216 protein-coding genes, 1 tRNA gene and 2 pseudogenes (2 of these 219 running past the window's edge) are annotated in these 230686 nt (G+C 68.1%); 112 read left to right on the plus strand and 107 right to left on the minus strand.

Annotated elements, in window-relative coordinates:
• On the minus strand, positions 1-451 hold the 5' portion of the coding sequence (gene dcd / locus U9J23_RS20340; RefSeq protein ID WP_059383816.1) for a dCTP deaminase. The gene continues 140 nt to the left of window position 1, outside the view; only the first 451 of its 591 coding nucleotides appear in the window; the start codon lies at positions 449-451; the stop codon falls past the left edge of the window.
• A 34-nt stretch (positions 452-485) separates the two neighbouring features.
• Positions 486-1121: a TetR/AcrR family transcriptional regulator gene (locus U9J23_RS20345; protein ID WP_326600116.1), complete on the minus strand. Its 636-nt coding sequence runs from the start codon at positions 1119-1121 to the stop codon at positions 486-488.
• Positions 1122-1230: 109 nt separating this feature from the next.
• On the opposite strand from U9J23_RS20345, the gene U9J23_RS20350 reads away from it, so the two are divergent.
• The 3 genes from U9J23_RS20350 (at position 1231) to U9J23_RS20360 (ending at position 2521) form a co-directional block, all read left to right on the plus strand.
• Positions 1231-2055, plus strand: a complete 825-nt coding sequence (locus tag U9J23_RS20350; RefSeq protein WP_085469816.1) for an oxygenase MpaB family protein — start codon at positions 1231-1233, stop codon at positions 2053-2055.
• Positions 2056-2142: 87 nt separating this feature from the next.
• Positions 2143-2213: transfer RNA gene (locus U9J23_RS20355), tRNA-Gly, on the plus strand.
• A gap of 173 nt (positions 2214-2386) precedes the next feature.
• On the plus strand, positions 2387-2521 hold the full coding sequence (locus U9J23_RS20360; protein WP_016696222.1) for a hypothetical protein: 135 nt from the start codon (positions 2387-2389) through the stop codon (positions 2519-2521).
• 109 nt (positions 2522-2630) lie between these two features.
• Here U9J23_RS20360 and U9J23_RS20365 read toward each other — a convergent pair whose 3' ends face one another.
• From U9J23_RS20365 to ahpC, 4 genes and pseudogenes are all read right to left on the minus strand, one after another.
• Positions 2631-3119 (minus strand): gluconokinase, encoded by a 489-nt coding sequence (locus tag U9J23_RS20365; RefSeq protein ID WP_226950002.1) that lies wholly within the window; start codon positions 3117-3119, stop codon positions 2631-2633.
• Between the two features lie 70 nt (positions 3120-3189).
• Positions 3190-4076, minus strand: a pseudogene (locus tag U9J23_RS20370) (hypothetical protein).
• 206 nt (positions 4077-4282) lie between these two features.
• Positions 4283-5878 (minus strand): alkyl hydroperoxide reductase subunit F, encoded by a 1596-nt coding sequence (gene ahpF / locus U9J23_RS20375; RefSeq protein ID WP_059383812.1) that lies wholly within the window; start codon positions 5876-5878, stop codon positions 4283-4285.
• 146 nt (positions 5879-6024) lie between these two features.
• The gene (ahpC, locus tag U9J23_RS20380) at positions 6025-6588 is read right to left on the minus strand and encodes an alkyl hydroperoxide reductase subunit C (RefSeq protein ID WP_059383811.1); all 564 of its coding nucleotides are present in this window, start codon (positions 6586-6588) and stop codon (positions 6025-6027) included.
• A 214-nt stretch (positions 6589-6802) separates the two neighbouring features.
• Here ahpC and U9J23_RS20385 point away from each other — a divergent pair, with 214 nt between their 5' ends.
• On the plus strand, positions 6803-7603 hold the full coding sequence (locus U9J23_RS20385; RefSeq protein ID WP_272268086.1) for an alpha/beta fold hydrolase: 801 nt from the start codon (positions 6803-6805) through the stop codon (positions 7601-7603).
• Here the strand turns inward: U9J23_RS20385 and U9J23_RS20390 are convergent.
• Positions 7591-7833: a DUF2630 family protein gene (locus U9J23_RS20390; protein WP_059383810.1), complete on the minus strand. Its 243-nt coding sequence runs from the start codon at positions 7831-7833 to the stop codon at positions 7591-7593. The genes U9J23_RS20385 and U9J23_RS20390 overlap by 13 nt on opposite strands.
• Before the next feature lie 100 nt (positions 7834-7933).
• Between U9J23_RS20390 and U9J23_RS20395 the strand changes: the two genes are divergently transcribed.
• On the plus strand, positions 7934-8356 hold the full coding sequence (locus U9J23_RS20395; RefSeq protein WP_059383809.1) for a hypothetical protein: 423 nt from the start codon (positions 7934-7936) through the stop codon (positions 8354-8356).
• Between the two features lie 92 nt (positions 8357-8448).
• On the opposite strand, the gene U9J23_RS20400 is transcribed toward U9J23_RS20395, so the two are convergent.
• Complete coding sequence (locus U9J23_RS20400; RefSeq protein WP_272268085.1) at positions 8449-8955, minus strand: VOC family protein; 507 nt, start codon at positions 8953-8955, stop codon at positions 8449-8451.
• Positions 8956-9195: 240 nt separating this feature from the next.
• On the opposite strand from U9J23_RS20400, the gene U9J23_RS20405 reads away from it, so the two are divergent.
• Entirely contained in the window at positions 9196-9624 is a 429-nt protein-coding gene (locus U9J23_RS20405) for a hypothetical protein (protein WP_272268082.1), read from the plus strand.
• Positions 9625-9627: 3 nt separating this feature from the next.
• On the opposite strand, the gene U9J23_RS20410 is transcribed toward U9J23_RS20405, so the two are convergent.
• Positions 9628-10464, minus strand: coding sequence for a DUF1206 domain-containing protein (locus U9J23_RS20410; protein ID WP_059383806.1), 837 nt, complete (start codon positions 10462-10464; stop codon positions 9628-9630).
• A gap of 129 nt (positions 10465-10593) precedes the next feature.
• On the opposite strand from U9J23_RS20410, the gene U9J23_RS20415 reads away from it, so the two are divergent.
• Together U9J23_RS20415 and U9J23_RS20420 are read left to right on the plus strand one after the other, a co-directional pair.
• On the plus strand, positions 10594-13929 hold the full coding sequence (locus U9J23_RS20415; RefSeq protein ID WP_272268080.1) for a proline dehydrogenase family protein: 3336 nt from the start codon (positions 10594-10596) through the stop codon (positions 13927-13929).
• 66 nt (positions 13930-13995) lie between these two features.
• Positions 13996-14376: a hypothetical protein gene (locus tag U9J23_RS20420; protein ID WP_059383804.1), complete on the plus strand. Its 381-nt coding sequence runs from the start codon at positions 13996-13998 to the stop codon at positions 14374-14376.
• 4 nt (positions 14377-14380) lie between these two features.
• Here the strand turns inward: U9J23_RS20420 and U9J23_RS20425 are convergent, their stop codons facing one another.
• A complete protein-coding gene (locus tag U9J23_RS20425) occupies positions 14381-15955 on the minus strand; it encodes a hypothetical protein (RefSeq protein WP_085469751.1) in 1575 nt (524 codons plus the stop codon).
• 110 nt (positions 15956-16065) lie between these two features.
• On the opposite strand from U9J23_RS20425, the gene U9J23_RS20430 reads away from it, so the two are divergent.
• The 3 genes from U9J23_RS20430 to aroD all read left to right on the plus strand — a co-directional run bounded on the left by U9J23_RS20430 (position 16066) and on the right by aroD (position 18981).
• A complete protein-coding gene (locus tag U9J23_RS20430) occupies positions 16066-16389 on the plus strand; it encodes a hypothetical protein (protein ID WP_059383802.1) in 324 nt (107 codons plus the stop codon).
• Positions 16390-16506: 117 nt separating this feature from the next.
• Positions 16507-18168 carry an MDR family MFS transporter gene (locus U9J23_RS20435; RefSeq protein WP_085469750.1) on the plus strand — a complete coding sequence of 554 codons (1662 nt, stop codon included), beginning with the start codon at positions 16507-16509 and terminating at the stop codon, positions 18166-18168.
• A 42-nt stretch (positions 18169-18210) separates the two neighbouring features.
• A complete protein-coding gene (gene aroD, locus U9J23_RS20440) occupies positions 18211-18981 on the plus strand; it encodes a type I 3-dehydroquinate dehydratase (RefSeq protein ID WP_059383800.1) in 771 nt (256 codons plus the stop codon).
• On the opposite strand, the gene crcB is transcribed toward aroD, so the two are convergent.
• Genes crcB through U9J23_RS20455 form a run of 3 tightly spaced genes read right to left on the minus strand, consistent with a single transcriptional unit; the run spans position 18982 to position 20689 of the window.
• Positions 18982-19350 carry a fluoride efflux transporter CrcB gene (gene crcB / locus U9J23_RS20445; RefSeq protein WP_059383799.1) on the minus strand — a complete coding sequence of 123 codons (369 nt, stop codon included), beginning with the start codon at positions 19348-19350 and terminating at the stop codon, positions 18982-18984.
• Positions 19347-19805, minus strand: coding sequence for a fluoride efflux transporter FluC (locus U9J23_RS20450; protein WP_059383798.1), 459 nt, complete (start codon positions 19803-19805; stop codon positions 19347-19349). Before U9J23_RS20450 ends, crcB begins: the two co-directional genes overlap by 4 nt.
• A complete protein-coding gene (locus U9J23_RS20455) occupies positions 19790-20689 on the minus strand; it encodes an alpha/beta fold hydrolase (RefSeq protein ID WP_272268075.1) in 900 nt (299 codons plus the stop codon). Before U9J23_RS20455 ends, U9J23_RS20450 begins: the two co-directional genes overlap by 16 nt.
• A gap of 138 nt (positions 20690-20827) precedes the next feature.
• On the opposite strand from U9J23_RS20455, the gene U9J23_RS20460 reads away from it, so the two are divergent.
• Both U9J23_RS20460 and U9J23_RS20465 read left to right on the plus strand, forming a co-directional pair.
• The gene (locus tag U9J23_RS20460; RefSeq protein ID WP_059383796.1) at positions 20828-22174 is read left to right on the plus strand and encodes a cytochrome P450; all 1347 of its coding nucleotides are present in this window, start codon (positions 20828-20830) and stop codon (positions 22172-22174) included.
• Positions 22175-22194: 20 nt separating this feature from the next.
• Positions 22195-24315, plus strand: a complete 2121-nt coding sequence (locus U9J23_RS20465) for a thiamine pyrophosphate-dependent enzyme (protein WP_095092056.1) — start codon at positions 22195-22197, stop codon at positions 24313-24315.
• Here the strand turns inward: U9J23_RS20465 and U9J23_RS20470 are convergent, their stop codons facing one another.
• Both U9J23_RS20470 and U9J23_RS20475 read right to left on the minus strand, forming a co-directional pair.
• The gene (locus U9J23_RS20470; protein WP_059383795.1) at positions 24316-25023 is read right to left on the minus strand and encodes an HNH endonuclease family protein; all 708 of its coding nucleotides are present in this window, start codon (positions 25021-25023) and stop codon (positions 24316-24318) included.
• A 38-nt stretch (positions 25024-25061) separates the two neighbouring features.
• Positions 25062-26084 (minus strand): beta-ketoacyl-ACP synthase III, encoded by a 1023-nt coding sequence (locus U9J23_RS20475; RefSeq protein ID WP_106201242.1) that lies wholly within the window; start codon positions 26082-26084, stop codon positions 25062-25064.
• A gap of 162 nt (positions 26085-26246) precedes the next feature.
• Between U9J23_RS20475 and U9J23_RS20480 the strand changes: the two genes are divergently transcribed.
• From U9J23_RS20480 to U9J23_RS20490, 3 genes are all read left to right on the plus strand, one after another.
• Entirely contained in the window at positions 26247-26855 is a 609-nt protein-coding gene (locus tag U9J23_RS20480; RefSeq protein ID WP_326600131.1) for an SAM-dependent methyltransferase, read from the plus strand.
• 97 nt (positions 26856-26952) lie between these two features.
• Positions 26953-28788 (plus strand): acyl-CoA dehydrogenase, encoded by a 1836-nt coding sequence (locus tag U9J23_RS20485; RefSeq protein ID WP_016696249.1) that lies wholly within the window; start codon positions 26953-26955, stop codon positions 28786-28788.
• A gap of 138 nt (positions 28789-28926) precedes the next feature.
• On the plus strand, positions 28927-30138 hold the full coding sequence (locus tag U9J23_RS20490; protein WP_272268071.1) for an oxygenase MpaB family protein: 1212 nt from the start codon (positions 28927-28929) through the stop codon (positions 30136-30138).
• A 76-nt stretch (positions 30139-30214) separates the two neighbouring features.
• Here U9J23_RS20490 and U9J23_RS20495 read toward each other — a convergent pair whose 3' ends face one another.
• Together U9J23_RS20495 and U9J23_RS20500 are read right to left on the minus strand one after the other, a co-directional pair.
• On the minus strand, positions 30215-32758 hold the full coding sequence (locus U9J23_RS20495) for a VanW family protein (RefSeq protein ID WP_326600134.1): 2544 nt from the start codon (positions 32756-32758) through the stop codon (positions 30215-30217).
• A gap of 228 nt (positions 32759-32986) precedes the next feature.
• Positions 32987-34300 (minus strand): acetyl-CoA C-acetyltransferase, encoded by a 1314-nt coding sequence (locus tag U9J23_RS20500; RefSeq protein WP_326600136.1) that lies wholly within the window; start codon positions 34298-34300, stop codon positions 32987-32989.
• Positions 34301-34424: 124 nt separating this feature from the next.
• Between U9J23_RS20500 and U9J23_RS20505 the strand changes: the two genes are divergently transcribed.
• Positions 34425-35771: a 3-oxoacyl-ACP reductase gene (locus U9J23_RS20505; protein WP_326600138.1), complete on the plus strand. Its 1347-nt coding sequence runs from the start codon at positions 34425-34427 to the stop codon at positions 35769-35771.
• Positions 35772-36626 carry a MaoC/PaaZ C-terminal domain-containing protein gene (locus U9J23_RS20510; RefSeq protein ID WP_326600140.1) on the plus strand — a complete coding sequence of 285 codons (855 nt, stop codon included), beginning with the start codon at positions 35772-35774 and terminating at the stop codon, positions 36624-36626. It abuts the gene before it with no gap.
• Between the two features lie 113 nt (positions 36627-36739).
• Here the strand turns inward: U9J23_RS20510 and U9J23_RS20515 are convergent, their stop codons facing one another.
• Together U9J23_RS20515 and U9J23_RS20520 are read right to left on the minus strand one after the other, a co-directional pair.
• Positions 36740-37348 carry a TetR/AcrR family transcriptional regulator gene (locus tag U9J23_RS20515; protein WP_006552668.1) on the minus strand — a complete coding sequence of 203 codons (609 nt, stop codon included), beginning with the start codon at positions 37346-37348 and terminating at the stop codon, positions 36740-36742.
• Between the two features lie 75 nt (positions 37349-37423).
• On the minus strand, positions 37424-38602 hold the full coding sequence (locus U9J23_RS20520; protein WP_059383864.1) for a glycoside hydrolase family 3 N-terminal domain-containing protein: 1179 nt from the start codon (positions 38600-38602) through the stop codon (positions 37424-37426).
• A 113-nt stretch (positions 38603-38715) separates the two neighbouring features.
• On the opposite strand from U9J23_RS20520, the gene U9J23_RS20525 reads away from it, so the two are divergent.
• The 4 genes from U9J23_RS20525 (at position 38716) to U9J23_RS20540 (ending at position 44904) form a co-directional block, all read left to right on the plus strand.
• Entirely contained in the window at positions 38716-39183 is a 468-nt protein-coding gene (locus tag U9J23_RS20525) for a universal stress protein (RefSeq protein ID WP_016695522.1), read from the plus strand.
• Between the two features lie 57 nt (positions 39184-39240).
• Positions 39241-40323, plus strand: coding sequence for an isochorismate synthase (locus U9J23_RS20530; RefSeq protein WP_326600144.1), 1083 nt, complete (start codon positions 39241-39243; stop codon positions 40321-40323).
• A 140-nt stretch (positions 40324-40463) separates the two neighbouring features.
• Positions 40464-40637: a DUF2613 domain-containing protein gene (locus U9J23_RS20535; RefSeq protein WP_006552672.1), complete on the plus strand. Its 174-nt coding sequence runs from the start codon at positions 40464-40466 to the stop codon at positions 40635-40637.
• Entirely contained in the window at positions 40618-44904 is a 4287-nt protein-coding gene (locus U9J23_RS20540) for an alpha-(1->3)-arabinofuranosyltransferase (RefSeq protein WP_085469741.1), read from the plus strand. The genes U9J23_RS20535 and U9J23_RS20540 overlap by 20 nt, the downstream gene beginning before the upstream one ends.
• Here the strand turns inward: U9J23_RS20540 and U9J23_RS20545 are convergent.
• Positions 44793-45965: an acyltransferase family protein gene (locus U9J23_RS20545; RefSeq protein WP_145709647.1), complete on the minus strand. Its 1173-nt coding sequence runs from the start codon at positions 45963-45965 to the stop codon at positions 44793-44795. The genes U9J23_RS20540 and U9J23_RS20545 overlap by 112 nt on opposite strands.
• Positions 45966-46211: 246 nt before the next feature.
• On the opposite strand from U9J23_RS20545, the gene U9J23_RS20550 reads away from it, so the two are divergent.
• On the plus strand, positions 46212-47447 hold the full coding sequence (locus tag U9J23_RS20550; protein WP_272268065.1) for a DUF3068 domain-containing protein: 1236 nt from the start codon (positions 46212-46214) through the stop codon (positions 47445-47447).
• 28 nt (positions 47448-47475) lie between these two features.
• On the opposite strand, the gene U9J23_RS20555 is transcribed toward U9J23_RS20550, so the two are convergent.
• A complete protein-coding gene (locus U9J23_RS20555; RefSeq protein ID WP_059383785.1) occupies positions 47476-48747 on the minus strand; it encodes a lipopolysaccharide biosynthesis protein in 1272 nt (423 codons plus the stop codon).
• A 42-nt stretch (positions 48748-48789) separates the two neighbouring features.
• On the opposite strand from U9J23_RS20555, the gene U9J23_RS20560 reads away from it, so the two are divergent.
• The gene (locus U9J23_RS20560) at positions 48790-50541 is read left to right on the plus strand and encodes a hypothetical protein (protein WP_059383784.1); all 1752 of its coding nucleotides are present in this window, start codon (positions 48790-48792) and stop codon (positions 50539-50541) included.
• On the opposite strand, the gene U9J23_RS20565 is transcribed toward U9J23_RS20560, so the two are convergent.
• Positions 50452-51681, minus strand: coding sequence for a glycosyltransferase family 4 protein (locus U9J23_RS20565; protein WP_059383783.1), 1230 nt, complete (start codon positions 51679-51681; stop codon positions 50452-50454). The genes U9J23_RS20560 and U9J23_RS20565 overlap by 90 nt on opposite strands.
• A 166-nt stretch (positions 51682-51847) precedes the next feature.
• On the opposite strand from U9J23_RS20565, the gene U9J23_RS20570 reads away from it, so the two are divergent.
• From U9J23_RS20570 to U9J23_RS20580, 3 genes are all read left to right on the plus strand, one after another.
• Positions 51848-52603, plus strand: coding sequence for a class I SAM-dependent methyltransferase (locus U9J23_RS20570; protein ID WP_085469738.1), 756 nt, complete (start codon positions 51848-51850; stop codon positions 52601-52603).
• A 22-nt stretch (positions 52604-52625) separates the two neighbouring features.
• A complete protein-coding gene (locus tag U9J23_RS20575; RefSeq protein ID WP_059383781.1) occupies positions 52626-53528 on the plus strand; it encodes an ROK family protein in 903 nt (300 codons plus the stop codon).
• Positions 53529-53634: 106 nt separating this feature from the next.
• Positions 53635-54066: a CBS domain-containing protein gene (locus U9J23_RS20580; protein ID WP_059383780.1), complete on the plus strand. Its 432-nt coding sequence runs from the start codon at positions 53635-53637 to the stop codon at positions 54064-54066.
• Positions 54067-54148: 82 nt separating this feature from the next.
• On the opposite strand, the gene U9J23_RS20585 is transcribed toward U9J23_RS20580, so the two are convergent.
• Positions 54149-54562 (minus strand): hypothetical protein, encoded by a 414-nt coding sequence (locus U9J23_RS20585; RefSeq protein ID WP_085469737.1) that lies wholly within the window; start codon positions 54560-54562, stop codon positions 54149-54151.
• Between the two features lie 110 nt (positions 54563-54672).
• On the opposite strand from U9J23_RS20585, the gene U9J23_RS20590 reads away from it, so the two are divergent.
• A complete protein-coding gene (locus tag U9J23_RS20590; RefSeq protein ID WP_059383778.1) occupies positions 54673-55152 on the plus strand; it encodes a nucleoside deaminase in 480 nt (159 codons plus the stop codon).
• Positions 55153-55291: 139 nt separating this feature from the next.
• Positions 55292-56740, plus strand: coding sequence for an aldehyde dehydrogenase (locus tag U9J23_RS20595; RefSeq protein WP_059383777.1), 1449 nt, complete (start codon positions 55292-55294; stop codon positions 56738-56740).
• A 90-nt stretch (positions 56741-56830) separates the two neighbouring features.
• Here the strand turns inward: U9J23_RS20595 and epsC are convergent, their stop codons facing one another.
• Both epsC and cysK read right to left on the minus strand, forming a co-directional pair.
• On the minus strand, positions 56831-57409 hold the full coding sequence (gene epsC, locus U9J23_RS20600; protein WP_085469736.1) for a serine O-acetyltransferase EpsC: 579 nt from the start codon (positions 57407-57409) through the stop codon (positions 56831-56833).
• An 8-nt stretch (positions 57410-57417) separates the two neighbouring features.
• Positions 57418-58353 (minus strand): cysteine synthase A, encoded by a 936-nt coding sequence (gene cysK / locus U9J23_RS20605; RefSeq protein WP_059383775.1) that lies wholly within the window; start codon positions 58351-58353, stop codon positions 57418-57420.
• Between the two features lie 276 nt (positions 58354-58629).
• Between cysK and U9J23_RS20610 the strand changes: the two genes are divergently transcribed.
• A complete protein-coding gene (locus tag U9J23_RS20610; RefSeq protein ID WP_272268057.1) occupies positions 58630-59196 on the plus strand; it encodes an SRPBCC family protein in 567 nt (188 codons plus the stop codon).
• Positions 59196-60365, plus strand: coding sequence for a zinc-dependent alcohol dehydrogenase (locus U9J23_RS20615; protein WP_059383773.1), 1170 nt, complete (start codon positions 59196-59198; stop codon positions 60363-60365). The genes U9J23_RS20610 and U9J23_RS20615 overlap by 1 nt, the downstream gene beginning before the upstream one ends.
• A gap of 53 nt (positions 60366-60418) precedes the next feature.
• Here the strand turns inward: U9J23_RS20615 and U9J23_RS20620 are convergent, their stop codons facing one another.
• From U9J23_RS20620 to U9J23_RS20640, 5 genes are all read right to left on the minus strand, one after another.
• Positions 60419-62320: a hypothetical protein gene (locus U9J23_RS20620; RefSeq protein ID WP_272268055.1), complete on the minus strand. Its 1902-nt coding sequence runs from the start codon at positions 62318-62320 to the stop codon at positions 60419-60421.
• 210 nt (positions 62321-62530) lie between these two features.
• Positions 62531-64363, minus strand: a complete 1833-nt coding sequence (locus tag U9J23_RS20625; protein ID WP_059383771.1) for a phosphoenolpyruvate carboxykinase (GTP) — start codon at positions 64361-64363, stop codon at positions 62531-62533.
• A 280-nt stretch (positions 64364-64643) separates the two neighbouring features.
• A complete protein-coding gene (locus U9J23_RS20630) occupies positions 64644-65021 on the minus strand; it encodes a DUF6802 family protein (protein ID WP_272268052.1) in 378 nt (125 codons plus the stop codon).
• A 38-nt stretch (positions 65022-65059) separates the two neighbouring features.
• Positions 65060-66451: a hypothetical protein gene (locus U9J23_RS20635; protein ID WP_272268051.1), complete on the minus strand. Its 1392-nt coding sequence runs from the start codon at positions 66449-66451 to the stop codon at positions 65060-65062.
• Positions 66452-66465: 14 nt separating this feature from the next.
• Positions 66466-67110 (minus strand): hypothetical protein, encoded by a 645-nt coding sequence (locus tag U9J23_RS20640; protein WP_326600167.1) that lies wholly within the window; start codon positions 67108-67110, stop codon positions 66466-66468.
• Positions 67111-67245: 135 nt separating this feature from the next.
• Between U9J23_RS20640 and trmB the strand changes: the two genes are divergently transcribed.
• From trmB to U9J23_RS20655, 3 genes are read left to right on the plus strand one after another with little or no spacing between them, the layout of a single operon-like run.
• Entirely contained in the window at positions 67246-67992 is a 747-nt protein-coding gene (gene trmB, locus U9J23_RS20645; protein ID WP_085469730.1) for a tRNA (guanosine(46)-N7)-methyltransferase TrmB, read from the plus strand.
• Positions 67989-68681 carry an NYN domain-containing protein gene (locus U9J23_RS20650; RefSeq protein ID WP_059383767.1) on the plus strand — a complete coding sequence of 231 codons (693 nt, stop codon included), beginning with the start codon at positions 67989-67991 and terminating at the stop codon, positions 68679-68681. The genes trmB and U9J23_RS20650 overlap by 4 nt, the downstream gene beginning before the upstream one ends.
• 9 nt (positions 68682-68690) lie before the next feature.
• Positions 68691-72197, plus strand: coding sequence for an MMPL family transporter (locus tag U9J23_RS20655; RefSeq protein WP_326600170.1), 3507 nt, complete (start codon positions 68691-68693; stop codon positions 72195-72197).
• 57 nt (positions 72198-72254) lie between these two features.
• Here U9J23_RS20655 and U9J23_RS20660 read toward each other — a convergent pair whose 3' ends face one another.
• The 3 genes from U9J23_RS20660 to macS all read right to left on the minus strand — a co-directional run bounded on the left by U9J23_RS20660 (position 72255) and on the right by macS (position 74845).
• Positions 72255-72953, minus strand: a complete 699-nt coding sequence (locus U9J23_RS20660; RefSeq protein ID WP_085469728.1) for a DUF1707 SHOCT-like domain-containing protein — start codon at positions 72951-72953, stop codon at positions 72255-72257.
• Between the two features lie 62 nt (positions 72954-73015).
• Positions 73016-73642 (minus strand): response regulator, encoded by a 627-nt coding sequence (locus U9J23_RS20665; protein WP_059383862.1) that lies wholly within the window; start codon positions 73640-73642, stop codon positions 73016-73018.
• 63 nt (positions 73643-73705) lie between these two features.
• On the minus strand, positions 73706-74845 hold the full coding sequence (gene macS / locus U9J23_RS20670) for a MacS family sensor histidine kinase (RefSeq protein WP_326600173.1): 1140 nt from the start codon (positions 74843-74845) through the stop codon (positions 73706-73708).
• Between the two features lie 174 nt (positions 74846-75019).
• On the opposite strand from macS, the gene U9J23_RS20675 reads away from it, so the two are divergent.
• The 5 genes from U9J23_RS20675 (at position 75020) to U9J23_RS20695 (ending at position 80497) form a co-directional block, all read left to right on the plus strand.
• Positions 75020-76528, plus strand: coding sequence for an adenylate/guanylate cyclase domain-containing protein (locus tag U9J23_RS20675; RefSeq protein ID WP_059383763.1), 1509 nt, complete (start codon positions 75020-75022; stop codon positions 76526-76528).
• Between the two features lie 84 nt (positions 76529-76612).
• On the plus strand, positions 76613-77734 hold the full coding sequence (locus tag U9J23_RS20680) for a lysylphosphatidylglycerol synthase transmembrane domain-containing protein (protein ID WP_226950006.1): 1122 nt from the start codon (positions 76613-76615) through the stop codon (positions 77732-77734).
• Between the two features lie 91 nt (positions 77735-77825).
• Positions 77826-78380 carry a YceI family protein gene (locus U9J23_RS20685; protein WP_059383762.1) on the plus strand — a complete coding sequence of 185 codons (555 nt, stop codon included), beginning with the start codon at positions 77826-77828 and terminating at the stop codon, positions 78378-78380.
• Between the two features lie 134 nt (positions 78381-78514).
• Positions 78515-78895, plus strand: coding sequence for a DUF3054 domain-containing protein (locus tag U9J23_RS20690; protein ID WP_016694523.1), 381 nt, complete (start codon positions 78515-78517; stop codon positions 78893-78895).
• Positions 78896-79024: 129 nt separating this feature from the next.
• A complete protein-coding gene (locus U9J23_RS20695; protein WP_059383761.1) occupies positions 79025-80497 on the plus strand; it encodes a peptide MFS transporter in 1473 nt (490 codons plus the stop codon).
• A 73-nt stretch (positions 80498-80570) separates the two neighbouring features.
• Here the strand turns inward: U9J23_RS20695 and U9J23_RS20700 are convergent, their stop codons facing one another.
• The 3 genes from U9J23_RS20700 to U9J23_RS20710 all read right to left on the minus strand — a co-directional run bounded on the left by U9J23_RS20700 (position 80571) and on the right by U9J23_RS20710 (position 84995).
• On the minus strand, positions 80571-81308 hold the full coding sequence (locus U9J23_RS20700; protein WP_059383760.1) for a sulfite exporter TauE/SafE family protein: 738 nt from the start codon (positions 81306-81308) through the stop codon (positions 80571-80573).
• 158 nt (positions 81309-81466) lie between these two features.
• The gene (locus U9J23_RS20705) at positions 81467-83146 is read right to left on the minus strand and encodes an NTF2-like N-terminal transpeptidase domain-containing protein (protein WP_272268038.1); all 1680 of its coding nucleotides are present in this window, start codon (positions 83144-83146) and stop codon (positions 81467-81469) included.
• Positions 83147-83225: 79 nt separating this feature from the next.
• Complete coding sequence (locus U9J23_RS20710) at positions 83226-84995, minus strand: penicillin-binding transpeptidase domain-containing protein (RefSeq protein WP_229579636.1); 1770 nt, start codon at positions 84993-84995, stop codon at positions 83226-83228.
• A 192-nt stretch (positions 84996-85187) separates the two neighbouring features.
• Between U9J23_RS20710 and U9J23_RS20715 the strand changes: the two genes are divergently transcribed.
• A complete protein-coding gene (locus tag U9J23_RS20715) occupies positions 85188-86723 on the plus strand; it encodes an ABC-F family ATP-binding cassette domain-containing protein (RefSeq protein WP_106201220.1) in 1536 nt (511 codons plus the stop codon).
• A gap of 22 nt (positions 86724-86745) precedes the next feature.
• Positions 86746-87558, plus strand: coding sequence for an alpha/beta fold hydrolase (locus tag U9J23_RS20720; protein ID WP_059383756.1), 813 nt, complete (start codon positions 86746-86748; stop codon positions 87556-87558).
• Between the two features lie 16 nt (positions 87559-87574).
• On the opposite strand, the gene U9J23_RS20725 is transcribed toward U9J23_RS20720, so the two are convergent.
• Positions 87575-88165: a hypothetical protein gene (locus U9J23_RS20725; protein ID WP_059383755.1), complete on the minus strand. Its 591-nt coding sequence runs from the start codon at positions 88163-88165 to the stop codon at positions 87575-87577.
• Between the two features lie 326 nt (positions 88166-88491).
• Positions 88492-89718, minus strand: coding sequence for an acyl-CoA dehydrogenase family protein (locus U9J23_RS20730; RefSeq protein ID WP_059383754.1), 1227 nt, complete (start codon positions 89716-89718; stop codon positions 88492-88494).
• 133 nt (positions 89719-89851) lie between these two features.
• Between U9J23_RS20730 and U9J23_RS20735 the strand changes: the two genes are divergently transcribed.
• Both U9J23_RS20735 and U9J23_RS20740 read left to right on the plus strand, forming a co-directional pair.
• Positions 89852-90967: an energy-coupling factor ABC transporter permease gene (locus tag U9J23_RS20735; RefSeq protein ID WP_059383753.1), complete on the plus strand. Its 1116-nt coding sequence runs from the start codon at positions 89852-89854 to the stop codon at positions 90965-90967.
• Between the two features lie 67 nt (positions 90968-91034).
• Positions 91035-92318 carry a lipase family protein gene (locus U9J23_RS20740; protein ID WP_326600184.1) on the plus strand — a complete coding sequence of 428 codons (1284 nt, stop codon included), beginning with the start codon at positions 91035-91037 and terminating at the stop codon, positions 92316-92318.
• A gap of 1 nt (position 92319) precedes the next feature.
• On the opposite strand, the gene U9J23_RS20745 is transcribed toward U9J23_RS20740, so the two are convergent.
• Together U9J23_RS20745 and U9J23_RS20750 are read right to left on the minus strand one after the other, a co-directional pair.
• Positions 92320-94080 carry a CocE/NonD family hydrolase gene (locus U9J23_RS20745; protein WP_272268029.1) on the minus strand — a complete coding sequence of 587 codons (1761 nt, stop codon included), beginning with the start codon at positions 94078-94080 and terminating at the stop codon, positions 92320-92322.
• 169 nt (positions 94081-94249) lie between these two features.
• Complete coding sequence (locus tag U9J23_RS20750) at positions 94250-94879, minus strand: TetR/AcrR family transcriptional regulator (protein WP_442802257.1); 630 nt, start codon at positions 94877-94879, stop codon at positions 94250-94252.
• A 96-nt stretch (positions 94880-94975) separates the two neighbouring features.
• Between U9J23_RS20750 and U9J23_RS27775 the strand changes: the two genes are divergently transcribed.
• The 6 genes from U9J23_RS27775 (at position 94976) to U9J23_RS20775 (ending at position 99416) form a co-directional block, all read left to right on the plus strand.
• On the plus strand, positions 94976-95026 hold the full coding sequence (locus tag U9J23_RS27775; RefSeq protein ID WP_367880875.1) for a hypothetical protein: 51 nt from the start codon (positions 94976-94978) through the stop codon (positions 95024-95026).
• Between the two features lie 114 nt (positions 95027-95140).
• Positions 95141-95656: a DUF4242 domain-containing protein gene (locus tag U9J23_RS20755; protein ID WP_016694511.1), complete on the plus strand. Its 516-nt coding sequence runs from the start codon at positions 95141-95143 to the stop codon at positions 95654-95656.
• Between the two features lie 7 nt (positions 95657-95663).
• Positions 95664-96713, plus strand: a complete 1050-nt coding sequence (locus tag U9J23_RS20760) for an acyl-CoA dehydrogenase family protein (protein ID WP_272268025.1) — start codon at positions 95664-95666, stop codon at positions 96711-96713.
• Complete coding sequence (locus U9J23_RS20765; RefSeq protein WP_059383748.1) at positions 96689-97429, plus strand: ABC transporter ATP-binding protein; 741 nt, start codon at positions 96689-96691, stop codon at positions 97427-97429. Before U9J23_RS20760 ends, U9J23_RS20765 begins: the two co-directional genes overlap by 25 nt.
• Positions 97426-98598 carry an ABC transporter substrate-binding protein gene (locus U9J23_RS20770; protein ID WP_059383747.1) on the plus strand — a complete coding sequence of 391 codons (1173 nt, stop codon included), beginning with the start codon at positions 97426-97428 and terminating at the stop codon, positions 98596-98598. The genes U9J23_RS20765 and U9J23_RS20770 overlap by 4 nt, the downstream gene beginning before the upstream one ends.
• Before the next feature lie 47 nt (positions 98599-98645).
• Positions 98646-99416, plus strand: a complete 771-nt coding sequence (locus U9J23_RS20775) for an ABC transporter permease (protein WP_228525861.1) — start codon at positions 98646-98648, stop codon at positions 99414-99416.
• A 7-nt stretch (positions 99417-99423) separates the two neighbouring features.
• Here the strand turns inward: U9J23_RS20775 and U9J23_RS20780 are convergent, their stop codons facing one another.
• The 4 genes from U9J23_RS20780 to U9J23_RS20795 are packed head-to-tail and all read right to left on the minus strand — an operon-like array spanning position 99424 to position 103222.
• The gene (locus U9J23_RS20780) at positions 99424-99897 is read right to left on the minus strand and encodes a nitroreductase family deazaflavin-dependent oxidoreductase (RefSeq protein ID WP_059383745.1); all 474 of its coding nucleotides are present in this window, start codon (positions 99895-99897) and stop codon (positions 99424-99426) included.
• Positions 99898-99901: 4 nt separating this feature from the next.
• Complete coding sequence (locus U9J23_RS20785; RefSeq protein WP_059383744.1) at positions 99902-100774, minus strand: alpha/beta fold hydrolase; 873 nt, start codon at positions 100772-100774, stop codon at positions 99902-99904.
• Positions 100764-101405: a TetR/AcrR family transcriptional regulator gene (locus U9J23_RS20790; protein ID WP_059383743.1), complete on the minus strand. Its 642-nt coding sequence runs from the start codon at positions 101403-101405 to the stop codon at positions 100764-100766. The genes U9J23_RS20785 and U9J23_RS20790 overlap by 11 nt, the downstream gene beginning before the upstream one ends.
• Entirely contained in the window at positions 101402-103222 is a 1821-nt protein-coding gene (locus U9J23_RS20795; protein ID WP_326600197.1) for an N-acyl-D-amino-acid deacylase family protein, read from the minus strand. The genes U9J23_RS20790 and U9J23_RS20795 overlap by 4 nt, the downstream gene beginning before the upstream one ends.
• A gap of 72 nt (positions 103223-103294) precedes the next feature.
• Here U9J23_RS20795 and U9J23_RS20800 point away from each other — a divergent pair, with 72 nt between their 5' ends.
• From U9J23_RS20800 to U9J23_RS20815, 4 genes are all read left to right on the plus strand, one after another.
• Entirely contained in the window at positions 103295-104356 is a 1062-nt protein-coding gene (locus tag U9J23_RS20800) for an alanine racemase (protein ID WP_059383741.1), read from the plus strand.
• A gap of 92 nt (positions 104357-104448) precedes the next feature.
• Entirely contained in the window at positions 104449-104895 is a 447-nt protein-coding gene (locus U9J23_RS20805; RefSeq protein ID WP_272268020.1) for an FAS1-like dehydratase domain-containing protein, read from the plus strand.
• Positions 104892-105329, plus strand: a complete 438-nt coding sequence (locus U9J23_RS20810) for a MaoC/PaaZ C-terminal domain-containing protein (protein ID WP_059383739.1) — start codon at positions 104892-104894, stop codon at positions 105327-105329. The genes U9J23_RS20805 and U9J23_RS20810 overlap by 4 nt, the downstream gene beginning before the upstream one ends.
• A 56-nt stretch (positions 105330-105385) precedes the next feature.
• Complete coding sequence (locus U9J23_RS20815; RefSeq protein WP_059383738.1) at positions 105386-106522, plus strand: PQQ-dependent sugar dehydrogenase; 1137 nt, start codon at positions 105386-105388, stop codon at positions 106520-106522.
• A 3-nt stretch (positions 106523-106525) separates the two neighbouring features.
• Here U9J23_RS20815 and U9J23_RS20820 read toward each other — a convergent pair whose 3' ends face one another.
• Genes U9J23_RS20820 through U9J23_RS20830 form a run of 3 tightly spaced genes read right to left on the minus strand, consistent with a single transcriptional unit; the run spans position 106526 to position 108931 of the window.
• The gene (locus U9J23_RS20820; protein ID WP_016694499.1) at positions 106526-106978 is read right to left on the minus strand and encodes a MaoC family dehydratase; all 453 of its coding nucleotides are present in this window, start codon (positions 106976-106978) and stop codon (positions 106526-106528) included.
• Between the two features lie 28 nt (positions 106979-107006).
• Complete coding sequence (locus U9J23_RS20825; protein ID WP_016694498.1) at positions 107007-107753, minus strand: GntR family transcriptional regulator; 747 nt, start codon at positions 107751-107753, stop codon at positions 107007-107009.
• 26 nt (positions 107754-107779) lie between these two features.
• Complete coding sequence (locus U9J23_RS20830) at positions 107780-108931, minus strand: acyl-CoA dehydrogenase family protein (RefSeq protein ID WP_059383737.1); 1152 nt, start codon at positions 108929-108931, stop codon at positions 107780-107782.
• A 213-nt stretch (positions 108932-109144) separates the two neighbouring features.
• Here U9J23_RS20830 and U9J23_RS20835 point away from each other — a divergent pair, with 213 nt between their 5' ends.
• Together U9J23_RS20835 and U9J23_RS20840 are read left to right on the plus strand one after the other, a co-directional pair.
• A complete protein-coding gene (locus U9J23_RS20835) occupies positions 109145-110020 on the plus strand; it encodes an HpcH/HpaI aldolase/citrate lyase family protein (protein ID WP_059383736.1) in 876 nt (291 codons plus the stop codon).
• A 5-nt stretch (positions 110021-110025) separates the two neighbouring features.
• Positions 110026-111021, plus strand: a complete 996-nt coding sequence (locus U9J23_RS20840) for a MaoC family dehydratase (RefSeq protein ID WP_059383735.1) — start codon at positions 110026-110028, stop codon at positions 111019-111021.
• Positions 111022-111093: 72 nt separating this feature from the next.
• Here the strand turns inward: U9J23_RS20840 and U9J23_RS20845 are convergent, their stop codons facing one another.
• On the minus strand, positions 111094-111507 hold the full coding sequence (locus U9J23_RS20845) for a hypothetical protein (RefSeq protein WP_059383734.1): 414 nt from the start codon (positions 111505-111507) through the stop codon (positions 111094-111096).
• Between the two features lie 43 nt (positions 111508-111550).
• On the minus strand, positions 111551-112600 hold the full coding sequence (locus tag U9J23_RS20850) for an enoyl-CoA hydratase/isomerase family protein (protein WP_272269033.1): 1050 nt from the start codon (positions 112598-112600) through the stop codon (positions 111551-111553).
• A 58-nt stretch (positions 112601-112658) separates the two neighbouring features.
• On the opposite strand from U9J23_RS20850, the gene U9J23_RS20855 reads away from it, so the two are divergent.
• Positions 112659-113882: a CoA transferase gene (locus U9J23_RS20855; protein ID WP_326600207.1), complete on the plus strand. Its 1224-nt coding sequence runs from the start codon at positions 112659-112661 to the stop codon at positions 113880-113882.
• Positions 113879-115273 carry an amidohydrolase family protein gene (locus tag U9J23_RS20860; RefSeq protein WP_059383731.1) on the plus strand — a complete coding sequence of 465 codons (1395 nt, stop codon included), beginning with the start codon at positions 113879-113881 and terminating at the stop codon, positions 115271-115273. The genes U9J23_RS20855 and U9J23_RS20860 overlap by 4 nt, the downstream gene beginning before the upstream one ends.
• 72 nt (positions 115274-115345) lie before the next feature.
• On the opposite strand, the gene U9J23_RS20865 is transcribed toward U9J23_RS20860, so the two are convergent.
• The 3 genes from U9J23_RS20865 to U9J23_RS20875 all read right to left on the minus strand — a co-directional run bounded on the left by U9J23_RS20865 (position 115346) and on the right by U9J23_RS20875 (position 119181).
• Positions 115346-116416 (minus strand): 2-oxoacid:ferredoxin oxidoreductase subunit beta, encoded by a 1071-nt coding sequence (locus U9J23_RS20865; RefSeq protein WP_059384101.1) that lies wholly within the window; start codon positions 116414-116416, stop codon positions 115346-115348.
• Positions 116413-118347 (minus strand): 2-oxoacid:acceptor oxidoreductase subunit alpha, encoded by a 1935-nt coding sequence (locus U9J23_RS20870; RefSeq protein WP_272269050.1) that lies wholly within the window; start codon positions 118345-118347, stop codon positions 116413-116415. The genes U9J23_RS20865 and U9J23_RS20870 overlap by 4 nt, the downstream gene beginning before the upstream one ends.
• A 120-nt stretch (positions 118348-118467) precedes the next feature.
• A complete protein-coding gene (locus tag U9J23_RS20875) occupies positions 118468-119181 on the minus strand; it encodes a dienelactone hydrolase family protein (RefSeq protein ID WP_059384116.1) in 714 nt (237 codons plus the stop codon).
• Between the two features lie 216 nt (positions 119182-119397).
• Between U9J23_RS20875 and U9J23_RS20880 the strand changes: the two genes are divergently transcribed.
• The gene (locus U9J23_RS20880; protein WP_059384099.1) at positions 119398-120090 is read left to right on the plus strand and encodes an SDR family NAD(P)-dependent oxidoreductase; all 693 of its coding nucleotides are present in this window, start codon (positions 119398-119400) and stop codon (positions 120088-120090) included.
• Between the two features lie 5 nt (positions 120091-120095).
• On the opposite strand, the gene U9J23_RS20885 is transcribed toward U9J23_RS20880, so the two are convergent.
• Together U9J23_RS20885 and U9J23_RS20890 are read right to left on the minus strand one after the other, a co-directional pair.
• Positions 120096-120410 carry a WhiB family transcriptional regulator gene (locus U9J23_RS20885; RefSeq protein ID WP_442802258.1) on the minus strand — a complete coding sequence of 105 codons (315 nt, stop codon included), beginning with the start codon at positions 120408-120410 and terminating at the stop codon, positions 120096-120098.
• Positions 120411-120587: 177 nt separating this feature from the next.
• Complete coding sequence (locus U9J23_RS20890) at positions 120588-121808, minus strand: CaiB/BaiF CoA transferase family protein (protein ID WP_145707453.1); 1221 nt, start codon at positions 121806-121808, stop codon at positions 120588-120590.
• Between the two features lie 197 nt (positions 121809-122005).
• Here U9J23_RS20890 and U9J23_RS20895 point away from each other — a divergent pair, with 197 nt between their 5' ends.
• Positions 122006-123442 (plus strand): MFS transporter, encoded by a 1437-nt coding sequence (locus U9J23_RS20895; protein WP_229583027.1) that lies wholly within the window; start codon positions 122006-122008, stop codon positions 123440-123442.
• 52 nt (positions 123443-123494) lie between these two features.
• Here the strand turns inward: U9J23_RS20895 and U9J23_RS20900 are convergent, their stop codons facing one another.
• Entirely contained in the window at positions 123495-124391 is an 897-nt protein-coding gene (locus U9J23_RS20900; protein WP_059384095.1) for a LysR family transcriptional regulator, read from the minus strand.
• A 71-nt stretch (positions 124392-124462) separates the two neighbouring features.
• Here U9J23_RS20900 and U9J23_RS20905 point away from each other — a divergent pair, with 71 nt between their 5' ends.
• From U9J23_RS20905 to U9J23_RS20915, 3 genes are all read left to right on the plus strand, one after another.
• A complete protein-coding gene (locus U9J23_RS20905) occupies positions 124463-125380 on the plus strand; it encodes a CoA transferase subunit A (RefSeq protein ID WP_194699499.1) in 918 nt (305 codons plus the stop codon).
• The gene (locus tag U9J23_RS20910; RefSeq protein WP_326600215.1) at positions 125377-126153 is read left to right on the plus strand and encodes a CoA-transferase subunit beta; all 777 of its coding nucleotides are present in this window, start codon (positions 125377-125379) and stop codon (positions 126151-126153) included. The genes U9J23_RS20905 and U9J23_RS20910 overlap by 4 nt, the downstream gene beginning before the upstream one ends.
• A gap of 172 nt (positions 126154-126325) precedes the next feature.
• Entirely contained in the window at positions 126326-127378 is a 1053-nt protein-coding gene (locus U9J23_RS20915; protein ID WP_272269048.1) for a DICT sensory domain-containing protein, read from the plus strand.
• Between the two features lie 16 nt (positions 127379-127394).
• Here U9J23_RS20915 and U9J23_RS20920 read toward each other — a convergent pair whose 3' ends face one another.
• Positions 127395-128621: a DICT sensory domain-containing protein gene (locus U9J23_RS20920; RefSeq protein WP_283479365.1), complete on the minus strand. Its 1227-nt coding sequence runs from the start codon at positions 128619-128621 to the stop codon at positions 127395-127397.
• A 293-nt stretch (positions 128622-128914) separates the two neighbouring features.
• Here U9J23_RS20920 and U9J23_RS20925 point away from each other — a divergent pair, with 293 nt between their 5' ends.
• Entirely contained in the window at positions 128915-129337 is a 423-nt protein-coding gene (locus U9J23_RS20925; RefSeq protein WP_230825099.1) for an STAS domain-containing protein, read from the plus strand.
• A 19-nt stretch (positions 129338-129356) separates the two neighbouring features.
• Here U9J23_RS20925 and U9J23_RS20930 read toward each other — a convergent pair whose 3' ends face one another.
• The 7 genes from U9J23_RS20930 to U9J23_RS20960 all read right to left on the minus strand — a co-directional run bounded on the left by U9J23_RS20930 (position 129357) and on the right by U9J23_RS20960 (position 137265).
• Positions 129357-130397: an acyl-CoA dehydrogenase family protein gene (locus U9J23_RS20930; RefSeq protein WP_272269015.1), complete on the minus strand. Its 1041-nt coding sequence runs from the start codon at positions 130395-130397 to the stop codon at positions 129357-129359.
• Positions 130394-131539 (minus strand): acyl-CoA dehydrogenase family protein, encoded by a 1146-nt coding sequence (locus U9J23_RS20935; RefSeq protein WP_016692356.1) that lies wholly within the window; start codon positions 131537-131539, stop codon positions 130394-130396. The genes U9J23_RS20930 and U9J23_RS20935 overlap by 4 nt, the downstream gene beginning before the upstream one ends.
• Entirely contained in the window at positions 131536-132144 is a 609-nt protein-coding gene (locus U9J23_RS20940) for a TetR/AcrR family transcriptional regulator (protein WP_253250075.1), read from the minus strand. Before U9J23_RS20940 ends, U9J23_RS20935 begins: the two co-directional genes overlap by 4 nt.
• Positions 132141-133709, minus strand: coding sequence for an acyl-CoA synthetase (locus tag U9J23_RS20945; RefSeq protein WP_272269012.1), 1569 nt, complete (start codon positions 133707-133709; stop codon positions 132141-132143). Before U9J23_RS20945 ends, U9J23_RS20940 begins: the two co-directional genes overlap by 4 nt.
• 2 nt (positions 133710-133711) lie before the next feature.
• Positions 133712-134869, minus strand: a complete 1158-nt coding sequence (locus U9J23_RS20950; RefSeq protein WP_059384086.1) for an acyl-CoA dehydrogenase family protein — start codon at positions 134867-134869, stop codon at positions 133712-133714.
• Between the two features lie 38 nt (positions 134870-134907).
• On the minus strand, positions 134908-135717 hold the full coding sequence (locus U9J23_RS20955; protein ID WP_059384085.1) for a crotonase/enoyl-CoA hydratase family protein: 810 nt from the start codon (positions 135715-135717) through the stop codon (positions 134908-134910).
• A 111-nt stretch (positions 135718-135828) separates the two neighbouring features.
• Complete coding sequence (locus tag U9J23_RS20960; RefSeq protein ID WP_059384114.1) at positions 135829-137265, minus strand: ABC1 kinase family protein; 1437 nt, start codon at positions 137263-137265, stop codon at positions 135829-135831.
• A 186-nt stretch (positions 137266-137451) separates the two neighbouring features.
• On the opposite strand from U9J23_RS20960, the gene U9J23_RS20965 reads away from it, so the two are divergent.
• Complete coding sequence (locus tag U9J23_RS20965) at positions 137452-138471, plus strand: sigma-70 family RNA polymerase sigma factor (protein WP_106201167.1); 1020 nt, start codon at positions 137452-137454, stop codon at positions 138469-138471.
• A 9-nt stretch (positions 138472-138480) separates the two neighbouring features.
• Here U9J23_RS20965 and U9J23_RS20970 read toward each other — a convergent pair whose 3' ends face one another.
• Complete coding sequence (locus U9J23_RS20970) at positions 138481-138939, minus strand: VOC family protein (protein ID WP_145707432.1); 459 nt, start codon at positions 138937-138939, stop codon at positions 138481-138483.
• Positions 138940-139056: 117 nt separating this feature from the next.
• Positions 139057-139590 carry a hypothetical protein gene (locus U9J23_RS20975; RefSeq protein WP_106201165.1) on the minus strand — a complete coding sequence of 178 codons (534 nt, stop codon included), beginning with the start codon at positions 139588-139590 and terminating at the stop codon, positions 139057-139059.
• Positions 139591-139742: 152 nt separating this feature from the next.
• On the opposite strand from U9J23_RS20975, the gene U9J23_RS20980 reads away from it, so the two are divergent.
• The 5 genes from U9J23_RS20980 (at position 139743) to U9J23_RS21000 (ending at position 143652) form a co-directional block, all read left to right on the plus strand.
• Positions 139743-140912, plus strand: a complete 1170-nt coding sequence (locus U9J23_RS20980) for a sensor histidine kinase (protein WP_248931521.1) — start codon at positions 139743-139745, stop codon at positions 140910-140912.
• Positions 140909-141565 (plus strand): response regulator, encoded by a 657-nt coding sequence (locus tag U9J23_RS20985; RefSeq protein WP_059384080.1) that lies wholly within the window; start codon positions 140909-140911, stop codon positions 141563-141565. The genes U9J23_RS20980 and U9J23_RS20985 overlap by 4 nt, the downstream gene beginning before the upstream one ends.
• 53 nt (positions 141566-141618) lie before the next feature.
• Positions 141619-142230, plus strand: a complete 612-nt coding sequence (locus U9J23_RS20990) for a DUF1707 SHOCT-like domain-containing protein (RefSeq protein ID WP_059384079.1) — start codon at positions 141619-141621, stop codon at positions 142228-142230.
• A gap of 173 nt (positions 142231-142403) precedes the next feature.
• Entirely contained in the window at positions 142404-143327 is a 924-nt protein-coding gene (locus tag U9J23_RS20995; protein WP_085470177.1) for a PaaI family thioesterase, read from the plus strand.
• 34 nt (positions 143328-143361) lie between these two features.
• Entirely contained in the window at positions 143362-143652 is a 291-nt protein-coding gene (locus tag U9J23_RS21000; protein WP_370684073.1) for a hypothetical protein, read from the plus strand.
• Here the strand turns inward: U9J23_RS21000 and U9J23_RS21005 are convergent, their stop codons facing one another.
• Positions 143653-144858, minus strand: coding sequence for a serine hydrolase domain-containing protein (locus tag U9J23_RS21005; RefSeq protein ID WP_272269009.1), 1206 nt, complete (start codon positions 144856-144858; stop codon positions 143653-143655).
• Between the two features lie 112 nt (positions 144859-144970).
• On the opposite strand from U9J23_RS21005, the gene U9J23_RS21010 reads away from it, so the two are divergent.
• A complete protein-coding gene (locus tag U9J23_RS21010) occupies positions 144971-146941 on the plus strand; it encodes a M13 family metallopeptidase (protein ID WP_272269008.1) in 1971 nt (656 codons plus the stop codon).
• 85 nt (positions 146942-147026) lie between these two features.
• On the opposite strand, the gene U9J23_RS21015 is transcribed toward U9J23_RS21010, so the two are convergent.
• From U9J23_RS21015 to U9J23_RS21035, 5 genes are all read right to left on the minus strand, one after another.
• On the minus strand, positions 147027-147749 hold the full coding sequence (locus U9J23_RS21015; RefSeq protein WP_326602997.1) for a M23 family metallopeptidase: 723 nt from the start codon (positions 147747-147749) through the stop codon (positions 147027-147029).
• Positions 147750-148096: 347 nt separating this feature from the next.
• The gene (locus tag U9J23_RS21020; RefSeq protein WP_230825091.1) at positions 148097-149431 is read right to left on the minus strand and encodes a cytochrome P450; all 1335 of its coding nucleotides are present in this window, start codon (positions 149429-149431) and stop codon (positions 148097-148099) included.
• A 74-nt stretch (positions 149432-149505) separates the two neighbouring features.
• Positions 149506-151068 (minus strand): AMP-binding protein, encoded by a 1563-nt coding sequence (locus U9J23_RS21025; protein ID WP_272269007.1) that lies wholly within the window; start codon positions 151066-151068, stop codon positions 149506-149508.
• Between the two features lie 28 nt (positions 151069-151096).
• The gene (locus U9J23_RS21030; RefSeq protein WP_272269006.1) at positions 151097-152236 is read right to left on the minus strand and encodes a DUF5938 domain-containing protein; all 1140 of its coding nucleotides are present in this window, start codon (positions 152234-152236) and stop codon (positions 151097-151099) included.
• 10 nt (positions 152237-152246) lie between these two features.
• Entirely contained in the window at positions 152247-153050 is an 804-nt protein-coding gene (locus U9J23_RS21035) for an SDR family NAD(P)-dependent oxidoreductase (protein ID WP_272269005.1), read from the minus strand.
• A 211-nt stretch (positions 153051-153261) separates the two neighbouring features.
• Between U9J23_RS21035 and U9J23_RS21040 the strand changes: the two genes are divergently transcribed.
• Positions 153262-153933, plus strand: coding sequence for a TetR/AcrR family transcriptional regulator (locus tag U9J23_RS21040; protein ID WP_326600233.1), 672 nt, complete (start codon positions 153262-153264; stop codon positions 153931-153933).
• Between the two features lie 16 nt (positions 153934-153949).
• On the opposite strand, the gene U9J23_RS21045 is transcribed toward U9J23_RS21040, so the two are convergent.
• Positions 153950-154672, minus strand: coding sequence for an enoyl-CoA hydratase/isomerase family protein (locus U9J23_RS21045; protein ID WP_326600235.1), 723 nt, complete (start codon positions 154670-154672; stop codon positions 153950-153952).
• Between the two features lie 135 nt (positions 154673-154807).
• Here U9J23_RS21045 and U9J23_RS21050 point away from each other — a divergent pair, with 135 nt between their 5' ends.
• The 5 genes and pseudogenes from U9J23_RS21050 to U9J23_RS21070 all read left to right on the plus strand — a co-directional run bounded on the left by U9J23_RS21050 (position 154808) and on the right by U9J23_RS21070 (position 160780).
• Positions 154808-156349, plus strand: coding sequence for an AMP-binding protein (locus tag U9J23_RS21050; protein WP_145707415.1), 1542 nt, complete (start codon positions 154808-154810; stop codon positions 156347-156349).
• A 35-nt stretch (positions 156350-156384) separates the two neighbouring features.
• A complete protein-coding gene (locus tag U9J23_RS21055; RefSeq protein ID WP_059384071.1) occupies positions 156385-157566 on the plus strand; it encodes an amidohydrolase family protein in 1182 nt (393 codons plus the stop codon).
• Complete coding sequence (locus U9J23_RS21060) at positions 157563-158996, plus strand: FadD3 family acyl-CoA ligase (protein WP_326600239.1); 1434 nt, start codon at positions 157563-157565, stop codon at positions 158994-158996. The genes U9J23_RS21055 and U9J23_RS21060 overlap by 4 nt, the downstream gene beginning before the upstream one ends.
• A gap of 28 nt (positions 158997-159024) precedes the next feature.
• On the plus strand, positions 159025-159318 hold the full coding sequence (locus tag U9J23_RS21065) for a DUF3263 domain-containing protein (protein WP_059384069.1): 294 nt from the start codon (positions 159025-159027) through the stop codon (positions 159316-159318).
• Positions 159319-159494: 176 nt separating this feature from the next.
• Positions 159495-160780 (plus strand): annotated as a pseudogene (locus U9J23_RS21070) (MFS transporter).
• Here U9J23_RS21070 and U9J23_RS21075 read toward each other — a convergent pair.
• The 10 genes from U9J23_RS21075 to U9J23_RS21120 form a co-directional block, all read right to left on the minus strand.
• Entirely contained in the window at positions 160774-162213 is a 1440-nt protein-coding gene (locus tag U9J23_RS21075) for an MFS transporter (RefSeq protein ID WP_059384068.1), read from the minus strand. The pseudogene U9J23_RS21070 and the gene U9J23_RS21075 overlap by 7 nt on opposite strands.
• Positions 162194-163231 carry an ABC transporter ATP-binding protein gene (locus tag U9J23_RS21080; RefSeq protein WP_059384067.1) on the minus strand — a complete coding sequence of 346 codons (1038 nt, stop codon included), beginning with the start codon at positions 163229-163231 and terminating at the stop codon, positions 162194-162196. The genes U9J23_RS21075 and U9J23_RS21080 overlap by 20 nt, the downstream gene beginning before the upstream one ends.
• Positions 163221-164159, minus strand: coding sequence for an ABC transporter ATP-binding protein (locus U9J23_RS21085; RefSeq protein WP_016692326.1), 939 nt, complete (start codon positions 164157-164159; stop codon positions 163221-163223). Before U9J23_RS21085 ends, U9J23_RS21080 begins: the two co-directional genes overlap by 11 nt.
• A gap of 112 nt (positions 164160-164271) precedes the next feature.
• Entirely contained in the window at positions 164272-165849 is a 1578-nt protein-coding gene (locus tag U9J23_RS21090) for an ABC transporter substrate-binding protein (RefSeq protein WP_059384066.1), read from the minus strand.
• Positions 165850-165896: 47 nt separating this feature from the next.
• The gene (locus tag U9J23_RS21095) at positions 165897-166799 is read right to left on the minus strand and encodes an ABC transporter permease (RefSeq protein WP_085470184.1); all 903 of its coding nucleotides are present in this window, start codon (positions 166797-166799) and stop codon (positions 165897-165899) included.
• Positions 166796-167749 (minus strand): ABC transporter permease, encoded by a 954-nt coding sequence (locus tag U9J23_RS21100; protein WP_059384064.1) that lies wholly within the window; start codon positions 167747-167749, stop codon positions 166796-166798. Before U9J23_RS21100 ends, U9J23_RS21095 begins: the two co-directional genes overlap by 4 nt.
• A 301-nt stretch (positions 167750-168050) precedes the next feature.
• Positions 168051-169208, minus strand: a complete 1158-nt coding sequence (locus tag U9J23_RS21105; protein WP_085470185.1) for a thiolase family protein — start codon at positions 169206-169208, stop codon at positions 168051-168053.
• The gene (locus U9J23_RS21110) at positions 169205-170398 is read right to left on the minus strand and encodes an OB-fold domain-containing protein (protein ID WP_059384062.1); all 1194 of its coding nucleotides are present in this window, start codon (positions 170396-170398) and stop codon (positions 169205-169207) included. The genes U9J23_RS21105 and U9J23_RS21110 overlap by 4 nt, the downstream gene beginning before the upstream one ends.
• A gap of 30 nt (positions 170399-170428) precedes the next feature.
• Positions 170429-171634: a CaiB/BaiF CoA transferase family protein gene (locus tag U9J23_RS21115; protein WP_016692320.1), complete on the minus strand. Its 1206-nt coding sequence runs from the start codon at positions 171632-171634 to the stop codon at positions 170429-170431.
• Positions 171631-173127 (minus strand): aldehyde dehydrogenase family protein, encoded by a 1497-nt coding sequence (locus U9J23_RS21120; RefSeq protein WP_059384061.1) that lies wholly within the window; start codon positions 173125-173127, stop codon positions 171631-171633. The genes U9J23_RS21115 and U9J23_RS21120 overlap by 4 nt, the downstream gene beginning before the upstream one ends.
• Positions 173128-173337: 210 nt before the next feature.
• Between U9J23_RS21120 and U9J23_RS21125 the strand changes: the two genes are divergently transcribed.
• From U9J23_RS21125 to U9J23_RS21180, 12 genes are all read left to right on the plus strand, one after another.
• Positions 173338-174147, plus strand: a complete 810-nt coding sequence (locus U9J23_RS21125; RefSeq protein WP_059384060.1) for a TauD/TfdA dioxygenase family protein — start codon at positions 173338-173340, stop codon at positions 174145-174147.
• Positions 174144-174848, plus strand: coding sequence for an SDR family NAD(P)-dependent oxidoreductase (locus U9J23_RS21130; protein WP_016692316.1), 705 nt, complete (start codon positions 174144-174146; stop codon positions 174846-174848). The genes U9J23_RS21125 and U9J23_RS21130 overlap by 4 nt, the downstream gene beginning before the upstream one ends.
• A 40-nt stretch (positions 174849-174888) precedes the next feature.
• Positions 174889-175749 (plus strand): mycofactocin-coupled SDR family oxidoreductase, encoded by an 861-nt coding sequence (locus U9J23_RS21135; RefSeq protein ID WP_059384059.1) that lies wholly within the window; start codon positions 174889-174891, stop codon positions 175747-175749.
• An 85-nt stretch (positions 175750-175834) separates the two neighbouring features.
• Positions 175835-176026: a ferredoxin gene (locus U9J23_RS21140; protein ID WP_016692314.1), complete on the plus strand. Its 192-nt coding sequence runs from the start codon at positions 175835-175837 to the stop codon at positions 176024-176026.
• A gap of 47 nt (positions 176027-176073) precedes the next feature.
• Positions 176074-177420, plus strand: a complete 1347-nt coding sequence (locus U9J23_RS21145; RefSeq protein WP_326600254.1) for a cytochrome P450 — start codon at positions 176074-176076, stop codon at positions 177418-177420.
• A gap of 56 nt (positions 177421-177476) precedes the next feature.
• Complete coding sequence (locus U9J23_RS21150; RefSeq protein WP_059384057.1) at positions 177477-179162, plus strand: thiolase C-terminal domain-containing protein; 1686 nt, start codon at positions 177477-177479, stop codon at positions 179160-179162.
• Positions 179159-180088, plus strand: a complete 930-nt coding sequence (locus tag U9J23_RS21155) for an alpha/beta hydrolase (RefSeq protein WP_059384056.1) — start codon at positions 179159-179161, stop codon at positions 180086-180088. The genes U9J23_RS21150 and U9J23_RS21155 overlap by 4 nt, the downstream gene beginning before the upstream one ends.
• 28 nt (positions 180089-180116) lie before the next feature.
• The gene (locus U9J23_RS21160) at positions 180117-180935 is read left to right on the plus strand and encodes an NAD(P)-dependent oxidoreductase (RefSeq protein ID WP_059384055.1); all 819 of its coding nucleotides are present in this window, start codon (positions 180117-180119) and stop codon (positions 180933-180935) included.
• The gene (locus U9J23_RS21165; protein ID WP_326600258.1) at positions 180932-181729 is read left to right on the plus strand and encodes an NAD(P)-dependent oxidoreductase; all 798 of its coding nucleotides are present in this window, start codon (positions 180932-180934) and stop codon (positions 181727-181729) included. Before U9J23_RS21160 ends, U9J23_RS21165 begins: the two co-directional genes overlap by 4 nt.
• 125 nt (positions 181730-181854) lie before the next feature.
• On the plus strand, positions 181855-182616 hold the full coding sequence (locus U9J23_RS21170) for an SDR family NAD(P)-dependent oxidoreductase (protein ID WP_059384053.1): 762 nt from the start codon (positions 181855-181857) through the stop codon (positions 182614-182616).
• A 68-nt stretch (positions 182617-182684) separates the two neighbouring features.
• A complete protein-coding gene (locus tag U9J23_RS21175) occupies positions 182685-183116 on the plus strand; it encodes a MarR family winged helix-turn-helix transcriptional regulator (protein ID WP_016692307.1) in 432 nt (143 codons plus the stop codon).
• Positions 183100-184545 carry an MFS transporter gene (locus tag U9J23_RS21180; protein WP_059384052.1) on the plus strand — a complete coding sequence of 482 codons (1446 nt, stop codon included), beginning with the start codon at positions 183100-183102 and terminating at the stop codon, positions 184543-184545. Before U9J23_RS21175 ends, U9J23_RS21180 begins: the two co-directional genes overlap by 17 nt.
• A gap of 6 nt (positions 184546-184551) precedes the next feature.
• On the opposite strand, the gene U9J23_RS21185 is transcribed toward U9J23_RS21180, so the two are convergent.
• The 6 genes from U9J23_RS21185 to U9J23_RS21210 are packed head-to-tail and all read right to left on the minus strand — an operon-like array spanning position 184552 to position 191081.
• Positions 184552-185463 carry an NAD(P)-dependent oxidoreductase gene (locus U9J23_RS21185; protein WP_194699488.1) on the minus strand — a complete coding sequence of 304 codons (912 nt, stop codon included), beginning with the start codon at positions 185461-185463 and terminating at the stop codon, positions 184552-184554.
• Positions 185460-185915, minus strand: coding sequence for a carboxymuconolactone decarboxylase family protein (locus U9J23_RS21190; RefSeq protein ID WP_085470193.1), 456 nt, complete (start codon positions 185913-185915; stop codon positions 185460-185462). Before U9J23_RS21190 ends, U9J23_RS21185 begins: the two co-directional genes overlap by 4 nt.
• 10 nt (positions 185916-185925) lie before the next feature.
• Positions 185926-187362, minus strand: coding sequence for an aldehyde dehydrogenase family protein (locus tag U9J23_RS21195; protein ID WP_370670872.1), 1437 nt, complete (start codon positions 187360-187362; stop codon positions 185926-185928).
• A gap of 1 nt (position 187363) precedes the next feature.
• Positions 187364-188383, minus strand: coding sequence for an aldo/keto reductase (locus U9J23_RS21200; RefSeq protein WP_059384050.1), 1020 nt, complete (start codon positions 188381-188383; stop codon positions 187364-187366).
• Positions 188376-189779, minus strand: coding sequence for an acyl-CoA reductase (locus U9J23_RS21205; protein WP_085470194.1), 1404 nt, complete (start codon positions 189777-189779; stop codon positions 188376-188378). Before U9J23_RS21205 ends, U9J23_RS21200 begins: the two co-directional genes overlap by 8 nt.
• 3 nt (positions 189780-189782) lie before the next feature.
• Positions 189783-191081: a hypothetical protein gene (locus U9J23_RS21210; protein WP_326600265.1), complete on the minus strand. Its 1299-nt coding sequence runs from the start codon at positions 191079-191081 to the stop codon at positions 189783-189785.
• Between the two features lie 133 nt (positions 191082-191214).
• Between U9J23_RS21210 and U9J23_RS21215 the strand changes: the two genes are divergently transcribed.
• Positions 191215-191868, plus strand: coding sequence for a TetR/AcrR family transcriptional regulator (locus U9J23_RS21215; protein WP_059384047.1), 654 nt, complete (start codon positions 191215-191217; stop codon positions 191866-191868).
• Here the strand turns inward: U9J23_RS21215 and U9J23_RS21220 are convergent.
• Together U9J23_RS21220 and U9J23_RS21225 are read right to left on the minus strand one after the other, a co-directional pair.
• Positions 191854-192696: an SDR family oxidoreductase gene (locus tag U9J23_RS21220; protein ID WP_059384046.1), complete on the minus strand. Its 843-nt coding sequence runs from the start codon at positions 192694-192696 to the stop codon at positions 191854-191856. The genes U9J23_RS21215 and U9J23_RS21220 overlap by 15 nt on opposite strands.
• 22 nt (positions 192697-192718) lie before the next feature.
• Positions 192719-193162: a VOC family protein gene (locus U9J23_RS21225; protein WP_059384045.1), complete on the minus strand. Its 444-nt coding sequence runs from the start codon at positions 193160-193162 to the stop codon at positions 192719-192721.
• 103 nt (positions 193163-193265) lie between these two features.
• Between U9J23_RS21225 and U9J23_RS21230 the strand changes: the two genes are divergently transcribed.
• The 4 genes from U9J23_RS21230 to U9J23_RS21245 are packed head-to-tail and all read left to right on the plus strand — an operon-like array spanning position 193266 to position 197372.
• Complete coding sequence (locus U9J23_RS21230) at positions 193266-194567, plus strand: acyl-CoA dehydrogenase family protein (RefSeq protein ID WP_059384044.1); 1302 nt, start codon at positions 193266-193268, stop codon at positions 194565-194567.
• Positions 194564-195586 carry a phosphotransferase family protein gene (locus tag U9J23_RS21235; protein ID WP_229579655.1) on the plus strand — a complete coding sequence of 341 codons (1023 nt, stop codon included), beginning with the start codon at positions 194564-194566 and terminating at the stop codon, positions 195584-195586. Before U9J23_RS21230 ends, U9J23_RS21235 begins: the two co-directional genes overlap by 4 nt.
• 11 nt (positions 195587-195597) lie before the next feature.
• Positions 195598-196377, plus strand: coding sequence for an enoyl-CoA hydratase-related protein (locus U9J23_RS21240; protein WP_059384043.1), 780 nt, complete (start codon positions 195598-195600; stop codon positions 196375-196377).
• A complete protein-coding gene (locus tag U9J23_RS21245; RefSeq protein WP_080968386.1) occupies positions 196374-197372 on the plus strand; it encodes an NADPH:quinone oxidoreductase family protein in 999 nt (332 codons plus the stop codon). Before U9J23_RS21240 ends, U9J23_RS21245 begins: the two co-directional genes overlap by 4 nt.
• Before the next feature lie 156 nt (positions 197373-197528).
• Here the strand turns inward: U9J23_RS21245 and U9J23_RS21250 are convergent, their stop codons facing one another.
• The 8 genes from U9J23_RS21250 to U9J23_RS21285 form a co-directional block, all read right to left on the minus strand.
• The gene (locus U9J23_RS21250; RefSeq protein ID WP_306303681.1) at positions 197529-197939 is read right to left on the minus strand and encodes a hypothetical protein; all 411 of its coding nucleotides are present in this window, start codon (positions 197937-197939) and stop codon (positions 197529-197531) included.
• Positions 197940-198034: 95 nt separating this feature from the next.
• Positions 198035-198640 (minus strand): TetR/AcrR family transcriptional regulator, encoded by a 606-nt coding sequence (locus U9J23_RS21255; protein WP_059384042.1) that lies wholly within the window; start codon positions 198638-198640, stop codon positions 198035-198037.
• Between the two features lie 97 nt (positions 198641-198737).
• Positions 198738-199880 (minus strand): thiolase family protein, encoded by a 1143-nt coding sequence (locus tag U9J23_RS21260; protein ID WP_085470196.1) that lies wholly within the window; start codon positions 199878-199880, stop codon positions 198738-198740.
• Positions 199873-200724, minus strand: a complete 852-nt coding sequence (locus U9J23_RS21265; protein ID WP_059384041.1) for an enoyl-CoA hydratase/isomerase family protein — start codon at positions 200722-200724, stop codon at positions 199873-199875. Before U9J23_RS21265 ends, U9J23_RS21260 begins: the two co-directional genes overlap by 8 nt.
• Positions 200721-201974, minus strand: coding sequence for a CaiB/BaiF CoA transferase family protein (locus tag U9J23_RS21270; protein WP_370670870.1), 1254 nt, complete (start codon positions 201972-201974; stop codon positions 200721-200723). The genes U9J23_RS21265 and U9J23_RS21270 overlap by 4 nt, the downstream gene beginning before the upstream one ends.
• 11 nt (positions 201975-201985) lie before the next feature.
• The gene (locus tag U9J23_RS21275) at positions 201986-202753 is read right to left on the minus strand and encodes an SDR family NAD(P)-dependent oxidoreductase (protein ID WP_059384039.1); all 768 of its coding nucleotides are present in this window, start codon (positions 202751-202753) and stop codon (positions 201986-201988) included.
• A complete protein-coding gene (locus U9J23_RS21280) occupies positions 202753-203919 on the minus strand; it encodes an acyl-CoA dehydrogenase family protein (protein ID WP_085470198.1) in 1167 nt (388 codons plus the stop codon). Before U9J23_RS21280 ends, U9J23_RS21275 begins: the two co-directional genes overlap by 1 nt.
• 79 nt (positions 203920-203998) lie before the next feature.
• The gene (locus U9J23_RS21285; RefSeq protein WP_026061767.1) at positions 203999-204310 is read right to left on the minus strand and encodes a hypothetical protein; all 312 of its coding nucleotides are present in this window, start codon (positions 204308-204310) and stop codon (positions 203999-204001) included.
• Positions 204311-204606: 296 nt separating this feature from the next.
• Here U9J23_RS21285 and U9J23_RS21290 point away from each other — a divergent pair, with 296 nt between their 5' ends.
• The 9 genes from U9J23_RS21290 to U9J23_RS21330 all read left to right on the plus strand — a co-directional run bounded on the left by U9J23_RS21290 (position 204607) and on the right by U9J23_RS21330 (position 212233).
• On the plus strand, positions 204607-205143 hold the full coding sequence (locus U9J23_RS21290; protein ID WP_229582818.1) for a carboxymuconolactone decarboxylase family protein: 537 nt from the start codon (positions 204607-204609) through the stop codon (positions 205141-205143).
• Between the two features lie 4 nt (positions 205144-205147).
• Entirely contained in the window at positions 205148-206416 is a 1269-nt protein-coding gene (locus tag U9J23_RS21295) for an aromatic ring-hydroxylating oxygenase subunit alpha (protein WP_016695494.1), read from the plus strand.
• Positions 206413-206739 carry a hypothetical protein gene (locus U9J23_RS21300; RefSeq protein ID WP_059384037.1) on the plus strand — a complete coding sequence of 109 codons (327 nt, stop codon included), beginning with the start codon at positions 206413-206415 and terminating at the stop codon, positions 206737-206739. The genes U9J23_RS21295 and U9J23_RS21300 overlap by 4 nt, the downstream gene beginning before the upstream one ends.
• A 303-nt stretch (positions 206740-207042) precedes the next feature.
• A complete protein-coding gene (locus U9J23_RS21305; protein ID WP_229582819.1) occupies positions 207043-208335 on the plus strand; it encodes a cytochrome P450 in 1293 nt (430 codons plus the stop codon).
• Positions 208332-208520: a ferredoxin gene (locus U9J23_RS21310; RefSeq protein ID WP_145690839.1), complete on the plus strand. Its 189-nt coding sequence runs from the start codon at positions 208332-208334 to the stop codon at positions 208518-208520. The genes U9J23_RS21305 and U9J23_RS21310 overlap by 4 nt, the downstream gene beginning before the upstream one ends.
• Positions 208521-208697: 177 nt before the next feature.
• Positions 208698-209933, plus strand: coding sequence for a metal-dependent hydrolase family protein (locus U9J23_RS21315; RefSeq protein WP_229582820.1), 1236 nt, complete (start codon positions 208698-208700; stop codon positions 209931-209933).
• Positions 209920-210345 (plus strand): nuclear transport factor 2 family protein, encoded by a 426-nt coding sequence (locus U9J23_RS21320; protein WP_272269000.1) that lies wholly within the window; start codon positions 209920-209922, stop codon positions 210343-210345. The genes U9J23_RS21315 and U9J23_RS21320 overlap by 14 nt, the downstream gene beginning before the upstream one ends.
• Positions 210342-211430, plus strand: coding sequence for an acyl-CoA dehydrogenase family protein (locus tag U9J23_RS21325; protein ID WP_059384032.1), 1089 nt, complete (start codon positions 210342-210344; stop codon positions 211428-211430). The genes U9J23_RS21320 and U9J23_RS21325 overlap by 4 nt, the downstream gene beginning before the upstream one ends.
• A complete protein-coding gene (locus U9J23_RS21330; protein WP_442802259.1) occupies positions 211427-212233 on the plus strand; it encodes an acyl-CoA dehydrogenase family protein in 807 nt (268 codons plus the stop codon). The genes U9J23_RS21325 and U9J23_RS21330 overlap by 4 nt, the downstream gene beginning before the upstream one ends.
• 74 nt (positions 212234-212307) lie before the next feature.
• Here the strand turns inward: U9J23_RS21330 and U9J23_RS21335 are convergent, their stop codons facing one another.
• Positions 212308-212742, minus strand: a complete 435-nt coding sequence (locus U9J23_RS21335; protein WP_145707386.1) for a nuclear transport factor 2 family protein — start codon at positions 212740-212742, stop codon at positions 212308-212310.
• 86 nt (positions 212743-212828) lie between these two features.
• On the opposite strand from U9J23_RS21335, the gene U9J23_RS21340 reads away from it, so the two are divergent.
• Entirely contained in the window at positions 212829-213596 is a 768-nt protein-coding gene (locus tag U9J23_RS21340) for an SDR family NAD(P)-dependent oxidoreductase (RefSeq protein WP_145690831.1), read from the plus strand.
• A 275-nt stretch (positions 213597-213871) separates the two neighbouring features.
• Here the strand turns inward: U9J23_RS21340 and U9J23_RS21345 are convergent, their stop codons facing one another.
• The 4 genes from U9J23_RS21345 to U9J23_RS21360 all read right to left on the minus strand — a co-directional run bounded on the left by U9J23_RS21345 (position 213872) and on the right by U9J23_RS21360 (position 218334).
• Positions 213872-215272 (minus strand): IS1380 family transposase, encoded by a 1401-nt coding sequence (locus U9J23_RS21345; protein WP_326600290.1) that lies wholly within the window; start codon positions 215270-215272, stop codon positions 213872-213874.
• 120 nt (positions 215273-215392) lie between these two features.
• Positions 215393-216184 (minus strand): enoyl-CoA hydratase, encoded by a 792-nt coding sequence (locus U9J23_RS21350; RefSeq protein WP_326600292.1) that lies wholly within the window; start codon positions 216182-216184, stop codon positions 215393-215395.
• Entirely contained in the window at positions 216177-217352 is a 1176-nt protein-coding gene (locus U9J23_RS21355) for an acyl-CoA dehydrogenase family protein (RefSeq protein ID WP_326600294.1), read from the minus strand. The genes U9J23_RS21350 and U9J23_RS21355 overlap by 8 nt, the downstream gene beginning before the upstream one ends.
• A complete protein-coding gene (locus tag U9J23_RS21360) occupies positions 217336-218334 on the minus strand; it encodes an acyl-CoA dehydrogenase family protein (protein WP_145707384.1) in 999 nt (332 codons plus the stop codon). The genes U9J23_RS21355 and U9J23_RS21360 overlap by 17 nt, the downstream gene beginning before the upstream one ends.
• Before the next feature lie 179 nt (positions 218335-218513).
• On the opposite strand from U9J23_RS21360, the gene U9J23_RS21365 reads away from it, so the two are divergent.
• Genes U9J23_RS21365 through U9J23_RS21375 form a run of 3 tightly spaced genes read left to right on the plus strand, consistent with a single transcriptional unit; the run spans position 218514 to position 221144 of the window.
• Positions 218514-219164 carry a TetR/AcrR family transcriptional regulator gene (locus U9J23_RS21365; protein ID WP_059384027.1) on the plus strand — a complete coding sequence of 217 codons (651 nt, stop codon included), beginning with the start codon at positions 218514-218516 and terminating at the stop codon, positions 219162-219164.
• A 46-nt stretch (positions 219165-219210) separates the two neighbouring features.
• Positions 219211-220026 carry an acyl-CoA thioesterase gene (locus tag U9J23_RS21370; protein ID WP_059384026.1) on the plus strand — a complete coding sequence of 272 codons (816 nt, stop codon included), beginning with the start codon at positions 219211-219213 and terminating at the stop codon, positions 220024-220026.
• 38 nt (positions 220027-220064) lie between these two features.
• Positions 220065-221144, plus strand: a complete 1080-nt coding sequence (locus tag U9J23_RS21375; RefSeq protein WP_326600299.1) for an NAD(P)H-dependent amine dehydrogenase family protein — start codon at positions 220065-220067, stop codon at positions 221142-221144.
• 77 nt (positions 221145-221221) lie between these two features.
• Here the strand turns inward: U9J23_RS21375 and meaB are convergent, their stop codons facing one another.
• From meaB to U9J23_RS21390, 3 genes are read right to left on the minus strand one after another with little or no spacing between them, the layout of a single operon-like run.
• Positions 221222-222103, minus strand: a complete 882-nt coding sequence (meaB, locus tag U9J23_RS21380; protein ID WP_059384024.1) for a methylmalonyl Co-A mutase-associated GTPase MeaB — start codon at positions 222101-222103, stop codon at positions 221222-221224.
• Positions 222104-222116: 13 nt separating this feature from the next.
• A complete protein-coding gene (locus tag U9J23_RS21385; protein ID WP_026061766.1) occupies positions 222117-223256 on the minus strand; it encodes a thiolase family protein in 1140 nt (379 codons plus the stop codon).
• A complete protein-coding gene (locus U9J23_RS21390; protein ID WP_272268999.1) occupies positions 223249-224688 on the minus strand; it encodes a class I adenylate-forming enzyme family protein in 1440 nt (479 codons plus the stop codon). The genes U9J23_RS21385 and U9J23_RS21390 overlap by 8 nt, the downstream gene beginning before the upstream one ends.
• 64 nt (positions 224689-224752) lie before the next feature.
• On the opposite strand from U9J23_RS21390, the gene U9J23_RS21395 reads away from it, so the two are divergent.
• Complete coding sequence (locus tag U9J23_RS21395) at positions 224753-225520, plus strand: SDR family oxidoreductase (protein ID WP_145690823.1); 768 nt, start codon at positions 224753-224755, stop codon at positions 225518-225520.
• The gene (locus tag U9J23_RS21400; RefSeq protein WP_326600304.1) at positions 225517-226269 is read left to right on the plus strand and encodes an SDR family NAD(P)-dependent oxidoreductase; all 753 of its coding nucleotides are present in this window, start codon (positions 225517-225519) and stop codon (positions 226267-226269) included. Before U9J23_RS21395 ends, U9J23_RS21400 begins: the two co-directional genes overlap by 4 nt.
• Before the next feature lie 78 nt (positions 226270-226347).
• Here U9J23_RS21400 and U9J23_RS21405 read toward each other — a convergent pair whose 3' ends face one another.
• A complete protein-coding gene (locus tag U9J23_RS21405) occupies positions 226348-227283 on the minus strand; it encodes a zinc-binding dehydrogenase (RefSeq protein ID WP_272268997.1) in 936 nt (311 codons plus the stop codon).
• 198 nt (positions 227284-227481) lie between these two features.
• Here U9J23_RS21405 and U9J23_RS21410 point away from each other — a divergent pair, with 198 nt between their 5' ends.
• The 4 genes in view from U9J23_RS21410 to U9J23_RS21425 are tightly spaced (at most 49 nt apart) and all read left to right on the plus strand, a layout consistent with a single transcriptional unit that may run on beyond the window.
• Entirely contained in the window at positions 227482-227673 is a 192-nt protein-coding gene (locus tag U9J23_RS21410) for a ferredoxin (RefSeq protein ID WP_026061764.1), read from the plus strand.
• A 46-nt stretch (positions 227674-227719) separates the two neighbouring features.
• Positions 227720-229066 (plus strand): cytochrome P450, encoded by a 1347-nt coding sequence (locus U9J23_RS21415; protein WP_326600307.1) that lies wholly within the window; start codon positions 227720-227722, stop codon positions 229064-229066.
• A 28-nt stretch (positions 229067-229094) separates the two neighbouring features.
• Entirely contained in the window at positions 229095-230366 is a 1272-nt protein-coding gene (locus tag U9J23_RS21420; RefSeq protein ID WP_272268995.1) for an amidohydrolase family protein, read from the plus strand.
• Between the two features lie 49 nt (positions 230367-230415).
• Positions 230416-230686, plus strand: the start of a protein-coding gene (locus U9J23_RS21425) for an SDR family oxidoreductase (protein ID WP_326600310.1). It continues 491 nt past the right edge of the window; the window shows 271 of its 762 coding nt (coding positions 1-271); the start codon lies at positions 230416-230418; its stop codon lies beyond the right edge, outside the window.

Raw genomic sequence — 230686 nt, forward strand, 5'->3', positions numbered from 1 at the left:
GGCACAGCTGACCGATCTTCATGCCCGGCCACAGCGTGATCGGCAGGTTCGCGACGTTGGACAGCTCGAGGGTGATGTGCCCGTCGAAGCCCGGGTCGATGAACCCGGCCGTCGAGTGCGTGAGCAGACCGAGCCGGCCCAGCGACGACTTGCCTTCGAGGCGGCCGGCGAGGTCGGCCGGCAGGGTGCACCGCTCCATCGTCGACCCGAGCACGAACTCGCCGGGGTGCAGCACGAACGACTCACCCTCGGGCACCTGCACCAGCGACGTCAGTTCGTCCTGCTGCTTCGCCGGGTCGATGTGCGTGTAGCGCGTGTTGTTGAAGACGCGGAACAGGCTGTCGAGTTTGACGTCGACACTCGAGGGCTGCACGAGCTCCGGATCGAACGGGTCGATGCCCAGATGCCCGGAGGCGATCTGGGCGCGGATGTCGCGATCGGAGAGCAGCACGAGTAGAGGTTAACAATCGCCCGGCCGCGGGGTTCTACGTGGCCGAGTCGCGTCGCAATTGGGCCGACATCGTGATCAGCAGTTCGGTGCACTCCTCGACGACGTCGTCGTGGCTCAGCGGCACGGTGCCGTCGAGCCAGGCCGTCAGCGCCTGGGCGAGTCCGCCGACGACGTAGTGCGCCGCCAGGTCGAGCCGGGGGCTCGGGGTGATGGCGTAGATGTTCTCGGCCTGGGCGGTGACCAGCCCGGCGAACATGCGGGTCGAGTCGAGGCGCCGCTTCGCGAGCTGCGTGTTGGCCTGGCTGACGGAGAACAGCATGCGGCCGAGCCGCGGGTCCTCGTCGATCTCGCGGACGATGTTCTCGACGCAGGCCCGCACGATCGCGCGGTCGTCGTCGGCCGGCGCCGAGGCCACGGCGGCGAGCGTGCTCTCGGCGATGCGCTGGACGACGTGGTCGTAGACGGCACCGGTGAGCTCGTCGCGGTCGGCGAAGCTCTCGTAGAAGTAACGCGAGGCCAGACCTGCGCGCTTGCAGACACCGCGCACCGACAGGGTGGCTTCGCCGTCGGCAGCTCCGAGGAGATCGAGACCGGCCTCGATCAGCTGCGCTCGCCGATCGGCCTGTCGTTCCTCGCCTGCGCGTCCACCGTAGAGCCGTCCAGTTGCCATACCTCTATCTTCGCAGCGTCCGCTTTCCGTGCCGCGCAACCTCCGGTCTTTACCGTCGGCGCGCATCTGAGTACAGTCGTGGTCACTTCGAACGATGGAGGGACATTCGATGACGACGACCGTCGACAAGCCCGTCGGACTGGACGACACGATGGACGGGCTCGGCCTCGCCGCCGGAGCAGCGAACATCATCATGCAGCTGTCGTGGCCCGGCGTCGGCTACGGCGTCTACGAATCCCGCGTGGAATCGGGTCGGCTGTTCGACCACCCGATCAAGCGCACCCGCACCACCCTCACCTACCTCGCCGTCGCCATGCGCGGCACCGACGACGAGAAGCGCCTCTTCCGTCGCGGCGTCAACAAGGCACACGCGCAGGTGCGCTCCACCGAGTCGAGCCCCGTCGAATACAACGCGATGGACCCGGAACTGCAGCTGTGGGTGGCGGCATGCATCTACCGCGGATTCGAGGACGTACACCGCGCGCTGTACGGGCCGATCCCCGACGACGCGATCGAGTACTTCTATCGGAACGGCGCGACCTTCGGCACGACACTGCAGGTGCCGCAGCACATGTGGCCGGAGAACCGCGCGGCGTTCGAGCAGTACTGGGAGGACAATCTCCACAAGGTGAAGATCGACGACACGATCCGCGAGCATCTGCTGTCGATCGCCCGGATCGAGTTCCTGCCCCAGCCCGTCCCTGCCCTGGCCGGCAAGCTCAATCTCTTCTTCACGGCCGGCTTCCTGCCGCAGCTGTTCCGCGAGCAGATGCTGCTGCCGTGGACACCGCGCGACCAGCGACGCTTCGACCGCGTCATGCGAGCTCTCGGTGCAGTGAACAAGAGGCTGCCGGTCGCGGTGCGGGAGCTGCCCTACCGCGTGCTGCTGGCCGACATGCGGTGGCGGATCCGGACGGGCCGGTCCCTGGTCTAGGGGTCCCGCTATCGACCCGGGGAGTCTGCTACAGTTTGCTCCGAAAGCTCGGGCCGGCGTCGGTGAGAATCGGCAAAAGCCCAGCGTGCCGATGTAGTTCAATGGTAGAACATCAGCTTCCCAAGCTGAATACGCGGGTTCGATTCCCGTCATCGGCTCTCACACGAAGGCCCCGACCACACGGTCGGGGCCTTCGCCGTTGTGGGGTGGTCCGGACCCGCCGTTCCTGCCGCAGGACTCTCCCGGGACCGGCTCATGCGCGGATCACGGCCGACTCTCCCGTACTGTGGGGACATCGGGACCGTTCAGGTCTCCTATTGAGGGTGGCAGCATGGCCGACAAATCGCCTCGCAGTTCGATGTCCAAGAAGTCCGGCAAGTCGCTGAAGGAAAAGCGCGCCGAGAAGAAGACCCGGACCAACATCAAGGCCGACGCCGAGATCGTCGCGAACGTCAGGAAGCGCTGACGCGGTCACTGAACTTTCTGCACACGAAGGCCCCGACCACAGGTCGGGGCCTTCGTCGTATCGAGTCCGTCGTTGTTATCGATTTTTTCGCGTTCTTCGACAACAACACCTACCTCGACGGGCCTTCGAGGTACGCGCGGGCCGTGTCGAGGAGTTCGGGAAGTGAGCGGGTCGCGTCCAGGGTGACGCCGTGCTCGTCGGGTTCCAGGGGCTCGAGCGTCTCGAACTGAGAGGCCACCAGCGTCTCGGAGAAGAAGTGGCCGCCGCGTCCGCGAACCCTGGACCGCACGACGTCGACGGGTACATCCAGATGCAGGAAGACGGTCGGGGTGTCGGCACGCAGGATGTCGCGGTACGACCTCTTCAGCGCCGAACACGCGACCACCGGGGTCTCGACGCTTTCGGCAGCGGCTGCGACGGCACGCAACCACGGTTCACGATCGTCGTCGTCGAGCGCGCGCCCCGAGCGCATCTTCTCGATCGACGCGTCGCTGTGATAGTCGTCCGCCTCGATGAAGGCCCCGCCGATCGCGTCCGCGAGCTGCTTCGCGAAAGTCGTTTTGCCACATCCGCTGACGCCCATCACCACAACAGCCATGTCACATCGTAACGACGGGGAGGTTGTGGTCGCTTCCGGCAAGATTCTCGACCACAACCTCCCCGAAGTTTCACTCGAGGTACGACGCGTAGTCGGCGTAGGGCACCTGGCCCGTGGGGCTCGCCTTGATCGCCTCGGCCACTTCCGGCGGGATGGGCGCCCAGTAGGCCGGCATCGCGGCCGCGAGGGAAGGGCTCACGGCGTAGATGAGAGCGAAGTTCACGATCCACAGCGGCGGCGCCATCGACATGCCGACGGTCGAGACGACGTCGCCCTTCGTGTTGGTGACCAACTGGGCGGCGCCGGATATCTGTTGCGCCGCAAAACCGAAGGTCGCTTCGATCGGGTACGCCGACCGGTACAGCGCCACCAGCGTGTCCGTCGCGTCGTTGTTCCGCAGCCAGGTGTCGACATACCCGCCGGGCGCGATGAGCGTGTTCACCTGCCTCGTCGGCGCCGACGCGTTGGCCGGGCTCTGCAGCATCCCGTCGGGCGTCACGTAGAGGCCGTAACTACCCAGCACCGTCGGGATGGAGACACCGTTCACGTCGGAGTACATGGGGTGACCGGTCGTATTGATGAGGATGTCGATGGAACCCTGGATGATCTCGGCCGCTTCCTTGCTGCCGCCCACTCCCCCACCGGTGGTGAAATCACGGGCCTGCTGCTCGGACAACGCATCCTCCGGCCTCAACCCGATCTGCCGGGCGATGTCCTCGGCCCACTCCCGACCGAGCGGGGCGTGCAACTGGGACGGGTCGGTGACCTGCGTCGGCGCCAGATGCTCGTAGGCCGGTGCGCCGGAAAGGGAAGCGAGAATCCCGTGGACTCGTCCGCCGACGCCGCGGGATTCACCCACAGGGCGACCAGCCCCATGAGCGCCACCACCGAGGCGGCTCTGCGATACAGGCGTCCTTCGCGTCTGTGCCACCGTTCGGACTTCCGTGTGCTGCGCATAGGTCGACCTCCTGGGACACCGTCGCGATGGGGACACACGTGCGCATTTCAGTGAAGCGCCGGGGTAAAGAGCGCGTCAATGCCTGTGCGGGGTGAATTGGGGGAGGATATGGGCGATTTCCGCAGGATTTTCGACAACAACCTCCCCGAGAAAGCAACGTGGCCGCCACCCGGAAGGGGTGACGGCCACGGGGCTGCAGTGACGCCTAGACGGTCGCGGCGACCGCTTCCTCGGCCTGGGCCGGGGCGCTCGTGCGGATGAGGTGGTCGAACGCGCCGAGCGCGGCCGTCGCACCCGCACCTGCGGAGACGATGATCTGCTTGTACGGGACGGTCGTGCAGTCGCCGGCAGCGAACACGCCGGGCACCGAGGTGCGGCCGTGGTCGTCGACGACGATCTCGCCGCGCGGGCTGAGTTCGACCGTGCCGGAGAGCCACTCGGTGTTCGGCAGCAGACCGATCTGGACGAACACGCCGTCCAGCTCGAGGGTGCGCGACTCGTCGGTGGTGCGGTCGGTGTAGGTCAGGCCGGTGACCTTCGAACCGTCGCCGAGGACCTCGGTGGTCAGGGCGCTGACGACGATGTCGACGTTGGGCAGGCTGCGGAGCTTGCGCTGCAGCACCTCGTCGGCGCGCAGGACCGAGTCGAACTCGATGAGGGTCACGTGGGCGACGACGCCGGCGAGGTCGATCGCGGCCTCGACACCGGAGTTGCCGCCACCGATGACGGCGACACGCTTGCCCTTGAACAGCGGGCCGTCGCAGTGCGGGCAGTAGGTGACACCCTTGTTGCGGTACTCCTGCTCGCCCGGCACGTTCATCGCGCGCCAACGGGCACCGGTCGCAAGAACGACGCTGCGCGAGAGCAACCGGGCACCGTTCTCGAGCTCGACCTCGACGAGGCCACCCTCGGTGGGGGCCGGGGTGAGCTTCGAGGCCTTCTGGACGTTCATGATGTCGACGTCGTACTGGCGCACGTGGTTCTCGAGCTCGGCGGCGAACTTCGGGCCCTCCGTGTAGGGGACGGAGGAGAAGTTCTCGATGGCCATGGTGTCGAGCACCTGGCCACCGAAGCGCTCGGCGAGAACGCCGGTGCGGATTCCCTTGCGGGAGGCGTAGATCGCAGCGGTCGCGCCGGCAGGGCCACCACCGACGACGAGGACGTCGAAGGGGTCCTTCTCGCTGATCGCGGCGGCGGTGCGCTCGGCGGAGCCGCTGTCGAGCTTGCCGACGATCTGCTCGAGGTTCATGCGTCCGGAGCCGAACAGCTCACCGTTGAGGAAGACGGTCGGCACGGCCATGACCTGGCGTGCGTCGACCTCGTCCTGGAAGAGCGAGCCTTCGATCGCGGTGTGCTTGATGCGCGAGTTGGTCACGCACATCACGTTCAGGGCCTGCACCACGTCGGGGCAGTTCTGGCACGACAGCGAGAAGTAGGTCTCGAAGTGGAAGTCGCCCTCGAGGTCGCGCACCTGCTCGAGCAGTTCCACGGCCTCCTTCGAGGGGTGGCCGCCGACCTGCAGCAGGGCGAGCACGAGGGAGGTGAACTCGTGGCCGAGCGGGATACCCGCGAACTCGACCTCGACGTCGGTGCCGACCCGGCGGATCAGGAAGGAGGGGCGACGGGTGGCTTCACCGTCGCGCACATGGGTGACCAGATCGGACATGCCGGCGATCTGATCGAGGAGGTCGGCGAGTTCCTTCGACTTCGGCCGGTCGTCGAGGGACGACACGAGCTCGATCGGCTGGGTGACCTTTTCGAGAAGGGACTTCAACTGGGCAGCAAGGGAGGCATCGAGCATGAGGATTCACTCCAGAGGTGGAAGAACTGTGACCGGAAGAGATGGGAGTCGGCGAACTTCTCAGCTCGAGCCGAGCGGACCCGGACGGTGCCCGGTGGCACGGGACTTTCGATCCCGTGCCACCGGAACGAATTTCCGTCGACGAATCAGATCTTGCCGACGAGCTCCAGCGACGGAGCGAGGGTCTCGTCGCCCTCTTCCCACTTGGCCGGGCAGACCTCACCCGGGTGGTTGCGGACGTACTGAGCGGCCTTGACCTTGCGGACGAGCTCGGCGGCGTTGCGGCCGATGCCCTCAGCGGTGACCTCGGTGAACTGGACGACGCCGTCCGGGTCGACCAGGAAGGTGCCGCGGTCGGCGAGACCCTGGTCCTCACGGAGGACCTCGAAGTCGGTGCTGATCTGCAGGGTCGGGTCACCGATCATGGCGTACTTGATCTTGCCGATGGTCTCCGACGAGCCGTGCCACGCCTTGTGCGTGAAGTGCGTGTCGGTCGAGACGGAGAAGACCTCGACGCCGAGCTTCTGCAGCTCCTCGTAGTGGTCCGCGAGGTCGCCGAGCTCCGTCGGGCAGACGAACGTGAAGTCTGCGGGGTAGAAGAAGAAGATCGCCCACTTGCCCTTGATGTCCTCGTCGGACACGGTCACGAAGGCGCCGTCCTTGAAAGCCTCGGCCTTGAAGGGCTTGATCTTCTTGTTGATCAGCGACATGTAGAAACCTCACTCGTCTCGATGGGGTTGACGGCTTCGACGTTATCCGCGAACTATTAATTGTGCCAATCGATAGTTTCTAGAAATTCGATAAGCAAGGGCTATAACACGGCATTCGGCCAGGTCGTTGCTTTTCCTTCCTCACGAATGTGACAGAACACACAACCTTTGCGACAGAGCACTCCGGCCCGTCCGGAAGGGAAGAATGGAACCGATGCACCCACGACTGAGCTACCGCCGCACCGGATCCGGTGAACCCCTACTCCTCCTGCACGGCATCGGCGCCACGATGGACGACTTCTCCACCCTCGTCCCGCGTCTCGCCGAGCACTTCGACGTGCTGAACGTGGACCTACCCGGCCACGGTTCGTCGCCGAAGCAGAGCGGCCGACCCACCGTCGGCGCCCTCACCGACACCCTCGAGGCGGAACTCGACGCCCACGGACTCGACCGGGTGCACATTCTGGGCAACTCGCTGGGTGGGCGACTCGCGATCGAACTCGCCGTGCGCGGGCGCGCCCTCTCGGTGGTGGCCCTGTCACCCTCGGGACTCGGGTTGCCCCCGGAGCGGATCTTCCAGGGTGCGCTCATGACGACCGCGCGCCTGCTCAACAAGACCCGCAGCCCGTTCATCGAACCGATGTCACGCAGCGTCCTCGGTCGCACCGCGCTCACCGCGGGGCTACGTGCGATGCCGTGGAAGACGACCCGCGCCGAAGCACTGTCGGTGAAGGGTGGATTCGCGGAGTCGGACGGTTTCTGGTCGATGCTGTGGGACGCGATCCTGATCGATGTGCCGACGGGACTCGACCGGATCGACTGTCCCGTCACGCTGGGACAGGGCGTCCTCGATACGGTCGCGTCGGCGCAGACCGTGCGGTACGTCCCGCTGATCCCCGGGGCACGGTTCGTGCCGCTCCCCTGGGCCGGCCACGCGCCGCAGTCCGACTGCCCCGAGGCCATCGTCGACCTCGTGCGCCGGACCGCCGCGCGGGCGACCGTCTACTGCCGGTAGGACTCGACCTCATCGACCGGCCGCGCCTGGGCGGCGTCCGGGTCGTCACCGAACTCGGCCTTCGCGCGGCGCTGTCGTAGCAGGTCCCAGCACTGGTCGAGTCTCTTCTCGACGGCACGCAGGCGCTGCAGATCCTCGTCGCTCAGGCCGTCCGCGCCCGTCCGCGAACGCAGCGTCTTCTCCTCGTCCACCAGCTTCTCGATGTGCTGGAAGAGATCGTTCTCGTCCATGTGTGACTCCCTCGATGTGGTGTTCCGACGGCATAGCCTGATCGGCCCGGAGTGAAACCGCCGACGGTTTCGCACCGGGCCGGCCGGGTATCTCCTCGACATGAGCATCGAAGACGGTCCCGGCGACACCCTCAGCCCCAGCGAAGGCCTCGACGCCGACGAGGTGCGGAACGACGACGGCGACGAGGTCGTCGACCCGCCCGAGGACTGGAGTGCAGCCGACAAGTTCGGAACGACCCAGCGTGAGGAGCAGGAAGGCGAGTCGCTGGACGAGCGTCTCGCCGAGGAGGAACCCGACGTCGAACCCGCCGAGCCGCTGGACAAGCCTGTCGCAGCGACGCCGGAGGACGAACTGACCGAAGACGTGGACGAGGTGGTCGACGACGCCACCACCGGCTCACCGGAGGATCCGAAACTCGCGGACGTCGTCGACGGGACGATCGTGCAGGATTCGCGCGTCGACCGCGGTCAGGTCGACGGCGCTCCCGAGGACGGGGAGTCGATCTTCCCGATCGTGGAGTAGGAGTTCGACGAACAGACGAAGGGGAGGTTGTGTGCGTGTCCGTTCACCGGACACGCACACAACCTCCCCTTACTTCGTGCTGGAACTACGCGCTAGAGCACCTTCGAGCCGTACATCTCACCGAGCGGGTCGGCGATGAGTTCGAGGCGGGCTCCGTCGGGGTCGCGGAAGTACAACGAGACGTCGCTGTGTTCGACGAGCTCGACGCCCGCGGCGATGAGCTTGTCGCGCAAGCGCTCCCAGGTGGGCAGGGCGACGCTGATCGCGATGTGGTGCAGACCGCCGAAGACCTCCCGATAGGGGCCGACGTCGAGACCGGGGAAGTCGAAGAAGGCCAGCAGGTTGCCGTTGCCGATGTCGAAGAAGAAGTGCGACGACCCGGGGTAGTCGCGATTCTCGATCAGCTCCGTCAGCGGGAATTCGAGGAGATCCTGGTAGAAGCGCACGGTCCGTTCGACGTCGCTGCTGATCAGCGCGGTGTGGTGCAGTCCCCGCGCCGAGGACTGCGGGCGCGTGTCGGCAGGCTTCAGGTGTGCGTCGCGGATGAGTGCGCGCCGACGCTCGAATTCCTCGGAGCGCTGCTGCTCGTCGGCGATCATCGATCCACCTTCTTCCCGGTGTAGTTGCGTTCTCAACCACCAGGATGATCCCTACTAGTTGCGTTGTCAACTAGTTTAGCCGAGGTGGTAGCGCTTCGTGACCCGGGGAGTCACGGATCGGGTACGACGATCTCGTCGCCGTCACGTCTTCTTCACGAACATCCGATTCGCCCGTTCCCCCGGATATCGAGTGCGGACGATGAATACGTCGGGGACTCACCGCGGTTCCGAGGAGATCCCATGAACCATCGCAGGACCCTGCGTGCGACGGTCTCGTTGCTCGCACCGCTCGCACTGCTCGCCGGTTTCGCACCCGGTGCGGGAGCAGCGGACACCGACACCCGAGGAATGTGGACGGTCAGCACCCGCGGAGACACCGTGCTGCTCAAGTTCATCTACACGTCCCCGCCGGACGAGGACTACCCGCACTACTGCATCGCAGCCCTCGATACGGGTGTAGCCGGAACCGCCCAGATCTACTATGCAAACTACGAGATCATCGAGCTGGTCGGCGGACGCGAGGGGCGCAACGTCGCGACCGCCAGTTGCGAGGACAACGACGGGGAGCTGCGCCCGGTGGGCGCGATCGAGTTCGACCTGCCCGGCCCACCGACCCTCCACTACGTCGCTACGAAGCATTTCTGGTTCGACGACGCGGACGACGACTGAGCGTCACATCTTCGCGTCGCGCGCCATGACGAAGCTGTAGAGACCGTAGATCGCGATACCGAGACCCATGAGGACGAGCAGCACCGTACCGAAAGGCTGCGAGCCCAACGTCTTCAGAGCTCCGTCGAGCCCCGCTGCCTTCTGCGGATCGGCCTGGAGAACCGCGACGATCACCAGCACGCCGACGAGACAGAGCGCGAGACCCTTCGCCACGTACCCGACGAGGCCGAGTCGTTTCACGAACGTGCTCGGGTGGTTCTTCAGGTCGTCGACGAAGTTCTTCGACGCACCCTTGTAGACGTGGTAGGCGCCCACACCGAGGATGACGAGCCCCGCGACGACGAGGACGAACTTGCCGACGCCGGACTCCAGCAGCTTCGCCGTCAGTCCCGCGTTCTGTTCACCGCTCGACTTGCCGCTGCCGCGGGCGAACCCGAACGCGGTGTACGCGAAGCCGAGGTAGACGACACCGACGCAGGCGGCCTTGAACCGGTCGAACGCCTTGTCCTTCATGTCGGCGTCGGGCTGCTCCGGCTCGGATGCCTTGCCGAAGGTGGCCTCGGCGAACCGCCACAGGCCCATCATCACGAAGACGACGACGGCGATCCACAACGCGATCTTCCCGCCGGGCTGTTCGCCCAGCTCCGCCATCGCACCGGACTGCGAGGCCTCCTGCTCGCTGCGACCGAACGCGACCCTGATCGCGAGGTAGCCGATGAGCAGGTGCACGATGCCACTGCCGACGTAGCCGGCACGTGCGAACTTCTCGAACACACCGTTCTGCGCCACGCGCTCGGCGGATGACGCCGCGCCACGTGACGCGGGGGCCTGACGGTTCACTCTCGTCTCCTCATCGGTCGGGACTGTCCCCTTCGCGCTGTATTCCCGACACCGCGGACCGCAAACGCGAACGGGCTCCGGTGGGTAGATTGGCGTCAGGTTCGAAACGCCGTCGATCGGAGGCGCATCGTGCGGATCGTCGAGGATGCTGTCGCCCTGGCCCGCCGGTGGGTGGACGAATCGTCGGAGGTCGCACCCGACCGTGCGGCCCGCCACCTCGCCGACGTCCTGAAGGATCCCCACGGACTCGAGTTCACCGTGTGCTTCGTCGACGAGGTCATCCGCCCCGAGGATCCGGCGACCGCAGCGCATGCCCTTGCCGAATTGTCCCGGAACATACCGGATTTCCTTCCCGTCCACCTCCGCGCGGCCGTGCGGGCGGGCGGTGCGATCGGCCCCCGCTTCCCGCACCTCGTCGTCCCCGCCGCGCGTCGCGCGCTCCGGGCGATGGTCGGGCACCTCGTCGTCGACACCGACGATGCCGCGCTGGGCCGGGCCATCGCACGACTGCAACGACCCGGCATCCGGCTCAACCTCAACCTGCTGGGCGAGGCCGTCCTCGGCGACGACGAGGCCCGCCGCCGTTTCGAGGGCACCCTCGCCCTGCTGGCCCGCGACGACGTCGACTACGTCTCGCTCAAGGTTTCGGCGGCCGTCGCGCCGCACTCGCCGTGGGCCTTCGACGAGACCGTCGCGGACATCGTCGAGCGACTCACCCCGCTGTACCGCCTCGCCGCGACCTCACCGACGCCGAAGTTCGTCAACCTCGACATGGAGGAGTACCACGACCTGGACGTGACGGTCGCGGCGTTCACGACGCTGCTCGACCGTCCCGAGTTCCTTCGTCTCGAGGCCGGGATCGTGCTGCAGGCGTATCTGCCCGACGCTCTGGCCACGATGATCGAACTGCAGCGGTGGGCGGCGGCGCGACGCGCTCGTGGCGGCGCCGCGATCAAGATCCGGGTGGTCAAGGGTGCCAACCTGCCGATGGAGCGGGTCGACGCGTCGTTGCACGGATGGCCGCTCGCGACGTGGAGCACCAAGCAGGAGACCGACACGAACTACAAGCGGCTGCTGCACTACGCGTTCACCCCCGAGCGGATCGAGAACGTACGGGTCGGGGTGGCCGGGCACAACCTCTTCGACATCGCGTACGCGTGGGAGCTCGCCGGTCGCCGGCAGGTGCGCAACGGGATCGACTTCGAGATGCTCCTCGGCATGGCGCAGAGCCAGGCCGAGGTGATCCGTCGACACGTCGGCAGCCTGTTGCTCTACACACCCGTCGTCCGCCCCGACGAGTTCGACGTCGCGATCTCGTATCTGGTGCGTCGGCTCGACGAGGGTTCGGGGCAGGAGAATTTCATGTCGGCGGTGTTCGATCTCGCCGACGATCCCGCCCTGTTCGAACGCGAGGAGCAGCGGTTCCGCGCGTCGGTGGCGGCGCTCGACGACAGCGTCCCCTCCCCCAACCGCACGCAGAACCGGCAGGGGCCGCCGCCGGCGGTGCCGGCATCGACAACACCGCCAGAGCCCCCGGTGTTCACGAACACGCCGGACACCGATCCGTCCCTGCCGCAGAACCGGGAGTGGGGTCGCCGCATCCTCGAGCGGGTGCCGTCGTCGAAACTCGGTATCGACACCGTGCGCGCCCACACCCTCTCCGCCGAGGACGACCTCGAGCGCGTGCTGGTCGACGCGACCGCGGCCGGTCGTGCCTGGGGTGCCCGCAGCGGTGCCGAGCGCGCACGGATCCTCGAACAGGTGGCCGACGTGCTCGAGGCGCGGCGCGCCGATCTGCTCGAGGTGATGGCGGCCGAGGGCGGTAAGACGCTCGACCAGTCCGATCCGGAGGTCTCGGAAGCGATCGACTTCGCGCGGTACTACGCCGAGCGGGCCCGCGCGCTCGACGAGATCGACGGTGCGCGGTTCGTGCCGTCGACCCTCACCGTCGTGACGCCGCCGTGGAACTTCCCTGTCGCGATCCCGGCGGGGTCGACGCTCGGAGCGTTGGCGTCCGGTTCGGCGGTGGTCCTCAAGCCCGCGACGCTCACGGCTCGGTGCGGGTCGGTGCTCGCCGAGGCGATGTGGGATGCCGGTGTTCCCCGCGACGTCCTGCACCTCGTCCACGCCGACGAACGGTCGCTGGGCACGAAGCTCGTCTCCGATCCCCGCGTCGACCGGGTGGTACTCACCGGTGCCTACGAGACCGCCGAACTGTTCCGCTCGCTGCGCCCCGGGATGCGGCTGCTGGCGGAGACGAGCGGCAAGAACGCGATCGTCGTGACGCCGAGCGCCGATCCGGATCTGGCGGTGCGCGACGTCGTGCAGTCGGCGTTCGGGCATGCCGGGCAGAAGTGCTCGGCGGCGTCGCTCGTGATCCTCGTCGGCTCCGTGGCGACCTCCCGCCGGTTCCGCGACCAGCTCGTCGACGCGGTGCGGTCGTTGCCGGTCGGTCCCGCGCACGATCCGCGAACACGTATGGGGCCGTTGATCGAACCGGCGCAGGGCAAACTGCTCACCGCGCTCACCGAACTCGACGACGGCGAGTCGTGGCTCGTCGAACCGCGCCGGCTCGACGAGGAGGGCCGGCTGTGGACGCCCGGTGTGCGCACCGGGGTGCGACGCGGGTCGCGCACGCATCTCGTCGAGTTCTTCGGTCCGGTGCTGGGGGTGATGACCGCGGCCGACCTGGACGAGGCGATCGCGATCCAGAACGAGGTGGACTACGGGCTCACGGCGGGTCTGCATTCGCTGGACTCCGACGAGATCGCCCGCTGGCTCGATCGCGTGGAGGCCGGGAATGTGTACGTGAATCGCGGTATCACCGGTGCCATCGTGCGACGGCAGCCCTTCGGTGGTTGGAAGAAGTCGTCGGTGGGAGCGGGCTTCAAGGCGGGTGGGCCGAACTATCTCTTAGGCTTCGGATCCTGGGAACCGTACACCTGGGACGAGGACGCGCTGCGCCGGGCATTCGAGGACGACGAGCAAGCCTGGGCGTCGGAATTCTCTGTGGCGCAAGACGTCACGGGATTGACGGCGGAGCGGAACCTGTTCCGGTACCGGCCCGTTCGCACACACGTACGCCTCGGCGAGGCGGGTCGGCCCGACGAACTCGTGCGCGTGCTCGGTGTCGCGGCCCGGGCGGGCGCGCCGGTGGAAATCTCTTCGGCTTTCGCCGTCGATCTCGTAAGATGCTCGAATACAGCACGTTTCGACGGTCGCGTGCGCGTGGAGAGTGATGCGGAATGGGAGGAACGGATCGTCGACACGGCCCCGGCGCGTGTCCGCCTGATCGGCGCAGCGCCACCCGCCGAATGGGGCACCCGATGCGACATCGCGGTGTTCGACCATCCGGTGACCGGATCCGGACGAATCGAAATGTTGCCGTTCCTGGCCGAACAGTCCGTCACGATCACCGCTCATCGATTCGGCACACCGAACCGGCTCACCGACGAGATCATCTGAAAACAAACCCCGAAGCGGTTCTGCCGAAGCCCTGTGAACCCCGACACTGTGAGGTGGAATAGGAAAATGGATATCGCCACGACACCCCCTACCGAACGTCGCAAGCTCGCACTCGCCGCGGTGAAGGAACTCGGTCCCCAACGCACCGAGAAGGCCATCCTCAAGGTTCGTTGCCCCAAGGGCCACACCGTGGCGGCGGTGTACAACACCACCGAGGGTCAGGTCGTGGTCTCCCGCAGCGGTCCCGGCGGCCGCGGCAACCGCGACCGCGAAGCGACACCGCACAACGGCACATCACTCAATTCGGAGTATGTGGACACCCTCGAGGTGACGCAGTTCGAGGACGACGCCATTCCGTCGGGATGCGCGTGCGGTCCGCGCTCGCTGTCGCGGAAGAAGATGCAGGACGCCGTGGCGACACACGCTCACGTCATCAACCTGACCTGATCCCTCACAGACCGAAACGCAACTGCACCCGGAACACGTCGAGCACCTCGTCGACCCATCCCAGGATCGACAGCGTCGAATCGATGTTCTGCGGTGGCGTACGCACAAGGGTGTCGTGCCGGAGCAGACGCTCGAAATCCACGGCGACAGGACCGTTTCGCACCGTTCCGTTCGGCGACCGGAATTCGACGCCGGCACGTACCATCACGTCGATGATCTCCTGGGCGAGGATCCCGTAGGCGACCGTCGTCGGGTGCACACCGTCGAGGGAGAACAATCCCCCGCTGTCGCGACCGCCGTGACCGTCGGCCGACAGGAAACGCGTGTCCGGTACCGGGTCGAGCGCGGCGAGCGCCGGCGGTAGCGGGTACGGCTGCCACCATGCGGGTCGAGCATCGAGGTCGTCGACGTAGCGGCGCGCGGCCAGGCGGTCGAGGATGCCCGCGGTGTCGAGCAGATACCAGTCCAATCCGGCACGTCGCGCGTCGGCGACCGCTTCGGTGATCGTCTCGTCGAACAGGTCGATCGCGGCGTCGACCATGCGGGCCTGCGCACCGGTGATGTGTTCGTCGCGGCTCGCGTCGAAGCGACGCGCGTCCACCCACGGCCGGGTGTAGTAGGGGAAGTACGGCGAGCCGTTCTTCGTCCCGATCCCCCGGGCGATCGGGGCGATGGTGACGTGCGGGACGGTGCACAGCACCACGTGCCGCGCATCGATGTCGCGGAGCTTCGCGACGACCTCCGCGAATTCGCTGTCGAAATGTTCGGGCCGCCAGATCGTGTAGGCCTGTTTCGCGTCGAGGTCGCGGAAGTCGTCGCCGCTCCACACGACCTGCAGTTCGGTGACGGTCTGCAACGCGTTGTTCGAACCGAGGAAGACGACGAGTGTCTCGATGCCCGCCTCGGTGTCGCCGTCGTGCTCGGCACCGAGTTCGGCCGCGACGTCGAACAGTGTCATCTCGCGGCGCCCGTCGTCGGTGCCGGGGTAGACGTACAGCGCCGCCCGCTCCCCGTTGTTCTCGACGAGTTGCCGCACGAGATCGTCGCGGGGTGTTGCGATGCGTTCGGCGCAGACTCGGGCGGTCCTCTGCAGCGCGTCGCGCAGATCCCAGCCGAAGCACGACAGGTTGTGGAGATACCCGACGAGCGGTGGTGTCGCGCCGGGTCCGCGTTCCCAGTAGTCCTCGACCTCGTCCATGAAGCCGCGCGCCGTGAACAGCGCCGTCGGCAGCTCCCACGGTTCGAGCGTCGATCCGTGCCGCTCCTCGATCCGGCGCAACAGCACTTCGACGTTCAGCGGCAGTCCGCCCGGTCCACCGAAGCGCGGGTATCGGAGATCCGCGCCGAGCTCGTGGGCGACGATCGCCGGGACGGAGACGTCGGTGTTGTAGATCGCGCCGCTCTGGAAGCCCTGCAGCAGGGAGTCGCCGAGCGACACCAATCGGTGTGGCGGTGTGCCGCGGAAGGACCGGGGAACGTCGATGCCGAGGGTCGGGTCGAACACCGGCACCCGCGGCGGCCGGGCAGCACGGGCCACGACCGTGTCGGGTGTGCCCTCCGGGATCTCATCGGCCGTCATCACGCCTCCTCGGCCCCCTCATCGAGGGTAGACAGACGGCAGCACCGTCGTGGCCGGATCCGGGATCGTCGACGGTGAACCCTGTCCGGGCCGACGCGTACCTTCGGAGCATGAGCGACGCCGACTTCGCCCACACCGATCGCGCCGAGAAGAACCGGCGGGACAAGGCCGTGACCCTGGCCCGGTATGCATGGAACCGCGGCATCTCGGGAGCCGAACTGCTCGCCATGACCGACGAGACGCGACGCAAGCTGGCGCGGGCCGCGGATGCGCATCCGCCGCGCACGATGGAGACCTGGGAACTCGCCGCGAGATTGATGGACGAGAAGACGGCGTGGGCGCAGAAGCACCCCGAGCATCCCGCAGCGATCCGCACCGACGAGGACGAGAAGATCATGTGGGTCAAACCGCCCGTGCGGTCCTGGTTCGAGTGACCGGGAGGAAAATGCCTTGCAGCAGAAGTTACCGAGTGCAACAATTTCCGATCGCCTCACCTCTGTGCAGGCCACCTTCACGTAACAACTCGATATTCCTATTCCGACAGGAACACCGTGACCACCACTTCGGAACCTCTGGTTCTCACCCAGCGACGGATCTGGATCATCTTCTCCGCGCTCATCGCGGGCATGATGCTCGCCAGCCTGGACCAGACGATCGTCTCCACCGCCATGCCCACGATCGTCGGGCAACTCGGCGGCGTCGAACACCAGGCGTGGATCACCACCGCCTACCTGCTCGCGGTGACCATCGTGATGCCGATCTACGGCAAGTTCGGTGACGTCTTCGGGCGCCGGTACCTGTTCCTCATCGCGATCGGCGTGTTCACCCTCGCCTCCGCGGCGTGCTCGATGACCGACGACTTCTGGACCTTCGTGGTCTTCCGCGCGATCCAGGGCTTCGGCGGCGGTGGTCTGATGATCCTGTCGCAGGCGATCATCGCCGACATCGTGCCCGCGAGCGAACGCGGTAAGTACATGGGCCCGCTCGGCGCGATCTTCGGCCTGTCGGCCGTCGGTGGCCCGCTGATCGGCGGCTTCTTCGTCGACCACCTGACGTGGGAGTGGTGCTTCTACATCAACGTGCCGGTCGGCATCATCGCGTTCGTCATCACCTGGTTCGCGCTGCGCCTGCCGGTGAAGAAGCCGACGAAGCGGATCGACATCCTCGGCGTGCTCACGCTGTCGCTCGCCACGACCTGCCTGATCTTCTTCACGGACTTCGGCGGCGACGCCGATCGCGGCTGGACCGCTCCGCTCACGTGGATGTTCGGCGCCGGACTCGTGGTGTTCGTGTGCCTGTTCGTGCTCGTCGAGTCGCGGGCGCAGGATCCGATCATCCCGCTGTCGCTGTTCCGCAACTCGATCTTCGTCAACGCCACGGCCATCGGTTTCGTCCTCGGCCTCGGCATGTTCTCGGCGATCGCGTTCATGCCGACCTTCCTGCAGATGTCGTCGGGCACCTCGGCCGCGGTCTCGGGTCTGTTGCTGCTGCCGATGATGGCCGGTCTGATGATCACCTCGATCGGCTCGGGTCTGGCCATCACCAAGACCCAGCGCTACAAGATCTATCCGATCGTCGGTTCGCTCATCACCGCGGCGGGCATGCTGTGGTTGACCACGCTCGAGGGCGACACCCCGCTGTGGGTGATCTGCTCGATGCTGTTCGTCTTCGGTCTGGGTCTCGGCCTGATCATGCAGGTCGTCATCCTGATCGTGCAGAACGCGGTGCCCGCCGACGAGATCGGCACCGCGACGAGTTCGAACAACTACTTCCGTGAGGTCGGTGCAGCGCTCGGTGTCGCGATCTTCGGCACCATCTTCACCAACCGCCTCGCGGAGAAGCTCGTCGAGGTCTTCACCGCGGCCGGCGCCACACCGGAGCAGGCCGGCCAGGCCACCGCGACCGTCGATCCGGCAGCGATGAAGCTGCTGCCCGATCCCGTCCGCGAAGGCATCATCGACGCCTACGCCGACTCGCTGGCCCCGGTGTTCTGGTACCTCATCCCGTTCCTGCTCATCGCGTTCGTCCTCGCGTGCTTCATCAAGGAGATCCCGCTCTCCGACGAGGCGCTCATGGTCGCGCGGGGCGAGGCGATCGCCGACCCGGCGAAGTCGTCGAAGGACGACACCGTCGTGGTCGTCGAGGGAACCGAACTCGTCGAGGGATCCGAAGTCGGCTCGGACACTGCGGACAGCGGTTCGAAGCGGCCGTGATCGAATAGGTCCGGCCATCGGACGAGGGAACGGAGACGGCACGTGGGACGAACGATCACACCGGTTCGCGTCAAGGACGTGGTGATCGGTGAAGGCGCACCCACGATCCTCGTCCCCGTCACCGGTCGCACTCCCGAGGTGCTGCGCGAACAGATCGCGGCCGTCGCCGATCGGGCCGACGTCGTCGAATGGCGCGTGGATTTCTTCCACACCGTCGACGACGTCGCCTCGGTGGTCGCGCAGGCCGGTGCCCTCGCCGAACAGTTGCAGGGCACTCCCCTGCTCGCGACCTGCCGCACCGCGAACGAGGGCGGGGAGATCGCGATCGACGACGAGGCGTACGCCGAGCTGACGGTCGCGCTCGCCGAGAGCGGCGCGGTGGATCTGGTGGACGTCGAGTACCGCCGCGACCGTGCCGCCGTCGAGCGGATCGTCGCGGCGGCGCACGCCCGCGGTGTCGCGGTGGTGGCGTCGAACCACGACTTCGACGCCACTCCGCCGAAGGACGAGATCGTCGCGCGGCTGCGCGAGATGCAGGAACTCGGCGCCGACATCTGCAAGATCGCCGTCATGCCGCGGTCGACAGCCGACGTGCTCACGCTGCTCGACGCGACCCGCACCATGCACGAGGACCACGCCGACCGCCCGTTGATCACCATGTCGATGGGCGGTCTCGGCGTGGTGTCGCGGATCGCCGGTCAGGTCTTCGGGTCGGCCGCGACGTTCGGGATGGTCGGCACCGCGTCGGCTCCCGGTCAGGTCGACGCCGGCGAACTGCGCTCGGCGCTCGACCTGATCGACCGCTCGCGCTGATCACCACACGGCGGCGAGACCGAGCCCGGCGGCTACCGCGACGAGCGTGATCGCCAGGGTGCCCAGCGCGATCGCGCAGGCGGCACCGTAGCGGCGCGCCACGATCAGGCGGACGGAGTCGACGCTGGTCGTGCTGAAGGTGGTGAACCCGCCGCAGAACCCCACCCCGACGACGGTGAGCAACTCCGCGGGGGCGTCGTGGAACAGCACCGCACCGGTGAGCAGCCCCAGCAGCAACGAACCGACGACGTTGATCAGCACCGTCGGCCACGGCAGGGACGACCCGGAGCGGGCACGCAGCGCACTGTCGACGACGAAGCGGACGACCGCGCCGAGGCTGCCCGCCAATGCCACCCCCACCACGATCACGACGTGCTCCGGCGTTCACCCAGGCGGGCGGCGAGCGCGATGCCGACGCCGGTCGCGAGCAATCCGGCGAGCACGGTGCCCAGCGCGTAGGTCGCCGCGGCGAGCAGGTACCCGTCGCGCAGCAGCAGGTCGGTGTCGACGGCGAGTGCGCTGTAGGTGGTGAACGAGCCCAGCGCACCGGTGCCCACTCCGAGCCGGACCACCTGCCGCCAGGAGGTGTCGGGTCCGATGCGGATCAGCGCCTCGAGCAGGAAGCCGAGCAGCAGCGCCCCGAGGACGTTGATCGCGAAGGTCGTGACCGGCCAGCCGCCGGACTCGACGGGGAACCACCGACCGAGGCCGTAACGGGCACTCGTCCCGAGCAGGCCGCCCACGGCGACCGCTGCCAACGCCGACGGTCGCAGGTGCAGCGCTCTCGGCAGCGGGCGTTCGCCCTCGCTCACTCCTGGTCCCACAACTCCAGAACAGTAGTGAGGATCTCCTCCGACGCACCGAGACCCCCGAGATGGCTCTCGCCGGGCAGGTGGTGGAACCGGGCGTCGGGCAGCAGGTCCACCATGTGCAGGCCGTGTTCGATCGGGATGATGTGGTCGGTGTCGCCGTGCCACCACCACACGGGCACCTTCACGTCGGAGACGCGGAAACCCCAGTCGCGGGTGAACACGACGATGTCGGAGAACGGCGCGGAGATCTGGCGTCGGCTGCCGTTGAGCAGGTCGTCGAGGAACATCGCCTTGAACTCGGGACGGGCGAGCAGGCGGCGGTCGGCCTCGGGTGAGAGACGTCCGTACAGGTCGATGATCGGCGACGCGAACGGGCGCACTACGCGGATCGCCGCGCTCATCGCCACACCGATCGGGACACCCGCGGTCTGCAGTGCCGGCGCGACGAAGGCACCCAGTTTCATCAGGTTGCTGTCGATCGCCTCGGGACCGACCACCGGTGCCACACCGCCGAGGACCGCGGCCGCGACGACCCGTTCGCGCAGCGCATAGGCAGCGGCGAGGGTGTAGGGACCGCCGCCGGACAGTCCGACGATCGCCATGCGGTCGACACCGAGGGTGTCCGCGACGATGCGCAGGTCGTCGCTGAACGCGAGGACGTTCTCGTAGATGTGCGGCGTCGACGAACCGATCCCCGGACGGTCGACCCCGATGAGGCGGATGTGGTTCCGTTCGGCGAAGGCGCGGGCCTCGATGGGGACCTGGCGGCGGGCACCCGGCGTGCCGTGCAGCCAGAACACCGTGCGGCCCTGGGCCGACCCGAACTCGGCGAAACCGAGCCGGCGGCCCTCCCCGACCGCGACGGTGCCTTCGAGCTTGGGTCGTTCGACGTCCATGGCGCCAGCATGGCACGCACCCGCACGCCCGACCAGCGACCGTCCCGTGGGACGAATCGACGCAACCGAGATGTGATGCGCGCTACATTGGATCTGACTACAGCCAGCGTCAGATTCCGACCACCCGGAGATGCGCCCGTGACGAAGATGCTCGCTCCCCCGCCTCCAGGCCTCGCTCCCGTCCCCGGCGACAACGGCCTCCCCTATGTCGGTTACGCGCTGAAGTACATGCGCGATCCCGTTGCGGCGTATACGCATCGGTACCACGAGCACGGCCCGGTCTCGTGGTTCCGCTTCGCCGGGCATCCCTGGGTGGTGCTGCTCGGCCCCGACGCCGTCGGCGCGGCCCTGCAGAACCGCGACCGCGCGCTGCTGAACGGACCGGGATGGCGGGCCCTGATCGGACCGTTCTTCGACCGTGGGCTCATGCTGCTCGACGGCGACGAGCACACCGCGCACCGTCGCATCATGTCGCAGGCGTTCACCCGCGACCGCCTGTCCCTCTACACCGACCGCATGCACCCGTCGATCGAACGGACCCTCGACGGGTGGACACCGCGCGACGATTTCCGCGTGTACCCGGCGCTCAAGGAACTGACCCTGGGTCTCGCGACGGAGATCTTCATGGGCGGCGCCGAGGGGTCGTCCGCACGCGAGATGGACGAGGTGAACCGGGCTTTCATCGGATGCGTGCAGGCGGCCACCGCCATCGTGCGCTACCCGCTTCCGGGCACGCGGTGGCGTCGCGGCATCGTGGGACGGGCACGCCTCGAGAAATTCTTCCGGCACTACCTCCCCGCGCGTCGTGCGGGGGACGGCGACGACATCTTCTCGGTGTTCTGTCACGTCGAATCCGAAGAAGGCGAACGATTCTCGGACGACGACGTGGTCAACCACATGATCTTCCTGATGATGGCCGCGCACGACACCTCGACGATCACACTGTCGACGGCGATGCAGTATCTCGGCCAGTTCCCCGAATGGCAGCAGCGCTGCCGCGAGGAGTCCGACGCGCTCGGCACCACCACGCCGAGCTTCGACCGGCTCGACGAACTGACCTCGCTGGACCTGGTGATCAAGGAATGCCAGCGGCTGGTGACCCCGGTGCCGGGTGTCGTGCGACGCGCGGCGAAGGACACCGAGATCCTCGGCCACTTCGTCCCGAAGGGAACCCTCCTCAATCTCGGGATGCACTTCTCCCACCACATGCCTGAATTGTGGCCCGACCCGGAGCGTTTCGATCCCGAGCGGTTCTCGCCGGAGCGCCGCGAGGACAAGGTGCACAAGTACGCGTGGGCGCCCTTCGGCGGTGGCGCGCACCGATGCCTGGGCATGCACTTCTCGGGAGCGGAGATCAAGACGGTGCTGCACCATCTGCTGCTGCGTTTCCGCTGGCACGTGCCGGCCGACTACGTCGCGCCGATGAACTTCACGTCGCTGCCGTTCCCGAACGACGGGGGTCCGATCCACCTCCTTCCGAGGTGATCAGGGCGTAGAAAGAAGGGGTGACCGCCGCCGACGAACTCGACGAACGTTTCGTCACCGCGGTGCGCGCTCTGCCCGGGCACGCACCGCCGACGCGTCCGGTCGACCGGCGGGTCGACGACGATCTGCTGGTGCGATACTTCGACGCCCAGGTGCAGTCGCGGCACCTCGATGTCGCGGCCCGCACCCTGCAGGGACGCGGCGAGGGTTTCTACACCATCGCGTCGGCGGGCCACGAATCGAACGCCGCGTTGGGATTGTGCACGCGGGTGACGGATCCCGCTCTGCTGCACTACCGTTCGGGCGGTTTCTACGCGGCTCGCGGGTCGTTCGTCGAGGGCAGCACCCCGATCCGCGACGTACTCGCCGGATGCGCGGCGTCCACGCTCGATCCGATCTCGGCGGGCCGGCACAAGGTGTTCGGCAACGCCGACCTGAACATCCTGCCGCAGACGTCGACCATCGCCTCGCACCTGCCGCGGGCCGTCGGTCTCGCCCTCGCGCTACCGCGGATGCAGCGACTCGGGCTCGACGCGGCGTGGCCGTGGGATTCGGTGGTGGTGTGCAGTTTCGGTGACGCCTCGGCGAACCATTCGACGGCCGTCGGCGCCCTGAACGCGGCCGCCTACTGCCGTCACCGCGGGTTGCCGTTGCCGTTGCTGCTGGTGTGCGAGGACAACGGACTCGGCATCAGCGTGCCCACCCCGCCCGGCTGGCTCGAGCGGTCGCTGTCGTCGTATCCGGGGATCGAGTACCGGTCGGTGGACGGCGCCGATCCGGTGGAGATGCTCGCTGCCGCAACCGATGCCGTGGAGACGGTGCGCACGACCCGGGCTCCGGTCCTGTTGCACGTGCGGGTGGTGCGTTTCCTCGGTCATGCCGGTTCCGACGTCGAGTCGGCCTACCGCAGCCCGTCGGATCTCGCCGCCGATCACGAACGGGACCCTCTGGTGGGCACGGCCCGTGAACTCGTCGCACGCGGAGTGCTCGATGCCGCAGGGGTTCTCGACCGGTACGAGCGGATACGGGCCGAGGTCGACTCCGTCGCGGACTCACTGCGGCGACCGCCGCGACTGGCGACCGCCGCCGAAGTGATGCGCCCGCTCGAATCCGGGCTCGTGCACGTCGACGACGATCCGCACCCTGCCGGTGAACCGCTCACGCTCGCCCGGGCCGTCACCCGCACGCTCGGGCAATTGCTCGAGGAGGATCCCCACGTCTGCGTCTTCGGTGAGGACGTCGGTCTCAAGGGCGGGGTCTACGGGGTCACTCGAGGACTGCAGGAACGCTTCGGGCGCCTGCGCGTGTTCGACACCCTGCTCGACGAACAGACGATCCTCGGCACCGCGCTGGGCTTCGCCGTCGCGGGCATGCTGCCGATCCCGGAGATCCAATACCTGGCCTATCTGCACAACGCCGAGGACCAGTTGCGCGGGGAGGCGGCGAGTCTGGCGTTCTTCTCCGACGGGCGGTACCGCAATCCGATGGTCGTGCGCATCGCGGGCCTGCCCTACCAGCGCGGCTTCGGCGGGCACTTCCACAACGACGATTCCGTCGCGGTGCTGCGCGACATCCCCGGTCTCGTGCTGGCCGTGCCGAGCTCACCCGCCACGGCCGGTGCCCTGCTGCGCACGTGCGTCGAGCTGGCCCGCCGGGAAGGCCGGGTCTGCGTGTACCTGGAACCGATCGCGCTGTACCACCGACGCGACCTCTACGACGAGGGCGACGGACTGTGGCAGCAGGTTCCCGACACCGCCGGACTCCCACCGGGATCGGTGTGCGTCTACGGAGACGGGCGCGACGTGCTGGTGGCGACCTTCGGGAACGGGGTGCCGATGAGTCTGCGGGCCGTCCGTCGCGCGGGAGTCGCAGCGACCGTCCTCGACCTGCAGTGGTTGTCGCCGCTGCCGACGACCGCGCTGCTCGAACACGTCCGCCGCTTCGAGCGCGTGGTGGTGGTCGACGAGACACGGCGCAGCGGAGGGGTCGCGGAATCGGTCGTCGCGACCCTCGTCGACGATGCGTGGCAGGGCCGGATCACGCGGGTCACCTCCCACGACAGCTACGTGCCCCTCGGGCCGGCCGCGGCGCACGTGCTGATGTCGGAGGACGACATCGTGCGGGCCCTGCTGGAGGCGTGATCAGCAGGAAGCGAGGACGCGCGCCATCGCGTCGTGTTCCGCCTGGGTGACCCACAGTTCGTAGACGGTCTTCACCTCGATCTGCCGCACGACGTACTCGCAGTGGTAGGCGGTGTTCGGCGGCAGCCACTCCGACGCGTCGGAGTCGCCCTTGCCCTGGTTGGTGGGGCCGTCGACGGCGATCAGGTTGCGCGGATCGTTCGCGAGGTTCCGCTTCGCCTGATCGTCCAGATAGCGAGCGCCCTTCTTCCACGCATCGGACAGGGCCACGACATGGTCGATCTGCACGGCGGACGAGGTCTCGACCCCTCGACGGAAGGAGATCGTCTTCCCCGTGTACGGGTCCTCGAGGGTGCCGGCGACGACCGTGCACTGCTTCTTCCCCGGCTCGAAGGAGACGTCGACGAGGTCGCGCCGGAGGATGTCGTTACGGGTGTCGCAGCCGTTGCGCCCCAGGTCGACGGTCACCTCGTCGGTCCAGGCCGAACCGAACAGCGAACGGTCGTAGCCACTCTGCGGTTCGGCGGGCCGGACGGGCAGTGCCGCCAGCGCCTCGAGGGCTTCGGAGGGGTTCTCGACCGTGCCGCCGCCGGGACCGGCCGGTTCGTCGTCCCCCACGGGTTCGAGGAGGACGACGACCACGCTGACCACGATGAAGCACAGGATCCAGACCCAACGGGGAATGGACGACGTGCGAGTGCTCGCCATATGTCGATACTGCTACGAAGTCGTACTGCCGCTGCTTCCTACTTCGCCAGCGGGGGCATCTTCACGACCTGGCCCGCGTACGACAGGCCGGCACCGAACGCGAGGAGCAGCGCGGTGGATCCGGCCTCGACCTGACCGGTGCGCAGCATCTTCTCCATCGCCAGCGGGATGGACGCGGCGGAGGTGTTGCCGGTCTCGATGATGTCGTCGGCGACCGCGACCGTCTCGGGCAGTTCGAGCTGCTTGACGATGACATCGTTGATTCGCAGGTTGGCCTGGTGCGGGACGAAGGCGTCGAGGTCCTCGAGGGCCACGCCGGCCTTGTCGGCGATCTGCCGGGCGAACTTGCTCATCTCGAAGGCGGCCCAGCGGAAGACCGCGGTGCCCTCCATGATGATCCAGGGACGCTTCTGGTTCGGGTTGGTGGCGAAGTCGACCCAGTCGGGTTCCTGACGGATCGCGTTGGCCTGGGAACCGTCGGAGCCCCAGACGGTGGGGCCGACGCCGACCTCGTCGGACGGGCCGACGACCACGGCACCGGCACCGTCGCCGAAGATGAAGCGCACCGAGCGATCGGTGGGCTCGGTGGTGTCGCTCATGCGCTCGACGCCGACGACGAGCACGTGCTCGGCCGTTCCGGCGCGCACGAGGTCGGAGGCGACACCGAGGGCGTAGCAGAAGCCTGCGCAGCCGGCCTGGATGTCGAGCGCCGCGGCACCACCGGTGCCGATGCGGTCGGCGACGAGAGCCGCGGCCTGCGGGGTCTGGAAGGGGTAGGTGGAGGTCGCGACGATCACGGTGTCGATCTGCGCACCCGTGAGACCGGCGGCCGCGAGGGCCTGCTCGGCGGAGCTCGTCGCCATGTCGACGACCGACTCCTCCGGATGCTGCTTCGCGAAGCGGCGCTCCTTGATGCCGGACCGCGACTGGATCCATTCGTCGCTCGAGTCGATCTGCTGGCAGATCTCGTCGTTGGTGACGATGCGCTCGGGGCGGTGCACACCCAGACCGAGCAGCGCGCTGTTCCTCAGCGGGGCGGGGACAGCGATCTGTGCACCCATCAGACGAACTCCTCCTCCTCGATGTACCTCGTGTCGGCACATCGCATCCGGTCAACGATATCGCAGGTCACGGTTTCGTCACAGCGCAGCCCCGACGATGCGCTTCCGTGACCGGTACCGCAAGCGGCCGTCCCGTCCACCGGACGAGGCTAGCGTCGCGGTATGGATGCACGGGACTGGAACGAGAAGTATGCGGCGTCGGAACTGATCTGGGGCGCACCGCCCAATCCGGTGATCGTCGAACACGTGGCGTCGCTGCCGCACGGTCGCGCCCTCGATCTCGGGTGCGGTGAAGGTCGTCACTCCCTGTGGCTGGCGACGCGCGGATGGGAGGTCGTGGGCGTCGACTTCTCCGAGGTCGCCCTCGACAAGGCCCGCCGGATCGCAGCGCAGGCACCGTCGCGTTCGCGGGACCGGCTCCGTTACGTCCTCGCGGATGTGACGGCCGACTCGTTCGACGGCGGATATGACCTGATTCTCTTAGCCTTCCTGCATTTCCCTCCGCCACAGCGGAGGGCGCTTCTCGACCGTGCGATCAATTCGCTGAAACCTGAAGGAATCCTCATATTCCTGGGGCACGATGCGATAAATCCCGACGAGGGCGTGGGTGGACCGCAGGACAAGGAAATCCTCTACACACTAACCGATCTCGTCGAGGAAATCGACGGCAGATTGGAAATCAGGATTGCCGAACGGCGATATCGGGAAACCGATGCGGGAACCGCGATCGACGCGCTCGTCGTGGCGAGCAAACCACCTCTTGGCAGTTAGTTGCCTGACGAGTAACATGGAGATGTTACCGACGAGTAATAACTTGGGCGGTACTTGAAGCCAGCTGGACCGCACCACACTGGGAGACACCGACGACATGGGCCATTACAAGAGCAACCTCCGCGACCTCGAGTTCAACCTCTTCGAGTTCCTGAAGATTCAGAAGGTCCTCGAAGCCGGCAAGTTCGGCGATCTGGACGAGGACACCGCACGCGGCATCCTCGCCGAGGTCAAGGCACTGGCCGAGGGGCCGGCCGCCGAAGGCTTCGCCGACGCCGACCGCAACCCGCCGGTCTTCGACCCCGAAACCCATTCGGTGTCGCTTCCCGAGCCGTTCAAGAAGTCGTTCCGCGCCTGGTGGGACGCCGGTTACTGGTCGATGGGCATCCCTGAGGAGATCGGCGGCACCGACGCACCCCGCAGCCTCCTGTGGGCCGTCAACGAGATGATGCTCGGCGCCCAGCCGGCGGCGTTCATGTACGCGGCCGGTCCGGCCTTCGCGGGCGTGCTGTACGACAACGGCACCGATGAGCAGAAGCAGTGGGCCGCCACCTGCGTCGAGCGCGGCTGGGGCGCCACCATGGTCCTCACCGAGCCCGACGCCGGCTCCGATGTCGGCGCCGGTCGCACCAAGGCGATCAAGCAGGACGACGGCTCCTGGCACATCGAGGGCGTCAAGCGGTTCATCACCTCGGCCGACTCCGACGACCTGTTCGAGAACATCTTCCACCTCGTCCTCGCCCGCCCCGAGGGTGCCGGCCCCGGCACCAAGGGCCTGTCGCTGTTCTTCGTCCCGAAGTTCCACTTCGACTTCGAGAAGAACGAGATGGGCGAGCGCAACGGCGTGTTCGTCACCAACGTCGAACACAAGATGGGCATCAAGGCCTCCGCGACCTGCGAGGTCACCTTCGGCGGCCACGGCGTTCCGGCCCAGGGCTGGCTCGTCGGTGAGGTCCACAACGGCATCGCGCAGATGTTCGACGTCATCGAGCACGCTCGCATGATGGTCGGCACCAAGGCCATCGCGACCCTGTCGACCGGCTACCTCAACGCCCTCGACTACGCCAAGGAGCGCATCCAGGGCGCCGACCTGACCAAGATGTCCGACAAGACCGCCCCGCGCGTGTCGATCATGCACCACCCGGACGTCCGTCGTTCGCTCGCGATGCAGAAGGCCTACTCCGAGGGTCTGCGCGCCGTGTACCTGTACACCGCCGCCCACCAGGACGACTCCGTCGCCGAGCAGGTCTCCGGCGCCGACGCCGGTCTCGCGCACCGCATCAACGACCTGCTGCTGCCGGTCGTCAAGGGCTGCGGCTCCGAGCGGGCCTACCAGTACCTGAAGGATTCGCTCCAGACCCTCGGCGGTTCGGGCTTCCTGCAGGACTACCCGATCGAGCAGTACATCCGCGACTCGAAGATCGACTCGCTGTACGAGGGCACCACCGCCATCCAGGCGCAGGACTTCTTCTTCCGGAAGATCGCCCGCGACCGCGGTGTGGCGCTCGCCCACGTCGCCGGTGAGATCAAGAAGTTCGTCGAGCGCGACGACGCCGACCAGCGCCTGAAGAAGGAGCGCACGCTCCTGGCCACCGCCCTCGGCGAAACCCAGACGATGGTCGCCACGCTCACCCAGTACCTCATGGGTGCGCAGGAGCAGCCCACCGAGCTGTACAAGGTCGGCCTCGGCTCCGTCCGCTTCCTCGAGGCGTTCGGCGACCTGATGATCGGCTGGCTGCTGCTCGAGCACGCCGAGATCGCGCTCTCCGCGCTCGATGCCGGCGTCGATGCCTCGGACAAGGCGTTCTACGAGGGCAAGGTCGCGGCCGCGTCCTTCTTTGCCAAGAACGTCCTGCCGGAGCTGAGCGTCGCACGTCAGATCATCACCGACGTCGACCTCGACATCATGGAGCTCGACGAAGCAGCGTTCTGATCGAACCGCTCACGGCGGTAGCGCGATAGACGAGACCGACGTTGTGCGCGATTTCCCCACGGATTTCGCACACGACGTCGGTCTCGTCGTTTCGGGAGCAGCATTGACAACCCTTGTTGTCAGTAGCACTCTGAGCCTGTGACCATCACCGGCACGCCGACCACGACTCGGTACATGCGCGACCGCGAGAAGGCCGCCCGCATCACCGCACCCCTGCGGCCGTTCGCGGGACGCGCTCCCGACGCCACGCCCGAGGAAGCGGACGCCCTGCGCCGTGCCCTGCTCGAGCGCGACGAACCGAGCGCCGAGTTGGTGCGGGCCATCCGGCGCGACCGCACCGTCACCCTCGCGCAGTTCCGCACCGCGCTCGCCGAGGGCATCGACGCCGTCCCCGACGCCCCTCCCGTGCTCCGGAAGTACTTCGAGATGCTCGAGGACACCCCCGACTGGGTCGACCGCGACAGGATCGCCCTCGGCGCCCGCACGCTGCGCAGGGTCGGATCCGACGTCGGCGACGTCCTCGCCTACGGCTCGCTGCTCGGCGGATACAACAACTCCGGTCCGCTGCCGGTGCTGACCTCGTCCGGTCGTCTCACCGGCGAGCGCACCCGTCGACGCATCGCCGAGACCGGGACGTGGTGGAACGGGTGCGTCGCCGACGGCGGTCTCGAACGATTCGGCAAGGGCTTCACGCTCTCGGTGCACGTGCGACTGATGCACGCCTTCGTCGACTACCACCACGAGCACGACGGCGAGTGGGACACCGAGTTCCGCGGACTACCGGTCAACCAGTTCGACCAGGCCGGCACGCTGGGCCTGTTCTCGATCACCTTCCTGCTCCACACCCGCGTCCTGGGGGTGCGATACACCCGGCGTGAGGCCGAGGCCGTCCTGCACCTGTGGGCGTACGTCGGGTGGTTGATGGGCGTCGACCCGAAGTGGCTCCGGTTCGAGGAGCGCGCGGGACTGCGGATGATGTACCAGATCGGGTCGTCCTCACCCGCGGCCGACGAGAACAGCCACATGCTCGCCAGGTCGCTCGTCGAACTCCCGCTCCACACGCGGTATCCGCGTCTCCAAGCACTGCGCCGACGGTACGAATACGAACGCGGACTGTCTCTCGCGACAACACTTCTCGGCCCGTCCGGGGTGCTCGCTCTGAAGGTCCCGCTACGTCCGCCCTGGTATCCGGTGGGCCGCTTCGCCGTGAACGTCGTCAAACACCATGTGGTGGGCCGCTTCCCGTCCGGTAAGGCGTGGTTGCAGCGGCACGGTGAGAAGCAACTGCGCGACGCGCAGCTCCGCATCCTCGACGGCGAGATCCCCGACGTGGTGGCGCTTCCCGAGTGACGAAGTAAGGGGAGGTTGTGTGCGGTTTTCCTCACCGGAACCGCACACAACCTCCCCCGAGTTTCGAGGACGTCCGCTACTCCTTCTCGGGGCCACCCGCTGCCGGGGCTTCCGCCGCAGGCGATTCGGGGGCCGGCGCGGGTGCGTCCTCCGAATCGGCACCGCCGGAGGTCGCGTCGTCGCCGCCACCGGAGGGCTCGTCACTGGGTTCCGGTTCGGGGCTGATGCACTTCACGATCGGGACCGGGTCGTACCGGACCGTGCGGGTCGCGTTCGAGATCTGCGCGCCCGTCCGTGCGTCGGTGACGATCCGGGTGTCGGTGACGGTGAAGCCCTGCGCGCCGCTCGACGGGATACAGGCCGAACCGGCGGGCAACGTGATCGTGTTGGGCGAGGTGAAGTTCGTGCGGTTGCCGGTGATCGACTGGACGTCGACGGTCTTGGTGCCCCAGATACGCACCGTGATGTCCGAGCTCGTGCCGATGGTCTGGATCAGGACGCCCGTGTCGAACGGGTTGCGGAACTTCAGGTCGATGGCACCGTCGTAGATCGTGGCCTCGCGGGCCGCCGGGTACCGGGAGATGTAGTAGCTGTGCTCGGTGTGCTCGACGTCCTCCATCCCGGCGAAATAGGTCGCGTTGTAGAGGGTGGTCGCGAGCTGGCTGATGCCACCGCCCACGGCCTTACCGGGACGTCCGGCCTCGATGATGCCCGACTCGATGTACCCCTCCGCCGCACCGCGCGGACCGGTGTAGTCGTTGAAGGAGAACGTCTCCCCCGGCTTGACGATGGCGCCGTTGATCTCCTGGGCGGCCAACCGGATGTTGACGCCGGACGCGTATTCGAAGCCGCTGGTGGTGAACTCCGAGACCACTTCCTTGATGCCGAGCTTCTCGGCACCTTCGGTGGTGAGTTCGGGTTCGGCCTTCTTGTACACCGCGTCGGTGCTGCGGTCGCCCTCCTCCTTCAGCAGGTCGGGCAACCTCTCGAGAGTGACGGGCCAATCGACCATCTCGCCGGTCTCACTGGGCACGATCGTCGGACGACCACCGTCGAGGACGATCCGCGCATCCTTCGGCTCCGTCTCCGACGGGGCGAGCTGCGGCGCGAGGATGCCGATCGCGGCCTCGGTGTCGTACTGCGGTTCGAGTCCGCCCGAACCGTCCGGTACGAACGACAGGACGGCGCCCACCGCATCGCGCGGCAGCACACCGACGGCCCCGTCGAGTCCCCGGACGACCAGATCCTGTGCCACGGCCGGAACGGCGACCTCCGCCAGCGCCCGGTCGAGGCCCTCGCGGGTGACGGTGACGTCGACGCTTTCGACGGGCAGCGAGACGTCGCCGTACGGCCAGCGCTCGGCGAAGACGTCGCCTGCGACGGCCACGTCGAGTTGCTGGCCGGGCTGCGGCGTCACCGGAACGGGTGTGCCGTCCTCGAAGACGATGTTGCCCTCGCGCGGTTCGTGCGCGGCGGCGGCAGCGGCCTTCTCGATGGCTGCGGAGAGAGCGACCTCGTCGCGCGTGGAGACCACGCCGACCTCGTCGTTCCCGAAGAAGGATGCGAGTCGCGTGAACGGATTGAGGGGCTGCGAACCCACCTGGTCGAGCGTCGCGGGCCAGTCGATCCCGATCCCGGCCTCCGACGGCACGATCTGCCCCTGGGTGTCGCCGGCGGTGACGTCGACGGGCATGTCGAGACGCGGCGTCAGTTGCTCGGTGAGTTCGGCCTCGGCCGCGTCGAGCGACATGCCGCCGATCTCGACACCTGCGACGGTGACGCCGCGCGGCACCTTGCCCGACGACAACGCCAGATCCGCCACGTAGAACACGGCGAGCAGTGCAACGACGCCACCGACGACGAGCGCGATCGTGCGCCGGGGCAGATTCGATCCCGGCTTACCCGGTTCGTCGCCGTCTCCGCCGGAACCTCCCGGTCCGCCCGTGGGCGGAGGAGTGACGGGAGGCGGCCCCTGCGGCGGCGGACCCGCCTGCATCTGCTGGGTCGGTTGGTCGCCCTGCGGTGGGTGGGCAGCCGAGGGCATTGCCGTCGACGTGGGTGGGACGGGAGCCCCCGGCTGTTCGGGACCGGGCTGTGCCGGACCGGGCTGTGCCGGGTTCTGTTCCCCCTGCGAACGGAGGAGCCGATCGGTGGCGGCGGACGATCCGTCGCCCGGTGCCCGGTTTCCCGGCGCGACGACCGGGATGACCGCGGTGGGCGCCTCCGAGGGATGGACGTTCTCGGTCGGGGGCTCGTCCGCGCCGGTGGAAGCTGCCGTGTTCTCGGTTCGGGCCTCTGCAGGAGCCTGCGGGGCAGCCATGACTTCGGTCTTCGGCTCTCCGACCTGCGTCTCCGCCGGTCCGCTCGCCTCCGGCGTTTCGGCGGCTGCCGGCTGCGGAGCCTCGGCCTGCGCCTCGGTGACACTGCTCGCCTTCGGCTCGGTGACACTGCTCGCCTTCGCCTCGGCCACCTCCCGGTGAGGATCGACCGCTTCGAAACGCTCCGTAGGAGCCGACGCACCCTCGGCCTCGCGAGCCGACTCCGCCGTCGAACCGACGTTCTCGGTTCGTGCGTCGTCGTGCTCGTGAGGGGACTCGTCGGTCCCGTTGCTGCCGCTCACCCGGATCCCTTCGCAAAGCTGGGCGCTGTCGAATTCGCGCGCCGACTACCTGGTTTCAAGGGTAGTGCCCCAGCTTCGGGCGGCTTCGCCCGGAATGCGAAGACCCCGCGTTGCTACCAGGTCGGGGGTCAGGCAGCAGCGCGGGGTCGCTGGGTCTATCGCTGTCCGTCGCGGAGCGTTACACACCGAACGGAACTTTCTTTCTCAACGACTTCCGAAGCGGGTCGATCAGGCCTCGAGAATCGCCGTGACACCCTGTCCACCTGCGGCGCAGATGGAGATCAGGCCGCGGACGGGCTTGCCGGTCTCCTGCTTCTTCTCGTGCAGCATCTTGGCCAGCGAGGCGACGATCCGGCCGCCGGTTGCGGCGAACGGGTGGCCGGCCGCCAGCGACGAGCCGTTGATGTTGAGCTTGCTGCGGTCGATCGAGCCGAGCGGGGCGTCGAGGCCCAGCTTGCCCTTGCAGTACTCCTCCGACTCGAACGCCTGGAGGGTGGCGAGCACCACGGAGGCGAAGGCCTCGTGGATCTCGTAGAAGTCGAAATCCTGCAGGGTCAGGCCGTTGCGCCGCAGCAGGCGCGGGATGGCGTAGGTGGGCGCCATGAGCAGTCCGTCGCCACCGTGGATGTAGTCGACGGCGGCGGTCTCGGAGTCCACGAGGTAGGCGAGCACGGGCAGCTTGCGCTCGGCGGCCCACTCCTCGCTCGACAGCAGCGCGGCCGACGCACCGTCGGTGAGCGGCGTCGAGTTGCCGGCGGTCATGGTGGCGTCGCCGAGCTTGGTGCCGAAGACCGGCTTCAGCGTCGACAGCTTCTCGACCGACGAGTCGGGACGCAGGTTGTCGTCGCGGGTCAGGCCGAGGAACGGGGTGACGAGGTCGTCGAAGAAGCCCCGGTCGTAGGCGGCGGCCATGTTGCGGTGGCTCGCGACGGCCAGTTCGTCCTGCGCCTCGCGGGAGACACCGAATTCCTTGGCGGTGATCGCGGCGTGCTCACCCATCGACAGGCCGGTGCGCGGCTCGCCGTTGCGCGGGATCTCGATGCCGAGCATCGACGGGCGGACGTTGCCGAGCAGCTTGACCCGGTCGGCCGTGGTGCGGGCCCGGTTCAGGGAGAGCAGGAACTCGCGGAGCTGGTTGTTCACGGCGATCGGGGCGTCGGAGGTGGTGTCGACGCCGCCGCCGATACCTGCCTCGATCCGTCCGGCGGCGATGGCGTCGCCGACCGAGATGATCGACTGCAGGCCGGTGCCGCACGCCTGCTGCAGATCCCAGGCCGGGGTGTACGGGCTCAGCGCGCTGCCGAGCACGCTCTCGCGGACGAGGTTGAAGTCGCGGGCGTGCTTGAGGACCGCACCGCCGACGACGGCGCCGAGGCGCTCGCCCTGCAGGTTGAAGCGGCCGACGAGACCGTCGAGGGTCGCGGTGAACATGTCCTGGTTGGACGCGCGGGCGTACTTGCGGTCGGACCGGGCGAACGGGATCCGGTTGCCTCCGAGAACGGCGACACGGCGCTGCTGCGTGGAACGGGCTTTGGTGGTCACTGGTGTCTCCCGGTTTCGGACGGATTCGAATTCTGGCTACTATTCTTACTCACGGGTAAGTTTGTTGTCGAACACGCTTGCTGTCGAACACTGCACCGACGACCGAATCGAAGAAGGTGGAATCGTGGCCGAAGCCAAGGGCGCACCCAAGCTCTACGCCCAGCTCATCTCGTCCGCACCCGGAGCGTTCCTCGCCAAGCAGTTCGGTCTGCCACAGCCCGAGAAGCTCCGGCGCTACCAGCCCGGCGAGCCCCCGCTCCCCGGCCCCGTCCTGCTCGGCGGCAACGGCCGCCTGGTCGAACCGATCCGCAACCTCCTGAGCGACTACACGTTCGCCGAGCCGTCCGACACGAAGTTCGGCGCACTCGTCTTCGACGCTACCGGCATCACCGACCCCGCGGGCCTCGAACAGCTCTTCACGTTCTTCCAGCCCTCCCTGCGCAATCTCGCCCCGAGCGGCCGCGTCGTCGTCCTGGGCACCACGCCCGAGGAGGCCGGATCGGTCGACGAGCGCATCGCCCAGCGCGCCCTCGAGGGCTTCACGCGCAGCGTCGGCAAGGAACTGCGTCGCGGCGCCACCGTGCAGCTCGTCTACGTCTCCCCGAAGGCCGCGACCGGCCTGTCCGGTGTGGAGTCGACACTGCGCTTCCTGCTCTCGGCGAAGTCGGCCTTCGTCGACGCCCAGGTGATCCGCATCGGTGAGGGCGACGCCACCGCCCCCGAGTCGTGGGAGCGCCCGCTCGCCGGCAAGGTCGCGGTCGTCACCGGCGCGGCCCGCGGCATCGGCGCGACGATCGCCGAGGTCCTCGCCCGCGACGGCGCGACCGTCGTCGCTGCCGACGTCCCCGCGGCCGGCGACGCGCTGACCCAGACCGCCAACAAGGTCGGCGGCACCGCCTTCGCGCTCGACGTCACCGCCCCCGACGCCGGCGAGAAGCTGGCCGCGCACCTGCTCGAGCGTCACGGCGGCGCCGACATCATCGTCCACAACGCCGGCATCACCCGCGACAAGCTGCTCGTCAACATGGACGCCGCTCGCTGGAACGCCGTGATGGCCGTGAACCTGATCGCCCCGCAGAAGATCACCGACGTGCTCGTCGAGAAGGGCGCGCTGAAGGAGGGCGGCCGGGTCGTGGACGTGTCGTCGATCGCCGGTATCGCCGGTAACCGCGGCCAGACGAACTACGGCGCCTCGAAGGCCGGTGTCATCGGCCTCGTCCAGGCGACCAGTGAGGCGCTCGCCGACAAGAAGATCACCGTCAACGCCGTCGCTCCGGGCTTCATCGAGACCGCCATGACGGCCGCGATCCCGGTCGCCACTCGCGAGGCCGGCCGCCTGATGAGCTCGCTGCAGCAGGGCGGTGAGACCGTCGACGTCGCCGAGACCGTCGCCTGGTTCGCCAACCCGGCGTCGAGCGCCGTGACCGGGCAGGTCGTGCGCGTGTGCGGCCAGTCCATGCTGGGGGCCTAGATGGCACGGATCGAAATGTCCTCACTGCCGTCGACCTTCGACATCTACAGCAGGGCCGTGCTCGGAGCACTGCCCGTGGTGGGTGCGTCGGGCGACAGCCTGCCCGACGACGTCCTGGTCCTGCGGTCGCTGAAGGTCGATCCCGACAATCTCGCCGAGTACACCAAGGTGTGCGGGTTGCGGTTCGGCGACAGCCTGCCGCTGACCTATCCGTTCATCCTCACGTTCCCGCTCGTGATGAAACTGATGGTGTCGAAGGGCTTTCCGTTCGCCGCCGTCGGTTCGGTGCACGCCGAGAACGTGATCGAGCAGTTCCGGCCGATCTCGGTCACCGAACCGCTCGACATCGCGGTGCACGCGGAGAACATGCGCGAACACCGCAAGGGCCTGCTCGTCGATCTCGTCAGCGAGGTCAACGTCGGACGCGAACTGGTGTGGCGTCAGACGTCGACCTTCCTGCACCAGCAGCGCACGTCGCTGTCGGGTCAGCCCAAGCCGGAGCCGAAGGAGGAGATCCCCCCGGTCCCCACCTCCACTCTGCGGGTCGACCAGAAGGTCATCGACCGCTACGCTGCGGTCTCCGGTGACCGCAACCCGATCCACGTCTCGACCCTGGGCGCCAAGGCCTTCGGATTCCCGAAGACCATCGCCCACGGCATGTGGAGTGCGGCGGCCACCCTCTCGGCCGTCGAGGGACGGATCCCCGGCAAGGTGACCTACGCGGTGCGGTTCGGGAAGCCGGTGCTGTTGCCGTCGTCGCTGAGCCTGTACGCGCAGCACGTCGCCGACGGATGGGATCTGGCACTGCGGCATCCGAAGAAGCAGTACCCGCACCTGACCGCCACGCTGCGGTAGGGCGGGGAACCACCGAGACTTCGGGCGGGGCGGGACGCGATGGGGGCGTTCCGCCCCGCCCGAACCCTTGTGGCCGAATCACCGTGCCGCAGAGACCTTCCCGGCGAGGCGGATCAGTGCATCTGATCGGAGCGCTTGCGTCCCGCGAGACCGCGCCAGGCCAGGTTCTCGAGCAGATCCGCGGCCTGCTGCACGTCGATCTCACCGCCGGCGATGCGGTCGGCGACGGCCTCACCGGCACCGACGAGCGCGACGGCCATGATCGTGAAGTTCGTGTCGGGTTCCGGATCGCGCGTGCTCGATTCGAGCAGGTGCGCGGTGAGTTCGATCAGCCGGTCGCGGCTGCCCTGCACCTGGGGCGCGAAGGCCTGCTGCGACAGCGCCTGACGATAGAGGACCATCCACGACGGCCGGTGCTCGTCGACGAAGCCGAGGAACGACTCGAGCGCGACCCGCAGTTGTTCACGCGGAGCGAGGGTGGGGTCGCCCGCCGGTGTGAGTGCCTCGACGAACCGCTGTCCTTCGCGGGCGATGCACGCCGCGAACAACTCGTCCTTCGACCCGTAGTACAGGTAGAGCATCGGCTTCGAGATCGACGCCCGCGCCGCGATGGCGTCCATGGACGTGTTGTGGAAACCGTGCTCGGAGAACACTTCGACGGCGGCGTCCAGCATCTGTTGCTCGCGGACCGCACGCGGCAGTCGCTTGGTTCCGCCCGCCATGACTCCTCCCGGACTCCTCGAATGAAGTTCTTACTCTACGGTAGGAAGCCTGCGGTCGAAGCAACCTGCGACATTTCAGCAGTCCAGAGCGCCCTTCGCGCGTGTCACGGTCCGTACCGACTCGTCGACCCATTCCGGTGAGAGCGTTCCCTCCGCGACGACCTGCTCGAGATGGTCGAGCACGGCGGGCACCTCGTCGGTGGTCAGCCACAGTGCCTGGTTCACGCCCGCCACCATCGCGGCCTCGACGGCCTCGGTGATGCCGTAGGTGTCGGTGATCGCGCGCATCCCCGACAGGTCGTCGGTGAAGATCACACCACCGAAGGCGGGGCCGCCGTAGGCACCCGAGCGGAGCAGGTCCACCGCCGCCGGGCTGATGCTCGCGGGCAGCCCGCCGGTCAGACCCGGCACGTCGAGGTGGCCGAGCATGACGCCCACCTCGGGTGAGACCAGGCTGCGGTACGGCACGAGATCGCTCTGCTGCAGTTGCTCGATCGGCGGGGTGGTCACGGCACCGGTGTGCGAATCGCCGGAGGCCGAGCCGTGGCCCGGGAAGTGCTTGAGCACCGGCATGATTCCCGCGTCGATCAGTCCCCGCGCATAGGCGCCGGCGTACTGCGTGACGACCTCGGGATCGTCGGAGAACGAGCGGTCGCCGATGACGGAGTCGTCGGGCTGGCTGCTCACGTCGACGTCCGGCGCGAAGTCGACGGTGATGCCCAGCGACTTCAGTTCCTGTCCGCGTTCGAACGCCATCCGGTAGGTCTCGTCGACCGTCATCGTCTGCGCCGTCTCCCGCGCGGACGGGTCGGGCCCGAACAGGTCGCCGACGCGCGACACGCGGCCGCCCTCCTCGTCGATCGTGACCATGAGCGGCAACGCGCTCTGCGCAGCGACCTGCGGCACGAGACGGTCGGTGAGCATCGACGCGTCGGTCCAGCTGCCGATGAAGATGCCGCCGATCTGCTCCGACTCGACGACGGCCTGCGCGTCGGCGGCGCTCGTGACCCCGACGTTGAGCAACTGGGCGAGCTTCTGCCGCAGCGTCAGCCGGGCGAGCAGATCGTCGCCGCAGGTCGCCGACGTCGCAGCTGCGGTCGCCTCGGTGGTCGTGGCGGTCGCGGTGGTGGACGGGGCGGTCGCCGAACTCGACGTCGCCTCGACCGGGTCGTCGCCGCCCGAATCGGACGAACCGCATCCCGCGGTTGTGAGGGCGACCGCGAGCACGGCGGCGACAGTGTGACGGATCCGCATGGTGCCGACGGTAGCGGACGAACCTCGGAGACCCACAGCTCGAACCTCCCCCAGGGACGCTCCGGCGGGTTAAGGTGCACCCGAGCATCCGAATCCGACCCAGGGGGTACGCGGTGGGCGCAGATCTGATCCTCATCGCCTACGACGGTTCCGAGAACTCGAAGCGTGCCGTGCAGTATGCGGGTCGTTTCCTCGAGTCCTGCCGCGCCGTCGTCGTCACCGCCTGGGAACCGATGGTCCGGCAGGCCGCCCGCATGTCCGGCCTGTCCGGCGTCATGCAACCCGACTGGGTGCCCGACGAGGACAGCGAGGACGTCGCATTGTCCGACGCGCGCATCACCAACGACGAGGGCCTCGAGTTGGCCCGCTCGACGGGTCTGCACGCCGAGGGCCGCACCGTCGAGGTCGTCAACGCGGTGTGGTCGGCGATCATCGAGGCCGCCGACGAGCTCGACGTCGACATCATCGTCACCGGTACCCGCGGCACCACCGGTCTGCGGTCGCTGTTGCAGTCGTCGGTGGCCGATCATGTGCTCCGGCACAGTCACAGACCGGTCCTGATCGTGCCGCCGGGTCGCTGACGCCCCGCACCGGGTCACCGGCGCGCCGGGTACAGGCAGGGATATTGTCGATCCACCATGGACGGATTCCTGCTCTCGCGCGCCGAACACTCGGTGCACGCCACCGGCACCCGCCGGTTCTTCGACGACGTCCACTCCGCCACGCAGGCACTCCGCAGCGGCAAGGCGACGATCGTCGTCGGTGCACTGCCGTTCTCGCGGCACCGTCCGGTGGCCCTCGCGCAGCCCGACGACGTCGAGATCACCGACGGCCCGTGGCAGGCCCCGTCCGACCTGTCGGACCTGCCACCGGTGCGGATCTCCGCCGAGCTGCCACTGCCCCGCGTGCACGTCGAGCGGGTGCGCCGGCTCGTCGAGCGGTTGTCCCTCGGGGAGATGGAGAAGGTCGTCGCCGCCCGGCGGGTCGCGCTCGAGGCCGACGACCCCCTCGACCCGCTCGCGCTCGCGGCCCGCATGATCGAACGCCATCCCGACGCGGCGACGTACGCGCTGGACCTGAGCGCGGCGGGTGAACGCTACTGGGGGCACACGCTGGTCGGCGCGACCCCCGAACTGCTCGTGAGCCGACGCGGTGACACCGTCACGTGCCGTCCCCTCGCCGGGACCGCCGCACGCCGGGCCGATCCGGACGAGGACCGTCGTGCCGGTGAGGAACTGCTGACCTCGGACAAGAACCTCACCGAGCACGGTTTCGTCGTCGACTGGATCCGCACGCGACTGGCCCCGTTGTGCAGCGACCTCGACATCCCCGACAAGCCCGAGCTCACCGCGACCCCCGATGTCTGGCATCTCGCCACGCCGATCACCGGCACCCTCCGCGACCCCGGTACCGACGCGCTCACCCTCGCCCACGTCCTGCATCCCACCCCGGCCGTGGCGGGCACCCCGACCGAGGCCGCGCTGGACGTGATCTCCCGGGTCGAGGGCGACCGGCGCTTCTACGGCGGCGCGGTGGGCTGGTGCGACGAACAGGGCGACGGCGACTGGTTCGTCGCCATCCGGTGCGCGGAGCTCAGTTCCGACGGCCGACGCGCCGTGGCCTGGGCCGGAGGTGGCATCGTGGCCGATTCCGATCCCGTCGCCGAACTCGACGAGACCACCGCGAAACTGCGCACGCTGCTCGGCGCGCTGGGCGTGTAGCGCACCGCCGCGACGGTGAAGATCGACTCGGAGGCTCGCACCGTCCGCCGACGCCTTCCGGGGTGATAGTTTGGCGCGGACCGATAGACAGCGTGGCGGCCGGCGATGACTGCCTGCGTCACTGGAGATGGGGAGACGGAATGGGGAAGTTCCTGGGACCGGGCCTGGGTAGCGTGGTCGTCGGTGCCGTACTCGGCGCCGTGGCGGTCTTCGGCGTGACGGCCGCTGTACAGGAGAATTCGCGCCCTCAGATCGATCGCAGTGGCAACGCCGATTCGTCCCTCCTGAACCAGGTTGAGTACGGCAGCCGCTGACGGCGCCGGCAACGCTTCGAGTTCACGCACGTACCGAGGCGAGACGGAGCTCCCGTCCGCCGAACCGCTGTCCCGTCGGTGGCTGTACGCAGTCACCGCGGTGGCGGTGGTCCTGTCGTTCGCCCAGGTTCCGGGCCTGGTCGTCGCCGACACCAAGTACGACCTGACGCAGAACCCGATCGGCTTCCTCACGCGCGCCGCTCACCAGTGGAGCAGTGTGGCGCCGCTCGGGCAGGTGCAGAACCAGGCGTACGGCTACTTCTTCCCGCACGGATCGTTCTTCGCCGCGGGACAACTGCTGCACATCCCCCCGTGGATCACCCAGCGGGTGTGGTGGGTGCTGCTGCTCGTCGCCGGATTCTGGGGCCTCGTCCGCCTCGCCGAAGCTCTCGGCATCGGGAGCCGTAGCTCCCGCCTGATCGCGGCGACGGTGTTCGTGCTGTCCCCGCGCGTCCTCACGACCCTCGGTTCCATCTCGTCGGAAGCACATCCGATGATGCTGGCGCCGTGGGTGCTGCTGCCGTTGGTGCGGTATCTGAACACGCAGAACCCCGGCTCGGCCCGCCGGCTCGCTGCGCAGTCCGCCGTGGCGGTGGCGCTCATGGGCGCGATCAACGCCGTCGCGACCGCCGCGGCCTGTCTCGTCGCGGCCCTGTGGTGGGCCGCGCACCGCCCGAACCGGCGCTGGTGGCGCTTCACGCTGTGGTGGCTGCCCCTGTGCGTCGTCGCGGTGACCTGGTGGATGGTGCCGCTGCTGTTGCTCGGCCGCGTCAGTCCGCCCTTCCTCGACTTCATCGAATCGTCCGGTGTCACCACCGAGTGGACGTCGCTCACCGAGGTGCTGCGCGGCACCAGCAGCTGGACGCCCTTCGTCTCCCCCGAACGCATCGCGGGCGCCGTGCTCGTCACGCAGCCCGCCGCCGTCCTCGTCACCGGCGCCCTGGCCGCGGCCGGTCTCGCCGGTCTCGCGATGCGGTCGATGCCGGCGCGCGGTCGCCTCACCCTGATCCTCGTGGTGGGCCTCGTCGGCATGGGCGTCGGCTACGTCGGCCAGCTCGACTCGCCGTTCGCCGAGCAGGTCCGGTTGTTCCTCGACACCACCGGTGCGCCGCTGCGCAACGTCCACAAGCTCGAACCGCTCGTGCGACTGCCGATCGTGCTCGGGCTCGCGCATCTGCTGCGCGCCGTGCCGCTGCCCGGATCGGTGCCGTGGACGCGCGCCCGGAACGCCTTCGCACATCCAGAACGCAATCCGATGGTCGCGGTGACGACGTTGATCCTCGTCGCGATGACGCTCGCGACCTCGCTCGCGTGGACCGGCCGGCTCGCCCCGCGCGGCGCCTACGACGAGGTCCCCGAACACTGGCACGCCGCGGCTGCCTGGCTCGAGGACAACACGAGCGAGCGCGGCGAACGCGCCCTCATCGTTCCCGGCGCGCCGTTCGGCAGCCAGCTGTGGGGCCTCACCCGCGACGAACCACTGCAGGCCCTCGCGTCGACGCCGTGGGCCGTGCGCGACGCCGTGCCGCTCGTGCCGCCCGGCGCCATCCGCGCCCTCGACGCCGTGCAACGCGACATCGCCGACGGCCGCCCGTCCGACGGTCTCGCCGCCACCCTGCGCGGCCAGGGCATCGGATTCCTGGTGGTGCGCAACGACCTCGATCCCGACACCTCCCCCGCTGCGCGACCGGCCCTCGTGCATCGCGCGCTCGACGGTTCGCCGGGCATCGAGCGGGTCGCCGAGTTCGGTGACGACATCGTCTTCGACAACCCGGAGGATTTCGTCACCGACGCCGACCTGCGACCGACCTATCCGGCCGTGGAGATCTACCGTGTCGCCGAACCGGCCGCGGCGCCCGTCGGTCCCTATGTCGTGGACGCCGCCGACGTGCCGGTCGTGCAGGGTGGCCCCGAGGCTCTGCTGCGCCGCAACACCGCGCAGCCCGATTTCGTCGGTCCCACACTCCTCGCGGCCGACGCGGCCCGCGCCGGTCTCCCCGTCGACGAGGTGACGGTCACCGACACCCCGACGGACCGCGAGACGGACTACGGGCAGGTCGATCATCATTCGTCGACGATCCGCACGGCCGACGACCCGCGCCGCACCCACAACGCCGTCCCCGACTATCCGGTGCCCGACACCGAACTCGTCCGGGCCGAATGGGAAGGCGCCCGTATCAGCGTGTCGAGCGCGGCGTCGGATGCCACCCAGCTCGGTGGCACGTCGGTGGCGAGCAGCCCGGCCGCGGTGGTCGACGGAGACCCGACGACCGGCTGGCACAGCAACGGACTCGAATCGGCGGTCGGCCAGTGGCTGCAGCTCGACCTCGACCGGCCTATCGAGGCGGGTCTGCTGCACCTGACGACGAGCTCCGGTGCTCTGGGCGATCCCGTCAAGTGGCTCGAGGTGTCCACCGACCGGGGCAGCACGGCGGTGCGCGTCGACAAGCCGGGACGCGAGCAGACGGTCGCGCTGCCGCTGGGCACCACCTCGTGGATCCGCATCACGTCCGTGCACACCGAACGCGGCACGGTCGGCAACCAGTTCGGTCTCACCGAGGTGGTCGTCGAGGACTTCACCGACCGGAACGATCCGCGCCCGATCGACATCCGGCGCCGCATCGTGGTGCCGGGCCCTGCCGAGGACGCCGCGGTACGCGGATGGCAGCTCGGACAGGAGTTCCCCGGCCGCGGCAGCTGCGTCGACACCGACGACCGCGTGCGCTGCGCGCGAGGGCTCGCCACCTCCGCGGAGGAACCCGGCGTGTTCACCCGCACCCTGGATGTGCCGCAGGAGACCTGGGTCCGCCCGGAACTGCTCCTGCGCGCACGTCCCGGGCCTGCACTCGAAGATCTCGTGGACCGCTCGGACCGGGTCGTCGCGCGCGGTGACGCCGACGTCGTCGACCTGCAGGGCTCGGCGTTCGCCCTCACCGACGGTGATCCCCGGACGTCGTGGACCGCGGAGGAGAGCTCGCTCGAAGCGGGTGCGCCGAGGCCGTCGCTCACGTTGGAACTGCCCGAGGAACGACGCGTCACGGGGTTGGACATCAGGGCCGCGCTGGGAGCGCTGCCGGTCGCGCCGTCGCGGGTCGCGGTGAATCTCGGCAACGGACCTCAGGTGCGCGAACTCGACGGTGACGACACGATCGTCGACCTGACCCCGCACGCCACGGACCGGATCGAACTCACCGTGGTGCGCTGGCGCGACACCCTCGACCGCACCGTGCTGGGTTTCTCGAAACTCACCCCTCCCGGGCTCGCCGAGGTGTCGGTGCTCGGCGACGACGGGCCGATCGGCGCACAGGGATCCGTCTACGACGAGACCGTGACCGTCGACTGCGAGCGCGGACCCGTCGTGGAGATCGACGGGCGCAGTTACCGCACGTCGCTCACCGCGCGGGTCGCCGATCTCGCCGCGGGCGTGGAGGTTCCTGCGACGCTGTGCGACACCGACGTCGTCGGCATGAATCCGGGCCGGGTCGACATCGACGTCGATCCCGGCGCGGCCTTCGTCGTCTCGGGCCTGCGGCTCGACGTCCCCGGTTCCGATGCGCCCGTCGCGGAGCCGACGGAACTCGACAAGGGCCGCTGGACGGAGAACCTGCGCGAGGTGACGGTTCCGGCGGGCGACGAGGACCGGCTCGTGGTGGTGCCCGAGAGCACCAACGTCGGCTGGGTGGCCCGCACCCCGGACGGCACCGTGGCGACGCCGGTCGTCGTGGACGGCTGGCAGCAGGGCTGGATCGTGCCGGCCGGCCCGCAGCAGACGCTGACCCTCGAGTTCGCTACCGACCGCTGGTACCGGCTCGGGATCTTCGGCGGGCTGTTGTTGCTCGTCCCGCTGTTCGCGGCGGCCGTGTGGCCCCGCAGGCGCGACGAGGATCCGGGTCCGACGCCGCGCACCTGGGGTTCGTCGGCTCTCGCACTGGCCGGTGTGCTGGTCGCCGCGACGCTCCTCGCGGGATGGGTCGGTGCCGCCGTCGCGGTCGTCGGCGCGGTGGGGATCGGTGCGCTCGTGCTGCGCCGCGGCCCCGTCGTGACGTCACGTGTGCTCGTGGGCACCGCGGGCGGCGCAACGATGCTGGCGATGGCGCTGCTGTCCACCGGGCCGTGGCGATCACCCGACGGATATGTCGGGCACTCGTTCCTGATTCAGTTCGCGGCGCTCGTCGGCGTGGTCGCGGTGGGCCTGGCCGCGGTGCCGCGCCGGGCCTTGTCCCAGCGGTGGAAGGCGGCGCGCGCCGGCTCCTCCACGAGGGCGTAACTGACGGACGCGACCGCCAGGCTCAGCACGACCGTCACCGTCAGCACGAACCAGAAGTGCCCCGCGAAGGCCGGGATCCCGAAGACGGGGAAGACGATCGACAGCACCGCGAGGTGCCAGATGAACAGGCCGTACGACCAGCGCCCGACGGCCAGTGCGACCGGGCTCGCCAGAACGCGGTGCTGCCGGCGCGGCGCGAGGGTCAGCGGGGCGAGCAGCGCGAAGCTCATGATCGCGCCCAGGGCGATCTTGGCGAAGTACTCGGAGGGTGCGAGATCGGTCAGCGTCTCCGGTCCGGCCAGCGGGGTGGCCGCGGCCGCGAAGGCGCCCACCGCGATCGCTCCCATCACCGCGCGTCGCGCCGCGAGCCGGTGGATCCATGTCTCCGGTCCGGTGACGAGTTCGGCGAGGATCATGCCCGCCGCAAACCAGGGCAGATAGCCGGGCAGCCAGTTGGTGTGGTTGATGTGGTCGGGGGTGCCGACCGGAATCCACGCCCACAGCAACGACAGTCCGCTCACGGCGAGCAGCAGCGGGACGCGGTATCGGGCGGCGTCCCCGCGCAGCCCGCTCACCGCCAGCGCCAGCAGTGGCAGCACGAGATAGAAGGCCACCTCCACCGACAGACTCCACATCTGGGTGAGGCCCTCGGTGAGAGTGAGTGGGACGAACACTTGCACGAGCGTGAGATTCGACCACCACACCTTCGCGCCGCCGCCCGCGCCGGGCAGCAACCACAGCACCAGGATCACGACGGTCCAGTAGGCGGGGAGGATGCGGGTGGCGCGGGAGAGGAAGTAGCGGGTCGCCGAGGGGGACGGTCCGAATCCGCGGGCCGCAGCGGCGTGCGGACGCCACAGCAGGAAGCCGGACAGGGCGAAGAACAGGGCGACGGCGAGGTCGAACCGTGCCCACACCCGGCCGATCGGCGAGTCGTGCACTGCGCCGGTCTGGAACGCGACGTGGGTGATCAACACGCCCACTGCGGCGAAGCCGCGCATCCCTTCGAGTGCCGGAAGGAATCCGCTCACGCTGCGGTTCCGGTCGGTGGTGGTGGTCATCGCGCACCAGTGTGCCGTGTCGTCGGAGCGGCGGACAGAGCAGGATCGTCCGGAACAGGACGATCCCGGCAGCGACGAAGATCGACTACGGATCCGTCCCAGCGGTGAGCGGGCGCGCATATTGCCATACCGGGCTGTTAGTGTCTGAGCTCACGTGGTGTTCGCGGGCCGGATGCCAGGCGATCCGTGCAGCCCTGCTGCTGCCGGTGGGGGTACTCGATGACGACCGTTGAGTGAGGAGAAAGCATGGCTGAGCGTTCGAGCTCCGGCCGGATACTGGCAATGATTCTGGTGGGCCTGGGGGCCTTCCTCCTGGTGATCGCGATTCTCGTGCCGACGTACACGCTCGGGAAGCTGAGGACGACACCGCTCGATCTCGAGGTGACCACGGTCGCCGAGGGCACGGGCGACATCCTCAACTCCCGCCAGCTGCTCGCCGGCAACGCGCAGGTCGATCGCGACGTGCCGATCGTCGCGCAGCGCTTCGTCACCGTCGAGGATCCCTCGGATGCCGAGATCATGACGCTGCAGTCCGGTCAGACGGTGCGACGACTCGACATGCAGGGGGACACGGGTCTCGTCTCCGCCATCGTCGACCGCGTCACGGTCGACCGCAAGACGTCCATGCCCGTCTCGGCGGAGGAGTACCCGGATCGTGTGAGCACGGTCCAGGTGAGCGCCGACCAGCCGCCGGTGGAGATCGACAACCGCGAGGGACTGCAGTACAAGTTCCCGTTCGACGTCCAGCAGGAGTCGTACCCGTACTACGACATCAACGCTCGCGAGAACTACCCCATCGACTTCGTCGGTGAGGAAGAGATCAACGGCATGAAGGTCTACCACTTCCATCAGGAGATCGGCCCCGTCGACCTGTCGAAGGCCGACCCCGAGGTCCAGACCTACAAGCTCAGCCTGCCCGCCTCCACCTGGGGTGTCGGTGAGGGCGACGAGCCGATCACGATGACCCGCTGGTACAACAACATCCGCGACCTGTGGGTCGACCCGGTCACCGGTGTCGTCGTCAAGGGCCAGGAGCAGCAGGACCAGTACTACGCCCGCGAGGCCGACAAGCCCGAGGTAACGGTCCTCAACGTGACGTTGCCGTTCGACGAGGAGACGATCGAGTACCAGATCGGCCAGGCCAAGGACGGCCAGGACACCATCTCGCTGTTCGGCCGCACCCTGCCGATCATCCTCGGCATCCTCGGCGTCATCCTGCTGATCGTCGGCTTCGTGCTCGGCATCCGCGGCGGCGGCAACCGTCGTCCGGCCACCGCGACCGGCGGCCCCGCTCCGGCAGGCCCGGCCACGACCACGGTCGGCCCGGCGCATTCGGCCGGCGCGCAGCACGATCACACCGATGACCGCACCGAGGTCATCCCGCGCCAGACCGACCCGAACGCGCAGCAGCGCGACTGGACGACCGATCAGACGCAGGAGATCCCGCGCACCGATCTGCGGAAGCCTCCGACGCAGGAGTGATCGTCCGTTGGACGAATCGAACCGCCCCTCACCGATCCCGGTGGGGGGCGGTCTCGTTCGTGGGTGACCCGTCGGTGGACGGGGCCGCTGCAGCCCCGCGCAGAGCGAGCACCGCGACCACCGCGGCCGTCGCCGCGGCCACACCGACGGCGACGGCGATGAACTGCCGCAGGGTCGACGCCACCGTGAACATCAGCACCGCCTCGAGGACGAGGCCCGCCCACGCGACGAGCGCGAGATGGGTGCGTTCCCCGGCGATCGCCGACAGCAGCGCGCCCTGCAGGACCGCCAGACACGCACCCTGCAACGCGAACAGCCACAGCAGCGACTGCACCGGCCCGTAGGCGTCGCCGACCAGCATCGGGACGATCGGTGCGCAAATCGCCGCGCCGGCGACGAGCACCGCGCCGATCGCGACGAGGACGGTGAGCGCCGACCGCACCGCCGCCGCCGACTGGGCGGGGTTCGCCATCCGCGGATAGAGCACCACACCGACCGCCTGCGGCAACCAGAAGGCGACCTTCGTCGCCACCGCCCCCAGTGCGTACAGGCCGGCCGAGTCGGGGTCGAGCAGCATGCGGGCGAGCAGCAGGTCGAGCGACGTGAGGGCGATGAGGGCCAGCTGCACCTGGGAGGCACGCAGCACCGCCCCGGCGGTCGGGACCGGCTCCGTCCTCCCACCCGACGTCCGGCCCACGAGCACGCTCGCGGCCAGCGCGACCACGCCCGTGCCGAGCGCCCCGGCGAACAGCGCGGCGCCGGGACCTCCTCCGACGGCGAGCACCGCCACGGCCGGCACCACCTTCGCGATGCCCGCGGCGGCCAGGACGACGCTGAGCGCCGCGAACCTGCCCCGCCCCTGCAGCAGACCCTGTTCGGCAGCGAGGAGGACGAGCAGCGGCGCGGTGACGAGCGATCCGAACGCTCCCCCGACGCTCGTGTCGAGCGCCCACGCCACGACGGGCACGAGAAGCATCGCGACGACGAAGGCGAGCACGGCGCAGCGATAACCGAGACGGCGCAACGCCGCGGCACCGGTGCCGTGCACGGCCTCCCGGGCGACGACCGTCTGCAACGCCAGCGCCGGCACCGCGAGGACGAGCTGCGCGGCGAGCAGGCTCGCGAACTCGCCGTATCCGGCGGGCCCGAGCCAACGTCCCGCCGGCAGGTGCAACAGATAGGACGCGAGGTTCGCGGTCATCGCACCGACCGTCACCAGCGTCATGCCGGCGACGGCGGTACCCGTCGAACCACGGGTGGTCTCGGTGCCCTCCGACGCGGGTCGGGGTGTTCGCGGCATCCGCTCATCCTCCCATCCGGAACGACACCGTATTCTGCCGCCATGCCACGCCCGGAGTCGTCCCGCATCTCCACGACGGCGGCTCTCCCGGCGGTCTGGTCCCTCGTCCTGACGGTCGCGGTGCTCGGCCCGTTCCTCGTCTCCCCCGGCTACCTGCTCTTCCGCGACGCGGTGAGCACTCCCCGATCGTTCCCCACCGACTCCGCACTCGGTCTGTCCGACGCCGCCGCCCGCGCGGTTCCGCAGGACGCCCTGCTGGCGTGGGTGAGCACCGTCGTCGACGGTGGTGTCGCGGTCACGGCGCTGCTCGTCGCGTCGTTGTGGGCGGCGGGGTGGGGTGCGGCGCGGCTGGTCGCGGTGGTGCTGCCGACGAGCGGAACCGGTGCCCGGCTCGTCGCGGCGACGGTCGCGATCTGGAATCCCTATGTCGCCGAGCGGTTGCTGCAGGGCCACTGGAGTCTGCTCGCCGGGTACGCCGCGCTGCCGTGGACGATCTGCGCGGCCGTCGCGATCCGGCGGCGGAGACGCGGCGGGTGGGCGTCGTCGGCGGTCTGCCTGGCCGCCGCGGGGCTGACCCCGACCGGGGCCCTGCTGGCGATCGTCACGGCCTGCGCCGTCCTCGTCGCCCCCGGCGGCCGGACGCGGGTACTGCCGCGCGTGGGCGGCACGCTCGCGCTGGGTGTCGCGGTGTCGTTGCCGTGGCTGGTCGCGACGGCACTCGCCGGTGGCGGCACCGAAGCCGACCCGGCCGGTGTGCGCGCCTTCGCCGCCCGGGCCGAACCGCTGCTCGGCACGATCGGTTCGGTGGCGGGACTCGGCGGGATCTGGAACGCCGAATCCGTCCCCACCTCGCGCACCACCGCATGGGCGCTGATGGGCACCCTGCTGCTGCTCGCCGTGGTGGCGTGCGGGGTGCCGGCGCTGTGGCGGCGACGCAGGAATCCGGTGATCGTGGCGGTCGTGGTGCCCGCCGTCCTCGCGGTGCTCGTCGTCGCCCTCGCCGCGACCGGACCGGGACTCGCCGTCGGCGAATGGGCGATGGTGAACGTGCCCGGCGCGGGACTGCTGCGCGACACCCAGAAGTGGGTCGCGTGGGCGATGCCCGCCTACACGCTCGCCGCGGCGGCCGGCACGACCGTCCTCGCGCGGCGCTTCGCGGCGCCCGAACCGGTGTGGGCGCTGGCCGCGATCGCCGTCGTGCTGGTCGCGCTGCCCGACCTGGTGTGGGGTGTGGGCGGGCAACTGCAGCCCGTGCGCTATCCGCCGGGCTGGGAACGGGTGTCGCAGATCGTCACGGTCGACGACGGCGACGTGGCGGTGCTGCCCGCCGGCATGTTCCGGGTCTTCGACTTCTCCGGGCCCGTGCCGGTGCTCGATCCGTCCCCGCGCATGCTGCGCGCCGACGTCCTGCAGACCGGAACCCTGATCGTCGCCGAGGGCAGTGTCGCCGGGGAGGGTCGCCGCGCGGAGGACGTCGAAGCCTTGCTGCTGTCCGGCGCGGACCCGAGTGCGCTCGCCGCGCGCGGGGTGGGCTGGGTGCTCGTCGAGCACGGCACGCCGGGCGAACTCGGCGACTCACAAAGCACACTCGACACGCTCGAACCCGCCTACCGCGACGAGGATCTGAGCCTGTACCGGGTGGAGGGCGTCACCTCGACCCCGTCGCCCCACCGCGCCCTGGCGATCGGGGCGCACGTGGCGTGGTTACTGGTACTGGCCGGCGGCGCTGGGTGCGCGCTCGGGCAGCGGGTCGGCGAGAGTCGACGGCTCGTCGGCGCGCGGGAACAGCCCTGAGACGGTGTGCCCGAAGGTCGTGACGGACAGGACCTCGTGCACGCCCTCCCCCGTGGCCTCCCACGAGAACTCGCCGGCGCGGATGCGGGCCTTGTTGCCGAGCTGACGACGACGGTCGGCGTCGGCGAGCAGATCGGCGACGGCGGCGGTCAGTTCGGCGGGTGAGTCCACGAGCACTCCGGTCACGCCGTCGATGATCGAATCGGTCAGTCCCTTGGAACTGCGGTAACCGATGGTGGGCACACCGTGCTGGGCGGCCTCGACCACCGCGAGACCCCACCCCTCCTTGCGTGAGGGCATCACGTGAACCCAGGCGCGGGCGAGCAATTCGTGCTTGCGCTGTTCGTCGACGTGGCCGTGGAAGGTGACGGCGTCGCCGATGCCCAGTTCTGCGGCCGCATCGCGGAGGTTCTGCTCCCACCAGCCGCCGCCGATGACGTCGAGATGCAGACCGGGGACGGTGCCGCGCAGCGCCGCGACCGCGGCGAGGGCATCCTCGATCTGCTTGTGCGGCACCAGCCGTGAGAGCACGCACACGCTCGGGTGGGCCGTGCGTGTGTCGTCGCCCCCCACTGCGACACCGGTGGGGACGGCGTCGACACCATTGCGGACCACGGCGATCCGTTCCCGGTCGACGCCGAGAGCGCGCAGCTCGTCGGCGGACGGAAGGGAGACGGTGAGGTACTGGTTGCGGCGGTGCACGCGCGGCGACAGGGACGACTCGATCCACCAGCCGAGCTTGGCCATCAGCCTGCCTGCGACCGGCCATTGCTCGCGATGACAGTGGTGCACGAGCACCGTGACGGGGGCACCGGCGACGAGCCGGGCGAAGAACGGGATGCCGTTCTGGGTGTCGATGACGGCGTCGGGACGGATACCGGCGAGGGGGCCGACACCGAATCTGCCCGCGAGGATCGCGGCGAGCGCGCGCGGATAGACGGTGAGCCGTCCCCCACCGCGACTGACGGTGATGCCGTCGATCCGGTCCCGCTCGGGAGCTCCGGGATAGGAGGCGGTCCTCAGGACGACGCGGACGCCGCGCGCCGCGAGTTGCGCCCCGACCTGTTCGAGATACCGCTCGCTGCCACCGCCCTGCGGATGCCCGCTATCGCGCCAGCAGAGCAGCAGAACCTCCCGCACGCGGTGACCCCCCTGTATGTCGACTCGACCACCCGGCCGGGCAGATGTGACTCGGACGATGACAGGGACACAGTAGCGGGTGCCGGTCGGCGACAGGTGAGGGACGAGCGCGGGGCCCGCACTAAGGTGACTGGACGTGCCATCGACGACCCGACCCCGCACCGACGTGACCCGGCTGTTCGCCCGCCGCGCCACACTGCGCCGTTCCGTGGGGTTGCTCGGCAGCTTCCGGTTCGAACAGACGGAACCGGAGAAGTTCTACGGTGGTCTCGCGCGCGACACCGTCGACCTCATCGGCGATCTCTACACGGGGCTGACCGGCGCCGATCTGACGGGCACCACGGTCGTCGACGTCGGCGGTGGACCGGGTTACTTCGCGGATGCGTTCACCGAGGTGGGTTCGCGGTACGTGCCGATCGAGCCCGACCCGTCGGAGATGCACGCCGCCGGTCTGCAGGTGGGCGGTGCGATCCGCGGCTCGGGCCTGGCACTGCCGCTGCGTACCGGATCGGTGGACGTGTGCTTCTCGTCGAACGTCGCCGAACATGTTCCGACGCCGTGGGTGATGGCCGACGAGATGCTGCGCGTCACGCGTCCCGGCGGACTGATGGTGCTGTCGTACACCCTGTGGTGGGGGCCGTTCGGCGGGCACGAGACCGGTCCGTGGCACGCCTTCGGCGGCGAGTACGCGGCCCGGCGCTACGCCCGCAAACACGGCCGGGAACCGAAGAACCGGTACGGGGTGTCGCTGTTCGACGTCGGCGCGAGCGACGGTCTGCGCTGGGCACGTTCGACACCCGACGGTGAACTGCTCGCGGCGTTCCCCCGCTACCACCCGAACTGGGCGTGGTGGTTCGTGAACGTGCCCGGTGTCCGAGAGTTCCTCGTCAGCAACCTGGTCCTGGTCCTGCGGCGACGCTGACCCGTCGCTTAATGTCGTCGCCATGACCGCACTGGCCCTGGACGTCGGCGGCACCAAGCTCGCCGCGGCCGTCGCCGCCGACGACGGCACCCCGCTCGAAGCCCGTTCCGTGCCGGTCCCCCGCAAGGACGTGTGGGACGCGTGCGCGGGGCTGCTCCGGGAGGTCGCGGAGGTCGGTGAGGAACCGGTGACCGCCGTGGGTATCGCCGCGGCAGGACCGGTCGACACGAACGCCGGGACGATCGGCCCGATCAACATCTCCGAGTGGAGTTCCGGCTTCGCACTCGTCGACGCCGTGCGTTCGGTGTTCCCCGAGGCGCGTGTCGATCTGGTGATGGACGGTGCGGCCGCGACCCTCGCCGAACAGCGCTTCGGTGCCGGACGTGACGTCGCCGACCTGCTCGGGGTCGTGCTCGGCACCGGCATCGGCGGCGGTCTCGTGCTCGGCGGCCGGATCGTGCGCGGCCGCACCGGAAACGCCGGCCACATAGGGCACGTCGTCTCGCCCTACGGCACGACGGTGTGCGCGTGCGGAGGCGTCGGCTGCATCGAGACCGTGGCGAGCGGCCCGTCGGCGGTGCGCTGGGCCCGTGCCCACGGCTGGCAAGGCCCCGACGGTGTCGCACTGGCCGCGGACGCCGAGTCCGGGGTCGGCGTCGCCGCCGCGGCACTCGAACGGGCCGGGACGGCGCTGGGGCAGGTCATCGCGTCGGCAGCGGCACTGGTGGATGTGGGACGGGTGGTCGTCGGCGGAGGCTTCGCGCAATCGGGCGGGCACCTGTGGCGGCCGATGCTCGCGTCGGCGGCCCGGCACGCCCGCCTGCGGTTCGTACAGGACCTGCAGATCGTCCCCGCCGAACTCGGCGCACTGGGCACTCTCACCGGCGCATCGATCGTCGCCGCAGGTCACGACTGGATAACCTGACCCGGCACACCGGGCTTTCCGGCCTACCCTGAGGACCACATCGGAGTCCCGGCGGAAACCGGTAGCGGGCCGCCGGGATGCTCTGCGAGCAGATCGGCGGTACCGGATGCGGATTGCTGACATTTTGCGGAACAAGGGTTCGGCGGTGCACACGGTCGGGCCCGACACCACGGTATGCGAGCTCATCGGCGACTTCGCGCGGTTCAACATCGGCGCGATGGTGGTGTGCGAGGGCAGGAGCGTCGCCGGGATCGTCACCGAACGCGACGTCGTACGCGCCCTCCACGAACGGGGCCCCTCGATCCTCGCCGCGCCGGCACACGAACTGATGTCCCGGACGGTGACGACCTGCCTGCCCACCGATTCGGTCGACAGTCTCGCCGAGACCATGACCGAACAACGGATCCGGCACCTGCCGGTCGTGGTGGACTCTCAGCTGGTCGGGATCGTCAGTATCGGCGACGTGGTCAAGAGCCGCATCGACGAACTACAGACCGAACGCGACCAGCTCGCCTCGTACATCCACGACGGTGGCTGACTTGTCGTTCCACGACGGTGGCTGACTTGTCGTTCCACGACGGTGGCCGATCTGTCGTTCCACGACGGTGGATGAAGCCTGATCAGTTCTCGCCGGTCGTGTCGTCGGGAGCCGTGTCCCCGGTGGCACTGTCCTCCGCGGCACTCTCGTCTGTGGCGCTGGGGCGGTCGAGGATGCTCACGCTCATCCCGTAGGGCAGGAACCGCACCGAACGTCGCGGGTCGGTGTTGCCCTTGAGCGTGCGCAGCGCGTCGAGTTCGGTGCGATGGACCTGGTCGACGCGGGCCACGCCGTCGTCGTCGGTGGTGTAGACGACCCAGACGCCGTCGCCCTTCTCACCGGTGGTCTCGGGCCGCGGCTGCGTGCGCGTCGGCGCCACCGGCGGCTCGAGGAACGAGAAGATGCGGTCCTTCAGTTCCCGCAGTTCCTCACCGGCTTCCCGCACCACGCGGTCGAGATCGTCGGGGTCGAACCCGAACGGATTGTTCTCCGCCATGTCATGTCTCCTGACCGTTGGGCACCCTCCAGTGTGGTGACGGTCGCCGATTCGCGCCACCCGGCTCCTCCCCCGCCCCTACTGTGCAGCCGAGGGAGGAAGAGACATCGATGGTGAACGACACGGATCTGCAGCATCTGCGGCGGTGCGTCGAACTCGCGGAGGAGGCGGTCGCGGCCGGCGACGAGCCGTTCGGGTCGGTGCTCGTCGATGCGGACGGCAAGGTCCTGGCCGAGGACCGCAACCGCGTCGCAGGCGGCGACAGCACCCGGCATCCCGAGTTCGAGCTCGCACGATGGGCCGCCGAACATCTCGAACCCGACCGGCGCGCCACCGCGACCGTCTACACCTCCGGTGAGCACTGCCCGATGTGTGCGGCCGCGCACGGCTGGGTCGGCCTGGGGCGGATCGTCTACGCGGCGTCCTCCGAGCAACTCGTCCGGTGGCTCGACGAGATGGGCGTGCCACCGGCACCGGTCCGTCCACTGCCGATCCGCGAGGTCGTGCCGGATGCCGTCGTCGACGGGCCCGTTCCCGAACTCGAACAGGAGATCCGCCTGCTGCACCGGCGCTGCCACCTCGGGGAGTGAGGCCGTCCGGTCCCATTCGATCTGGTGACCCTCTGGCCTCAGGCTGTAACGTGTTCTAGTGTTCGGGGTCACAGCACCGCGGCGCGCTCGACGGCCGCGCGATCCGAGACGTGAGCACACAGCAACGGATGAGGAAGACATGACCGACTACGACAAGTTGTTCATCGGCGGCGAATGGGTGGCACCGTCGACCGACGAGAGACTCGAGGTGTTCTCCCCCGCCACCGAGGAGCGCGTCGGCTCCGTGCCGGTCGCGGGACCGAAGGACGTCGACGCCGCGGTCGCCGCCGCCCGACGTGCCTTCGACGACGGGCCGTGGCCGCGCACGTCGCCGGCCGAACGCGCCCAGGTACTCGCCAAGGCCATCTCGCTCATCGAGCAGCGCAACGACGAGATCGCCGGCGTCATCGCCTCCGAACTCGGACAGCCGGGCCCCTCCGTCCAGATGGTGCAGATGACCCCGGCCCTGGGCACGCTGAACTACTATGCCGGACTGGCGGACTCGTTCAACTGGGTCGAGGAACGGACCGGGTCCTTCGGCCGCACCCGAGTCACCCGCGAACCGGTCGGCGTCGTCGCCGCCGTCATCGCGTGGAACGTGCCACTGTTCCTGTGCGCCAACAAGATCGCACCCGCACTGCTCGCCGGATGCTCGGTGGTGCTCAAGCCCGCACCCGAGGCTCCGCTGGCCGTGAACCTCATCGCCGAGATCTTCACCGAGGCAGGCCTTCCCGAAGGTGTGCTGTCGGTGGTTCCGGGCGGCGCCGAGACCGGCGAGAACCTCGTGTCCCATCCCGACATCGACAAGATCACCTTCACCGGTTCGACCGCGGTGGGCAAGCACATCGGCGAGATCGCAGCACGCAACCTCAAGCGCTGCTCGCTCGAACTCGGCGGCAAGTCCGCGGCCATCGTCCTCGAGGACGCCGACCTCGACTCCACCATCGCCATGCTCGTGATGTCGGGGCTGATCAACACCGGTCAGGCATGTGTCGGCCAGACGCGCATCCTGGCTCCGCGCTCCCGCTACGACGAGGTCGTCGAGAAGGTCGCCGGTGCAACCGCATTCTTCCCCGTCGGCCCTCCCGGCGACGAGGCCGCGCAGATCGGTCCGCTGATCTCCGCCAAGCAGCGCGACCGCGTCGAGGGCTACATCGCCAAGGGCAAGGAAGAGGGTGCCCGCGTCGTGATCGGCGGCGGCCGTCCGGCGCACCTCGACAAGGGTTACTTCGTCGAGCCGACGATCTTCGCCGACGTCGACAACTCGATGACGATCGCCCGTGAGGAGATTTTCGGTCCCGTGCTGTGCGTGCTGCCCTACGACAGCGTCGACGAGGCCGTGAAGATCGCCAACGACTCCGACTACGGCCTCGCCGGTTCGGTGTACACCACCGACATCGAGAAGGGCCTCGAGATCGCGTCGCGTGTGCGCACCGGAACGTACGGAATCAACTGGTACGCATTCGATCCCGGTTCGCCGTTCGGCGGGTTCAAGAACTCGGGCATCGGGCGTGAGAACGGCCCCGAAGGACTCGAGGCGTTCTGCGAACTGAAGTCCGTGCTCTACCCGCCCGGCTACGAGGGCTGATCCCCGACGACGAGGGGGAGGATATGTGCGTTCTCGACGGAGAACTCGCACATATCCTCCCCCTCGTTCGTGTTTCGGGAGGACGCGACCTCAGATGTACATCGCGGGATCGATGTACGTCGTCGGATCCACGAGCGGTTCGTGCTTCTTGCGGGACCGGACGGTCGCGGGGATACCAGTGGCGATCGAATCCTCCGGCACGTCGTGGGTGACCACGGCGTTGGCGCCGATCGCGCTGTCGTCGCCGATCACCACCGGGCCGAGGACCTTCGCCCCCGCCCCGACGGTGACACGGTTGCCCAGCGTCGGATGACGCTTCTCCTTCGCCAGCGACCGGCCGCCGAGCGTCACGCCGTGGTAGAGCATCACGTCGTCGCCGATCTCGGCCGTCTCACCGATGACCACGCCCATGCCGTGGTCGATGAAGAACCGCCGGCCGATGGTCGCGCCGGGGTGGATCTCGATGCCGGTGAGGAACCGGGTGAACTGCGCGAGGATCCGCGCAGGTCCCTTCAGGGCGGGCACCTGCCACATCCGGTGCGCGATGCGGTGCGACCAGATCGCGTGCAGCCCCGAATAGACGATGGCGTTCTCCGCGTCGCTGCGCGCGGCCGGATCGTGGCCGCGCGCCGACTGCAGATCCTCCCGGAGAGTGTGCAGGATACCCACGACGGCGATCAGTCCCGGATGTGCTCGAAGAGCGGGGTGGAGATGTAGCGCTCGCCGAAGTCGGGAACGACGACGACGATCAGCTTGCCGGCGTTCTCCGGACGCTTCGCGATCTCGAGTGCGGCCCACACGTTGGCGCCGGCCGAGATGCCGCCGAGGATGCCCTCGTCGGTGCCCAGGCGACGGGCGACCTCGATGGCGTCGTCGAACTTCACGTCGACGATCTCGTCGTAGATCTCGCGGTCGAGAACCTCGGGCACGAAGTTCGCGCCGATGCCCTGGATCTTGTGCGGTCCGGGCTCACCGCCGGTGAGGATCGGCGAGTCGGCGGGCTCGACACCGACGATCTTCACGTCGGGCTTGCGGGCCTTGAGGGTGCGGCCGACACCGGTGAGCGTGCCACCCGTGCCGATACCCGCGACGAAGATGTCGACGGCACCGTCGGTGTCGTTCCAGACCTCTTCACCGGTGGTGCGCTCGTGGATCTCCGGGTTCGCCGGGTTGCCGAACTGGCGGGCCAGGATGGCGTTCTCGGTGTTCGCGACGATCTCCTCGGCCTTCGCGACGGCGCCCTTCATGCCCTCGGAACCCGGGGTCAGGACGATCTCGGCACCGTAGGCGCGGAGCATGACGCGACGCTCGGTCGACATCGTCTCGGGCATCGTGAGGATGACCTTGTAGCCGCGGGCAGCGCCGACCATGGCGAGCGCGATACCGGTGTTGCCGGAGGTGCCCTCGACGATCGTGCCGCCGGGCTTCAGCTCACCGGACTTCTCGGCGGCGTCGATGATCGCGACACCGATGCGGTCCTTGACGCTGTTGGCCGGGTTGTAGAACTCGAGCTTCGCGGCGACGGTGGCGCCAGCGCCCTCGGTCAGACGGTTGAGCTTGACGATCGGGGTGCGCCCGACCAGCTCGGTGACGTTGTTGTAGATGCCGCTCATATTGGGCCGATCCCTCCTTGCGGTCGTCGCGACGACCGGGTCGTTTCCGTCACACCATTGCATCATCTGCTGGTACGTGCTGTGCAGCCGGGGAGCCGTGCGCTCACCCGGCCACGCGCATGCGCGGGCACAGTGCAGCGGCGACGGTTTGTCGGTCCGGCGTACACGGGTACTCAACGTCATCGGCCGCCTCGATCTTCCCGACAGCCACTGTGGCGTACGTCCTCGATCCGGCGACCGGCAGATCTGTCCGTCCGTACCGGTGAGGAGACGACGGTGGTCGACTTCAGCAGGGTCGTGCAGAACGCGGGCCGAGTCGTGGAGAACGCTAACAGGGCGATCGACGACGCCGGCCGCTCGGTGGGTGGCTTCGTCCGGCGTGCCGTCGACCGGCCCGTCGACGCCCGGAGACCGCAGACGGTGACCGTCGCGGCTCCGCGCGCACAGGTCATGCAGTTCTGGCGTGATCCCGAGAACCTGAGCAGAGTCTTCGGCGACCACGTGCGGGTGGAGACGGTCGAAGCGAACCGGCTGCGCTGGACATGGGAGGGCCCCGGCGGAACGACGACCTGGGACACCCGCGTCGACGTCACCTCGGAAGGGCTCGCATTCGTCGGTGAGGACGACGCGGACACCCCGGGTCCGCGCGTGGTGCTCGCGGTGTCCGACGCGCCCCGGGGCGGTACCGCGATGACCCTGCGCGCCGAGGTTCCCGTCCCCGATCTCGTCACCGGGGCCCTGACCTTCACCGCGCTCTACCGTGCGCGGGCCCTCATGCAGACCGGTGAGATCCCCACCCTGCAGGGCAGTCCGAGTGCCCGCGAATCGGAAGGAGACGCCTGATGCGAGCGCTGTGCTGGATGGGTGTGAACGAGTTGTCGGTGGAGACGGTCGACGATCCCGGCCTGGTCAACCCGCACGACGTGATCGTGCGGGTCCGACTCACCACGACCTGCGGTTCCGACCTGCACTTCCTCGGCGGATACCTGCCGGGGATGCGGGAGGGCGATGTGATCGGCCACGAGTTCATGGGCGAGATCGTCGACACCGGCCCGGAGGTGACCTCGGTGCGGGTCGGCGACCGGGTGGTCGTGCCGTCGTTCATCGGATGCGGGAAGTGCCCGTACTGCGCCGACGGCCTGCACGCGGTGTGCGACACCACCAACCCGAACGCGGCGATGCAGCAGCCCGTGCTGGGCTATCCCACCGGCGGAATCTACGGCTACACCCACCCGTTCGGCGGGTACCAGGGTTCGCACGCCGAGTACATCCGCGTGCCCTTCGGCGACGTCAACTGTTTCCCGATCCCCGACGGAGTGGGCGACGAGCAGGCCCTGTTCCTGTCCGACGCGGTCCCGACGGGCTACATGGGCGCCGACTTCTGCGACATCTCCCCGGGCGACACGGTAGCGGTCTGGGGCGCCGGCGCCGTAGGCCTCATGGCCGCGGCGAGCGCGAGGATCATAGGCGCCGAACGGGTGATCGTGATCGACCGTTTCCGCGACCGGCTCGACCGTGCCGCGAAGAGGATCGGCGCCGAAACCGTGGACTACACCGAGGTCGACAGCGTCTACGAGACGCTCCGCGAGAGCACCGGCGGACGCGGACCGGACGCATGTATCGACGCGGTCGGCATGGAAGGTCACGGCACCGGCGTCATGCAGGCCTACGACAAGGTCAAGCAGGCATTGCGGATGGAGAGCGACCGCGCGACCTCCCTGCGCGAGGCGATCCTGTCCTGCGGCAAGGGCGGAGTGGTGTCGGTGCTCGGCATCTACGGTGTCACCGACAAGTTCCCCATGGCGGTACTGACGAACAAGAGCCTGACCCTGCGGACGGCACAGCAACACGGCCAGCGGTACATGCCCACCCTGTTCGAGCACGTCCTCGAAAGCCGCCTGGATCCGAGTTGGCTCATGACGCACGACCTTCCACTCACCGAGGCGGTGCGCGGATACGAGATGTTCAAGAACAAGGAGGACGACTGCCTGCGCGCGGTCTTCCGTCCGTAGATCACTGCAATCGAGAGATCACTGCAATCGAGCGATCGCAGAACACCTGACGGTCAGGGCGTCACGGGTGCGGCGGCCCCGACGAAGGCCACCATCTCGTAGCCGCCGGGGTTGGTCTGGATCGGGATCTCCTTCCAGTTGTTGGCCAACCACACGTTCCCTGCCTGGTCGATCGTGATTCCGGTGTTGCGGACGAGGCCGTCGAAGCCGTATCCGGTGACGTCCGGGGAGATCGGTGCGCCCGTGGTGGTTCCGGGACGGCAGGCCACCGCCCTGCTGCCGCAGAACTGGGAGACGGCCCGGCCGGCGAAGTTCGCGACCCAGATGTTGTCGTTGCCGTCGACGACCACACCCCACGGAACCCGCAGACCGCCGCCGGTGATGGGGAACGGTGTGAGATTCCCGTCGATCATCGTGAGGCTGCCCTCGAGGGTGGGGGTCAGCGCGGGGTCCGGGCAGGGGATGCCGATGACCCGCGAGTTCGCGACCCACGCGGTTCCCGCGGAATCGACGGCCACCCCGAGGGGCTTCTCGAGACCGACCCCACCGATGGCCGGAGCGATCGGAGCGCCGGAGGCATCGAGCACGGCGACGGTGTCGCTGCCGTTGCCGGTGACGAACACCCTGCCGTCGGTGCCCTCGGCGAGGGCGAAGGGCTTGGTCACGCCGAGGTCGGTGAGGTTGCGTGCGGCAGCCGGGTTTCCGCCCGGATAGATCGTGACGCTGTCGTTGCCGCAGTTGGCCGTCCAGATGTCGCCGCTGCTGTGGGAGATCAGGCCCTGCGGCCAGTCGATCCCGCCCTGCGTGAACCCGGTGTCGGGTGAGATCGGCTGCCCGTCCGCCGTGAACACCGACAGGCTGTTGTGCGGGGGTTGCCGGTCGTCCGGGCAGCCGGGGGCGGGAGCCGCGAACCCGAAGTTGGCCACCCACACGTTGCCGTCGCGGTCGATGTCGATACCGAAACCTGCCCCGCTCAGTCCGCCGCCGGTGTACGGCGATCCGGGATAGAACTCTCCTGTGGGAGTGAGGCGGATGAGGTTCTCCGCACCGCACACGGGAGTGTCGGTGCCGGGCGCATATTCGTAGTTGTTGGTCACCCAGATGTTGCCGTCGCGGTCGACGGTCATGTTGCCCGGTCCGTCCATCGACACACCGTCGCCGACGAAGCGCAGCGCCAACGTCCATGCGCTCGGCGGGAGGACGCGGTCGGGGACGATCGGGGACGGACCGGCCTTCGACACCGCGAACAACTCGACGACGTTCTGCCAGGGATGACGGGCGGTGTTCACCAGAGCCTGCCAGGTGTCGGAAGCCGGTGCGCCACCGGGTGTTCCGGCCAGTCGCACCAGCTGGTCGCACACCTGGTGCAGGGCAATGCAGTTGGCGACCATGTCGGCGAGTGAACCGAAGGTGCTCAGCGTCTCGGTGTCGGGGCCGTTCGGGGACGTTCCGAGTACGGGGGCGATGTCGCCCGTGACGGGATCGACGAGATTGTGCGCCATGCGCGCCGCGTTCTGCAGACCGGGCGCCGGTCCGGCGACCCGACCGTCCTCGGTGAACTGTGCAAGCGCGTAAGCCGCTGCCACCGTGGTCTTCTCGTCGAGCACGACGTCCGACGGCGAATCTCCCACGCCCAGGACGCCGCTCAGCACCACCGGGGAGCCCGGTTTCTCGGCCACCGCGTAGATCACCGACGACGCCGGCTGCGGTGCGTATCCGATCGCGAACTCGCCCGCCGGCCCCGAGGTCGCGCGACCCAGCAGGGCCGGACCGTCGGCCGACGTCGCGAACAGCGATATCTCGTAGCCGGGCAACGGAACCGCGGACGTGAGAACACGCCCACGGAGTTGCTCGTCGCTCTGTGCGACGGCGGGTCCCGCCAGGAGCCCCCAGGTCAGCGCCGTCGCTCCCACCAGTGCCGCACACTTCCGACCGATACGACCCGAACCACGCACGAGACGACCCTCTCGCCGACGGAAAGCAGTTGCAGTGCATCGTCGAACTACGTCATCGGTCAGCGTGGCACAACCGAGATGTCCGCTGTGGACGATTTCCCGGATTTCACCCCTGCGTCCCAGGACGGCTGCATCCCAGGACTGCGCACCCCGCAGACGGCGAATGCCGCCCCCGGAAACCGGGAGCGGCATTCGTCGTGGTGTAAGGGATCAGCCCAGGCGCTGCTTGAGGGCCTCGAACTCGTCGCGGATACCCGAGGGCACCTTCTCGCCGAGGAACTCGAACCACTCGGCGATGCCGTCGATCTCGGACTTCCACTCCTCGACGTCGACCTTCAGGGCCTCGTCGACGTCGGCGGGATCGACATCGAGACCGTCGAGCGTGAGGTCGGCGGCGGTGGGCACGTAGCCGATCGGCGTGGACTGCGCGCCGGCCTTGTGCTCGATGCGGTCGACGATCCACTTGAGCACGCGCGAGTTCTCGCCGAAGCCGGGCCACAGGAAGCGGCCGTCTTCGCCGCGACGGAACCAGTTGACGTAGAAGATCTTCGGCAGCTTGTCCTGGTCGGCGTTCTTGCCGAGCGTGATCCAGTGGTTCAGGTAGTCGCCGGCGTTGTAACCGAGGAAGGGCAGCATCGCCATCGGGTCGCGACGGACGTTACCGACCTTGCCCTCTGCCGCGGCGGTCTGCTCGGACGACAGGGTCGCGCCGAGGAAGGTGCCGTGCTGCCAGTCGAAGGACTCGCTGACGAGGGGAACCGTCGTCTTGCGGCGGCCACCGAACAGGATCGCGGAGATCGGCACACCCTGCGGGTCGTCCCACTCGGGGGCGAGGATCGGGCACTGCGACATCGGGGTGCAGTAGCGCGAGTTCGGGTGCGCGGCGTTGGTGCCGGACTCGGGGGTCCAGTCGTTGCCCAGCCAGTCGGTGAGGTGCGCCGGGGTCTCGCCGCCGATGCCCTCCCACCAGACGTCGCCGTCGTCGGTCTTCGCGACGTTGGTGTAGATGGTGTTGCCGGCCTCGATGGTCGCCATCGCGTTCGGGTTCGAGTCGGCGCTGGTGCCCGGCGCGACGCCGAAGAAACCGAACTCGGGGTTCACGGCGTAGAGGCGGCCGTCCTTGCCGAAACGCATCCACGCGATGTCGTCGCCGAGGGTCTCGGCACGCCAGCCCGGGATCGTCGGCTGGATCATCGCGAGGTTGGTCTTACCGCAGGCCGACGGGAACGCCGCGGCGATGTAGTACGCCTTGTCCTCGGGCGAGATCAGCTTGAGGATCAGCATGTGCTCGGCCAGCCAGCCCTCGTCGTGGGCCATGGCCGACGCGATACGCAGCGAGTAGCACTTCTTGCCGAGCAGCGCGTTGCCGCCGTAGCCGGAGCCGAAGCTCCAGATCTCACGGGTCTCGGGGAAGTGGGTGATGTACTTCGTGTCGTTGCACGGCCACGGGACATCCTGCTGGCCGGCCTCGAGCGGCGCACCCACGGAGTGCAGTGCCTTGACGAACGGGCGGTCGGTGCCGAGCTTCTCGAGCGCCGCGGTGCCCATGCGGGTCATGATGCGCATCGAGACGACGACGTACTCCGAGTCGGTCAGCTCGACGCCGAGCTTCGGGTCCTCCGCACCGAGCGGGCCCATGCAGAAGGGCACGACGTACAGGGTGCGTCCGCGCATGCTGCCGCGGTACAGCTCGGTCATCGTGGCGCGCATCTCGTCGGGCGCCATCCAGTTGTTGGTCGGGCCGGCGTCGATTTCGTTCTCGGTGCAGATGAAGGTGCGCGACTCGACACGTGCGACGTCCGACGGATCGGAGCTCGCCAGGAACGAGTTCGGCTTCTTCTCGTCGTTCAGACGCGTGAACGTGCCGGCCTCCACCAGCTGAGAGGTGAGACGGTCCCATTCCTCATCGGATCCGTCGGCCCATACGACGCGATCGGGCTGGGTGAGCTCGGCAATCTCCTGGACCCAGGCAAGCAACTCGGCATGCTGGGTCGGGAGCTTGTCGTCGGAACCGTTCAAACCGGGAATGGTCGCTGAGGTCATCAAAACTCTCCTGGGGTGTGCCCGGAACCGGATCCCGCCGCCGACCTGCACGTTCTTTCTGTGCGGACGATGGCAGACCCGGGCTTTCCCCTCTCGGCAGGGGTACCACCTACTTCGTCCGTGGCCGGACAGACGAAGTAGGCGCCGGATGTCCTTTTCATAGAGGTTAACGTCGGAATGCCGACCGGCGTCACTCGGGGCCGGTCGGAAATATCACAGAAACGATTCAGAACTTGCGCACAATACCGTCCCCTCCCCCTGCTGCGCAGCCGGATATGAATCACTTCGACTCTTCTCCGTGGTGTACGTCGTATTCAAGGCTACCTGTGTCCAGTCGGCTCCACCGACCCGATCCGTCGAGCTCACGACAGTATTCCCACACCCCGTAGCGGCCGTCGTCCGCGATCACCGACAGGCGGTCGCTGCTGCCGTCGAGATCGGTGTCGGTGGCCACTACCAGGCCGTCGCCCCAGTCGCCGCCGACTCCCCAGCGTTCGGTGTCGGCGACGACGGTCTCGGCGGCGCCGTCACCGTCGAGGTCCGTGGTCGGGCCGAGGGTGTCGGCCCAGGCGGCCACCTCGGACGGATCGAAGCCGGACGGATCGAACGGATCGGTGAACGGCTGGGGTGCACCACCCGAGCCGGCGAGTTCGGCCATCGTCTCCCCTTTCCGACCCGGCCCCCGCCGGATCGCTCCTATCCGGTTGGACGCACGCGGACGCCCCGTGGTTCCGGGATGTGGCCGAGTGCCGCCAGGTCGCGCTCGCACGCGGCGATGCGGGCGCGTCGTTCACCGCGCCGCCGGGTGATCTCCGCGTCGATCGCCGCGACGCGTTCCCGCACGCGGGTGGCGTGCCGGTCGCGGGTGGCGACCGCGAGCGCGGTGGACTGCAGTTCCGTCTCGTGGATGCGGGTGCGGATCCACGTGTCGAGTTCCGCGCGCACGGTCGCGAGCTCGTCGGCGATCCACCGCCGCATCCGGTCCCGATAGGCGATGCGCCTGCGGATCCGCATCAGCCATCCGGCTGCCGGGACCGCGCACGCGATCGCGACCACCAGCGACATCCAACCCGGCAGGTCGCCGAACGGGGTGACGAGCAGTCTGCCGAGACCGGCACCCGCCGACGCACCGAACACCACCGTCAGCGTGTCCTCCATCGACCGCGCGGTCTCCGGTGGGCGGGACGTGCGCGCGGGTTCCGGAGCCGGCGTGCCCGGTGCGATCCGGGCCGTCTCCTCAACGAGCCGCGCGCACATGTCGTCGACGTGGGCGTCGATCGTCGTGACCACCGCATCCGCGTCCGCGGTCTCGAGCACCTCCACCGCGGCGGTGGACGCCGACCGCACGCGCACCGCGACCTCCTGCAACAGCGTCACCTGCAACCGGCGCAGGTCGGGGCCGGAGGTTGCCGGTGGTGCCGCAGCGGTGAGGCGGGAGCGTTCCGCACGCAGGTCCCCTTCCTCGTCCTCCGCGCTCAGTCGCTCGATCTCCTCCGCGATCATCGGCCGGGTGGCGGCAACGACCGCTGCGCGTGCTCGCCGCGGGTCGTGCGACGACCGGACCGTGGCGGCCAGGACGTCCCGCAGTTCGACGAGTCCGGACGCCGTGAGCAGGGTCTGCCGGACCGCCTCGCTCGCGTCGTCCCGGAGTTCGCGTGCCCTCCGCGCGGCCGCGGCGCTCACGGGCAGGACCACGACGCACGGCAGCCAGGATGCGTGCCGTTGCAGGATCTCGACGTCGGCGTCGCGCACCGCACGCCAGTCGGGGAAACGGTCGATGCCCGTCAGCGCACAGACCACCTCGATCGACTCGGCCGCCACCGCGCGGACGAGGTCGAGTTCGGTGCGGCCGATCGTCGCCGACGGATCGAACACCACGAGGGTGACGGCGCGGCCGTCGTCCGTGAGACTCGTACTGCGGCCGTCGTCCGTGAGGTCGATCCCGCCCAGATGCCGTAACTCCGCTGCCAGCGTGCCGGCGCCGGAACCGGGCACTCCGACGACCCGCACGCCGGTCGCGGCCGGCCGGTGCAGTCCCCTCCATCCTCGCGGGTTCCATCGGCGCAGGACGTCGTCGGCCGGATCCACGATTCCCGGCGGTGTCACCGCGGCCCTACGGCGACGAACTCCACCGGGTCGCGTTCCACCAGGTCGAGGGTCCGTTCGACGAGTTCGCGCACCTGCGGGGTGGCCGGAATACCCGCAACGACCCGGGCGAGTTCCTCGTCGCGCAGGCGGCGGGCCACCACCGCACGCATGGCGAGCGGTTCCGCGAGCCGCCCCTCGCCACGGACCGCGACCACCTGATCCGGCGGCACCCCCATCGCCCGCCCGACGAGGGCACACCCCGCGTCATCCGTCTCGCCCGGCACCACGAGGACGACGCGACGCGGATCGACGGCCGTCGACGCGGCGCGGTCGGCCGGATGGACGACGGCCGGGTCGAGGCGACGCGGCACGACGTAGACGACGAGATCGCCGTCGAGAACCGCATCGGGACCGTCCGGGGTGTCCACTGCCACTCCGGCCACGGCCGCGTCTACTTCCCCACCCTCGATATCGAGCCTGTGGAGCAGTACTCGGCGCACCTGCGTCTCGACGCTCTCCCGGCCGGTCCCCGCCCGCCCCGCGACCTGCACCCGCAGCGCGGCCGTATGCTCGGCCAGCGCCCTGCGAATCAACCGCCCTGCCTGCGCATCGAGTTGTTCGACCTGCGCGGCGAGGTGGTGCCACAACTCCCCCGTCATGATCCCCCGATCGTCGGCGGAGATTGTCGCAGAGAGACCGCTGACGGGCAGCCGAACGAATGCTTCCCTGAGAAAACACTGTGGCCACTCAGGTCACTCCCGCCACACACTCTCGGAATACGCGACAATGGACGGGTGAACGAAGCCGATCAGCACACCACCGAGACGCTCGACGAGCGCCCGACCCGCGGGAACCGCCTGTACCCCAGGGTGACGAGTTTCCGGTCCCGCCGTGGATCGCTGACCGACCCCCAGCAGCAGTGCTGGGACCGTCGTTGGCCCGAACTCGGCAAGGAGGTGGGCGACGAACCGCTCGACGTCGACGCATGGTTCGGCCGCTCCGCGCCGCTCGTCCTCGAGATCGGATCCGGAACGGGAACCGCCGCGGTCGCCATGGCCGCGGCCGAGCCCGAGGTGAACCTCATCGCCGTGGAGGTCTACAAGCCCGGCATCGCCCAGACACTGCAGGCCGTCGAACGCACCTATGACACCGACGCGCCGATCGAGAACCTGCGGATCCTGCGCGGCGACGCCGTCGAGGTGCTCGAGAAGATGCTGACCTCCGAGTCGCTCACCGGCGTGCGGGTGTTCTTCCCGGATCCGTGGCCCAAGGCCCGTCACCACAAGCGCCGGCTCCTGCAGGCCCCGACGTTCGCCCTGATCGCCGACCGTTTGAAGCCCGGCGGAGTGCTGCACGTGGCCACCGACCACGCCGAATACGCCGAGGCCATCGCCGAGGTGGGCGACGCGGAACCGCGCCTTGCCCGCTTCACCGGCACCGCCCCGATCAGCCTCGAACGCCCCGTCACCAAGTTCGAGGACAAGGCACACCAGGTGGGTAGCGCGATCAACGAGTTCGTCTGGGGGAAGATCGGAGCATGAGTGTCCATGAAGAGCTTCCCGGCGTGACCGACTCCTCTGCTGTCGACGGCGTCGAGCCGGTCCGTAAGGTCCTGCTCGTCTGGGACGCCCCCAACCTCGACATGGGCCTCGGCGCGATCCTCGGCGGCCGGCCCACCGCCGCCTACCGTCCTCGCTTCGACGCTCTCGGCCGGTGGTTGCTCGGGCGCACCGCCGAACTGTCGCGTCTGCACTCCGCCACCCTCGAACCCGAGGCCACGGTGTTCACCAACATCGCACCCGGCAGCGCGGACGTCGTCCGCCCCTGGGTCGAGGCCCTGCGTAATGTGGGCTTCGCGGTGTTCGCCAAGCCGAAGATCGACGAGGACAGCGATGTCGACTCCGACATGCTGCGCCACATCGAGCTGAGGCACCGGGAGGGTCTCGCCGGTGTCATGGTGGCCTCCGCCGACGGGCAGGCGTTCCGTGAGCCCCTCGAACGGCTCGCTCAGGAGGGCATCGCGACCCAGGTGCTCGGTTTCCGCGAGCACGCCAGCTGGGCGGTGACCTCCGAGATCATCGAGTTCCTCGATCTCGAGGACATTCCCGGTGTGTTCCGCGAACCGCTGCCCCGCGTCAGCCTGGAATCGCTGCCCGACGAGGGTGCCTGGCTGCAGCCGTTCCGACCGCTTTCTGCTCTCCTGGTGGGGCGCAAGAGCGTCGCCGAATAGGAGACTTACGTGTTCGACCGTTGGGGAGGGCTCGTCTACCGCGCGCGCTTCACCGTCATTGCGGTGATGGTCGCGGGGTTGCTCGCGCTCGCCGGGTACGGGCTGAGCCTGAACGATCACCTCAGCCAGAGCGGCTGGGACGATCCCGGTTCGGAGTCCGTCGCCGCTGCCAAGCTCGCCGACGGCACCTTCGGCCGCGACACCGCGGGCGACGTGCTGGTCCTGTACACGGCACCCGAGGGCAGCACGGTCGACGATCCCGCGTTCTCCGCGAAGATCACCGACAGCCTGAACTCGTTGGTCGCCGAGCACCCCGACGAAATCCTCAAGATCAACGGCGCGTACTGGCCCACCGACAACGCACCGTCGCTGCCGACACTGGCCGACCCGTCGCGCCAGCACGCGATCGCGTCGATCGCCATCGCCGGTGAGGACGACACGGAGCTGACCGGCAACTTCCGCGAGGTCAAGGACGCGTTCTACATCGACGGCGTCGACGTGCAGCTCGCCGGTCTGCAGCCGATCTCCGGCGCGCTGAACGACACGATGGCCAACGACATCAAGCGCATGGAGATCCTCGCGATCCCCGCCGTCGGCATCCTGCTGTTCTTCGTCTTCGGCGGCGTCGTCGCGGCCGCTCTCCCGCTGATCACCGGTGGTCTCACGATCGTCGCGGCGAACGGCATCGTCCGGTTGATCACCAACTTCACCGAGGTCAACTCGTTCGTCGCGCCGGTCGTCTCACTGATCGGCCTGGGTCTGGCGATCGACTACGGCCTGTTCATGGTGTCGCGCTTCCGTGAGGAACTCGCCGAGGGCTACGACACCCCGGCGGCGGTGCGCCGCACCGTCGTCACCGCAGGTCGCACGGTGGTGTTCTCGGCAACGATGGTGGTCACCAGCCTCGGTGGCCTCGTGCTGTTCCCGCAGGGCTTCCTCAAGTCGGTCGCCTACGGCGCGATCTCGGCGGTCTCGCTGGCCGCCCTGCTGTCGATCACGATCCTGCCCGCCATCCTGAGCATCCTCGGCAGGCGCATCGACATGTTCGGCATGAAGCGCTTCGGACAGATCCAGTCGAACGAGCAGGTCGAGAACAGTTTCCTCGGCCGCCTGTGCCGCTGGGTGATGGTCAATCCGATGAAGGTGACCATCCCGACGGTCATCGGCCTGCTGCTGCTCATCATGCCGCTGACCGGCATCAAGTTCGGCGGCATCAACGAGACCTACCTGCCGCCCGAGCACCCCACGCGCGTCGCGCAGGAGACCTTCGACGAGCTGTTCCCCGGCCAGCGCGCCGAGCCGGTCAAGCTCGTCGTCCGCGGCGCCGAGGGCGGCGATCTCAACAAGATCATCACGACGGCGAGCGAGGCCCCCGGTCTCGTCGAGAAGTTCACGATCACCGGCCCCGCCAAGGACGGCGTCCGCGTGCTCAAGGCCGGTCTGACCGACCGCAACGAGTCCGCCGACACCATCGAATACCTGCACGCGGCCGACTGGCCCGAGGGTGTCGAAGTGCTCGTCGGCGGCACCCCGGCCATCGAGCAGGACTCCATCGCGGCCCTGCTCGACACCCTGCCGCTGATGGTCGTGGTCGTCGTGCTGCTGACGACGTTGCTGATGTTCCTGGCGTTCGGCTCGCTCGTGCTGCCGGTGAAGGCCGTATTGATGAGTGCCCTGGGTCTCGGCTCGACGCTGGGCATCCTCACCTGGATCTTCATCGACGGCAACGGCGCCGACCTGCTCAACTTCACCCCGGGGCCGATCATGTCGCCGGTGCTCGTGCTGATCATCGCGATCGTGTACGGCCTGTCGACCGACTACGAGGTGTTCCTGCTCTCCAGAATGGTCGAGGCGAGATCGATGGGGGCGAGCACCACCGAGTCGATCCGGATCGGTACCGCCCACACCGGTCGCATCATCACCGCGGCCGCCCTGATCCTCATCGTCGTCACCGGTGCCTTCGGGTTCTCCGACCTGGTGATGATGAAGTACATCGCGTTCGGCATGATCGCCGCGCTGATCATCGACGCGACCGTCATCCGCATGTTCCTCGTGCCCGCCGTGATGAAGCTGCTCGGCGACGACTGCTGGTGGGCTCCGGCGTGGATGAAGCGCATCCAGGAGAAGATCGGCCTGGGCGAGCCCATCCTCGCCGACGAACTGATGCCCGAGGACGTTCCCGAACTCATCACCGTCGGCATGTTCGGCCCGGCGACCGTCGCGGCCACGGGCGCGCACCGCTTCCCGGCCGGTGCCTTCGAGGGTGGCTCCGACCTCACGCAGCCGCTGCCGAAGATCGCTCCGCCCAGGCCGGCCGCCGAACAGCGCAAACTCCGCGATCTCACGCCGCCGCCGGCGCGACGCCAGGTTCCGGGCCGTCCCCCGGTCCGTCCGGCCGCGCCCGCATCCGGACGTCCGCCTGCTGCTCCTCGCAACGGCGAACGGGTGCCGCCCGCAGCCGGGCGTCCGACGCCGGCGAGCCGTCCGGTGCAGCCCGGTACAGGTCCGGGACGTCCGTCGCGTCCGGTCCCGGAGCCGCGTCGTCGCCCGGAGGATCGGCCGCAGGTGGACGAGCGCAACGGCTCGGCTCTTCCCGAGCGTCGTGCCCCGGAGACGCCCGAACGTCGTGCCCCCGAGGTGCCGCAGCGCGATGCTGCACAGCGGGGTCCGCTCGATCCGACACAGCGGGGTCCGCTCGATCCGACACAGCGGGGTCCGCTCGATCCGACACAGCGGGGTCCGCTCGATCCGACACAGCGGGGTCCGCTCGATCCGACACAGCGGGGTCCGCTCGATCCGACACAGCGGGGTCCGCTCGATGCCACACAGCGGGGAGCTTCCGACCCGTCGTCGCCTTCGTCGGTGCCGCCGCTCCCCCGCCGCCGGCGCGGCGAGGTTCCGCCGCCGCTGCCACAGTCGTTCGTCCGCCCGCCGGCCGTCCCCGGCGATGCGGAGGCTCTGCCCGGCACCCAGGCGTCGCGCCCGGGCGAATCCGGCACCGGTCGTGCACGGGATCCGCAGGCGATCGAGAACTGGCTGTCGCAGTTGCGCCGCACGTCGCCCGGCGGGGACTCGCCCGCGCAGCGTCCTCGGCCTGCATCCGACGCACCGCGTCCGTCCGCATCCGACGCACCGCGTCCGCCGGCACCCGGAGCGCAACGATCCCCGGCACCGGAATCGCAGCGGCCCCAGGGACCGGAAGCGCAACGTCCCCCCGCGCAGGCACCTGCCCGTCCGCCCGCGCCGAGCACTCAGCAACCGCCCACACAGGGCATGCAGCCTCCGGCTCAGGGCGTGCAGCCTCCGGCACAGGGCGGTCCTCGTCCACCTCTGCCCTCCCGATCCCGAGGTCAGGAGCAGCCGCCCCGTCCGGCCGGCGAGCGACCGGAAGCACCGGCGGACGAGTCGCAGCCGGAGCAGAACGACGCGGAGTCGCGGAGCCGTGGACGCCACGGCCCCGACAGCGGGCGTTCGATCAGCGTCAGTGAGCTGATCGCCCGGCAGCGTCGCGACTGACCTCCCGAACGAACTCGAGGCGACCCGCAGAGCGGGTCGCCTCGAGTGTTTCGGGGGTCAGCTGCCGTTGAAGAACTTCCGCAGACGCGTGGACAGCGGATGGGTGACGTTGAAGCTCCCGCCGCGGACCTTGCCCGTCACCACGACGTGCAACGGCCCGTACGGCGCTCCGCCGCGCACCTTCGACGTCACGCTCGACGCGACGTTCTCGACGCCGTTGACGTCGGCCGTGGCCTCTGCGGGGAGCACGATACTGATCGAGCTGAGGTAGTCGCTCACGTCGATCCGCACGACCTGCGTCTGCATCACCGCCTCGGTGAAGTCGAGGGTCACGGAGGACGCGACGGTGTCGAGGACGATGGCGGGCGGCACGTGCCAGCGGCCCTTGCGTTCGATGCCGGAGACACGACCCTTGATCACGAGAGGAGCGCCCTGGCCGGTCGCGGGGTAGGCGGCTGCACTCGGCGCCGGGTAGCCGGCTGCGCTCGACGCCGGGTAGCCGGTCGCGCTCGGCGCGGGGTAGCGCGACTGCGACATGCCCGGCAGGTTCTGTTCCTGGAACTCGGGTCGGATCTGGATGCCCGGCAGGTCGACGAGCACCTGGTTCAGGTCGCCCCGGGTCTTGGCCGCGAGGACGGTATCCATCCGTTCGGTGAACTCCCCGAGCGAGAGCATTCCCTGCCCGACCGCCCGCTGCAGAAGTTCGCCGACGTGCTCGCGCTCGGCGTCCGACACCCGCAGATCCCTCGGTTCCATGCCCCCGAGCTTAACGGGACGATCGGTATGCCTCAGAAGTCGTCAGGGGTGTGAGCGGGACGCTATTCGAGGCCCTGTTCGATGACGTAGCGGGTGAGTTCGACGCGGTTGGCAAGTTGCAGTTTGCGCAGTGTCGCCTGGACGTGGTTCTCCACCGTGCGGTGGCTGAGCGTCAGCCGCGCGGCGATCTGTTTCGCCGACAGCCCTTTCGCGACGAGACGCAGCACTTCGGTCTCCCGACCGGTCAGGGTCGGTGGAGGTCGACGGTCGGCGACGTCGTTCGACATCCGGCGGTACTCGCCGAGCACGAGCCCGGCCAGTCCGGGGGTGAAGACTGCCTGTCCCCGCGCGGTCGCGAGGACGGCGTCGACGAGTTCGTGCACCGAGGCGCTCTTCACGAGATAGCCGGACGCGCCGGCCTTCACCGCGCCGAGGACGTCGTCGCGTTCGGAGGACGCCGACAGGACCAGCACCCGGCTGTCCGGGGAGACCTCGAGCACCGCGCGGGTCGCCTCGGTGCCGGTGCCGTCGGGCATCGCCATGTCCATGAGCACGACGTCGGGGCGGACGACCGCGGCACGACGCGCGGCGCTCGCGACACCGTCGGCCTCCGCGACGACGATGAACCCGGCCTCCTCGAGGTCACGTCCGACGGCGTTGCGCCAGATCGGATGGTCGTCGACCACCATCACGCTGACGGTGCCGCGTTCCTCCGTGGTGTTCTCGTGTGCTTCCGCGTTGATCTCGGCCACTCATTCCCCCTTCGGTACCCGGATCTCCCATTCGGTTCCTTCGCCTACGTCGCTGTCGAGCAGTGCGACACCGCCGAGCCATTCCGCTCGCCCGACGATCGACTTGGACACCCCCATGCGTCCCTGTTCACGAGCTTCGTCGAGTCTGCCCGGCGCGATCCCGGCGCCGTCGTCCCGGATGCTGAGCACGATCTCGTCGCCGAGGTCCTCGAGGAGGATGTAGGCGGCGGCACCGGCGCCGGCGTGCAGTTGCGTGTTCGACAGCGCCGCTGTCGTGAGCGCCGCGAGTTCCTCCGCTCGATTCCGCGGGATCATGATCGGGTCGGCGGGCGCGGACACCGTCGCACCGGTCCCGGCCCGAGCCCGGACGAGTGCGGTGAGGTCGGCGTTCTCACCACCGCGGTCGACGCCGGTGTCCTGTTCGGAGATCAGCTGCCGCAGCGCGGTCTCCTGTTCGCGGGCCAGCTCCGCGAGCTCCGCCGCATCACCGCCCAGCTCGACTCCGCGCCGCTGCACGAGCGCGAGCACCTGCAGGACACCGTCGTGCACCTGGCGGGCGAGTCGGTCCCGTTCCTCGGTGGCCGCTGCCACGCGCACGGCCTGCTCGAGTTGCCGGTGCGCACTGCGCGCGGTGGTGGTGGCGAATCCCATCGCCACACCGCACGCGACGAGCACGGGTGCCGTCGCGTCCCGCCACAGGTCCAGATTGATCTGGTCGCGCACCACCGCGCTGACGACGGACATCAGCAGCGCCGAGCCGATGCCGGTGAGCGGACCACCGAGGATCGCAGCCGACAGCACGGCGTTGGCGACCCACAGCGTGGTGGGCATGGTCTGGTGGTTGCTGTACCAGTCGTGGTCGGCGACCAGCCGGGTCGCCGCCATCAACGCCACGGCGAGGATCTGATCCATCACGGTGACCGTGCGCCGCAGTCGTGCCTCGCGGGAGAGCAGCACCGCCGAGACGAGCGACCACGTCACGAGCACCCCGACGAAGAACCACGACAGGCCCGGACGGGTGTAGTTCACGACGGTCGAGAACTGCGATCCCACCGCATATGCGACGGTCACGAGCCGGAAGACCTGGGCGGCCCGCCACAGGGGCGCATCCGCATCGGGACCGGTCGGAGACGGCCTCATGTGTACGTTTCGCACCTTTCGTCACCGTGGGTGGGGCGAGTGAATCCAACCACTCCACACCCCCAACGGTGACCGCCCCATCCTGTGACCGTCCGCACAGTGGTTTGATTTGAAGTCGTGCTGAGGTCGTACCGAGCTGTCGCCGCCACGTTGCGGAGTCGTTGGCCGCTCTACATGGTCTCGATGGGCGCGTCGAATCTGTTCGGGGCCCTGCTCGTGTTCGCCTTCGTCCGGTACGGCATCCCCATCGCCGAGACCGACGCCATCATCGCGGATCGGGTCCGCAACTTCGCGGTGTTCGCCGTGTACCTGGTCTTCGCCGGCATCGTGAGCCTCAGCGCGGCGGCGATCATGCTGCGCTCGGTCGTCCGGTGGCAGCTCCGCGGCGGCCCACCCACCCGGGCCGAGCAGATGGCCGCCCTGCACGCCCCGCTGCGACAGGCGATCGTGCATCTCGGCCTGTGGCTGCTCGGCGGCGTGCTCTTCGTCTTCCTCACCGCCGAGGAGATGCCCTCGCTCGCGGTGGCGGTCTCGGTCACCGTCGCGATGGCCGCGACCAGCACTTTCGGTTTCACCTACATGCTCGGCGAACGTATCCTGCGACCGGTCGCCGCGCGGGCGCTGAGCGAGGGGAACTTCGACCGGACGATGGCTCCCGGCGTCGGCACGCGCCTGGCCATGACGTGGGGGCTCGGCACGCTCATGCCGGTCGCCGGGATCGTGCTGCTGTGCGTGACGCAGCTGAGCGCCGACACCGACTTCGACGCCGACGCGCTCGCCCTGTCCGTGCTCGCGCTCGCGGTGACGTCGATCGGCCTCGCGCTCGTGTTGTCGCTGCTGACGTCGGCGCAGATCTCCGACCCGATCAAGCAGCTCCGCTGGGCGATCGAACGCGTGCAGCGCGGCGCCTCGGGAGTGCAGGTCGAGGTGTTCGACGGTAGCGAGATCGGACGCCTGCAGGTCGGCTTCAACCGGATGATGGCGGAGTCCGACGAGCGTCGGCGTCTGCGGGAGTTGTTCGGTCAGCACGTCGGCGAGGACGTCGCACGCCGGGCGCTGCAGTACGGCACCGAACTCGGTGGTGAGACGCGCTACGTCGCGGTGTTGTTCGTCGACATGGTGGGTTCGACGGCGACGGCCGCCGAGCGCCCGCCGAGCGAGGTCGTCGAACTGCTCAACGAATTCTTCCGTGTCGTCGTCGAGGTGGTCGACCGTCACCACGGTTTCGTCAACAAGTTCATGGGCGACGCCGCGCTGGTGATCTTCGGCGCTCCCCTCGACCGGCCGGACGCCCCCACGGCGGCACTCGCGGCGGCCCGCGAACTGCGTTTCGCCCTGGACGAGATCACCGGACTCGACGTCGGGATCGGCGTGTCGGCGGGGCTCGCGGTGGCCGGCAACATCGGTGCGGCGGAGCGCTTCGAGTACACGGTGATCGGCGACCCGGTCAACGAGGCATCGCGTCTGACCGAGCTCGCGAAAATGCGCCCGAGCAGGGTTCTCGCGTCGTCGAGTGCGCTGTACTTCGCGGACGACGAGGAGCGCAGCCACTGGGAACTCGGTGACGAGGTGCAACTGCGCGGCCGCCGGCGGATGACCCATCTCGCGTGGCCGGTGCGCTATCCCGGGGCCCCCGGAGAGGCGAACGAGAGGGACGAATCGGGCACTTCGGCGGAGGAATGACAGTCCGTCCCGCGACACCCGTGAACGACGCGGAACGGCCATAGCGCCCTCTCCGTGACCCTGTGGTCGGTTACGGTGAACAGCGTGGCGCAGCCGCACGACGATCCTCCATGCCCCGACGCCACGCCGCGTCGGGGCTCGTTCCGGTGGATCAAGTGGGTGTCGGCGATCGCTCTCGTGGCCCTGTTGACGGTCGAGGCGATCTATCTGTGGCCGACGATGAGCGACTCGTGGCGCGCGGTCACGGAGATGCACTGGGGCTGGTTCGCGGCGGCCGTGCTGGCGCAGATGATCTCCCTCAGCGGCTTCGCGGGAGTGCAGCAGCGACTGCTCCGCGCCGGTGGGGTGCGCGTGGGGCACTGGCGCTCGGCATCGGTGATCTACGGCAGCACGGCGATGGCGGTAACCCTGCCCGCAGGACCGGTCTTCTCCACAGCCTTCACCTACAAGCAGACCCGCAAGTGGGGTGCGACCCCCGTGGTCGCCTCGTGGCAGCTCGCCGTGTCGGGCGTCATCGCGGCGGTGACCCTGGCGTCGGTGGGCATGATCGGCGCCTTCGCGGTCGGCAGCCGGATCAGCCCCGTCACGCTCGTGTTGTCGCTCGCCGGCGCGATCGCGTTGATCTTCGGCCTGCGGTACGTCGCGAAGAACCCCACGTCGATCGAAGCGGCGGGCACGTGGGTGCTCCACCGGGTCAACCGCATCACAAGGAAGCCGAGGGGCACCGGCTTCGACGTCTTCGAACGCACCCTCGCTCAGCTCGAGGCCGTCGAACTCGCTCGTCGCGACGGCGTGGCCGCCGTGGCGTGGTCGGCCGTGCACCGTGCAGCGGACGTCGCGTGCCTCGGACTGGCGTGCTGGGCCGTCGGTGGCTCCCCCTCGTTGGCGGGGTTGTTCATCGCGTTCGCGGCGGCGAAGGCCGTCGGCAGCGTGCCGCTCGCGCCGGGTGGCCTCGGATTCGTGGACGGTACCCTCATCGCGACGCTCACCGCCGCCGGGCTGAGCGCGTCGCAGTCGCTGGCAGCGGTCTTCGTGTATCGGATGGTGAGCTTCGCGTTCGTCGCCCTGACGGGCTGGGCCACCGTCGCCGCGATGTACCGGGGCAACGGGCCGGACGAGATCGATCCGATCGCCGAGCGCGAGGAACACGAGCGCAGCACCCTGGAACGCCGACGGCGACCTCTGGAGAATCCCGAACCGGCGTGATTCACATCACATAGTAGTTGCGTACGCAACCATTTGGTGGCATGGTCGTAGACAAGCAGTTGAATGTTGAATCACTTTGAGGAGAGCCACCATGACGACCGCCACCACCACCTTCCCGGGCCTGACCGCCGGCACCTGGGCCATCGACCCCGTCCACTCGAACGTGGGCTTCACCGTCCGCCACCTCGTCGTCAGCAAGGTGCGTGGCAGCTTCGAGAACTTCTCCGGCGCCATCACCGTCGCCGAGGACGGCACCGCATCCGTGAACGCCGAGATCGACGTCAAGTCCATCAACACCAAGAACGCCGACCGTGACGCGCACATCCGCTCCGCCGACTTCTTCGACGCCGAGCAGTTCCCCGTCGCCACCTTCACCTCCACCGACGTGCGTGCCGACGGTGACGACTACATCGTCACGGGCGACTTCACGCTCCACGGCGTCACCCGCCCGGTCGACCTGAAGCTCGAGTTCAACGGCGTCAACCCCGGTATGGGCCAGGGCCCGGTCGCCGGCTTCGAGGCCACCACCGTCATCAACCGCAAGGACTTCGGCATCAGCATCGAGATGCCGCTGGAAGGCGGCGGAGCCGTCGTCGGCGACAAGATCACCATCACCCTCGAGATCGAGGCCGGCCTGCAGGCCTGACCCCTCTCGCACCGACAGCGCCCCTGCTCCGGCGGGGGCGCTGTCGCGCTCCACACGCTCTACCGGCCCTGATCGTGCTCGAGAGCACGCGCCGGAGGTTCCGACGGGCCCCGCGCCGCCGCTACTCTGGACCCGTGAAGAAGTACACCCCGGCGTTGGCGATCGACGTCGTTCTCGTCGTCGTATTCGCCGTGCTCGGTCGTTCCAGCCACGACGAAGTGCTCGATCTCGTAGGGCTCGCAGGAACGGCATGGCCGTTCCTCGGCGGCCTCACCGTCGGATGGTTCCTCACCGCGTGGCTCTACCGCGACAAGTTCGACGCCTTCGCGGCCGTTCCTACCGGACTCCTCGTGTGGGTGAGCACCCTCGTCGTCGGGATGCTGCTGCGTGCCGTCACCGGCCAGGGCACCGCGACTGCCTTCATCATCGTCGCGACGATCTTCCTGGGCCTGTTCCTGGTGGGCTGGCGCGTCGTCGTCGGACTGCTCCAGCGCCGCAAGGTCGACGCCCACTGACCCCGCCGAGGTCGCCCCGCACCGACCCTCCGGTCTCGTTTCTCACAATCGCACCCGAAGTGTGATCTGCGACCGCGGGATACGCGAATTTTTCGCGCTCGCGCCCCGTGCGGTGGAACAGTGGGGACCATGTCCACGCTGGAACCACCTACTCTGACCGGGTCGAGATCCGACCATCGGTTCTTCGGCCAGCCGCTGCCCCTGGCCAATCTGTTCGGTGTCGAGATGTGGGAGAGATTCTCCTTCTACGGCATGCAGGGCATCCTGATCTACTACCTGTACTACTCGGCATCCGAGGGCGGGCTGGGGATCAGTCAGGCGGCCGCGACCTCCATCGTCGGTGCCTACGGCGGCACGGTCTACCTGTCGACGATTCTCGGGGCGTGGATCGCCGACCGGTTACTGGGTTCCGAACGAACCCTGTTCTACAGCGCCGTACTCATCATGTTCGGCCACATCGCTCTCGCAGTGCTACCCGGTTTCGTCGGGGTGGGTGTCGGCCTCGTGCTGGTCGCGTTCGGTAGCGGTGGCCTGAAGGCCACGGCGACGTCGATCGTCGGCGACCTCTACGACGAGCAGGACCCGCGGCGCGACGCCGGCTTCTCCATCTTCTACATGGGCGTGAACCTCGGCGCGCTGGTCGGCCCACTGCTCACCGGCTTCCTGCAGACGCGCTACGGCTTCCACTGGGGCTTCGGTCTCGCCGCGATCGGTATGTTCCTCGGCCTGCTGCAGTACACGATCTACCGCAAGCATCTCGGCGACATCGGCAAGGTGCCGCCGCATCCCCTGCCCGCCGAGACCCGTACGAAAGCGGCCGGGATCGGTCTGGTCGCCGTGGTCCTCATCGCGGTCGCCGCGCTGACCGGCCTCGTCACGACGAGCAACATGTCCGACATCGTCGTCGCCCTCACCATCATCGCGACGATCGCCTACTTCGTCATCATGCTGTCGAGCAAGCAGATCACGCCGATCGAACGCAGCCGGGTGCTGTCGTTCATCCCGATGTTCATCGCGAGCGCGGTGTTCTGGTCGCTCTTCCAGCAGCAGTTCACGATGGTCGCCGTCTACGCCGACACGCGCCTGAACCGCAGCCTGTTCGGATGGGAGTTCCCGCCGTCCTGGGTGCAGTCGATCAACCCGGTTTTCATCATCCTGTTCGCAGGTGTCTTCGCCGCCGTGTGGACCAAACTCGGACCGCGTCAGCCGTCGTCACCCATCAAGTTCGCCGCGGGCACGATCATCATGGGCATCGCCTTCCTGTGCTTCATCCCCATGGCGGGCGGCGGCGCCAACAGCGCTCCGCTGCTCGGACTGGTGTTCATCCTGCTGCTGTTCACCTTCGCCGAGCTGTTCCTGTCCCCCGTCGGACTGTCGCTGTCGACGAAGCTCGCACCGAAGAACTTCCACACGCAGATGGTCGCGCTGTTCTACCTGTCCGTCGCGTGCGGCACGGCCATGGCCGGCACCCTCGCCGGGTTCTACGACGAGAACGACGAGGTGCCGTACTACCTGTGGATCGGCGGAGCGTCGATCGCAGTGGGCATCGTGCTGGCCCTGTTCGCGCCGCGCATCAAGAAGCTCATGCACGGCGTGCAGTAGCCACCGCTGCACAGAGTGCTGTGCAGTAGCACCGCTGCACAGAGTGCTGTGCAGGAACACCACTGCACAGCACTCAGCGGAGAGCGAGCCATACCGCCAACCCGAACCCTGCGAGCGCGACACCCACGCGCAGCAGGTTCGGGGGTATGCGCCGCACGAGCGGCGGACCGCAGTACCCACCGGCGAACGCGCCGACGGCCATCGCGGCCGCCGCGCCCCAGTGCACGGGACCGAAGACGGCGAACCCGATCGCCGCGACGAGATTGGCGACCCCGAGCAGGTAGCTCTTGAGGATGCTCGCGCGCCAGATCTGCTCGGACGTGCAGATCAGCACCAGCGCGTAGAAGACGACGCCCGCGCCGGCACCGAAATATCCGCCGTAGACCGCGACGACGAAGACCGCCACGGAAAACACTCGCGGCAGGTCGCGGCCGCCGGCCAGGGTGCGGATGCGTGGCTGGAGCAGCAGCGCGAGAGCGGCGAGTGCGACGAAGCCGGGGACGACCGCCTCGAACGAGTCGGGTGGGGCGACGAGCAGGACGGCCGCCCCGACCACGCCGCCGAGCGCGGCGTAGAGCGTCCACCACCACACGCGGGGGCCGGTGTCGACGACCTCCCGCGCCGAGTTCGTCAGCGCCCCGACACCCACACCGACCATCGCGACGGTGTTGGTCACGTTCGCCGCGACCGGCGGGAGGCCGACGGCGAGCAACGCCGGATACGAGACGATCGATGCCAGGCCGGTGACGAACCCGACGACACCCGCGAAGAATCCGGCAACCACGAGCAGGGCCAGGTCGAGGACGGTCACGGTCGCTCAACGTACCGGTACACCGTGGACCGGCCTCCGGCGGATCGGTGCGCCAGGGACCGACCGCCTGCAGTCGGTGTGCCATGGACCGACCTCCGGCGGTCAGTGCGCGTGGACCGGCCTCCGGCGGTCAGTGCGCGTGGACCGACCTCCGGCGGTCAGTCCCCGAGCAGTGGTTCCCCGAGCTTGCGCAGGAAGGTGTCGGCCATCTTGATCGCCCGGTCGCCGCCGTCGGCATCGGCGACGAAGACCGCGAAGGCCAGGTCGCCGCCGGTGTAGCCGAAGAACCAGCGGTCCTCGCCGCTCGCCGCGGCGATGCCCGCGAGGCCGGCGTGTCCGCGGAGGAAGGACGCCGGACCGTTCTGCACGTTGTCGATCATCATTCCGCGCAGGGCGTCGATCACCGAGCCGGGCAGCGCCTCGGGGGCGTCGTGGACGACCGTCTCCTGGCCCTGTACGAGCGTCGGGACGGCGGCGTTGCCCCGCGCGACCGAGGCGGCCAGCACTGCGGCGCCGAGCGGCGTGATCAGGTTCTCGTCGGAGTCCGATCCGGCGAACTGGACCACTCCGGAGCGGTTGTGACCGATCTGCGAGGTCTCGAACTCGAAGCCGGGCACGTCGTAGTCGACGCCGAGACCGAGGCGCCGGGCGGTCGCGGCGATGTCGTCGGACCCCACGTCGTTCGGCTCGACGCCGCGCTCGAGGCCGGCCGCGAGCCGGACCGGATCGAGAACGCCGCCGGCCGGGTAGAGGCCGTGGGTGATGACGGGACCGAGTTCCATGGCCCAGTTGTTGACGTCGGCGGCGAGAATGCCACCGGTCGACGGCTGGATGGCGACCAGCGCGGCCGGGGTGCCGGCGGTGACGACCGCTTCCTTCGCGGCCAGCTGCACCTGGGAGTCGACGGTCGCCTGCAGGTCCGGGGGCGGGGGGCCCTGGAAGCCGGCCACCTGGATCGGGCCGTCCTCGGGGTCCTCGAGGGTGACCGCCCAGCCTGCCGTCCGGTCGCGTTCGAGCTGCCAGGCGGAGCGCAGGGAGTCGAGCAGCGGCGTGGAGATCCGTCGATCGGCGCTGATCAGTGTGGGTGTCGTGAGCACCTCGACCCCGGGGATCGACACGATGCCGTCCTCGAGGAACTGGTAGTCCTGGTCGCGGAGCTTGACCGCGGTGATCCGGTTGCCGGGGTTCTCCGCCATCCGCTCCTGCATCAGCTGAGCGGTGATGACGGGTGCGACCGGCTCGAGAACCGCCGCGAGACGAGTGGTGGTGTCGACGGGATCGGGCATCGCCGCCGGGTCGAGCACCACGGCGTTGATGGTCTGTTCCTCCATGAGGAGGCGACCCGTGCGGTCGAAGATCTTCGGCGGTGCGGCGTCGGTGCGCACGTGGTGGACGGTGCGTCCGCCCGACAGGTCGGGGACGACTACCTCCGGATCCCAGGACACGCGCCAGCCGACGGCGAGCTTCCGCACCGAACCGGTGACCTGATACGACCAGTCCTTGCCTTCACCGAAATTCCAGCCGGCGGTGAGCGTGAAGTATCCCGAGTCGTCGTTGAGTTCGACGAGCTGGGTGACGTCGTAGTCGACGGTGCCGTCGGCCAGACCGTCGTACATCTGCGAGATCGTTTCCTCCGCCGCGTTCGGGTAGGAGGTCAGGGCCGCCGCTGCGCCCGCGTCACGATCGTCGAGGGCGGCGACGAAGTCGTCGACGAGGCGTTGCGCCTCGCTTCGAGAATCCGAGAACACAACCGTCGTCAGGGCGACGACAGCCACGACGAGGCATACGGCCAGCGCGACGATGCGCCCCCGCTTCCCCCGCCAATCACGAAATCTCATATGTAACAACCTTCACTTCAGTCACACGAGATACCAGCACGCGTTGTGCACGAACCAATCACAATTGCGCCACGCGTCCCTACCCCCTCAGCCATCGCCCCGCCGCCTCGACGGCAGGGGCCGAGCCGTCCGCCCCCGACACGAACACCGCAAAGGCAAGATTATCCTGTGATCCGATAAACCAGCCGTGCGCCCCGGTGTTGTCACCGTACTCCGCCGTCCCCGTCTTCCCCGCCAGATCGGGAATGTCGCGCAACGTGCCCGCTGTACCGTCGATCACAGTCTCGCGCATCATCTCTCGCAGTGCCGCGAGCACGTTCTCGGGCATCGGTTCGGCGTCCCGATCCGCGGTCGCCGGCTGCCCTTCGACAAGCATCGGAACCGGCGTGCGGCCGTTCGCCGCCGAGGCTGCGACCAGCGCCATCCCGAACGGCGACGCCGTCACCTGCCCCTGTCCGATCGCTGCCTCCACGCGGGCAGAATCGGTATCGGCGACCGGCACGTTACCCGTGACCGTGACGAGACCGGGCGTGACGTAATCGATGCCCAGACCGAAGCGTTCGGCGGTGGCGCGCAGGGCGTCGGGCGGCAGGTCCAGAGCGAGCTGCCCCATCGTCGTATTGCACGAGAACGCGAACGCGGTGTGCAGCGGCACGGGGCCGAGATCGAAGTTCTCGTCGTTGGGGATCGTTCGTGAGCCGATCGAGGCGACGCCCGGGCACGGCAGCACGGTGTCGGGTTCGGCGAGCCCGGCATCGAGCGCCGCCGCCGTCGTCACCACCTTGAACGTCGACCCCGGCGGGTAGAGGCCGGTCGCGGCGATCGGCCCCTCGGCGTCGGCCGCGTCGTTCTGGGCCATCGTGCGGATCGCGCCCGTCGCGGGTTCGATCCCGACGATCACCGCAGGCGTGTCGAAACCCGCGAGGACCTCCTCGGCCCGCCGCTGCAGATCGAGGTCGATCGTGCTGGTCAGGTCGGGCGCCTCCGGGCCGGCTTCACCGGCGACCTGGCTCGTCGTGCCGGCCGCCGCGACCCGCCGGATCACCCAGCCGGCCGAGGCGTCCTGCCCCTCCTGCCACAGTTCGGCGAGACCGGACCACACGGGCGAGGCGAGAGCGCGCTCGGTGGTGAGCAGACGGGTCTGCGGTACGAGCGTCACGCCGGGCAGCGCGACGAGGCGTTCCTCGATCGGTGCGAGGTCCTCCTCACGGAGCGTGATCACTCCCGCAGTACCGCCGGCGGCCGCCGCGACCTGCTCGGCGAGGCTCTCCGCCGTGATCGTCGGGACGACCGTGGCCAGCACGGGAGCGACCGCGGCGGGATCGGCGGTGGCATCCAGGTTCACGACGGTGACGACCTGCTCCCCCATGAGCGGCTGCCCGGCCCGGTCGAAGATCGTCGGCGGGGCGCCGACGGTGGTCAGATACTCCAGCGACGCGCCGCCCGCCAGTTCCGGCGACAGCACCGCGGGATCCCAGCGGACCCGCCACGCGTCGGCCTCGGGGTCCTCCGTCGCGCTGCCGGTGGTGCGGTACGACCAGTCGCGGCCCTCCCCGAAGGTCCACGTCACGTCGAGGTCGAAGGTGTCGCCGTCGCCCGTCCCCGCGACACTCACGGTCGGGTCGTCGTGGCCGAGGCCGGCGAAGAGGGCATCGATCGCGGACTCCGCGGCCGCCGGATCGGTGGTCAGCGCCGCCGCTCCGGAGACGTCGCCGGCGTCGAGAGCGGCAGCGAACTCCTCCGCGATCGTCTCGGGCTGATCGGGGCCGAGGGCACACGCCGACAGCGACAGCACCGTGGCTGTCGCGACTCCCATACCAATCAGTCGGATCCGCACGGTCCCGATCATGCCTGCACTTTCGCGCCCGTGCCTGTTACCGCAGGTAGGAGTCGGGGTGAAATATTCGGTTGCGCCCCGGACGGCGTGGGCTCACCATGGTGTTCGCATCCCGTACCCGTCGATCGGAGAAGTCCGTTGCTCCTGTGAGAGGTCCCGTCCCCGCGCACTCGCGCAACCGACCCTCACCCTTCGGGAGCCATCATGTCTTCATCCGGTATCACGCTGTCCGCACTCTCCTACGTCCATCCGGACGGCACCGTCGCCGTGCAGGATCTCGACGCCGTCGTCCCGGCCGGGCGGATCGGCCTGGTGGGCCGCAACGGAAGTGGGAAGACCACCCTGCTCCGGCTCATCGCGGGTGAACTCCGCCCGACCTCCGGTTCGTCGACGGTGCGCGGACGGGTCGCCTGTCTCCCTCAGGACGTGACCCTCGATCCGACGGTGCCGGTCGATTCCGTCCTTGGCATCGGAGAGATCCGGAAGTCGCTGCGACGCATCGAATCCGGATCGTTCGACGATCGGGACTTCGAGGTCGTCGCCGACCGGTGGGACATCGAGGACCGCGCCCTCGCGCTCATGCACCGAGTCGGCCTCGACCGGATCCTGCACGACGCCGGGGATTTCGATCGCACCGTCGGTCAGCTCTCCGGCGGCGAGACGGTGCTGCTCGCCTTCACCGCACGCCTGCTCGACGAGCCGGACGTGCTGCTGCTCGACGAGCCGACGAACAATCTCGACGCCGACGGGCGTGCGCGCCTGCAGGATGCGCTCGACCGGTTCCCGGGCACGGTGCTCGTCGCCGGGCACGACCGGGAACTGCTCGACCGCACGGACTCGATCGCCGAACTGCGCAACGGCGCGTTGCGCCTGTTCGGCGGCGGATTCGGCGAGTACGAACGGATCGTCGCGGAGGAACAGGAGGCGGCGCGGGCAGCGGTGCGGGACGCCCGCAACGACGTGCGACGCCAGGCACGCGAACTGGCGGCGGCACACGTCACGATCGCCCGGCGGCAACGCTACGGGCAGAAGATGTACGAGCAGAAGCGCGAACCCAAGATCGTCATGGGCGCGCGCAAACGGCAGGCGCAGGAATCCGCCGGGCGTTTCCGCCGCGAACACGAGGAGGATCTGACCACTGCACGGGAGAACCTGGACCGCGCGAAGGACGCGGTGCGCGACGATCCGGAGATCCGCATCGACCTGCCCGGGACCGCGGTTCCGCCCGGCCGGCGTGTGGCGGACGCACCGCTCGAGATCGTCGGGCCGGAGCGGATCGCGCTGCGCGGGCCCAACGGATCGGGGAAGACGACCCTGCTGCACCGCATCGTCGAGGCGGAACCCCACGTTCCCTTCGCATTGCTCCCGCAGCGGCTCGACATCTTCGACGACGACCGTTCGGTCGCGGAGAACGCCGAGGATCGGGCGCCGCACCTGACTCCGCAGCAGGTGCGGGCGCGTCTGGCGCGCTTCCTGTTCCGCGGCCGTCACGCCGAGGTCGCCGTGGGAGCGCTGTCGGGTGGGGAACGACTGCGGGCCGCGCTCGCGATCGTGCTCGCGGCCGATCCCGCTCCGCAGTTGCTGCTGCTGGACGAGCCCACCAACAACCTCGACCTGGCAGGCCTCGCACACCTGACCCAGGCCCTGCGCGCCTACAGCGGTGCGCTCGTGGTGGTCTCGCACGACGAACGATTCCTCGAGGAGGTGATGGTGGATCGGTCGGTCGAACTCGAAAGATGAGCCGTTCGGAGATACTGCTGGGATGAGCCACGCGACGAATCCCGCCGACGGCACCCGGATCCGGTTCACCACGGCAGGCCCCGAGGGGGCACCGGTCGTGCTGCTGGTCCACGGCAGTGCCCTGTCGTCGGCGGTGTGGCGGGCCTTCGGCTACGTGAAGGCGCTCGGCGGGGATTTCCGGCTGGTCATGCCCGATCTGCGTGGCCACGGCCGCAGCGACACCCCGCACGACGAGGACGCGTATGCGATGGACGCGATCGTCGGGGACCTGCTCGCCGTACTGGACGCGGCGGGAGCCGACCGGGTGCACTACGTCGGCTATTCGTTCGGCGCCCGTGCGGGTCTCGCGCTCGCCGTCGCCGCCCCGGAGCGGTTGGCGAGCCTGACCCTGCTCGGCGGGAGCGCACGCCCCCAGCAGGGATCGATGGACGCGATGTTCTTCCCCGGCACCGTCGACGTGCTCGAGCGCGAGGGCATGGACGGTTTCATCCGTGCCTGGGAGGAAAGGCGTCGCACACCGGTCGATCCCGCGACGCGCTCGGCCTTCCTGAAGAACGACGCGCAGGCTCTCGCCGCCTATTTCCGCCGGTCGGATCGGGAACCGGGGATCGACGACGAGATGCTCGCCGGCATCGACGTGCCCGTGCTCGCCGTCGTCGGATCGGACGATCGCCTGCGCGTGGAGGACACCCGCGCGTTGTCGCGCACCGTCCCCGGTGCGCGACTCGCGATCCTGCGCGGGGTGGACCATGCCGAGACGGTCTCGGCCGCACTGCCTGCGGTCGAGACCTTCCTCTCGGCACGCGCCGGCCGGAAACCGACCGACACGCGCTGATACTCGGTTCGGGCGCTCAGGCCGGGACGACGACCTGTTCCCGCGGTGTCATCGCCGGCACCGCCCGGGACTGCTGCGCCCTCCGGTGCGGTGCGACCACGGCCTTCTCCTGCGCAGCACGGGCCACCGCCTGCTGCCGGCCTGCTCCGGATGCCTCCGCGAGCAGCGCCGACACCGACCGCTTCATGACCTCGACGGCCTCGGGCACCGACAGGCGCAGTACGTCCCGCAGCGATACCCAGGTGGGCCAGGTCGTCGACACTCCCAGCAGGTTCTCGATGTGGGTGCGGACGGTGTCGTCGACGCCCTCGAACTGGTCGGAGAACAACGCCCTGATCTCGTATCGTGCCCGGTCGAGATAGCGCAGGCGGTTGCGCTGCAATTCGCGCGAGAACGGCGCGCGGATCTCGGACGACCGCGCGAACGGCGCGATGTATTCGAGCAGTTCCGCCCGCTGCCGGCAATAGGCGTCGATCCGTTCGTCGAGCGGCAGCGACGGATCGATCGGCTCGTAGGCGTCGTCCTGGCGCCGCATCAGTTCGGCACCGGTGGCGGCGAACAGCGTCTCGAGATCGCCGAAGTGTCCCCACAACGATCGCAGGGACACCCCCGCCCGCGAGGCGATCTGCGCCCCTGTGGGTTTGAGCTCTCCCGCCCTGATGAGCGCGATATGAGCTTCTATGACGGCCTGCCGGGTGCGCTCTGCGCGAGCGCTCCTGCCGTCCGTCGTGACCGACGGCTTGTCGCCGTCCTTTCGTTCCGCGTACATCGCTCCCCCGATTTCCGCTCGGATTCCCCTCCGGACCGGTCACTCCCCTCGTCGGTGACCGGCATAACTTTTCTCATGGCGAACAATAGTCGACACAGCAGGGGAATTGTCATCCCCTCCGGGAATTGTCCTATTTGCGAATATCGAGCGGCCGTATGCAGGGCTTACTGGGCGAGCAATCCCTTCGCGATATGTGTTACTTGAATTTCGTTACTACCGGCGTAGATCATCAGCGATTTCGCATCGCGCGCGAGTTGTTCGACGCGATATTCGGCCATGTATCCGTTTCCCCCGAACAGCTGCACGGCCTCCATCGCCACCTCCGTCGCCGCCCGCGACGAGTACAACTTCATCGCCGATGCCTCCGACAGGCTCACCGGTTTCCCTGCCTGCGCGCGCTCGATCGCGCTGAAGACCATGTTGCGGACGTTCACCCGCGCGATCTCCATCTCGGCGAGCTTGAGCTGGATCAACTGGAACTGCGCGATCTCCTTGCCCCAGAGCTTCCGCGACTTCGCGTACTCGGTGCACAGCTTCAGGCACTGCTCGATGATGCCCAGAGCCAGATAGGCGATGCCGATACGTTCGGTGGCGAAGGACTCGCGCGCGCTGTCCTTGCCGTCGCTGCGACCGCCTTCCTCGGTCTCCCCCAGCAGCCGGTCGCGGGTCAGGCGCACATTGTCGAAGAACAACTCACCCGTCGGCGAGGAGTTCATGCCCATCTTCTTGAAGGGCGGGCTCTGGGTGAGCCCCTCCATGCCCTTGTCCAGCACGAATGCGAGCACCTTGCGGTCGCGGCGATCCACCGAGGGATCGCCTTCGTCGAGCTTCGCGTACACGATGATCACGTCGGCGTACGGACCGTTGGTGATGAAGGTCTTCTGGCCGTTGAGGATGTAGTCCTCCCCGTCGCGGCGCACCGTCGTCTTCATCCCGCCGAACGCATCGGAACCCGAATCGGGCTCGGTGATCGCCCACGCACCGACCTTCTCGAAGGTCACCAGCTCGGGCAGCCACCGCTTCTTCTGCGCGAGAGTGCCGCGGCTGCGGATCGTGCCCGCCGTCAGGCCCAGGCTGACGCCCAGCGAGGCGATGAGTCCGAGACTCACCCCGGCGATCTCGATGTTGAGCAACGCCGCCATCCCCGGAGAACCGCCGGTACCCCCGGACGACCCCGAAGGCTTCTCTCCGCGTTCCTCTTTCGCGAGGGCACGTTCGAGCGACTCGCGGGCCATCTCGTCGATGCCGAAAGTCGCGTACAACTTCCGGATGATGTCGTACGGCGGCAATTCTCCCGACTCGAGACTGTCGACGTGCGGACGGATTTCCTTCTCGATGAATCCGCGAAGTGCGTCGCGGAACATGAGGTCTGTGTCGGACCACTCGTACATGCACCGAACATAGAACAGGTGTCGATTCCGTCCCGGCCTTTCGTCCCACTGGGCATCCGAAAACGCTCCACGTACAGCGTGCCGGTACTAGCCTTCGCCGCAGAGCACTCCGTCGGCGAGAGGGACATCGGAGATGGTCGATTCGAGTGGGTTTGCCGGCACGGACGTCCTCGCCCTGCACATGGGCGACGGCCTGATCGCCGACCGCGCATCCGCGTGGTTCTTCGTCATCGCCGTGATCGGGGTCAGCATCGCCGCCTGGTACGCACGCAGCGACCTGAACAAGAGGTCGGTGCCCACGGCGGCGGCGGTCTGCGCCCTGTTGTTCGCCCTGCAGGTGGTCGACGTTCCGGTGCTGCCTGATGTCAGCGGCCATGTCGTGGGCGGCGCGCTCGCGGCGATCCTGCTCGGCCCGTTCGTGGGTGCGGTCGCATTGACGATCGTCCTCGTGGTGCAGGCCTTCGTCTTCGCCGACGGCGGCCTGTCGGCGCTGGGTGCCAACGTCACCAATATGGTGCTCGTCGCCATCGCCGCCGGTTTCCTCACCGCGACGGCACTGCGCGCACTGTGCGAACACCACGGTGTGCGGCGGTTCGTCATGCTCGGCCTGGTCTCGTTCGTCGCCGGATTCGTCTCGGTCCTCGCCGCCGTGACGGGTTTCGTCGTCGAGTACGCCCTCGGCGGCACCTTTGCGGTGCCGGTGTCGAACATCGGATTCCTCTACGCGACGCACATTCCCGTCGGGCTGGTCGAGGGTGTGGTGACGGCCGCCGTCGTGCTCGCCGTCGCGCGGGTCTCGCCGGAGTCCGTCCAACTCACGCGACTGCCGGTCAATCCTCTCGACGCGACCACGTCTCCGCCCCCGCCTCCGCGTCCGCGCGCTCGCGGGACGCTGTTCATCGGTTTGGCGTTCACCTCGCTCGTGGTCGCGGGGATCGTCGCGCCGCTCGCCGTCGACACCCCCGGCGCTCTCGAGGTGGCCACCACGCGGGGCTGTGAGATCGACTCGTTCGCCGAGGATCTCACGGGCGACTGCATGGCCCGGGACGTCGAGGAACACCGACTCGCCGACAGCGCGCTGGCCGACTACACGATCGACGACCGCCCCGGTTCCACGGGTGTGGCCGCGGTGCTGGGGACGCTCGGCACCTTCGTCCTGGCCAGCGTGTGTTTCCGCGCTCTCGTGCCGCGGCCGGCGAGCACGTCCACCTCCGCCCCGAAGGCACCGCGGAGTACGCCTGCCGGCTAGGTGTCGCGTCCCACGAGCGGCAGCCCGCTCATCCGCCGATCGGTCGACCGAACGAGGGACCCACGTCATGGCACGTCGCACCACCGTCCGTCTCCCCCGTCGTCTCGTGATGGTCGCAGCGCTCGTGCTCGCCGGTGCCGTCGCTGCAACGGGCACCACCGCTGCACAACCGGTACAACAGATCCCGCTGCCGTCGGCGGACCCGTCCTACACCTTCGACGGAGCACTCGACGATGTCGCTCCGGGTACGGTGCTGCGGACGCGGGAGATGCCGTACGCAGCGCCGGATCTTCCGACACCGATCACCACCACGCAGGTGCTGTACCGGACCACCGACCAGCAGGGCGCACCCACCGTCACGGTCGCCACGGTGATCCGTCCCCTGCTGCCCGGTCCGGCGAAACTGTTGTCCTTCCACACCGCCTACGACGGTCTCGGTACCGAATGCGACCCCTCGTACACGCTCACCGGACACGGATCGAGCCGCGCCGCACTCCTCGAACAGGGCGTGATCACCGGCTACCTCGCCGCCGGGTACAGCGTGGTGGTGCCCGACTACGAGGGAGAGGACCTCGCCTGGACTGTGGGACGGCAATCCGCCCATGCTGCGCTGGACGGGATCCGGGCCGCCGAGGCCGTACTGTCGCTCCCGGCGTCCACGCCGGTGGGGATGATCGGGTATTCCGGCGGATCGGTGCCGACGCAGTGGGGTGCCGAGCTCGCGCCCCGATACGCACCGGAGTTGAACCTCGTCGGCGCGGCGGCCGGTGGCCTGCCGGTCGACCTCGCCCACAACCTCCCTTATGTCAGCGGCAGCGCCCACTGGGCCGGTGTGATCCCGGCACTGATCGTCGCGTATCAGCGCGCCTACGGCTTCGATCCCGACACCTTCCTGTCCGATCGCGGCCGGCAGGTCGTCGGGCAGGTCGAGTCGAACTGCATCGGTAACTTCGCCTCCGACTACCCCGGTCTGACCGACGCGGAGATGGTCCGTGCGCCCTACACGTCACTGCTCGACGTTCCCGAGGTGGTCGCCGCGATCGACGACAACATCATGGGAAGTGCAGGCACACCTGCCGTTCCTGTCCTGCTCGCCGTCGGCAATGTCGACGGCACCGGGGATTCGGTCATGATCGCCGACGATGTGGAGGGGCTCGCCCGCGAATACTGCGATCGCGGTGTGGCCGTGTCCTACGACGAGTACGCCGGACGGAACCACGCCGACGCCTTCTTCCCGTTCCAGGCCCAGGCGGCGCAGTTCCTGACGGAACGTTTCGCCGGCCTCGCGGACGGAAGCGATTGCGATGCGGTCGGGCCGGGCAACGAACTGACGCCGACACCCGTTCCGTGAGTCAGATCCGGTCGACCTCGATCCAGCTCGCCCCACCGAAATGCACGGTGTTCCGGCTGAGATAGGGCGGGACAGGAAGATCGAAATGTACCCACCCCTCGGAGGGGCTGGAACGCAGAAGATCTGTGCGGCTGCCGATATCGAAGCGGAGGGTGTCGCCCGGGAGCAGGCGGGTCGGCGCCGGGGTGAGGGAGAAGTGCAGGTCGACGGGTTCGTTCGGTATCAGGGGCGTGCGGATTCCGGAATCGATGGCGACTTCGGCGCCGGTGCAGTGTTCGGCCTCGATCGTTCTCGCCGCGGGCCGGATCGCCCCCATCGACAGCTGGTGACGACGGCCGGCACCGTCCACCCGGGACAACCGGGCGACGACATAGGAGTCGATCTCGTTGCAGCCGAACGACAGATGGGCGGTGATCGCTCCGGTGAGCTGCATCTCGGTCTCGATCGTCAGCTCGAAGGTCAGCGTCTGGACGGCAACGTCGTCGAGGCCACCGAGCACGGGCACACCGATGGGCACCGCCACCCACGTGTTCGATCCGGCCTCCGTCACATCGCGGGAGAGTCGGTGGATGGCGGAATCCTCACCACCCGAGCCGAGGTGGAGCCGCAACGGCGCTGCTTCGCGCGGTGGAAAGGCGTCGGCGGCGCCGAACCGGTCGGCGCCTTCGATCCAGTACCGCACCGGTGCCTGCCCGTCGTAGCCGTTGTCGGTGCCGCGCAGGACGTGGTCGAAGAAGGCGAGCGCTTCCTCCTGCCACGAATAGACGGGCAGATCGTAGGCGGGAGGAGCGAGGATCAACCACTTGCTGTCCTCGGGTGTGGAGGCGTTCTCGAACAGGTCGTAGCTTCCGAACTGGTGCAGGTTGAAGTAACTCAGGTTCTGCACGACGACGAACGGCACCTCGATCTCCCCGAGTCGACCCGCCGGACTGTCCGGGACGGAATCGTGATCGCGGGTCTTGGCATCGAACATCCAACCGGCGTAGATCTCCCGGACCTTCTCGACCGGTGTCGCCGACATGAACTTGCGGAACATCCGGTCGACCTGTTCGTGCACCACCTTCTCGACCACCCCGTGCAGCGGTCCGTTGGTGAGATGACTGATCAGGGCTCGGGTGTCGGGCGACATCCGGGTGTCGTAGTTGTTCTCGGTGAAGTTCGCACCCATCCAGATGTTCATGAAGTACAGCCCCGGCACCCCACCGAAATAGAGCAGGTGACGGTAGAGGTCGGTGCAGATCTCGTTGGCGAAGAAGGCATTCAGGGCCGGGGGCCGGCGGATCGCGACGGCGGGCTGTGTCATCCCGTAGTAGGACGTTCCGAACAACACGACTTCACCGTTGCACCAAGGCTGTTCGGCTGCCCACTCGATGACCTTCGCATGGTCGTCGATGTCCTGTGGGTCGAAGAAGGTGACCTGTTCACCGGTGGAACGGCCCATACCGCGACGTTCCACGACGACGGGCGCGTAACCGCGGTCGGTGAATACCGGTGGGGATCCGATCTCGTTCGATCCGGTCGGGATTCCGGCGGTGTGGTACTCCGTGGAGTACGCGGCGAACGAGACCACGGCCGGATATCGACCCTCCCGCTCCGGCAGGTAGACGTCGGCGTGCAGGGTCACACCGTCGTCGACGGGGATCTGCCGGTCCGGAAGCATGCGTTGCCCGAGACCGTGCATCGCAGGCGGTCCCGGAGTCCATCCGGCGTACTGGATCCCGGACGTGGAAGGGGTCAGGCGCATGTGGGAGCGTCCGGTCATGACGCGAATTCCTGTCGTCCGGTCGAGCACGTCGCGGTGACCCAATTGTGCACCGGCCGCGCACACGCGCACCGGAGTTTCCTGTCACTCGACGACGGGGATATTTTCCGCCCGGCCGTCCGTGACCGCCGGAAACGCTGTCGAAGTCGTTTTCGACGACCGCGCCGGACTACAGGTGCGACCCGATCACGTCCCGGGCCATGTCCCTACCGAACCGGATCGGCTCCACCGAGTGCTCGAACTTGCTGCCGGACAGGGCACCGTCGTAGATCAGCTGCACGCGCCGGGCCACGGCCTCGGGTTCGGACACCCCGGCGAGGTCGAGCAGTTCGACGAGCGTCGTCTTCAGCCATTCCCGGTGCGCGAGTACCGGTTCGAGAGGTTCCTGAGGGAACTCGGTCGCAGCATTGGCGTACTGGCATCCGCGGAAGTTCTTCTGCGGCGCCGACTGCATCGCGAGATCGAAGAAGGTGAGGATCTTCGCGATCGGATCGTCGAGCGGTTCGACCGCGGCGTGCCACCGCTGCCGGTCGCGCTGGTCGAGGTCCTCCAGATAGGCGAGCACCAGTGCATCCTTCGACCCGTACGACGAGTAGAGGCTCGCGCGGGCGACGCCGGCCTCGGCGAGGATGCGGTCGATGCCCACTGCACGGATACCGTGCTCGGCGAAGAGCGTGCTCGCGGTGTCGAGCAGACGTGTGGCGGGTGAGGGCTTGGACGGCGATCGCTCGGCTTTCCCCTTCGGACCGGCCGTGCCCTTCGGAGTGCCGGTTGATTCACTCTCGACGAACGTACGCACGTGCCCAGAGTAACGGACAGGGCGCGATAGACAGACCGTTCTATTCACAGTACGGTGGAGCACGTGACACACAGCCTTCTGACTCGCCGCCTGCACGTGGATCTCGTGCGGGTGTCGACTGCTGCGTGTTGTCGCTCCTCTCTCTGACCGGCCTCGTCTGCGTGCGCCGCATGCCGTAGTCGCCCCGTCCGAAGACGAAACGGCGCCCCGTCGCGCCCGGACCGGTCACAGTTCCAACCCGCTTTCCCGGAAGGTGACCCCATGTCGCTGTATCTCTACGAACTCGTCCCCACCGAGGGCCAGGCCGAAGCTGCCATCAAGGCCTTCGACGATGCTGTCGTCGCCGCCGGCGGCGAACTGATCGAATCGCAGGTCACCACCGGTGGCACGCGCGTCTTCGCGATCGCCGAGTTCGACGCCTGCCGTCCCGCCCAGCTCGAATCGGCCTCCCTCGATGTCGCCGAGATCGTCGGCCCGAACGAGGTCCGTCTCGTCGGCGCCGAGCTCGACCAGATCAAGGCCACCCGCCCCGAGGCCGGTTACCTCGTCGAGTGGGACATCCCCGACACGATCGACATGGAAACCTACCTCGCGCGCAAGAAGGCGAATTCGCCGAAGTACGCCGACGTCCCCGAGGTGAGCTTCCTGCGCACCTATGTCCGCGAGGACATGGACAAGTGCCTGTGCTTCTACAACGCCCCCGACGAGGCAGCCGTCGTGCGCGCCCGCGAGGTCGTCAGCACGCCCATCGACCGTCTCCACTCCCTCGAAGGATAAGCATCCGATGACCGCGGCCATTGACCGGACGAGCGAGGAACAGCGCGTGGCGATCGCAGAATTCGTACGCGATCGCGCAGCTGCTCTCGATCGCGGAGAAACCGATATCCGCACCGACATCGCCCGCACGGGCGAGCTCGGCCTGCTCCGCAAGGGGCTGAGCGGGGAGTGTCTCTCCGAGATGGTCGCGGTCATCGACGAGGTCGCCGCCGAATCGCTCACCGTCGGCTTCTCGCTGTGGGCGCAGCGCATGGCGCTCGAATACATCGATCGCGCACCGCAGTTCCTGCGCGATCGTTACCGGGACGACCTCGCGTCCGGCCGCACGATCGGCGTCACCGCCATGGCCGCGGCCCTCAAGCATCTCGCCGGTCTCGGCGAACTCCCCCTCGTTGCCGATCGGACCGACGACGACATCACCGTCACCGGTCCGATCCACTGGGCGTCCAACGTCTTTCCCGACTCGGTGATCGTCTTCCCGGCCCGCACCGCCGACGGTGATCGCCTCGTCGCCGTCGTCCGCGCCGATGCCGAGGGCATCACCATCGCGGATTCACCCGAACTGCTCGCGCTCGGCGCCACGTCGTCGACCTCACTGAAGTTCGACGGGGTGCGGATTCCGCAGTCGCACATCCTCACCGAGGATCTCGCGAACTTCTGCGGTTCGATCCGGCCCACCTTCATGATGCTGCAGACCTCGTTCTGCGTCGGCATCGCACGCGCATCGCTCACCGAGGCCGCCGGCCGTCTGCACGGACTGGGCGAGCAGTTCACCGGTGAGTACGAAGAGCTTTCGGCGCAGTACGAGTCGCTGCGCGAACGGCTGTACCGCTTCGCCACCGATCCCACCTCGATCGCTCCTGCGGAGTTCATCCGTCTGCGCCTCGACGGTTCGGTCGTCGCCGTCGCCGCGACCCGCCTCGAGGCGACACTGCGCGGCGGTGCCGGATACGCGACGGCCAGCGCCACCAACCGCCGATTCCGTGAGGCGGCCTTCCTGCCCATTCAATCGCCGTCGGAAGGACAGCTTCGGTGGGAACTGTCGCAGTACGAATAGCGAACGGATACAAGAGTTTCGCCGGTCGCCGTAGCCCGGTCCTCCAGGGGGTGGATCTGGATATCGCGACCGGCGAGTTCCTCGTCGTGCTCGGCAGCAGCGGTAGCGGCAAGTCGACGCTGCTGCGGATCGTCGCGGGTCTCGATCACCTCGATCGCGGTTCCGTCGAGTGGCCCGACACCGAGGGCGACAACCGTCCGCACACCGGGATGGTCTTCCAGCAGCCCTTCCTGATGCCGTGGCTCACCGTGCGCGAGAACATCGCCTTCGGTGGACGGTTCGCCGCGCACCGCGAACGGTTCGACACCGCCTACGCCGATTCGCTCCTCGAGCGTTTCGGCCTCTCCGCGCTCGCCGGCTACTACCCCGACCAGCTGTCCGGTGGTCAGGCCCAGCGCATCGCCGTCATCCGCGCCGTCGCGGTGCGTCCGCGACTGCTGCTGCTCGACGAACCGTTCAGCGCCCTCGACCCGGCCACCCGATCCGATCTGCGGTCGTGGCTCGGCGAACTCGCGCGCGATCTCGGTTTCACGACGGTCCTCGTCACCCACGACATCGACGAGGCGCTCGAACTCGCCGACCGCATCGCCCTGTTCGGAAGTTCGGGTGTGGTGCAGCAGGAATGGACGCTCGGCGGCATGTCTGCGCTCGACCGCGACGCGCTGCGTCCGGCCATCCTGGCGCACTACCGCGATTCGTCGCTGTCCGCGACATGACCGATCCGGGCCTGTTCAGCCGTCGCACCCTCATGCGCGGTGCGCTCGGCCTCGCGGCAGCCGGGGGTATCGCCGGCACGATCGACCTCGCGCGCACCGCGACCACCGACCGCGCCAATCGCACGGGGCAACTGCGCATCGGCTACCTGCCGATCACCGACGCCGCGCCGCTGCTCGTCGCGCACGGGTCGAGCCTGTATCCCTCCGGCGTCGTCGATTCCGCGAAGCCGGTGCTCTTCCGCAGTTGGGCGTCGCTCGCCGAGGCCTTCATCAGCCGGCGCGTCGACGTCGTGCATCTGCTCATGCCCATGGCGGTCCAGTTGCGGTACAGCCTGGGTAGTTCCGTGCGGATCCTCGGCTGGAACCACACCAACGGCTCGGCGCTGACGGTCGCCCCGCACATCACCGACCTGAGCGATCTCGCAGGTCGGACGGTGGCGATCCCGTTCTGGTGGTCGATCCACAACATCGCTCTGCAACAGCTGTTGCGGGCGCACGGACTGACACCGGTCGTGCGGGAGGCGCCGTCGAAGTCCGCCCGTACCGTGGGCCTTGTCGTCATGGGACCGTCCGACATGATCCCGGCCCTGGCGAACGGCTCGATCGCCGCGTTCACCGTCGCCGATCCGTTCAACGCCGCCGCGGAGGTCCGCGGGGTGGGGCGGATCCACCGCTTCCTCGGCGACATCTGGCGCGACCACGCGTGCTGCGCCCTGCTCGTGCACGAGGACCTGATCGAACGCGACCCCGTCGCCGTACAGTCCCTCACCGACTCGGTGGTCTCCGCCCAGTTGCAGATCGGCGCCGACCGTCAGGCCGCGGCCGCGATGTTGTCCGCCGGATACCTTCCGCAACCGTTGCCCGCGATCACGAAGGCCCTCACCTATCCCGACCGAGAGGCCGGCACGGTGCACCCGCAGTGGCAGCCGCAACGCATCGGATACCAGCCGTTCCCCTTCCCGACCTTCACCGCGGCACTGATCGAGGCGATGCACGACACCGTCGTCGACGGCGACACGCGGTTCCTCTCGCGCCTCGACCCTGCGACGGTGCACGACGACCTCGTCGACGACCGGTTCGTCCGCACGTCCCTCACCCGCGTCGACGGCACCGATGCCTTCGGCCTTCCCGCCGATCTCACCCGCACAGAGGAGGTCGATCCTTCGTGAGCGCCCCGACCAGCACGGCGCCGGAGACGGCCCGCACCGTCCGGCAGCTGCCCCTCGTCCCCCAGGCCGTCGCCATCGTCATCGCGATCGCCTTGTGGTGGCTGGTGACGACAGTGCTCGTCGCGCCGGATTCGCTCGTGCGGGACTTCGCCCCGCAGTACGTCTTCCCGGCGATCATCGACCTGTTCGCACGCGGCGTCCTGCTGCCCGACACCCTCGCGAGCCTGTGGCGGTTGCTGGTGGGTCTGCTGATCGCCGCGACGCTCGGCATCCCGCTCGGGTTGCTGATCGGACTCAACCCGTTGGTCGAGCGCGCGACGATGCCCATCATGCAGTTCCTGCGGATGATCTCGCCGCTGTCGTGGGCGCCGATCGCCGTGGCGCTGTTCGGCATCGGCCACCAGCCGGTCTTCTTCCTCATCGCCGCCGCCGCGATCTGGCCGATCGTCATCAACACGGCGGCCGGTGTGCACGGCATCGACCAGGGCTATCTGATGGTGGCCCGCTCGTTCGGTGCGACGCGACTCGAACTGCTCACCACCGTCGTCCTGCCGGCCATCCGCGCGCAGGTACAGACCGGTCTGCGGGTCGGTCTCGGTATCGCGTGGGTCGTGCTCGTCCCCGCCGAGATGCTCGGCGTGCGGTCCGGTCTCGGCTACCAGATCCTCAACGCCCGCGACCAGCTCGCCTACGACCAGGTCATGGCCGTGATCGTCGTGATCGGTTTCCTCGGGTTCTGGCTCGACTGGGCGGCGCGGCACCTGCTGCGCGAACGGCGCAGACCGGTGAGCGTCGAGGAAGCCGACCGCCCGCTCTGACCTGCGATCAGGACTCGAGCGGCGTCAGTACGAAGACGGGGAGCACCCGGTCGGTGCGCTTCGCGTACAGCGCGTAGTTCGGCCACGTCTGCAGCAGCACCTGCCACAGCCGCTCGCGTTCGTCGCCCTCCGCGATCCGCACCGACACCGCGTACTCGTGCCCGTCGTACAGCACCTGCGCCCGGTCGGCCGCGCGCAGGTTGATCGCCCAGGACGGGGCTTTCGGGTGTCCCCAGTTCGACCCCACCACGAGCCATCCCCCGTCGTGCGGCACACACAGCAGCGGTGTGGACCGCGGCACCCCGGTCTTGCGGCCCTTCACGGTGAGCACGAGCGAGGGCAGTCCCGCGATCGCGAGCAGCGTGACCTTGCCGCGCGTGACCCGTTGGATGGTCTTGTCCACCGCGATGATCGGCTGTGAATACCGCGGCAACCACGGCAACGCTCCGATACGGACGGCGACCGGTCGGAGCGGATTCATGCGGTCATCTCCCCCAGGCTGCCAGCAGCGTCCGGGCTGCGGCGACGACGGCCAGCGGCTGATCGATCATCGGATGGTGGCCCGAGGCCGGGAGATCGATCAACAACGCATCAGGACCCAGATTGTCGACCATCCGCCCGTAGAGCGCGTCGTCGATGATGCCGCGTTCGCAGCGGAAGTAGGCGACGGCGCATCCCGGACTCATCGCCTCGAGGCTACGGCGCCCCTCACGTCCCATGCGGAGATTGTCGAATTTCCACGACCAGCCGCCGTCGACCTGCTTCAGCGATCCGCGGGCGATGTGCTCGAGCACGTAGGGTTCGGCGTCGTCCTGCGGCGGCACGAGGCGGAATCGGGCGACGGCGTCCTCCGCCGCGGCGTACACCTTCGGCGGTCCGGCGTTCGCGACGGCTTTCGCGCGCATCTCGAGTTCCTCGGGCGTCATGTCGCGGATCGGCGAATCGATGATCACCACACCGGCGAGTTCGTCGCCGTGGAGATGCGAGGCGGCGAACGAGACGATCCCGCCCATGCTGTGACCGATGAGGACCGGTGGACCGCTGATGCCGCCGGCGCGGGCCGCAGCGACGACCTCCGCGGACCACGCTTCCAGGGTGTAGTGCTCGCGGTGGTCGCTGTCGCCGTGACCGCTCAGGTCGAGCGCGACGACGCGACGTCCGGCGGCGAGCTGCGGGCCGATGTGGTCCCACCACCCCGAATGGGCCATGCCGCCGTGGACCAGCACGATGCCCGGCAGACCGGATTCGCCCCACGCCCGGTAGGCGATGGTCGCACCGGCTGCCTCGACCTTCCCGGTCTCGACGGGTGTGGCCAGGGCGTCGACGAACCACTGAGGAGCAGATCCGTTATTGCTCATTATTCGAACTTATGTCAGATGTGACGAGCGCCAACATCCGGGCCATCAGTTCGATCCGTCGCACCTCGAATTCCGGCTGCGGATGCACCGTCGACGCCAGCGCTTCGCCATCGAACATGTGCACGAGCGACAGCAGGAGGGTGTCGAAGACGTCGGCCGGGAACCGTGCCGCGACAGGCAGCGACCTGCCGAAATCGACGATCTGGGCGTGGTAGCGCTCGGCCATCGGCGTCAGATGCTCCCGCAACGCCGGGTCGGTGCGCGCCGCGCCGAGCAGTTCGTACCAGGCTGCGTTCATCGGGGCCCGGCAGGCGGTGCGCAGCAGCTCGAGGCACACCCGCAGCGACTCGGAGATGTCCGCGTGCTCGTCACCGAGCGCCGCGAGACCCGCTTCGAAATTCGCGAACTGGCGTTCCCGGACGGCGTCGGCCGCCGCGATCATCAGGTCGAGTCGCGTGGGGAAGTGCCGGAACACCCCACCCGACGACACCCCCGAGCGCCGGCACACCTCACCGATCGTGGTCGCGGTGTAGCCGAGCTCGGCGAGGGCAGTGATGGTCGCGTCGAGGATGCGACCGATCGTCTCCTCCCTGCGCTCCTGCTGGGTACGACGTACTGCGGGTGCACTCACGCGACGGGCTCACCCGCCGGGACGCGCATCGGCGCGGGTCCGCGCTCCTCCACCCCGGCGCGCAGGAACCGGCCGGTGCCGACGGTGCGTCCGTAACCGGACACGAACTCGCCGTCGCGGAAGACCACCCGGCCGGCGACCGCCGTCGCCGTCACCGCGCGGTCGTTGCGGTTGACCATGCGGCGGATTCCGCCGAACTCCTCGAGCGGCGACTCGTGATAGGCATCGACGTCGGCGTTCAGCCCGGCAGGATCGACGACGACGAAGTCGGCGCGGTCACCCACCCGCAGGTGGCCGGCATCGATTCCGTAGAAGTCGCCGAGTTCGCCGGTGAGCTTGTGGACGGCTTCGGGCAGCGTGAGGAACGGCCTGCCCGCCTTCTCGGCGTCGTGGACGCGGCGGAGCAGGCAGATCGCGAAGTTGTAGAAGGCCATGTTCCGCAGGTGGGCGCCGGCATCCGAGAACCCGACGGTGACGCCGGGCGTGCGGATGAGCCGGTCGGCGACCTTGCTTCGGTCGTTGGCGATCACGGTGTGCCACCGGAACTTCCGGCCGTACTCGACGACGAGGTCGAGGAAGGTGTCGACAGGATGCAGCTTCCTCTCGCGCGCGACGTCACCGATCGACCGGCCGACGAGCGAGGCGTCGGGGCATTCGACGATCCGAGTGTCGTCGAAGTCGCGGTGCCACACGCGCGGCGAGAACTTCTTCTCGAAGTCCTGCCGGAACCAGCGGCGGTAGGCCTCATCGCGCAACAGGTCGTTGCGGACGAGTTCGTCCTGCAGATGCAGTGCGGCACGGCCCGATCCGAACTCCTCGAAGACGACGAGGTCGATGCCGTCGGAGTACACCTCGAAGGTCGTGGGCAGATGTTGCCAGCGGAAGGCACCCTTGCCGATCCGGTTGGCCGCAAATGCGATCGGACCGAAGATGCGGTTGACCCACCGTTCGGCCTTCGTGTCGGCCGCTGCGAGCACCGACGCCTTCATCGGCTTGCGCCCGATGCCCGTGCTGGCGAGGGCGAAGAACGCGACGTCGTACTTGGTGTTGAGGTTCGGCACTGCCTGCAGGGTACGACCGCGCCGGCGCAAGATCTTGTGCAGGCGGCGGAATTCCGACCACGACGCGTGGGTGGACGGCAGGGTGCGCGAGCGATAGCGGTCGCCGTCCATCTTGTCCCACGGGTTCGTCATCGTCGACACGCCGAGGAAGCCCGCGTCGAGGGCGTCCTCGACGCGCGCGTCGATCTCGGCGAGTTCGACCCGGGTCGGGCGGTTCGCCGACTCGGTGGAGCGCCCGAGCCCCATCACCGACGCGCGGACGTCCGAATGTCCCACGAAGGCCGTCACGTTCGGGCCGAGCGGAAGCTTGTTCAGCGCCTCGATGTACTCGCGGGGCGTGTTCCAGGTCTCGGACTTCTCGAGGGCCGAGAGGACGTGCTCGCGCGGGAGTGCTTCGACGCGACTGAACAGGTCGGCAGCGTCGACCGGCGGCACGAAGACCGTCGAGATCGAGCAGTTGCCCATGAGCACGGTCGTGACGCCGTGCCGCACCGACTCGGACAGACCCGGACCCACGAGCACTTCGGCGTCGTAGTGGGTGTGGGTGTCGACGAAGCCGGGCATCACCCAGCGGCCGTGCGCGTCGACGACCTCGGTGTTCGGACCGGTGGGAAGGTCGTCGGAGGTCGCGGTGACGACGACTCCGTCGCGGATGCCGAGGTTGCGGACGACGCCGGGTGCGCCCGTCCCGTCGAACCAGAGACCACCTCGGACGATGACGTCGAAATCCCCATTATTGTGATCTACACCACTCATGGCGCGAGGGTAACACGAGAAAGAGGTCGCGCACTCTCTAAATTCCCGGTCCCGACGGTCTACGGTTCGGCCATGGACCTCGACACCACCCCGGCACTGCTCGTCGACCGCGACATCCTCGACCGCAACATCGCGCGGATGGCGCAGTCCGCCGCCTCACGAGGCCTGTCGCTGCGACCCCACGCGAAGACGCACAAGTGCTCCGAGATCGGACGACGCCAGCTCGGTGCGGGAGCCCGGGGACTGACGGTCGCGACCGTCTCCGAAGCCGAAGTCTTCGCCGACGAGGGTTTCGACGACCTGTTCGTCGCGTACCCGCTGTGGGTCGACGCTGCCCGCGGTGCACGGCTGCGCGCGCTGGCCGACCGGGTGCGCCTGACGGTCGGGATCGATTCCGCGACCGGAGCCCGGCAACTCGTCGAGCACGCCGGCACCGCGATCGGGGTGCTCATCGAGATCGACAGCGGGCACCACCGCACCGGCGTGTTGCCCGAGCAGGCCGGAACCGTGGCGTCGACGGCACGCGAGGCGGGCCTCGACGTGCGCGGCGTCTTCACCTTCCCCGGCCACTCGTACGCACCCGACGCGCCGGACAGCGCAGCACGGGAGGAAGCCGACGCACTGGCGGCAGCAGCGGCATCGCTACGAGCAGTGGGGATCGAGCCGACCGTGATCAGTGGGGGCTCCTCCCCCACGGCACTTCTCGACGTGCCCACGGTTGCAACCGAACTGCGTCCCGGCGTGTACGTCTTCGGTGATGCGCAGCAACTCGAACTCGGCGCGGTGAGCGAATCCGATATCGCGCTGACCGCCCTGGCGACCGTCGTTTCCGCTCGCGACGAGGTGGTCGTGCTCGATGCCGGTTCCAAGGTGCTCGGCGCCGACCGGGCCGCGTGGGCCACGGGGTACGGGCGCATCCTCGGAGAACCGGACGCACGCATCACCGCGCTGTCGGAGCACCACGCGACGGTGCAGTGGCCGGAGGCGTCGACGCGCCCGCGGCTCGGCGACAGGGTGCGAGTGATCCCCAACCATGTGTGCAACGCCGTGAACCTCGCGGACGAGTTGATCACGGTCTCCGGCGACGCGGTAGTCGAGCGATGGAAGGTCGCGGCAAGAGGGTGTAACACGTGATCCCGAGACGGTCCCCACACGATCACCTCGAATTCGGCGTGTAGGTCACGAACACGACACCGATCCTCCCCGCGCGCCGCTACGCTGCGTTGATGCCGCTGAACCCCGACCTTGCCGGACGCATCTTTCCGCCGACGTCCTATCTCGTCGGCCGGGAGAAGATCCGGGAATTCGCCCGCGCCGTCCGATCGACGCATCCGATCCACCTCGATCCGGAGGCAGCCCGGGCCGCCGGCTTCCCTGATGTCGTGGCTCCTACGACCTTCACCACCGTCGTCCAGAGTCCGTCGGTGACACAACTTCTGGAGACGCCGGGTACCGGTCTCGAGCTGCAACGGGTGGTGCACGGGTCGGAGAAGGTCGAGCACCGGCGCCCGATCGTGGCCGGCGACGACCTGACCGCGACGCTCACCATCACGAAGGTCACCGAACGCGCCGGCAACCACATCCTGTCCACGATCTGCGAGATCCGGGACGACACGGACGATCTGGTCGCGGTGGTCACTTCGACACTGCTTCACCGAGGAGACGACGCATGACACTCGGCACCGCACTACGATTCGACGAACTCGAGGTCGGTGCGATCATCGCGAAGACCGAACTGACGGTGACCCGCAACGATCTGGTCCGCTACGCCGGTGCCTCGGGCGACTTCAACCCGATCCACTACGACGAGGTCGTCGCGGCCGGCGAAGGGCTCCCCGGCGTGCTCTGCCAGGGAATGCTCACCGCAGCCCTCGCCCTGCAGACCCTCACGGAACGGCTCGGCGATCCCACCGTGGTCGTCTCCTACGAGACACGGTTCACGCGACCCGTTGTGGTCGACCCGATGCACGGTGCCGTCCTGTCGGTGTCTGCGAGGGTCGCCCGCCGCGACGAGGCGGAGCGCATCGCACGGATCGATATCACCGTATCCGTCGACGACCGGCGGGTGCTCGGCAGGACCCAGGTCCGGCTCGCGTTCTCGTCCTGACTCCGAACGCCGGGAATTCGCCGACGGAACGGACCTCGGTAAGAGAGGATCGACCCATGTCGCGGACACTTCTCGTCGGCTTGGCCGCCGCAGCAACAGCTGTGTACCTCGGGGCATGTGCGTCCCCGTCGAGTCCGTCCGTCGACGAGGGTCCCGCCGGGGTGAGCCGTACCATCGTCGAGCACTCGGCGTCCGAGACGGCCACTCCGCGCGTGACCGGCATCGTCGCGTCCGGTCTCGACACTCCGTGGGGAGTTGCTTTTCTTCCCGGTGGTTCTGCACTGGTGACCGAGCGCAACACCGGCCGGATCGTCGAGATCACCGACGGCGAGGTCCGCGAGGTCGGTCGCGTCGGCGAGACCCTCGCGCAGGGCGAATCGGGACTGCTGGGGATCGCGGTGTCGCCGACCTTCGACACCGACCGCTTCGTGTACCTGTACGTGACAACCGGCAGCGACAACCGGGTACTCCGAGCCGTTTTCGACGGCACCACGCTCGCCGAACCGGAGGTGATCCTCGACGGTATCCCGGCCGGGCGGATCCACGACGGCGGGCGGATGATCTTCGGTCCCGACGGGATGCTGTACGTCGCGACCGGCGAGGCGGGCCGACGCGAACTTGCCCAGGACCCGAATTCACTCGGCGGCAAGATCCTTCGCATCACGGGCGACGGCGAACCCGCGCCCGGCAATCCCGATCCGGCGTCGCCGGTGTACTCGCTCGGTCACCGCAACGTACAAGGACTCGCATTCGACGACCGGGGACGGTTGTGGGCGTCGGAGTTCGGACAGAACGACGTCGACGAGCTGAATCTCGTGACGGCCGGTGCGAACTACGGCTGGCCCGTGGTCGAAGGCGCCGGCGGGTCCGACGAATTCGTCGACCCGGTGCTCACCTGGCCGGTCTCGCAGGCGTCGCCGTCGGGCCTGGCGTGGTTCGAGGGCAGCCTGTGGATGGCGACTCTTCGTGGAGAACGATTGTGGCGCATCGACGTCCAGGACACCGATGTCCAGGACACTGACGTTCAGGGCACTGCAGCCACCGCGACCGACTTCTTCGTCGGCGAGTACGGAAGGTTGCGGACCGTCGTCGCCGCACCGGACGGCTCACTGTGGCTGACGACATCCAACCGGGACGGTCGCGGCAGCCCGGCCGGCGACGACGATCGCATCCTCCGGATCGAGATCTCCTGACGATCAGGGGACGAGAACGACGACCGTCTCGGCGACCAGTGCCGGACGCTCTCCGCCCTCGATCTCGATGGTGTATCCGACGACGAGGTTCGCGCCCTTCGCCGTGCGCTCGAGCGACTTGAACTCCGCGCCGGCGCGGATCCGCGAGCCGACGGGGACCGGCGCGGGGTAGCGAACCTTGTTGCTGCCGTAATTGACCTTCATCTTCAGGCCCTCGAGGGAGAAGATCTGGGTGCCGAGCACCGGCAGCAGCGACAGGGTCAGGTAGCCGTGGGCGATGGTCTTGCCGTACGGGCCGTCCTTCGCGCGCTCGGGGTCGACGTGGATCCACTGGTGGTCGCCGGTGGCCTCGGCGAACAGGTCGATCCGCTTCTGGTCGATCTCGAGCCAGTCGCTGTGGCCGAGGTGCTCGCCGACGGCCTTCTCGACCTCGTCGATTCCGTTGAAAACCCGCATTGTTGCTCCTGTCGATGTGCGGCGACGGTCAGAGACCGGCTCGCCTGAGGGTGACGCGATAGGTGTAGTGCTCGGGCAGAAAGTAACTCACCGACAACTCGGTGGGCACGCCGTCGTCGTTCGAGTACAACCGGTCGACGCGCAGCAGGGGATGTCCCACTTCGCAATTCAGTTCGGTCGCCACCTGTTCGGTGGCGAGCGCGACCGTGATGGATTGCGCGGCCTCGACGATCGGGCTGTCGAGATGCGGTTCGAGCAGTCCGATCATCGTGTTGCGGCTCGACGCACCCGCTTGAAGTTCCGGCGCGTCGAGCACGTGGGCGGCGACGGATTCCGGAAGGTGAACGGTGGTGAGCACGAACGGGATTCCGTCGTGCAGACGCTTGAAGACCGCCGTGTACAGCACGTCGGTGTCGAGGCGCAGCCGGCTCGCGGCGTCGATGTCGACTCCGCGTCGCAGCGGCGAGACGATCTGCATGACCGTGTCGGCCGACAACGCGAGCAGATCCTCGATCGAGCCGAGCTGACGCCGGTAACGCCGGCCCGACTCGTTCGCGAACGTGCCGCGGCCGGGAACGCGGTAGACGATGCCGTCGGCGACGAGATCCTGGAAGGCGCGCCGCACCGTCTGCCGGCTCACGCCGTGTTCCTCGGCGAGTTCGGCCTCCGTGGGCAGCCGCGTGCCGTCGCTGTACCGCCCCGCCTCGACGGCCTCCCGGAGCTGGCGCGCGAGTTGCGCGTAGGCCGGTTCCGTTTCCCGCACCTTGTAGTCCATGACGGACCGATCCTAGCGGCCGGTCGTCACAGTCCGCCGCGTGCTACGAGCTGGCTCGCGATGACGTTGCGCTGGATCTCGTTGGTGCCCTCGCCGACGATCATCAGCGGCGCGTCGCGGAAGTAGCGCTCGACGTCGTACTCGGTGGAGTAGCCGTAACCGCCGTGGATGCGCACCGCGTTCAGGGCGATCTCCATCGCGATCTCCGAGCAGTACAGCTTGGCCATGCCGGCCTCCATGTCGCAGCGCTCACCGCTGTCGTACTTCTCCGCCGCGTAGCGCGCCAGCTGCCGCGCGGCGGTGAGCTTGGTGGCCATCTCCGCCAGGTAGTTGCCGACGGACTGGTGCTTCCAGATCGGCTGGCCGAAGCTCTCGCGCTGCTGCGCGTAGGCGAGCGAATCCTCGAGCGCGGCGGTCGCGACACCCAGGGCGCGGGAGGCGACCTGCAGACGACCGGTCTCGAGTCCCTTCATCATGTGGGCGAAGCCCTTGCCGGGCTCGCCGCCGAGGATCGCGTCGGCGGAGATGCGGTAGTTGTCGAAACTCAGTTCGCACGACTCGACGCCCTTGTAACCCAGCTTGGGCAGGTCGCGCGAGACCGTCAGGCCCGGGCCGTGCTCGACGAGCACCACCGAGATGCCCTTGTGGCGCGGCTGCGCGGTGGGATCGGTCTTGCACAGCAGCGCGATCAGCCCCGAGCGACGCGCGTTGGTGATCCACGTCTTGGCACCGTTGATGACCAGCTCGTCGCCGTCGCGCTTGGCGGTCGTCGTCATCGCCTGCAGGTCGGAGCCGCCGCCGGGCTCGGTCAGCGCCATCGTCGCGCGGATCTCACCGGTGGCCAGCCTGGGCAGGTACTTGCTCTTCTGCTCCTCGGTGCCGAACAGGGTCAGCAGCTTGGCGACGACGGTGTGCCCGCCCATCGCACCCGACAGCGACATCCATCCGCGGGCGAGTTCCTCGGTGACCTGGACGTAGCAGGGCATCGACACCGGCGATCCGCCGTACTCTTCCGGCACGGCGAGCCCGTAGATGCCGATCTGCTTCATCTGCTCGATCCACTTCTCGGGGTACTCGTTGGCGTGCTCGACCTCCTGCACCGACGGCTTGACCTCCCGATCGATGAAGTCGCGGACGGTCTTGACCAGAAAAGTCTCTTCGTCGTTCAGGTAGGTCACGGGGGCACCCTTCGTCGGGGACGGGCCACACGGACCCGGGAAACTTTGTACGGCCATTTTGTGGACCAAGTTCGGGCGTTGTCAACGCGAAGACACTCATTCGACGTCGTGATTGCAGAGTTTTAGCCGATACGAACGACTGCACCTTCCTATGGGCACACCTCTCCGTGGGGTGGCATACCGCCAACAATGGCCGTACATTTAGCGCCGTCATTGCCGACCGAACTCCCCGAGGTCCCCGTGTCTTCCGAGCAACACCTCCGCCGGCGCGCCGTTCTCGTCGCCCCCGGCTCCGACGAACGCAAAGCCGGTAAGGCCCTCGCCTCCGCCGCCGACGAGGTCGTCCTCGACCTCGAGGACGCCGTCACCGCCGCCCAGAAGGACGCCGCCCGCGAGCTCGTGGCTCCGCTGGTCCGCGAGCACGGCGCCACACGCACCGTCTCCGTGCGCATCAACGGACGCGGCACCCCCTGGTTCGAGGACGACCTGCGCGCGTGCGCCGCACTCGGCGACGCCCTCGCCTCGATCGTGATCCCCAAGGTCGAGAGCGCCGACGATCTCGTCGAGGCCGACCGCATCCTCGGTGAATCGACCGTCCCGGTGCAGGCCCTCATCGAGACCCCCGCCGGCGTGCAGCGCATCGACGAGATCGTCGCGGGCTCCCGGGTCGCCGGCGTGATCATCGGCTACGCCGACCTCGGCGCCTCCCTGGGCCGCGCCCGCACCGCCGCCCCCGAGCACTGGCTCTACGTGCAGGACCGCGTACTGCACGCCGCCCGCGCCGCCGGTGTCCAGGCGATCGACGGGCCGTTCCTCGGCATCGCCGACGACGACGCCTTCCGCCATTCGGCGCAGTGGGTGTCCGATCTCGGATTCGACGGCAAGTGGGTCATCCACCCCGCGCAGATCACCTCTGCCGCAGCAGCCTTCACACCCACCGACGATCAGGTCGACGCCGCCCGCAAGGTCCTCACCGCACTCGAGGAAGCCGAGAACCGCGGCGCCGGAGCCGCCCAGCTCGACGGCCAGATGCTCGACGAGGCCGTCGCTGTTGCCGCCCGCCGCACCCTGTCGAAGATCGGAGCCTGAAAGCCATGACCACCTCGTACGTCGGCGGACCCTACTTCGACGAACTGACCGTCGGCCAGGTCTTCGACACCGCCCCCGCCGTGACGCTCACCGACGGTCTCGCCGCCGCGCACCAGAGCATTCTCGGTGACCGCCTGCGTCTTCCGCTCGACAAGCACCTCTCGGCCGCCGTCGCGGGTGGGCCGGTCGCGCACGCCGGCTTCGTCACCGACATCGCGATCGGGCAGTCCACCCTCGTCACGCACCACGTCAAGGCCAATCTCTTCTACCGCGGTCTGCGTTTCCGCCGCTTCCCGCACATCGGCGACACCCTCTACACCACCACCGAAGTCGTGGGGCTGAAGGAGAATTCGGCCAAGCCCGGACGCAAGCCCACCGGTCTCGCGGCGCTGCGCATGAACACCGTCGACCAGGACGGCAACACCGTCCTCGACTTCTACCGCTGCGCAATGCTGCCGTTGAGCGAGAATCCCGACCCCGACCGCGTGGTGCACTCCGACGACCTCTCGGCCATCGGGCCGCAGGACGAACCGCAGTGGTCCGCGCCCGCCGACTGGGATCTGAGTGTCTACCGATCGAAGGTGCCGGGTGAGCACTTCGACAAGTCCCTCGCCGGCGCCGTGCTGCAGTCCAGCGGCGACGTCGTCTCGAGCGCACCGGAACTCGCGCGCCTGAGCCTCAACATCGCGGCGACGCACCACGACGAGCGGGTCGGCGCATCCGGTCGTCTCGTCTACGGCGGCCACACCATCGGCCTGGCCTTCTCACAGGCGACGCGCGCCCTGCCGAATCTCGTGACGGTGCTGGGCTGGAAGTCGTGCGACCACACCGGCCCGGTCCAGGAGGGCGACACCCTCACCAGCGACCTGCACGTCGAATCCGCCGAGCCCCTCGCCGAGGGCGGTGGCGTGCTGAACCTGCGGTCGCTCGTCTACGCGCACCGCGGAGATGCCGAGCCGGCTCCCGTCCTGGATTGGCGGTTCACCGCACTCATGGCCTGACGGCCACTGCTGCCGAGACCGACGTCGTGTGCGAAATCCTCCGGGAAATCGCGCACGACGTCGGTTTCGCCGTTACGCGTCGACCCGCTTGACGAGGCGCTCGTAGCGTTGCCGGGCCGCCTGGGTGCTTCCCAGGCCGAGGCCGAAAGCGATCTCCTGCCAGGTCATCCCGCGTTCCCGTGCGATGCGGAGGATCAGCGCCTCGAGTTGGTCCATCTCGGCGCGTGCCTTCGGGACCAGACCGAGCGCGGCGATGACGTCGGCGTCGTCGACCTCGGGTTCGCCGGGGCCGGGACTGTGCACGCCACCCGCCAGAGCCGCGACGAGACGGATGGCGCCGAGCGGGTCGAGCATCTCCGGGTGCGACTGCCTGGCCCGCTGCTCGGGAGTGTTGCCGTGCCGTTCGGCGATCCGGAACAGCCCCGCGTACTCACGGTGCGCGCGTTCGCGACTCGGATTCGGTGGGGTGAAGCCTTCCTCGGACATGAACCCAGGATGGTGTGTGAACAACTTGTTGTCAACAGATTGTTCACACGTCGCGGATCTCGTCCACCAATCCCCAGTCGAGTGCGCGGGAGACGTCGAGAGGCGCAGCCGTGACGAACAGGTGCAGCGACCGCCACCTGCCGATCCGCCGCGGGATGCTCACCGTCCCGCCGGCCCCGGGGATGAGCCCCATCGAAACCTCCGGGAGGCGGAAGACCGTGTCGGGAGTCGCGACCACCCGGCCTGCGAAGGCCGGGATCTCGATACCCGCGCCGATACAGTGACCGTGCAACCGCACCTCGATGCGACCGGCGAGCTGCGCGACGAGACGCCCCGCTCCCCCGCGCGTGCGGACGAAATGCGCGAGCGTGATGTCGGGCGTGCGGCCGAACTCGTCGAGATCACCGCCGGCACAGAACGACGACCCAGCCCCGTCGAGCACGACCCGTTCGATGCTGTCGTCGAGGATCGCGAGTCGCAAGGCGTCGACGAGAGCGTCGCGCAGCACCGTGCCGTAGGCGTTGCGGCGCTCGGGCCGGTTGAGCGTGATGTGCAGGAGGTCGCCGTCGCGCGCGATCACCACCGGTTCATCCGAGGGCGGCGGCAGGGGCCGCGGGCCGCGCCCGGCGAGCCATGCGGCGAACTCCGGTCCGCCCTGCAACGTCGAGTAGCCGAGCGACTCCACGTCGATCGCTTCCGGCACCGCGAGTGTCTCGGACGCCCGCACGACCTGCCGTGCCACCAGCGCGGCCTGCGGGTTCGCGGCGACCGCCTCGGCGAAGGCGGCGATGCTCGCGTCCGGATCCGGTGTGTCCACCACGCCGCGGGACTGCGCGACCGGCGCGTAGGTGAGGTCGAGCGCGTCGATCAACGGACGAACCTCGGCGGGGATCTCGCGGGTCGCGCGGCCGACGAGGATCCGATCGGCCAGCGCGGCCTGCTCGACGGCACGCTCGATCAGGGGAACGCCTCCGTCGAGATCGACGACGACCATCGGCCGGGACACGGCACCGCCCTCACCGAGAAGGGGCTCTCCTGCCGCGCCGTTCGCCAGGTCCGCAGCGGAGAGAAGCATCGCTCGTGCCGTATCCATGTGGTCCGTCCTTGTACTCCACCAGGCCCCATCCGGCACGAAATGTAACATCACGGTCGTGGCCACCGACCTCGCCGCAGACCCGGTACGCGACTGGGCCGACAGCGGAATTGCCTCTCTGACCGGCAGAGTCGACGGTCCCCCACTGCTCCCTCCCGGCCGTGCCGCCACCGCCGCCCGCGAACTCTCCGCCTGGATCACCGCTGCCTCCGGTGACGTCGTCGACATCGACGGCGCACGCCTGCTGTCCGAGCGTGCGGCGTTCACCGGTCATCGTCGTGGTGGAGCGGTCTCCGCCGGAGGTGCGTGTCGCCTGTTGCCGACGATCGACGGGTGGGCGGCGGTCTCGTGCGCGCGTCCCGACGACCCGCTCCTGCTCGGCGCCCTGATCGGCGAGGAGATCTCCGGCGATCCGTGGCCTGCCGTCGCCGACTGGCTCGTCGAACACACCGGGGCGGAGCTGGCCGAGCGTGCCGAACTGCTCGCGATCGCGGGCGGACCTGTCGTCCACGGTGTAGCCGCTCCCCTGACGCCGCCGGAGCCCCGCTCGGTCGACGGGTTGCTCGTCGTCGACTTCAGCGCACTGTGGGCCGGGCCGCTGTGTGCGCATCTGCTCGGTCTCGCCGGTGCGCGCGTCGTCAAGGTCGAGACGCCGTCGCGGCCGGACGGTGCGCGTCGCGGCAATGCCGACTTCTATCGGCTCCTGCACGGCGGGCACGAATCGGTCGTGCTCGACCCGGCCGACGACACGCAGCGACGCGAACTCGCGGAACTGGTGGCAGCTGCCGACATCGTGATCGAAGCGTCGCGGCCACGTGCACTCGCCGGTTTCGGCCTCGACGCTGCGAAGGCTGTGGACGACGGCACCACGTGGATCTCGATCACCGCGCACGGACGGGATTCGCACCGGGTGGGTTTCGGCGACGACATCGCCGCCTCCGCCGGTCTGATCGCGTACGACGCGGAGGGCCCCGTCTTCGTCGGCGATGCGATCGCCGATCCCCTCACGGGTCTCACCGCCGCAGCACTGGCCATGTCGGCACCACCCGACGAGCGCGGAAAGCTCTGGGACATCTCGATGTCCGCTGTCGTCGCGGCGACTCTCGACGAACCCACGACCATCTCGCAACCCGCCATTCGCGACGGCGAGCAGTGGGTGCTGCAGACAGCGGACGGTGTCGTCGCCGTCGCCGAACCGCAGAGGCGTGAAATCTCCGGTGAGGTCGCCGAATCCGGGCGCGACACCCGGCGCGTACTCACCGATCTGGGCATCCGGCCGTGAGCGTCCTCGTCGTACGCGACGTCGAGGTCGACGGCATCGGCGGAACCGATGTCCTCATCCGTGACGGGGTCGTCGCAGTCCTCGGATCGGAAGTGCCGGTACCCGCGTCGGCCGACGTCGTCGACGGTCGTGGAGGCGCACTGCTTCCGGGCCTGCACGACCACCACATCCACCTGCACGCCCTCGCGGCCGACCGCACATCGGTCCGCTGCGGCCCACCTGCCGTCCACACCGCCGACGACCTCGCCCGCGCACTCGCAACCGCGGCCGGTAACGGATGGATACGGGGTGTCGGGTACTCGGAGGACGTTGCCGGCCTGTTGGATCTGGATTCTCTCGACATGCTGCACGCCGAGCGTCCCGTGCGCATCCAACACCGAAGCGGTGCAGTATGGTTCCTGAACTCCACCGCCGCCGCACTCACGGGACTCGCAACGGCCGATCACCCCGGCGTCGAACGCGACGAGAAGGGACGACCGACAGGACGCGTGTGGCGCGCCGACACATGGCTCCGCGACCGGCTACCCGACTCCGGCCCACCATCGCTCGCAGACGTGGGTGCCGAACTGGCGTCCTACGGCATCACCGGTCTCACCGACGCGACGCCCGACCTCACCCCCTCGACCCTGGAACACCTCCGCGCCTCCCACGTCGACGGGTCCGTCCCGCAGCGCATCCGACTTCTCGGTGCACCACTGGATTTCGTGGACTCGGAGACGTTCGCCGCGGGGCCGCACAAGATCGTGCTCGCCGACTCCGGACTGCCCGACCTCGACGATCTCGCGACGACGATCCGCCGCGTCCACGATGCGGGTCGCGCGGTGGCGGTGCACTGCGTCAGTCGCGAGGCGTTCGCGATCCTGCTCGCCGTTTTCACCGAGGTGGGCACCGCCCCCGGCGACCGTATCGAGCACGGCGCGCTCGTCCCGGCCGAGTCGATCGGCGACCTGCGACGCCTCGGGCTGCAGGTGGTCACCCAACCCGGCTTCCTAGCCGACCGCGGCGACACCTACCTCCGCGACGTGCCCGCCGTCGACCTGCCCGACCTCTATCGGTGCCGGAGCCTCCTCGACGGTGATGTGCCGGTCGCGCTGTCCAGCGACGCCCCCTACGGCCCCGCCGACCCGTGGGCGGTGATCTCCGCGGCGGTCTCCCGTACGTGCCCGACCGGCGACGTCGCCGGGGTGGACGAACGGATCCCTGCCCCGACCGCGCTCGACCGGTGTCTGGCCCCGCTCGACGATCCCGGTGGCACTGCTCGTCGCGTGCGGGTCGGCGCGCCGGCCGATCTCGTCCTGCTCGATCGACCCCTGGCCGACGTCCTCGCAGCACCCACCGCAGAGTTGGTCCGCGCGACCGTCATCGCCGGTCGCGTCGTCCACCACGCCTGATCCGCTACAACGTCGGTCATCCGCTACCGCAATTGTCGTAGCGGATGACCAGGACGGTAGCGGATGCGAGCGTCAGGGAACGGTCCACGTGTTGTCGCCCCGCAACAATTGCTGCAGGTCGGCGGCGCCGGACTCCTGCGCGACCCGCACCCGAGCACGCTCGGCGTCGTCGTAGGTCGTCCGCCCGACCTGCCGCACGATCCCCGTGACGACGTAACGGAGGTCCTGGTCCGACAACCGCGACAGCGCGTACGCGTATTCGGGGTCGTCGGTGTGCGCGTCGTGCACGACGATGTCGGCGGCGTCCACCTCGGAGCGTTGCACCACCCGCAGGCCGAAACCCTTTCGGACGACGCAGAGCTCGTTGTCGACGCCGAAGATGATCGGTTCGCCGTGCCGCAGCCGGATCAGGTGCGACGGCGCTTCGTCCTTGCGCAACACGTCGAACGAGCCGTCGTTGAAGATCGGGCAGTCCTGCAGGATCTCGACGAAGGCCGTGCCGCGGTGGTGCGCCGCCGCGCGCAGGACCTCTGTCAGTCCGGCGCGATCGGAGTCGAGAGCACGTGCGACGAAGGACGCCTCGGCGCCGAGCGCGAGCGACAGGGTGTTGAACGGTGCGTCGACCGACCCGCCGGGTGAGGACTTGGTGACCTTGCCGACCTCCGAGGTCGGCGAGTACTGCCCCTTGGTCAGGCCGTAGATCCGGTTGTTGAACAACAGGATCCGCATGTTCACGTTGCGACGCAGGGCGTGGACGAGATGGTTGCCACCGATCGACAGGGCGTCGCCGTCGCCGGTCACGACCCACACCGACAGATCCGGACGCGTCACCGCCAGACCGGTCGCGAGTGTCGGGGCGCGTCCGTGGATCGAGTGCACACCGTAGGTGTCGAGATAGTAGGGGAAGCGCGACGAGCATCCGATGCCGGAGACGAACACGAGATTCTCACGCCGGACACCCAATTCGGGCAGCAGGCTGCGGACCGTCGCGAGGATGACGTAGTCGCCGCAACCCGGACACCACCGCACCTCCTGGTCGGAGGTGAAGTCCTTCGCCTTCTGCGGAACGTCCGTGCGGGGCACACCGTCGAGCGCATCGATGTGCGGGCGGAGTCCGAGATCGTGGCCGAGGAGTCCGGTCATGCTCGTGCCCTCTCTGCTGTGGGGTCGAGTTTCGTCGACGAGGCGACCGCGTCCGGAGTCCGGGATCGTTCGGTGTCGGCGAGTGTTCCGGCGAATTCGGCTTCGATGGCGTCGTGGAGTTCGTCGGCGCGGAAAGCCATGCCCGCCACCTTCGTCACCGGCTGGATGTCGGCGTCGAACCGCGACCGCAGAAGGAACGACAGCTGACCGAGGTTCATCTCCGGGACCAGCACGCGCCGGTAGCGTCCGAGTACGTCGCCGAGGTTCTTCGGCATCGGCGCCAGGTGACGCAGATGTGCTCGGGCCACCCGATGACCGGCGCGTCGAGCACGACGCACGGCCTCCCCGATCGGCCCGTACGACGACCCCCAGCCGAGCACGAGCACCTCGGCGTCACCGGTGGGATCGTCGACGTCGAGATTCGGGACGTCGATACCGGCCACCCGCGCGACCCGTAGTCGGGTCATCAGCTCGTGGTTGGTGTGGTGGTAGGAGATGTCGCCGGTGCCGTCGGCCTTCTCGAGTCCGCCGATCCGATGCTCGCGACCTGCGGTTCCGGGGATCGCCCAGTCGCGGGCGAGGGTGTCGGCATGGCGGGCGTAGGGCTGATAGCCGGGGTCGTCGTCGCCCGGCGACGCGGCGAAGCGCGGATCGATGCGGGGCAGGTCGTCGATGTCGGGGATCCGCCACGGTTCGGATCCGTTGGCGATCGCACCGTCGGACAACAGCATGACCGGCGTGCGATAGGTGATGGCGATGCGCGCGGCCTCGAGTGCGGCGTCGAAGCAGTCGGCGGGCGACTGCGGTGCGACGATCGCGACGGGCGATTCGCCGTTGCGGCCGAACATCGCCTGCATCAGATCGGCCTGTTCGGTCTTCGTCGGCAGGCCCGTGGACGGTCCGCCGCGCTGGACGTCGACGACGATCAGCGGCAGCTCGGTCATCACCGCCAGACCGATCGCCTCGGATTGCAGGGCGATTCCCGGACCGGACGTGCTGGTGACCCCGAGCGCACCGCCGTAGGACGCGCCGATCGCGGCGCCGATACCCGCGATCTCGTCCTCGGCCTGGAAGGTGTGCACTCCGAAGCGTCCGAGTCTGCTCAGTTCGTGGAGGATGTCGGAGGCCGGCGTGATCGGGTAGGTGCCGAGGAAGACGTCCATCCCCGCCGCGCGGCCCGCCGCGACGAGACCGTAGGCGAGGGCGGTGTTGCCGGTGATCTGCCGGTACGTCCCGGGTGGCAGCGACGCGCGGGCCACCTCGTAGGTCGCGGCGAACGCCTCGGTGGTCTCGCCGTAGTTCCAGCCGGCGCGCAGGGCGAGGACGTTCGCGTGCGCGATGTCGGGTTTCGACGCGAACTTGCGCTCGAGGAACGTCTCGACCGGCGCGATCGGCCGCCCGTACATCCACGACAGGAGACCGAGCGCGAACATGTTCTTCGAGCGCTGCGCGTCCTTCTTGCCCACACCGGCGGGTTCGACGGCTCCGGTGGTGAGGGTGCTCATCGGCAGGGCGTGGACGGTCAGGTGCTCCACGGCGTCGGTGCCGAGCGGGTCGGCGTCGTAGCCCGCCTTGCTCAGGTTCCGTTTGGTGAACTCGTCGCTGTTGACGATGACGGTGCCGCCTCGGGGCAGGTCGCCGACGTTGGCCTTGAAGGCCGCCGGGTTCATCGCGACCAGCACGTCGGGCCGGTCCCCGGCGGTGAGGATGTCGTGATCGGCGATCTGGATCTGGAAGCTCGAGACCCCGGGAAGAGTGCCTTGAGGTGCGCGGATCTCGGCGGGGAAGTTGGGTTGTGTGGCCAGGTCGTTGCCGAACGCGGCCGCCTCGGCGGTGAACCGGTCACCGGCGAGTTGCATGCCGTCGCCGGAGTCGCCGGCGATGCGGATGACGACCTGTTCGAGTTTCGCGCTCGACGCCATGCGCTCCATCGTGGCCCTCACGCGCGCATGTGCAACCGTTTCTCCCGAAAAATTCTGCCCATCCGCTACAAGATCGGCTTTCCGCTACAGCAATTGCGGTAGCGGAAAGCCGATTCTGTAGCGGATGCGTCAGGAGCGGACGGTATCCCCGATGAAGCTCAGCGCCTGGGGCCACGACACCGCGTAGGCGTCGGCGTTGACGGGATTGCCGTGCCGGTCGCGGGAGGAGAAGCCGTGTTCGGCGCCCGGGTAGACGTGGGTGATGGTCGCGCCGGTCTCGCGCTGTTGCAGCGTCGCCTGCAGGTTCGCGAAGGTTTCGGCGCTCATGATCGTGTCGGCGCCGGCGTGCAGCACCATGACGGGTGCCGCGACGTGACCTGCCTGCTCGACGGCGTCGATCGTATGGTTCGGGGCGGGCGGCACCGCGATCGACGGGTGGTAGGCGACGACGTTCGCGACGCGCGTGTCGCGGGCGCCGAGGATCAGGGCGAGGCGTCCGCCGAGGCACCACCCGATCACGCCGACCTTCTCCAGGCGTAGTTCACCGAAGGCGTGGTCGAGCAGGGTCGCCATCTCCGCGAGGCACTTCTCGTCGTCGAGGCCCCGCATCAACTCCACGAGTTCCTCGCGCGAGCTGTCGTCGGCGCTCGGTCCGTGCCAGGGATCCCAGACGAGCGCGGTCACACCGGTTCCGGCGATGTCGTGCGCGTACTCGCGGACCTGGGCGTCGATGCCCGTGATCATGGGCAGCAGCAGCATTCCTCCGGTGGCACCGCCGAGCGGCCTGGCCAGGTAGGCGCGCAGACCTGCGATGTGAACGAATTCTGCCTCGATGTCGGTCATCGACCGTCCTTCCACTTGCGTCGTTTGTTCGTCATGATCTTCGTACGAAGTCGTTCAGCGGGCAGCGCATCCACCCGTCGCCGCAGCTCAGGGGCCGTCCGTCCCGACCACCGAAGGAAATGAGAACATCATTTCCGTTTTGCGGTATCGTTCCTCTCGCGCACCGACGTACGGTCGGAGCACGGCAGACGGCTCGCTCGAAAGGGATACAGGCAGATGGCTCGCACCGTATTGGTCAGTGGTGGCACCGGCGGACTCGGCAGCGCCGTGACGAAACATCTCCTCGACACCGGATGGCGGGTCGTGGTGCCGTGGCTGGTCCGTGACGAGCTCGAGCGAGTGGGCACACATCCGAACCTCCGGCTCGTCCAGGCCGACCTCTCCGACGAGCAACAACTCGAAGACGCCCTGAACCTGGCGTGCGACGACCCCGACGCCCCCCTGTTCGGCGTCGTCAACCTCGTCGGCGGCTTCACCTCCGGACCGCGGGTGCACGAGACCCCGATCGAGGTGCTCGACTCCCAACTCGATCTCAACCTGCGCACCGCCTATTCCGTCAGCCAGGCGGCACTGCCCCACCTGATCCGCCGCGGCGGTGGATCGATCGTCTGCATCTCCACCGCCGCGACGCTCAACCCCTTCCCGGGCGGCGCCTCCTACATCGCTTCCAAGGCCGCGGTGTCGGCGCTGGTCGAGACGATGGCGCTCGAGTACCGCGACGACCACATCCGCGTCAACGCGCTGCTGCCCGTCGTCATCGACACCCCGGCCAACCGCGCCGCGATGCCCGACGCCGACACGAGCCGCTGGTCGAAGCCGGCCGACATCGCGAAGGTCATCGAGTTCCTGATCTCCGATGCGGGCGCCTCCATCACCGGTGGTCTGATCCCCGTCACCAACGTCGGCTGACAGCGTCAGACCGACTGGAGGCGACCGAGTTTCATCGCACGTTCGAAGGCTCGTCGTTCGGCGTAGTTCATACCGCCCCATACGCCGTGCGTCTCTCCGGTGCGCACGGCGTGCTCTCGGCACGCGTCGATCACCGGGCAGGAGCGACAGACCTCCTTCGCCTGCCGCTCGGCCCGGAGCACCGCACCGCGGCCGTCCTCGGGCTGAGGGAAGAACATCGACGTGTCCACCCCGCGGCACCGCGCCGCGACCACCCAGTCACGGTCGCCGGATCCGTACATCGCCGCCTCCTTGCCCATCGGGCCATCGCGGACCCGCACTCGTCGAACGAGTATTTGTACGGCCATTTTTCGGTACCCGTCGGGGATCGTCAATTGCTGAGCAGCACGAATCCATCAGAATCGACGATGCCAGTCGCTTCGGATACCTATAAGCACCGGAAGCTATGGCCGCACATTTGGTGAGCGGACGAAGCCGAGCGGACCGGGCGGGGCGGATCAGCCGACGATGCCGGCCTTCTTCAGGCCCGCGATCTGCTCGTCGGTGAGCCCGAGATCCGCGAGCACCGCGTCGGTGTGCTGACCGAGCCCCGGCACCGCGCCCATCGGCAGTTCGACGTCCCGGAAGTTCATCGGCGGCAGGATGCCGCGCACCGTCCCCGCCTCGGTCTGCACCTCACGCCAGCGATCGCGCGTCGCGAGCTGGGGGTGCTCGATGAGCCCACGCAGATCGCGCAGCTGCGCGGCCGGCACACCGGCGTCGGCGAGCTTCCCGTCGAGCTCCGCACTGGTGAACTGCTTGGTGGCCTGCCCGACCAGCGCGTCGACCTCCTCGCGGCGACGCACCCGCTCGAGATTGGTGGCGTAGCGCGGATCGTCGCCCAGCTCGGGCATGCCGAGCACATCGGTGAGCGTGCGCCAGCCCCGGTCGTTCTGCACGCCGATGAGGATCTCGCCGTCCGAGGTGGGGTATTTGTCGTACGGCGCGATCGAGGTGTGCGACAGGCCCATCCGCGGCACCTGGCGTCCCTGATACATCTGCAGGTACATCGGGTAACCGAGCCATTCGGCGGTGGCGTCGAACATCGACACGTCGATCGTTGCGCCCACACCGGTGCGGTGCCGGCGCAGCAGCGCCGCCTGGATCGAGGTGAGCGCGTACATGCCCGCGGCGATGTCCGAGGTGGGAATGCCCGTCTTCACTGCCGTCTCGGGTGTGCCGGTGATCGAGCACAGTCCGGTCTCGGACTGCACGAGCATGTCGTAGGCCTTGCGGTCGCGCATCGGCCCGTCGGTGCCGTATCCCGACATGTTGACCACCACGAGTTCCGGGTGGTCCGCGCGCAGGTCGTCGGCACCGAGTCCGAGACGCTCCACCGCGCCGGGCGCGAGATTCTGCAGGAAGACGTCGGCGCCGCGGATCAGCTTCTTCACCGCGTCGATGCCCTCGGGCGCCTTGAGGTCCACCGCGAAGGACTCCTTGCCGCGGTTGAGCCACACGAAGTGGGCGGCCAGTCCCTGCACGGCACTGTCGTAGGCGCGGGCGAAGTCGCCGTCGCCGACGCGTTCGACCTTGACGACCCGAGCTCCGAGATCCGCGAGATGGCGCGTCGCGAGGGGCGCAGCGACCGCCTGTTCGAGGCTCACCACGGTGATGCCCTCCAGCGGCAGGCCGGCAGAAACCTCGACCTCGCTCCGATTGGTTCCGTCGCTCGTCACCGTGGTGTTCCTTTCGCGTTCGCGGTTCCGTCCGGCGTATGTCTACCAGGCCGAACACCGACTCCCCGGTAATACCTCTGAGGTATCGATCCGCGTCCCATTGGGTATTGGACTGCAAAGCCGAGCCCTGCCACCCTCTGATGAGACGCAGACCACATTCCACCCGCCTCGTCGGGGGCGTAAGAGACGGAGGGCGCATGAGTTCGTCCACACCCACCGATCAGGAGATCGCGAAGAAGGCCCGCAAGGCCGGCATCGCCTCCTTCATCGGCACCACCATCGAGTGGTACGACTTCTACATCTACGGCACGGCCGCCGCTCTGGTGTTCGGCCAGATCTTCTTCTCGGACGAACTCTCGAGCGGTGTCGCGACCCTCCTCGCGTTCGTCACCCTCTGGGCCGGCTTCCTCGCCCGCCCGCTCGGTGGCGTCATCTTCGGCCATCTCGGCGACCGCATCGGACGCAAGAACACCCTCGTCATCACGCTCGTCATGATGGGCATCGCGACGGTGGGTATCGGCCTGCTCCCGACCTACGCGCAGATCGGGATGTGGGCGCCGGTCCTGCTCGTCTTCCTGCGCATCGTGCAGGGCGTCGCGGTCGGCGGAGAATGGGGCGGTGCCGTCCTCATCGCCAGCGAGAACGCCCCGAAGGGCAAGGGAATCCTGTATTCGGCGTTCGCGCAGCAGGGTTCGCCCGCCGGCAACCTGCTGTCGACGATGGCGTTCTTCTTCCTCGCCGCGCTGCCCACCCCGCAGTTCATGATGTGGGGCTGGCGCATCCCGTTCCTGCTCTCCGGTGCACTGGTCGCCGTCGGCCTGATCATCCGCCTCAAGCTCGAGGAATCGGACGCGATGAAAGCCGTTCTGGCGCGCAAGAAGACCGTCAAGCTCCCGATCAAGGAAGTACTGCGCAAGCACTGGCTCCTGGTCCTGCTCGGCGCCGGCGCACTGCCCCTCGCCCAGGTGACCTACTTCAAGAACACCTTCGCGCTGTCGTGGGCGACGAGCGAACTCGGCTACGAGCGCGGCACCTTCCTCGCGATCATCGCGATCGCCCTCGTGGTGCAGTTCATCGTGCAGCCCTTCGGTGCCGTGCTGGTGTCGAAGATCGACATGCGCAAGGCCATGCTCCTGATGATCGTCCCGGAGCTGTTCCTCATGCCCGCGATGTTCTTCGCGATCCGCACCGAGACGTTCGCGATCGCCGCAATCGGTATGTGTCTCGCGACGATTCCGCACTCGATGTTCTACGGCGCCATCGCCGGCATCCTCGCCCGCGCCTTCCCCGCGAACATCCGCTACTCGGGCCTGTCGCTCGCCTACCAGCTGTGCTCGCTGATCGTCGGTGGTGGCACCCCGGTGCTCGCCCAGTACCTGCTCAACTCGTCCGGTGACGTCACCGGTGTGGCCGTCGCGGCGGCCTGCTACGCGGCGGTCTCCCTCGTGTGCACCCTGGCACTGCTCAAGCGCACCGGGTACGACCCGAAGGCGCCGTCGGTCGCCGAGAAGTCCGATGCCGACGAACTCGCCCTCGAGGAGGCGGAGGCAGCCGCCGAGCGCGACCGCCGTACGCCGGGCACCGAAGACGGCCCTCGCTCCGACGACACGCCACGAGATCGCGTCCATGCCTAGGACGGATCCTTCGCACTCGGGGCCGGCCGGCACAGTCGCCGGCCGGCCCCGGTCACTCCGGAGTCGGCAATGCTTCCTCGGAGAGACGGAGAACCTCGCGCAGCGCGGCACTGTCGTCGTCCTCCCGCCACACCAGCCGCACGTCGAGCGGCTCGGGATGATCGGCGAGAGGGACGAACACGACCTCGGGGTTGATGACGTTCGCCGCGACCGACGAGACCGTCATCGAACATCCCACCCCGGCCGAGACCAGGGCGATCAACGACAGCGAATCCGGGGCACTCTGAACGATTCTCGGCGTGAAGCCGACATCGTGGGCGAGGCGGAGCAGCAGCTCGCGCAGCATCGATCCGGGTTCGGCCGGAAGCATCACCCACGCCTCGCTCGCGAGGTCCTCGAGCCGGACCTCCTCGCGGCCGGCGAGCGGGTGTTCCCTGGGCAGCGCCACGACGAGGTTCTCGCGGGCCACGACGCGCGACGCGATCCCCGGTGGGAAGAACAACAGGCGCACGATGCCGATGTCGAGCTTCCCCGCAGCCAATTTGTTGAGTGCCTCGCTCGCGTACGCCGAACTGTCGAGCACGAATTCGATACCGGGATGGGTGCGTCGCACGAGCTTCGCCCACCGGCCCACGAGATAGTGCGAGGACGAACCGGCGAAACCGATACGGACCCTGCCGGTCTGGCCCGACCCCGCAGCGGTCACCGCCATCTCGGCCAGCCGGCAGGCGTCGAGGATGTTCCGGGCCGGCTCCACGAGCGCGCGACCGCTCTCCGTCAACCGCACGCTGCGGGTGTTGCGTTCGAAGAGTTCGGCTCCGAGTTCCTTCTCGAGTCTGCGGATCGTGCGGCTGAGCGGCGGCTGGGCCATGTGCAGCCGTTGCGCCGCCCGACCGAAATGCAGTTCCTCCGCCACCGCCAGGAACGCCTTCACCTGATGGATCTCCACGCGTCGATTATTGCGCCTGCGGGCGCCTGATATCCGACACCGAATTACCGACCACACGGAGGACGACCGGTATGCCGGACAAACTCATGACCATGCGCGAGGCGATAGCCACCTATGTCGAGGACGGCATGACCGTTGCCCTCGAGGGTTTCTCGCACCTCATCCCGTTCGCGGCGGCGCACGAGATCATCCGGCAGGGCAGGCGCGACCTGACGTTGTGCCGCATGACCCCCGACATCATCTCCGACCAGCTCATCGCCGCCGACTGCGTGTCGAAGCTCGTCGCGTCGTTCTTCGCCAGCGGCTCGGCCGGTTCCCTCCACGAGATCCGCCGGCGCATCGAGAACCACGACCCCGTCGCACTCGAGGTCGAGGAGTACAGCCACTACGGCATGGTCTGCCGCTACCAGGCCGGCGCGGCCGGGCTGCCGTTCTTCCCGCTGCGCTCGTACGCCGGCAGCGATCTGCCGAAGATCAACCCGAACATCCGGCTCGTCGAGGACCCCTTCGGCGGCGGCAGCGTCTACGTCGTGCCTCCGCTGACCCCGGACGTGACGATCATCCACGCCCAGCGCGCCGACCGCTCCGGCAACGTCCAGATCTGGGGCATCGCCGGCGTCCAGCAGGAAGCGGTCTACGCCGCGAAGAAGGCCATCGTGGTGGTCGAGGAGATCGTCGACGACGATGTCATCCGCTCCGACCCCAGCCGCACCCTCGTGCCCGCGCACGCGGTGGACGCTGTGGTGTTGTGCCCGCGCGGAGCGCACCCCTCCTACGCGCAGGGCTACTACGACCGTGACTGCGCGTTCTACCGCCGCTGGACCGCGATCAGCAAGGATCCCCAGCAACTGCGCACCTGGCTGAAGGAATGGGTCCTCACCACCACCGACCACGCCGAATACCTCGAGAAACTGGGCGAGGACTACTGGGCCGACCTCGAGGTCGCGCCGCGCCCCTCCGGGACCGTCGACTACGGGAGCCGAAAGTGACCACCACCGAAACCTTCTCCACCACCGAACTCATCGTCTCCGTCGCCGCCCGCGCCCTGGCCGGCAAGGCCCGGGTCTTCGCCGGGGTCGGTCTGCCCACTCTCGCCGTCGACCTCGCCGCCCGCACCTCGAACCCCGACGTCGAGCTGATCTACGAATCCGGGGTCTGCGGCGCGCACCCCGAGGCGATGGCCGAGGGTATCGCCGACTCCGTCGTGGTCTCCGGCGCCGAATCCGTCGTGTCCATGGCGTCGCTGTTCGGGTACGTGCTGCAGGGCGGCAACGTCGACGTCGGTTTTCTCGGCGCGGCGCAAATCGATCGCTACGGCAGCCTCAACACCAGTGTCATCGGAGATTGGGACAAGCCCACCGTGCGCCTGCCCGGCGGCGGTGGGGCCGTCGAGATCATGCCCAACGCCGGCGAGGTGTTCGTGATCATGCGACGCCACGATCCGAGTGCGTTTCCCGCCGAACTGGACTTCTGCACGACCCCGAGCCCGGTCCGTGCTCGTGAGGCGGGCGCCGGCATCATGCCGCGTGGGCGCGGGGTGACGAAGGTGTTCACCAGCCTGGGCGTGCTGTCGCGGCAGGACCCCTTCGACGAACTCGAACTGACCAGCATCCACCGCGGTGTCACCGTCGAGCAGGTCCGCGCCGCGACCGGTTGGGATCTGAAGGTCTCCGACGAACTGACGCTGACCGAGGATCCCACCGCCGCGGAGATCGACCTGCTGCGCAACGAGATCGACAAGGTGCGCCTGTATCTGCGGTGATCCCACCGGACGCGACGTCGCGGCATCGAGGGCGGCGGTCGAGGTCACCGACGCGGTGGCTGGCAGGATGGCCACAGCGGACGACGCACCGGATCCTGCCCTCGACGGCCCTGCGCGCGTCCGGCGTGATGCCCGGCGGACGGACCGCCGTGATGCGGGAAGGCGGCACGTGATGCACGCGAGCGCGATCCACGACCTCGTGGACGGCACGGTCGTCGCGGCCGTGATGCCGTCGACCGCGGCGGATTCCGGCGCGGATCGGGGCGTTCCCGTCCTGACGCCGTTGACCGACCTCGCGTACAGACCGGCAGCCGAGCGCAATTCCGTCGCACTCGTCGACGAACACGAGGTGTTCGCCGATCCCCCGACTGTCCTGCGCAGGATCTCCGCTGTGCGTGAGCGCGGATTCGCCGTGGCGGTCCGCATCGCGGAATCGACGTCCCGCGCCACGGTCGTCCTGGCCCTGGTAGAGCCGGAGGTGGTCGTCGTACCGGCCGAGGCGCTCGTCGTATCCGACGTGCGGGTTGCCGCGACCCTGCTGTCGTTGCGGGCCCACTGCGAGCGGACGAACTCCGTCGTTCTCGCCGAGGGCGTCGACTCCGACCTGCATCGCCGGGCGGCCCTCTCCCACGGTATCGATTTCGGTTGCGGTGCAGCGCTACAGGCCGAGGCCGATCCTTCGTCACCGCGCGGTGGGCTGTTCCGGGAACCCTCCTGGAGCGCACCGCTCGACGACGCGACCGCCACGCCCTTCCGCATCCTGGCGGCGGGGCGGGAACGCGTGCGGAGCGGCAAGGGCCTGTTGGTCTCCATGAGCGCCGATCTCGAGGTGCGAGCCGGGGAGGCAGGACCCGACACGGTCGCTCTCGGCACCTTCCAGCACCACGACCACTTCACCGGAGCGGCGCGCAGGCGATGGATGTCGATGGCCGACGCCCTCGCTCACGTGGCGGTCTTCGCGGTCGGTTTCGGCACGAGCGACTCGGGTCCGGACCTCGTCCCGATCGAGTCGCACGACCCCCTCGTCGACGAGTGGAACGTCATCCTCCTGGGAGAGTCTTTCGCGTGCGCACTCTCGGCCCTCGACCTGCACCGTCGAACTGCCGGCGGTGAGCGAGAATTCGAGTACGTCGTCTCCTACGACCGGGAGGCCGTCGCCCGTGCGGCGCGCGCGACCCTGTCCCGTCCCCGACCGGTGCCCCTGGAGATCCCACCGTCGTCCTGAGCCGCTCCCCCGCGGGTCACCCCTCGAAACGAGCCAGGATGCTGTGGGCGCACCGGATGACGGTGCCGCGGTCGTAGGACAGCACGTAGTGGAATTCGCGGTCGAGATCCGCTGCGTCGGTGTGCATGTCGAGCGCGGCGAGCACGCACGCGAAGTGCGGGCCGAGGACGACGACGTTCCATTCGTCGACCATCGGATCGTCCGGGTCCAACGGCGCGTGGTGCACCGCGGAGTCGACGTAGGGATCGATTCCGACGCCGTAGACCCCGGTGTACGCGACCTGCTCGGCGAGCTGCGCCCATCGTGCCCGTGAAGTCGGCGTGAAGTGCTCGGCGCGCTGGAAGGTGCCGAGCACGATCGTCTCCGGTCCGGCTCCCACCGCGTTGGTCTCGAGCAGCTTGCTCATCGACACCAGAAGCCGCTTGAAACTGCGCGTGCGCCTGCGCCCTTCGGACGCCAGGGCGAAGGGGGTGAGTTCGGGATCGTCCGGAACGGCAGGTCGCGGACGCAGCGACATGGGCTCGACGTCCGAATCCGATTGCGCGGCATCTCCGCTCGCAGCCACCGTCGGATACAGCGCGCCCATCCCGTATTCGGCGGCCAGCCCCAGGGCGCGGCGGCGATGCAGTTCCGAATCGACGCCCTGCGCGATGACGACCGCGCTGCTGGATTCGATGTACGCGGCGACGGCGTGCGCGATCCTCGCTGTCGAGGCGTCGGCCGCACGGGCGATCAGGGCCGGCGCCGTGATGATCACATCCGGTTCGACGAGCGGCAGCAGCGCGAGGGCCTGGGCACGCGCTCCCACACCGTCCACCGCGACGAGCATGCCGGCGGTGCGCGCCGCCGCGATGGTGCGCAGCGTCTCGGCGGGACTGGCGATCAGTGCCTGCTCGGTGATGAGAGCGACCGTCGTCGGGCTCCGGCGCTCGTCGAGCGCGCCGAGTTCGTCGAGGGAATCGAGATCGACGGTCACCAGGTGCGGGACCGCCGACCCGGCATGCAGGCCGGCCCTGCGCCACTTGATACGGTCCAGCTCCGACTTCTGGTGCATGGCCCGAGCGGCCTCACTCAGCGCAGTGGCGTCGTGCAACGATGATCCTTCCGGACCACGCAGTTGCAGTTCGACGGCGGACAACGCACCGCTGTCGAGCCGGTGGATCGGGGCAAGCTCCGTCTCCACGACGAGGCCGCCGAACGCGGCCTCCGCGTCGGCGGCAGCGTCGGCAGGAACAGCGCTCATGGATCCAGCATCCCATCTCCGGCCACCGATCGTCCGCTCGGGCCGACGGAGCCGGGAACATAGGATATTTCCGCAGCTCAGAACACCTACGTTATAGAACCGTGATGTTGCGTTATCGTTCCGTTATGGAACGGGTCGTCGGGAAGCGACCTCCGTCGGACAGGCTCTGTGCAAGCCCGAGGCGAGTTCTCACCGCGACCCCGACGTTCTCACCACGACCCCAGCAGGCCGACCGTCTGTTCGTGATCCAGCCCGCACCGGACGGCACGAATCCACGCCGACAGGAGACCGCAATGAGCACACGTACGAGCACCACCCGCAGGATCGTCACCCACACCGGCGCACTCTCACGAGTCGGTGCAGCGACCGTCGCCCGAGCGCCGCGCTACCGTCTCGACGTCCACTCCCCCTCCCGTCGCTGCAGTGTCCTGCGGGTGAAGGGTGATCTCGACATGACCGCCCGAGCGGAGTTCGCCTCCACTCTCGGCGACCTCGCACACTCGGGCGACCACGTCGTCGTCGACCTGTCCGAGGTGACCTTCATGTACTCCGAGGTCGCCTCGATGCTTGCCGATGCCGTTCACATCCGGCCCGGCCGTTTCCATGTCGTCGCACCCACGCGCCAGGTGCGCATGCTGCTCGACATCCTCGCTCCCGACCTCGACGTCACCGACCGCACCGAGTGCGACACGGCCGGGAGCTCGTCCGCCGCCTGACGACGGCGACCGGCGGCGGTCAGCGCGCCGGGCCACCCGTGATCAACGCCCACACGTCCCCGGCCTCACCGGCCGCGGCGAGCAGTTCGGAATCCCACGACGCAACCGTGCCGAATTCGCTGCGCCACGACAGGATCCGGTTGGCGTGCCGATGCAACTCGTGTTCCATCGTGAAGCCGATCGCGCCGAGCGCCTGATGCGCGTTGCGGGCGACGACCGAGGCCGCATGTCCGGCGCACGAGGCGGCCGCTGCGATCGCGAAGCGGGTCGACGCGTCACCGAAACCTCCGGCGAGAACGGCATCGACGGCGCCATCCGCGGCGGCGTGCACGAGCGAGGCCTCGGTGGCGATGTCGGCGACGAGCGCCTGCACCGCCTGGAACTTGCCCAGCGGACGACCGAACTGCACGCGCGCGGTGGTGTGGTCGACGACGAGCTCGAGGATCCGATCCATCGCACCCGCGGTGGCCAGCGCACGGACGAGCGCGCCCCGGTAGCGGAACTCGTCGGCGGTGCCCGCCGGAACGTCATGTCCCGACAGGGTCGACAGGTCGACGCGCACGTGATCGCGGGGCTCCGCCGCCAGATTCACGGCCTCGACGATCTCGACGTCGCCGCGTGCGAGCTCGGCGACCTGCCATCCCTGCGGCGACTCCCACAGAACGACGATCGAGTCCGCGAACCGGGCCCACGGCACGTGGCGCGCGCGGCCGTCGGCGTCGAGCACCGCGGCGGTACGCACGGCCGGTGCCGCCTCGAGGCCTGCCTGTTCGAGGAGCCAACCCGCGAGCAGGTCGTTCTCGGCCACCGGCACGGCAGCAGCGGCGCTGCCGGCGGCTTCGAGCAGCAGGGCGGCCTCGAGCCATCCCGCGCCGCTTCCGCCGCTCTCCTCCGAACCGGTGAGCCGATCGAGGCCGAGCTCGGTGAGGGTGCTCCACAGGGCACGATCGAGTTCGACGACCTCCCCGATGCGGTGGTCGTCACCCGAGGTGAACACCTCGGACAGCATCTGTGCGAAGTCGCGCAGTTCCGTCGACTGCAGTGCGTCCTGCCCGCTCATCTCATCCCCAATCCTCGTGCGATGACCCCGCGGAGGATCTCGCTCGTGCCGCCGCGCAGTGTGAAGCCCGGTCGTTGCATGACGCCTGCCCGGACGAGCTCGGCCAGATGTGCGTCGGCCGCGGTGTATCCCGCGATCTCGTCGGCGAGATCCGCCAGGTCGCCCTCGGTCTTCGTGCCGAGCACCTTCACGACCGACGCCGCGAGTTCGGCGTTCTCGCCACGTTCGAGGGACTCGGAGACCGCGGTGGACATGCGGTGCAGGCCCGCCATGCGCCCGATGGTCGCTCCGATGCGGGTGTCCGCTTCGACGCTGCCGTCGGCCACACCGTGCACGAGGGATTCGAGCACCCCGAAGGTGGACAGGAAACGTTCGGGACCGCTGCGTTCGTAGCCGAGCTCGCTCGTCACCTGCTCCCAGCCGGCACCGATCTGCCCGAGCACCAGGTCGTCCGGGACGAAGACATCGTCGAGCAGCACCTCGTTGAAGTGGTGGTCGCCGGACATCGACAGGATCGGGCGGATGGTCACGCCCGGGGAGTCGAGCAGCACGATGAACTGGCTCAGCCCGTCGTGGCGGTGCGCCGGATCGAGCGGTGCGGAGCGCGCGAGGCCGAAGAAGGCATCGGCGTGGTGCGCCCCGGACGTCCACAGCTTGGTGCCGGAGATCCGCCACCCGCCGTCCACCTGCGTGGCCTTCGTCTTGACGCTCGCGAGGTCGGATCCGGAGTCGGGCTCGGACATGCCGATGGCCCAGCAGATCTCACCGGCCGCGATGCCCGGCAGGAACCGCTTCTTCTGCTCCTCGGTGCCGTACTTCAGCAGCGACGGTGCGGCCTGACGGTCGGCGACCCACTGGGCGGCGACCGGAGCGCCCACCGCGAGCAGCTCCTCGGTGACGACGAAGCGCTCCATGAAGGTCCGTCCGTGTCCGCCGTACTCGACGGGGATCGTCATACCCACCCAGCCGCGAGCGGCGAGCGCGCGGGTGAACTCGGGGTTCCATCGCGTCAGCCAGGTGTCGATGCCCGGGGTGAACACGCCCGCGTCGATCTGTTCCTTCAGGAACGCCCGTACCTCGGCACGGAGTTCCGTCAGTGCCGGGTCGGGGGTGCCCGCCCTCGGCACGAGTCGTGCACTCATCGTGAATCTCCTTCTCCACCGGTGATGGTGGGACACAGCAGCGCCAGCGACAGGTCCGCGTAGCGTTCGGCGATCTCGTCCGGGCCGTCCGGGCCCGCGGGGTCGTACCAGTTGGCGATCGCCGAGACCATCGCCAGGATCGACCGGCGGCAGTCGTCGGGGTACTTCGTGGTGAAGACACCCTGTGCGACACCGCGATCGATGATGTCGCGGATCCGTCTTCGGCCGGCACGACGGCGTTCCTCGTACAGTCGCGCACCCTCGGGTTCGAGGTTGCGCACTTCCGTCGCGATCATGCGGCCCTGCTCGGGGAACTGCGTGCGGAAGATGACGTTCCCCCTGACGAACGCGCGGATCTGCTCGACGGGATCGTCGCCGGCGCGGGCGAGTTCGGCGTCGCAGACCGCGTCGTAGGTGTCGACACCGTCGAGCAGGATCGCCAGCAGCAGATCCTGTTTGTTCTTGTAGTGGTAGTACAGCGCGGACAGGCTCACGCCGGCTTCCTGCGCGATCGTCCGGATCGACGACGAGCCGTATCCGTTGCGCACGAATTCCTTCCGGCCCGCCTCGATGAAGACGCGCTGTTTCGGCGACAGCACTCTCACGACAACGCTCCCGTGTCGGCGTACTGCGCGATCAGCTCGCCGAGCCTGCCCTTGACCATCTTGCCCGTCGGCGTGCGCGGCAGTTCGTCGACGAACCGCACGTGTCGGGGGCACTTGAAACGCGAGAGGCGTTCCCGGCAGAACCCGATGATCTCGTCCTCGAGCTCGTCCGATCCCTCTGCGCCGGGGACGAGCTGCACGAACGCTTCGACACGTTCACCGCGGTCCGCGTCCGGCACACCGACCACCGCGACGTCCGCGATCGACGGGTGCAGCGCGAGGACGTTCTCGATCTCCTGCGGGTAGATGTTCACCCCACCCGAGATGATCGTGAACTTGTCGCGCCCGGTGAGGAACAGGTAGTCGTCCTCGTCGAGATATCCGATGTCGCCGGTGGTGTACCAGTTCTCCTCGAAGGGGTGCCTGGTCGACGCCGTCTTCTCCGGGTCCTTGTGGTACTCGAACGAGAAGTCGTCCCGTTCGAAGTAGACGGTGCCGATCTCTCCCGTGGGCAGCCGGTTGCCGTTCTCGTCGCAGATGCGCGCCAGACCGAGTGTGCCCGGGCCACCGGTCTTCCCGACCGTGCCCGGCTTGCTCAGCCATTCCTGCGGGGTGACGAGGGTGTTGCCGATGGCTTCGGTCGCGGAGTAGTACTCGTAGACGATCTCGCCCCACCACCGCATGAGTTCCTGCTTGACCTCGACCGGGCACGGCGCCGCCGAGTGCAACGCGCACCGCATCGACGACAGGTCGTAGCGCTCGCGGACCTCGCGGGGCAGCTTCAACAGGCGCACGAAATGCGTGGGCACCCACTGGCTGTGGGTCACTCGGTACTTCTCGATGCACGCGAGGCTGAGCTCGGGATCGAACCGGTCCATGAGCACCACGGTGCCCCCGAGCGCCTGCGTCGACACGCCGTACCGCAAGGGAGCGGCATGGTAGATCGGTGCCGGCGACAGGTAGACGGTGTTCTCGTCGAAACCGAAGCGGCGCACCTGCTTCAGCAGCGGAGGACCGGGCTCGTCACCGACCTGGGCGCCGGAGAGGGCCGGCTTGATGCCCTTGGGTCGACCGGTCGTGCCGGAGGAGTACAGCATGTCGCTGCCACGGGGCTGGTCCGCCATGTGAGTGACGGGAAGACCGGCCACCTCCTCCTCGTACACGAGATGCCCGGGCACCCGCCCGCCGAAGGCGACACGATGCGTCACCTTCGGGGTGAGCGGCGCGATCGCCTCGGCGAGCTCGGCGAGAGGCGCCGAGACGACGAGCACCTTCGCGTCGCAGTCGTCGACGATGTAGGCGGCCTCGCCCGGAGCGAGGTGCGTGTTGACGAAGGTGATGTACACGCCCGACCTCACTGCACCCCAGTACAGTTCGAATGCCGTGGCGTCGTTGACGGTGACGACCGCGATGTGGTCCCCCCTGCCGACGTCGTGTGCGCGCAGCCAGTGCGCGAACCGGACGGACGCGTCCTCGAGTTCCCGATAGGTGAGCGTCCGGCCGGTCGCGGCCTCGTGCACGGCGGGCCGGTCCGGGGCGACCGCGGCGTAACGGCCCGGGTACATGCCTACAGCCCCAGGTCCTTGGAGATGATCGTCTTCATGACCTCGCTGGTGCCGCCGTAGATCCGGGTCACGCGGGTGTCGGCGTACAACCGGGCGATCGGGTACTCGGTGATGTAACCGTATCCGCCGTGCAACTGCAGGCACTTGTCGATGACACGACCGGAGACCTCGGTGCAGAACAGCTTCGCGCGGGCCGCGTCGGCGACCGTCAGTTCCTTGCGATCGAGCAGTTCGAGGCAGTGGTCGACGTAGACACGCGCGGCCTGGGTCTCGGCCGAGCACTCGGCGAGCACGAACTTGGTGTTCTGGAACGAGGCGACCGGCTTGCCGAACACCTTGCGTTCCTTGGTGTATGCGATCGCGTGCGCGATGGCGGCCTCGGCGAAGCCGACCTGGTTCAAAGCGATGCTCAGACGCTCCTGCGGCAGGTTGTGGGTGAGGTACCCGAAGCCCGCACCCTCCTCGCCGAGGAGGTTCTCGACCGGCACCTTGACGTCGGTGTACGACAGCTCGGCGGTGTCCTGCTGGTGCAGACCGATCTTGTCGAGCTTACGGCCCACCGCGAAGCCCTCACTGTCGGTGGGCACCGCGATGATCGACAGTCCGCCGCGGCGGTTCTCGGGATCGAACGGGCTGGTGCGGCAGACCGTCAGGATGAGGTCGGCGGTGACGCCGCCGGTGATGAAGGTCTTCGCGCCGTTGATGATGTAGTGCTTGCCGTCCTCGGACAGCTTCGCCGAGGTCGCGATGTTGGCGAGGTCGGAGCCGGTGCCGGGCTCGGTCATCGCGATCGCGGTCATGATCGAGCCGTCGGCGAAGCCGGGCAGCCAGCGCTGCTTCTGCTCCTCGGTCGCGTATTCGAGCAGGTAGGGCAGGATCAGGCAGGCGTGCACGGTGTAGGAGCCGAACGAGACTCCGGCGCGCGCAACCTCTTCGAAGACGATCGTGTTGAACTTGAAGCTGGACTCGCCGCCTCCGCCGAACTCCTCGGGCACCTGGATGCCCAGGATGCCGAGTTCGCCCAGCCGACGGAAGAACTCACGGGGCGGGCGGCCCATCTCGTCCCATTCCTCGCGATGCGGCGCGACCTCACGTTCGATGAAGTCGCGCACCATCTTCCGGAACTGCTCGTGTTCTTCGGTGAAGATCGTCCGCTGCATGGCTTGTCCTCTGGGGTGTGGGGGAAGGAGAGGGAAGGTCAGTTGCCGGTGAAGTTGCCGGTGCGTCGTTCGAGGAACGCCGAGAGGGCTTCGCGGTGGTCCTCGCTGTGGTGCGAGAGCGCCTGGAGGGAGGCCGACAGTTCGAGGAGCGTGTCGAGATCGACGCGCTGGCCCTCGCGCAGCAGCTTCTTCGTCATACGCAGTGCGTTCGGGGGGTTGACGGCGACGCGGGCGGCGAGCGCGTTCGCGGCGTCGAGGAGCTGCTCGGGTTCGACGACCTGCGAGACCATGCCCCAGTCGAGGGCCGTCGCGGCGTCGACGCGGTCGCCGGTGAAGGCCATCTCGGCGGCGCGCGCCGCACCGACCGCGCGGGGCAGCAGCCAGGCGCCGCCGTCGCCGGGGATGATGCCGAGCTTGACGAAGCTCTCCGCGAAGAACGCCTTCGTCGAGGCGATCCGCATGTCGCACATCATCGCGAGGTCGCAGCCGGCGCCCACTGCGGGGCCGTTGACGGCGGCGATGATCGGGACCTCGCAGTGGTAGATGGCGCGGGGCAGGCGCTGGATGCCACGGCGGTAGCCCTCGCGCAGGGCGTGGGGTGCGCCGCCGAACATGCCGCGGCGCTCGTCCATGTCCTTGACGTTGCCACCGGCGGAGAAGGCGGATCCGGCGCCGGTGAGGATGACGACGCGGGTGTCGATGTCGCGGTTGGCCTCCTCGACGAGCTCGACGAGGCGGTCGACGACGTCGTCACCCGAGATCGGGTTGCGCGCCTCCGGAAGGTTGATCGTCCAGGTCACGACGTTTCCGTCGCGCGTGCTCAGTACGACGTCCTGCGAAGTTGCCATTGAGGTCGCGGTCCTTCCGGTAGCCAGTGTGGCTCGCACCATAATTTGGTCGAACGATCGTTCAAATTACGGGGCGGGTCGGATCCTGTAAAGACCGAACGGCCTCCTGCCTCAGTCGGGCAGGCTCACGTTCGATTCGGCGATTCTTATGGCTACTTCCTCGGGAAAGATGTTCCGGAAGACGAAGGGATCGCGGCCGAGCACCCAGCCCGGCGCCAGCGCGGTCGCGTAGCGCTCGAAATATCCGAGTTGCTTCCCGAACAACACGAGCTCCTCGGGGGTCGACGTGTTCCACTTGCGTCCGAGCGAGACGAGCGCGCCGATCAGCTCGCTGAGCCGCAACTCCCCCACGTCCTGACCGAGCAGCGGACCGAAGATCTCGGCGACCTGCCGGCCCACCGCCGCGTCGTCGAGGTCGAGGTCGGCGGCGACACCGAGTGCCCGCACGCTCTGCGCGACCGCCGTGAAGTCCCCGTCGAGCAGGGCGGCGCGGAACAGTGCCCGCAGCAGCGCGCGCCACTTCTCGGGCAGTTCGCCGACGATGCCGAAGTCGAGCAGCGCGACACGTCCGTCGTCGAGCAGCCAGAGATTGCCCGCGTGCACGTCGCCGTGGAACGGACCGTGGCAGAGCACCGCCTCCATCCACACCTTCACACCGCGGCGCACGAGCAGGGAGGTGTCGAGATCGTCCTGGCCCGGCACCACCCGGTCGACGGGCTTGCCCTGCAGGCGCTCCATGCAGATCACCCGCGGACCGCACCACTGCCAGTACACCTCGGGCACCGTGACGAAGGTGTTGTCGCCGAAGGCGGAGATGTTGCGGCGGAAGCGATCCTGACGATCCGCTTCGACCGCCGCGTTGAGCTCGGTCATCGTCGCGTTGTAGAGATCGCGGATGATCCCCGGAGTGTTCGCGATGCGGAAGAACTCGAAGAGCTGCAGCAGCTTCGCGCCCATGTAGGCGGCGCGCAGATCCACGAGCATGCGGTGGGCGATCCCCGGTCGCTGTACCTTCACCACGGCCCGGCGGCCGTCGCGCAGCACGCACCCGTGCACCTGGGCGACGGACGCCGCGGCGAGCGGCACGTCGTCGAACGACTCGAACATCTCGTCGATGCGGTGTCCGAGATCCTCCTCGATCACCGCGCGGGCCTGCTCGGAGGGGAAGGTCGGCACGTCGTCGAGCATGCGTAGGCACGCGTCGGCGAGGGCCGCGGGGAACAGTCCGGGTGACGACGCGATGAGCTGGCCCAGCTTCACGAAGGTCGGTCCGAGATGTTCGAAGGCGTCGACGGTGCCGTGCGCGGCCGCTTCGACGACGCTGTGCTGCCGGGGCCGGACGGTCCACCGCAGCACCGCCCACACCACGAAGGCGATCAGGACGGCGGCGACGACCACGGCCCGTCCGAGCTCCGCCGGGCCGAACCGGTCGAGCGGAGGCCGCTCGACGTCCAGGACACCGGGTGGAAGACCTTCGGCGAAGGGGCCGACGGGCCCGTTGCGCTCGGGCCTGCTGTGGCCCTGCGCTCCGGATACGCCTTCGCGCAGCGTGTACTCGTGCACGACCTGTCCCCACTCCGTCCACCACGCGCTCACCTCGGCGCGACTTCGTGCACGGTACCTGCAACCGGCGCCCCGATCGAGACCCGGCGATCATCTGTCTTCTGTCGGTGCCCCCGACTACTCTCTGACGGGTAGCGGATTCGGGTCCGACCAGCCGGGGGTATCGCGCTCATGACCGAACAACTGCTCGAAGAATCTGCCGGTTCGACATCGACGTCGACCGATTTCATGGAACTCGCCGAGCCGTTCCGACGCGAACTGCTCGCACACTGTTACCGCATGAGCGGGTCGCTGCACGATGCGGAAGACCTGGTCCAGGAGACCTATCTGCGCGCCTGGCGCGGTTACGAGAACTTCGGGGGCCGCTCCTCACTGCGCACGTGGCTGCACCGTATCGCCACCAACGTGTGCCTCACGGCGCTCGAAGGTCGTAGCCGCCGGCCGTTGCCCACCGGGCTCGGCGCGCCCAGTTCCGATCCCACCGACGATCTGGTCACCCGCCCCGAGGTGCCGTGGCTCGAGCCGTTCCCCGTCGGGTACGCCACCGACGACCCGTCGGATCCCGCCACCATCGCCGCCTCCCGCGATTCCGTCCGCCTCGCGTTCGTCGCCGCTCTGCAACACCTGTCCGCCCGCCAGCGCGCAGTCCTACTGCTCCGCGAGGTCCTGCAGTGGCGCGCCACCGAGGTCGCAGCCGCGCTCGACACGTCGACGGCGGCGGTCAACAGTCTTCTGCAGCGGGCACGTGCGCAACTGAAGGACGCCCAGGTCCGCGACGACGACCTCGCCGAACCCGACAGCGCCGAGACCAGGGCGTTGCTGCAGCGCTGGGTCGACGGCTTCGAGAAGTACGACATCGATTCGCTCGTCGAGATGCTCACCCAGGACGCCGTCTGGGAGATGCCGCCCTTCGAAGGCTGGTACCAGGGCCCCGAGGCGATCGTCTCCCTCATCAAGCAGAAGTGCCCCGCGAAGGGCCCCGGCGACCAGGTGCTGCTTCCCACCGTGGCCAACGGCCAGCCGGCATTCGGGCTGTACATGCGAGGGGAGGACGGCCGCCACCACCCTTTCCAACTGCAGGTGCTCGACATCGTCGACGGTAGGGTCACGCACGCCACCGTCTTCTTCTCCGACGACACCGCCGGGTTGTTCGCCAGGTTCGGGCTGCCGGAGGACCCGGCAGCCCGCTGACGTCGAAGGTCACGCCTCGGCAGGCGCAGCTTCCGTGGCGTCGGCCTGCTGAGCGGCGGCCATGTCCATCCACATGACCTCCCAGACGTGGTTGTCGAGGTCGCGGAACGCCCGCTGGTACGCGTAGTCGCCCATGTCCTCCTTCGCCTTCTCGGCCCCGGCGGTCACCCATTCGGTGCCGCCGGCCGCGATCGCGCCGTCGACGAGCGTGTCGACACCTTCGCGACTGTCGGCCGAGACGCACATCAGCACCTCGCGGGCCTTCGTGGTGTCGCAGATGTCGTCGTTGGTGAACATCCGGAACATCTGCTTCTCGAGCAGCATCATGTAGGTCTGGTCGTTGATCTTCAGGCAGGCGGCGTTCTCGTCGCAGAACGACTCGTCGAACGTGAATCCGAGCTTGTCGAAGAATGCGCGGGTGGCGGTGATGTTCTCGACGGCGAGATTGACGAACAGCATGCGCGACATGGTTTCTCCTGTGTTCGGTTCGTCCTGCGGGGACGCGGTGTGGGTGTCACGGATACAGACCGGCCACCCCGCGAGAACTCATCGCACACCCGGAAGTTTCTCGGAGCCACGTGATTGTCACTGCTTGCCGAGCACCCAGACCGGGCCCGTGATCAGCCAGATCACCGTGATCGTGGCGAGGGTGGGGAAGATTCCGTACAGCGCCGAGGCCTGTTCGCCGTTCGCGACGGTCGACCCGAGCCCGAGCACGGCTGCCGCGCTGATCCCGGCTGCGAGCAGCCATCGCCCGAAGTCCGCACATTCCTTGCGGAAGGCCTCCGGACCTTCCTTCGGAGCGGGTTCCGGTTTCGCACCACCCGCGAAGTGGTAGGCGAACCGCCGGTCGGCCCACCGGACGACGCTCGGGCCGAAGGCGACACTCACACCGAGATAGATGCCGGCCACACGGTGGACCCAGCCGACCTCCGCGCCGTTGTGCAGATCCACGGCGACGGCCGCGAGCAGGACGACGTCGATCAGCGGGATCAGGGCGAGCAGCACCGCACCCGTCCTGCCGAGCCGGAGCAGATACCGGAACACGAGTCCGGCCGCGAGCACGACCCAGAACGCGATCTCGCATCCGACGATGAAAGCGGCGATGTGGCTGAACATGACCTCAGAATCGCGCGCACATCCCCACGCGCGCGTCGCCCGATGGGCGGCAGATGCCTCATCACTTCGGGTGACCCCGACCCTGATCCTCCCCCGGTTGTGGTCGAATCGTTGCTGTGGACAACCGTGAATCCGAGATTCGAGTGGGATTCGTGAACCCGCGGTACAACTCCCTGCTCGTCGCCCTCGCGTACTTCGCGGGTGGCGCACTGTTGTACGCCCTGGATCTCGGTGTGCTCGTCGAGGACCGGCCGCCGCAGCCGCTGTGGGTGTGGCTGGTTCTGCTCGCGTGCGTGTGTGCACCGATGACGATGCGTCGCACGCGACCGCTTCTCGCACTCCTGGTGGGCACGGTTCCGGTACTGGTCGACCTCGTCGTCGGTCCTTCGCTGCCGGTCTGGATCGCATACGGCGACCTGCTGTATGCCGCAGCGCTCTTCGGCTCGGCGCGCACCAGCCGCTTCCTCGAACGCGCCCCGGTGGTCCCGATCGTCGTCGGCGCCGTCGCGCTCGGTGTGTACTTCGGAGAACTGCGCATCGCCGTATGGGCCGTGTCGATCGCCGCGCTCGTGATCGTCGTCCCGATCTGGTGGGCCCGATCCGTCCGCACACATCGGGACGCCGCCGAGATCGAACGGGCACGCGCCGAGGCCCTCTCGCGGGTCGCGGAACTGGACCGTCGCGCCGCCATCACCACCGAGCGGCAGCGTCTGGCCCGCGACCTGCACGACGTGGTGGCCGGGCACCTGTCGTCGATCGCGATCCAGAGCGAGGCCGCGCTCCGCCTCCGCGACTCCGATCCCGACAGAGCGCTGACCGTGCTCGAGTCCGTGCGCTCCGGCAGCGTGGCCGCCCTGCAGGAGATGCAGTCGATGGTGCGCCTGTTGCGCAGCGACGACACCGACGACGAGATCACCACGGCGGGTCGTCTCGCCGACCTCGAACCGCTCACCGCCTCCGCACGTGCCGCCGGCACCTCCGTCCGGATCGACGGTCGTCCACCCGCAGACCTCGACGCGGAGGTCGATCTCACGGCCTACCGCATCGTCCAGGAGACCCTGACGAACGCGGTCAAGCATGCACCCGGACGGCCGGTGACCCTTCGTTTCGACGACACCGACGGCCGCCTCGGGATCGAGGTGGTGAACCCGATCGGCGACTCGGAGCCCGCAGACCCGTCACCGGTCCGCGGCGTCGGGAACGGCCTGCGCAACATCGCCGAACGCGCCGCCGCGGTGGGTGGGCACGCCCGCTCGGGTCGCGACGGGAACGAATGGAGGACATACGTGCAACTGCCGCTCGCGAGGAGGAGCACGACGTGACGATCAGGGTGTTGCTCGCCGACGATCACAGCGCCATCCGCGCGGGCCTGCGGCTCCTGCTCGATACGAGCGAGGACATCGAGGTGGTGGGCGAAGCCGCCGACGGCGCGGTCGCGGTGTCGCAGGCGCGCGCGCTCGACCCGGATGTCGTCCTCATGGACATCCGCATGCCACATGTCGACGGGATCGCCGCGACCCGCACCATCACCGAGGAGACGAGCGCTCGGGTGCTGGTGCTGACGAGTTTCGAGATCGACGAGTACGTCTTCGAAAGTCTTCGTGCCGGGGCGGCCGGATATCTCCTCAAGACCGCCTCGGCGGATGCCATGCTCGACGCGATCCGGGCGGTGCACTCCGGGGAGTCCGTGCTCTCACCGCAGGTCACCCGAACCGTCATCGACGCGTTCGTCTCGAAACCCGCTCGGCGGGAAGGTGTTCCGGACGGGCCGGATTACGATGCCCTCACCGCACGCGAACAGGAGGTCTTCGCGTGTCTGGGCGAGGGACTGTCCAACCGCCAGATCGCCACCCGTCTCGGCATCGGTGAGAACACGGCGAAGACGCACGTCGCCCGGGTGCTCCACAAACTCGGACTGCAATCGCGGATCCAGGCGGCCATCCTCGCCCGGGACATGCCCGATCATCGGCTCTAGGATCAGGGATGCACCAGGATTCGACAACCGACTCCGAAAGCGCGGGAAAAGCAATGACCGGCAACTCCGATCACGACGACCTGCTGCTCAGCGACGCCGAACGCATGCACGCGTTGAACGCACTCGGCGAACACTACGCCGCGGGCCGGCTCGACAGCGCCGAGTTCTACGAACGATCCGGGGAGATATCCTCGGCGCGAACGTTTTCGGCGTTGCTCCCGTCGTTCCGAGGGCTGCCCGGCGGTGTGCCCCTCGAACAGGTCGACGGTCACATCCGGATGATTCACGACTCCTCCGCGCCGGCGGTCCGACACGACAGCTCCCCTGCGGCGGCGTCCCAGTCTCCGGAGGACGAACTGGCCTCGCTCCGCGAACGCGGCAGCATGGTGGAGACGCTGGACTGGATCATCATCGGCGTCACGCTCGTGACCTTCCTCGTCCTGCAGATCGCTCTGGACTGGAGCTACGCGTGGATCGTGTGGCCGTCGCTGATCGTCACGCTCAGCGTTCCGCGGTTGATCCTGAAGTACAGCGACGACGACGAGAAGGTCTACGAGGAGCTCAAGAAGTCGGAGGCCGCCGAGCGGAAGAAGCGGCTCGAGGAGGCGTCGAAGAGGATCCGGGAACTCGAGGGTCGTCGCGGTCCGGAGACGCCACGGAGCTGAAGCGACCGACGGTCACGGAGCTGAAGCGACCGACGGTCACGGAGCCGAAGCGACCGACGGTCACGGAGCCGAAGCGACCGACGGTCACGGAGCTGAGCCGAGGGGCGACCGCGAATCGGGGCGAACCGCTCCCCGACTGCTCCTCGCTGCGCTGTTCCTGGTAGAAGCAAGGAATGGCAATCGAGACCGCACAGTTCGCCGTCGACCGTCCGGGTCGTTTCATGGGCGTCGGCATCGAGGTCGCCGACGACGCGTCGGTCTCGGTCACCCAGTCCGTCGGATCGCACCTGTTCGACCACCGCGGGCAGACCACGCTCGCCTCCATCGGCGTCTTCACCGACGTCGCCGCGGGCGCACCCGCCGGCATCGCGCGGTTCGCGGAGACCGGTGAGCGACCGCAGAGCGTGTTGTCGCACGTGACGGCGACGCTCGCCCACCCCTTCCCCATCTCGGGGACCCTCGTCGGTCACGGCAGCAGCCTGTTCTTCGACGAGTCCACCGCCGTGTCGGGCACCGACGTGCGCGACGAGCAGGGTGCTCTCGTCGCGCACCTGGTCGGCCGATCCATCGTCGTCGGGCGTACGCCGATGGATCTCGGCACGGAAGAACCGGAGACCGCACCTGAGCGGGACGATCCGGAACCGTGGTCGGATGCGGCGATCCTGGCCGAACTGCCCGGCCTCGACATCGTCACGGGCATCTCCACCGGAACTCTTCCGCGGGGACCGCTCGCCGGTCTGCTCGGACTCGAGGTGACGGCCGCCGAGCGCGGCGTCGTGCAGGCCCGTCTGTCGCCGCGCGAGTGGATGGCCAACGTGATCGGTTCGGTGCAGGGCGGTGTGCTCGTGTCGATGGCGGAGGCCGTCACCGGCCTGGCCGCGCAGACGCTGACCGGCATCGATCAGGACTATCGCGTGTTGGAGATCGGCCTCGACTATCTCCGCTCGCCTGCCGTCCCCGGGCCGGTCATCGAACTGCGGTCCGCATCGGTGCGGGCCGGACGGCGACTCGCGTCCTTCGAGACGACGCTGTGCGCCGCCGACGGCACCGTCTACGTGCGCGCGCACGCCAACGTCCAGCTGCTGCCCCGCGCGTAACGGATTCGCAGGAATCTCCCAGCTTTCCTGCACCGTGCCTCGAGCGTCCGGACGCACGATGGTCTATCCCGGCTGGTACCGCGGCCGCACCGTGCATATCCACCTGAAGGTGCACATCGACCGGTCGACGGTGCTCACCACGCAGCTGTACTTCGACGAGGCGCTCACCGACGAGATCTTCTCGACGGTCGAGCCGTACACCGAGCACAGCGGCCGCGACACTCGCAACGACACCGACTCGATCCACGACCCGACGGGGACGACGGTCACCGCACGTCAGGGCGACCGGGTCCTCGCCGCGGTCAACGCGGGTGTCGACGTCTGATCACCCTGCTCGGCGCGCGGCCGTCACCGCCGCGGCGCCGAGCCTCGGGAACCGGCCGTCGGAGATGGTCGTGAAGGTGTTGCCCATGCGGTTGGTGACGAACGCGACCGACAGCCCGGTCTCCGGGTCGGCGAACGCTCCCGAGCCGCCGAACCCGTAGTGCCCGACCGACTGCAGCGGCTGCTGCCGCAGGGCGACCCATCCCGGGTGGTAACCGAGCCGCCAGTTGGGCCGGATGCCGAGGACGTAGTCGCGTCGCCGCGTCTGCACTTCGAGCAGCTGGTCGACGGTGTCCTCCTTCAACAGGCGGGTGCCGTCGATCGCTCCGCCGTTCGCGATCGCCGCATACATGCGGGCCAGTGCCCGAGCGGTGAACACACCGTTCCATCCCGGCATGACGGCGTCGTGCGCGGACGGACTGCGCATCAGCTCGTCGAAACCCTCCGCCATGCCTGCCTCGGCGAGACCCCGCACGCCCGGCGCGCGCGACAGCACCGCCGACGCCGTCGTCCACGGTGCCGGCAGGAAGTTGACCTTGGGGAACACCCGGGCGATGCGGTGCCGCTGGTCCTCGGGCACGTGGTACCAGAATTCGTCCGTGCCGAGCGGCTCGGCGATCTCGGTGCGCACGAGTTCCTGGAAGGGCACCCCGGTCACGCGCGATGCGACCTCGGCGACGAGGTTGCCGTAGGTGACGGCGTGATAACCCGGCCCGTGGAAGCGTCGCGGATCGGGTGGGGAGGCGGCGAGCGCGGCGGCCACCGCCTCGGAATCGAGCAGTCCCTCCCGGCCGGGCACGAGACCGCGCGACTTGTGCAGTCCGGCGCGGTGCGACATGAGCTGTCGCAGCGTGATCGTCTCCTTGCCGGCCGCGGCGAACTCCGGCCAGTACTCGGCCACGGCCGCGTCGTAGTCGAGCAGGCCACGCTCGGCGAGGCGGTGCACCACCGTGCTGGCCACCCCCTTGCCGGTGGAGAACGACAGCACGACGGTGTCGCGGGTCCACCGTTTGTCGCGTGCGGCCCAGCCCGCCCAGATGTCGAGGACGGGTTCGCCGTGCAGGTAGCAGGCGAGAGCACCGCCGCCCTGGCTCGGCTTGTAGAACATCCGGAAGAACAGATCCGCGACAGGCATGAAGCGGGGATCGACCAGCATCTGTGTCGACGGGGTCGCCGCGGGCGGCTCCGTCGTGGAACCTTCGGTCATGAGGGCGATGTTAGGAGTATGTAAACGCTGCCGAGGGTGTTCTCCCACTTCCACGGCGGTCCGGTCCGCGGGCGACTGCGCGACCTGCCCATCCGGTGTAAGGATGGGGAGCATGACCCTCGCGCAGAACTCGGAGATTCGCTCCGGCATCGATCTCGGACACGTCGACGAACGGGTCCGCCCCCAGGACGACCTCTTCGAACACGTGAACGGCCGATGGCTCGCCGAACACGAGATCCCCGCCGACCGCGCGCTCGACGGAGCCTTCCGCACGCTCGCCGACAAGGCCGAGGTCGACGTGCGGACCATCATCGAAGAAGCCGCGGCCTCCGGCGCCGAGCCGGGCACCGACGCCCAGAAGATCGGCGACCTGTACACCTCGTTCATGGACACCGCGACGATCGAGGCCGCCGGTCTCGATCCGATCCGCGAGGAGCTCGGGGCGATCTCCGGGGCTGCCGACCGTGCCGCGCTCGCGGCGGTGCTGGGCCGGTTGCAGCGCGCCGGCGTGACGGGTGCGCTCGCGCACTACGTCGACACCGATTCGAAGAACTCCGAGCGCTATCTCATGCACGTCTCGCAGGGCGGGCTCGGTCTGCCCGACGAGTCGTACTACCGCGAGGACCGCTACGCCGAGATCCGCGATCAGTACACCGCCCACATCGGCCGGATGTTCGCCCTCGCCGACCTGCCCTACGACGCGGCGACGGTGGTCGCGCTCGAGACGAAGCTGGCCGCCGGGCACTGGGACGTCGTCAAGCGTCGCGACGCCGACCTGAGTTACAACCTGCTCACCCTCGACTCGCTGCTCACCGACCTTCCGCAGTTCGACTGGACGGGATGGATCACCGCGACCGGTGCGACGACCGACCAGTGGGCCGAGATCGTCGTCCGTCAGCCGAGCTTCCTCGAGACGTTCGCGACGCTGTGGGCCGACGAGGACCTCGACGACTGGAAGGCCTGGGCGGTGTGGCGGGTGCTGCGCGCGCGGGCTCCGTACCTGTCCGAGGCGTTCGTCGACGAGAACTTCGCGTTCTACGGCCGCACGCTCACCGGCACGCAGGAGATCCGCGACCGCTGGAAGCGCGGCGTGTCGCTCGTGCAGGACCTGCTCGGCGAGGCCGTCGGCAAGCTCTACGTCGAACGGCACTTCCCCGCCGAGGCGAAGACGCGCATGCAGGTGCTCGTCGACAACCTCACCGAGGCGTACCGGCAGTCCATCACCGACCTCGAATGGATGAGCCCGGCCACGCGCGAAGCCGCGCTGCGCAAGCTCGAGAAGTTCACGCCCAAGGTCGGCTATCCCGACACCTGGCGCGACTACTCCGCCGTGACGATCACCGCGGACGACGTGGTGGGCAACTACCGCAGCGGCTACGCCGCCGAGTACGACCGCGATCTCGGCAAGCTCGGTGGTCCGGTCGATCGCGGCGAGTGGTTCATGACGCCGCAGACGGTCAACGCCTACTACAACCCGGGGATGAACGAGATCGTCTTCCCCGCCGCGATTCTCCAGCCCCCGTTCTTCGACCTGCACGCCGACGACGCCGCGAACTACGGCGGCATCGGCGCGGTCATCGGCCACGAGATCGGGCACGGCTTCGACGACCAGGGCGCGAAGTACGACGGCGACGGCAATCTGGAGAACTGGTGGACCGATTCGGACCGCGAAGAGTTCGGTAAGCGCACCGCCGCCCTCATCGCGCAGTACGACGAGTTCGAGCCGAAAGCCCTTCCCGGACAACGCGTGAACGGCAGCTTCACGATCGGCGAGAACATCGGTGACCTCGGCGGCCTGTCGATCGCGTTGAAGGCCTACGAGATCGCGCTCGACGGCAAGCCCGCGCCCGTCATCGACGGCCTGACCGGGCTGCAGCGCGTGTTCTTCGGATGGGCGCAGGTGTGGCGTACGAAGGTTCGCGACGAGGAGGCGTCACGCCGTCTCGCCGTCGACCCGCACTCGCCGCCGGAGTTCCGCTGCAACGGCGTGATCCGCAACATCGACGCGTTCTACGACGCGTTCGAGGTCAGCGAAGGTGACGGGCTGTATCTCGATCCTTCGGAGCGCGTGCGCATCTGGTAGCTCCACGCACGACACTGCCCCGACGCGGAATGCGTCGGGGCAGTGTTCGTTCTCAGGTTTCGTTCTCGGGCTGTCGCCTACCGGATCAGCCGAGGTGCGAGCTCGGCACCGGAACGCCGCGCGCGTGGAACCACGGGATGGGGTCGACCTTGGCGCCGCCCGGCTGCCACACCTCGTAGTGCAGGTGCGGTCCGGTGGACTGGCCGCGGTTGCCCATCGTGGCGATCTGCTCGCCGGCGCGGACGTGCTGGCCGACCGAGACGAGGGACCGGTCGATGTGGCCGTAGACGCCGGTCGTGCCGTCGTCCTGCGCGATGCGCACCCACAGGCCGAAGCCCGAGGCCGGACCGGAGTCGATCACGACACCGTCGGTGACGGAGACGATGGGTGTGCCGATCGAGTTGGCGATGTCGACACCGTTGTGGTTGGTGCCCCAGCGCGGGCCGAAGCCCGAGGTCAGCGTTCCCGCAGCGGGGAAGGTGAGTGCGGGACGACGCGCGGCCTCCTCGCGAGCGGCCTGCTCGGCGGCCTCGCGAGCGATCCGCTCGGCCTCGGCACGCTGCGCCGCCTCCTGGGCAGCGATCGCCTCGGCGACACGCTGCGCTTCCCGCTCGGCGGCGCGGTTCAGCTTCTCGGTGTAGTGCGATGCGTCGACACCGACGACCTTCAGCACCTGGGGTGCGGTCGAGAGGTTCTCCCCGGCGCCGGTCCAGGCGGTGGCGGACTCGACGCGGACCCGGTCGCCTGCGGCGTTCGCGACCGTCGTTCCGCCGACGGTGACGGCGCTCGCGAGGACCGCGACTGCCATCCACCTGCCGGCACGGGTTGCGCGCCGTCGCAGATCGGTGGCTTCTCGGGTGGGGGTGGATTCAGGATTTCGGATCACAGCAGTTTCCTCTGGGACAGGCCCTCGGTAACGAAAGGGTCACGATTCCATCACAGAGTACTTCGACCTTTGACGAACTCAGCGTGTCGCCTTGACTCCAAACCGACCGGTATCGGACAAAAGGCGCCCGATTTGCCCTACTCGATTCACATCGACACCATCGACCTCACGCGTCGGACGCAAAACCGGGGTAAACAGTGAGTGACGTCACGCCATCGGATAACGGGGAAACGGTTTCCGATGGGGTAAAGAGGCCGTTCCGGGCAGTCCTACCGCACCGCGAAACGCAGCCCGAAATTGTCGAACGTCGCGGGCAGCGGACGCGCCGGATCCGGCTTCACATCCGACACCACGGTGAACTCGGTGGAGCGGAGCAGAGTCGCGAGGAAAGTGCTCGCTGCGAACAGCACGATGCTGCGCCCGGGGCACACCGTCGGTCCGGCGCTGAACGGCACGAGCGCGGGATGGCGCTCGGCGCGACCGTCCAGCCAGATCTCAGGCTCGAAGGTGTCGGCGAACGGCAGGTCGTCGGCGCGGTGGAAGGCCGAGGACAGGATCACGAAGCCCGTACCGGCGGGAATCGTCGAGGTGCCACCCGCACCGTCGCTCCACGTGGTCTCCTCCACGGAGTCCCGGAGGATCACCGGAGTGGTGGGCCACAGCCGGGTCGTGTCCAGCACGCAGGCGCGCAGGTACTCGTAGACCTGCGGTGTCCCGGCTTCGGTCCCCGACAGTTCCGACTCGACACGCAGACGCTGCTCGGAATGGGTCGACAACACCGCCAGGGTTCGGGCACTGACCATGCCTGCGGCGTCGAAGGCGAACAACCAGTGCGGCATCTGCCCGATCGGGTCGACGGACGCCGGCGCCGCGAGATCCCGGACCACCCCGGCCAGACTCTCGGACGGAGCCGCCGTGACATGACGGTGCAGGTTCTGGGTGAACCGATCGCGCAGACGGTGCCGGAGCGGATGCGCGAACGACCAGTTCCCGTTCGAGCGCAGCGTCCACAGCTGGTCGGTGACGCTCTCGTCGTCGCGGGCGGCGTCGCCGAACGCGAGTCGCCGGACGAGTCGCCACCAGGTCTTCACGAAATCGGGAGCGTCGAGTTCACCGCGTGACCTCGCGTGCTCGAGCAGATCCTGCGCCTCCTGCTCGATCACGGGAACCCACTCGGCCGCGAGACGGTGCAGGGCATGTTCCGGTTCGAGGACCGACTCGTTGAATGCGCGCCGCTGGGCGCGGATGTCCCCGCGGGAGATGAGCACCCCGTTGGGCTGGAACGGGCTGAGTGCAGCCACCTTCTCCTTGTTGGCCGCAGTGAACGACGCCGTGTCGGTGCGCAGGATCCGGTCCACATCCTCGGGCGTCAGGACGATCGCGAGGGTGCGGCCGGGAATCGGCACGACGACCGGCCCGTCACCGTGCCGCTTCCGTAGATCGGCGATCAGGCGGACCACGCCGGCATCGGACTGGTTCTTCTCGAGCAGCTTCATCGCCCAGCGCCGACGAGCGATCGGTCCCACCGCCACGAACGGCACGGCCACCTGCCCGAGGAGTCGAGCGGCGTCGGTGGGCGAAACGGTCGCGGTCGATGCAGGCACAGGTGCTCCCGGCGTCGGAGGGACAGGACCTATGAAGGCTTCCCGCCGGGAGCGCATCCAAACGTCCCACCCCTCTACGAACGGGCGGAGCCGTCCCGGGCCAGCGTCGCCTTGATCTCGTTCTTCAGCACCTTCCCCACCTTCGAGCGAGGCAGGTCCGACCGGACCACGATCTGCTTCGGAGTCTTCACCGAGCCGATGCGGTTCTTGACGAACGCGGTGAGTTCGGCGGCGTCGACCTCGGCTCCGGGGTGTGGTTGGACGACGGCCACCACGCGTTCTCCCCACTTCTCGTCGGGCAGACCGATCACCGCGCAGTCCTGGACGGCCGGATGGGCCAGGACCGCCTGTTCCACTTCGATCGAGTACACGTTGAACCCGCCGGTGATGATCATGTCCTTGGCGCGATCGATGATGAACAGCAGGCCGGAGTCGTCCAGATATCCGATGTCGCCGGTGTGGTGCCAGCCGAACCGGTTCACCTCCTCGGTGGCCTCGGGGTTCTTGTAGTAACCGGCCATAACGAGGGACGAGCGCACGACGATCTCGCCGCGCTCCCCCGACGGCAACAGTTCACCGTCCTGACCCATGACCGCGACGGTCACGAGCGGCGTCGGCCTGCCGGCCGACATCAGGACCTCCTCGGCGATCGAACCGTCGGGGCGGCGGTGCTCGTCGGGTGGAAGCACGGAGATCATCATCGGTGCCTCGGTCTGCCCGAAGAGCTGGGCCATCGGCCCGATCCGTTCGAGTGCCTCGGCGAGCCGCGTGGCACTCATCGGCGCGGCACCGTACCAGAAGCATTGCAGGCTCGACAGATCCGTCGAGTCCAGGTCGGGGTGCGCGAGGACCATGTAGATCAGGGTCGGGGGCAGGAAGGTGTGGGTGACGCGATGCGCCGGCACCAGTTCGAGGAAGCGCCCCACATCGGGACTGCGCATGATGACGATCTCGCCGCCCGTGGCCAGCACGGGAAAGCACAGCACTCCCGCGGCATGGGTCAGCGGGGCTAGCGCGAGATAGACCGGACGCTCGCCTCGGCCCGGGAACGGATAGCTCATGAGCGTGAGTGCCGTCATCGTCTCGAGATTCGTACCCGTGAGCATCACGCCTTTCGGCCTGCCCGTGGTACCGCCCGTGCCGACGATCATCGCGAGATCCTCGGGTGCGGACCGGTCGATCGTCTCCCTCGATCCTGCAGCCGCAGAGACGAACTCGTCCCACCCGAACGAACCCTCCGCGGGGTCTCCGTCGAGTTGCACCCACGTGTGGATCGCGGGCAGGTCGGGGCGGATCCGTTCGACGAGTTCCCCGTATCCCGAGGCGTAGAGCAGCACCTCGCAGTCGAACCGGTCGAGCAGCTCCCGGTTCTCGGCCGCCTCGTTGCGGGGGTTGATCGGGCACCACACGGCACCGGCCCGGCTGATCCCGAACACGCACGCGAAGGCGCGAGGATCGTTGCCGGACAGCACCGCGACCTTGCCGCCCGGACGCACACCGCGCGCGTCCAGCGCCCGTGCGACATCGTCGGCCACCGATTGCACTGTGGCGTACGACCAGCTGTCCCCGTCCGTCGTGAAACACGGCCGGTCCGGTCCGAGTGATGCCCCCTTGTCGAGATAGTCGACGATCCGCATCGAACCCTCCTGCAGTCAGGTTCGGATCTCAGTAGTCCTGCACCGTGAGAACCGGTTTCGACACCAGACCGAAATTGCGCAGGACGCCGAGCAGTTCGTGGTGACCGAAGGCCTGGCAGGCACTCGCGAAGCCGACCCGCTTCGGGGGTTGCTGCAGCAGCCAGTTCGCGGAGAACGCCTGGAGCAGCCCTGTCTGCTTGTAGTTGCTGTTGCCGTGGACGACGCAGTGCGCCCGGGCGAGCGGGCCGGAGGCGTGCACCGAGTCGAGGGACTTGTTGACCCTCGGATTCTCCCGTGGCGGCATGACATTCATCACCTGACGGGCGGTCGCCGTGAGCGCTTCGTCGCGATCCTCCGGCGACATGTCCTTGGTCGCCCCGAGTGCCTGCGCGACGATCTGCGGAACCCCGTGCATCAGGGCGGCATTGAAGACACCACCCTGCGCCTTGACGTTCGCGACACGCGGGTCGCGGCGGAACCACACCGGATGGGAGGTACCGCCCCAGGGCAACGACTGCGCCAGTTCGTGCTGTCCGGGTACGACGAGCGGGACGAGCCCCTGAGCGGGGTCGAACGGGACGTACTCGTTCTGTTCGAGGTAGTGCGCGGCCGAGGTGGCGGCGTTGACGAGAATCGTCCGCGTGGACGCGATGGTCGGACTGCCACCCCAGAAGACCGCGATGTCGAGCGTGTCGAGTCCCGGTGTCTCCAGGCACAATTGAGCGGCGATCTCACCGACGGTGTACATCTGCGCAGTTCCGGGCGCGAGCAACAGTCCGGCGGCGGCGAAGTCGGCTCCGTACTTCTCGTCGCACGTGATGAGCCAGTCCTGTTCGCCGGTGGTGTCGGTGTAGTGCGCGCCGGCGGCGAGACATGCCCGGACCACTTCGTTCCCGAGAGTGGAGAACGGTCCGACGGTGTTCAGGACGACGGCCGCTCCACTGAACAGGTCGGTCAGCGCCTCGACGGTGTGCTCGACCTGCACCACTTCGAAGTCGGCCGTCTCGATGCCGGGTACGTGCGTGCGGAGCGACTCGTCGAGTTTGTCCTTGTCGCGACCCGCGGCGACGAAGGGAATACGGAACTCGCGCAGATATTCGCAGACGAGTCGCCCGGTGTAACCCGATGCGCCGTAGACGACGACGCGACGTGCGGTCGGTGTGCTCACGGATCTTCCCTCACATTCCCATGCCGCCGTCGACCGGGAGGCCGGCACCGGTGACGAATCGTGCCGCGTCGGAAGCAAGGAACACCACGGCGTCCGCGATGTCCTCGACCGTCCCGAGCCGGCCGGACGGGGTCTGCTCGACGACGGCGGCGACCGCGTCGTCGGGTGAACCGAACAGACCGATGGTCGCCATGTCGTTCGCCAGTCCCGCACCCATCGCTGTCGGGACGAGTCCCGGATAGACGCAGTTGACCCGCACTCCGTAACCGAGCTTCCCGCTCTCCATCGCGGCGACCCGCGTGAGACGGTCGACGGCCGACTTGGTGGCCGAATAGACGGAGATGCCCGGGAACGCGATCGTCGCGGCGACCGAGGCGATGTTGACGATCACGCCGCCGTTCCCCGCCGCACCGTCCGGACGCATCGCCCGCAGACCGTGTTTGATTCCGAGCGTGGTACCGAGGATGTTCACCTCGAGCATGCGGCGGATGTCGTCGAGTGAGACCTCGGTGATCAGGCCGGTGATCTCGATACCGGCGTTGTTCACCAGGATGTCCAGACCACCGACGGCGGTGATCGTCTCGGTGATCGCCCGTTCCCAGTCGCTCTCGGAGGTGACGTCCAGACGGGTGAAGGCGTGCTTGCGGTCTCCGTCGGAGGGAAGGTCCGCGGCGATCTGTTCGCCGCTGTCCTGGATGTCGGCGACCACGACGCTCGCCCCGGCCGCAGCGAGTGCGCGGGCCATTCCTTCGCCGAGGCCCTGTGCCCCTCCTGTGACGAGTGCGCGACGCCCGGTCAAATCGAAAACCGTCATCGGATGGCCTCCTGAAGTGGGTGGTCCGGAGGAGCAGGGAGCGCGTGGGCCGACGGAACGTCCCGTACCGCCTCGGAAGGCGGCCCGAATGAATGTGGTCCAGGTCACAGGATCTGCCAGATCTTGACAGCTGTCAAGAGGATGCCGGACGACCGTCCTGTGCAGGTCGGTCGGTATCGCGAAGCCTGTGGCGCACCTACACTGGCGAACGATGAACCATTCGGCAGCTCCCGCCGACCGATCGCTCCGAAGCCGGCAGAACAGGTACGACGAACGTCGTACCCAGCTCGCCGAGTCCGCCCTGACGACACTCGGCGAACTCGGTTATGCGCGAACGTCCCTGCGGGACATCGCCCAGAACTCGCCGTTCTCCCACGGTGTCGTGCACTACTACTTCAAGGACAAGACCGACCTGATCCTGCACTGCGTACGCCACTACAAGACGCGGTGCATGACGAGATACGACGAGGTGGTCGACACCGCGACGACCGCCGACGAACTCCGTCGCGGTTTCGCGTGCAAGGTGGCCGAGACGCTCCGGGACGAGGCTCCGATGCATCGCCTCTGGTACGACCTGCGTAACCAGTCGATGTTCGATCCTTCGCTGCGCGATGATGTCTCGGCGATCGACCGGGGACTGCGCGACATGATCGACCGTGTGCTCACGCGCTACGCGGAACTGTCGGGCACGACGCCGAGATACGATCCCGACACCGCCTACGCGCTGCTAGACGGCATGTTCGTCGCGGCCCTCGTCGCACACCTCGCCGAACGCGACCGGGCAGCGACCGGAGCCCCGACCTCCGATCCTCCGACGACGGTGCCGGATCGAGTGCGCGACAACCTGTTCGAGATCCTCCCGGACTTCCTGACCGCGCGGTAGCGGCGGCGCTCGGGCCCTACTTGCCGCGCGAGAGCACCTTGCCGGCCGCTTCCCAGTGGGCATCGGCGATCCACAACCGCGCGAACGCGTCGACCGCCTCCTCCGGGCTCGCACCGTTCACGACGTGCTTGATCGACGCGGAGGACGGATTGGCGAGGGCGCGGCCGAGAGTGCGCCACCCTTCGTCGAAGGTCTCCCGCGGGATCACCTTGTCGACGAGACCGATGCGTTCGGCCTCCTCGGCCCGCAGGATGTCGCCGGTCCCGGCGAGCATGAGGGCACGCCCGCGCCCGATCAGCGACGCCAGCCGTTCGGCACCGCCCCAGGCGGGCATGATCGCCAGCGACACCTGGTTGAAGCCGATCTTGATGTCGTCCGCGGCGATGCGGATGTCGGCGGCGACGGCCACCTCGGCACCACCGCCGAGTGCGTGACCGTTGAGCGCGGCGACGACGGGCGCCGGGAAGCCGGCGATCCGGTCGCACACGGCGCGCATCTGCCGGGCCATGTCGGCGGCCTGCTCGTGGGTGCGGAGCGCGGCGAGTTCCTTCAGATCGCCACCGGAGACGAAGGCGCGGTCGCCACCACCGCGGATCACCAGGGCACGTGCCTGCGCCTGCTCGGCCTCGTCGAGCACCTTCTCGAGCTGGTCCATCGTCTCGGGGGCGATGGCGTTGCGCGCGTGCGGGCGATCGATGGTGACGACGGCGAGTCCGTCGTCGAGCTCCAGCTCCACCATGGTCTGCTCTCCGAACTGATATTGGAATTCTACTTTTCGGAGAATAGCATCTCCACAACCGGCCAAGGCCGGTCTGCACCGGTCGCGCCGCGACGAACGGCGGCGTGACGCCACCCCCGACACTGGAGCTTTCAGATGCGGCAGATCCCCTCCGAACTGGTCGAACGCTACGAGAGCGAAGGGTGGTGGACTCGCGAGACGATCGGCGACATGCTGGCGCGCGGCCTGAAGGCCGCACCCGACACCGAGTTCCGCATCCACTCGACCATCCGACCGTGGGCGGGCACCGTGAGCGAGGTCGAACACGTCGCGCGGCGCCTCGCGGCCGGTCTGCACCGCCGCGGAGTCGGCCCCGGCGACGTCGTGGCCTTCCAGCTCCCCAACTGGATGGAGGCCGCGGCCGTCTTCTGGGCCTCGTCCTTCCTGGGCGCGACGGTCGTGCCGATCGTCCACTTCTACGGTCCCAAGGAACTCGGGTACATCCTGCGCGAGTCCGCTCCCAAGGTGTTCGTGTGCGCCGAGAAGTTCGGATACACCGAGTACCGGCCCGAACTGTGCGCCGACGTTCCCGTCGTCGGTGTCGTGGGACGCGACTTCGACGACCTGCTCGACGACGAGCCCTTCGAGAGCGTGCTCCCCGGCGATCCCTCGCAGCCGGCACTGCTGGCGTTCACCTCCGGCACCACGAGCGATCCCAAGGGCGTGATCCACACGCACCGGACGCTCGGCTTCGAGACGAGGCAGCTCTCCGAGCGCTATCCCGCCGACCGCGGCTCACAGCTCACGGGCGCGCCGGTGGGTCACTTCATCGGTATGGTCAACGCCTTCCTCATCCCGATCCTCGACCACACCCCCATCAACCTGCTCGATGTCTGGGATCCGGCCCGCGCGATCGAACTGATGGAGAGCGACGGACTCGTGATCGGCGGCGGTGCAACCTATTTCATCACCAGTCTGCTCGACCACCCGAACTTCGATCCGGACCGGCACCTGCAGTACATGAAGTACGCCGGCCTGGGCGGGTCGACCGTGCCCGCCGCCGTCACCCGTCGTCTCGACGATCTCGGCATCACGGTGTTCCGCGCCTACGGCAGCACCGAGCACCCGTCGATCACGAGTTCGCTCGTCACCGATCCGGTGGACAAGCGCCTGTTCACCGACGGCAACGCGTGCCCGGGAGTGGAGATCCGTATCGCCGACGACGGCGAGATCCTCAGCCGCGGACCGGATCTGTGCATGGGATACACGAACCCCGAACTCACGGCACGCGCATTCGACGAGGACGGCTGGTACCACACCGGAGACGTCGCGATCGTCGACGAGGACGGCTTCCTGACGATCACCGACCGCAAGGCCGACTTCATCATCCGCGGTGGGGAGAACATCAGCGCGCTCGAGGTCGAGGAGGTGCTCCTGACCCTGCCCTCGGTGGCCGAGGCCGCCGTCGTGTCGGCGCCGGACGAGCGCCTCGGAGAACATGCCGCCGCCGTGCTGCGCCTGCGGCCTGGGCACGAGATGCCGACGCTCGAGGACATCCGCACACACTTCCGGCAGGCGGGCATCGCCAAGCAGAAGTGGCCCGAGGAACTGCACCGCGTCGACGACTTCCCGCGCACGGCGAGCGGGAAGATCCAGAAGTTCCGGCTTCGTCAGGATATTGCGGCTGCGCACACATGAGAATAGTATTCTCGTAACAGGAGAAGGAGGATTTGATGACCGCGAACGATTTGCCGTACCAGCTGTTCGATGCGGACAACCATCTGTACGAGACCGAGGAGGCGCTGACGAAGTTCCTTCCGGAGAAGTACAAGGACGTGATCAAGTACGTGCAGGTCGACGGCCGCACGAAGATCGCGATCCGCGGTCAGATCAGCGATTACATCCCCAACCCGACCTTCGAGGTCGTCGCCCGGCCGGGCGCCATGGAGGATTACTTCAAGAACGGCAACCCCGAGGGCAAGAGCCGTCGGGAGATCTTCGGCAAGTCCATGAAGTCGATCCCGGCCTTCCGCGAGCCGGCGGCCCGTCTCGAACTCATGGACGAACTCCGCATCGAGCGCACGCTCATGTTCCCGACCCTCGCCAGCCTCGTCGAGGAGCGCATGCGTGACGATCCGGAGCTGATCCACGCCGTCGTGCACTCGCTCAACCAGTGGCTGTACGAGACGTGGTCCTTCAATTACAAGGACCGCATCTTCACCGTGCCGGTGATCAGCCTGCCGATCGTCGACAAGGCCATCGAGGAACTCGAGTGGTGCGTCGAACGCGGCGCGAAGGCGATCCTCGTGCGCCCGGCTCCGGTTCCCGGTTACCGCGGACCGCGTTCGTTCGCCCTGCCGGAGTTCGATCCCTTCTGGAAGCGTGTCGTCGAACTCGATGTGCTCGTCACCCAGCACTCGTCCGACAGCGGCTACGCCCGCCACACGGCGGAGTGGGACGGTGCCGACAAGGAGATGCTGCCGTTCGTCACCAACACCTTCCACATGGTCAACGAGTGGCGTCCGATCCAGGACGCGGTCGCGTCGTGGGTCTGCCACGGTGCACTCCTCCGCTTCCCGGAGCTGCGGATCGCGGTGATCGAGAACGGCGCGAGCTGGCTGCCCGGTCTGCTGCAGAACCTCGCCGACACCTTCAAGAAGGCCCCCGAGGGCTTCGGCATGAAGGACCCGGTGGAGGCGGTCAAGAACAGCATCCACGTCAGCCCCTTCTGGGAGGAGGACTTCAGCAAGCTCACCGCCCTCATCGGCGCCGAGCGCGTGCTGTTCGGTTCCGACTACCCGCACCCCGAGGGCCTGGCCGAGCCGACCACCTACATCCAGCACATCCAGCACCTGCCCTTCGAGGACCAGAAGCTGGTCATGGGCGGCAACCTCGCGAGGCTCCTGAAGGTATGAGCTGGCGGACCATCCCCGAGATGGTCCTCAGCGCCGGCGACCGCTTCGGTGATGCCGAAGCGGTCGTCGACGGGGACCTCCGGATCTCCTTCACCGATTTCACCGATCGAATCCGCCGCGCCGCCAGAGCATTCGCCGACGCAGGTGTCGGCAAGGGTGATCGGGTGGCGATCTGGGCCCCCAACTCCGCCGCGTGGATCGTCGCGGCCTTCGGCCTGCTCACCGCGGGTGGTGTGCTCGTCCCGGTGAACACCCGCTACCGCGAGGACGAGGCGGGCGACATCATCCGGCGCAGCGGAGCGAAGCTGACCCTCGTGCAGGACGGCTTCCTCGACCAGGAATACGCGGTGCCGGCCGGCACCCCCCGGATCGACATCGCATCCGGTTTCCTGGACAGCGGAAGACCTTTCACCCGCGAGGTGGTCGGCGAGGACATCGCCGACATCATGTACACCTCGGGCACCACCGGACGCCCCAAGGGCGTGATGATGAACCACCTGCAGACCCTCCGGATGTTCTCCGAGTGGTGCGATCTGGCCGATCTGCGACGCGGCGACCGTTACCTGCTCGTCAACCCGTTCTTCCACATGTTCGGCTACAAGGCCGGCCTCGTCGCGTCGTTCATCCGCGGCGCCACGATGATTCCCGTCCCGGTCTTCGAGACGGACACCGTCCTCGACCTGATCGAGCGGGAACATGTGACCATGCTGCCCGGACCACCCACGCTCTACCACTCGCTCCTCGCAGCGCAGCAGGACCGGACCCACGACCTGTCGTCGCTGCGCGCGGCGGTGACCGGATCGGCCGACATCCCGGTCGATCTGATCCGGCGGATCCGGAGCGAACTGCCCTTCGAGACGATCATGACGGGATACGGTCTGAGCGAGGCCGGCACCGCGACGGCCTCCCGCCGCGGCGACACCTTCGAACAGATCGCCACGACCGTCGGAAAACCCTGCGACGGTGTGGAAGTGAGCATCGCCGACGACAGCGAAGTGCTCATCCGCGGATACAACGTGATGCAGGGCTATCTCGACGATCCGGAGGCCACCGCCGCAGCCGTCGATACCGAAGGATGGCTCCACACGGGTGATCTCGGCGAGATCGGCGCCGACGGTCACCTCCGGATCATCGGCCGCAAGAAGGACATGTTCGTCGTCGGCGGTTTCAACGCCTATCCCGCCGAGATCGAAGGTTTCCTGCTCGAACACCCCGCCGTCGACCAGGTGGCCGTGATCGGGATCCCCGACGAACGGCTCGGCCAGGTGGGCAAGGCGTTCGTCGTCTCGTCCGATCCCGTCCCCGCCGAGGACCTGATCGCCTGGAGCCGCACACGCATGGCGGGATTCAAGGTCCCGCGTGTCGTCGAATACATCGACGCGCTCCCCCTCAACGCGACCGGCAAGGTCGTCAAAGAACTACTCCGTTGACACATCCCCCTCAGACAGGAGTTCCGGCATGTCGGACGAAGCTGCGATGATCGATTTCGCCGTGAAGTGGCGGCACTGGAACGGTGGTCCCGACGAGGACATCTGGGTCACCTTCGGGATCACCCCCGAGAACTACTTCCACCGCCTCCGCGGCCTGCTGACCAAGCATCGGTGGAACCGGTTGGAACCGCACATCCTCGAACAACTCGTGCGCATCTGCGACGAGCGGCTCGACACCGTCGACATCGCCTCCGCAGCGGGCCGACGTGATCGGGCACGGTACGCCTCCTCGGCACATCCGCTCAGCAGATTGTCCGCCTGACCAGGGTTTCGAGGAACTTCACGGGAATCGGTTTCGCCCTCCGTCGACTCGCGTATCCGCCGAGGCACCGAGCTCGATCGGAGGGAACAATCGTGAAGAACGGTTCCGTCGACCCGAAGCCGGAAGCTCACGAAGAGCCGCCGGAGAAGGTACGCCGCGCCATCGGTGCGTCGGCCATGGGTAATTTCACCGAGTGGTTCGATTACGGCGTCTACGCCTACACGGCCACCTACATCGCCGATTCGTTCTTCCCCGGCGATCTCGAATCCGCGACGCTGCTCACGCTGGGTGTCTTCGCGGTCTCCTTCATCATTCGGCCCCTGGGCGGTTTCGTGTGGGGTCCGCTCGGCGACCGGTTGGCCGTCGTCAGATCCTGGCGCTCACCATCCTTCTGATGGGTGGTTCGACGGTGCTGCTCGGCGCGGTCCCGTCGTACGAGTCGATCGGGTTCTGGGCGCCTCTGCTGCTCGTGCTGCTGCGCATCATCCAGGGCTTCTCCACCGGCGGTGAGTACGGTGGCGCGGCGACCTTCATGGCCGAGTACTCGCCCGACCGCAGGCGTGGCTTCTACGGCAGCTTCCTCGAGTTCGGCACGCTGGGCGGTTTCTCCGCCGGCGCGTTCCTCGTCCTGATGATCGACCTGCTGTCCACGGACGCCTTCATGGCGACCTGGGGTTGGCGCCTGCCGTTCTTCGTCGCCGGCCCGCTCGCGTTGGTGGGCCTCTACCTCCGTTCGAAACTCGACGAGACGCCGGTCTTCAAGGAACTCGAGGAGGCGCACCAGGAGGAGGCCAGCATCGGTGCCGAGTTCAAGGACCTGCTCACCCGGTACTGGCGACCGATCATCAAGATGATGGGTCTGGTCATCGCGCTGAACGTCTGCAACTACACGTTGCTGAGCTACATGCCGACCTATCTCGAGGATCGGATCGGTCTGACGACCACCTCGGCGCTGATCCTGGTGTTGATCGGTCAGCTCGCGATGATGGCGGTCATCCCGTTCTCCGGGGCGTTGTCGGACCGGATCGGGCGCAAGCCCCTCTGGGCGGCGTCGCTGGTAGGTCTGTTCGTTCTCGCCGCGCCGATGTACATGTTGATGTCGGTGGGCTTCGGCTGGGCGATTCTGGGCTTCACCGTGCTCGGCCTGTTGTACGTGATGCAGCTGTCGACCATCTCGGCGACCTTCCCCGCCATGTTCCCCACGCAGGTCCGGTTCGCCGGGTTCGCGATCTCGTACAACCTGTCCACCTCGATCTTCGGTGGTACGGCTCCCGCGATCAACGAATGGCTCGTCGAGCGGACCGGCAACGATCTCATGCCGGCCTTCTACATGATGGGCGCGTGCGTGGTCGGGCTCGTCGCCCTCTACTTCGTGGCGGAGACCGCGGGGGCATCGCTGCGTGGACGCGGCATCCCGGGTATCGACAACGAAGCACACCCCACCGCCCTGTCCCATCACTGACGGGAGACGGCCGGCGCAGCTTCTGTATCGGTCCGGTCCTCGGGTCGGACACGACGGATGGCCAGGGTCACGGCGGCGGCCAGCAGCGCGGACGCCGCCCCGATCAGCATGCCGGTGAGGAGTCCTCCCTCGGACGGGATCGATGTTCCGCGGAAGGCGACGGTCGTCTGCGCCAGCACGACCCCCGCGACCGCCGCCGACGCCGTGCCTCCGACCGAACGCAGCAGGGTGTTGACGCTGTTGGCCGACGAGATCTGCGTCGGCGGCACCGCCCCCATGATCAATGTGGGGATGGCCCCGTACGCCAGTCCGATCCCCGCCGCGACGCAGCAGGTGAGCGCCATGAGACCCCACGGTGATCGCATGAGGAGTCCCGCAAAGGCATAGGCCGCGGCGATCATCAGGCAGCCCGCGAACAGGGTCGTGCGGGGGCTGCGCAGGGTCGTCAGCCGCGCCCCCAGCGGGGAGATCGCCATCATCAGCAGACCGGCCGGTGCGCACCACAGCCCCATGGCCACCATCGACTGTCCCAGTCCGTATCCGGTCTCCGTGGGCAGCATGAGGATCTGGGGAACGAGCAGCGCCTGGAAGTACATCGAGAAACCGATCAGGGCCGCGACGATGTTGGTGACGAGGACCCGGTTCCCCTTCGAGACCCGGAGATCGACGAGCGGTGCCGGAGACCTCAGTTCCCACCGGCCCCACACCACGAACGCGACGATCGAGACCGCGAACAGGATCGGGATCGTCGCACCCGTCCAGCCCCAGTCACCGCCCTTGGATATCGCCAGCAACCCGGCGACCAGTGCGACCGAGAGCCCGAGGGTGCCGACGAGGTCGAATCGGCCCGCCTCCGCCGGCACCGGGGTGTCCCGCACCAGCCGGGCGATGAGCACCGCGACGAGCACACCGGCGAGACCGGCTCCCCAGAACAGCATCCGCCAGTTCGTGTACTGGACGACGGCCGCAGCGAGCGGCAGGCCGAGTGCTCCCCCGATCCCCAGGGACGAACTCATCAGGGCGATGGCCGAGCCGAGACGAGCCGGTGGCACGAGGGAACGCAACGCACTGATGCCGAGGGGCACGATCCCGAAGCCCGCACCCTGGAGGGCACGGCCGACGAGCATCGGGGCCAGGGACGACGACAGTGCACACAGGAACGACCCGACGATGAGTGGGATCGTGCACACCAACAGCATCCGGCGCGCGCCGTACATGTCGCCCAGGCGTCCCGTCACGGGTGTCGCGACGGCACCCGCGAGCAGGGTCACCGTGACCACCCAGGACGCATTGGACGGGCTGGTCCCGAGCAGGGCGGGCAGTTCACCGAGCAGTGGGATGACGAGGGTCGACATCACCGTGGTGACGATGCCCGCGAAGACCAGTACCCGGATCGTGCGGCCCTTCGGTCGATCAGGCGTCCGCACCGGCACCGACGGCGGCGGGTTCGGGAAGATCGCGTCCGGTCACGGACGGCAGCGGGAAGTGGCAGGCCGCGTACTGGCCCGGACGGACCTCACGCATCTCGGGTTCCTCTTCGGCACAACGGTCCTGGGCCATCGGGCAGCGGGTGCGGAACCGGCAACCCGTGGGAGGTGCGAGCGGCGACGGCACGTCGCCGGCCAGGGGTGGTCCGGCGAAACCCTTCTCCGGGTCGGTCAGCGGCACCGAATCGAGCAGCGCGCGCGTGTAGGGATGCGCCGGGTCGTCGTACATCTCGATGGAATCACCGAATTCGCAGACCTTGCCCAGGTACATGACCATGACCTTGTCGCTCACCGTGCGCACCACACCGAGATCGTGGGCGATGAACACGACGGTGAGATCGAACTCGGCCTTGAGTTCCTCGATCAGGTTGAGGATCTGGGCCTGCACCGACACATCGAGCGCCGAGACCGGTTCGTCGCAGATGAGCAGCCGGGGATTCAGGGCGAGCGCTCGCGCGATGGCGACGCGCTGCGCCTGGCCACCCGAGAGCTGACGGGGCAGCATGCCGGCGAATCGCTCGCCGGGCAGACCGACCTGTTCGAGGACCGACACCGATGTCGTCGCCCGTTCCTTCGCAGGTGTTTTCGCGACCGTCAGGCCCTCGACGACGATGTCGGCGACCGACCGGCGCGGATTGAGCGAGGCGACCGGATCCTGGAAGATCATCTGCATGTCGCGCCGGAGGGAGCGCATGCGCTTCTCGCTCGCCTCCTCGATCCACTCGTCGCCGAACCGGATACGGCCGGAGGTGATGCGGTCCAGCCGCAGCACCGCACGACCGGTGGTCGACTTGCCGCACCCGGATTCGCCGACGATGCCGAGGGTTTCACCGGGCAGGATGTCGAAGCTGATCTTCGAGACCGCCTGCACCGTACCGTTGTCGGTGGGGTACTCGACCACCAGGTCCTGCACACTGAGCAGGGCCTCGTCGCCGCGCAGATGAGTGGCACCACTACCGGCCATGGGATTCACCTCCGGAAACGGCCCCGACCGGAACGGTCACCGGGCTCAGACACGCAACGTGATGATCGACGCCCACCGACTCGAGTGGGGGCGGCGTGGTGTGGCACTGGTCCGACGCGTGATTGCAGCGCGGCGCGAACCGGCACCCCTCGGGCGGTGAGGTCGGGTCGGGCAGCGACCCGCCGATCACCCGCAGCGGTGCGTGCCGCACGTGGTCGATCGTCGGGGTCGCCCCGAGCAGTGCGTGGGTGTAGCGGTGCATCGGCTGCTCGAACACCTCACGGGTGGAACCGACTTCGGCGAGCCGCCCCGCGTACATCACCGACACCCGGTCGGTGCGACCCGCGACCACCGCGAGGTCGTGACTGATGAGCATCATCGACATGCCCCGGTCGCGCTGGACGCGCCGCAGCAGGTCGAGGATCTGACGCTGGATCGTCACGTCCAGGGCGGTCGTCGGTTCGTCGGCGATGAGCAGATCCGGTTCGCACGCCAGCGCGATCGCGATCATCACGCGCTGGCGCATGCCACCGGACATCTCGTGGGGATAGTTGCGGAGGCGTCGTTCCGGATCGGGGACGCCCACCTCCTCGAGGAGCTTCAGCGCCCGCGTGTGTGCCTCGGATCTGCTGACGCCGAGGTGCTTCCGCATCCCCTCGGTGAGCTGTCGCTCGACCCGGACGACCGGATTGAGCGAACGACCCGGATCCTGGAAGACCATCGCGATCTGTTTGCCCCAGATCTCGCGCTTCTCCTTCTTGGTCAGGGCCAGCAGGTCGCGGCCCTGGAAGGTCACCGATCCGGATCGGCCCGAGCGGGGTGGCATGAGCCCCATGATCGCCCGGGCCATCACCGACTTTCCGGAGCCCGACTCGCCGACGATACCCAGCGCCTGTCCGGAGTCCAGGTCGAGCGACACGTCGTCCACTGCGCGGACGGTGCCTCGTGGCGTGCCGATGTAGGCACGGAGATTTCTCACTTCGAGAATCGGCTGAGTAGTCACGGCGAGCCGGTCCCTTCCGTCTTGTCGGCTGTATCGGCTAGTTGCTGAGCCAGAATTCGGCCGGCATCGGCGATCCGAGGGTGTAGAGCTGCACGCCCTGCAGATCCTTCGAGTAGGCGACCGAGGGGGTGGCCCGGACGTACCAGAGACCCACCACCTGATCGGCCAGGCGCTGCTGGACGACGTCGTAGGCTTCCTTGCGTTCCTCGACGGTCGCGCCGAACCGGCCGCGCTCGAGAGCTGCGTCGAGCTCGGGATCGTTGATCCCGGTGAAGTTGCCGGTCGACGTGGAGTCGAACGCGATCGAGAGCGGGAAGTCGGGGTCCTGCGTGATCGCCGAGGAAATGATCATGTCGAAGTCGCGCGCACCCGCCCGCGCCGTGAGCGTCGGGTAGTCGAGCACCTCGACCTGCATGTCCACGTTCTCGAATGCTCCGAGCTGGGCCTGGATGGCTTCGCCGAGAGAGCGCGCCTCCGCTGTCGGGTAGGCCAGGTAGGTGAACGAGACGGGCTTGCCTTCGGCAGCGAGTTCGTCGAACAGCTTCTGCGCTTCCTCGGTATTCGTCTCGGAGAGCTGGATGTCGGCGTAGTAGGGCGAATCCTCGGGGAAGAAGGTGCGGGGGATCTCGCCTTCGCCGTTGTACACCACGGTGTTCGCGGCATCGAGATCGACAGCGAGAGACACCGCGCGACGTGCCCGCTCATCGTCGAAGGGGGCCCTGCGGAAGTTCATCGCGGCGAACTGTCCACCGCCGGTCGATGTCACCTGGGTGGCGAGGCCCGCAGATTCGGCACGCTCGAGGCTGGTCCAGCTCGATTCCATCGACAGGTCCGCGGCCCCCGTCGTGGCTGCGTTCAGTCGCTGGTTGTAGTCGGCCACCGTCCGGATCGTGAGTTCGTCGAGGTAGGGCTTCGGGGCGTCCCAGTACGATTCGTTCTTCTCGAGTCGGATCGAGTCCTGACGGGTCCAGTTCACGAGCGTGAACGGCCCTGCACCGATGGGGTTCTCGTCGAACGCCTGCTGCCCCTGTTCGAGGGCGGCCGGCGATGCGATCCAGTTCAGTGCACCGGCGACGATGGCCTGGGCGAACTGCGGGTTGGGCTCGACCATCGTCACACGCAGGGTGGTCGGGTCGACGACCTCGGTGGACTCGATCTGCGATGCCTGACGGATCGTCGTCGAGGCCAGCGCCGGGTCCTTGAGGCGGTCCCAGTTGAACTTCACTGCGGCGGCGTCGAGAGGGGTGCCGTCGCTGAACTTCAGGTCGGGCTGCAGTGCGAGCGTGAACGTCTTCCCGTTGTCCTCGGTCGAGAAGTCGGTCGCCATGCGGTATTCGACGTCGAACGTGTCGTTGTTCGTGATGATCAGTTCGCCGTAGAGAGCGTTGCCCAGCACCGGCTGATGGGCCCATGTGTTGGACAGCGCGGCGGGATCGAGCGAGCGAGGCTCACCGGCCTGGAGGATGGTCGCGGAACCACCTGCCACGGGATCACCGACCGCCGCGGTGTCCTGGGCCGAGGCGGTATCGGAACCGCTCGATCCACAGGCCCCGAGGACCAGTACGGCGGAACAGGCCACGGCGACCGCCGCGAACATTCTTCTACGTCGAATCATGGTCGACCTTTCTTCGGAAATTCTGGGTACGAACACTTCTCGGTATCTCAGTCGTGGAGCGTGCGGTCGTACTTGGTACGGAGATGGTCGCCGACCTGATTGAGGGCGAACACCGTGAAGAAGATGACGAGCGCCGGTACGAACACCAGGTGCGGTGACGTGGCGATGGCGTCCTTGCCGTCGTTGATCATTCCGCCCCAGCTGGGCTGCGGCGGCGGGATGCCCAGGCCGAGGAAGCTCAACGATCCCTCCGCGACGATGAGCGCCGCGATCACGATGGGCATGTACGACGCGAGGGGCGCGAGGACGTTGGGCATGATCTCCCGGAACAGGATCCGTCCGCTGCCGGCGCCCATGTTCTTGGCGGCCCTGACGAATTCACGCGACGACCAGGAGAGGGTGTTGGCTCGCGCCAGGCGGATGAACGACGGGATCGCCAGCAGGCCGAGACCGAAGAGGATGGTCCGGACACTCGGGGTGAGGATCGAGGCGAGGGCCAGGAGCAGGATCAGCGGGGGGAAGGCGAGCATCGCGTCGGCCAGCAGCGAGATCACGGCGTCGACACGCTTGCCGAAGTATCCGGCGATCATGCCGAAGAACGATCCGATCAGGAAGCCCACGAGGCCGGCCACGGCACCGATGACGAGCGAGACCTGCGCGCCGTAGACGACGCGGGACAGGATCGACCTGCCGAGGGTGTCGGTCCCCAGGAGCGTGTCGAGCGAGTCGAGGTTCGGGGGCGTCCGCGGAGGTCCGATCGGAACGTTGTACGGCGCCAGCGGGAGAACGCTCGCGAAGATCGCGGCACCGATGATGAGCACCAGCCACACGATCGACAGGTAGACCAGCACCGAGCGGGTCTTCTTGGCGGCGGGTACCTTCGGCAGATCCTCGGTGGTCGACTCGACCCGCTGTGCGTCGTCCTTCTTCTCGAGCGCGACCTGCGTCATGCTCCGACCACCTTCCTGACCCGCGGGTCGACGACTTGGTAGCTGAGGTCGACGAGGGTGTTGATGCCCACGTAGACGACGGCGATGAAGGCCACGATCCCCTGCACCATGATCACGTCGCGGGAGGTGATGGAGGAGGCGACGAGTTGGCCCAGACCCGGGAGGCCGAACAGGGTCTCGACGATCACCGTGCCGCCGATGAGGCGGCCGAGGTTGATGCCGGCAACGGTGATGAGCGAGAACGACGAGGGCCTCAGTGCGTGCCGGAACATCACGTACCAGGACGGCATCCCCTTGGCCCGGGCCGCGGCGATGAAATCCTCACGCAGCGTGCCCATGAGGTCGGTACGGAGCAGGCGGTGGAAGGCCGCGATCTCGGTGAGGGCGATGGCGAGCGCCGGGAGCATCGCGCTGCGCAAGTTGTCGCCGAGACCTTCGCTGATCCGGGACCAGCCCATCACCGGGAAGATCTGGAGCTTGATCGCGAGGAAGTAGATGAGGACGGGGCCGGCGATGAAGGCGGGCACCGAGAGGAAGACGGCCGACAGGGCGTTCATGCCGCGGTCGACGGCGCTACCCGGGCGGGATGCGGAGATCACGCCCATGACGAGTGCGACCACCAGTGCGATCAGCAGACCCATCGCGGCGAGCTGGAGAGTGACCGGCAACCGTTCGGCGATGGCCTCGCTCACGGATTGACCCGTCAGCGGCGAGGTTCCGAGATCGCCCCGGACCGCGTCGGACAACCACCCGAAGTACTGGCTCCAGAAGGGCGCGTCGAGGCCGAGCTTGGCGTTCAGTTCGGCGACCGCCTGGGGAGTTGCGTTCTCCCCCAGGATGACCTGGGCGACGGAGCCGGGCGCGAGACCGAGCAGGCCGACGACCGCGATGGTCACCAGCAGGACCACCAGCAGGCTGCGGCCCACCTTTTTCGAAACTGTGAGAAACATCCGACTCAACTTTCGTCGTACTACCGAGGCCGTGGATCACGGCGACGCAGAACACGAGCAGAGTGCACTACCTGTGATGCCCCACACATTAGAGCCTGCGTGTGGCCGCGGCAATAAGGATTACAGAAAAGACGAATGGAGTTTCTAATTATTCAGAACGGCAATCTTGCAGCGCTGCAAGATACTCGAGATACGAGACGGAAAGACGGTGACGGGCCGGCTCGTACGCACGGCGAGGACCCGCGCACCGGACGGGTGCACGGGTCCTCGCCGAACAGCGATGGCGGGTGGAAGTACGGGATCAGCCTCCGGGGCCCTCCAGGATCGTCACGGCCGCAACGGCCGTCGGGCCTCCGACATTGTGCGCGAGACCTGTTCGCGCTCCGTCGACCTGGTTGACCGCCTGTCCGCGGAGCTGCTCGAACAATTCCACGCACTGGGCGACACCGGTCGCGCCCGGCGGATGCCCCTTCGTGTTCAGACCGCCGCTGGGATTGACCGGCAGCGACCCACCGACCTCGGTGACTCCCGCCTCGAGAAGCTTGAAACCCTCGAAGCGCTCGGCGAATCCGAGATCCTCGTAGCTGATGATCTCGATTCCGGTGAAGTAGTCGTGGATCTCGGCAACGTCGATGTCCCCCGGTGACAGGCCCGCGGTGCCGAACGCCTGCTTCGCCGCGCGCCGCGTCGCCGCGAAGGAGGTGAGATCGCGCTTGTGCTGGTGCATCACGGCGTCGAAACCCAGACCGGTGCCGCGGATCCACACGGGCCTGTCGGTGTAGCGGTCGACGACGTCGTCCGCCACCAGGATCAGCGCGGCCGCACCGTCGCTCTGCGGCGCGCAATCGTAGACGCCGAACGGCGTCACCACCGTGTCGGCGGCCAGCACCTCCTCCACCGTCAGCTCGAATCGGCGGCACGCCTTGGGATTGTTCAACGCGTTGCGGTGGTTCTTCACCGCGACCATCGCCATGTGTTCACGGGTGGCCGGCGACTCGTACAGATAGCGGCGCATGTGCAACGCGAAACCCGCCTGCGCGAGGCCGAGCGGGAAATCCCACGCCATGTCGCGCGTCATGGATTCCCATTCCCAGAGCATGCCCTTCGAGGCCGTCTCCCGGAGTTTGTCGGCACCCATCACGAGCGCGACGTCGCATGCCCCCGATGCGATGCCGTAGACGGCGTTGCGGATCGCGTCGTGTCCGGTCGCGCAGGAGTTCTCGACCCGCGTCACCGGAACGTCGTGCAGCCCGAGGGTGTCGGCGAGGATCCCGGACGGGAAACCGTCCGTCGTCCCCATCGAGCCGAACCACGCCGCGTCGATGTCCGACTTCCGCACGCCCTTGTCGACGCTCGCCGCGCAGTCGGCGAAGGCCATCGGAAGCAGGTCCCGGATGCCCAGAGCGAAATGTTCGGCGAAGGGTGTCATTCCTGCGCCGACGATCGCGACCTTTCTCATGCCGCTTCCTCCTCGTCCACGGGATCCGAATCGGGTTCGAAGGCGTATCCGTAGTCGGGGACACCCGAGCGCACCGCGATGCGGCGGAGCACCAGCCGTCCCCGGTCTCCGATGTCGACACTGCCGGCGGCAGTGCCGGTGACCCGCACCAGCGCACGGACTCCGACACCGTCGAGGTCGACGACGACGAGCGAGTACGGGGTGCGCAGACCCGGCACCGGCACGTGCACGGTGACCTCGGTGTAGACCGTCCCAGTGCGCGGTAGTTCGACGAAGGTGTACTCGGTGTCGAGCGAGCCGTCCTCGTCCACCCGGTAGCGCGGCGGGAAGTCGACCTGGTCGCTGTCGAGGAAACGCCCGCCCTCCCATCGCACCTTGGCTTCGAAGGCCCGCTCGTAGGCCGCCAGCGAGATCGGGATCTCGCCGGGCAGGGTCTGCGCCGAATCGAGCACGGGCCGCGCAGGTCTCTCCCGGCGACGGACCTCGGCCGTCCCCTCCGCGACGGTCAGTCCCGACAGGCTGGCCTGTTCGACTCCGACGAGAGGTCCGGTGAGACCGGCCTCCGCCATCGCGGCCAGGGCGAAGAGCGCCGAACTCGCGCCCGTCGTGGGCAGATCCGTGGTCTGCGTGGCCGCGAGCGAGGCGGCGTGCTGCGCCGGGACCCCCGCCACGACGGCCGGGGTGTCCACCCAGGCCGTCGCGAGCGAGGCGAGATAGCCCCGCTTCCGGAGCAGTCTCGGGTCCCCGTAGTCGTGGATGTCGCCGGAGGCGTTCCGCGTACGTACGGGCAGGCTGCGCGACACGCGTGCGGCGGTGCGCACCTGCAACCCGTGGTCGGAGGTGAGGGCCGCCGCCGCACCGGCCGAGTTCAGGTCGACCCCGATGACCAGTGTCCGTGGTCGCGCCGAGCCGAGGGCGTCCAGCGTCGCCGGCGCGCCCCCGAGCCGCTCGATCACTTCGAGTTCGGGATCGAGTCCGAGTCCTGCGAGCAGAACCGCAGCGTTGCTGCTCTCGGTCAGCGGCAGATCCCGGCCGACGAGGACGACGTACTCGACGGATCCGCCCGCTTCGAGTGCGGCGCGGCCCGCCTCGACGGCGAGGGTGACGGCGTCCTCGTCGTCACCGGCGATCCTGGCGTCGGGGGTGCCCCAGCACGGCAGGTACGTTCCGATCGATGCGATGTAAGGCATTGGCCCTCCCTGAACCGGGTGCAGCCCCGACTAGGTGACTGCGCCCGCTGTCTTGAGCTCGATGATGCGCTCCCAGTCCAGCCCGAGCTCCTGCAGGATCTCCTCGGTCTGGGCGGCGAACTCGGGTGCCGGTCCGGTCTGCGGCGGCGTCACGTCGAACTGCACCGGATTGGCGACGAGTTCGAGTTCCCCTGCCTTGACCAGATATTCGTTGTCGCGGACCTGCGGGTCGCTCACGACCTGCAGCGAGTCCTGGACCGGTGCCCACGGCCCGGCGAGCGTGCCGAACCGCTGGACCCATTCCGCGAGCGGGCGGCTGCCGATGACCTCGCGCAGGATCTCGACGGCCTCGACGGTGTTCGCGGCGATCGACTGTGCGTCCGCGAAACGCGGATCGTCGATGAGGTCGGGGCGGTCGATGTGCGTGCACACATCGGCCCAGAACCTCGCCGGCTGCAGCATCACGAACGAGATGTAGCGTCCGTCCGCCGTGCCGTAGACACCCGAGAGCGGGTTCGTCGGGGCGCCGTGGCCACCGGCCTTCGGTGCTTCCATGTGCTGCCCGAGATGCGCGGACAGTGCGATGGTGTGGCCCATCGCCCACACCCCGCTGCTGAGCAGCGAGACGTCGACCACCGAGGGTTCGCCCGTGCGTTCACGCTTGAACAATGCCGCCGCGATACCGCCGGCGAGGTTCGTGCCCGAGATCGTGTCGCCGAAGGCGGGCCCGGGAGGTGCGATCATCCCGTCGATGCCGGGCGGGGTGAGCGTGGCGGCGACACCGGCGCGCGCCCAGAAGGCCGTCATGTCGTATCCGCCCTTGCCGGACTCGACACCGCGCGGGCCGAGCGCACTCCCCCGCGCGTAGACGATCTTCGGGTTGACCGCGCGGATGTCGTCGACGTCGATCTGCAGCTTGGTCCGCACCTTGGGCAGGAAGCTGGTGAGGAAGACGTCGGCGGTACGCACGAGCTCGAGCAGCACCTCGCGGCCCTCGGGGATCGAGATGTCCAGGCCGAGGCTGCGCTTGCCGCGGTTGGCGTGCTCGACGTTGGGGTTCGGATCACCTTCGACGCGAAGGGTTCCCGTCTGTCGCAGACCCCGCTGCGGGTCGCCGGTCACCGCGTGCTCGATCTTGACGACGTCGGCGCCCCACTCCGCGAGCACCGCGCCCGCGGAGGGAACGAAACCGTACATCGCGACCTCGACGACGCGGACGCCTTCGAGTGGCTTCACGAGGTCACCGCCTTCGAGAACGCCTTGAGCTGCTGGAACTCCTCGAGTCCGGCCCTGCCCATCTCACGGCCGATGCCGGACTGCTTGTAGCCGCCGAACGGGACGTCGGGGCTGAAGTAGTTGCCGCCGTTGACGGAGAAGGTGCCGGTGCGGATGCGGCGGCCGATCGCGATACCGCGTTCTTCGTCGGCGGTGAGCACGCCGCCCGACAGGCCGTACTTGGAGTTGTTGGCGATCCGCACGGCATCGTCGTCGTCGTCGAACGGGATGACGGCGAGGACCGGTCCGAAGACCTCCTCCTGCGCGATCTCACTGTCGGGGTCGACGTTCGCGAGGAGGGTGGGCTTGTAGAACCAGCCCGGATCGACCTTCTCTCCACCGGTGACGAGGGTGGCGCCGTCGGCCACGGCGCGCTCGACCATGCCGTGGATCTTCTCGCGCTGCTTCTCGCTGATGACCGGGCCCATGTAGATCTTCGGGTTCGACGGATCGCCGTAGGGCACGTGCTGCATCATCCCGGCGACCTGCGCGACGATCTCGTCGTGCTTGTCGCGGGGGACGAGCAGACGCGTGGTCAGCGCGCAGCCCTGGCCGGCATGCGAGCAGATGCTGAAGGCGGCGAACTGCGCGGCGGTCGCGAAGTCGGCGTCCTCGAGGACGATGAGCGCCGACTTGCCGCCGAGTTCGAGGAAGACCTTCTTCAGCGAGTCCGCGGCCGCGGCCATGATCTTCTTGCCCACGGGGGTCGAGCCGGTGAAGGTGACGACGTCGACGTCCGGATGGGTGGTCATGAGCTCACCGGGGGCGACCTGCGACGACGAGATGATGTTGACGACACCGGCCGGGATGTCGGTGTGCTCGGCGATGATCTCGGCGAGCGCCTGGGTGACGAGCGGGGTGTCGGGTGCGCCCTTGAGCACCACCGTGCAGCCCGCGGCGAGCGCGGCCGGCAGCTTCGCCATGGCCAGCTGGGTCGGGTAGTTGTAGGCGACGATCGCGGCGACGACGCCGGCCGCTTCCTTCTCCACCCAGCGGCGGTGCGGCTGTCCGCGGAACTCGACGTCGCCGAGGTCCTCCGTGAACTCGGTGTTCCGCAGCAGGTCGGCGTAGTACTTCACGATCTCGAGCGGCGCGTCGACCTGGTTGCCGTGGGTGAGGATGCGCGGGGCGCCGACCTCGGCGATCGTCAGCTCGCGCAGTTCCTCGACGTTGTCGCGCAGGGCCTTGTAGAGCTGGTCGAGGCACTTGATCCGGAACTCGACATCGGTGGACCAGGTGGTCGTGTCGAATGCGCGTCGCGCTGCACGGATGGCGGCTTCCGCCTCCTCGACACCCGCATCGGGGGCGTAACCCACCAGTTCACCGGTCGCCGGATTGTAGGAAGCGAAGGTGCGCTCGGTGGTGGTGAGCTTCCCGTCGATCAGCAGCCGTTTCGCCACTTCGGTGGTCGCGGCGTCGGCCACCGCGGTGGCTCCGTTCTCCTGCACTGACATCCCATCTCCTCGCATCGTGTGGAAATCACATTCTCAGATCAGAGAATTAATCTGTTCGACTTTCGAGAACTTTAGCAAGGAGCAGTCCGGCAGGATAGCCCCGGGAGTGACCCGCGCCACGCGACAACGGCCTACATGGGCGAATTCTCCGGGTCTTGCGGCTCCCAATTGCGCGAGAGTATGGTTCTCGCAACCGGAAGGGAGATTCTTGTGATCAGCACTACAGCCCTCAGCCCGTCACTCGGTGTGGAAGTCACCGGCCTGGACAGCCTCGACGACGAGCGTGTGGTCGCCCAGCTGCTCGAGGCACTCAAATGGCGTGGCGTACTTCTCGTGCGCGGTATCCACCTCGACGACGAGGCCCAGGTCGCCTTCAGTCGCAAGCTCGGCAAGGTCGTCATGCCTGTCCCGGGCGAAGAGATCTTCACCGTCTCGCTCGACCCCGCCAAGACGCCGACGGCCGAATACCTCAAGGGCACGTTCCACTGGCACATCGACGACACCACCAACGAGGTGCCGGCGAAGGCCACCACACTCACCGCCCGCCACGTCGCAATGGTCGGTGGCGGAACGGAGTTCGCCAGCACCTACGCCGCCTACGAGAATCTTCCCGACCACGAGAAGAAGCGGTACGAAGGCCTGCGCGTCGTCCACAGCTTCGAGGCCGCCCAGCGTCTGGTCTACCCCGACCCCACCGAGGAGCAGGTCGCACGCTGGCGTGCGCTGCCGCCCCGCGAGTCCTCCCTCGTCTGGGAGCGCCGCGACGGACGACGCTCCCTCGTCATCGGCGCCACGGCCGATCACATCGTCGGCATGCGCCCCGAGGAGAGCCGCGAACTCCTCGACGAGCTGCTCGCGTGGACCACGCAGGAACGCTTCTGCTACTCCCACGAATGGCAGGTCGGCGACCTCGTCGTCTGGGACAACACCGGCATGCTGCACCGGGCACTGCCCTACGACCCGTCGTCCGAGCGCCTCATGCGCCGCACCACGATCGTCGGTGACGAACCGTGGCAGTGAAGACAGCGGTCGTCACGGGCGGAAGCTCCGGAATCGGCAAGGCGATCGCCGAACGCCTGCGCAAGGACGGCCACCAGGTCGCGGTGCTCGATCTCAACCCCTCCGGTGAGGAGCTCGAGTACAAGGTCGACGTCTCCGACCGCGCACAGGTCGACGACGCCTTCGCCCGGATCCGCGAACAGCTCGGCCCCGTCACGATTCTCGTCAACGGCGCGGGACTCGAGCTCTACAAGCGCTTCCACAACATCGACTACGCGACCTGGCAGAAGGTCGTCGACGTCAACCTCGGCGGCGTCTTCCACTGCGTGCAGGCCGCCCTGCCCGACATGCTCGAGGCCGGCTGGGGACGCATCGTCAACATCTCGTCGTCGAGCGCGCAGTCGGGTCAGCAGTTCATGACCGCCTACGTCTCGTCCAAGGCCGGCGTCAACGGACTCACCAAATCACTTGCGCTGGAATATGGTCCGTCCGGCATCACCGTCAACGCCGTACCCCCCGGATTCGTCGAGACTCCCATGCTGCACCGCTCCGCCGAGAAGGGCCTGCTCGGCGGCACCATCGAGGAACACGTCCAGCGCACCCCCGTCCGCCGAGTCGGACAACCCGAGGACATCGCCGCCGCCTGCTCCTTCCTGATCTCCGAGGAGGCCGGATACATCACCGGCCAGATCCTCGGGGTCAACGGCGGACGCAACACCTGATCCACCCTCTCCGCCGAAACCCGATCGAAAGGACAATCCAGTGGGACGTGTCGAAGGCAAGGTCGCGTTCGTCACCGGTGCGGCGCGCGGCCAGGGCCGCAGCCACGCGGTCAAGCTCGCGTCCGAGGGCGCCGACATCATCGCTGTCGACATCTGCACGGACATCGACTCGATGGGGTACTCCATGGCCACGCCGGAGGACCTCGAGGAAACCGTGAGGCTCGTCGAGAAGGAAGGCCGCCGGATCGTCGCGATCCAGGCCGACGTCCGCGACGCAGCCCAGATGGAAGACGCTGTGGCGCAGGGCATTGCCGAGTTCGGCAAGCTCGACGTCGTCGTCGCGCAGGCCGGTGTCGCCGGCATGAAGGGCGAGCCCCAGACCCAGGCCTGGACCGACGTCGTCAACACCAACCTCGTGGGCACGATGAACGCCGTCCACGCCGCCCTGCCGCACCTGAAGGCAGGCGCCTCCATCATCGCCACCGGTTCCACCGCGGCACTGATGGACGTGTCGAAGGTCGACCAGCCCGGCAAGGATCTCGGTGGCGTCGCCTACGTGTTCTCCAAGCGGGCCCTGTCCCAGTTCATCGACACGCTCGCAACCCATCTCGCGCCGCGCATGATCCGCGCGAACGTTCTGCACCCGACCAACTGCAACACCGACATGCTGCAGAGCGAACCGATGTACCGCTCCTTCCGCCCCGACCTCGAGCACCCCCGGCGTGAGGACGCGGAGCCCGCCTTCGGTGTGCAGCAGGCCATGCCGATCCCGTACATCGAGCCCGAGGACTCGAGCAACATGGTGCTCTTCCTCGCGTCCGACGAATCGCGCTACGTGACCGGCATGCAGATGCGCGTCGACGGTGGCGGCTACCTCAAGTGGTACGACTACCACATCTGACCGTTCGATCGTGGCGGGCGACCCCCGCACGCGGCAGAACGTTGCCGGACCGGACCAGTACACATCATCGACCGGGAGGAACATCGTGAAGGTCAGAGTCGACCCCGACCGCTGCCAGGGCCACACCCTGTGTGCCATGGCCGCACCAGAAGTATTCGAACTGAGCGACATCGACGGCCACGCGACCGCCGTCGTGGAGGACGTGCCCGCGCATCTCGAGGAGAACGTGCGCGAAGCAGCCCGGTCCTGCCCCGAGCAGGCCATCGAGATCTCCTGACCACCAGCGTTTCGACAGCCCCGATCGAAGCGTCAGAGAGGACAGTCATGAGCGTCGACGACGTCGTTGCCGACACATCCCACCGCACTCCGGTCTACCAGTTCGACCGGCACGCACCCGACTACCGCGACAACTTCCTTCCGATCACGGAAGAGATGCAGTCCAAATGCCCGATGGCCTGGTCGGACACCCACGGCGGCCACTGGGTCGCCGCGGGCAGCGACGAGGTGTTCAACCTCGTCCGGTCCCCGAACGTCTCCAACGACCACGACATCAAGGGTGTCCGAAAAGGCTACAAGGGCATCATGATTCCGACGGCCGAGCGCGCCTCCGGCGTGCGCGGTGGAATCCTCGAAATGGACGACCCCGAGCATCGGGAGTTCCGCGCCCTGCTCAACCCCTACCTCTCCCCCGCGGCGATCAAGAAGTGGATCCCCGTCATCGACGAGGTCGTGCGCGCGAGCCTCGACGAGAAGATCGAGAGCGGACGGATCGACTTCGTCGACGATCTCGCGAACATCGTGCCGGCCGTCATCACCCTGGCCATGCTCGGTGTCCCGATCAAGAAGTGGGAGGTGTACTGCGAGCCGGTCCACGCCGCGATCTACACCCCGCCGGACTCGCCGGACGTCGCCCGCGTCAGCGAACTGCACCGCAACATGGGCATCGACCTGATCACGAACCTGTTCGAGATCCGCGAGAAGCCGCGTCCCGGCCTGATCAACGCGATCGCCGACGTCGAGGTGCTCGGCGAGAAGCCCGACGACATGGAGCTTCTCGGCATCCTGAGCCTGCTGATCGGTGGCGGATTCGACACCACCACGGCACTGACCTCGCACGCCCTCGAATGGCTCAGCCAGAATCCCGACGAGCGCGAGCGTCTCAGCCAGGAACGCGACAGCCTGCTCGACAGCGCCACCGAGGAGTTCCTGCGGTACTTCACCCCCTCGCCGGGTGACGGTCGTACCTTCTCCACCGACTGCGAGTTCAAGGGCACGCAGTTCAAGGAGGGTGAGCGTCTGTGGCTGTCGTGGGCGATGGCCAACCGCGATCCCGCTCTGTTCGACGACCCGAACTCGATCGATCTCGAGCGGAAGGGCAACCGTCACTTCAGCTTCGGTCTGGGTGTCCACCGGTGCATCGGATCGAACCTGGCGCGCACGGTGTTCAAGCGGATGCTGCTCGCCGTGCTCGACCGGATGCCCGACTACACGTGCGATCCGGAGACGACGGTGCACTACGACTCCATCGGCGTCATCCAGGGCATGCGGCACCTCCCGGCGACGTTCACACCGGGCAAGCGCCTCGGCGCCGGCCTCGACGAAACGCTGGAGAAGCTGCAGGTCCAGATCGACGAGCAGGAACTCGCGGCACCCATCACGGCTGCCAGGTAACACCGCTCGGACGTAACCAGGAGTGAGGAAGGCCGGTATCGGTGGCTGAGACGACAGTGGTCGAACGGGAGACGGGCGACGCCTCTGCGAAGGCGTCGGGACGCCCCCTCCCCCAGTTGACCCTGCAGAACAAGTTCTTCTGGACCTCCGGCGAGGACGGCCGGTTGCGGATCCAGGAATGCGAGTCGTGCTCGGCTCTCATCCATCCGCCGCAACCGGTCTGCCGGTACTGCCGGGAGAAGAAGATGGGTGTGCGCGTGGTCTCCGGATACGCGACACTCATCGGGTTCACCGTCAACCACCGTTTCGGGCTGCCCGGCCTTCCCCCTCCGTTCGTCATCGCGCAGGTCGCACTCGAGGAGGATTCGCGGGTGCGCCTGACCACCAACGTGGTCGAATGCGATGCCGAACAGCTCGAACTCGGCATGCGCATGGAGGTCGTCTTCCATCGGGACGGCGACGTCTGGCTGCCGCTCTTCCGCCCGGCAGCGGAACAGGGCACACCTGCTCCGCTGCCCGTGGACGAGATCGAACCCGAGCAGATCCGCTTCCACATCCGTCCGCCCGCGAGCCCGGACAAGTTCGAGGACAAGGTCGCCATCACCGGTATCGGCATGTCCGACATCGGGCGCCGCCTCATGGTCGATCCCGTCTCCCTCACCGTGCAGGCGTGCGAACGTGCCGTCGCCGACGCCGGACTGACGATGGACGACATCGACGGCCTGTCGACCTATCCCGGTGCCGGCCCGATCATCGGTTTCGGTGAAGGCGGTGTCGCCGCCGTCGAATCCGCTCTCGGACTGCGCCCCACCTGGTTCAACGGCGGCATCGAGACCCCCGGGCCCAGCGGCTCGGTGATCGCCGCGATGCTCGCCGTCGCGAGCGGTCTCGCCCGGCACGTGCTCTGCTACCGCACCCTGTGGGAATCGAGTTACAACGAACTCGTCAAGGCCGGGCAGATCACGCCGCCCGGCGGACGGACCCCCAGCTGGATGGTGCCCTTCGGTGGTGTCTCCGCCGCTCACACCCTCGCCCAGAACGCCCAGCGGCACTTCCACCGCTACGGCACCACCCGCGAGACGCTCGGCTGGATCGCGCTCAACCAACGCGCGAACGCCGCCCTCAATCCCGGCGCGATCTACCGCGACCCGCTGACGATGGACGACTACCTGTCGGCGCGACCGGTCACCACGCCGTTCGGCCTGTACGACTGCGACGTGCCCTGCGACGGCGCTGTGGCGGTGATCGTCTCCGCCGTCGACACCGTGAAGGACCTGCCCGGCCCGGCGATCCGCGTGGAGGCCGTCGGCACCCAGGTCGTCGAACGCATCGAGTGGGACCAGAGCACCCTCGCCCACGAACCGCAGGTCCTCGGCCCGGCCGCGCACCTGTGGACCCGCACGTCGCTGCGACCCGAGGACGTCGACGTCGCCCAGCTCTACGACGGCTTCACCTTCAACGCCCTGTCGTGGATCGAGGCACTCGGCTTCTGCGGGATCGGCGAGGCGAAGGACTTCCTCGACGGCGGGAAGAACATCGCACGCGACGGCGTCCTCCCCCTCAACACCCACGGCGGCCAGCTCTCGCACGGACGCACTCACGGCATGGGTCTCGTGCACGAGGCGGTCACGCAGCTGCGCGGCACCGCAGGAGATCGCCAGGTGCGCGACGCCCGCGTGGCCGTGGTCAGCAGTGGCGGACTCACTCCCGGCAGCGCGATGCTGCTGCGGAGCGACTCATGAGCACCGTCCGCGCACAGTCCTCACCGATCGAGGAGGCTCACGTCGGCGGCGCGGGAGACGTCTCACCCGTAGCCCGCGTCGTCGATGTCGAGGGCATCCCGATGTCGGCGCTGGTCGCCGAGGCACCCGAGCCGCGCGCCGTGATCGTGGCACTGCACGGCGGTGCCGCCCGCGCGGCCTACTGGGACTGCCCCGACCATCCCGAACTGTCGATGATGCGCGAGGCCGTGGCGCACGGATTCACTGTGATCGCCCCGGATCGCCCCGGTTACGGCGAGTCGCGGCCGCACCGCGACGAGCTCGGCGACCCCGAACGCCGCGTCGATCTGGCCTACCGCACCGTCGACGCGCTGCTCGGCACAGCACCCCGCGGCGCCGGTCTGTTCCTGTGGGGGCACTCGGTCGGAAGCGAACTGACGACACGCATGGCCGTCGAGAACCGGCACGACGAGGTACTCGGCATCGAGCTCTCCGGCACGGGCCGCGAACACCATGCTCTGGCCGCCGGCATCCTCGGTACGCGCGAGCGGTACGCGAACGCCCGCGGTGTCGGCGAACTGCTGTGGACACCCGCCGAGCTCTACCCACCCGACATCGTCGGTGGCGCCGTGATCGCCGCACGCACTCCCGACTACGAGGCCGACGTGACGGCCGGCTGGCCGACCGTCGACTTCCCCGCCCTCGCCGCGCAGGTCCGCGTGCCCGTGCACTTCACCGCCGCCGAACACGAGAAGGTCTGGCGCAACGATCCGCAGGCGCTCGAGGACGTCGCTGCGCTGTTCACGGCAGCGCCGGGCGTGACCCTGCACCTCCATCCCGGCGGTGGACACAATCTCAGCATCGGTTACGCCGGGCCGGCCTACCACCGGACGGTGTTCGCATTCGTCGACGAGTGCATCGCGCACCAGGAGGTACCGGCCTTATGACGTCCCACCCCCGATCGGAGGCACTGTGATGCGTGTCGGATTCATCGGACTCGGAAGCCAGGGTGGGCCGATGGCCCGCCGGATCGTCGAGTCGGGATACGAGACGACGCTCTGGGCCCGTCGTCCGGAATCCCTTGATCCCTACGCCGATACGGCCGCGAAGTACGCGGAGTCACCCGCCGAGCTCGGTGCGGTCAGCGACCTCGTCTGCCTGTGCGTGGTGAACGACGACGACGTGCGCCAGGTGATCACGGGTGAGAACGGTGTCCTCGAAGGCATGAACGAGGGCGGCATCATCGCGGTACACAGCACGATCCATCCGGACACCTGCCGCGAACTCGCCGCAGCTGCACGCGAACGAGGCGTCTCGCTCGTCGACGCGCCGGTCAGCGGAGGCGGAATGGGGGCCGCCGCAGGCACTCTGCTCGTCATGGTCGGTGGTGAGAGCGACGTCGTGGAGCGGTGTCGGCCGGTGTTCTCCACCTACGGCGATCCGGTGGTGCACCTCGGGGACCTCGGAGCGGGCCTGGTCTCCAAGCTCCTCAACAACCTGTTGTTCACGGCGAACCTGGCGCTCGCCGAGAACACCCTGGCGCTCGGCGCGGAACTCGGCGTCGATCCCGCCCGCCTCGGTGAGGTCGTCTCACACGGTTCGGCGAACAGCTTCGCGCTCGGACGCGTCGTGTCCGCCGGGGGCAGCCTCGCCCGGATAGGCGGCCACGCCGGCGAGTTGCTGAAGAAGGACGTGAGCCTCGTGGCCGGTCTGGCCGCAGCGGCCGGGGCCACGGAGGGCATCACCTTCACCACCGCCGATGCGAGCCTCGAACAGATGGGACACCCGCGATGAGCCGCGTGCACTTCGTCGGCGCCGGACGTATGGGGCTGCCGATGGTCGAGCGTCTGGTCGCCGACGGACACGACGTGCACGTGCTCGCGCGGCACGACGACGCCCGGGCGGCCGTGGAGAAGACCGGCGCGACCGCGGTCGGTGGCATCACCGCTGTCGGCACCGACGCCGAGCTCGTCGTCGTCTGCGTGTTCACCGACGAGCAGGTACGCCGGGTGTGCCTCGACGACGGCGTGCTGGAGCGTATGCCGAAGGGTTCGACCCTCGTGGTCCACACCACGATCAGCCCGCGCACCGTGGAGACCCTGGCCTCTGCGGCCGAGCCGTTCGGGGTCGCGGTGATCGACGCCGCCGTGAGCGGTGGCCCGCACGACATCGCCGCCGGTGCATTGACGCTGTTCCTCGGCGGAGCGGACGAGGCCGTCGCCGCCGTGACGCCCGTGCTGAAGAGCTACGGCGATCCCGTCCTGCACGTCGGCGCGCCCGGCAGCGGGCAGAAGGTGAAGCTGGTCAACAACGCCCTGTTCGCGGCCGAGATCGGGTTGCTCGCCGAAGCGGCGGAACTCGGCCGGCAGCTCGGGGTCGACGAAGCGGCACTGTTCTCCGCCCTCCCCCACGGCAGTTCGTCGTGCAAGGTCATGGGGAACATCGCGATGCGCGGATCGGTGTCGGAATTCCGCAGTGCCGTGGGTGAATTCCTCACCAAGGACGTGGCGGTGGTGCGGGCCGCCGTGTCGGAGCTCGGAGGAGACCTCGGGGTCCTCGACACGGCCATCGACGCACACACCCGGTAGGCGGTCCGGCGAGGCGTCCCGGGTGGTGGTCCTGCTCCACTGCACGGGACGCCGTCCGCGCCGTCCCCCGGCTCGATCCGCACTGCTCCGATCCGCACTGTTCCGATCGAACGAAAGGTCATGTCGTGGAAGGTCTGAAGGACAAGGTCGTCCTGGTCGCCGGTGCCGCAACGGGTCTCGGCGCCGATTCCGCCCGTCGCCTCGCCCGTGAGGGCGCCCGGGTGGTGGTCGGCGACCTGAACCACGCCGGTGCGCAGAGCACCGCCGCGTCCATCACGGAGACCGGCGGCACGGCCGTCGCGGTCGAGTTCGACATCTCCGACGACGACTCCGTGCGGGCGCTCGTCGCGACGACGGTCGAGACGTACGGCGGGCTCGACGCCGTCCACATCAATGCCGGCGACATGGGTGCCGTCACGAAGGACACCGACGTCGTCGACATCGACCTCGAGATCTGGGACCGCACGGTAGCCGTGAATCTGCGCGGCCACATGCTCGTCACCCGTCACAGCGTCCCGAAGCTGCTCGAACGCGGCGGCGGAGCGATCGTGTACACCTCGTCCATCGCCTCGTTCACCGGCGACCCGCAACGTCCGGCCTATTCGGCGACGAAGGCGGGTATCAATGCGCTCGCACGGCACGTCGCGTCGCGATGGGGCCGGGAGGGGGTCCGGGCCAACGCGGTGACCCCGGGACTGATCCTCACCGACGAGATCCGGAACGGAGCGGCACCGGAACTGCTGGCAGGCATGCTCGCGCGCACGCGCAGCACCCGGCTCGGTGAGGCCGCGGACATCTCGAGCATGGTCGCCTACCTGATGTCCGACGACGGCTCGTGGATCAACGGCCAGGTGGTCAACGTGGACGGCGGCACCGTGCTCCGGTGATAGGTCTCACCGGATGATTCGCCCGATTAATCAACCAGGTTGATAAACCCGGTTGTATATTCGGCCGGGTGGACACGATCGAAGGAACCCTCGCCCAGTCCCTCAGGGAATCCCTGCGGCCGCTGTGGAGACAGCTCAACGCACACAAGACGCTCTCCACGGGCAAACTCGACGTGCTCGTCCACCTCGCCGACCGCGGTCGCGCCACGTCCGCGGAACTCGCGACGGCCGCGAAGATCAGCCCGCAGGCGATCGCCAACGCCGTCCGCGAGATCGAGAGCCTGGGCCTCATCACCCGGACTCCCGACGACCGCGACCGACGTCGGGTGTGGATCGAACTCACCGAGGCCGGCCGGGAACGGCTCGCCCACGAACGCTCGATCGGCAACGCGTGGCTCGAACGGGCGATCGCCGATCAGCTGACCGACGACGAGAGACAACTGCTCGGTGCCGCGATTCCCCTCCTGCGGAAGCTGACGGGCGGTGCGGCCGTTGAGTAAGCGCACCGAACGGTCCCTGCTCCTGCCCGCCCTCGTCTACACGGCGCTGACCAGCGCGATCGTCAGCTCCCTGGGCATGCTGCTCGTGCCCACCATCGCCGAGGAACTGTCGGTGTCCGTCAGCTCCGCACAGTGGATGCTCACGATCAATCTGCTCGTCGGCGCCGTCGCCACCCCGATCATGGGGCGGCTCAGCGACGGCCCGCACAAGAAGCGGCTGCTGTTGGTGTCCCTGGCGACCATCCTGGTGGGATCCGCCCTGGCGGCGTGCGCCCCGAACTTCACCGTCTTCCTCATCGGACGGGCCCTGCAGGGGCTGTCCTACGGCATCGTGCCCGTGACCATCGCCCTCGCCCGCCGATACCTGGCGGAGGACAAGGTGCGTGTGGGTATCTCGAGCCTGTCGGTCACCGTCTCCACCGGTCTCGGAATCGGTTATCCGCTCACCGGCATCCTGGCCAGTGCCGCCGGTTTCCGCGCAGCCTTCGCGTTCGCCGCCGTCTTCCTCGTGACCGCGTCGATCGTGGTGTGGCGCATCGTTCCGAACGGACCGGACGAGCGTGGCCTCCGCAGGAGGTTCGACACCTTCGGCGCCATCCTTCTCGGTGCGGGGCTCGCGGCCCTGCTCGTCGCGGTCAGCGAAGGCTCGAACTGGGGCTGGTCCTCGGCATGGACCCTCTCCTGCTTCCTCGCGGCAGCCGTTCTGCTGGCCGGGTGGGCGTTCGTCGAACTGCGCATCCCGAATCCGCTCGTGAACCTGCGGGTGGTCCGCAACAAGGACGTGCTGCTTGCCAACGGCACCGCCATCGGCCTCGGTGCCGCGATGTACATCGGGTTGTCGGTGAGCAGCCTCATCGCACAGTCGCCGACCTCCACCGGTTACGGCATCGCCCTGCCGCTGTTCTGGGCCGGCTTCGTCATGCTCCCGCTGTCGGTGGGCAGCTTCGGCGCCAACCGTGTCGTGCGTGCACTCGCGCGTCGCATCCGGCTGACGACGCTCCTCCCCCTCGGTGCCGGGGTCATGACGGTCTCGGCCTTCCTGCTGTGGTTCGAACACGACCGACTGTGGGAGATCCTCGTCGGGATGTTCCTGTTCGGCATCGGCATGGGCACGACCTACGCCGCGATGCCCGCACTCATCGCACGCAGCGTGGCCGACACCGAACTCGGCAGCGCCGTCAGCTTCAACCAGGTCCTCCGCACCGTCGGTGGTGCCTTCGGCAGCGCCCTGTCCGGCGCCGTCCTCGCCGCACACATGGGTGCCGACCTGCACCCGACCGATGGTGGCATCACGCTCGCATTCGCCGTCGGGGCGTGCGGCAGCGTGATCGTGTTTGCCGCGCTCGCGGTCAACCACGTCCGGTCCCGTGCCAGAAAGGGTGAGGCACCCTCCTCGAAGGTGCCTCACAACGTGTCGTCCTCCCGCTGACGCGAGCTACTGCCCGCCCAGCGACACCCCGTACACCTGCTCGAGATGGCGCACCACCGCCATCTGGTCCACCCCCGGCTCCAGTGCTTCGACGGCGGCGTTCCACACCTGCCCGATCGCTTCCCCGAGCACGGGGCTGATCCCCTGATCGTGGGCGAGGTCGAGTGCGATCCCGACGTCCTTGCGCATCAACGCCGCCGCGAACCCCGAATCGAACGTGCGCGAGAGCACGAACTTCTCGTACTTCGTCTCGGTCGCCTGGTTGCGGCCGCTGCCGGCGTTGAAGACCGAGAGCAGGGTCGCCGGGTCGATCCCGAACTTCTTCCCAACCAGCAAAGCCTCTGCCGCGACGAGCACGTTGTTCGCCGCGAGGAGATTGTTCAGTGCCTTGGCGGCATGACCCGATCCGACGGGACCGACCCGGATGATCTCGCTGCCCGTCTCCTGCAGCAGCGGCGTCACCCCGTCGACCACGGCGGCGTCGCCACCGGCCATCACGGCGAGGGTGCCCTGTTCGGCGCGCGCGACACCGCCGCTCACGGGAGCGTCGACGACGCGCACGCCCTTCTCCGCTGCGACCTCGGCGAGGCGTTGCGTGCGGGTCGGCACGCTCGAGCCCATGTCGACGATGACCGAACCCGGTCGCAGGTGTTGCAGCAGACCGTCCTCGGACAGCACGACGGAGTCGACGATGTCGCTCGTGGGCAGCATCAGGACGACCACGTCGCAGTCGGCGAAGTCCTCGGTGCCACCGGCACCGACGGCGGTGGGGTGCTCGTCGACGAACCGCTGCTGGGCGGCAGGATCGGCGTCGCGCACGATCAGGCTGCGACCGCCGCGGACGAAGTTCCGGGCGATGGGGCGTCCCATCGCGCCGAGACCGATATGGCCCACGGTCCCGAGAGTCACCTCGCTCATGCGTCCTCCTCCGTCGTCTCGTCGGCCTGCAGCGGGCCGAGTTCGTCGACGAGGACCTGCTGCACGACGCGCATCGCGGCGATGCCCGCGGGGCATCCGACATACGCCGTCGCGTGCACCACCGTCTCGGAGATCTCCTTCCGCGACAATCCGTTCCGGATCCCGGTACGGACGTGGGTGGCGAGTTCGTTGTGCTGACCGAGGGCGATCAGCAGCGAGATCGTCACGAGCGACCGGTCGCGGCGTTCGAGACCGTCCCGGGTCCATACGCCACCCCAGACGAATTCGCTGACGTACTCCTGCAGTCCCTCACCGTCGGTGCCGGCGTTGCGCGACAGCGCGGCGTCGACATACTCGTCGCCGAGGACCTCGCGGCGTACCGCGAGCCCGGAGTCGAGGACCGTTCGGTGTGCCGCCTGCACGGTGTCGTCGAGCGCGACCTGTGTTGTCATCGTTGCCCTTTCACATCCGCGACGAATCGAGCTTGACGGTCACGCATTTGACCTGACCGTAGTGGTGCAGCGCCTCGACGCCCTTCTCGCGTCCGTAGCCACTGTTCTTCCATCCCCCGAAAGGGGTCTGCACGGAGCCGGTGGACCAGGTGTTGACGAACACCTGCCCGGTGCGTAGGCGCCCGCTCACGGCGAGTGCGCGGGAGACGTCGCGGGTCCACACCCCGGCGACGAGTCCGTAGTCGGAGTCGTTCGCGATCTCCACCGCGTCGTCGACGGTGTCGAAGGGGACGACGACGAGTACCGGTCCGAAGATCTCCTCCCGCGCGATCCGCATCGAGTTGTCCACCCCGGTGTAGACGGTGGGCTCGACGAAGAAGCCACCGGTCTCCTCGGCCACGGCGGAGACCTTTCCGCCCGTCTCGAGGCGCACACCCTCCGCCTCGGCGATCCCGAAGTACTGCTGCACCTTCTCGAACTGGGCCCGGGTGATGATCGGACCGATGTCGACGCCGACGCGCAGTTCCGACACGCGGTCGACCACGCGGCGGACGACTTCGTCGTGCACCTCCCGCTGCACGAGCAGTCGCGTCCCAGCCGAGCACACCTGTCCGGCGTTGGCGGTGAACGCCTGCACCGCGCCGGCCACGGCGGCATCGAGATCCGCATCGGCGAACACGATGTTCGCCGACTTGCCCCCGAGCTCGAGGGTGACGGGCACGATCCGGTCGGCGGCGATCCCGCCGATGACCCGTCCCGTCGGCACGGATCCGGTGAACGCCACCTTGGCCACGTCGGGATGGTGGACGAGAGCGGCACCGGCCTCCCCACCGGTGCCCAGCACGACGCCGAGGACGCCGGGTGGGAAGCCCACCGCACTCGCGAGTTCCGCGAGGCGCACGCTCGATGCCGAAGTGTTCTCGGACGGCTTGAGCACCACGGTGTTCCCCGCCGCGAGCGCCGGTGCGCACGCCCGCGCCGACTGGTTGAGCGGCAGGTTCCACGGAGTGACCACGCCGATCACCCCGTAGGGCTCCCGCACCGTGTAGACGTGCTGGTCGGGAGCGATGTCGAGGGTCTCCCCCACGGGCATACCCACGAGACCGCCGTAGAACTCGAAGTAGGTCGCCGAGTTCTCCACCTCGGCCAGCGCGACCTTCTCGGGTTTCCCGGTCTCGCTGACCTCGAGTGCGGCGAGCCTCGGTGCGTCGGCCCGGATCGCGCGTGCGAGGTCGACGAGCAGACGGCCGCGGTCGAGTGCGGGGATCCGCAACCACTGCGGTCCGGCCGCGGAGGCGGCGCGCACGGCCGCACCGACGTCGATGGCATTGCCTCGGGCGATACGCCGGACGGGACGTCCGGTCGCGGGATCGCTGACGTCGAGGTAGTCGCCGCCGGACGGTGCCGTCGACGCCCCGTCGATCCAATGATCGAGTGTCTCCACGATGTCACCTCCCGCCGGTGCTCTGGAGAGCACCGGCCATCGACGGCAGAGCGTCCGGTTCGAACATGGCCCGCCGTTGGCTCAGGAAATCGTGCGGATATCCGGCCGAGATCGCCGAGGCCTCCTCCAGCCGCGCGAGCTGGTCGTCGCTCAACTGCAGGGACAACGCTCCGAGATTGTCGCGGAGCTGTTCGGCCGTGCGGGCACCGACCGACAGCAGCAGTCCCTGTCGACGCACCCAGGCGAGAGCCACCCGGGCGCTGGACGTGCCGAGTTCGTCGGCGATCTCCCGCGTCACCTTCACGATGCGTTGCATCCGGAGGGTGAGGGCGGCCAGGGATTCGTCCGTGTGGTCGCGGGCCAGTGCACCCCGCGCGAGCGGACTCCACGCATACACCGGGAGTCCGAGATGCTCTGCCATCGGCAGCAGTTCGCGCTCGGGTGTACGGGCCAGGAGGGAGTACTCGACCTGCAATGCACAGAACGACGTCCAGCCACGCAGCTCGGCGATGGCGTTCGACCGGGAGATCACCCACGCCGGGGTGTTGGAGATCCCGATCGCAAGCACCGTGCCCGCCCGGACGAGATCGTCGAGCGCACGCAGAGTTTCGGCTTCCGGTGTGCAGCGGTCCCACGCGTGGACCCAGAGCACGTCGAGATAGTCGGTGCCGAGCCGTCGCAGGCTCGTCTCCACACTCCGGCGCAGACTCTTCCGGTTGCTGCCACCGGAGTTGGCGTCGCGCGGGTCGGTAGGGAGCGTGTACTTGGTGCTCACCACCATCGCGTCGCGTTCGGAGGCGATGAACCGGCCGAGCATCTCCTCGCTCGCCCCGTTCGTGTAGTTGTTCGCGGTGTCGACGAAGTTGCCTCCGGCCGCGCGGTATTCGTCGTAGACCGCGCGGGATTCGGTCTCGTCGGCACCGAAGCCCCATTCGGTGCCGAAGGTCATTGCACCGAGGCACAATTCGCTCACGCGGATACCGGACGAGCCGAGCACGCGTTGCCCCATGATTCCGTCAGGCATCGTCGTCCACCACCCAGTTGACGAAGCGGTGCAGCGGGTACATGCCGTCGTGCGGGCTGCCCATGCTGCCCTTCAGCGCGCTGCCCAGTCGGACGATGCGCTGCACGCCGGCGGTGGCGAGCCGGTCGCGGATCTCCGCCTTGCGGTGGAACGGGTAGACACCGACGGTCTGGGTGGCCACGGTGGCGTAGGAGGCGGCCTCGTCGAGCGTCGAGATCGGCAGGACGTTGACGGTCTTGTTGGTCGGGTGGAAGTCGACCATCTCCGGCGAGCGCACCACGAGGCCGCTGCCGTCGGGCTTGCCCCACACCTTGTAATCCGGTTCGAGGAAGCGCATTCCCTCGACGGCGTCGCGGATCTCGGCGTCGGGCTTCGGTCCGACGGCCTCGGCGAAGTCGCGGTCCACGCCGAGTCGTTCGTGCAACAGGGCACAGAACCGGTCGATCCGGTCGTCGTCGCCCTCGACGCAGATGTGCCGCGCCGCCAGGCACGCGTCCTGGTTGAAGATCGTCGCATCGAGGGCCGCCAGTTCGGCGACCTCGCGCAGGGCCTCCTCGGATTCGAAGGCCTCGCGGCCGACGATCGACATCGACACCTTGGGATCGAAGGAGATCAGCTGGAAACCCGGTCCGGCATAGCGCGCGGCGTTCTCGATGGCCGAGCCACCACCCCACGCGACGAGCTTGTCGAAGTACTGGGAGCGGTAGAGGATGTTCTCGACCTTCTCGTCGCCGCCGCGCCAGTACACGGCGGACATCGACCGCAGTACCGGATGGCCGGGGGCGATGTCGGCCATGGTGCGCAGCACCGCCACGGTGGTGAACGGGTCGGCCGAGGGCATCTTGAACAGGTTGACGCCCTTGGTGAGTGCGGCGTCGGCGATGGTCGTCATCGCGGCGCTCGGCGAGTTCCCGGCCATCATGTGGACCAGGCGCGGCGGGAAGGCGCGGACGCGGCTGACGTTGCCGTTCGGGTCGGTGCGCTCGGCCCAGCCGTCGAGCACGTCGAGGCCGCCGAAGGTGCGTTCGAGCCGGTATTCGAGGGCCTGCCGGGTGAGGAACTGACCGGGCCGGGCGAAGGTGTTCTCGATGATGCGGCGCGGCAGGGCGCTCACCTGGACGGTCATCTCGAGGGATTCCTGGAGGTATTCGTTCTTCTCCAGGGTCAGGTACTGCGCGGTCTCGACGAGGAAGTCGATGATCTCGGAGATCGGCACGTCGAATGCCGGCCCGACCTCCGAGCGCGGCGCGAACAGACCGTTGTATTCGAGTTTCGGGGTGACGAAGGGGACGCCGAAGTCGCGGGAGAGATATTCGCTGTCCTCACCCCAGACGATCTCGCCGCGGACGAAGTGCGGGACCTTGATGCGGGTACGGGCCGGTGCGGTGGTGGTCATGGCTCACTCTCCCGAGAGTCCGCGGACGTAGGCGTCCATCGTTCCGGCACAGGTGATCTTGTCGTCTTCGCCGAGGTCGGAGTAGCGGACGATGTTCGGCAGCACGGTCTCGCCGGGCCGGCCGCACGGGCACGTTCCGAGGTCGACGGTGATCCGGTCGCCGGAGATCGTTCCGCCCCACCGGCCGTCGACGGTGGTGTCGACGAAGGCCGCGCGTCCCTCGACGATGGTGCCTTCGGGTTCGGAGAGGGCGCTTCCGTCCTTGGTGAGGACGAACAGCACGATCTCGTCCGGCACGTGGTAGCGGCCCTCCTCGGGGCACTTGAACATGCGGTTGTTGAGTTCCTGCATCGAGTAGTAGTGCAGGAAGCGCTCCGGCACGATGTTGAGGAGCCGGTAGATCTGTTCCTGGTAGTCGGCGGGAAGGTTCGTGCCCTTCAGTCCGCCGCCGCTGGTGAGCGCGTTGTTGCCGGTGATGTCGCCGTCGCGGACGCCCTTCTCCCGCAGGATCTCGCAGAGCCGGAACAGTTGCGGGAACTGGGAACTGAAGAGGATGTCCTCGGACCTGTGCGCGATGATCTCGTCGGCGAAGTGGTGCAGTCGCCGATCCTGCTGGGCGGCGCGCTCGGCGGATTCGGCCTCGAAGCGTGCGATGTCGTCGGGGGCGGCGGTGCCGTCGGCCATCGCCCGGCGCATGGCCGACAACTTGGCCATGTAGCGGTGGAAGCCCTCGGCGGGCGCCCCCTCGAACAGCGGAAGGGCGTCCGGGCGGGAGAACTCGCGGATGATCAGGTCGCGGACACCGTTGTGCTGCGTCTGGCCGGTCTCGGGGCCGACCGGGATGACGTGCCAGCGCTTCTCCGGCGGCAGTCCGAGCGCGGTGAAGCAGTCGAGCAGATTCTGCTTGTTGACCTCGAGGTCGCGCTGGGACTTGTTGAGGAAGGAGCCCTTGCCGCTGGTCCCGCTCGAACTCGACACCATGTGGCCGGCCCTCTCGAGGGCGGCGATCCAGTCGTCGACGTCGGCGACCCCGGAGACGTCGACGTCGTCGACCGGGCGGCTCGACAGGGAACCGAGCCAGCGGTTCATCTGCTCCCACCGGCCCTTGGCGATGAGCATGTCGGGATAGCTCTTGTAGGTGGTGTGGGGGAAGAGCAGAGGGATCATGTCCTCGCGTGAGCGGATCTCCTCGATGCCCTGGTCGGCGGCGCGCTGCGCGAGCACGGGGACCCGGTCGCGCCGCTCTTGGAAGTACGCGTTCAGCGTCGCGACGACGTCTTTCTGCAGGGTTGTTTCTGTCATCTGGGTGTCCTCCGGCCCTCTGGATGCGGAACGTCGATAACTTGACTGAGCGGTATAGATAAAGAATTGCTGCAACCATACCCACGGGGAAAGTTTTGTGTCCAGGCCCGAAACGATTTGGCACACTTCCCTCATGACCCCGATCCGCAGCGAGCAGGACACACGACGCCGTGGTGGACGCCCCACCAGGGAGGAAGCGAGCCGGCTCGACGACGCGGTACGCGAGTCCGCCCTCCGGCTGTTCCTCGAGAACGGTTACGAAGGCACGACGATGAACGCCATCGCCGCGGCGGCCGGCACCACGAAACCGTCTCTCTATGCGCGTTTCCCGACCAAGGAGGACGTCTTCCGGTACGTCCTCGGCTGGGCCATGCAGCGCACCGACTGGCCCGCACCCGAACCGGAGATCCCCGACTACGACGATCTCGGGGACTCACTGACCGCCATCGCGGAGGCCGCCGTCCGGCGCGCCCTGGACCCGTCGATGATCAAGCTCCAGCAGGTCGCCATCGCCTACGCCTCGCGCTATCCGGACATCGCCCGCAAGGCCCTCGGCCCCGGTTACTGGCCGCGCAGGAAACAGGTCGCGGATCTGCTCCGCCGGCACGCCGCGACGGGGAGCATCGTCGCCGACGACCCCGACACGCTCGCCGAGTTGTTCCTGGCCATGGCATCGGGTGGTCCCGCGCGCCTGGCCTCGTTCGGGATCGTGCGCGGGGCCGAGGACGTCGACGCCCACGTGCGGGCCGTCGTGGACCTGTTCCTGCGCGGCCTACGGCCGAACTGACGCGCGATCCGCCCCAGAGGTGAGCGAGGCGACCACACCGCCGTCGACGAGCACGTCGGTGCCGTTGACGAAGCTCGCCTCGTCGGACAACAGGAATGTGACGACGGCGGCGAGTTCCTCGGCACGGCCCGTGCGGCCGAGCGGCGTCGCTCGCACCATCTCGCCCATCGACTCGTTGTGGTCCGCTTCCTGCCGGCCCTGAGGAGTGTCGATGATGCCCGGAGACACGGAGCATGCGCGCGCCCCGACTGCTCCGAGCCGCACGGCTTCGTCGCGCGCGAACTGCTGCACACCGTATTTCGCCCATGCATAGGCGACGCCGGGATGTTCGATCGCCTCCCCCACGACCTCCCGGAGACGGTCGAGGAAGTCCTCGGCGAGCGGATCCGCGAGCACGGCGATCTCTTCCGGTGACGGCTGCATCCGCCCGATGTTCGGTGCCATCGAGGCGAAGTAGACCGACGCGGTGCCTGCGGTCGCGAGTGGACGGAGCGCCCGGGCGAGCCGTGCGGTCCCGACCAGGTCGACGGCGAAGATCCGTCGCCAGTCGGCCATGGTCGGCGAGATACCCGCCGCATGGGCGACCGATCGCAGCGTCCCGAGTTCCGTCACGCGCGCAGCCAGTCGTTCGAGTCCGTCGACGTCGGTGACGTCGAGGACGATCGGTTCGACCCGTGTCCGATCACCGTTCAACTCGTCGGCGGTGGCGCGGACGGTGTCGGCGTCCAGGTCGACGAGCAGCACGGTGTCGACCGTGCCGATCATGCGTTGCGCGCACGCGTATCCCATTCCGCGACCGGCTCCGGTCGCGATCCCCACCGTGGTCATGACATGCAGTCCTCTCGGGTCATCAGGATGTGGCCCAGCACCGCGACAGTCCGGATTCGGCGGTGCGGGTGACGAGTTCGACGAGCACGCCCCGTCGACTGCGGGCGAATGCGAAGAACATACCGCCGCCGGGCAGCGCGCGGGTGGCCTCGACGACGAATCCTTCCTTCTCGAGAAGACGGCAGTCCGACTCGACGTCGTCCGACCAGTAGCCGAGGTGGTGGATACCGGAGGTCGCGGCCCACAGGGGCGCCTCGGGCACGGCCGAGACGATCTCGATCCGCGGTTCGGTGACCGAATAGGAGCACTGCAGATCGACACTCCGGTCGCCGTCCGGCAGCGTCACGTCGACGGCTCCGCCCACCTGTGGTCCCCACTGGTAGCCGAGCAGCGTCGAGAGTTCGTCCCGGGCGCCGCGTGGGTCGTCGGTGACGACCCCGAGGTGGAAGAGGTCTTCGGCCTTCATGTCTGCGCCTTTCGGATGTAGATGTTCCAATTGCTCTTCGGTCGTGTAAGAATGAGATTCTTGGTATCGAGATAGATATTCTCACCGATGGAAGGGAGGCGCAATGGCCTGGGACTTCGAGACCGAGCCCGAGTACCAGAAGAAGCTGGACTGGGCCGATGCGTTCGTGCGCGAGGAGGTCGAACCTCTCGACCTCGTGTGGGAACACGAACAGTTCGTCCCTCTCGACGGACTCCGCCGCAAGGCCATCGACCCTCTCAAGGAGAAGGTTCGCGCAGAAGGTCTGTGGGCCACTCATCTCGGCCCCGAACTCGGCGGTCAGGGATACGGACAGCTCAAGCTCGCACTGCTCAACGAGATCCTCGGGCGCTCGTCGTGGGCACCGATCGTGTTCGGTTGCCAGGCACCCGATACCGGCAACGCCGAGATCATCGCCCATTTCGGCACCCCCGAGCAGAAGGAGCGCTACCTGCAGCCGCTGCTCGACGGCGAGGTGTTCTCCTCGTACTCGATGACCGAACCGCAGGGCGGTGCCGATCCCGCCCAGTTCCGGTGCCGCGCGGTCAAGGACGGCGACCACTGGGTCATCAACGGGTGGAAGTTCTTCTCCTCCAACGCCCGCACCGCCGAGTTCCTCATCGTCATGGTTGTGACGGATCCCGACGTCCCCGTGTACAAGGGCACGTCGATGTTCCTCGTCCCCACCGACACCCCGGGCGTGAACATCGTGCGCAACGTCGGCCTCTACGGCGAACCGCTGAACGAGGGCACCCACGCGCTGATCCACTACGACAACGTGCGTGTGCCCGCCGACGCGCTCCTCGGCGAGGAGGGCCAGGCGTTCGCGGCCGCGCAGGTGCGACTCGGTGGCGGTCGCATCCACCATGCGATGCGCACCATCGGCCTGGCCCAGAAGGCCCTGGACATGATGTGCGAGCGTGCCCTCAGTCGCGAGACGGCCGGCAGCCGCCTCTCCGACAAGCAGGCCGTGCAGGGCTACATCGCCGACTCCTACGCGCAGCTCGCACAGTTCCGCCTGTTCGTGCTCAACACCGCGTGGAAGATCGACAAGTACAACGACTACAAGAAGGTCCGCAAGGACATCGCGACAGCGAAGATCATCATGCCCACCGTGCTCCACGACATCGCGTGGCGCGCCATGCAGGTGCACGGTGCACTGGGTGTCACCAACGAGATGCCGTTCTTCAAGATGATCCACGGCGCAGCAGTGATGGGCCTGGCCGACGGGCCGACCGAAGTACACAAGACCACCGTCGCCAAGCAGGTCCTCCGCGACTACAGCCCGGTCGACGACATGTGGCCCTCGGAGTGGATCCCGAAGAAGCAGGAAGAAGCCCGGAAGAAGTACGCCGACTACATCGAACTCGAAGTGGGGAACCTGTGATCGACACCGAGCGTCTCGCCGAATGGATGGACGAGCAGGGCCTGCCCGGCAAGGGCGCGCCGCTCGACGCGAAGTATCTCTCCGGCGGTACACAGAACGAGATCTACAAGCTCACGCGCGACGACTTCACGTGCGTCATCCGCATCCCTCCGGCCGGTGCACCGGCCGACCGCGACAGCGGGATCATGCGCGAGTGGCGGATCATCCAGGGACTGGCCGGAACCGACGTCCCGCACACGAAAGCCGTTGCCGCATGTGAGGACACGTCCGTCCTCGGACGCTCCTTCTACCTCATGGGACACGTCGACGGATGGTCGCCGATGGACCACCGCGGCACCTGGCCCGCACCGTTCGACACCGATCTCGACGCTCGCGCCGGCCTGGCCTACCAGCTCGCCGAGGGCATCGCCCTGCTGTCGAAGGTGGACTGGAAGGCACAGGGCCTGGAGGATCTGGGACGTCCCGACGGTTTCCACGACCGGCAGGTGAGCCGGTGGACCCGCTTCTTCGAACGGATCAAGGCCCGCGAGATCGAGGGCATGGACGTCGCGACGAAGTGGCTCGAGACCCATCGTCCGCTCGACTACATCCCGGGTCTGATGCACGGCGACTACCAGTTCGCCAACGTGATGTTCGAGCACGGCGCCCCCGCGAAGCTCGCGGCGCTCGTCGACTGGGAGATGGGTACCGTCGGCGACCCGAAGCTCGATCTCGGCTGGATGCTCATGAACTGGCCCGAGGACACGAGCGCGAACGAGGACAGTGCGGTCAGCTACGTCGACCTGACCGGGATGCCCGGTCGCGCGCAGATGCTCGCGCACTACGCCGAGGTCTCCGGCCGCCAGGTCGACGACATCGACTACTACCTGATCCTCGCCAAGTGGAAGCTCGCCATCGTCCTCGAACAGGGATTCCAGCGGGCCGGGGACGATCCCAAGCTGCAGTCGTACGGACCGGTCATCACCAGTCTCATGAAGTCGGCCGCCGATCTCGCCGAGTCGACGGACTACAAGGGCTGAAGGGGTCTGCGATGACGACTGTCGTGGAAGGGCTGGTGGAGGAACGGCACGGACCGGTGCTCGTCCTCCGCATCGACCGCCCCGAGGCGCGTAATGCCCTCAACGGAGCCGTGCTCCGCGGAATCGGCGCTGCGGCCCTTCGGGCGGAGGCGGATCCGGAGATCCGGACGATCGTGCTCACCGGCACGGGCGACCGGGCGTTCTGTGCGGGCATGGACCTGCGTGCGTTCGCGGAAGGCGAGGACATCGGCACGGACTCCGACGAGGCCGCCGGATACGCCCGGCTGTCCAAGGGCGAACTCACCGTCCCGGTCGTCGGCGCCGCCAACGGCAGCGCTGTGGGCGGCGGGCTCGAACTCCTCCTCGGCGCCGACATCATCGTGGCGTCCTCCGAGGCGAAGTTCGGCCTGCCCGAGGTGAAGCGGGGACTCTTCCCCGCCGGTGGCGGCACCGCCATCGGCACCCGCATCCCCGTCGGGGCGGCACTCGAGCTGACCCTGACGGGGGATCCGATCACGGCGCAGCGCGGCTACGAACTCGGGCTGATCAATGCCGTGGTGACGCCCGATCAGGTCCTGGACACCGCGCTCGACTACGCCCGGCGGATCGCGGCGAACGCCCCGCTCGGCCTGTCCGCGGTGAAGGAACTCGTCCGGCTCGCGCAGGCCGATCCCGAGCGCGCCGGCGAGCGACTCTCCCACTGGCAGTCGGTCGTCTTCACCAGCAACGACGCGAAGGAAGGCGCCACCGCGTTCATGGAGAAGCGGGCGCCGGTCTGGCAGGGACGGTGACCGCCCCGGCAGAACCGGTGGACACCGTTCGCGCCGTCGTCTGCACCGAATACGGGGAACCCGAATCCCTTCGGATGGAGTCGCGGCCGTCGTCCCCGCTCGCGCCCGGTCACGTCCGGGTGCGCGTGGGGGCGGCCGCAGTGAACTTCCCCGACGTCCTCCTCGTGGCGAACAGGTACCAGATCAGCGTGCCGCCACCCTTCGTTCCGGGCAGCGAGTACGCGGGCACCGTCGTCGAGGTCACGGACGACGCGGACGGATTCTCGGTGGGCGATCGGGTCACCGGTACCGGGCTGGTCGGAGCGTTCGCCGACGAGGTGGTTGCTCCCACGAAGGCCTTGAAGAAGACCCCCGACGGGATCGACGACCGGACCGCCGCATCCTTCGGAGTGGCGCACCGAACGGCCTATCACACGCTCCGGTCGGTGGCGCGCCTGCAGCCAGGAGAACGACTCGTCGTCCTCGGGGCCGGCGGGGGTGTCGGTCTAGCGGCCGTGCAACTCGGTGTGGCGCTGGGCGCTTCGGTCACCGCCGTCGCCTCGTCGGTCGACAAACTCGCGGTCGCGTCGTCCTACGGCGCCGCGCACACGATCGATCACCGCACGAGCGATCTGCGTTCGGCCCTGAAGGACGCGCTGCCGGAGGGAGCCGACGTCGTCGTCGATCCTGTCGGCGGCGAACTCTCGGAGCCGGCGCTCCGGTCGCTCGCCCGCGGTGGACGTTTCGTCACCATCGGGTACGCGTCCGGGTCGATCCCCCGGATCCCTCTGAATCTCGTTCTGGTCAAGGGCATCCGGATCATGGGCTTCCAGTTCCAGGATCTCGATCCGGAGGAGTACCGGCGGAACGAGTCCGAACTCGTGGACCTGCTCGTCTCGGGCACGGCGGTTCCGCACATCGGCGCGGACTATCCACTGGAGAACGCCGCGCGGGCGCTTCGTCACGTCGCCGACGGACGAGCGGTCGGGAAGGTCGTCCTCGACATGTCCCGCTGATCGTCCTCGCGCGACGAACCGATCCTTGCGCGCCCTACACGCCGGGCGAACCCCGATTCGGCGCGCAAGGATCGACCAGCGCAGCAATTCTCTTCCGGCACTACGACTGTGGCCCGGCCTCCGAGCAAGGAGGCCGGGCCACAGTCGTCGTGGTGCTCAGGCCATGGAGACGAGGTTGCCGCGCATACGGAGCGTGTCGGCACCTCCGGTGAGGAACGATTCGGTGGCAGCGACCGCGGTCGCCGGTGCCGCGGCAGCGGCGAGGGCATGCGACTTGAAGACCTGGGCCGCGCGACTCAGGCGGTGCTGCAGCGGCACGATGCGCGAGTCGAGTTCGGAGGGAACGTTCTCGCCCCACAGCGCGATCGTGGTGGGGTTCTCCGCCAGGGCCTCGAGGACACCGCTGCGGATCCGCTCGTCGGAGGCGTAGAGATCGGCGGCGATGGCGACGGTGTCGGGCATGGGACCGTAGGTCGCGGAGCTCAGGGCCGACTCGAGGTCGACGGCCTTGGTCGCACCGAGGATCTCGAACGGACGCAGATCGGAACTCTGCGGAACGACAACCACCACTTCCCAGCCTGCCGCAACCTGGTCGTACAGCCAACCGCCGGTATACCGGACGGCGTCTGCGACCTTGGGCGCAACGACGGCGACCCGTCGTCTCAGGATGTGGCGGCGGGCATGAGCTGTTGCTCGAGCGACTGTATGTAGTCCTCGAATATTGCGGTCAGTGGGAGCGAACGATCGAGCAGCCATGAGGTTTCCATTCCATTCAGGAAAGCGACGATCTCCACCGCTTTGACGGCTGGGTCCACATCCGTTCGATATCGCCCGGCGTGTTGTCCACGCCGGATGCCGGCTTCGACCGCGTCGAGAGCCGCTTGATACCGCCCGAGTAGGCGATCGTGCAGAGGGGCATCCGGTTCCAGGTTCTCGATGAGAAGCACCGCATACATTCCGACCAGTTCGGGCGACTCCTCGAAACGCTTCGGGAGTTTCCTGAGCTGTTCGACGAGATCTCCCGTCCGATCCACACGAGCGTTGTCGTCGTTGTCGCGGGCGTCGAGCACCGCGTGCAACAACTGGTCCTTCGACTCGAAGTGATGCAACAACCCGGCCGGGGTCAATCCTGCTTCCCGGGCGATCTGGGCGAGGCTCGTGCTCCGCCACCCGTTCCGCGCCAGAAACCGCTGGGCAACGCTGAGAATCAGCTCCCGGCGATCCTCACCTCTGGCGAGGAGAGTGTCGTATGCACGTTGGGACAACATCCCTCACTTCGCTGAAGAAGAACAACCTACTGAACGCACATTAGGTCATTTTCCCAAGTGTGACAAGAGTCTCATTACATATATGTTTCGGTCTCGGTCACACCAGTTCGACGACGGTCGCATTGGCGGTCCCGCCGCCCTCGCACATCGTCTGGAGACCGAAGCGAATGCTCTGATCACGCATGTGATGGATCATCCGGGTCATCAACACCGCACCCGAACCGCCGAGCGGATGACCGAGCGCGATCGCCCCGCCGAGCGGATTCAGCTTCTCCGGATCGGCACCCGTCTCGGCCAGCCACGCGAGCGGCACCGATGCGAAGGCCTCGTTGACCTCGAAGACCCCGACATCTCCCAGTGCGATACCGGCCTTCGCGAGGGCCTTCTCCGTCGCGGGGATGGGTCCGGTGAGCATGAGGACGGGATCGGCGCCGGCGACGACACCGGCCCGGTACCGGACCAGCGGAGTGAGCCCGAGTTCCCGGGCCTTCTCCGGCGTCGTGACGAGCAGCGCCGCCGCACCATCGGAGATCTGCGACGAATTACCGGCGTGGATGACGCCGTCCTCGGCGAAGGCGGGCTTCAGACCTGCTAGCTTCTCAACGGTCGATCCCCGCCGCACTCCTTCGTCCACCGACACCACGCCCGCCTCGGTGGCCACCGGGACGATCTGCGCGTCGAACGCACCGCGGTCCAGCGCAGCGGCGGCCCGCTCGTGCGAGAGCACCGAGAACTCGTCGAGACGGGTCCGGGAGAAGCCCCACTTCTGCGCGATCTTCTCGGCAGAGATGCCCTGGTTGAACGAGAACCCGTCGTACCGGGCCAGTGCCTTCGGTCCGTACGGCTGACCCGACGCCCGTGCCGAGCCCAGCGGCACACGGCTCATCACCTCGACACCACCGGCGACGACGACGTCCTGCTGGCCGGACATCACCGCCTGCGCCGCGAAGTCGAGCGCCTGCTGGCTCGACCCGCACGCGCGGTTGATCGTCGTACCCGGGATCGATTCGGGCCAGCCGGCGGCGAGGACCGAGTACCGGCCGATATTGCTCGACTGGTCTCCCACCTGAGAGACACAGCCCCACACGACGTCGTCGACGACCGCCGGATCGATACCCGCGCGCTCGGCGAGGGCCTGCAGGACGTGCGCCGACAGATCCGCCGGATGCTCGCCCGCCAGTCCCCCGTTGCGCTTGCCGACCGGCGTGCGGACGGCTTCGACGATGACTGCTTCACGCATGTACTTCTTCTCCACTCGTTGTCTGTGGTTCCGGAGTCTGTGGTTCCGGATTCAGTGGTTCCGGATTCAGTGCCCACCGGCCGGTGAAGCGGACCTCGCGCTTCTCGGCGAAGGCCCGGAACGCCTCGGGGGCGTCGACGGTCCCGAAATTGACCGCCTGGGCGCGCGCTTCACCGGCGAGGGAATCCCGCAGGCCGCGGTCGACGGCTTCGTTGAGCAATGCCTTGGTCTGCGCCAGGGCGACGGGCGGCCCGGCCGACAGCCGAGCGCAGAGATCGTCGACGAACGCGTCGATGCCGTCCTCGGATTCGATCCACGTCACCAACCCCAGCCGATGCGCCTCGTCGGCGTCGATGGCCTCGGCCAGCAATGCGAGCCGTTTCGCCTGTTGCAGACCGACGAGCCTCGGCAGCAGCCATGTACCGCCGAGATCGGGTGACAGTCCCCGCTCGGCGAAGATCTGCGAGAAGGTCGAGCGCGGTGTCGCGACCACCAGATCGCATCCGAGCGCCAGGTTCCAACCGGCCCCGTAGGCGACGCCGTCGACCTTCGCGACGGTGGGAACAGGCAGTTCGTGGAGCAGCAACGCGACGTCCGTCAGTTTGCGCAGCTTGCGCAAGGGATGTGCGACACCGGGATCGGCGATGTCGGCACCGGAACAGAACGCGCCGGCCGCGCCGGTGATGACGAGGACACGCACGTCCGGGTCGTCGGCGGTGTCGACGAGCACGTCGTGCAGCGCCTGCCAGAGCGGACCGTCGATCGCGTTCTTGCGACGCGGCCGGTTCAACGTGAGGGTCCGGATCCCGTCGCGGTCGTCGACGAGGAGGGAATCGGTGCTCATTCTGCCGCCTCCGTACCCGGTGCGCGGTATGCGGGGCCGATCGCGCCGGCCTCGCGCAGCCGCGCGATCTCGGTGCCGGTGATGCCGAAGTCCTGCAGCACCGCGTCGGTGTGCTCACCGAGCCCCGGCACCGCGCCCATGGACAGTTCGAATCCCGCGACGACCGGTGGGGGAAGCAACGCCTCGATCGGCCCGTTGGGGGTCGCGACCTCCCGCCAGCGATCGCGGGCCTGCAGCTGCGGATGTGCGATCACGTCGCTGGGCAGGTTGTACCGGGAGTTGCCGATACCGGCCTCGTCGGCGATCTTCTGGATGTGCGCGAGGGGGTGCCGGGCGCACCACTGCGCGATCGCCTCGTCGAGCACGGCGCGATGTTCGCAGCGACCGGCATTGGAACGGAAACGCTCGTCGTCGGCCAGATCGTCGCGTTCGATGATCTCCCGCGCGAGTCGCTGCCACTCCCGGTCGTTGGTGGTGCCGAGCACGACCATCTGATCGTCGGCGGTGCGGTACGACCCGTACGGTGAGACGGCCGGCGACGACATGCCCAGGGGTTGCTGGTTCACTCCGGAATAGCGCGTATAGGTCAGCGGATATCCCATGATCTCGGTCATCGTGTCGAACAGGCTCACCGAGACCTTCGACAGGCTGCCGCCGCGGCCGCGGTGCCGTTCCTTGCCGCACAGCAGGGCGAGGATCGACACGGCCGAGTACAGGCCGGTGGTGATGTCGGCGACGGGCGGCCCGGGTTTCGCCGGCATGCCGGGATGGCCGGTGACCGCGCACGCCCCCGACTCCGCTTGGACGAGAAGGTCGTAGGCGCGTTTGTGCGAGAGCGGACCGCCGGGGCCGTAGCCGTCGATCTCGACCGAGATCAGTTCCGGATAGCGTTCCTCGAGCTGATCGGGCGACAGTCCGAGTCGCGCGGTCGCGCCCGGCGCCAGATTCGACACCAGTACGTCGGAGCGGGCGAGGATCCGGTGCAGCACCGCGATCCCGTCATCCGACTTCAGGTCGAGTGTCACCGATTCCTTGCCGCGGTTGGCCCACACGAAGTGTGCGGCCATGCCGCCGACGACGTCGTCGTAGTCGCGCGCGAAGTCACCACCGCGAGGGTTCTCGATCTTGATGACCCGCGCACCGAAGTCGGCGAGCGTCCGCGTGCACATCGGTGCCGACACGGCCTGCTCGAGGGTGACGACGGTGACGCCCGCGAGCGGGCCGTCCGAGCCCACAGAACCTGTTGTCACCGTCCCGGTCATCACATCACCATGCCGCCGTCGACCGGCAGGACCTGCCCGGTGACGAACGATGCTGCGTCGGTGGCGAGGAAGACGAACGCTCCGGCGACCTCCTCCGGGGATGCCCAGCGGCGCAGCGGAATACGGTTGAGCATGTTCGCGGCGAACTTCTCGTTGGTGCGGATCGTCTCCGTCATGGGAGTCGCGGCGAGCGGGGCCAGCGCGTTGACGAGGATGTTCTTGCGGGCCAGCTCGCGGGCGAGCGACTTGGTGATGCCGATGATCCCCGCCTTGGCCGCGGAGTAGTTCACCTGTCCGAGAGTGCCTGTGATGCCCGCCGAGGAGGTCACGTTGATGATGCGCCCTTTGCCGTCGGTGGCGAGGAAGGGCAGCGCCGCCTGCGAGCAGTTGAAGGCACCGAGCACGTGGATGTCGTGGATGCGCTGGAACGAGTCGACGGTGGTGTCGGCGAACATCGCCGGGTCGGTGACACCGGCATTGTTGACGAGGATGTGGAGCACCCCCTCGGTCAGGCCGGCGGCACGCGCCATCGCGGCGTCGGCCGCCTCCCGGTCGCGGACGTCGAGCGCGGCGCTGTCGGCCTTACCGCCGTTCACCGAGATCCGTTCGGCGACAGCCGCTGCAGCGTCGCCGTTCACATCGGTGACGAGCACGGCCGCACCGGCAGCTGCGAGGGCTTCCGCGACGGCCGAGCCGATACCGCCGGCCGCGCCGGTCACCACGGCCGACCGCCCGGTGAGATCGAAGAGAGAGTTGTTCACGGCCATCAGTAGCTCCTCGGCAGTCCCAGAGTGTGTGAGCTCAGGAAATTCAGGATCATCTCCTGGCTGATCGGTGCAATGCGCATGACGCGCGCTTCGCGGAAGTACCGCGAGACGTTGTACTCCTCCGAGTAGCCCATGCCGCCGTGCGTCTGCAGCGCACGGTCGGCAGCGGTGAATCCCGCATCGGCACAGAGGTATTTGGCGGTGTTGGCTTCCCGTCCGCACGGTTTGCCGTTGTCGTAGAGCCAGGTCGCCTTGCGCAGGACGAGTTCGGCGGCATCGAGGTGGGCGAGCGAATCGGCAAGGGGGAACTGGATCCCCTGGTTCATGCCGATCGGGCGGCCGAAGACCTCGCGTTCGTTGCCGTACCTGACGGCCTTGTCGAGTGCCACGCGGCCGATGCCGAGGGCCTCGGCGGCGATGAGCATGCGTTCGGGGTTGAGGCCGTCGAGCAGGTACTCGAAACCCTTTCCCTCCTCACCGACGCGGTCCTCCACCGGCACCCGCAGGTCGTCGATGAACAGCTCGTTCGACGTGACGGCGTTGCGCCCCATCTTGCGGATGGGCCGGATGTCGACGCGGCTGCGGTCGAGATCGGTGAGGAACAACGTCATGCCGTCGGTCTTCTTCTGCACCTCGTCGTACCGCTGGGTGCGGGTCAGCAGCAGGATCTTCTCGGATTCCTGTGCCTTCGAGATCCACACCTTGCGGCCGTTGACGACGTAGTGGTCGCCGTCCCGCCGGGCGAAGGTCGTGATCCGCGAGGTGTCGAGGCCTGCGCCGGGTTCGGTGACACCGAAGCAGACGTGCAGGTCGCCGCTGACGATGCGGGGCAGGGTGCGGGCCTTGAGCTCGTCGGAACCGTGTTTGACGACCGGCTGCATGCCGAAGATGTTGAGGTGGATCGAGCTTGCGGCGTTCATGCCGCCGCCCGAACGCGCGACCTCCTCGAGCAACAGGGTGGCCTCGGTGATGCCGTATCCGTGCCCGCCGTACTCCTCGGGCATGGTGATACCGAGCCAGCCGCCGTCGGCCATGGCCTTGTAGAACTCCGAGGGGAACTCGTGGGCGAGGTCCTTCTCCATCCAGTACTGGTCGTCGAACCTCTTCGTCAGTTCGGCCACCGACTTGCGGATGAGCTCCTGATCCTCGCTGAGTTCGAAACTCATTCCGCTCATCGTCGGCACCTCCGGCCCTGCGGGTGGGGCTGCACGTCGTCGAGGCTCATGGTGGTCCCTTTCGTGTCGGTCAGTCGGAGGCGGGAAGCGGCTTCGCGGCCTTGAGAGTCATGGGGATACCGCCGTAGCCGAGTTCCCCGGGTCCCGAGGAGGTGCACAGCACCTCGACCGTGTCGTCCGCATCGACGTAGCGCTTGCCGAGGACGGTGACGGCGTCGCCGGCCGACGGTTCGGGCCGGCCCGCAGGAGCCGGAATCATCGGGGCGCCACCGCATGTGAGTTCCTGTGCGTTCTCCGCAGGGGCGCGGACGACGACGACCCTCGTGGAACCTTCTGCGGCGGCGAGCTGCACTCCTGGACGAAGTGGTGCGGGTGTGGTCACGACGTACCTCTCTTTCGATCGCTCGACGGGCGAGCGCGACCCCGGGTGGCTCGTGCGATGAAAACTATCCTCTCTTTTCAGGAGAATCAACCTTCGCGAGACGTCGCTCATGCGCGCACGAGACACGTCGAACCCCTACCTCCACGGGAGGCATGGAGCGGCAACTACTTCGTGCACGCGCCCTCCATTAGCGAAAACAGGACATTTCTCCCGGAACGTTGACTATCCGGCGTCGGCATGGAAATCTATCGATCAGAAATGAGAATGCAATTCTCTCGAACAGGGAGGAGGTTGATGTGGCACTGCTATCCCCGCTGCCGGCGGAACTCTGGGACGAGGACGTCGACGCAGCACTGAAAGGTCTGATGCCCCGGCACATGAGAAACCCGGAGCAGGCCGGCACCGCGATGGCGACGCTCGTCCACCATCCGGAGTTGACCAAGGCCTTTCTCGGCTTCAGCGTGCATCTTCTGTTCCGATCCACACTCCCGGCCAGGTTGCGCGAACTCGTGATCCTGCGGGTGGCCGCGCTGCACGACTGCTCGTACGAGCGTGAGCATCACATCGAGATCGCGGGTACCGAAGCCGGCCTCACGCCGGACGAGATCGCCGCGGCCGTCGACGGGTCGGCCGAGGATCGGTTCGAACAGCGCCTGCTCGACTCCGTTCGGGAGTTGACCGAGACCTCGCGCCTGTCCGAGGAGACCTGGACAGCGCTCTCGGAGCATCTCACCACCAAGCAACTGATGGACCTCATCTTCACCGTGGGTGGCTACAGCCTGATGGCCATGGCCTACAACACCTTCGGTATCGAGTTCGAAGACGAAAGGTAGAACCTTGCCCCACTTCACCAAGCCGGCCGAGGGAAGCTGGACCGAGCACTATCCCGAACTCGGCACCGCACCCGTCGACTACACCGACTCCATCGACCCCGCCTTCTTCGAGGCGGAGCGCGAAGCCATCTTCAAGCGCACCTGGCTCTACATGGGTCGCGTCGAGCAGCTGCCCCGCGTCGGCAGCTACTTCACCAAGGAGATCCCCTCGGCCGGGCCCGGCACGTCGCTGGTCATCGTCAAGGGCAACGACGGCGTCATCCGCGCGTTCCACAACGTCTGCCGCCACCGCGGAAACAAGTTGGTGTGGAACGACTTCCCCAATGAGGAGACCGCCGGTAGCTGCAAGCAGTTCACCTGCAAGTACCACGCCTGGCGCTACAGCCTCGAGGGCGATCTGACCTTCGTGCAGCAGGAGGGCGAGTTCTTCGATCTCGACAAGAAGGACTTCGGACTCAAGGCGGTCCGCTGCGAGACGTGGGAAGGGTTCATCTACATCAACCTCGACGACGATGCGGCACCGCTCGTCGACTACCTCGGCGACTTCGCCAAGGGCCTCGAGGGCTACCCCTTCGACAAGATGACCGAGGTCTACAGCTACCGCTCGGAGATCAACGCGAACTGGAAGCTGTTCATCGACGCGTTCGCCGAGTTCTACCACGCACCGATCCTGCACATGAAGCAGGCGGTCAAGGACGAGGCCGAGAAGCTCGCCGGCTACGGCTACGAGGCACTGCACTACGACATCAAGTCGCCGCACTCGATGATCTCCTCGTGGGGCGGCATGGCCCCGCCCAAGGACCTCAACATGGTCAAGCCCATCGAGCGCGTCCTGCGTTCGGGTCTGTTCGGTCCGTGGGACGTCCCGGACATCGAGGGCCTGGCCGAGGATCAGCTGCCGCCCGCGGTCAACCCCACCAAGTTCCACAGCTGGGGCCAGGACAGCTTCGAGTTCTTCCCGAACATGACGCTGCTCATCTGGAAGCCGGGCTGGTACCTCACCTACACCTACTGGCCCACCGCCGTCGACAAGCACATCTTCGAGACGAGCCTATACTTCGTCCCGCCGAAGAACGCTCGCGACCGCCTCGCGCAGGAACTCGCCGCGGTGACCTTCAAGGAGTACGCGCTCCAGGACGCGAACACCCTCGAAGCGACCCAGACCATGATCGGCACCCGCGCAGTGACCGATTTCCCGCTCAACGACCAGGAAATCCTCCTGCGCCACCTCCACAAGACCGTCGCCGATTACGTCAAGGAGTACCAGAAGTGACGACTCTGCCCACCGAATTCGCCGACCTCGAACCGTATGCCGACTGGGCTCTGGCCACCGAGCCCGAGCGCTACGCCAAGCGGCTGGCGTCGAGCATGCCCGAGATGCAGCAGTTCTACGACGCCGCCTTCGGCCGGCTCGAGGACGCCATCACCTACCTCGACAAGTTCGATCTGGACGACCTCGACGACGATGCCCGCGCGCTCATGCACCTGATGCAGTCGCTCGTGATGGTCTCGTTCCCCGTCGAGGTCTGGAAGCAGCCCCGCGTGCCGGACAGCGGCGCCGCCTGGGTCACCATCACCAAGGAACCGGTGGTGTGATGCCACCCGTCGGGACACTCCGGCGATGAGCACACCTCGCGCCCGTACCCGAACCCTCCGGGGTTCGAGTACGGGCGCGTTGTCGTTTCTTCGGTTCCACGCCGTCCATATTTCAAGATCGAACACAGTTGGTCGATCGTCGTCACATGATCGATCACAAGTCCGATATGCACGAAAGATCCCCTCGCGCCGGACTTTCCGACCCATGGTTGGATGTGCGGGCGAGAAACGGCTTCGAGCGCGGGACGGCCGCGGGACGAGGCCGGACTCCGCAACAGCCCACCGCCTGCCCCGGGAGGAACCATGACCGACATCGAGACGAAGAACTTCTTCACCGATCCGGATCTCGTCGAGGACCCGTACCCCTATTACGACGCCCTGCGCGAGGGATGCCCGGTCAGGCGCGAACCCCACCACAACGTCATGATGGTCACCGGCTACGAGGAGGCGATCCAGGTCCTCAGCGACGAACAGACCTTCTCGTCGTGCATCTCGGTGACCGGTCCGTTCTCCGGCCTTCCGGCCTGCCCCGAGAGCGACGACATCACCGACTTCATCGAGGAGCACCGCCCCTCGCTGCCGATGAACGACCAGCTCCCCACCATGGATCCCCCGCAGCACACCGACCATCGCGGCCTGCTGATGCGGCTCATCACTCCCAAGCGCCTCAAGGAGAACGAGGCCTTCATCGAGCGCATCGCCGATCGCCTCCTCGACGACCTGCTCGCCCGGGGCGAGGGCGACTACATCACCGGCTTCGCCGCGCCGTTCGCGATGCTCGTCATCGCCGACCTGCTGGGCGTGCCGGAGAGCGACCACCAGGAGTTCATCGAAGGCCTGAACATCCAGGTGGAGAAGGGGTTCTCGCTCGGCAGCACCGAAGGCGAAGCACTGAAGCTCAACCCCCTCGAGTTCCTCTACAAGAAGTTCGGCCAGTACATCGAGGACCGCCGCGCGAACCCCACCGACGACGTGCTGACGGGCCTCGCCACCGCGACCTTCCCCGACGGCACCCTGCCGCCCGTCGACGACGTCCTGCGCATCGCCGCGAACGTGTTCTCCGCCGGCCAGGAGACCACCGTGCGTCTGCTGAGCTCTGCGCTGCGGATCATCGCCGAGCAGCCCGAACTCCAGAAGACCCTGCGCAGCGAGCCCGACCGCATCCCGAACTTCATCGAGGAGACGCTGCGTTTCGAGAGCCCCATCAAGGGCGACTTCCGGCTCGCGAAGACCCCCACCACCATCGGCGGGGTCGACGTCTCGGCCGGCACCATCATGATGCTGGTCAACGGTGCCGCCAACCGCGACCCGCGTCAGTTCTCCGATCCGAACGACTTCGACATCGACCGCCGCAACGCCCGCACCCACATCGCGTTCGGTCGTGGCGTGCACTCGTGCCCCGGCGCCCCGCTCGCCCGCACCGAGGGGCGCGTGGGCATCCAACGTCTGCTCGAGCGCACCAGCGAGATCCGGATCTCCGAGAAGGTGCACGGCCCCGAGGACGACCGGAAGTTCGGCTACCTGCCGACCTTCATCCTGCGCGGCCTGCTCGCCCTGCACCTCGAGTACGCGCCGGTGGAAGGTGAGTCGAAGTGAAGGTCTTCGTCGACGACGACGCCTGCCGCGGACACGGTGTCTGCCTCGCCGCCTGCCCGGAGGTCTTCGACCTGAGCGACGGCGGGTACGCCATCACGCTCGTGTCCGAGGTCCCGGCCGAGCACGAGGAATCCGTGCGGGAGGCCGCAGCGGGTTGCCCCGAAAGGGCGATCCGGCTCGACTGAGCCCAGATCGAAGCTGTACATCGGCGTCGGTCCGGACCGAAAGGTCCGGGCCGACGCCCTTTTTCGTTTCACTCACCGAGGGTCGATTGACGCCGTCCGGGGTTGTGTGAAAACCTCGTAATCAAGATAGAGAGTGACATTCTCATGATGTGTCGCTCTCCGATGAAAGGACGAGCGATGCTGACCCTGAAGGCAGCCGGACTGCTCGACGTCGACACGGGCGAGATCGTCCGTCCGGGAATCATCCACGTCGACGGCGACCGCATCGTCGGAGTCGGTGAAACCTACAGTGATAATTCGGGCGACACGCCCGAGGGTGACGTCATCGACCTCGGCGACCTGATCCTCATGCCCGGCCTGATGGACATGGAGGTCAACCTCCTCATGGGCGGACGCGGCGAGAAGCCCGTCTACTCGACGGTCCAGGACGACCCGCCCCTGCGCATGCTGCGTGCCGTCGGCAACGCCCGCCGCACCCTGCGCGCCGGATTCACCACCGTCCGCAATCTCGGACTGTTCGTCAAGACCGGCGGATACCTGCTCGACGTGGCCCTCGGGACGGCCATCGACAAGGGTTGGGTGGACGGCCCGCGCGTCGTCCCCGCCGGCCACGCCATCACCCCCACCGGCGGCCACCTCGACCCCACGATGTTCGCGGCGTTCGCACCCGGCGTCCTCGACCTGACGATCGAGGAGGGCATCGCCAACGGCGTCGACGAGGTCCGCAAGGCGGTGCGCTACCAGATCAAGCACGGCGCCCAGCTCATCAAGGTGTGCGTCTCGGGCGGTGTCATGTCGATGACCGGATCCGCAGGTGCCCAGCACTATTCGGATGAAGAGCTGCGGGCGATCGTCGACGAGGCCCACCGCCGCGGCATGAAGGTCGCCTCGCACACGCACGGCGCCGAAGCAGTGCGACACGCGATCGAAGCCGGAATCGACTGCATCGAGCACGGATTCCTCATCGACGACGACACCATCGACCTCATGGTCGAGCGCGGAACATGGCTCGTGCCCACCACCCGCCTCGCCGATGCGATGGACACCTCCCACGCGCCGCCGGAGCTGCAGGCCAAGGCCGCCGAGATGTTCCCCAAGGCACGCACCTCGGTGCTCGCCGCATACAAGGCCGGCGTGAAGATCGCCGTCGGCACCGACGCGCCGGCCATCCCCCACGGCAAGAACGCCGACGAGATCGTCGCCCTCGTCGATCGCGGGATCCCTCCCCTCGCGGTGATCCAGGCCGCCACGATCAATGCGGCAGAGCTCATCGGCGTCGACGACCGCGGTCGCCTCGCCGAAGGTCTGCTCGCCGACATCATCGCCGTCCCCGGCGATCCCACCGAAGACATCACCGTCACCCAGAACGTGCGGTTCGTGATGAAAGGCGGAAAGGTCTATGTCCACAACTGACCGTTCACTCACCGACGACCTCGTCGAGATCAACCAGCTGCTCGCCCGCTACGCGGTGAACATGACGAAGAACGACGTCGAAGGCGTCGTGGCGGTGTTCACCCCCGACGGCACCTACAGCGCCTTCGGCGACGCATTCCCCCTCGATCGGTTCCCCGAGCTCGTCGCGGCCGCACCGAAGGGCCTGTTCATGACGGGCACGGCCCTCATCGAGATCGACGGCGACACCGCGACCGGCACCCAGCCGCTGTGCTTCGTCGAGCATTCCACGCACGACATGCGCATCGGCTACTACAACGACACCTACGTCCGCACGGCCGAGGGCTGGCGTCTGCGCACCCGCGCGATGACCTTCATCCGCCGCAGCGGAACCCACGACTCCGGCATCCCCCACGCCTTCGAACCGGCATGAACGTCACCGAGTTCAGGACCGCCGTCCGCACCTGGCTCGACGAGAACGATCTGACCCCCGGACCGGATCACTCGTTCGACGCACAGGTCGAACAACTCGCCCGCGTGCGGCGGGACCTCTACGACGCGGGCTGGATGCGCTACGGCTGGCCCGAGGAGGTCGGCGGACTCGGCGGCGAGGCCGTCCTGCGTGCCGTGCTCGGCGAGGAGGTCGCGACCCGCGACCTCGCCGAGCCGGGCATCTACTCGATGATCGAGGTGCTCGCGCCCACCATGATCTCCTACGCGCGACCCGAACTCGCCGCGGAGATGGTGCCGAAACTGCTCCGCGGCGAGGAACAGTGGTGCCAGGGCTTCTCGGAACCCGGCTCGGGCAGCGACCTCGCGTCGCTGTCCACCCGGGCCGAGCAACGCGGCGACGAGTGGGTGATCAACGGGCAGAAGGTCTGGACGTCGCTCGCCCAGTTCGCCTCCCGCTGCGTGCTGCTCACCCGTACCGCGCCGGGGCACAAGGGCATCACCGCCTTCTTCGTCGACATGGACACCCCGGGCATCACCGTCCGGCCGCTGCGCACGATGCACGGCGTCGACGAGTTCGCCGAGGTGTACTTCGACGACGTCGTCGTGCCGGCCGACCGCATGCTGGGCAATCCCGGCGACGGCTGGAAGCTCGCGATGGATCTGCTGCCGCACGAACGGTCGACATGCTTCTGGCACCGCATCGCCTACCTGTTCACCCGGTTGGATCGCCTTGTGGACGAAACCGATTCGACGGCGGACGACGAACTCGGCGCGGCCTACCTCGCGCTGCACACCGTGCGGTGCCGGTCGCTCGCCACCCAGCAGCGACTCGCGTCGGGCGCCTCGCTCGGCCCCGAGACCTCCGTCGACAAGATCCTCCTCGCGACCGCCGAACAACAGTTGTTCGACACCGCACGGGATCTGCTTCCCGGCGTGCTCGAACTGTCCGACACCGAATGGCGGACCGAATTCCTGTATTCCCGTGCGGCGACGATCTACGGCGGCACCGCCGAGATCCAACGCAACATCGTCGCGCGTCGACTTCTCGATCTGGGGGCCGAGTGACGACCTACAGCACTGCACCGGCGCCGGATTCGGGCCTCGGCCTGCTCGAGGACGCACTGCGCAAGACCATGGAGAGCACGACCGGTGCCGCACTCGACGCGGCCCTGGTCGAACTGGGCTGGCACGACATGCTCACCGAGATGCCCGGCGCCACGATCCCCATGGTGTTCCGCCTGCTCGGCGAGACCGGCGCGCACGCCCCGGTGATCAACGACGTTGTGCTCGTCGACGCGGGTCGTGAGGCCGGTGGGGTCGTACCCCTCCCCTACACCGGCGGACAGTGGATCGAGTGGGCACGCGAGGACCGGGACACCACCGCACTCGACGCGGAACTGCCGATCGCGACGGTCGGATCCGGTGATCCGGTGCCGGTCGCAGCGGCACGTCGTGCGCTCGGCTGGTGGCTGGTCGGAACGAGCCGGGCGATGCTCGCCCTGGCCCGCACCCACGCTCTCGACCGCACCCAGTTCGGCAAACCGATCGCCGGCTTCCAGGCGGTGCGGCACCGGCTCGCGGAGACGTACGTGGCCGTCGAGGGCGCGGAGGCCACCCTGCGTGCCGCCACCGACGAACTCGGTTCCCTGCTGGCGAAGGCTGCCGCCGGTCGTGCGGCGATCATCGCGGCACGGCACTGCCAGCAGGTCCTCGGCGGCATCGGCTTCACCGCCGAGCACGATCTGCACCGGCACATCAAGCGGGCACTGGTGCTCGACGGCCTGCTCGGCAGCTCACGCGAGCTGACCCGCGAGGCCGGTGCCCTCATCCGCGCGGAGGGTTCGGCGCCGCGCCTGGTGCACCTCTGACCGTCCGCATGCGACGAAAGGCGTGGACACCCTGGAGTACGGGATGTCCACGCCTTTCGTCTACGGACGCGTCGCTACATGTTCTTCGACGGATCGGGATGGTTCGAGAACCACAGGCTCTCCTCGGTGAGCCGGCAACTCTTCCATCCGTCTTCCGTGCGCACGACCTCATGGTGGTAGTTGCCCCCGCAATAGGTCAGGCCGTCGACGCCGGGGAGTTGCATGGGGTTGTAGAACATCGCCCGCACCGTCGCCCGGTCGCCGTCGAGGTCGACCTCGACGTTGGTGACGAAGTGCTGCGACATCGGCAGGTACGACAACGCCTTCTGCAGCTGCGCGAGCACTTCGTCCCTCGGTCCGGGCCGGTATCCCACGGAGCTGTAGTCGAGATGGGCATCCTCGGTGAAGACCGATTCCATCTTCTTCCAGTCCTTGGTGTCCACCGCCGTCGCATAGCGGTAGACGAGTTCGGTGATGGCGTACTTGTCGCACAGCTCGTCGGGCGTCATGAGGCTCCTTCGACTTCGTCCGGAATTTCATTCTTTCAGAAGAGAACCCTCTTTCCAAGACCCTTGTTCTGAGGCATGATCCGTATATGGGACAACTTGACTCTCTTCACGATCTGAGCGGGAAAACCGCTGTCGTCACAGGTGGTTCACGCGGCATCGGCCGCGCCATCGCCCAGATCCTCGCCGAACACGGCGCCGACGTCGTCGTCGCCTCCCGCAAACTCGACGCGTGCGAACTCGCCGCGAAGGAGATCGAGGCATCGACCGGCAGCAAGGTGCTGCCCGTCGCTTGCCATGTCGGACAGTGGGACGACTGCAATGCGCTCGTCGACACGACCCTCGACCATTTCGGGCGCCTCGACATCCTCGTCAACAACGCCGGAATGTCGCCGCTCTACCAGGATCTCGAATCCATCACCGAAGAGCTGTACGACAAGACCTTCGGCGTGAACCTCAAGGGACCGTTCCGGCTCGCGGTCCGCGCCGGTACGTACATGGCGGAGCACGACGGCGGGTCGATCGTCAACATCGGCACCGCCGGGTCGCTCACGGCGAGTGTGCGCGAACTCCCCTACGCGTGCGCGAAGGCCGGCCTGAACGCCCTCACGGTGGGCCTGGCGGAGGCCTACGCACCGAAAGTGCGTGTCAATTCGATTCTTCCGGGTCCTTTCCGCACCGACCTCTCGAAGGCCTGGGCTCCGCCGGAAGGCGAGGAGGCATCCTTCGTGCCGTTGCGTCGCATGGGCCGGCCGGAGGAGGTCGCGCCGCTCGCACTCCATCTGGCCAGCGACGCGTCGAGTTTCACCACCGGTGCGATCATCCGCGTCGACGGTGGTGTCACCCGTAAGGTCTGAGACATACGTGTGGGGCCGGCTCCGGGATTCGGAGGCGGCCCCACACGTTTCCGCGTTGTCCATCGGCTACCGGAATCACCATGCGCTACAACAATTGTCGCGGCGGATAACGAGAACGGTAGCGAATGCCCCGTGCGCTAGCCTCAAGATTTCGTCTCGTCGGAATCACTTCGGATTGATCAGGTGGTTTCCGCGTTCGTGGGGCAGGCGTGCGGGATCGCCGGCGCTGTGATCGCCGGTCCTCCGTGGCTGGTCGTCGGGTCTGATGTGTCTGGTTAGGCGGCGCGCAGGGCGGTCCAGGCGGTGTCGATGAGCTGGTTGTGGGGCCATCCTCTCGGGAGCCGCAGCAACCACCTTCGACCGGTGTGGACGATGCGTCCGGCGACGGCAAGGATCCGTAGGCGTAGCCGTTTGGGTTCCCACCTGCGAACCTGCGCACGCTCGTCCCAGGCGAGGGTTTGGGTCCAGGCGAGTAGTTCGGCTGCGAGGGAGACGATTTCGAGCCAGATCTGGTTCTGGGCGAAGCCGTGGAACGGCAAGTTCCGCATCCCGGTGTCCTTGAGTGCGCGGATGCGGTCTTCGGCGCGGGCGCGTTGCCGGTGCCGGACCTCGAGGACCGGCAGGGTCCATCCGGGGCCGCGGGTGTTGGTCGCGAAGCAGGTGATCCGCCATCCGTCCGCGTCGGTCAACCGCAGTTGGGCGCCGGGATGGGGGCGTTCGCGGCGGACGATGACCCGCATCCCGTCGGGCCAGTCCTGCGGTCCGGGTCGGGTGGCTCGGGTCGGTTCCGGCATCCACGCGGTCAACTCGGCGACCTGGGCACCGTCGCGGGATTCACCGTCGCTGTCGATCGCGGCCCGCCACGCCCGAACAGGAATTGCCTCGATCGCAGCTTTGACGGTGTCGTGGGCGGGGAACCCGATCGAATACTCCAGGCCCGCGTCGGTGATGTGATGCAGGAACGCCTTCGAGCACCCACCGGAGTCCGTGCGGACCAGCACCTGGCCCCGCTCCGCTGCCGGGAGCTGAGCGAGCGCGTGATCGAGCGCGGTGATGTGATCCTGCTTGTCGAACGGGGACGCCTTGCCCGAACGTAGTTCCAGGACCAGCGGTTCCCCGGTTCCGTCCTCACCGTGGTCGACGAACACACACATCGGTGCGAACCCGAAGGTCCGCTTGTAGGTTGGCTCCGCGAGTTCCTTGTCCGAGTGCGCGGTCACCAATGTCGAGTCCAGGTCGACGATCACCTGGCCACCGTCACGACTGCCCGATCTGCCGGCCAACGGTCGTCGGCGCGTCCACACCGCAGCTCGCGCCTGGGCACGGGCCTGCCGGATCGCGGGCAGCACGTTCTCGACATCACCGGCGAGTGTGGTGACCAATCGGGACACCGTCGGATCCGAGGCGACCGGTCCGAACAGGGCCGGTTGGGCCCGCACCACGGCCAAGTCCGCGGCGCAGTCACCGCCGAGCGCGACCGCTGTGGCCAGGTCGATGAGTACTTTGCCGGGATCGTGGATCGATCGCGGCGACCGCCACGGCGTCAACACCTGCGATAGGGCCCGCCCCAGGGTCGAGACCCGGATTGTCTCGCGAAGCAGCAGTGCCCCGGACGACGAGATCAGCGACTCGCGGCCGCGATCGAGAACCAGCGGTGGGTAGAGGTTAGGCTTCACCTGCGGAGTGCCTCTCTCGATGACGGATCTTGACCTTCGACAAGCCAAGAATCCACCACCGGACAGGCACTTCCGCGCTTTACACGCCGTACTCACCCCGCGGAAAACGAAACCGCGAGGCTAGCGGATGTTGTCCTTCATCTCGTCGAGATTCATCAGGACCGGCCATCCGCTGTCGCTGAGGGCGTTGCCGTGGCCCGTCTGGTGGATGTCGAAGACCGACTGGATCGCGGCGTAGAAACCCTGCACGTCGAGGGTCTGGTTGACGGCCCGCTTGGCCTGCCGCAGGCCGAAGGGATGCATCTTCGCGATCTGCTCTGCGAGCGTGCGTACTTCGGTGTCGAGATCGGCGCGGGGCACGACGCGGTTCACCATGCCCGTCTGCTCCGCCTCCTCCGCGGTGACCGGTCGGCCGGTGAAGAGGATCTCCTTGGCCTTGCGCGGGCCGAGCTCCCATGTGTGGCCGTGATATTCGACGCCGCCGATACCCATGAGGACCACGGGATCGGAGAACGACGCGTCGTCGGCCGCGACGATGAGATCGCACGGCCAGCACAACAGGAGGCCACCGGAGATGCACCGACCCTGCACTGCGGCGATGGACGGCTTCGGGATGTTGCGCCACCTCAGCGAGTACTCGAGATAACGCCGGGACTCGTTGCGATAGATCATCTCGAGGGTGATCTTGTCGGGGACCGGTTCCCCGCTGCGGAGATCGTGCCCGGCCGAGAAGTGCTTACCCTCGGCGCGGAGCACGATCACGGAGACCTCGGGATCGTCGCCGGCGCGGGTCCAGGCGGAGTCCAGTTCGTCCAGGAGGGCGCCGTTCTGCGCGTTGGCGACCTCCGGCCGGTTCAGCGTGATGGTCGCGATCCGGTCGGAGGTCTCGTACCCGATGTACTTGTCAGCCACGGGGCAGGCCAAGGACGCGTTCGGCGATGATGTTGCGCTGGATCTCCGACGTGCCACCCGCGATGGTGCCGGCGAAGCTCCGCACGAACCTCTCGAACCAGCTCGACGAGAAGTTGTCGAGATTCCACGGCACGTATGCCGACGTCGTCGCCGGATGGACGAGACCGTCCGGGCCCGCCGCGTCGAGGGCGTGTTCGGCGGCGGTCTGGACTGCCTCGGAGCCGAGGAGCTTGAGCACCGACAGGGCAGGAACGTCCTGCGCTCCGCGGGATTCGCGGACGAGGGCAGCCGAGCCGAGCAGCTTCAGTGCCTGGTGGTCCATCACGAGTGTGGCGTAGCGGTCGCGGTCGAGCACCGTGCGGGGGTGGAAGTCCTCGACGAGGTCCTGCAGCCGGTCGGCGAAACTGAGCCACAGCAGGGTGCGTTCGTGCCCGAGCGATCCGTTCGCGACCGACCAGCCGCCGTTCAACTCACCGATGAGGTTCTCGGTGGGCACGTGCACGTCGGTGAAGAACACCTCGTTGAAGTCGCGGTCGTCGCCGTCGGCGACCGACGGGAACGGCCTGCGGACGACGCCGGGCAGATCGGTGGGGATGAGCAGGACGCTGATCCCCTTGTGCTTCGGAGCATCCGGGTCGGTACGGACGAAGGTCAGCAGCACGTCGGCGTCGTGGGCACCGGAGGTCCACACCTTCTGGCCGTTGACGACGAAGTGGTCGCCGTCGCGCACCGCCCGGGTGCGCAGGGAAGCGAGGTCGGAACCCGCGCCGGGCTCGCTCATTCCGAGGGCCGCGGTGATCTCCGCTCGGAGGATGGGCACCGCCCAGCGTTGCTTCTGTTCGTCCGTGCCGAACGACAGCAGCGAGGCCGCGATGATGCCGAGCCCCTGCGGGTTGAAGCTGTGGTAGATCCGCCGCTTCGACAGTTCCTCGAGGTGGACGTACTGCTGCAGGATCGTCGCGTTGCGGCCGCCGAACTCGGGTGGGTTGCCGGGCAGTAGCCAACCGTGGTCGAACTGGACCCGCTGCCAGCGGCGTGCCCATTCGGGGACGTCGGCGCTCGACCGGGCGCGGACTGTGGCCTCGGACGGATCGGGCAGGTGCTCGTCGAGGAAGGCCACGAACTCGGTGCGGAACTCCTCGACGTCGGAATCAAACGAGAGTTGCACGGTACTCCTCGGCGATCAGTGCGCGGTGCTCCGCGGCGGATCCGAGCATGTGCTCCCCCGCCCGGGCACGCTTGAGCGCGAACTGCAGGTCGTTCTCCCAGGTGAAGCCCATGGCACCGAACAACTGCAGACCGCTGCGGAAGACCGTCGACTGGCATTCTCCCGCAGCAGCTTTGGCCATGGAGGCGGCGAGACGACGACGCGGGTCGTCCTCCGCGATCGTCAGTGCCGCGAAATACGCGAGGGCGCGGGCACGTTCGACGGCGACGTGCATGTCGGCGGCGCGATGCTTGACGGCCTGGAACGACCCGATCGGCACACCGAACTGCTGGCGGTTGCGCACGTGGTCGAGCGCGAGATCCAGGATGCGGCGACAGGCACCGACCATGGTGACGGCGAGTCCCGCGAGGGCGACGTGCCGTGCCTTCTCCACGTCGACGTCGGTGTCCGGGTCCGCCTCGACCCGCACGTCGTCGAAGACGATGTCGGCCAGGTGCAGGACCGGATCGAAGGCGGAGGTACGGCGGGCCGACACCTGATCGGCCCGAACGGTGAACACACCTGCCTCGGTGACGACGGCGATGTCGTCGGCACGGTCGCCGTCGAGCACGCGGTGCGCGGTGCCGCGGAGCAGCCAGCCGTCCGCGTCGCGTACGGCGGAGACACCTTCGTAGACGGCGGCGCCCGCACGGTCCGGCTGCGTCCGGCCGGCGACGAGCGGGGCGAACTGGGTGGTGGTGGCCAGGAAGGGGGTGGGGTCGGTTGCCCGGCCGAGTTCCTCCAGGACGATCGCGAGCTCCACTGCGGCCTCGGACTCGACCAGTTCCGTCCATCCCAGGCCCACATAGGTCTTCCACAACGGGGCCGGATCGGCGCCGTTGTCGACGACGGTGCGGACGAGTGTCGACGGGCATTCCTTCGCCGTCACTTCCCGGACGGTCTTCTGCCACAACTGCTGATCGGAGTCGAACTCGAAAAGCATTCCGACTTGCCTCCTTCCTGGCGCTGAGCCTGGTATCGCGATGAGAATAACATTCTCTTTTCGAGATAGTAATAGTCTCGAATCAGTGCGGGAAACGGAAGGACAGTCCCGCAATGCGTCCCTACTCTCCGGTACAGTGCTCCTATGTCCACTCCACGCGACACAGGGCGATCCGGGCAGTGACGGGCGCCAGCGAAGAACCGGCCTGGAAGCAACGCGCAGTCGAGCGCTCCATCCGGACCGCCAAACTGCGCGCCGAGCAGCGCGTACAGCGCTTCCTCGACGCAGCGCAGGCGATCATCACGGAAAAGGGCAGCACCGACTTCACGGTCCAGGAGGTCGTCGACCGTTCGAAGCAGTCGCTTCGCAGCTTCTACCTGCAGTTCGACGGTAAGCACGAGCTGCTGCTCGCGCTCTTCGAAGATGCCCTGAGCCGCTCTGCCGATCAGATCCGTGCCGCTGCCGCCGGCGAGAAGGCCCCTCTCGACCAATTGCGCGTCGCGGTGGAACTGCTGTTCGAGTCGTCCCGGCCCGACCCGACGGCCCAGCGACCGCTGTTCACCGACTTCGCGCCGCAGCTGCTGCTCACCCATCCTGCCGAGGTGAAGGTCGCGCATGCACCGATGCTCGCGCTGTTCACGGAGCTGATGGAGAAGGTCGACGCCGAGGGCAGCCTCCGCGAGGGGCTGAACCCGAAGCGGATGGCCGCCATGACGATGCAGACCGTGATGTTCATCGCTCAGTCGAGCGGAGGCGACGACAGCACGACCCGTCCCATCACGGCCGACGAGGTCTGGAACTTCTGCTCGCAGGGATTCGCCGCCCGCTGACGAGAACACCATTCTCAAATCGGAGTAGTTCACTTACACTCGGCTCGTGACCGAGTTGTGGAACGACCTCCTCGCCTGTCTCGATCTGCGCTCGTCCCCCGTGGACGAGGAGCGCCCCGAGTCGGTGGTGTTCGAGGGCAGCAATCAGCACCTCGAATACCACCGGCTCTTCGGGGGCCAGCTGCTCGGTCAGTTCGTGCGTGCCGCCGAGCTGACCTGCCCCGAGAAGAGCATCAAATCCCTGCACACCGTCTTCGCCCGTGAAGGACGCGCCGACGAGCCCGTCCGCTACGAGATCACCCGCCTGCACGAGGGCCGGACATTCGCCACGTTGACGGCGGTCGCGCGCCAGTCGAAGGGCGTCCTTGCCACGGCATCGGTGTCCATGCACGTCGGCGAGGACGGCCCCGAGGTGCAGACCGTGCCGTCCGTACCCCAGGTGTTCGACGAGAGCACGCGCGCCCCGTTCTCGTTGATCCCGTGGGAGACCCGCGCGACGACCGACCTCGAGGATCGCGGAGTCTCGGCGCCCGAGTTCGAGATGTGGATGCGCACTCCCGAGGTCGACGAGGCGTACGCGCCGGCACTCGCCGCCTACGCCACCGACCTCAACCTCATCGGTACCGCACTTCTTGCCGTCGACGGCTTCGACCACACCGGCAACGGAACGGCTTTCACGTCCGCGGTCACCTCGCACAATCTGTGGTTCCACCGCCCGTTCCGCAGCGACGACTGGTTGCTGCTGCGTCAGCACAGTCCCCTCGTCGCCCACGGACGGTGCTTCGGCCGCGGCGACCTGCTCACCGAGAAGGGCTCTCTCGTCGCCTCTTTCGCCCAGGAAGCCCTGTTGCGCCTGCCCTGACGGTTCCTCCCACGAACACCGATCGAGATCGAGGTGTCATGCAACGACAGTCCGCCCCCGACGATGCCGCCGTCGAGACTCCGTCACCCCGCCCTCTGCGCGTGGTGCAGTGGGCGACCGGAACGATCGGCACCCGCGCGCTGCGCGCGGTGATCGACCATCCCTCCGTCGAACTCGTCGGCGTGTACGTGCACAGCGACGACAAGGCCGGTCGCGACGCGGGCGAGTTGTGCGGACGCGACCCGGTCGGTGTGCGCGCCACGAACGATGCCGACGAGATCGTCGATCTCGGGGCCGACTGCGTGCTGTACATGCCGCTGCTGTTCGACCTCGACGAAGTGTGCCGAATCCTCGCCTCCGGCACGAACATCGTTACCACCCGGGGAGAGTTCCACCGCCCGGCGGGTATGGATCCGGTGACGCGTGAAGCCGTGGAGGCCGCGTGTGCACTCGGCGGTACGTCGATCCACAGCACCGGCAGCAGTCCCGGTTTCGTCACGGAGGCCGTGCCGCTCGTGCTGACCTCCATCCAGCGGAGGATGGACCACCTCGCCATCGACGAGTACGCCGACCTCTCTCAACGGGACTCCCCCGGAATCCTGTTCGACGTCATGGGATTCGGCGGCGATGCAGGAGAGTTCGCGGACGTCCGGCTCGCCCACGTGGAGTCCAATTTCGGACCGTCGCTGGCCGCCCTGGCCGACGCGCTCGGCCTGACCCTCGACACCATCCGGACCACGGGCGAACTCGCCACGGCACGTTCCACGGTCACCATCGCCGCCGGCACTATCGAAGCGGGAACGGTGGCCGCGCAACGCATCACGGTGTCGGGCATCCGCGACGGCCGCGAGCTGATGCGGTTCCGCCCCACCTGGTACTGCACCGATCAGCTCGATGCCGATTGGGACCTGCACGCGACCGGCTGGCACATCACCGTCGACGGCGACGCGCCCCTCGACATCGACATGCGTTTCCCTATCCCCCTCGAGCGGATGAGCGAGATCTCCCCGTCCTACACCGCCAACCGCGCGGTGAACTCGATCGCGGCGGTGTGCGCGGCGCGGCCGGGTATCCGGACGACGGTCGAACTTCCGCTCGTCGTCCCGGTTCTGGCCTGAGTCGACGAACGTTGACGCGGTGAAACGGGGTAGGCACCGGTTACAGCGGTAGCAAACCCCGTTTCACCGCGCGAACCTCACGACTGTGCGGATACGGCCGCTCCGTCGACGAGTCGTGCGGCCGCCGAGTACGGATCGTCGCGACCCTCGGCGACGGCCTCCGCCAGCGCCTCCAACTCCGCGTGGTTGCGCAGGAGGGTGTGTGCCAGCGACAGGATCTGACTGCGGGCCCGCGCCGTGCGGCGTTCTGCGGTGTCGGCCCGCTGGTGCGCCTCGATCGCGTCGACGAGGTCGTCGACACCCTGGCCGGTCGCGGCGACGAGCTCGAGGATCGGGACCTTCACGTCGCCGCGGAGGTCGCGCACCGTCTGATCGGCACCGTCGCGGTCGGCCTTGTTGACGACGACGAGATCGGCGACCTCGAGCAATCCGGCCTTGGCGGCCTGGACGGCGTCTCCCCCACCCGGATTGAGGATGACGACGGTGGGTTCGGCGACCGAGGCGATCTCGATCTCCGACTGACCCACGCCCACGGATTCGAGCAGGATCACGTCGTAACCCAAAGCTGCCAGCAATCGGATCGACGCAGGGACGGCGGCTGCGAGTCCGCCGAGATGTCCGCGGGAGGCCACCGACCGGACGAACACACCCGAATCGCCGACGTGCGCGGCCATGCGGATGCGGTCGCCGAGCAGCGCACCGCCGCTGTAGGGGGACGACGGGTCGACGGCCAGCACCGCGACCCGCAGTCCCCGTTCGCGGTAGGCGGTGGTGAGCGCCCCGACTGTCGTGGACTTGCCGGCCCCGGGCGGGCCCGTGAATCCGACGACCCGCGCGCGGGCGGGTTCGAGCAGCGCGAGCACCTCGTCCCGGCGCGGTCCTTCGACGAGGGTCAGCAATCGACCCGCGGCACGCGGGGAGCCCCCGCGTGCCGCGTCGATCAGTTCACCGATGTTCACGGCGTATCCCGGTTCACGGTGCCGGCACCTCGATCACGACGGCCGAGCCCATGCCACCACCCGCGCACATCGACGCGACACCGATGCCACCGCCGCGGCGACGCAGTTCGTGGGTGAGGGTGACGAGCATGCGGGCGCCGGTCGCGGCGACCGGATGGCCGAGGGAGCAGCCGCTGCCGTTGACGTTGACCTTCTCGGGGTCGATCTCGAGCAGCTTGATGCACGCGACGCACTGCGCGGCGAACGCCTCGTTGATCTCGAACAGGTCGACGTCGCCGATGGACAGACCGGCGCGCTGGAGTGCCTTCGGGATCGCTTCGACGGGAGCGAGTCCGGTGATCGCAGGGTCGACACCCACCGACGCCCACGACAGCACCGTGCCGAGCGCGGGCAGACCGAGATCGCTGCTGGCGATGGCCAGCGCGGCGGCCGCATCGTTGCCGCCGCAGGCGTTGCCGGCGGTGATGCTGAAGCCCTCGATCTCCGGGTGCAGCACCTTGAGCGACGCGAGCTTTTCGAGGCTCGTCTCCCGCCGCGGGTGTTCGTCGGTGTCGAACAGGCCGTGTGGGGTGTCGATCGGGACGATCTCCTCCTTGAAGCGGCCCTCGTCGATGGCGCGGATCGCGACCTGGTGCGAGCGCAGCGCCCAGGCGTCCATCTCCTCACGGCCGATGCCGGCCTTCACCGCGGCGTTCCAGCCGACGGTGATGGACATGTCGCGGTTCGGGGCCTCGGGGCTGTCGGGGTGGCTGGGCGACATCCACGGCACCCACTCCTCGCCTTTCCGGATGAGCGATCGCGGCGAGGTCGACGCGGAGTTGACGCCACCGGCGATCACGATGCGGTCCATGCCGGAGCGGATGCTCGCCGCGGCGGACTGCACGGTCGACAGGCTCGCCGCGCAGTGCCGGTTCTGTGCGAGACCGGGCACGTGGGTCAGGCCGGCGGTGAGGGCGGCGTGGCGGGCGATCACACCGCCGCCGTACAGGCCCTCGCCGAGGATCACGTCGTCGATCAGGCTCTTGTCGAGGTCCTCGGTGGTCGCGGTGACGATGTGCTCCGCGAGGGTGAACGCGTCGGTGTCGCGGAGCGTGCCCTTGACGGCGGTGCCGACCGGGGTGCGCAGGGCGGAAACGATCACGGCATCAGGCATGGGTGGCCTCCAGTTCGGCGAGAAGGGTGCGACGCAAGAGCTTTCCGGTCTCGGTCTTGGGCAGTTCGTCCCGGAAGACGATGTTGTCGGGGGTCTTCGAGGAACGCAGGCGTTCCTTCACCCACTGTCGGATCTCGTCCGGATCGCCGTCGCCGACGAGGACGGCGACGATGCGTTGTCCCCATTCGGTATCGGACACGCCGATGACGGCGGCCTCGGTGATGCCCGGGTGGGCGAGCAGGACGTCCTCGATCTCGGCGGGGGCGATGTTCTCGCCGCCGCGGATGATGGTGTCGTCGGAGCGGCCCTCGACGTACAGATATCCGTCGGAGTCGAGCCGGCCGAGATCGCGTGTGGAGAACCACCCCTCAGCGTCGAGGACGCTGCGGTTGCCGTATTCACCCGAGATCTGTTCGCCGCGGACGAAGATCAGGCCGGTCTCGCCGGACGGGACGGGTTCGCCCTCCTCGGAACGGATCTCGATCTCGATGCCGGGGAGCGGGCGGCCCACCGAACCGAGGCGGTCGCGGACGGCCGGATCGGTGGAGCCGAAGGCGGTGCGGTGGTCGTCGGGTCCGAGAACCGCCACGGACGACGCGGTTTCGGTGAGACCGTAGGCGTTGACGAAGCCGGTGTCCGGGAAGGCGCGCAGCGCGTGTTCGAGGACCGGGCGCGGCGTGCGCGACCCGCCGTAGGCGAGACTCGCCAGCGTCGGGGTGTCGGCCGTGTCGTCACCGAGGGCGGTCACGATGCGGGCGAGCATCGTGGGGACGAGCATCGCATGGGTGACGCGTTCGCGCCGAACCGTCTCGAGCCAGACCTGCGGGTCGAATGCCGGCAGGTACACCACTCGACGGCCGGTGTAGAAGTTCGACAGCAGGTTGGTCAGGCCGGCGATGTGGTACGGCGGGACCGAGACGAGCGATGCGTCGGTCTCGGCGGCCGAACCGAACTCCATCGTGTTGAGCACGTAGGCGAGCAGGTGCCGGTGCCGCAGGATCGCGGGCTTCGGATCCGAGGTGGTGCCGCTGGTGTAGATGATCGCGGCGACCGTGTCACCCTCCCACTGCGGTTCGAGCGGCGGCTCGGGATCGCTTGTGGCGTAGGAGTCGTCGACGAGGGCGTCGAGGTCGTCCTGCTCGAGCACGAGTGCGCCGGGGTGTTTGGCCTTCAGCGCACCGAGCTGTTGTTCGCCGAGCCGGTAGTTGAGCGGCACGAAAGGAACCCCGGCCAGCGCCGAACCGAACAGTGCCACCGGATACGCGAGGTGATTGGACCCCAGATAGAGCACCGCCGGATGATTCCGGAACTGCGCGGCGGCACGACGTGCGAGGGCGTCGAGACCGGCAGCGGTGAGGGTCCGGTTCCCGACGGTCGCAACTGCTCGCTCGCCGGTGCTTGCGGCCATTTCTAGAATCATGCTTAGGTTCATGAGAACATTATTCTCACAGACAGAGAGCTTTACTTTCAAGAGCTCGGATCTCGAAGGAGGCAGCATGCAGGTAGCAGGAAGCTCCGCGATCGTCGTCGGCGGCACGGGTGGCCTCGGGCAGGCCACCGTCCGGCGTCTCCACGAGGCGGGCGCGAAGGTCGTCGTCGCCGACGTCAACGACGAGAAGGGCAAGGAACTCGAGCAGGAGCTCGGTGTGCGATACGTGCGCACCGACGCCGGCAGCGAGGAATCCGTCTCGGCCGCCATCGCGGAAGCGGACTCGCTCGCGCCGCTGCGCATCTCCGTCGACTGCCACGGCGGCCCGGCCGGCGGCGGACGCCTCGTCGGCAAGGACGGCAGCGCCATGCCGCTCGAGAACTTCACCAAGACCATCGAGTCGTACCTGACGTCGTCGTTCAACGTCATGCGCCTGGCCGCCGCCGCCATCGCCAAGCAGGACCCCTTCGACGACGAGGGCTCCCGCGGCGTCATCGTGAACACCGCGTCCATCGCCGGTTACGAAGGGCAGATCGGGCAGCTCCCCTACGCGGCCGCGAAGGGCGGCGTCATCGGCATGACGCTGGTCGCCGCACGCGACCTGTCGCCGCTCGGTATCCGCGTCAACACCATCGCGCCGGGCACGATCCTCACCCCCGCCTACGGCAAGTCCGGCGACCAGCTCGAGGCGTACTGGGGCCCGCAGATCCCGCACCCGAAGCGCATGGGCCGCCCCGCCGAGTACGCGACGCTCGTCGCGTCCATCGTCGAGAACGACTACCTCAACGGCGAGGTCATCCGCCTCGACGGTGCACTGAGGTTCCCGCCGAAGTGAGCCCGCTCGCAGGGAAGGTTGCGTTCGTCGCCGGTGCCAGTCGTGGCATCGGCGCTGCGATCGCCGTCGCTCTCGCCGAGGCGGGAGCCTCTGTGGCAGTCGCGGCACGCTCCGAGCAGGAGGGCAAGCTGCCCGGCACCATCGGCTCGGTCGCCGAGCGGATCACCGACGCCGGAGGCCGGGCCCTCCCGGCGCCGTGCGACGTCACCGACGAACGGTCCGTCGACTCCGCGATCGCCGCGACGGTCGCAGAGTTCGGCGGGCTCGACATCCTCGTCGCGAACGCCGGGGTGCTGTGGATGGGGCCGATCGAGACGACACCGGCGAAACGCTGGCAGTTGTGCCTCGACGTCAACCTCACCGGCGTGTTCACCGTGACCAAGGCGGCGATCCCGCACCTGCGCGAGCGCGGTGGTGGATCGATGATCGCGGTGACCACCAGCGGCGTGACGATGACCGACCGCGGCTCGAACGCCTACTGGGTGTCCAAGGCCGCCGTGGAACGCCTCTACGTCGGGCTCGCGGCCGACCTGAGGCAGGACAACATCGCGGTCAACTGCCTCGCGCCGTCACGGGTCGTCCTCACCGAGGGATGGACCGCCGGCGGTGGCGGACGGGAGATCCCGCCCGAGATGGTGGAACCACCGGAGACGATGGGGGCCGCCGCGGTGCTGCTCGCGCAGCAGGATGCGACCGGGATCTCCGGCACCGTGCAACGTTCGGAGAGCCTCGTGTCCGCGAGGAGATGAGGTTCCCGCACGAAGGGAGGCCCGGCACCGGGCCTCCCTTCGTGTTTCCGGGTGCGAATCCGCTTCGACGGTGACGGTTCAGCGGTCCGAGCGCGCGACGAGCCGTCCGGTCACCTCGTTGCGACGGAGGCGTTCCAATCCTTCGCCGATCTCCTCGAAGCCGATCTCGGTGTATGCGGGTTCGATCTCCCGTTTCACGAACAGGTCGTACACCTCCTCGATGTCCTCGACGGTCCCACCGAGGGAACCCACGAGCGTCCTGCCGAGGAGCGTCGGCGTCTTCACCGTGAACGTCGGCAGGCCCAGACCGACCTGCACCACGGTGCCGCCCCGGGCGACGGCGTCGATCGCCTTCTGTGTGGTGTCGAAGCCGGCGTAGTCGACCACGAGGTCGAATCCCCGGCCCGCCCATTCGGCCGCGTCCCGCACGACGTCCGTCGCGCCGGCCTGCCGGGCGAGATCCCATGCCGATTCCTTCGTCTCGGCCACGTGCACCTCCGCACCGGCCAGCACGGCCGCACGGGTTCCGATCTGCCCCAGACCGCCGTAGCCGATCACGCCGACCTTCATCCCCGCCGACGCACCACCGACCTTGATGATGGCGTGGTATGAGGTCATTCCCGCATCCGTCGCGAGGGCGGCCAGCGACAGATCCAGCCCTTCGGGCACCCGGGCGAGATCGCGGGCATCGGCGACCAGCTTGTCGGCGAACCCACCGTGGGAGAACATGCCGAGCGGCGGACGCACGCCCGACGAGCAGACGCCGACGACGTCACCGATGCTCCGGCCCTCGACCCCGTCGCCCAGTGCGCTGATGACGCCGGCGTTCTCGTGTCCCTGCGTCATGGGCAGGAACGGCATCGTCGCCTCTCCGACCTCCATGTACATCAGGTCGCTGTGACACAGTCCGGCCGCCGCGACGTCGATCACCACCTCGCCCGGGCCGGGTTCCGGTTCCGGAACCTCGTTCAACGAGATCGGTCGCCCGGCTCCTTCGAACTGCCATGCCTTCATATCCGCACCGTCCTCATGCTCTGCTTCTTCGATCGCACCCCTTGCAGGTCGACACCTGTGACATTACTGTTCTCACCAATCGGAACGTCATTCTTGAAACAAAGATTGTGAAAATGTGCACAGGGAACATGGATCGAGTCGCGGTGCAGTTCCGAGCCGACTGCAGGACAACAGAATCGCCGACGATCGGAGAACGTCATGAAGGTGGAAGTCGATCCTCACCGCTGCCAGGGACACACACTGTGCGCCATGGCCGCGCCCACGCTCTTCGAACTGAGCGACATCGACGGGCACGCCACAGCGGTCGACACCGAGGTACCCGCCGAACTCGCCGAGTCCGCCCGCGAGGCCCATCGCAGTTGCCCCGAACAGGCGATCTCCGTCCTGTGACCACACCCGACCCCATCATCCACCGGACCTACGAGAGGGCGACACCGTGAGCATCGACGAGGCCTCGGTCGACACCGACCACCGCACCCCCGTCTACCAGTTCGACAGGCACGCACCGGATTACCGCGACCGTTTCTCGGAGATCACCACGGAGATGCACTCGAAGTGCCCCGTAGCCTGGTCCGATACCCACGGAGGTCACTGGGTCGCCGCCGGCAGTGAGGCGGTGTTCACCCTCGCACGCTCGGCGAACATCTCCAACGATCACGACATCAAGGGAGTACGGCGGGGTTACAAGGGGATCATGATCCCCACCGCCGTCCGGGCATCCGGTGTGCGCGGCGGGATCCTCGAGATGGACGACCCCGAACATCGGGAGTTCCGTGCGGTACTCAATCCGTATCTGTCCCCCGCCGCCGTGAAGAAGTGGGTTCCCCTCATCGACGAGGTGATCCGCGCATGCCTCGACGAAAAGATCGAGACCGGCAGCATCGATTTCATCGACGACCTGGTGAACATCGTTCCCGCCGCCATCACGCTCGCGATGCTCGGTATCCCGGTCGCCAAGTGGAACGTCTACTGCGAACCGGTCCACGCCGCGATGTACACACCACCGGACTCACCCGACGTCCACCGCGTCGCGGAACTGCACCGCGTCATGGGAATGGACCTTCTCGCCAGCCTGCACGAGATCAGGGAGAATCCCCGCCCCGGCATGGTCGACGCCGTCGCCCGGGCCACCATCGACGGAGAGACGCCCGACGACCTCGAACTGCTCGGTGTGCTGAGCCTGCTCATCGGCGGCGGTTTCGATACGACGACCGCCCTGACGTCGCACGCCCTCGAGTGGCTGTCGCAGAATCCCGACCAGCGCGAGATCCTCAGCGAGCAGCGCGACACGCTGCTGGATTCCGCCACCGAGGAATTCCTGCGCTTCTTCTGTCCCTCGGCCGGCGACGGCCGCACCTTCTCCGCCGACACCGAGCTCGACGGCGTCGAGTTCAAGGAGGGCGAACGCATCTGGCTGTCGTGGGCGATGGCGAACCGCGATCCGGAACTGTTCACGGATCCGAACGAGATCGACCTGGAACGCAAGGGCAACCGGCACTTCAGCTTCGGACTCGGAGTGCACCGCTGCATCGGATCCAATCTGGCGCGAACCATGTTCAAGCGGATGTTGCTCGCGGTACTCGACCGGATGCCGGACTATCGCTGCGACCCCGAAGGCACGGTCCACTACGAGTCCATCGGCGTCATCCAGGGCATGCGGCAGCTTCCGGCCACCTTCACGCCCGGTCCGCGCCTCGGCGACGGACTCGACGAGACCCTCGCCCGGATCCAGAAGATCGTCGACGAGCAGGGAATCGCAGCGCCGGTGACGGCACAGAAGTAACCGGCACCGGCTGCGGAAAGGGATCCTCATGAAGACCGAAGACATGGTGATGATCAGCATCGACGACCACGTCGTCGAACCCGCGGACATCTTCGAGAAGCACTTCCCCAAGAGCCTGATGGACCAGGCTCCCAAACTCACCGCCCACCCCCGTAATCCCCGGGTGCAGGCCTGGCAGTTCCAGGGCACCGTCGTCGGCAGCTCCGGCCTCAACGCCGTGGTCTCGTGGCCCAAGCACGAATGGGGCATGGACCCCACCGGCTACGCCGAGATGCGACCCGCCGTGTACGACATGGACCTGCGCGTGCGCGACATGGACGCCAACGGCACCCTCGCCGCGACCCTGTTCGCCACCTTTCCCGGCTTCGCCGGCACCCACCTGGCGAGCCTGCCCGACAAGAAGCTCTCCCTCGCCGCACTGAAAGCGTTCAACGACTGGGTCGTCGGCGAGGTCCCGGACGCCCACCCGGGCCGGTTCATTCCCATCGGCATCATCCCGTTCTTCGACGCCGACGCGTCGGTCGCCGAGATACACCGGATCGCGGCCATGGGGTGCCGCTCGATCAGCATTCCCGAAACGCCGTACGGCGTCGGTGAAGGATTCCCTGATTTCAAGTCCGGCTATTGGGATCCGATCTTCGAGGCGTGCGTCGAGCACAACATCGTGCTGTCGCTGCACATCGGCGGCGGCATCAATCTCGTCAAGCGGCCCGAGGGCTTCGACATCGACAACATGCTGATGCTCACGCCGCTCATCTCGACCATCGCGGCCACCGACATCATGCTCAGCGGCGCCTTCCAGAAGTTCCCCGATCTGAAGGTCGCGATGAGCGAGGGCGGTGTCGGCTTGGTCGCGCCGTGGCTCGACCGCCTCGACCGCCACATCGTCAACCAGTCGTGGACCGGCACCAGCTTCCTCCCCAAGGGAATGACTCCGACGGACGTGTGGCGCAAGAACTTCCTCGCCTGCTACATCACCGAGCCGAGCGGACTGAACAACCGTCACCGGCTCGGCGTCGACACCATCGCGTGGGAATGCGACTACCCGCACTCCGACTCCACCTGGCCTCGATCGCCGGAGACTCTGAAGAGCGAGTTGGATGCCGCACGGTGCACGGACGAGGAGATCGACAAGATCACCTTCGCGAACGCCGCAAAGTTCTTCGACTGGGATCCCTTCGAGCACATCCCTCGCGAGGAGGCCACCGTCGGCGCCCTGCGCGCCCGCGCCACCGACGTCGACATCAGCGAGACCTCGAAAGAGGAGTACCGCCGCCGCTACGAGCTCACCCACTCCTGAGCCGCCCGGAACACCACCACCGACCCGCTTCGACCGACAAGGAAAACCCATGACAGACACTCCCCAGCTGGCCGGCAAGGTCGCCATCGTCACCGGCGCCGGTGGCGGGATCGGCCGGGCCTACTCCCGCGGCCTCGCCGAGGCCGGAGCGGCAGTCGTCCTCGCGGACGTCAACCTCGCATCCGCTCAGGCCGCGGCGGACGAACTCGCGGCGGACGGTCATCGTGTCCTGGCCGTCGGAGTCGACGTCAGCGACGAGGTCAGCACCACCGAGATGGCCGCGACCGCGGCCGAGCACTTCGGATCGGTCGACATCCTGG

The sequence above is a fragment of the Rhodococcus sp. PD04 genome, from assembly GCF_035918275.1.
In the GTDB taxonomy this organism is placed as follows: domain Bacteria; phylum Actinomycetota; class Actinomycetes; order Mycobacteriales; family Mycobacteriaceae; genus Rhodococcus; species Rhodococcus rhodochrous.

Coding starts and splice junctions, on each gene's coding strand:
- U9J23_RS20345 (WP_326600116.1), bottom strand. CDS start 1,121: ATGGCAACTGGACGGCTCTACGGTGGACGCGCAGGCGAGGAACGACAG.
- U9J23_RS20350 (WP_085469816.1), top strand. CDS start 1,231: ATGACGACGACCGTCGACAAGCCCGTCGGACTGGACGACACGATGGAC.
- U9J23_RS20360 (WP_016696222.1), top strand. CDS start 2,387: ATGGCCGACAAATCGCCTCGCAGTTCGATGTCCAAGAAGTCCGGCAAG.
- U9J23_RS20365 (WP_226950002.1), bottom strand. CDS start 3,119: ATGGCTGTTGTGGTGATGGGCGTCAGCGGATGTGGCAAAACGACTTTC.
- ahpF (WP_059383812.1), bottom strand. CDS start 5,878: ATGCTCGATGCCTCCCTTGCTGCCCAGTTGAAGTCCCTTCTCGAAAAG.
- ahpC (WP_059383811.1), bottom strand. CDS start 6,588: ATGTCGCTGATCAACAAGAAGATCAAGCCCTTCAAGGCCGAGGCTTTC.
- U9J23_RS20385 (WP_272268086.1), top strand. CDS start 6,803: ATGCACCCACGACTGAGCTACCGCCGCACCGGATCCGGTGAACCCCTA.
- U9J23_RS20390 (WP_059383810.1), bottom strand. CDS start 7,833: ATGGACGAGAACGATCTCTTCCAGCACATCGAGAAGCTGGTGGACGAG.
- U9J23_RS20395 (WP_059383809.1), top strand. CDS start 7,934: ATGAGCATCGAAGACGGTCCCGGCGACACCCTCAGCCCCAGCGAAGGC.
- U9J23_RS20400 (WP_272268085.1), bottom strand. CDS start 8,955: ATGATCGCCGACGAGCAGCAGCGCTCCGAGGAATTCGAGCGTCGGCGC.
- U9J23_RS20405 (WP_272268082.1), top strand. CDS start 9,196: ATGAACCATCGCAGGACCCTGCGTGCGACGGTCTCGTTGCTCGCACCG.
- U9J23_RS20420 (WP_059383804.1), top strand. CDS start 13,996: ATGGATATCGCCACGACACCCCCTACCGAACGTCGCAAGCTCGCACTC.
- U9J23_RS20425 (WP_085469751.1), bottom strand. CDS start 15,955: ATGACGGCCGATGAGATCCCGGAGGGCACACCCGACACGGTCGTGGCC.
- U9J23_RS20430 (WP_059383802.1), top strand. CDS start 16,066: ATGAGCGACGCCGACTTCGCCCACACCGATCGCGCCGAGAAGAACCGG.
- U9J23_RS20455 (WP_272268075.1), bottom strand. CDS start 20,689: ATGGACGTCGAACGACCCAAGCTCGAAGGCACCGTCGCGGTCGGGGAG.
- U9J23_RS20470 (WP_059383795.1), bottom strand. CDS start 25,023: ATGGCGAGCACTCGCACGTCGTCCATTCCCCGTTGGGTCTGGATCCTG.
- U9J23_RS20475 (WP_106201242.1), bottom strand. CDS start 26,084: ATGGGTGCACAGATCGCTGTCCCCGCCCCGCTGAGGAACAGCGCGCTG.
- U9J23_RS20480 (WP_326600131.1), top strand. CDS start 26,247: ATGGATGCACGGGACTGGAACGAGAAGTATGCGGCGTCGGAACTGATC.
- U9J23_RS20485 (WP_016696249.1), top strand. CDS start 26,953: ATGGGCCATTACAAGAGCAACCTCCGCGACCTCGAGTTCAACCTCTTC.
- U9J23_RS20510 (WP_326600140.1), top strand. CDS start 35,772: ATGGCACGGATCGAAATGTCCTCACTGCCGTCGACCTTCGACATCTAC.
- U9J23_RS20515 (WP_006552668.1), bottom strand. CDS start 37,348: ATGGCGGGCGGAACCAAGCGACTGCCGCGTGCGGTCCGCGAGCAACAG.
- U9J23_RS20520 (WP_059383864.1), bottom strand. CDS start 38,602: ATGCGGATCCGTCACACTGTCGCCGCCGTGCTCGCGGTCGCCCTCACA.
- U9J23_RS20530 (WP_326600144.1), top strand. CDS start 39,241: ATGGACGGATTCCTGCTCTCGCGCGCCGAACACTCGGTGCACGCCACC.
- U9J23_RS20535 (WP_006552672.1), top strand. CDS start 40,464: ATGGGGAAGTTCCTGGGACCGGGCCTGGGTAGCGTGGTCGTCGGTGCC.
- U9J23_RS20545 (WP_145709647.1), bottom strand. CDS start 45,965: ATGACCACCACCACCGACCGGAACCGCAGCGTGAGCGGATTCCTTCCG.
- U9J23_RS20550 (WP_272268065.1), top strand. CDS start 46,212: ATGGCTGAGCGTTCGAGCTCCGGCCGGATACTGGCAATGATTCTGGTG.
- U9J23_RS20555 (WP_059383785.1), bottom strand. CDS start 48,747: ATGCCGCGAACACCCCGACCCGCGTCGGAGGGCACCGAGACCACCCGT.
- U9J23_RS20560 (WP_059383784.1), top strand. CDS start 48,790: ATGCCACGCCCGGAGTCGTCCCGCATCTCCACGACGGCGGCTCTCCCG.
- U9J23_RS20575 (WP_059383781.1), top strand. CDS start 52,626: ATGACCGCACTGGCCCTGGACGTCGGCGGCACCAAGCTCGCCGCGGCC.
- U9J23_RS20580 (WP_059383780.1), top strand. CDS start 53,635: ATGCGGATTGCTGACATTTTGCGGAACAAGGGTTCGGCGGTGCACACG.
- U9J23_RS20585 (WP_085469737.1), bottom strand. CDS start 54,562: ATGGCGGAGAACAATCCGTTCGGGTTCGACCCCGACGATCTCGACCGC.
- U9J23_RS20590 (WP_059383778.1), top strand. CDS start 54,673: ATGGTGAACGACACGGATCTGCAGCATCTGCGGCGGTGCGTCGAACTC.
- U9J23_RS20595 (WP_059383777.1), top strand. CDS start 55,292: ATGACCGACTACGACAAGTTGTTCATCGGCGGCGAATGGGTGGCACCG.
- cysK (WP_059383775.1), bottom strand. CDS start 58,353: ATGAGCGGCATCTACAACAACGTCACCGAGCTGGTCGGGCGCACCCCG.
- U9J23_RS20615 (WP_059383773.1), top strand. CDS start 59,196: ATGCGAGCGCTGTGCTGGATGGGTGTGAACGAGTTGTCGGTGGAGACG.
- U9J23_RS20625 (WP_059383771.1), bottom strand. CDS start 64,363: ATGACCTCAGCGACCATTCCCGGTTTGAACGGTTCCGACGACAAGCTC.
- U9J23_RS20630 (WP_272268052.1), bottom strand. CDS start 65,021: ATGGCCGAACTCGCCGGCTCGGGTGGTGCACCCCAGCCGTTCACCGAT.
- U9J23_RS20640 (WP_326600167.1), bottom strand. CDS start 67,110: ATGACGGGGGAGTTGTGGCACCACCTCGCCGCGCAGGTCGAACAACTC.
- U9J23_RS20650 (WP_059383767.1), top strand. CDS start 67,989: ATGAGTGTCCATGAAGAGCTTCCCGGCGTGACCGACTCCTCTGCTGTC.
- U9J23_RS20660 (WP_085469728.1), bottom strand. CDS start 72,953: ATGGAACCGAGGGATCTGCGGGTGTCGGACGCCGAGCGCGAGCACGTC.
- U9J23_RS20665 (WP_059383862.1), bottom strand. CDS start 73,642: ATGGTGGTCGACGACCATCCGATCTGGCGCAACGCCGTCGGACGTGAC.
- macS (WP_326600173.1), bottom strand. CDS start 74,845: ATGAGGCCGTCTCCGACCGGTCCCGATGCGGATGCGCCCCTGTGGCGG.
- U9J23_RS20675 (WP_059383763.1), top strand. CDS start 75,020: ATGGTCTCGATGGGCGCGTCGAATCTGTTCGGGGCCCTGCTCGTGTTC.
- U9J23_RS20685 (WP_059383762.1), top strand. CDS start 77,826: ATGACGACCGCCACCACCACCTTCCCGGGCCTGACCGCCGGCACCTGG.
- U9J23_RS20695 (WP_059383761.1), top strand. CDS start 79,025: ATGTCCACGCTGGAACCACCTACTCTGACCGGGTCGAGATCCGACCAT.
- U9J23_RS20705 (WP_272268038.1), bottom strand. CDS start 83,146: ATGAGATTTCGTGATTGGCGGGGGAAGCGGGGGCGCATCGTCGCGCTG.
- U9J23_RS20710 (WP_229579636.1), bottom strand. CDS start 84,995: ATGATCGGGACCGTGCGGATCCGACTGATTGGTATGGGAGTCGCGACA.
- U9J23_RS20715 (WP_106201220.1), top strand. CDS start 85,188: ATGTCTTCATCCGGTATCACGCTGTCCGCACTCTCCTACGTCCATCCG.
- U9J23_RS20720 (WP_059383756.1), top strand. CDS start 86,746: ATGAGCCACGCGACGAATCCCGCCGACGGCACCCGGATCCGGTTCACC.
- U9J23_RS20730 (WP_059383754.1), bottom strand. CDS start 89,718: ATGTACGAGTGGTCCGACACAGACCTCATGTTCCGCGACGCACTTCGC.
- U9J23_RS20735 (WP_059383753.1), top strand. CDS start 89,852: ATGGTCGATTCGAGTGGGTTTGCCGGCACGGACGTCCTCGCCCTGCAC.
- U9J23_RS20740 (WP_326600184.1), top strand. CDS start 91,035: ATGGCACGTCGCACCACCGTCCGTCTCCCCCGTCGTCTCGTGATGGTC.
- U9J23_RS20745 (WP_272268029.1), bottom strand. CDS start 94,080: ATGACCGGACGCTCCCACATGCGCCTGACCCCTTCCACGTCCGGGATC.
- U9J23_RS20755 (WP_016694511.1), top strand. CDS start 95,141: ATGTCGCTGTATCTCTACGAACTCGTCCCCACCGAGGGCCAGGCCGAA.
- U9J23_RS20760 (WP_272268025.1), top strand. CDS start 95,664: ATGACCGCGGCCATTGACCGGACGAGCGAGGAACAGCGCGTGGCGATC.
- U9J23_RS20770 (WP_059383747.1), top strand. CDS start 97,426: ATGACCGATCCGGGCCTGTTCAGCCGTCGCACCCTCATGCGCGGTGCG.
- U9J23_RS20780 (WP_059383745.1), bottom strand. CDS start 99,897: ATGAATCCGCTCCGACCGGTCGCCGTCCGTATCGGAGCGTTGCCGTGG.
- U9J23_RS20785 (WP_059383744.1), bottom strand. CDS start 100,774: ATGAGCAATAACGGATCTGCTCCTCAGTGGTTCGTCGACGCCCTGGCC.
- U9J23_RS20795 (WP_326600197.1), bottom strand. CDS start 103,222: ATGAGTGGTGTAGATCACAATAATGGGGATTTCGACGTCATCGTCCGA.
- U9J23_RS20800 (WP_059383741.1), top strand. CDS start 103,295: ATGGACCTCGACACCACCCCGGCACTGCTCGTCGACCGCGACATCCTC.
- U9J23_RS20805 (WP_272268020.1), top strand. CDS start 104,449: ATGCCGCTGAACCCCGACCTTGCCGGACGCATCTTTCCGCCGACGTCC.
- U9J23_RS20810 (WP_059383739.1), top strand. CDS start 104,892: ATGACACTCGGCACCGCACTACGATTCGACGAACTCGAGGTCGGTGCG.
- U9J23_RS20815 (WP_059383738.1), top strand. CDS start 105,386: ATGTCGCGGACACTTCTCGTCGGCTTGGCCGCCGCAGCAACAGCTGTG.
- U9J23_RS20820 (WP_016694499.1), bottom strand. CDS start 106,978: ATGCGGGTTTTCAACGGAATCGACGAGGTCGAGAAGGCCGTCGGCGAG.
- U9J23_RS20825 (WP_016694498.1), bottom strand. CDS start 107,753: ATGGACTACAAGGTGCGGGAAACGGAACCGGCCTACGCGCAACTCGCG.
- U9J23_RS20840 (WP_059383735.1), top strand. CDS start 110,026: ATGACCACCTCGTACGTCGGCGGACCCTACTTCGACGAACTGACCGTC.
- U9J23_RS20845 (WP_059383734.1), bottom strand. CDS start 111,507: ATGTCCGAGGAAGGCTTCACCCCACCGAATCCGAGTCGCGAACGCGCG.
- U9J23_RS20850 (WP_272269033.1), bottom strand. CDS start 112,600: ATGGATACGGCACGAGCGATGCTTCTCTCCGCTGCGGACCTGGCGAAC.
- U9J23_RS20865 (WP_059384101.1), bottom strand. CDS start 116,416: ATGACCGGACTCCTCGGCCACGATCTCGGACTCCGCCCGCACATCGAT.
- U9J23_RS20870 (WP_272269050.1), bottom strand. CDS start 118,347: ATGGAGCGCATGGCGTCGAGCGCGAAACTCGAACAGGTCGTCATCCGC.
- U9J23_RS20875 (WP_059384116.1), bottom strand. CDS start 119,181: ATGACCGACATCGAGGCAGAATTCGTTCACATCGCAGGTCTGCGCGCC.
- U9J23_RS20880 (WP_059384099.1), top strand. CDS start 119,398: ATGGCTCGCACCGTATTGGTCAGTGGTGGCACCGGCGGACTCGGCAGC.
- U9J23_RS20895 (WP_229583027.1), top strand. CDS start 122,006: ATGAGTTCGTCCACACCCACCGATCAGGAGATCGCGAAGAAGGCCCGC.
- U9J23_RS20905 (WP_194699499.1), top strand. CDS start 124,463: ATGCCGGACAAACTCATGACCATGCGCGAGGCGATAGCCACCTATGTC.
- U9J23_RS20915 (WP_272269048.1), top strand. CDS start 126,326: ATGCACGCGAGCGCGATCCACGACCTCGTGGACGGCACGGTCGTCGCG.
- U9J23_RS20920 (WP_283479365.1), bottom strand. CDS start 128,621: ATGAGCGCTGTTCCTGCCGACGCTGCCGCCGACGCGGAGGCCGCGTTC.
- U9J23_RS20925 (WP_230825099.1), top strand. CDS start 128,915: ATGAGCACACGTACGAGCACCACCCGCAGGATCGTCACCCACACCGGC.
- U9J23_RS20930 (WP_272269015.1), bottom strand. CDS start 130,397: ATGAGCGGGCAGGACGCACTGCAGTCGACGGAACTGCGCGACTTCGCA.
- U9J23_RS20935 (WP_016692356.1), bottom strand. CDS start 131,539: ATGAGTGCACGACTCGTGCCGAGGGCGGGCACCCCCGACCCGGCACTG.
- U9J23_RS20945 (WP_272269012.1), bottom strand. CDS start 133,709: ATGTACCCGGGCCGTTACGCCGCGGTCGCCCCGGACCGGCCCGCCGTG.
- U9J23_RS20950 (WP_059384086.1), bottom strand. CDS start 134,869: ATGCAGCGGACGATCTTCACCGAAGAACACGAGCAGTTCCGGAAGATG.
- U9J23_RS20955 (WP_059384085.1), bottom strand. CDS start 135,717: ATGGCAACTTCGCAGGACGTCGTACTGAGCACGCGCGACGGAAACGTC.
- U9J23_RS20965 (WP_106201167.1), top strand. CDS start 137,452: ATGACCGAACAACTGCTCGAAGAATCTGCCGGTTCGACATCGACGTCG.
- U9J23_RS20970 (WP_145707432.1), bottom strand. CDS start 138,939: ATGTCGCGCATGCTGTTCGTCAATCTCGCCGTCGAGAACATCACCGCC.
- U9J23_RS20975 (WP_106201165.1), bottom strand. CDS start 139,590: ATGTTCAGCCACATCGCCGCTTTCATCGTCGGATGCGAGATCGCGTTC.
- U9J23_RS20990 (WP_059384079.1), top strand. CDS start 141,619: ATGACCGGCAACTCCGATCACGACGACCTGCTGCTCAGCGACGCCGAA.
- U9J23_RS20995 (WP_085470177.1), top strand. CDS start 142,404: ATGGCAATCGAGACCGCACAGTTCGCCGTCGACCGTCCGGGTCGTTTC.
- U9J23_RS21005 (WP_272269009.1), bottom strand. CDS start 144,858: ATGACCGAAGGTTCCACGACGGAGCCGCCCGCGGCGACCCCGTCGACA.
- U9J23_RS21010 (WP_272269008.1), top strand. CDS start 144,971: ATGACCCTCGCGCAGAACTCGGAGATTCGCTCCGGCATCGATCTCGGA.
- U9J23_RS21015 (WP_326602997.1), bottom strand. CDS start 147,749: ATGGCAGTCGCGGTCCTCGCGAGCGCCGTCACCGTCGGCGGAACGACG.
- U9J23_RS21025 (WP_272269007.1), bottom strand. CDS start 151,068: ATGCGGATCGTCGACTATCTCGACAAGGGGGCATCACTCGGACCGGAC.
- U9J23_RS21035 (WP_272269005.1), bottom strand. CDS start 153,050: ATGACGGTTTTCGATTTGACCGGGCGTCGCGCACTCGTCACAGGAGGG.
- U9J23_RS21040 (WP_326600233.1), top strand. CDS start 153,262: ATGAACCATTCGGCAGCTCCCGCCGACCGATCGCTCCGAAGCCGGCAG.
- U9J23_RS21045 (WP_326600235.1), bottom strand. CDS start 154,672: ATGGTGGAGCTGGAGCTCGACGACGGACTCGCCGTCGTCACCATCGAT.
- U9J23_RS21050 (WP_145707415.1), top strand. CDS start 154,808: ATGCGGCAGATCCCCTCCGAACTGGTCGAACGCTACGAGAGCGAAGGG.
- U9J23_RS21055 (WP_059384071.1), top strand. CDS start 156,385: ATGACCGCGAACGATTTGCCGTACCAGCTGTTCGATGCGGACAACCAT.
- U9J23_RS21060 (WP_326600239.1), top strand. CDS start 157,563: ATGAGCTGGCGGACCATCCCCGAGATGGTCCTCAGCGCCGGCGACCGC.
- U9J23_RS21065 (WP_059384069.1), top strand. CDS start 159,025: ATGTCGGACGAAGCTGCGATGATCGATTTCGCCGTGAAGTGGCGGCAC.
- U9J23_RS21080 (WP_059384067.1), bottom strand. CDS start 163,231: ATGGCCGGTAGTGGTGCCACTCATCTGCGCGGCGACGAGGCCCTGCTC.
- U9J23_RS21090 (WP_059384066.1), bottom strand. CDS start 165,849: ATGATTCGACGTAGAAGAATGTTCGCGGCGGTCGCCGTGGCCTGTTCC.
- U9J23_RS21095 (WP_085470184.1), bottom strand. CDS start 166,799: ATGACGCAGGTCGCGCTCGAGAAGAAGGACGACGCACAGCGGGTCGAG.
- U9J23_RS21100 (WP_059384064.1), bottom strand. CDS start 167,749: ATGTTTCTCACAGTTTCGAAAAAGGTGGGCCGCAGCCTGCTGGTGGTC.
- U9J23_RS21105 (WP_085470185.1), bottom strand. CDS start 169,208: ATGAGAAAGGTCGCGATCGTCGGCGCAGGAATGACACCCTTCGCCGAA.
- U9J23_RS21110 (WP_059384062.1), bottom strand. CDS start 170,398: ATGCCTTACATCGCATCGATCGGAACGTACCTGCCGTGCTGGGGCACC.
- U9J23_RS21120 (WP_059384061.1), bottom strand. CDS start 173,127: ATGTCAGTGCAGGAGAACGGAGCCACCGCGGTGGCCGACGCCGCGACC.
- U9J23_RS21145 (WP_326600254.1), top strand. CDS start 176,074: ATGAGCGTCGACGACGTCGTTGCCGACACATCCCACCGCACTCCGGTC.
- U9J23_RS21155 (WP_059384056.1), top strand. CDS start 179,159: ATGAGCACCGTCCGCGCACAGTCCTCACCGATCGAGGAGGCTCACGTC.
- U9J23_RS21160 (WP_059384055.1), top strand. CDS start 180,117: ATGCGTGTCGGATTCATCGGACTCGGAAGCCAGGGTGGGCCGATGGCC.
- U9J23_RS21165 (WP_326600258.1), top strand. CDS start 180,932: ATGAGCCGCGTGCACTTCGTCGGCGCCGGACGTATGGGGCTGCCGATG.
- U9J23_RS21185 (WP_194699488.1), bottom strand. CDS start 185,463: ATGAGCGAGGTGACTCTCGGGACCGTGGGCCATATCGGTCTCGGCGCG.
- U9J23_RS21190 (WP_085470193.1), bottom strand. CDS start 185,915: ATGACAACACAGGTCGCGCTCGACGACACCGTGCAGGCGGCACACCGA.
- U9J23_RS21200 (WP_059384050.1), bottom strand. CDS start 188,383: ATGCCTGACGGAATCATGGGGCAACGCGTGCTCGGCTCGTCCGGTATC.
- U9J23_RS21205 (WP_085470194.1), bottom strand. CDS start 189,779: ATGACCACCACCGCACCGGCCCGTACCCGCATCAAGGTCCCGCACTTC.
- U9J23_RS21210 (WP_326600265.1), bottom strand. CDS start 191,081: ATGACAGAAACAACCCTGCAGAAAGACGTCGTCGCGACGCTGAACGCG.
- U9J23_RS21215 (WP_059384047.1), top strand. CDS start 191,215: ATGACCCCGATCCGCAGCGAGCAGGACACACGACGCCGTGGTGGACGC.
- U9J23_RS21220 (WP_059384046.1), bottom strand. CDS start 192,696: ATGACCACGGTGGGGATCGCGACCGGAGCCGGTCGCGGAATGGGATAC.
- U9J23_RS21225 (WP_059384045.1), bottom strand. CDS start 193,162: ATGAAGGCCGAAGACCTCTTCCACCTCGGGGTCGTCACCGACGACCCA.
- U9J23_RS21230 (WP_059384044.1), top strand. CDS start 193,266: ATGGCCTGGGACTTCGAGACCGAGCCCGAGTACCAGAAGAAGCTGGAC.
- U9J23_RS21240 (WP_059384043.1), top strand. CDS start 195,598: ATGACGACTGTCGTGGAAGGGCTGGTGGAGGAACGGCACGGACCGGTG.
- U9J23_RS21255 (WP_059384042.1), bottom strand. CDS start 198,640: ATGTTGTCCCAACGTGCATACGACACTCTCCTCGCCAGAGGTGAGGAT.
- U9J23_RS21260 (WP_085470196.1), bottom strand. CDS start 199,880: ATGCGTGAAGCAGTCATCGTCGAAGCCGTCCGCACGCCGGTCGGCAAG.
- U9J23_RS21265 (WP_059384041.1), bottom strand. CDS start 200,724: ATGAGCACCGATTCCCTCCTCGTCGACGACCGCGACGGGATCCGGACC.
- U9J23_RS21275 (WP_059384039.1), bottom strand. CDS start 202,753: ATGGCCGTGAACAACTCTCTCTTCGATCTCACCGGGCGGTCGGCCGTG.
- U9J23_RS21280 (WP_085470198.1), bottom strand. CDS start 203,919: ATGAGTTTCGAACTCAGCGAGGATCAGGAGCTCATCCGCAAGTCGGTG.
- U9J23_RS21305 (WP_229582819.1), top strand. CDS start 207,043: ATGACCGACATCGAGACGAAGAACTTCTTCACCGATCCGGATCTCGTC.
- U9J23_RS21315 (WP_229582820.1), top strand. CDS start 208,698: ATGCTGACCCTGAAGGCAGCCGGACTGCTCGACGTCGACACGGGCGAG.
- U9J23_RS21320 (WP_272269000.1), top strand. CDS start 209,920: ATGTCCACAACTGACCGTTCACTCACCGACGACCTCGTCGAGATCAAC.
- U9J23_RS21325 (WP_059384032.1), top strand. CDS start 210,342: ATGAACGTCACCGAGTTCAGGACCGCCGTCCGCACCTGGCTCGACGAG.
- U9J23_RS21335 (WP_145707386.1), bottom strand. CDS start 212,742: ATGACGCCCGACGAGCTGTGCGACAAGTACGCCATCACCGAACTCGTC.
- U9J23_RS21340 (WP_145690831.1), top strand. CDS start 212,829: ATGGGACAACTTGACTCTCTTCACGATCTGAGCGGGAAAACCGCTGTC.
- U9J23_RS21360 (WP_145707384.1), bottom strand. CDS start 218,334: ATGCTTTTCGAGTTCGACTCCGATCAGCAGTTGTGGCAGAAGACCGTC.
- U9J23_RS21375 (WP_326600299.1), top strand. CDS start 220,065: ATGCAACGACAGTCCGCCCCCGACGATGCCGCCGTCGAGACTCCGTCA.
- U9J23_RS21385 (WP_026061766.1), bottom strand. CDS start 223,256: ATGCCTGATGCCGTGATCGTTTCCGCCCTGCGCACCCCGGTCGGCACC.
- U9J23_RS21390 (WP_272268999.1), bottom strand. CDS start 224,688: ATGAACCTAAGCATGATTCTAGAAATGGCCGCAAGCACCGGCGAGCGA.
- U9J23_RS21395 (WP_145690823.1), top strand. CDS start 224,753: ATGCAGGTAGCAGGAAGCTCCGCGATCGTCGTCGGCGGCACGGGTGGC.
- U9J23_RS21405 (WP_272268997.1), bottom strand. CDS start 227,283: ATGAAGGCATGGCAGTTCGAAGGAGCCGGGCGACCGATCTCGTTGAAC.
- U9J23_RS21410 (WP_026061764.1), top strand. CDS start 227,482: ATGAAGGTGGAAGTCGATCCTCACCGCTGCCAGGGACACACACTGTGC.
- U9J23_RS21420 (WP_272268995.1), top strand. CDS start 229,095: ATGAAGACCGAAGACATGGTGATGATCAGCATCGACGACCACGTCGTC.